Below are 213,683 nucleotides of genomic sequence, written 5' to 3' on the forward strand. Positions count from 1 at the left end.
TGGCGACGCGGCTGGGGCGGCGGCTCACCGCTTCGGCGGACACGGCGCAGCGGATCGCGGACGGGGATCTGACGGCGCGGCTTCCGCTGCACGGCAAGGACGAGGTGACGCGGCTGACCCGGGCCGTGAACACGATGGCGGACGCGCTGGCCGGGCGGCTCCAGGCCGAGCGGGAGGTGACCGCGAACATCGCGCACGAGCTGCGTACGCCGGTGGCCGGGATGGTGACGGCGGCCGGGCTGCTGCCGCCGGGGCGGCCGTCGGAGCTGGTGCAGGACAGTGCGCGGCGGCTGCGGGAGCTGGTGGACGACGTGATCGAGGTGGCGCGCCTGGACGTCTCGTCCGAGGCGGCCGACGCCGAGGTGTGCGGGCTCGGCGACCTGGTGCGCAAGGCGGCCGCCGCAGGCGCCGCGGGGCAGGCCGGGGTGGTCGTCGAGGTGGTGCGGGACGCGCGGGTCGAGACGGATCCGCGGCGGGTGGAGCGGGTCGTCGCGAACCTGGTGAGCAACGCGTTGCGGCACGGGGCGGCGCCGGTGGCCGTCGAGGTCGAGGGCGGCGTCGTCCGGGTGCGCGACCGTGGGCCCGGGTTTCCGGCGGAGGTCCTGGCGAGCGGGCCGCAGCGGTTCCGTACGGGGGCGCGGGAGCACGGGCTCGGCCTCGGTCTGACCATCGCGCGGGGGCAGGCGCGGGTGCTCGGGGCGCGGCTGCGGCTTGAGAATCCGGCGGGCGGCGGGGCGTTGGCGGTGCTGGATCTGCGTGCCGCGCTCACCCAGGACTGAGCGAACCCAGGACTGAGCGCACCCGGTCAGAGGGGCTTGGCCATGCAGCGGCTCGGGTTGTGGTGGCGGTAGTAGCCGAACTTGGCGCAGAACTCGTAGCCCTCGGAGGCGTAGAGGGCGATCGCCTCGGGTTGTTGGATGCCGGTCTCCAGGACCATGCGGGTGCGGCCTGCGGCGCGGGCGTCGGCTTCCAGGAGGGCGAGGATGCGGCGGGCGAGGCCCTGGCCGCGGGCCTCGGGGATCACGTACATCCGCTTGATCTCGGCGTCGCCGTCCGAGTAGCCCTCGGGGTTGGCGTCCTGGGTGCGCCAGCCGCCGGTGGCGACGGGGCGGTCCTGCTCGTCGTAGGCGAGGAGGTAGAGGCCGTGCGGGGGCTGGAACATCGACGGGGCGAGCGGGGTGGCGTCGCCCTCCTCCTCGTCGCCGTACCGCTCCATGTATTCCAGCTGCACCGCGGTGTCGAGCTTCACGGCGTCGGGGTGGTCGTACGGCGTCGGTCTGATGTCCATGCGCTCCAGTGTGCCGGTACCGTGTCGGGGTGCTGACTGTGACCTCCGTGAACGTGAACGGGCTGCGTGCCGCCGCCAAGAAGGGCTTCGTCGAGTGGCTGGCCGCGACCGACGCCGACGCCGTGTGCCTGCAGGAGGTGCGGGCCGAGGCGGCGCAGCTGCCGGACTCGGTGCGGGAGCCGGAGGGCTGGCACGTGGTGCACGCGCCGGCGGTGGCGAAGGGCCGCGCGGGCGTCTCGCTCTACACGCGGCGTGAGCCGGACCGGGTACGGGTCGGCTGGGGCTCGGCGGAGTTCGACGCGAGCGGGCGGTACGTGGAGGTGGACCTGCCGGGCGTGACGGTGGCGAGCCTGTACCTGCCCTCGGGCGAGGTCGGCACGGAGCGGCAGGACGAGAAGGAGCGGTTCATGGCCGAATTCCTCGTCCACCTGCGGGAGTTGAAGCAGAAGGCCGCCGCCGACGGCCGCGAGGTCGTGGTCTGCGGTGACTGGAACATCGCGCACCGCGAGGCCGACCTCAAGAACTGGAAGGGCAACAAGAAGAACGCCGGGTTCCTGCCCGAGGAGCGGGCCTGGCTGAGCGAGGTCCTGGAGAGCTACGTCGACGTGGTGCGCGAGCTGCACCCGGACGTCGAGGGGCCGTACTCGTGGTGGTCGTACCGCGGCCGGGCCTTCGACAACGACACGGGCTGGCGGATCGACTACCAGATGGCGACGCCGGGCCTCGCGGGCAAGGCGGTCAAGGCGTACGTGGAGCGGGCCGCGACGCACGCCGAGCGGTGGAGCGACCACGCGCCGGTGACCGTGGTCTACGACCTGTAGAAGCCGAACGGGCAGGCCCTCAGGGCTTGTTGATGCGGCGGTCCATGGCGAGGGAGAGCTCCGCCTCCACGACCGCCTTCGCGAGCGGGCGCAGCTTGTCGACGTCGGTGTCCGGGGCGTGCGTGCTCAGGATATCCAGGAACAACTCGGCCATGGCGTCCGCGTGTTGGCGGACCTTGCGTCCGGCCGCCATCACCTCGGCGAGCGGGACGCCCTCGCGTACGAGCGTGGCGGAGACCTCCAGGAGGCGGCGGCTGATGTGCACGATCTCGTCGCCGTCGGTGCCGATGTATCCGAGGTCCAGGGCCGCCTGGAGGTTCTCCGTGGTGACCTCGCCCTCGAAGTAGTCCGCGAGTTCCTCGGGGGTGAGGCGGACCGGGGTCTCCTCGGTGGGTTCGCCGGTCAGGCCGAGGAGTTCGCCGACGTCGCGGCCGGCCTCGAAGGCGTCGGTGAGCTCGGCGATGGCGTTGAGGGTGTGGCCGCGCTCCAGGAGCCCGCTGATCGTGCGCAGGCGGGCCAGGTGGTGCTCGTCGTACCAGGCGATGCGGCCCTCGCGGCGGGGTGGCGGGAGCAGTTTGCGCTCGCGGTAGAAACGCAGGGTGCGCACGGTGATGCCGGCCGCCGCGGCCAGTTCGTCCATGCGGTATTCGCGGATCTCCGGTTCTTCGGGCACGTCTCGACCCTATGCCAGAGGCAGTGGCGCGTACCGGCGTCTTCTCGACGGAGTGCGGGCGGGGACCAGGCGTCGGAGCGGGCGGGAGGCCGGCGAGAGGCGGGGCGGGGGTCCGGTGGCGGGCCTCGCGGCCGGGCTGCGGGCCGGGAACCGGGTGGCGAACCGCCGGTAACTTTCTTCTGCCCGACCCCTACCCATGAGTAAGAAGCTGCTCTACTCTCCCCATTGCGCCAGTAATCACTGGCAGAGTCGTGGAGTGCGGGAGGCGGCGGCATGGCCGAGCAGGAGCGCGAGCGCGAGCACGTGCGGGTGGCGGTGATCGGGTCGGGGTTCGGCGGCCTCGGCGCCGCCGTCCGGCTGCGCCGCGAAGGCATCACCGACTTCGTCGTCCTGGAGCGGGCCGACTCGGTGGGCGGCACGTGGCGGGACAACAGCTATCCGGGGTGCGCCTGCGACGTTCCCTCACACCTGTACTCCTTCTCCTTCGCGCCCAACCCGGACTGGCCGCGGGCCTTCTCCGGGCAGCGGCACATCCGGGAGTACCTGGAGCAGGTGGCGGACGTCTTCCGGCTGCGGCCGCACATCCGCTTCGACTCCGAGGTGAAGGAGCTGCGCTGGAACACCGCGGAGCTGCACTGGGAGATCGAGACCGTACGCGGCCACCTCACCGCCGACGTCGTCGTCTCGGCGGCCGGGCCGCTCTCCGACCCGAAGATGCCGAACATCCCGGGCCTCGACTCCTTCGAGGGCAAGGTCTTCCACTCGGCGCGCTGGGACCACGACTACGACCTGCGCGGCAAGCGCGTCGCCATGATCGGCACCGGCGCCTCGGCGATCCAGATCGTCCCGGCGATCCAGCCCGAGGTCGGCAGCCTCACCCTCTTCCAGCGCACCCCGCCGTGGGTCATGCCGCGCGCCGACCGGGCCATCAGCGGGGTCGAGCGCTGGCTGCACAAGCAGCTGCCGTTCACCACGCAGGCGCGGCGCGGCCTGCTCTGGGGGATCAGGGAACTCCAGGTGCAGGCGTTCACCAAGCGCCCCAACGAGCTGGGCCTGGTCGAGTCCCTCGCCAAGGCGAACATGCGGCGGGCGATCAAGGACCCGGCGCTGCGGGCCAAGCTGACCCCCGACTACCGCATCGGCTGCAAGCGCATCCTGCTCTCCAACACGTACTATCCGGCGCTCGCGCAGCCCAACGTGGACGTGGTCGCCAGCGGTCTGAGCGAGGTGCGGGGCAACACCCTGGTGGCGTCCGACGGCACCGAGACCGAGGTCGACGCGATCATCTTCGGCACCGGGTTCCACGTCACGGACATGCCGATCGCCGAGCGCGTGATCGGCGCCGAGGGCATCGCGCTCGCCGAGCACTGGAAGGGCGGCGTGCAGTCGATGCGCGGCGCGACCGTCGACGGCTTCCCCAACTTCATGACCGTCATCGGCCCCAACACCGGTCTCGGCAACTCCTCGATGATCCTGATGATCGAGGCCCAGCTGAACTATCTCGCCGACTACATGCGGCAGTTGGACGTCCTCGGCGGCAAGGCCGCGCTCGACGCCAGGCCCGCCGCCGTCACCGCCTGGAACGCCAAGGTCCAGGAGCGGATGAAGCGCACCGTGTGGAACACCGGCGGCTGCACCAGCTGGTACCTGGACGAGAACGGCGTCAACACCACCGTCTGGCCCGGCACCACCACCGAGTTCCGGGCCGCCACCAAGCGCGTGGACCTCGGGGAGTACGAGGTCGTGCGGCCGCCCAAGCCGGTCGAGGCCGCTGCGGCCTCTGCGGCCCCCGCGGCCTCCGCCGCCTCCGCCGCGAAGCCGGGCCGCAAGAAGAAGGCCGAGGCCGGAGCATGAGCCGACTGACACGCGTCGCGTCCGGGCCGTACGCCCCGCCCGCCGCCGCCCGCGAGCTCACCGCGGTCTCCGCCGACGGCTCCCGCATCCACGTAGAGGTGCACGGCCCCGAGGGTGCGCCGCCCGTCGTGCTCGCGCACGGCTGGACCTGCTCGACCGCCTTCTGGGCCGCGCAGATACGGGAGTTGGCGCGCGACCACCGCGTCATCGCGTACGACCAGCGCGGCCACGGGCGCTCCCCGGCGCCCGCCGACGCCTCCGGCTACAGCAGCGGCGCGCTCGCCGACGACCTGGAGGCGGTGCTCGCCGCGACCCTCGGGCCCGGCGAGCGGGCCGTGCTCGTCGGGCACTCCATGGGCGGCATGACGCTGATGGCCGCCGCGGGCCGGGCGAAGCTCGCCGAGCACGCCGCCGCCGTACTGCTCGTCAGCACCGGCGGCTGGAACCTGCTCGACGAGTCCACGGTCGTCCCGCTCCGCAAGGGCCGCCTCCGCACCCGCCTGACGAAGTCCGTGCTCGGCTCGCGCGCCCCGCTCGGCCCGGTCACGCCCGTCGGCAAGAAGGTGCTGCGGTACGCGACCATGGGCCCAGGCTCCGCGCCGGACCAGGTCGAGGTCTGCGCCCGGATCGTGCACGCCTGCCCGCGCCTCGTGCGGTACGGCTGGTCGCGCGTCCTGGAGACCCTCGACGTGGCCGCGGACGTACGGCGGTTGACCGTGCCCACCGCGGTGCTCGTCGGTACGGTCGACCGGATGACGCCGGCCGTGCACTCGCAGGCCCTGGTCGCCACACTGCCCAACTGCGTGGGCATCACCGAGCTCGCCGGGCTCGGCCACATGACCCCGGTCGAGGCGCCCGAGGCGGTCACCGGGAAGATCCGTGAGCTCGTCGGTACGTACGTACGCAACGAAAAGGTCAGGGAGGGCGCATGAGCAAGGTCAGCCTGGAGGGTCAGGTCGCCGTCGTCACCGGGGCGGCGCGCGGAGTGGGCGAGCTGCTCGCCCGCAAGCTGTCGGCGCGCGGGGCCAAGGTGGCGCTGCTCGGCCTGGAGCCGGACGAGCTGAAGCAGGTCTCGGCCCGGCTGCCCGGCGAGAGCGACCACTGGCACGTCGACGTCACCGACCACGAGGCCATGGCGCGGGTCGCGCAGCAGGTCAAGGAGCGGTTCGGGAAGGTCGACATCGTCGTCGCCAACGCCGGTGTGGCCAGCGGCGGTCCGTTCACCGACTCCGACCCGGTGGCGTGGCGGCGGGTGATCGAGGTCAACCTGATCGGCTCCGCGGTGACCGGCCGCGCGTTCCTGCCGGTCCTGATGGAGTCGCGCGGCTACCTGCTGCAGATCGCCTCGCTCGCGGCGCTCACCCCGGCGCCGATGATGAGCGCGTACTGCGCGTCCAAGTCCGGCGTGGAGGCGTACGCGCACTCGCTGCGCGCCGAGGTCGGCTACAAGGGCGTGAAGGTCGGCGTCGGCTACCTGTCGTGGACCGACACGGACATGGTGCGCGGGGCGGACTCGGACGACGTGATGCGGGAGCTGCGGCAGCGGCTGCCGTGGCCGTCGAACAAGACGTACCCGCTGGATCCGGCCGTCGACCGGATCGTGGTGGGGATCGAGCGGCGGTCGGCGCATGTGTATGCGCAGTGGTGGCTGCGGGGGATGCAGTCCCTGCGGGGCTATCTGCCGGGGATCATCGCGACCGTCGGTCAGCGGGAGATGCGGCGGTTCGAGCCGCGGCTCGGGGAGGTTTCTCGGGGGCTCGTCGGTGCGGGGGGTGCGGCGGACGACGCTGCTCGTCGGGGCTGAGGTCGATCGTCGGCTGCCCCGCCGTCGTGGGGCTGTGCCCACCCTCCCCCAAGCTCTCAACTCCGTTCGAGCAGGGGGGACCCCCATCACCTTGCGGAACGCCTGCCCGCAGCAGGGAGGGAGGGGTGGCAGACGTGAAGGTGCGCCCGTACTTCGTGTACGGGCGCACCTTCACGTGTCTGGGGGCGGGAGCCTCAGGACTCGTAGTCCTGGTTGAACCGGTCCTGCTGCTCCTGCGTGGTGCGCTCGGTCTCGTCGCGGAGGTCGTTGCTGCGCTCCGAGGCCTGCTCGCGGTCCTGCGAGCCACGCTCCTGAGTTTCGTCCTTGGAGCCGCTCATGGCGTCCTGCGCCCGGTTGCGGAGCTCTTCGGACTTCTCGTTGAACTGGTCCTTCATGCCCATGCTTTTTCACTCCTGAGAAGCGGTTCGGGTGGGGCGTGACCCAGCCTTGCACGGGGGGATGAAAGCCGCATTCCGGACCGTTGCCCTCCGTGATCGCCCAGGTCAGAGGCTCCTCGGCGGCAGCTTCGGCCGACGGCGGTCCGGTACGTCCGAGTGGTCGGGCGGGGCCATCGCCGGGTGCCGTTCCAGGAGGTCGAGCGCGAGCCGCACCGCGTCGTCGAGTTGGGCGTGCCGGCCCTCGGCCCAGTCCAGCGGGGTGCGCAGCACCTCCAGGTCCGGCTCGACGCCCTTGTTCTCGATGTCCCAGCCGTACGCGTCGAACCACGCCGCGTTCATCGGCACCGTGATGACCGTGCCGTCGCCGAGCCGGTGCCGCCCGGTCATGCCGACCACGCCGCCCCAGGTGCGCTGCCCGACCACGGGGCCGAGCCCGAGCAGCTTGAACGCGGCCGTGATCATGTCGCCGTCGGAGGAGGTCGCCTCGTCCGCGAGGGCGACTACCGGGCCGCGCGGGGCATTTGAGGCGTACGAGACGGGCTGGGCGTTGCGGGTGAGGTCCCAGCCGAGGATCGTGCGGGTGAGCTTCTCGACCACCAACTCGCTGATGTGGCCGCCCGCGTTGCCCCGTACGTCGACGATCAGGGCGGGCCGGGACATCTCCATGCGCAGGTCGCGGTTGAACTGCGCCCAGCCGGAGCCGCCCATGTCGGGGATGTGCAGATAGCCGCACTTGCCGTGGCTCAACTCCCGTACGACGTCCCGGCGTTTGGCCACCCAGTCCTGGTAGCGGAGCGGGCGCTCGTCGACCAGCGGGACCACGGCGACCCGGCGCGGGTGGCCCTCCTCGGCCGTCCTGAAGGTCAGCTCGACGGTCGTACCGCCCGCGCCCGCGAGCAGCGGGTACGGACCGGCCACCGGGTCGACGGGGCGGCCGTCGACATGGGTGAGCACCGCGCCCCTGCGGATGCCGGCGCCCGCGAGCGGCGAGCGGGCCTTGGAGTCGGAGGACTCGCCGGGCAGGATCCGCTTGACCAGCCAATCCCCGTCCCTGCACACGAGGTTGGCGCCGAGCAGGCCCTGGGCGCGCTGGTAGTGCGGCGGGCCCTCGTTGCGCCGGGCGGGGGTGACGTAGGCGTGCGAGGTGCCCAGCTCGCCGAGGACTTCGCGGAGCAGGTCGGCGAACTCGTCGGGGGACGCGACCCGTTCGACGAGCGGGCGGTACTGGTTGAGCACCGCGTCCCAGTCGATCCCGCACATCCCCGGGTCCCAGAAGTAGGCGCGGATGATCCGGCCGGCCTCGGCGTAGGACTGGCGCCACTCGGCGCCCGGGTCGACCTCGTGCAGGATGCGGCGCAGGTCGATCCAGACCGTGGAGTCGCCGTCGCCGGGCTCGGTGGCGGGCACGGCGCGCAGCTCGCCCTCGTCGACGACGACCAGGCGGCTGCCGTCGCCGCTGAGCGCGAACATGTCGAGGTGGTCGACGAGTTCGGTCCTGCGGGCCTTGGCGATGTTGAAGTGCTCCAGGCTCGGCCGGCCCGAGGTGTCCGTGGGGTTGGCGAAGGTCTCGCCGAGCGCGCCGGAGATCGGCCAGCGCATCCAGACCAGGCCGCCGTCGCTCACCGGCTGCAGCGCCGAGTACTTGGACGCGGCCACCGGGAACGGCGTGACCCGGTTCTCCAGGCCCTCGGTCTCCACGGTCACGGCGTTGCCCTCGCCCGCGCTCTCGACCGGGTCGAGCCCGCCCGCCGCGGGTCGCCCGTGCGGCGAGAGCGCGAACGGCGAGGGCGTCGCCGAGGACAGCGGTACGAGATAGGGGCGGCAGCCGAGCGGGAAGGAGAGGTCGCCGGTGTGCACGTCGTAGACCGGGTCGAAGCCGCGCCAGGAGAGGAACGCGAGATAGCGGCCGTCCCGCGTGAACACCGGGTTCTCGTCCTCGAAGCGGCCGTTGGTGACGTCGACGATCGTGCGGTCCTTGATCCGGGCCAGCTTGATCTGCCGCAGCGAACGCCCGATCCCGGGGTGCGACCAGGCCAGCCAGGCCCCGTCGGGGGAGAACGCGAGGTCGCGCACGGGCCCGTTGATGGACTGGATCAACTCGGTGACCTGGCACTCCCCGGAATCCTCCGCCTCCGGCCCCGCGGCGTCAGCCGCATCTTCGGGCACAGTGATCAGCAGCAGCCGCCCGTCGTTGGAGGCGATCGCGAGCCGCTCACCGTCCGGGTCGGCGACCAGCTCCTGCACGCGGCCGAGGCCGCCGGAGGCGAGCCTGCGCGGCGGCCGGTCGCCGCTGGCCCGCGGCAGGTAGGCGATCTCGACCGCGTCCTCGCCCTCGGCGTCGGTGATGTACGCGACCTGGCCGCCCGAGCCGGTCATCTCCGGGAGCCGGACCCGTACGCCCGGGGTGTCCGTGATGGTGCGGGCCGGGCCGTCGCGGTGGGTGAGCCAGTAGAGGCTGCCGCGGACGACGACGGCGCTGGCCCGGCCCGTCTCGTCCACGGCGAGCGCGTCCAGGTTGGTGGCGGCCGGGGCCTGGTAGACGCGGCGTCCGGCGCGCGGGCCGCCGAGGCGGACGTCGAGCCTGCGGGGCTGCGACTCGGGGCTCAGCTCGTCCACGGTCCACAGCTCGCCCGCGCACTGGTAGACGACGCGCTCGCCGTCGCTGGAGGCGTGCCGGGCGTAGAAGCTGTCGTGGTCGGTGTGGCGGCGCAGGTCGGAGCCGTCGGGGCGGCAGGAGTAGAGGTTGCCGATGCCCTCGTGGTCGGAGAGGAAGGCGATCCGGCCGCGGACGAACATCGGGCTGGAGAAGTGCCCGTGCAGGTCGGGCAGGAGCCGTTCGCCGTGCAGCCAGAGCCGTCCGGTGGCGCCGCCGCGGTACCGCTTCCAGGCGGCCGGCTCGTGCGGCGGCCGGCCGGTGAGCAGCAGGGTGCGGCGCTCGCCGTCGAGGTCGGCGACGGCGATGTCGTCGACCGGACCCCAGGGCAGCTTGCCGCCGGGGGAGCCGTCGGTGGGCACCGAGTAGGCCCAGGTGAAGTACGAGAAGGGCTGGCCGTGCGAGGCGACGGCGAGGATGTCGCCGTCGGGGGACCAGCCGCAGACCTTGGTGTCGGTGCTGCCCCAGTAGCTGAGCCGGGTGGCGGGGCCGCCCGCGACCGGGACGACGTGGATCTCCGGGTCGAGGCTGCGCCAGGTCGTGAACGCGATCCGGGTGCCGTCGGGCGAGAACCGGGGATGGCCGATCCGGGTGCGGTCCACGGTCAGCCGCCAGGCCCGCTCGGGGACCGCGCCCTCCTCGGCGATGGGCGCCACCCAGAGATCGTCCTCGGCGGCGAAGCAGAGGAGGTTGCCGTGCAGATGCGGAAAGCGGAGGTATGCGGCGTCTCTCACGTCACCATGCTTTTCCGGTACGAAGGGGGCGGCAACCTGAACGGCGGCACGGATGCCGAAGTTCTGTGACCCGAGCCACGAGCGAAACGGTTCCGTTTCGCTCGACCTCGGGCGTAACCTCGTAAAGGAACGAAACCGTTTCGTTCACCTGAGTCCGGATCGGAGACCGCCGTGGCGCGCAGCCGCATCACCCCCGAGCGCGAGGCCGAGCTGTACGCGGCCGTGCTCGACCTGCTGCGCGAGGTCGGGTACGACGCGCTGACCATGGACGCCGTCGCCGCCCGCACCAAGTCCAGCAAGGCCACCCTCTACCGCCAGTGGGGGAGCAAGCCGGAGCTGGTCGTCCGGGCGCTGCGCTCGGACAAGCCGGTCAGCCTCGCGGAGATCGACACGGGGTCGCTGCGCGGCGACTTCCACGCCGTGGTCGACCGGATCGACGACTGCCGCCTGGAGCAGGACTCCGCGCTGATGCGGGGGCTCGCCCAGGCGATCCACGGCAACCCGGATCTCCACAAGGCGATGCGGGAGCTGCTGTTCGAGCCCGAGCTCACCGGACTCGACGCACTGCTGCGCCGGGCCGTGGAACGCGGCGAGGTACGCGAGGGCCACCCCGCCCTGAAGTACGTCGTCCACATGCTCGTCGGCGCCTTCGTGGCCCGGCAGCTCATCGAGGACAGAGCGCCCGACCAGGCCTTCCTCGCCGAATACGTCGACGCCGTGGTTCTCCCCGCCCTCGGCATCTGACCCACCCCGTACCGCCCTCCTGACGCACCGCTCACGTCGTCGGGCCGGTTCGACCTGCCCTGAACACCCCCACGACCTGACCGGGAGTACGCACTCGTGGCCACGTTCCTCTACAAACTCGGCCGGTTCTCGTTCCGGCGACGGCACTTCGTCGTCCTGATCTGGGTCGCCCTGCTCGCCCTCGCGGGCGTCGGCGCGGCCAACTCGTCGGGCTCGGGCTCGACCTCCTTCTCCATCCCCGGCACCGAGGCCCAGCGCGCCTTCGACCTGATCGAGGAGCGCTCGCCGGGCGCGAAGGCCGACGGGGCCACCGCCCGCGTCGTCTTCAAGGCCCCGGCCGGCGAGAAGATGACCGACCCCGCCAACAAGACCGCCGTCGAGCAGGTCGTACGCGAACTGCAGGGCGGCGACGAGGTCGCCTCAGTCGTCGACCCGTACCGTGCCAAGGCCGTCAGCCGGGACGGCTCGACCGCGTACGTCCAGGTCTCGTACGACGTCTCCGGGATGAACCTGGAGGAGTCCTCGCGCGACGAGTTGAAGGCGGCCGGGCAGGACGCGCGGGACGCCGGGCTCACCGTCGAGATCGGCGGTGACGCGCTGCAGGCGATACCCGAGACCGGGGCCACCGAGATCATCGGCGTCGGGGTCGCGGCCGTGGTCCTGGTGATCACCTTCGGCTCGCTCGTCGCGGCCGGACTGCCGCTGCTCACCGCCCTGATCGGCGTCGGCATCGGCGTCTCGACGATCACCGCGCTCGCCACGGCGCTCGACCTGTCCAGCACCACGTCGACGCTCGCGATGATGATCGGCCTCGCCGTCGGCATCGACTACGCGCTGTTCGTCGTCTCCCGCTACCGGGCCGAGCTGGCCGAGGGGCGGGAGCGCGAGGAGGCGGCCGGACGGGCCGTCGGAACGGCCGGCTCCGCGGTGGTCTTCGCCGGGCTCACCGTGGTGATCGCCCTGGTGGGCCTGGCCGTCGTCAACATCCCGATGCTCACGAAGATGGGCATCGCCGCGGCCGGCACGGTCGCCATCGCGGTCCTGATCGCCCTGACGATGATCCCGGCGCTCCTGGGGTACGCGGGCAACCGCGTGGTGGGCCGTAAGGCGCGTAAGGCCGACGCAGGTCAGCCGGTTGCGGCCAAGGACAACATGGGCACCCGCTGGGCCCGCTTCGTGCTGCGCAAGCCGCTGGTCGTGCTGCTCGTCGGCGTGGTCGGGCTCGGCGTGGTGGCGCTGCCGGCGAGCAAGCTGGAGCTGGGCCTGCCGGACGACGGCTCGCAGCCGACGAGTACCACGCAGCGCAAGGCGTACGACCTGGTCTCGGAGGGGTTCGGCCCCGGCTTCAACGGGCCGCTGATGGTGGTCGTGGACGCGGCCGACGCTGACGATCCGAAGGCGGCCGCGGGTCAGGTGGCCCGTACCGTCGCGAAGCTGGACGGGGTCGCCGCGGTCACCCCGGCACAGTTCAACAAGGCCGGCGACACCGCGATGCTCACCGTCGTGCCGAAGTCCAAGCCGAGCAGCGCCGAGACCGAGGCGCTCGTGCACGACATCCGGGACGCGGGCGCGGAGATCACCGCGGACACCGGCGCGAAGACCATGGTCACCGGCACTACCGCGATGAACATCGACGTGTCCGAGAAGCTCAACGAGGCGCTGCTCCCGTATCTCGCGCTCGTCGTGGGCCTGGCCTTCCTGCTCCTCATGGTGGTCTTCCGCTCGGTGCTCGTCCCGCTCAAGGCGGCGCTCGGCTTCCTGCTCTCCGTGGTGGCCGCGCTCGGCGCGGTCGTCGCGGTCTTCCAGTGGGGCTGGCTCGGCTCGCTGTTCGGGGTGGAGCAGACCGGCCCGATCATGTCGATGATGCCGATCTTCATGGTCGGCGTGGTCTTCGGCCTGGCGATGGACTACGAGGTCTTCCTGGTCACGCGCATGCGGGAGGCGTACGTCCACGGGGAGCGGCCGGGCGAGGCCGTCGTCACCGGCTTCCGGCACGGGGCGCGGGTGGTCTCGGCGGCCGCGGTGATCATGATCGCGGTGTTCGCGGGCTTCATCGGGTCCAGCGAGCAGATGGTGAAGATGATCGGCTTCGGCCTGGCCATCGCAGTGTTCTTCGACGCGTTCGTCGTACGGATGGCCATCGTGCCCGCCGTGCTCGCGCTGCTCTCGCACCGGGCCTGGTGGCTGCCGAAGTGGCTCGACCGGCTGCTGCCCGACGTCGACGTGGAGGGCGAGCGGCTCCGCGAGCGGCTCGGCGAGACGCCTGAACGGGCCGCCGGGGAACGGGAGTTGGCCGGGGTCTGAGCTAGGGCCTGTCGTTTGGATCACGCCCCGCGACCCCGGCAAGATCCAAACGACAGGCCCTAGGTCGTTTCCTTCGGATCAGGCCGGATCCCGCGCCCCCGGCAAGATCCGGAGGGGACGGCCTAGGCCGAGGAAGTGGCAGGGGTGGCGGCGGCCGCGTAGGTGCGGCGCAGGAAGCGGACGAGGGACACGCAGTCGAACTGCAGCACCGTCACCCCGTTCTCGGCGTGGAACTCGATCACCGCCTGCACGCGGCCGCACGGCCAGACCTGTACGGAGCCGGTCCCGGCCGGGGTGCGCAGGCCCTTCTCCAGGAGCGCGCGCGGCAGGTCCCACTCCACCTCGCCCGGAGATCCCGGGACCGCGATGCGGATGCTGTGGCCGGTCGCCGCGGGGTCGTACCGCAGGGCGACGCGGATCGCTCGGTGGCCGTCCGGGGCGTCGGTGACGAGATGGGCCCGTGCTTTTTCCTCGACCACGCCGGCGGACATCGCGCGCTCCTCAAGTTCTTCGTGCTGACTGCGAACACTTACGGACCACTTATTGCCTTACGTCCCTAATGTCGCATATTTCCCACGAGGAGGAGTGGGCCGAGTGGCCCCCGTCTCACGTGACGTACCAGACAAAAGCCAAGCGAAATCGGGTGGTTGAGAGGCCACGATGCTGGGAACGCCGTGGTCCCGCTCAGGCCGTTGGGCCTGCTCCCCTTCCGCGTCTCTCCCTCCTCGTCCCCCACGCATGCCCGGAAATCCCGCCCGCAGCCTCAAGGGCGACCCGGAATTCCGCATCGAAAGATGAACGTTGCACCATAGAGGGTCGGCCGCAGATCGGAGCGGCTGCCGAAAGCAGACACGGAAAGGGCACGGACGTGGACGTCCAGGGCAGTGTGGCGTCGGGGTTCGAGCCCGTCGAAGCCGCCTTCGTACGCAACTTCGCCGAGCAGGGCGAGCGCGGGGCGGCCGTCGCCGTCTACCTGCACGGCCGCAAGGTCGTCGACCTGTGGGGCGGCGTCCGGGACGTGGACGGCGACGAGCCCTGGCAGCAGGGCACCGCACAGATAGTCCGCTCCGCCACCAAGGGCGTCGCTGCCGCCGTGCCGCTGCTGCTGCACCAGCGCGGACTCCTCGACCTGGACGCCCCGGTCGGCACGTACTGGCCCGAGTTCAAGGCCCAGGGCAAGGAGCGCACCCTCGTCCGCCACCTGCTCTCGCACCGCGCGGGCGTGCCCGTGCTCGACGAGCCGATCACGACCGCCGACCTCGCGCGCGGCCCCGAGGCGATCGCCGCGCAGGCCCCCGCCTGGGAGCCCGGCACCGACCACGGCTACCACGCGCAGACGTACAGCTGGCTGATCGGCGAGCTGGTGCGACGCGTGACCGGGCGGAGCCTCGGGCGCTGGCTGGCCGAGGAGGTGGCCGGGCCGCTCGGCCTCGACCTGTGGCTCGGGCTGCCCGCGGCCGAGGCGGACCGCGTCGGCCGGGTCGGCCCCGTGGAGCCGCCCGAGGGCCGGCCCGGCAGCGCGCTGCGCCTCCGGTCCAAGCGGGACGTCGCCGAGGCCTACGCCGACCCGTCATCCCTCACCCGCCGCGCCTTCGCCGCGCTCCGCTCGCCCGACGAGAACTCCGCGGAGTACCGGGCCGCCGAGCTCCCCGCGTCCAACGGCATCGCCACCGCCCGCGCGCTCGCCCGCTTCTACGCCGGCCTCATCGGCGAAGTCGACGGCCACGCACGGCTGTTCGCGCCCGCGACGGTGGCTCTCGCGCGTACGGAGGAATCGGCGGGGCCGGACCGGGTGCTCGTCGTGAACACCCGCTTCGGGCCCGGCTACATGTTGCACGGCCCCGCGTCCCCGCTGCTCGCCCCCGGCTCCTTCGGCCACCCCGGCCGCGGGGGGCCGCTCGCGTTCGCGGACCCGGAGTCGGGGGTGGGGTTCGGGTACGTGACGAACGGGCTGCGGACGGGGGTCACGGCGGACCCTCGGGCCCAGTCCTTGGTACGGGCGGTACGCGAGGCACTCGCCTCGACGACTTGATCCCCTCCCCGCCCCTTCCCGAAGTCCTCAGCGGACGGCTCTCGGGGGCTGCGCCCCCGGGCCCCCACCCGCCCCGTCGCTCGGCTGTCGCGCCGTCGTGGCTGGTCGCGCAGTTCCCCGCGCCCCTGGCAGGGGGCTTCGCCCTCCAGCCCCCTGGCTGTCGTTCGGGTGCCGCGCCGTTGTGGCTGGTCGCGCAGTTCCCCGCGCCGCTTAAAAGCCAGCCCCCCCGGCGTCCGAGAGGCGGGGCAAAACCAGCCGGCCCGGCAAAACCAGCCCCTCCGGCGTTTGAGGAGCAGGGGTCCGGGGGCTGGCCCCCGAGACGGGGTCCGGGGCGGAGCCCCGAAGCGGGGTCCAGGGGCGGCAGCCACGGGCGGGGGCCCGGGGGCGGCAGCCACGGGCGGGGGCCGGGGGCGGAGCCCCCGGAGCTGTCCGCTGAGGACTTTAGGGAAGGGGCGGGGAGGGGAAAAGCAGCCCCCAGGCTCACCCCGCGTGCAGCATCAGGCCGATGCCAAGCACCATCAACCCCGCCGCAGCGATCCTCGGCATGCCGAACCTCTCCTTGAAGAAGACCGCCCCGATCGCCGCCCCCACGATGATCGACGACTCCCGCAGCGCAGCGATCGGCGCGAGGGCCGCGCGGGTCTGGGCCCACAGGACGAGCCCGTACGCCACCACCGAGAGCCCCGCGCCGAGCAGCCCGTGGACCGCGTGCGGGCGGAGCAGGCCGGGCAGCCGGGACCGGTGCCGGTACAGCGCGTACGCCGGGATCGCGACGCCCTCCAGGATCATCAGCCAGGCGATGTAGCCGAGCGGGGTGCCGGAGGCGCGTACGCCCACGCCGTCCACGACCGTGTACGCCGCGATGGAGAGCCCCGTAGCCAGCGCCGCGAGCAGTGCGGGCCAGTGCGGGCGGCGGCCCGAGCCGCGGATGCCCCACAGAGCGAGCCCGACGAGGCCCGCGCAGGCCACGGCGACCCCGGTGAGCTGCCGGCCGTCGATGCGCTCGCCGACGAGGACGGCCGCGGCGACGGTCACGACGAGCGGTGCCGTACCCCGCGCGATCGGATACATCTGGCCGAAGTCGCCGAGGCTGAACGACCGCATGAGCAGCGCCTGGTAGGCCACGTGCAGGACCGCCGAGGCGATCAGGAACGGCCACGCGCCGGCGGCCGGGAACGGGACGAAGCAGGCGAGGGCGGCGCCGATCAGGGCGCCGCCCCCGGATATCAGCGTGAACGCGACCAGCTGGTCCTTGATGCGGTGCGCCATCGCGTTCCAGCTGGCGTGCGTGACGGCGGCCAGGACGACCGCCCCCGCGACGAGCGGCGTCACGCGTCGGCCTCGGGAGCCTTTGCCGCCTCGCGGACGTCGACGAGCGTGCCGCCCGCGTGCGCGACGAGCGCCTTCGGGTCCATCGGGAACACGGTGTGCGGGGTGCCCGCGGCCGCCCACACCACATCGTGGTCGAGCAGCCCGCGGTCGGCGAGGACCCGGGTGCGGGTGCGGTGCCCGAAGGGCGGCACCCCGCCGATCGCGTACCCGGTGGTCTCCCGTACGACGTCCGCGCCCGGCCGCGTGACCTTCTCCGCGCCCAGCTCCCGCCGTACGAGCTCCATGTCCACCCGCGACGCCCCGTCCATCAGGACCAGCACCGGAACCCCGTCCGCGGCGAAGATCAGCGACTTGACGATCTCGCCGAGCGCGCAGCCCACCGCCTCCGCGGCCTGCGCGGCGGTGCGGGTGGCGTCCGGGAAGGCGCGGACCTCGGACAGGACGGATTCCAGGCCGAGTTCAGACAGGGCCTCGGCGAAACGGGGGTGGGCGGCGGTGCCGGAAGAGCTGGTCATGGCCGCACGCTAGCTGTACGTGTACGGGGCACGCGACCACAATCCGGCCCGTCCGATCAGAACTACGCCCCGCCCCGCAGCACCGCAGCCACCAGCGGGCCCGACGAGGTGCCGCCGCGGCCGCCCTCCTGGATGACCGCGGCCGCGGCCAGGTCGCCGCGCCAGGCGGTGAACCAGCCGTTGGGCTTCTTCTGCCCGTCGACCTCGGCCGAGCCGGTCTTGCCGCCGATGTCGGGGCCGAGCCCGGACATCGCCTCGGCGGCCGAGCCGGAGGTCGCGGTGTACTCCAGGAGCTCCTTCAGCTGGGCCTGGGCCGACGGCTTCAGCTTGCGCGGGGCCGTCGCAAGCGTGCGGCCGTCCACGTCGGGGGAGACCAGGTACGGCTGGTTGAACGTGCCCGTCTTGGCGGTCGCGATGAACGACGCCACGTTCAGCGGGTTCATCCGCACCCCGCCCTGCCCGATCAGCGAGGCGGCCATCTGCGCGTCGGACTGCACCGGCACCGCGCCGTCGAAGGTGGAGACGCCGCTGGTCCAGTTGCCGCGGCCGAGCCCGAAGACCTCCTGGGCCTGCTTGGTCAGGTCGTCGTCCTTGAGCTTCTGCGCCTGCGAGATGAACGCGGTGTTGCAGGACGCGGCGAAGCTGGAGCGGAACGTGCCGTTCTTGATCTCGAACTTCTCGACGTTCTGGAACTTCCAGCCGCCGTACGTCTCGTACTTGGGGCACGGGTGCGGCTTGTCGATGCCCGCGAGGCCCTTCTCCAGGAGCATCGACGCGGACACGATCTTGAACGTGGAGCCCGGCGCGAGCGAGCCCTGCAGCGCGACGTTGAACCCCGACGTGTTGGAGTTGGCGGCCGCGAGCACCTCGCCCGTGGACGGCTTGAGGACCACGACGGAGGCGCGCTTCCGCTTCGCCACCTCGGCCTCGGCGTTGGCCTGCGCCTTCGCGCTGATCGTGGTCTCGACGGTGCCGGGCGTGCCCTTGGTGAGCGTGAGCAGCGTCTTGTCCGGCAGAGCCTTGTCGTCGGAGTCCTTGTCGGCGGAGTCCGAAGCGCCCGACTTCTTCGCCGCCCCCGAGTCGCCCCGCACGATGCGGAGTTCGACGCCGGGCTCGCCGCCCGCCTGGTCGCCGTACTTCTCGCGCAGCGAGTCCAGGACCGTGCCGAGCGAGGGATACTTCTGCACGGTCAGCTCCGCGCCGTCCCGGTCCATGGCCTTGATCGGCGGCTTCCCGGACTCGTCGGCGCGCAGCGAGTCGCCCTCGCGCAGCTCCGGGTGGACCACGGAAGGCTGCCAGCGCACGACCGGCTTCCCGGTCTTCTCGTCGCGTACGACGGTGAGTTCGGATTCGTACGCGAAGGGCTTGTTCGTTCCCTCGTACGAGGCCACGGCCGAGACCGAGAACGGCACCTGCCGGCCGCTCGCCCGCCCCGGCTCCAGCTGGACCTTCGTCAGGTGGGCGTCCTTGCGGTACGAGGTGAGGGCCTTGCCGGCGGCCTCGGCGTCGTCGGTCAGCGCGGCCGCGGCGGCGGCGTCGCCCTTCGCCCACGCGGCGAGGAACTCCCCACTCGTGGACCGGACTTCGGCGGCGCTCGGCGGGCCGAGCTCCTTCTTGGGCTCGCCCGCGGCCGTGCGGTCACCGCCCTGCGACGCCGCGGTGTTCTCGGAGCCGCCGCCGGTCAGGGCGTACGCGGTGAAGCCCGCGCCGGCCGCGACCGCGACGACGGCGGCCCCGATCAGCGCGATCTTGACCTCCTTGCGCATCCCGCTCCTGGCGCCCGCCGCTCCGGTGCCGTGCCCGCCCTCGGGTTCCATGCGCTCTCTCCTGACAGCTGCTTCTTCGTCCGCGGATGCCCGCGCTTTTTCGACCTGACCGGCCGAATGCGCACCCTATAGGCCCCAAGTGACGACTCTCGCCGGTCGGGTGACCGGATCAGCGCTGCTCCAGGTCAACCGCCCGCCGGAACCGGAGCCGTTATGAGAACGGGATGTGCCGGGCCGCTCACACCCAGGTGTCGAACCACATCCGGGCCCGCCACGCGTCCACCGGGATCGGGGTGCCGGTGTAAATGGGCCAGAAGTAGACGAAGTTCCAGATGATCAGCAGGACCAGGACGCCCGCGCCCACCGCGCCCACGATGCGGCGGCGCTCCGTCGAGCCGGGCGGGCCGAGGATCGCGCCGATCATCATCGCCAGGGCCAGGCACAGGAACGGCACGAAGACCACGGCGTAGAAGTAGAAGATCGTCCGCTCCTGGTACATGAGCCAGGGCAGATAGCCCGCCGCGATCCCGCACAGGATCGCGCCCGCCCGCCAGTCCCGGCGGAACAGCCAGCGCCACAGCACGTACGCCACCGCGAAGCAGGCCGCCCACCACAGCAGCGGGGTGCCGAGCGCGAGGACCTCCGCCGCGCACTTCTCGGCCGCGTCCGCCGGGCAGCCGTCCACGCCGGGCGCCGGGGACTCGTAGTAGTAGGAGACGGGCCGGCCGAGGACCAGCCAGCTCCACGGGTTGGACTCGTAGGTGTGGCCGGAGGTCAGGCCGATGTGGAACTGGTAGACCTCGTACTCGTAGTGCCACAGGGAGCGCAGCCAGTCCGGCAGGAACGTCCAGTCGCCGCCCTTGCCCGCGGTGGTCGCCCAGTTCCGGAAGTAGCCGTCGTCGGAGGCGATCCAGCCGGCCCACGAGGCCACGTACGTCGCGACCGCCACCGGCACCGTCGACACGAACGCCGGCAGCACATCGCGCTTCAGGACCGCGAGGTACGGGCGGCCCGCGCCCGCGACGCGGCGGGCGCCGACGTCCCAGAGGACCGACATCAGGGCGAACGCGGCCAGGATGTAGAGGCCGTTCCACTTCGTGGCGAAGGCCAGGCCGAGGCAGACCCCGGCCGCGATCCGCCACGGCCGCAGGCCGAGCCGGGCGGTCTCGGCGACCTCCGCGTCCGGCCGTACGACACCGTCCTCGTCCTCGTAGAGCTGCGCGAGGAGCCGTGCCCGCGACTTGTCCCGGTCCACGACCAGGCAGCCGAACGCGGCGACCACGAAGAACATCAGGACCAGGTCGAGCAGCGCGGTCCGGCTCATCACGAAGTGCAGGCCGTCCACCGCGAGCAGCCCGCCCGCGAGGCAGCCGAGGAACGTCGAGCGGAACAGGCGGCGTCCGATCCGGCAGATGAGCAGCACCGACAGCGTGCCGAGCAGCGCCGTCATGAACCGCCAGCCGAACGGCGTGAAGCCGTGCATCCACTCGCCGAGGCCGATGATCCACTTGCCGACCGGCGGATGCACCACATACGCGGCCTCATGCCCGAGCGGGACGTCGGAGCCGAGCCGGATGACCTCGTCGTTGTAGTCCTTGGGCCAGTTCACCTCGTAGCCGCGGTGCAGCAGCGCCCAGGCGTCCTTGGCGTAGTACGTCTCGTCGAATATCACCTTGTTCGGCCGGCCCAGGTGCCAGAACCGCAGGACGCCCGCGACGAGGGCGACGAGCAGCGGGCCCGCCCAGGCGAGCAGCCGGTTCAGCGTCGCGGCCCGGTCGGCGCCGACCCCGAGCGCGGACCACAGGCGGGGGCCGGGCTCGGTGAAGGGCGGGACCAGGCGGGTCGAGATGTTCGCGCCGGGCCTCGCCGTGTAGCCGAACCGGCGCAGCCGCAGCTGCCAGGCCCGCTGCACGGGCTCCTCCGTCTCGGTGGCCCGGTCCGCTGGCGCGTCGGTGGAGTCCGTCGTGGACGCTGCACTGGTCACCGCGCCATCGTAGGGAACGACACTGTGCCGGGACTCGGGTACTCGGCACCCGGGCGAGGCCCGGCCCGCATCCCGGCCCATGAGTGGTCCGCCCGGCGGGCGGGGCAGTGCCCGTTCCCTGCGAGGATGGCCCCGTGACAGCAGGAACGCTCGTACTCGCAGGCACCCCCATCGGCGACACCTCCGACGCCCCGCCCCGGCTCGCCGCCGAGCTGGAGTCGGCGGACATCGTGGCCGCCGAGGACACCCGCAGGCTCCGCCGCCTCACCCAGGCGCTCGGCGTGCAGCCGGCCGGCCGGATCGTCTCGTACTTCGAGGGCAACGAGGCCGCCCGTACGCCGGAGCTGGTCGAGGCGCTCGCGGGCGGGTCGCGGGTGCTGCTCGTCACCGACGCGGGGATGCCGTCCGTGTCCGACCCGGGCTACCGCCTGGTCGCCGCCGCCGTCGAGCGGGACATCAAGGTCACCGCCGTGCCCGGTCCGTCCGCGGTGCTCACGGCGCTCGCCCTGTCCGGGCTTCCCGTGGACCGCTTCTGCTTCGAGGGCTTCCTGCCGCGCAAGGCCGGCGAGCGCCGCAGCCGCCTCGCCGAGGTCGCCGACGAGCGCCGCACCCTCGTCTACTTCGAGGCCCCGCACCGCCTCGACGACACCCTCGCCGCGATGGCCGAGGCCTTCGGCGAGCAGCGCCGCGCGGCCGTCTGCCGCGAGCTGACCAAGACGTACGAGGAAGTGAAGCGCGGCCCGCTCGGCGAGCTCGCCGCCTGGGCCGCCGAGGGGGTGCGCGGCGAGATCACCGTCGTCGTCGAGGGCGCCGCCGAGACCGTCGAGGAGCTCGACGCGGACGAGCTGGTGCGCAGGGTGCAGGTGCGCGAGGAGGCGGGCGAGCGACGCAAGGAGGCGATCGCGGCGGTCGCGGCCGAGGCGGGGCTACCCAAGCGCGAGGTGTTCGATGCCGTGGTCGCGGCAAAGAATGCGGCTCGCAGCGCGCCACAGGACGGCAAAGGACTAACCTGAAAGGCAAAGCCCAGGCCGCGCACCAGGCCGGTTCTTCCTGGAGAAGGCCAAGAACGCTCCAATACTCGACAGGTCTGATGCGCTCCCACCGGGCGCGGGCGTCCACTGGATGTGAAGGGACGCGAGCCCCGTCCCGGTACGTGCTTGTCCAGCGGACAAGAGGAGCTGGCATGAGTGAGACCACCGGCCGCATCGCCACGGGTATGCCGCACGAGGCCATAGCCACCGTTCAGGAGTCGTACTCCTTCGCCTGCATGCGCTGCGGGCACGGATGGGAGCAGTCGTACGACATCGAGCACTTCGTCGACGGCAAGGGCAACGAATTCGTGATGTACGTGGTCGACGGCCACCGGGTGCCGTCCCCGCTGACCCGGCCCACCTGTATGAACTGCGGCGGCCATGTCGTCCGGATCATGCGGGCGGGGCAGGTGTCCTCGGTGCAGAGGATCCCTTACGGGCAGCCTTTCGAGTACGCAGGCCAGCCCGCGGCGGAGAAGGCGGAGAAGGCGGAGCCCGAGGAGGCCGCGGCGCCCGAGTCCGGGGAGGACGTCGCCCGGAAGTCCGAGCGCCACTGGCACCTCTCCGACCTGCTGCGCCCCTTCCGGCACCACCACGACGAGGAGCGGCGGCAGCCGCCTTCGTAGGATCGGAGGCATGAGCCCGAAGGACGTCAAGGACGCCAAAGACGCACCGCCGCCGCTGCCGGAACCCCTGCGGGTTCCGGTCGCGGACTCGCACACCCACCTCGACATGCAGGCGGCCACGGTCGCCGAGAGCCTCGCCGACGCGGCGTCCGTCGGCGTGACGACCGTGATCCAGGTCGGCTGCGACCTGAAGGGCTCCCGCTGGGCGGCCGAGACGGCCGCGCAGTACGAGGCCGTGCACGCCACCGTCGCCCTGCACCCCAACGAGGCCCCCCGGATCGTCCTCGGGGACCCCGACGGGTGGTCCCGGCAGGGCGCGCGCGAGCCCGGCGGGGACGCGGCGCTCGACGAGGCGCTCGCCGAGATCGACAGGCTCGCCGCCCTCCCGCAGGTCAAGGGCGTCGGCGAGACCGGGCTCGACTACTTCCGCACCGGGCCCGAGGGCAAGGACGCGCAGGAGCGGTCGTTCCGCGCGCACATCGAGATCGCCAAGCGGCACGGCAAGGCCCTCGTCATCCACGACCGCGAGGCGCACGCCGACGTCCTGCGCGTGCTCAAGGAGGAGGGCGCCCCCGAGCGCACCGTCTTCCACTGCTACTCCGGCGACGCCGCGATGGCCCAACTCTGCGCCGAGCAGGGCTACTTCATGTCCTTCGCCGGCAACGTCACCTTCAAGAACGCCCAGCCGCTGCGCGACGCCCTCGACGTGGCGCCCCTCGAACTCGTCCTGGTCGAGACCGACGCGCCCTTCCTGACGCCCGCGCCCTACCGCGGTCGGCCTAATGCGCCCTATCTCATTCCGGTCACGCTGCGGGCCATGGCCAAGGTGAAGGGCATCGACGAGGACGCCCTTGCGGAGGCGGTACGGGACAACACTGCGCGCGCATTTGATTACTGACCGATAACGGGTTGGGTGCCGGAACGCAGGGCAAGGTTGCGACACAGTGTGACCGTACGAGTCGGGAGAGTGACGGCCGGCTGCCCGCTCCGCTAGGTTCTGCTCGCCCGAGATCAGGACCGTACTGGAGCGCTTCGTCGTGAACGTTGATGAATGGCGCGGCTCGACCGTCGCACCGCCACGGGACGCCGCCCCGGCCCCCGCTCCTGCCGGTGGGCGGGCCGAGGCCAGGCGCGCGGCCCGGCGCAGGCAGAGCGCCGAGCGGCCCGAAGCCCTGCGGCGGCTGCTGCCGCAGGCCCTCGTCGTCGCCTTCCTCGCCGGCGGCACCACCGCGTTCGTCGCCGAGGACAAGGCCGTCCGGCTCTCCGTCGACGGCGAGCCGCGCACCCTGCACACCTTCGCGGACGACGTCGGCGAGCTCATCGCCGAAGAGGGCCTGGACGTCGGCGCCCACGACATCGTCGCCCCCGCCCCCGGCGCCCCGCTCGCCAGCGGCGACGAGGTCGTCGTGCGGTACGGCCGGCCCGTCCGCCTCACCCTCGACGGGGAGCGCCGCCAGGTGTGGACGACGGCACGCACCGTCGAGGGCGCGCTGCGCGGGCTCGGGGTGCGGGCGGAGGGCGCGTACCTCTCCGTCGACCGCTCCGCGCGCATCGCCCGCACCGGCCTCGACCTCGACGTGCGCACCGAACGCACCGTGACCGTCATGGCCGACGGCCGCGAGCGCACCCTCCGCACCAACGCCGCGACCGTGCGCGAGGCCGTAGCCGAGGCCGGGATCTCGCTGCGCGGCCAGGACACCACCTCCGTACCGCCCGACTCGTTCCCGCGCGACGGCCAGACCCTCACCGTCCTGCGCATCACCGGCAGCCGGGAGGTGCGCGAGGAACCCATCGCCTTCGATGTGCGCCGTACCCAGGACGCCATGCTCTACCGCGGCACCGAGGTCGTGGAGCGCGCCGGACGCCAGGGCGCGCGCCGCGTCACGTACGAACTGCGCACCGTCAACGGCGTGCGGCAGCGGCCGCGGCGGATCGAGTCCCAGGTGGTGCGCGCCCCGCAGGCCCAGCACGTGAAGGTCGGCACCCGGCCGCTGCCGACCGGCGTGCAGGGCGCCGACGGGCTCGACTGGAACGCGCTCGCCCAGTGCGAGTCCGGCGGCCGGCCCGACGCGGTCGACCCCTCGGGCACGTACGGCGGGCTCTACCAGTTCGACACCGGCACCTGGCAGCGCCTCGGCGGGAGCGGCCGCCCCCAGGACGCACCGGCCGCCGAGCAGACGTACCGCGCGAAGAAGCTGTACGTGCAGCGCGGCGCGAGCCCCTGGCCGCACTGCGGGGCGCGGCTGTAGCCGGTACGGGCCACGAACGAACCCCCCTTACCCTTGTGCGGTGAGCAACAGCGCGAGCCCCGACGCCCTCCTCGGCCCGGCCGACATCCGTGAACTGGCCGCCGCCCTGGGTGTACGCCCCACCAAGCAGCGCGGCCAGAACTTCGTCATCGACGCCAACACCGTCCGCCGGATCGTCCGCACCGCCGAGGTGCGCCCCGACGACGTGGTCGTGGAGGTCGGCCCCGGGCTCGGCTCGCTGACGCTCGCGCTCCTGGAGACCGCGGACCGGGTCACGGCCGTCGAGATCGACGACGTCCTCGCCGCCGCGCTGCCCGCCACCATCGAGGCCCGGATGCCGCAGCGCGCCGACCGCTTCGCGCTCGTGCACTCCGACGCGATGCTCGTCGACGAGCTGCCCGGCCCGCCGCCCACCGCGCTCGTCGCGAACCTGCCGTACAACGTGGCCGTGCCCGTCCTCCTGCACATGCTCGCGACGTTCCCGAGCATCGACCGCACGCTCGTCATGGTGCAGTCCGAGGTCGCCGACCGCCTCGCCGCCACCCCCGGCTCGAAGGTCTACGGAGTGCCCTCCGTGAAGGCCAACTGGTACGCGGAGGTCAAGCGCGCCGGCGCCATCGGCCGCAACGTCTTCTGGCCCGCGCCGAACGTGGACAGCGGCCTGGTCTCCCTGGTCCGGCGCACCGAGCCCGTCGCGACGACCGCCTCCCGCGCGGAGGTCTTCGCCGTCGTCGACGCCGCGTTCGCCCAGCGCCGCAAGACCCTGCGCGCCGCCCTCGCCGGCTGGGCCGGTTCGGCCGCAGCGGCCGAGGCCGCGCTCGTCGCCGCCGGGGTCTCCCCGCAGGCGCGCGGCGAGGCCCTCACCGTCGAGCAGTTCGCGAAGATCGCCGAGAACAAGGGGGCCGGGCAGTGAGTGTGACGGTACGCGTACCCGCGAAGGTCAACGTCCAGCTGGCGGTCGGCGGCGCCCGGCCCGACGGCTTCCACGACCTGGCCAACGTGTTCCTGGCGGTCGGCCTGTACGACGAGGTCACGGCGACCCCCGCCGACTCGTTGCGGGTGACGTGCTCGGGCCCGGACGCGGCTCAAGTCCCGCTGGACGCGAGCAACTTGGCGGCGCGCGCGGCGCTTGCGCTGGGGGAGCGGTACGGGGTTCCGGCCGACGTACATCTGCACATCGCCAAGGACATCCCCGTCGCCGGCGGTATGGCGGGCGGCAGCGCGGACGCGGCGGGCGCGCTGGTCGCCTGCGACGCGCTGTGGGGTACGAACGCATCCCGTGCCGAACTCCTCGACATCTGCGCCGAGTTGGGCAGCGACGTGCCGTTCAGCCTGGTCGGCGGGGCGGCGCTCGGCGTCGGGCGCGGCGAGCGGCTCACCGAGCTCGCGGTCGGCGGCACCTTCCACTGGGTCTTCGCGGTGGCCGACGGCGGGCTGTCCACGCCGGCCGTGTACCGCGAGTCCGACCGCATGTGGGAGGGCCACGACGTCCCCGCCCCCGAAGCCTCGCCCGCGCTCATCGAAGCCCTGCGCGCCGGGGACGCGGAGGCGCTCGCCGGGGTGCTGAGCAACGACCTGGAGCCGGCCGCGCTCTCCCTCTTCCCCGCGCTCGAGTCGACGCTCACGGCGGGCCTGGACGCGGGCGCCCTTGCCGCCCTGGTCTCCGGCTCGGGTCCGACGACGGCGTTCCTCGCGGCGGATGCGGGGTCGGCGGAGGGGGTTGCGGAGGCCCTGCGCAAGTCCGGTACCTGTCGCGCGGCGCGCGTGGCCTCGTCCCCGGCCCCGGGTGCGACGCTCACCTCTCCTACGAGCTAGCCCCTGTATGTCGGGGCTCCGCCCCGCCAGTCCCTGCCCGAGGCTGCCGCCCCCGGACCCGACCTCGGGGCTCCGCCCCGCCCCCAGCCGTCGTTCGCCTGCCCCACCGTCGTGGCTGATCGCGCAGTTCCCCGCGCCCCTTTCGGGTCCGGGGGCTTCGCCCCTGGCCCCGCCCCCGGCTTGTCGTTCGTCTGCCCCGCCGCGGTGGCTGGTCGCGCAGTTCCCCGCGCCCCTGTCGGGGCTTCGCCCCGCCCCCAGCTGTCGTTCGTCTGCCGCGCCGTCGTGGCTGGTCGCGCAGTTCCCCGCGCCCCTTTCGGGTCCGGGGGCTTCGCCCCTGGCCCCGCCCCCGGCTTGTCGTTCGTCTGCCGCGCCGTCGTGGCTGGTCGCGCAGTTCCCCGCGCCCCTTTCGGGGCTCCGCCCCGCCACCAGCTGTCGTTCGTCTGTCGCGCTGTGGTGGTTGGTCGCGCAGTTCCCTGCGCTTCTGTCGGGGCTTCGCTCCGTTCCCGCCGTCGTGGCCGGTCGTGCCTACGCGGCGGAGCCGCAGATGTCACAGCCCCTGCTGGGGGTGAATTCAGCCCCTCCGGCGTTTGAGCAGCGGGGTCCGGGGCGGAGCCCCGTGGTGGGGTTCAGGGGCGGCAGCCCCGGGGAGCGGGGGTCCGGGGGTGCAGCCCCCGTGGCCGTCCGCCAGGACTTTCGGGAAGGGGCGGGGTGGGGAAGGAAGAAGGGGCCCCCGGGCAACGGTGCCGAACGGACTACGCTGGGACGTCGACCCGAACGCACCCCAGGAGTGAAATGGCAGTCAACCTCGTCAATGTCGAGGCAGTCAGCAAGGTGTACGGCACCCGTGCCCTGCTCGACGCAGTCTCCCTCGGCGTCTCCGAGGGCGACCGCATCGGCGTCGTGGGCCGCAACGGCGACGGCAAGACCACCCTCATCCGGATGCTCGCCAAGCTGGAGGAGGCCGACACCGGCAGGGTCACGCACAGCGGCGGCCTGCGCCTCGGCGTCCTCACACAGCACGACTCCCTCGACCCCGAGGCCACCGTCCGGCACGAGGTCATCGGCGACATGGCCGACCACGAGTGGGCGGGCGACGCCAAGGTCAGGGACGTACTGACCGGCCTCTTCGGCGGCCTCGACCTGCCCGGCTTCGAGAAGGGCCTCGACACGGTCATCGGCCCGCTCTCCGGCGGCGAGCGCCGCCGTATCGCGCTGGCCAAGCTGCTCATCGCCGAGCAGGACCTGATCGTCCTCGACGAGCCCACCAACCACCTGGACGTGGAGGGCATCGCCTGGCTCGCCGGGCATCTGCGCGAGCGCCGCTCCGCGCTCGTCTGCGTCACCCACGACCGCTGGTTCCTCGACCAGGTCTGCACCCGCATGTGGGACGTGCAGCGCGGCGACGTCTTCGAGTACGAGGGCGGCTACAGCGACTACGTCTTCGCGCGGGCCGAGCGCGAGCGGATCGCCGCCACCGAGGAGGCCAAGCGGCAGAACCTGATGCGCAAGGAGCTGGCCTGGCTGCGGCGCGGAGCCCCCGCCCGTACGTCCAAGCCGCGCTACCGCATCGAGGCCGCCAACGAGCTGATCGCCGATGTGCCGCCGCCGCGCGACACCTCCGAGCTGATGAAGTTCGCGAGCGCCCGGCTCGGCAAGACGGTCTTCGACCTGGAGGACGTGACCGTACAGGCCGGCCCGAAGGTGCTGCTCAAGCACCTGACCTGGCAGCTCGGCCCCGGTGACCGCATCGGCCTGGTCGGTGTGAACGGCGCGGGCAAGACCTCGCTGCTGCGCGCGCTCGCGGCGGCCGCCCGCAGCCAGGGCGAGGAGCAGCCCGCGGCGGGCAAGGTCGTCGTCGGCAAGACCGTGAAGCTGGCCTATCTCTCCCAGGAGGTCGGCGAGTTGGACCCGACCTGGCGGGTGCTGCAGGCCGTGCAGCAGGTCAAGGACCGGGTCGACCTCGGCAAGGGCCGGGAGCTGACCGCGGGCCAGCTGTGCGAGCAGTTCGGCTTCGGCAAGGAGAAGCAGTGGACGCCCGTGGGCGACCTGTCGGGCGGTGAGCGGCGGCGGCTGCAGATCCTCCGGCTCCTGATGGACGAGCCGAACGTCCTGTTCCTCGACGAGCCCACCAACGACCTCGACATCGAGACGCTGACGCAGCTGGAGGACGTTCTCGACGGCTGGCCCGGCTCGATGGTGGTCATCTCGCACGACCGTTTCTTCATCGAGCGCACCACGGACAAGGTGTTCGCCCTGCTCGGCGACGGCGCGCTGCGGATGCTGCCGCGCGGCATCGACGAGTACCTGGAGCGCAGGCACCGCATGGAGGAGGCCGTCGCCGCCGCGGCGACCCCGGCCGCGTCCGCGCCGCAGAGCGGCACGGCGCCGGCGAAGTCCTCGGCGGACGCCCGTGCCGCGAAGAAGGAACTGCAGAAGATCGAGCGCCAACTGGACAAGATCTCCGAAAAGGAGACGAAGCTCCACGCGCAGATCGCCGAGAACGCCACGGACTTCGGCCGCGTCGCTCAACTCGACGCCGAGCTGCGCGAACTCGTCGGCGAGCGCGAAGAGTTGGAGATGCGCTGGCTGGAACTGGCCGAGGACGCGGGCTGATTGCGCAGTCGATCACTTTGCTAGGGTTCGCGTAACGCCCTTTGTTTCATGGGGCGTTCGAGACCAGATTGACGGGGGAAACATGATCAAGCTGCGTCACGCACTACTCGCGTCCGGCGTCGCTGCAGGAGTTCTGTTCGCCGGAGCGGCGCCCAGCCACGCTCAGGAGGCCGGTGCCAGCACGAGTGTCAACTCGGCCGCCCGAGCTGCGGTCGGGTGGGACTGGTACACGAAGAACAAGATCGTGAACGTGGACCTGGCAGTCGACGACACCAAAGCGGACGGGCATCGGGCGTACGCCCGGCTGGTCACCAAGACGCGTGGGGGCACGGTGGTGCGGTACTCCAAGCGCTGGGTCACCGGTGGCGCCGGTGACGGTAACCACTACAACAACCTGCAGGCCAGCGACAGCCGGGGAATCGCTGCCGCGACCATCGAAGTGTGCATCGACGACGCGGGCGCCGACACCTGCGAGTTGGCCGGCTGGAAGTACAACGAGATCGGTTAGTAGCCGCGCGGCTGTGCCGTAACGAGTGCATCACGGGCCGGTCCTCCCTTGGGAACAAGGGGGCGACCGGCGCCGCCGTGTGTCCATGGGCAGTGGTAAAAAGAAGCCCCGCTCGACAGACATACAGATACGGGGACAATGCCCGATTCGCTCCTTTCCGGGGGGATTTGACCAACGGAATTGCGGGGGAGGTCGGTCGGGCTGCGGGACCCGTGTGAAGAGGTACACCGCTGATGAGTCAGCCGCCGCAGCCGCCCGGTGGTGCCGGGGCACCGCAGGACCCTCAGCAGGGGATGTCCAAGGCGCCCGGTCAGCCGCCGCAGACACCTCCGGTGCCTCCCGCTCCGCCGTCCGCGCCGCCCGCCACCCCGCCGCCCGCGCCGCCGCCCGCGGCTCCTCCGGTCGCGCCGCCGCCCGCACAGCCCGGGTACGGCTACCCGCAGCCCGGCCAGCCGGCCGCCGACAACCCGTACGCCCAGGCGCAGCCGGGTCCGTACGGTCAGCCGGGGCAGCCCGGAGCCCCCGGCGCTCCCGGGCAGGCGCCGTACGGATACCCGCAGCAGCCGCAGTACCCGGGGGCGCCCGCGCCCGGCATGCCCGGCGGCCCCGGAGGCCCCGGCGGCTCGGGCAACCCGTTCAAGGGCAAGCCCGCCGTCGTCATCGGTGCGGCCCTCGCCGCGGTCCTCGTGATCGGCGGCGGCGTCTGGTTCGCCACCAGCGGTGACGAGGAGCCGAAGAAGAAGCAGCCCATCGCCAAGGGCGGCGGCGACAACAAGCCGACCGACGCAGGCGAGGAGACCGCGGGCAGCCGCGACGGCGGCGAGGACGACCTCAACTCCGGCCGCAAGCCCGGCGAGGCGAAGGCCTGGGTGGCCAAGAACGATCTCGACACCCCGCGCAACGGCGCCGAGCTCATGAACATCTGGACCGTGGGCGACCACGTCATCCAGGCCGGGTACAAGGAGGTCACCGCCTTCAAGACGAGCGACGGCAGCAAGGCCTGGAGCGTCAAGCTGCCGCACGCCGTGTGCGACACCCCGCCCCGCCCCTCCGAGGACGGCATGGTCGTCGTGGCCCACAAGGACACGGACAGCCAGGAGAAGAGCAAGTGCAACCAGCTCCAGATGATCGACCTCAACACGGGTGAGAAGGGCTGGCAGAAGAAGACCGAGACGGGCGGCCTCTTCGACTCGACCGTCACGCTCGACCTGGAGATCGCCGGCGAGAACGTGATGGTGGCCCGCTCCCAGTCGGGCAGCGCGTACAGCCTGAAGGACGGCAAGGAGCAGTACACCCTGAAGAAGGACCGGGGCTGCTTCCCCAACTCCTTCGCCGCCGACGGGGATTCGGTGCTCGCCGTCGACTCCTGCCTGGCCCAGCCGGACAAGAACGAGCAGCTCAAGTCGATCGACCCGCAGACCGGCAAGGTCAAGTGGCGCTTCATGACGCCCAAGGGCTTCCAGGTGCAGAAGGTCTACTCGGTCAAGCCGCTCGTCGTCTCCCTGGTCAACCGGGACGACAAGTCCTGGAACATCGTCGCGTTCAAGGACAACGGCAAGGTCCGCTCGCAGCTCGACGGCGGCAAGGACTCGTTCACGCAGCGCTGCGGCATGTCCATCCTGGAGAAGGAGCTGCAGAGCTGCCAGGGCATGGTCGCCACCGACGACCTCTTCTTCATGGCCACCGAGACGAAGAAGTCCGGCGACTACGACCGCAGCAACGAGATCATCGCGTTCGACCTCGACAGCGGAAAGCCCAAGTGGCGCGGCGAGACCGAGGACCCGCGCTCGCTGCTCCCGCTCGCCGCGGACGACTCCGGCAACCTGATCGCGTACGTCGAGCCGACCTTCGACAAGGCCGGCCAGACCGTGCGGTTCGGCCCCGAAGGCGGCAAGCCGAAGGTGCTCCTGCAGCACCCGGAGACCACGGCGAGCGTCGAGAACTCCGTGGTCGGCATGGGGCAGATGGCCTACGCGGACGGCCGTCTCTACGCCACGTCCTCGCGGCTCATGGGTCGTGACGGCGACGAGGAGCCCCGCATGCTGTCCTTCGGCGAGTAAGTCCCCAGGGGCGTCCCCCGAGTTCCGCGAGCCCACCGCTCGCGGACCGGCGGGACGCCCTCTGGCCGTTTGTACGCCCGGCCCGTCCCCCCGGCCCGTCCCCCAGTCAGACAGGTAGAAGAAACGATGACGCAGCCGCCCCCGCCGCCGCCCCAGCCGTCGAACGACCCCCGCAAGGAGGGTTTCGGCGCGCCGCAGAGCCCGCCCCCCGCCGGTGGCTTCGGCGCCCCGCCGCCGCCCGCGCCCGGCACGCCCCCGCCCGCGCAGCCCCCGGGCCCGCCGCCCGGCCAGCCGGCGTACGGCTATCCGCCGCAGGCGCCCGGCACCCCGCCGCCGCCCGCGCCGGGCACGCCCCCGCCGGGCCAGCCGGGTCAGCCGGGTCAGCCGGGTCAGCCGGGTCAGCAGGGGTACGGATATCCGGCCCCGGGCCAGCCGCCGTACGGCTACCAGCAGTACCCGCCGCAGCACGTCACCCAGCCGATGGGCGGCCCCGGCGGCCCCGGTGGCGGCAAGAAGTTCAACTCGCAGATGGCGATCATCGTCGCCTCGGTGGTCGCGGTCGCGCTGATCGTCGGCGGCGGTGTCTGGTACTCGTCCTCCAGCGGTGACCCCAAGGAAGAGGCCAAGGCCGGCGAGACCACCGGCGGCAAGGGCGGCGACAGCGGTCCGGCCGGTGGCGGCGGCGAGGAGAAGGTCCCGTCGAACACCGCGTCGCAGGTCCGCTTCCAGCTGCCCGCCCCGAAGGTCGGCGCCGACACCACCCTCAGCGTCAAGGGCTCCTGGCTCACCGACGACGCGTACGTGAAGAGCGGCGACAGCAAGATCGTCGGGTACGAGCCGAAGAGCGGCAAGGAGCTGTGGACGCTGCCGCTGTCCGGGCCGACCTGCGCCGGCTCCCGCCAGGTCTCGGAGGACGGCCTGGCCGCCGTGGTCTTCGAGGCCGAGGGCAAGAAGGAGTACAACGGCTGCAGCCAGATCGCCGTCTTCGACACCAAGACCGGCGACAAGCTGTGGCAGAAGGAGGTCAGCGACGGCGGTGACAAGGCCGACTTCCAGGAGATCGTCATCTCCGAGCAGACCGTCGCGGTCGGCGGCGGCACGGACGGCGGCGCGGCCTTCGAGCTGAAGTCCGGCAAGCCCCGCTGGGCGCCCAAGCCCTCTGACACCTGCAAGGACGCCGGGTACGCGGGCGGCGAGCAGCTGGTCGCGGTCCGCGAGTGCGGCTCGTACGACAACCCGCGGGTCGAGGTCCAGCTGATCGACGCGGTCTCGGGCACTCCCAAGTGGACGTACAAGCTGCCCCCCGGCATCGACAACGCCAAGGTGATGTCGACGAAGCCGGTGGTGTTCGGCGTGGACTCGGGTGAGATCACCGACACCGGCGTCACGGACATCTTCGCCCTGGACGAGGCGGGCAAGCTGCGCAGCAAGGCGGCGCTCGGCAAGCGCGAGTACCAGCTCGACTGCGACGTGAACATGGTCCAGGAGTGCAACGGAGTCGTCGTCGGCAACGACCGGGTGTACCTGCCGACGGCCCAGCACCAGGGCAGCGGCGACTACGGCATGACGAACGAGATCGTCGCCTTCGACCTGGCCACCGGCAAGACGGCCGGCCCCAAGGCGGACGCGGGCGAGAAGTACCAGATGCTGCCGCTGCGGATGGACGGCACGAACATCCTCGCGTACAAGATCCCGCCGTACGACAAGGGCGGTCAGGTCGTCACCATCGACCCGAAGACCGGCAAGCAGACGGTGCTCCTTGAGAACCCGGCGCAGGAGGACATCCGTGACGCCGAGACGCAGTTCGTTCTGCCCGACGGGGCCGAGATGCTCTACGGCGACGGAGCCCTGTACATCTCGGACAAGCTGATGTCGAAGCCGAGCGCGGCCGACACCCGCAAGCGGAACCTCGCGGTGGTGTTCGGCGCCAACTGAGCGCGCGGCGCGGTCACTTCACGCGGACTCACGCGGACTCACGCGGACTCACGCGGTCACTTCACGCGGGCCGTCTCCCTCCACCGGGGGGAGACGGCCCGCGTCCCGTTTCCCACCCGGTGGACAGGGCGCGGGATTTTCGGCAATCGGGCGGCATCTCTCCGGTAGGGGGCGCGCGATGTCGAACAAGCGTGTAGCTTCCGGGGAACGGCGGGCCGGGGGGTCCCCGCCGCCGACGGGTCGCAGGGGATCTGGGGGTGGCGCGATGGTGGTGCGGCTCATGGTGGTCGACGATCACCGTCTGCATGCCGAGGCGCTCGCCTCGGCCCTGAAACTGCGCGGCCACCGGGTGCTCGCCGCCGCCGCGCCGGCCGCCGGAGCGGCCGACCTCGTGGTGCAGCGCGCGCCGGAGGTGTGCGTTCTCGGCACGGCCGCCCCGGCGGAGCCGGGCGCGTTCGACCCGGTGGTGCGGATCAAGCGGGACCGGCCGCAGGTCGCGGTCCTCGTCCTCGGCCCGGTGCCGTCGCCGCGCGGCATAGCGGCGGCGTTCGCCGCGGGCGCCTCCGGTTACGTACGGCACGACGAGCGCATCGAGGGCGTCGAGCGGGCCATCATGAAGGCCAGGGCGGGGGAGGCGGCCGTGGCGCCGGCGCTGTTGGCGGGTGCGTTCGCCGACCTGCTCAACCCGCCCGCCAAGGCCGACGACGAGGGCCACCGGCTGCTGCAGCTCCTGACGCCGCGCGAGGTCGAGGTCCTGGTGCGGGTGGCGGACGGCGAGGACACCCGGCTGATCGCGGCGGGCATGGGCATAGCGCCGAGCACGGCCCGTACGCACGTACAGCGGGTCCTGATGAAGCTGGACGTCGGCTCCCGCCTGGAGGCGGCGGCGCTCGCGGCGCGTACAGGCCTGCTCGACCGGGCAACGACTGTGGCTATTCCTGCGGGGCCTCGGCCGGGGTCGGAGCCTGGGTCGGCCTGAGCCACACCCAGCCCAGGAAGAACAGGCCGAGGGCCAGCATCGCGAGGCCCGTCCACAGGTTGATGTTGATGTCCTGGGCCTTCTTCAGGTCGGCCTCGGACGCGGTGATCCCGGCGATCGTGACGATCACGCCGTACACCACGAACAGGCCGCCGATGATGCGCCGGATGTCGAAGAGACGGGCGGCGGTGGCGGACCTGGCCTCCAACTCGGAGACTTCGCGCTGCAGTTCAGACATTCTGGGTGCCTCCGATCGGGGTCAGAAGGAGTACGGGACGTAGCAGGCGGCGGCAAGGACGATCGCGCCCCAGCCGAGCAGGGCGGGCCTGCGGTACCAGACCTGGTCGCCCTCCTGGGGAGGCTCCTCCATGCCGGGCGACTTGGTGCCGTACACCAGACCGGCGAGCTCGGCCTCCGGCTTGGGCGCGGTGAACAGGGTGACGAGGACCATCACCAGCGCGCCGGCGACGAAGCCGACGATCGCGGAGACGAAGTTGGCGCCCTGGTCGGAGGGGATGTCGATGACGCCCTGCTTGTAGATGACGAAGTAGTTGACCATCGCGGCCGTGGTGCCCGCGAGCAGACCCCACACACCGGATTTCATGGAGGCCCGCTTCCAGAACATGCCGATGATGAAGACCACGAACATCGGCACGTTGAAGAAGGAGAACAGCGTCTGCAGATACCCCATGATGTTGCTGAAGCTCGCGGCGAGGAAGGCCGTGCCGATCGAGGCGAGCACACCGATCGCGGTGATCAGCCGCCCGAACTTCAAGTAGTACGTGTCCGGGCGCCCCTTGACCACGTACTTGGCCCAGATGTCGGCCGTGAACACGGTGTTGAAGGACGAGACGTTCGCCGCCATGCCCGCCATGAACGCGGCGAGCAGACCGGTCACGGCGATGCCGAGCACACCGTTGGGCAGCAACTCCTGCATGAGCAGCGGGATCGCGTCGTTGTACGTCAGGTCCGAGCCCGCGGTGCCGATCTTCGGGACGAGGACGGCGGCGACCAGGCCGGGGATCATCACGATGAAGACGATGAAGATCTTCGGGAACGCGGCGATCAGCGGGGTGCGCTGGGCCGCCGACAGGTTCTTCGCGGACAGGGCGCGCTGCACCTCGGCGAAGTTGGTCGTCCAGTAGCCGAAGGACAGCACGAAGCCGAGGCCGAGCACGATGGTCAGCCAGTTCGCGCCGAGCGGGTTGGGGTCGCCGATGCCCGTACCGCCCCAGGCGGTGAGGAAGTCGCCGCCGTGCTGCCGCGTGAGCGAGTCGCTGAGGCCGTCCCAGCCGCCGACCCGCTTCAGGCCGAGGATCGTCAGGGGTATCAGCGCCGCGAGGATCACGAAGAACTGCAGGACCTCGTTGTAGATCGCCGAGGAGAGACCGCCGATCGTGATGTACGCGAGGACGAAGAGCCCGGCGACGACGATCGACACCCACTGCGGCCAGCCGAGCAGCGCCTCGACCACGATCGACAGGGCGTACAGGTTGACGCCCGCGATCAGGATCGAGGCGAAAGCGAACAGGACCGAGCTCAGCAGATGTGCGGACTTGTCGAAGCGCTGGAGCAGGAACTCAGGCACGCTTCGAACCTTGGAGCCGTAGTAGAAGGGCATCATCACCAGGCCGAGGAAGACCATGGCCGGGATGGCGCCGATCCAGTACCAGTGCACGACGGCCACGCCGTACTGCGCGCCGGTGGCGGCCATGCCCAGGATCTCGGTGGCGCCGAGGTTGGCGGCCACGAAGGCGAGGCCCGTGACCCAGGCGGGCAGGGAGCGCCCGGAGAGGAAGAAGTCGAGGCTGGTCTTCACGCTGCGCCGGGCGGCGAAACCGATGCCCAGGACGACGGCGAAGTAGATCGCCAGGATCGCGTAGTCCAGCCCGTTGGTGGGGAGCCGTAGCCCGTCGGCCAAGTAGTGCATGGAGGGTCTCTCGCTGTCTCTCGCTTCGTTGCGCGAACTGATCAGACCGGAACCTACGCCCCCAGCTTCAGAAACTGAACACTTGTGTTGGTGTTCTTTGTTTGATCGTGATCGTTGACGGTGCTGTTCAGTTGTGGTTTGTTATGTTCGATTCTGTTTATGTGTACGTGGCTGTGATGGGGGAGTCCCAGACGTGAAGAAGACCTCGACCCGGCTCGCCGACGGTCGTGAGCTCATCCACTACGACGCGAAGGACGACGTGGCCCGGACGGCCGTCGACCGCCGCCCCCTCGACCCGGTCGCCACCAACTCCGAGATCCGCCGGGACCCGCTGCTCGGCGACTTCGTCGCCGTCGCCTCGCACCGCCAGGGCCGCACCTACCTCCCGCCGGCCGACGAGTGCCCCCTGTGCCCCACCGCCGGGGACCGGCTCACCGAGATCCCCGACTCCTCGTACGACGTGGTCGTCTTCGAGAACCGCTTCCCCTCCCTCGCCGACGACTCCGGGCGATGCGAGGTCGTCTGCTTCACCTCCGACCACGACGCGTCCTTCGCCGACCTCTCCGACGAACAGGCCCGGCTCGTCCTCGACGCCTGGACCGACCGGACCGCCGAGCTGTCCCGACTGCCGTCCGTCGCACAGGTCTTCTGCTTCGAGAACCGCGGCGCGGAGATCGGCGTGACCCTCGGCCACCCGCACGGCCAGATCTACGGCTACCCGGACGTCACTCCGCGCACCGCCCTGATGCTCCGCTCCCTCGCCGCCCACCGGAAGCGGGCCGGCCGCAACCTCTTCGACGACGTACTCGCCGAGGAAAGCGCCGCAGAACGGGTCGTCCTGGACGCCGAGCACTGGATCGCGTACGTCCCTCACGCGGCGCACTGGCCGTACGAGGTGCATCTGCACCCCAAGCGGCGCGTGCCCGATCTGCTCGCGCTCGACGAGGCCGCGCGCACCGAGTTCCCCCAGGTCTATCTGGAGCTCTTGCGACGCTTCGACCGGATCTTCGGCCCCGGTGAACCGCCCACGCCGTACATCGCCGCCTGGCACCAGGCGCCGTTCACGGACCTGGGGGAGTACGAGGTGGACCGCCACGAATTCGCGCTGCACCTCGAGCTTTTCACCATTCGACGCACTTCCGGCAAGCTGAAGTTCCTCGCGGGTTCCGAATCCGGCATGAACGTGTTCATCAACGACGTGCCGCCGGAGACCGCGGCCGAGCGACTGCGAGAGGTAGCGAGTTCATGAGCGGGAAGTACCTGGTCACGGGTGGCGCGGGCTATGTCGGCAGTGTGGTGGCCGCGCATCTTCTGGAGGCGGGCCACGAGGTGACGGTCCTCGACAACCTCTCCACCGGCTTCCGCGAAGGCGTGCCCGCGGGCGCCGAGTTCATCGAGGGCGACATCCGGGATGCCGCCAAGTGGCTGGACGCTGGTGAGTCGGCGTATGACGCGGTGCTGCACTTCGCCGCGTTCTCGCAGGTCGGCGAGTCCGTCGTCAAGCCCGAGAAGTACTGGGAGAACAACGTCGGCGGCACCATGGCGCTGCTCGCCGCGATGCGCTCGGCCGGCGTCCGCAAGCTGGTGTTCTCCTCCACGGCCGCCACCTACGGCGAGCCCGAGGAGGTCCCGATCCGCGAGACCGCCCCGACCGCGCCCACCAACCCGTACGGCGCATCCAAGCTCGCCGTCGACCACATGATCTCCGGCGAGTGCGCGGCCCACGGGCTCGCGGCCGTCTCGCTCCGCTACTTCAACGTGGCGGGCGCGTACGGAGATTCGGGCGAGCGGCACGACCCCGAGTCGCACCTCATCCCGCTCGTCCTCCAGGTCGCCCAGGGCCGCCGCGAGGCCATCTCCGTCTTCGGCGACGACTACCCGACCCCGGACGGCACCTGCGTACGCGACTACATCCACGTCGCCGACCTCGCCGAGGCCCACCTGCTCGCCCTCGACGCCGCGACCTCCGGCGAGCACCTGATCTGCAACCTCGGCAACGGCAACGGCTTCTCCGTCCGCGAGGTCATCGAGACCGTCCGCGAGGTCACCGGCCACCCGATCCCCGAGGTCATGGCCCCGCGCCGGGCCGGCGACCCGGCCGCTCTCGTCGCCTCCGCGGACACCGCGCGCGAGAAGCTCGGCTGGAACCCGTCCCGCGCCGACCTCGCGGGCATCGTCGCCGACGCATGGGCGTTCGCGCAGCGGGAGGCCAAGTGAGCGCGGCCGAGGCCTTCGAGGCCCTCTACGGGGGTGCGCCGGACGGGGTCTGGGCCGCCCCCGGACGCGTCAACCTGATCGGTGAACACACCGACTACAACGACGGGTTCGTGATGCCCTTCGCGCTCCCGCACACCGCGGTCGCGGCGGTCCGCCGCCGCGACGACGGCGTACTGCGACTGCACTCCGCGGACGTGCCCGGCGCCCCCGTCGAACTGCGCCTCGACGAGCTCACCCCGTCGGGCAGTTGGACCGACTACGTCGCGGGCGTCGCCTGGGCGCTGCGCGACGCCGGGCACGCGGTGGGTGGCGCCGACGTCCACATCGAGTCGACGGTGCCGACGGGCGCGGGCCTCTCCTCCTCCGCGGCCCTGGAGGTCGTCACGGCCCTCGCGCTGAGCGAGCTGTGCGAACTCGGCCTGCACCGCTGGCAGTTGGCCCGCCTCTGCCAGCGCGCCGAGAACGTCTTCGTCGGCGCGCCCACCGGCATCATGGACCAGACCGCATCGGCCTGCTGCACGGACGGGCACGCCCTGTTCCTCGACACCCGCGACCTGGCACAGCAGCAGATCCCCTTCGACCTGGCCGCCCTCGGCCTGCAGCTCCTCGTCGTCGACACCCAGGTCAAGCACGCCCACAGCGACGGCGAGTACGGCAAGCGCCGCGCCGGCTGCGAGGAGGGCGCGGCCGCCCTCGGCGTGACGGCCCTGCGGGACATCGCCTACGAGGACCTGGACGCGGCGCTCGACCGGCTCGACGACGCGGAGGTGCGGCGCCTGGTCCGCCACATCGTCACCGAGAACCGGCGGGTGGAGCGCGTCATCGAACTCCTCTCGGCCGGCGAGGTCCGCGCCATCGGCCCCGTCCTGACGGAAGGCCACGCCTCGCTGCGGGACGACTTCCGCATCTCCTGCCCGGAGTTGGACCTGGCGGTCGACACGGCCCTGTCGTCCGGGGCGCTGGGGGCGCGGATGACGGGGGGCGGGTTCGGGGGGTCGGCGATCGCCCTGGTGGAGTCGTCCTCGGCGGACACGGTCACGAAGGCCCTGGCCGCGGCCTTCACGGAAGCGGGGCTCACCCAGCCGCGGGTCTTCCCCGCGGTCCCGTCTTCGGGCGCACGCCGCCTGGCCTGATCTTTCCCCTACCCCGCCCCTTCCCGGCTGTGCCTGATATGCGGCTACGGCCGCGTGGCCGCGTGGCTGCGGCGCTGCGTTTTCGGCTGCCGCGCCGTCGTGGCAGGTCGCGCAGTTCCCCGCGCCCCTGAAAGGCCGGGGCTGCGCCCCTGAAAGGCCGGGGCTGCGGCCCGGTCCTCGGCTGTCGTTCGGGTGCGGTGCCGTCGTGGCTGGTCGCGCGGTTCCCCGTGCCCCTGACGGGGTCGTATCGCCGCCCAAATTCAGCCTCTCCGGCGTTTGAGATGGGGGTCCCCCCTGCTCGAGCGAAGCCGAGAGCTTGGGGGAGGGGGTCCGGGGGCCGGCCCCCGAAGCCGTCCGCCAGGACTTTCGGGAAGGGGCGGGGTGGGGGAGAGAACAGTTCTGCCGAAGTTCCTTGCGCCGACCGCGCCCGGTCGTACTCTGATGCACAGCACCGGTGGGGGCCGGTGCTGTGCATCAGGGGACGAGACAGCCGGGTACGGCACCCGGAGTGGGGGTAGCAGTCAGAGCACGGCGGCGGCCGAGGCTCCGACGACGAAGCGACCCCGCACCCCGGGCGCCGTACCCGTGCCGTTGTCGCAACTGCCGTCTCCCACCGGGGGGTTCGGGGGCCAGGCGCTCCCCGGAACACGAGCCTGGGGGTATCACGTGGTCCGAATCCGGGTCCTGGTCGTCGACGACCACCGCATCTTCGCCGAGTCACTGGCGGCCGCACTCGCCGCCGAGCCCGACGTCGACGTGGCAGCCGCGGGCAGCGGCCCCGCCGCCCTGCGCTGCCTGGAGCGCGGCCTCGCCGAGGGCCGGCCCTTCGACGTCCTGCTCGTCGACGCCGACCTCGGCGGCCTCGCCCTGCCCGGCATGCGCACCGCACCCCCGCGCGCCGGCGCGCACGCAGGTCAGGGCGAGGCCACGGCCGAGGCGCCGGTCGACGGCATCTCCCTGGTCGCAGGCGTCCGTTCGGCCCACCCCGCGGTCCGTACGGTCGTACTCGCCGAGAAGGACGACCCGCGCCGCGCCGCGCACGCCCTGCAGGCAGGCGCCTCCGGCTGGGTCGCCAAGGAGAGCTCGCTGTCCCGGCTGCTCACCGTCGTCCGCGGCGTCCTGCGGGACGAGACGCACCTGCCGCCCGCCCTGCTCACCGGCGTACTGCGCGAACTCACCGCCGCCCGCAAGCACCGCACCGAGAGCGAGCGGCTCGTGGAGTCCCTGACGCCGCGCGAACGGGAAGTGCTGCGCTGCATGGTCGCGGGCCTGGGGCGCAAAGCCGTCGCCGAGCGCCTCTTCCTGTCGCCGCACACCGTCCGGACGCACATGCAGAACGTCCTGGGGAAGCTGGGGGTCCACTCCACCCTCGCCGCCGTCGCGCTCGCCCGGCGCGCGGGCGTCGCCCCCGTCGAGCCCGAGAAGTCCGCGCTAGCCGGGGATGTTGTCGAACGGGGCGGTCAACTGGCGTAGCAGCCCGGCCAGTTCACCCCGCTGCGCACGCGAGAGCTCCGCGAGGATGGCCCGCTCCTGGTCGAGGAGTCCGGCGAGCGCCTGGTCGGCCCGGTCCCGGCCCTCGGGTGTGAGACGGACCAGGACACCGCGCCGGTCGCTCGGGTCCGGAAGCCGCTCCACCAGGCCTTTCTTGGCGAGCCTGTCGATGCGGTTGGTCATCGTGCCGGAGGTGACGAGGGTCTGCGTGAGCAGTTGTCCCGGCGAGAGCTGATACGGAGCGCCCGCACGCCGCAGCGAGGTGAGGACGTCGAACTCCCAGGGCTCCAGGTTGTGCTCGGAGAAGGCAAGCCGACGGGCCCGGTCGAGATGGCGGGCGAGCCTGCTCACCCGACTCAGCACCTCGAGCGGTTCCACGTCCAGGTCGGGGCGTTCTCTGCGCCACGCCGCGACCAGCCGATCGACCTCGTCCTCCATGGCGATCAGTGTAGTGGGTCCCTCGATGTGAAGTCTCTTGACGTCGAGAGATATTCCGGCTTCGCTGTGGGCATCGTCGCGAAGCAAGTGCCTTCCGGAAATGCACCGCGTACCTGGCAGGGAGCTCGAACATGCATTCCGCAATGACCTGGGACCCGCAACAGTACCTCCGTCACACCAGCCACAGGACCCGGCCCTTTCTCGATCTGCTCGAGCAGATACCGGAGTTGCCCGCCGGCGGGCCCGGCGGACCCTCCAAAGCACCGCGCATCGCCGACCTGGGCTGCGGCCCCGGCAACGTCACCGTCCTGCTCGCCGACCGCTGGCCCACCGCCCACATCACCGGCTTCGACAGCTCCCCCGAGATGCTGGCCAAGGCCACCGAACTCGCGGGCCCCACACCCGGCGGCGGCCACCTCGACTTCCAGCCGGCCGACGCCGCGCACTGGGTGCCCGACGAGCCCTTCGACCTGATCGTCTCCAACGCCGCGCTCCAGTGGGTGCCCGACCACGCCGAGTCCTTCCCCGCCTGGATCGACGCGCTCCGCCCCGGCGGCACCCTCGCCTTCCAGGTCCCCGGCAACTTCACCTCGCCCAGCCACGCCCTGCTCGGCGAACTCTGCGAGAGCCCGCAGTGGCGCTCCCGCCTCGGGGACCACGGCCGCCGCTTCGTCCACATCCTCGACCCCGCCGACTACCTGATCCGGCTCACCGACCTCGGCTGCGAGGCGGACGCCTGGGAGACCACGTACTCCCAACTCCTCCAGGGCGAGGACCCCGTGCTCGACTGGGTCAAGGGCACCGCCCTGCGCCCCGTCCTCACCGAACTCGCCGACGACCCGGACGCCGCGGCGGACTTCCTCGCCGAATACCGAGACCTGCTGCGCAAGGCGTATCCACCGGGCCCGCACGGCACCGTCTTCCCGTTCCGCCGCATCTTCGCCCTCGCCACCAAACCGGACTGAGACCGCCGCCGGGGGCCCACCGCCCCCGGCGCCACCCCTCCCGATCGGAGCCGAACCGTGATCACCGCGCTCGATCACCTCCAGCTCGCCGCCCCACCCGGTGCTGAGGACACCCTGCGCTCGTACTACGTGGACGTCCTCGGCATGACGGAGGCGCCCAAGCCGCCCGTCCTCGCGGCCCGCGGCGGCTGCTGGTTCGAGGCCGGCGAGGTGCGGCTGCACATCGGCGTCGAGGACGACTTCCGCCCCGCGCGCAAAGCACACCCCGGCCTCCGGGTGCGCGGCATCGAGGCGTACGCGGCCCGGCTCGCCGAGCGCGGCGCCGAGGTCCTGTGGGACGGGAACCTGCCGGGACACCGCAGGTTCTACTCGTACGACCCGGTCGGCAACCGGCTCGAATTCCTGGAGCCGGTCGACGGCTGACGCGGAAACAAAAAAGGGCGGGGGCCGCCGCCCCCGCCCTCTCGGCCCTGCTCAGTTCTTGCGATGCCCTATCAACCGGGGCTTCGCCTCAAGACCGTCCAAGCCGTGCCACGCCAGGTTCACCAGATGCGCGGCCACCTCGGCCTTCTTCGGCTTACGGGCGTCCAGCCACCACTGACCCGTCAGCGCGACCATCCCCACCAGCGCCTGCGCGTACAGCGGCGCCAGCTTCGGGTCGAAGCCGCGGGCCTTGAACTCGTGGCCCAGGATGTCCTCGACCTTCGTCGCGATGTCGGAGATCAGCGACGCGAACGAGCCCGTGGACTGCGGAATGGGCGAGTCACGGACCAGGATCCGGAAGCCGTCCGCGTACTCCTCGATGTAGTCGAGCAGCGCGAACGCCGCCTGCTCCAGGAGCTCCCGCGGATGCCCCGCCGTCAGCGAACCCGTCACCATGTCGAGCAGCTGCCGCATCTCCCGGTCCACGACGACCGCGTACAGGCCCTCCTTGCCGCCGAAGTGCTCGTACACCACCGGCTTGGAGACCCCCGCCTTCGAGGCGATCTCCTCCACCGACGTGCCCTCGAAGCCCTTCGCGGCGAACAGCGTGCGGCCGATCTCCAGAAGCTGCTGACGCCGCTCGGCCCCCGTCATCCGCGTACGACGGCCGCGCCGCGTCTTCTCGGGCCGGTCACTGCTCGTGCTGGTCGATGTGCTCGGGGTGCTTGAGTCGGTCGCCACGACGTCCATCATGCCGTGTCCGCCTCAGGCCGCGTCCGCTGCCTGCGGCTTGCGCCGGGAGTCGATACGCGACTGCGACGGCCAGCGCACGTCCCGCGCCCAGCCGAACACCTCGAAGCAGCGGATCAGGCGCGCCGACGAGTCCAGCTGCCCGCGCATCACCCCGTGCCGCGCCGACGTCGGGTCCGCGTGGTGCAGGTTGTGCCAGGACTCGCCGCAGGACAGGACCGCCAGCCACCACACGTTCCCGGACCGGTCACGGGACTTGAACGGCCGCTTGCCGACCGCGTGGCAGATCGAGTTGATCGACCACGTCACGTGGTGAAGCAGCGCCACCCGTACGAGAGAGCCCCAGAAGAAGGCCGTGAACGCGCCCCACCACGACATCGTCACCAGACCGCCCACCAGCGGCGGAATCGCGAGCGACAGCATCGTCCAGTAGATGAAGTCACGCGAGATACGGCGGATCGCCGGGTCCTTGATCAGATCCGGCGCGTACTTCTCCTGCGGCGTCTGCTCCTCGTCGAACATCCAGCCGATGTGCGCCCACCACAGGCCCTTCATCAGCGCCGGGATCGTCTCGCCGAAACGCCACGGCGAATGCGGGTCGCCCTCCGCGTCCGAGAACTTGTGGTGCTTGCGGTGGTCGGCCACCCACCGCACCAGCGGGCCCTCCACCGCCATCGACCCCGCCACCGCGAGCGCGATCCGCAGCGGCCGCTTCGCCTTGAACGAGCCGTGCGTGAAGTAGCGGTGGAAGCCGATCGTGATCCCGTGGCAGCCCAGGAAGTACATGAAGACGAGCAGCCCCAGATCCAGCCAGCTCACCCCCCACCCCCAGGCCAGCGGCACCGCGGCGAGCAGCGCCAGGAACGGAACGGTGATGAAGAGGAGCAGGGTGATCTGTTCGAGCGAACGCTTCTGCTCACCACCGAGCGTGGCGGAGGGCAGCGGCGCCTCGTCACCCGCGCTCCGCCCCGCGGAATCCCGCGGGGCGTCGTCGATCACTTTGGACCTCGTGGTCATGGGCGTCCCCTGTGGGGTCGAGGGTTTTCGGCAGGTGCGCCGGGTCACGGGAATTCCTGCGGTCCTCACCAAAGGCCCGGCGCGGTCTTCCCGCACAGTTCCTACGGCTGCGTAACCTACGGCGACGTAAGTATGGCAGTGCTCGCCCCGGCCACAAGTGGCCACCGACGGGCCCCGCCGGACCGCGACCTATCCTGGTGGCGTCGGACAGCGTGGTCCGCTCTGAGTCTTCCCCAGATTCCGCAGATCCAGCATCACGGAGATCCGGCACCACGGAGATCCACATCGGATCGTCCCGGAGCCGGACGACGGGGTCCTCTCAGTTTTCTCCAGATACGAGCTCAACACTGCAAGGAGCCGCACCTGTGAGCAGTGCCGACCACCAGAACACCAGCGCCGGCAGCACGAGCGCCGGCACGACCAGCAGCACGAGCACGAGCACGAGCACCAGCGCCGAGCTGCGCGCCGACATCCGGCGCCTCGGCGACCTCCTCGGCGAGACCCTCGTACGCCAGGAAGGCCCCGAACTCCTCGACCTCGTCGAGCAGGTCCGGGCCCTCACCCGCGAGGACGGCGAGGCCGCCGCCCGCCTCCTCGGCGAGACCGAGCTGGAGACCGCCGCCAAGCTGGTCCGCGCCTTCTCCACCTACTTCCACCTCGCCAACGTCACCGAGCAGGTGCACCGCGGCCGCGAACTCGCCGCCCGCCGCGACGCCGAGGGCGGCACCCTCGCCCGCACCGCCGACCTCCTCAAGGACGCCGACCCGGCCCACCTGCGGGAGACCGTCGAGCACCTCAACGTGCGGCCCGTCTTCACGGCCCACCCCACCGAGGCAGCCCGCCGCTCCGTCCTCAACAAGCTCCGCCGCATCGCCGAGCTCCTGGAGTCGCCCGGCTCCGCGGCCGACCGCCGCCGCCTCGACCTGCGCCTCGCCGAGAACATCGACCTCGTCTGGCAGACCGACGAGCTCCGCGTGGTCCGCCCCGAGCCCGCCGACGAGGCCCGCAACGCCATCTACTACCTCGACGAGCTGCACACCGGCGCCGTCGGCGACGTCCTGGAGGACCTCACCGCCGAGCTGGATCGCGTCGGCGTCGAACTGCCGCCCGGCACCCGCCCCCTCACCTTCGGCACCTGGATCGGCGGCGACCGCGACGGCAACCCCAACGTCACCCCCGAGGTCACCTGGGACGTGCTGATCCTCCAGCACGAACACGGCATCACCGACGCCCTCGAACTCGTCGACAACCTGCGCGGACTGCTCTCCAACTCCATCCGGTACGCGGGCGCCACCGACGAGCTGCACAGCTCCCTCCGGGCCGACCTGGAGCTTCTCCCCGAGATCAGCCCCCGCTACAAGCGCCTCAACGCCGAAGAGCCCTACCGCCTCAAGGCCACCTGCATCCGGCAGAAGCTCGTCAACACCCGCGAGCGCCTCGCCAAGGGCACCCCGCACGAGGCCGGCCGCGACTACCTGGGCACCGCCGAGCTCCTCCAGGACCTCACCCTGCTCCAGACCTCCCTGCGCGAACACCGCGGCGCCCTCTTCGCCGACGGCCGCATGGACCGCGTCATCCGCACCCTCGCCGCCTTCGGCCTCCAGCTCGCCACCATGGACGTACGCGAGCACGCCGAGGCCCACCACCACGCCCTCGGCCAGCTCTTCGACCGGCTCGGCGAGGAGTCCTGGCGGTACGCCGACATGCCGCGCGACTACCGGCAGAAGCTCCTCGCCAAGGAACTCCGCTCCCGCCGCCCCCTCGCCCCGCGTCCGGCCCCGCTCGACGCCGCGGGCCAGAAGACCCTCGGCGTCTTCGAGACGATCAAGAAGGCCCTCGCGATCTTCGGCCCCGAGGTCATCGAGTCGTACATCATCTCGATGTGCCAGGGCGCCGACGACGTCTTCGCCGCCGCCGTCCTCGCCCGCGAAGCCGGCCTCATCGACCTGCACGCCGGCTGGGCCAAGATCGGCATCGTGCCGCTCCTGGAGACCACCGACGAGCTCCGCGCCGCCGACGTCATCCTCGACGAGATGCTCGCCGACCCCTCGTACCGCCGCCTCGTCTCCCTGCGCGGCGACGTGCAGGAGGTCATGCTCGGCTACTCCGACTCCTCCAAGTTCGGCGGCATCACCACCTCCCAGTGGGAGATCCACCGCGCCCAGCGCCGCCTCCGCGACGTCGCCCACCGCTACGGCGTACGGCTGCGGCTCTTCCACGGCCGCGGCGGCACCGTCGGCCGCGGCGGCGGCCCCTCGCACGACGCGATCCTCGCCCAGCCCTGGGGCACCCTCGAAGGCGAGATCAAGGTCACCGAACAGGGCGAGGTCATCTCCGACAAGTACCTCGTCCCGTCCCTCGCCCGCGAGAACCTCGAACTGACCGTCGCCGCAACGCTGCAGGCCTCCGCCCTGCACACCGCGCCCCGCCAGTCCGACGAGGCCCTCGCCCGCTGGGACGCAGCCATGGACACCGTCTCCGACGCCGCCCACGCCGCGTACCGGAAGCTCGTCGAAGACCCCGACCTGCCGACGTACTTCCTCGCCTCCACCCCCGTCGACCAGCTCGCCGACCTGCACCTCGGCTCGCGGCCCTCCCGCCGCCCCGGCTCCGGCGTCTCACTCGACGGACTCCGCGCCATCCCCTGGGTGTTCGGCTGGACCCAGTCCCGGCAGATCGTCCCCGGCTGGTTCGGCGTCGGCTCCGGCCTCAAGGCGCTGCGCGAAGGGGGCCTGCGGCATGAAGGTGACACCGTCCTCGACGAGATGCACGAGCACTGGCACTTCTTCCAGAACTTCCTCTCCAACGTCGAGATGACCCTCGCCAAGACCGACCTGCGGATCGCCCGCCACTACGTCGACACCCTCGTCCCCGACGAGCTCAAGCACGTCTTCGACACCATCGAGGCCGAGCACGCGCTCACCGTGCAGGAAGTCCTGCGCATCACCGGCGGCAAGGAACTCCTCGACACCAACCCGGTGCTCCAGCAGACCTTCGCCATCCGCGACGCCTACCTCGACCCGATCTCGTACCTCCAGGTCGCCCTCCTCAAGCGCCAGCGCGACGCCGCCGCTGCCGACGCCGAGCCCGACCCGACGCTGAGCCGCGCCCTGCTCCTCACCGTCAACGGAGTCGCCGCAGGCCTCCGCAACACCGGCTGACCCACAGCCGCACACACGCAGAACGCCCGTGCCGGGCAACGCGACCAACCGCGTTGCCCGGCACGGGCGTTCGTACGAAAAAGGGCGACCTAGAGCGTCGCGAACGAGGCCACCAACAACGCGCCCCCCGTCAACCCCACACCCCACGCCACCCGCGGCAGCCGCAGACCGCCCCCGATCACCACGGCCGCCAACAACAACGCACCGCCCAGCGGCACCCACGCATGCAGAAAACCCGGACCACCCGTCCGTACGACCTCGTCCGTGCCCGGCTTCACCGCCACCGGCACCTTCGCACCCTTGTGCTCACCGATCGACCGGTCGATCACCACCGACGCACGCGGCTTCCCCGAAGCCTCCGCCGGCGCGAACGAACCCGAACACGCCTCGCCCTCACACCGGACGACCGTCATCACACCCTGCTCACGATCCTCCGTGAACACCACGTGCTGCGCCGTCGACCAGGACGTCCACGCCCCCGCGACGAGCAACAACAGCGCAAGCAGGACAGACCCGGCACGCCGACCGAACAACAGCAGGCCCGGCTGGGCAGTAGCGGCAGACATGGCCGAAATCCTTGGCCACAAATGAGCCCTCGGTCAAGCTCAGGCCCTACCCCGACTCACGAGTTGTACGTGCTCTGCGCCCGCTCAAGACCCTCCAGGACCAACGCCTCCACGGCATCCGCCGCCCGGTCCACGAAGTAGTCGAGCTCCTTGCGCTCCGCCCCCGAAAAATCCTTCAACACGAAATCCGCGACCGGCATCCGCCCCGGCGGCCGCCCGATCCCGAACCGCACCCGGTGATAGTCCGCACCCATCGCCTTCGTCATCGACTTCAACCCGTTGTGCCCGTTGTCGCCCCCACCCAGCTTCAACCGCAGCACACCGAAATCGATGTCCAACTCGTCATGAACCGCAACGACGTTGGCCGTCGGCACCTTGTAGAAATCCCGCAGCCCCGTCACCGGCCCACCGGACAGATTCATGTACGACATCGGCTTCGCCAGGACCACCCGACGACTCCCCGGACCCGGCGGACCCACCCGGCCCTCCACGACCTGCGCCTGCGCCTTCCCGTGCCGCTTGAACCCGCCGCCCATCCGCTGGGCGAGGAGATCCACCACCATGAAACCGACATTGTGGCGATTGGCCGCGTACCCCGGACCCGGATTGCCGAGCCCGGCGATCAACCAGGGCGCAGTGGCGTCGCTCGTCATCTAGAACGTCTCCCCAAACAGAACAACAGGCACAAACGACCCGATGCCGGGCACCGTCCCGAAAGACGGTACCCGGCACCGGGAAAAGCAGCGGATCAGGCCTCCGCGGCCTCGTCCTCGGCACCCTCGGCCGGGGCCTCCTCGGCCTGCGCGGCCAGGACCTGCAGGACGACAGCGTCCTCCTCGACGGCCAGCGTCGTGCCCTTGGGCAGCGTGATGTCCTTCGCCAGAACCGACGCACCGGCGTCCAGACCAGCGATGGAGACCGTCACGGACTCCGGGATGTGCGTCGCCTCGGCCTCGACCGGCAGGGCGTTCAGCACGTGCTCGAGCAGGTTGCCACCCGGGGCCAGCTCGCCCTCGGTGTGCACCGGGATCTCGACCTGGACCTTCTCGCCACGCTTCACGAGCAGCAGGTCGATGTGCTCCAGGATGCCCTGACGCAGCACGTCACGCTGGACGGCCTTCGGGATGACCAGGTGGCTCTTGCCGTCGATGTCCAGGTCGATCAGGACGTTCGAGGTCTTCAGCGCCATCAGGGTGTCGTGGTGCGGCAGCGCCACGTGAACCGGGGCCTCGCCGTGACCGTAGACAACGGCCGGCAGCTTGTCGGCACGACGCAGACGGCGGGCAGCGCCCTTGCCGAACTCGGTACGCGCCTCGGCGGAGATCTTCACCTCGGACATGCTCAATCACTCCTCGTATGGGTGAGAAACGGACAGGTCACCCGGCCACGAACGGCCTGCTACGAAGAGCGCGTCGATAACGGAGCCACACAAAAAAGTGCGGCCTCCCTCGCCGAGCAACTTGAGCAGTCTACTCGGCAGGAAGGCCGCACCAGAAATCGATCAAGCCTTACCGGCTCCGGCGTTACCGGCTCCGGATCACTGCTCCTCGAAGAGGCTCGTCACCGAACCGTCCTCGAACACCTCACGCAGCGCACGCGCGATCGTCGGCGCGATCGACAGCACCGTGATCTTGTCCAGCTCCAACTCGCTCGGCGTCGGCAGCGTGTTCGTGAACACGAACTCGCTCACCTTCGAGTTCTTCAGCCGGTCCGCAGCCGGACCCGACAGCACACCGTGCGTCGCCGTCACGATGACGTCCTCCGCACCGTGCGCGAACAGCGCGTCCGCCGCCGCACAGATCGTGCCGCCCGTGTCGATCATGTCGTCCACCAGGACACAGACCCGACCCTCGACGTCACCCACGACCTCGTGCACCGTCACCTGGTTCGCGACGTCCTTGTCACGCCGCTTGTGCACGATCGCCAGCGGCGCACCCAGACGGTCGCACCAACGGTCCGCCACCCGAACCCGGCCGGCGTCCGGCGAGACCACCGTCAGCTTGTCCCGGTCCACCTTCGCGCCCACGTAGTCCGCCAGGATCGGCAGCGCGAACAGGTGGTCCACCGGACCGTCGAAGAAGCCCACGATCTGATCCGTGTGCAGGTCGACCGTCACGATCCGGTCCGCACCCGCCGTCTTCATCAGATCCGCGATCAGCTTCGCCGAAATCGGTTCACGTCCGCGGTGCTTCTTGTCCTGCCGCGCGTAACCGTAGAACGGCACGATCACCGTGATGCTCCGAGCGGACGCCCGCTTCAGCGCATCGATCATGATCAGCTGTTCCATGATCCACTTGTTGATCGGAGCCGTGTGGCTCTGAATCAAAAAGCAGTCCGCACCACGCGCCGACTCCTGATAGCGCACATAGATCTCGCCGTTGGCGAAGTCGAACGCCTTGGTCGGAACGACGCCGATGCCCAACTGGTGGGCGACCTCCTCGGCCAGCTCGGGGTGGGCGCGGCCGGAGAAGAGCATCAACTTCTTCTCGCCGGTCGTCTTGATCCCGCTCACAGCACAGTCTCCTCAGACGTGTTCATCGCAGCCCTGAATACGAGCCAGCCGAAATAACGTGCACCTATCACGGTACGCCGCCTCAGACGCACCTGTTTCCGGTCAGCTTTCGCCTTCCGGCTCCGAAGAAGCAGCCTGAGCCGCCTTCGCAGCCGCGCTCCCCGGACGCTTACGAGCCACCCAACCCGCGATATTCCGCTGCTGGCCACGGGCGACAGCCAACGAACCGGGCGGCACATCCTTCGTGATCACAGACCCCGCAGCGGTGTAAGCACCGTCCCCGACCGTGACAGGAGCCACAAACATGTTGTCCGAACCGGTCCGACAGTGCGACCCGATCGTCGTGTGGTGCTTGTCCTGACCGTCATAGTTCACAAACACACTCGCCGCACCGATGTTGGAGTGCTCACCGATCGTCGCATCCCCCACATACGACAGATGCGGCACCTTCGTCCCCGCACCGATCGACGCGTTCTTCATCTCCACATACGTGCCGGCCTTCGCCTTCACACCCAGCCGCGTCCCCGGCCGCAGATACGCATACGGACCCACCAGCGCCTCATCGCCGACCACCGCACCGTCCGCCACCGTGTTGTCCACCCGCGCACCGGCACCCACCGACGTGTCCTGCAACCGCGAATTCGGACCCACCTCGGCATCCGCCCCCACGTGCGTCGCACCGAGCAGCTGCGTACCCGGATGCACCACCGCGTCCGGCTCGAACGTCACCGTCACATCCACGAACGTCGACGCCGGATCCACCACCGTCACACCGCCCAGCATCGCCCGCTCCAGCAGCCGGTCGTTCAACGTCCGCCGCGCCTCGGCCAACTGCACCCGGTTGTTGATCCCCGCGATCTCCCGGTGATCACCCGCGACCGACGCACCCACCCGATGCCCCGCCGCACGCAGAATCCCCAGCACATCAGTCAGGTACTCCTCACCCTGACTGTTGTCCGTACGCACCTTGCCCAACGCATCCGCGAGCAGCGCACCGTCGAACGCGAACACACCCGAGTTGATCTCCCGGATCGCCCGCGTCGCGTCGTCCGCGTCCTTGTGCTCCACGATCGCCGTCACCGCACCCGCGGCATCCCGCACGATCCGCCCGTACCCCGTCGCGTCCGGCACCTCCGCCGTCAGCACCGTCACCGCATTGCCGTCCGCGGCATGCGTCGCGGCCAGCGCCCGCAGCGTCTCCCCGGTCAGCAGCGGAGTGTCACCGCACACCACGATCACGGTCCCGTCCACCGCCCGCTCCGCGGCCAGCTCCTCAAGACCCATCCGCACCGCGTGCCCGGTGCCGTTCTGCTCCTCCTGCACGGCCGTACGGATCTCCGCATCGGCGGCGGTGAGGTGCGCGACGACCTGCTCGCGCGCGTGCCCGACGACCACGACGAGCCGGTCGGGCCTCAACTCCTGCGCGGCGGACACCACATGACCGACGAGGGAGCGCCCGCAGATCTCGTGCAGCACCTTCGGGGTCTTGGACTTCATGCGGGTGCCCTCACCCGCTGCAAGGACGACAACGGCGGCCGGGGGTGTGGCGCTCACGGGTATGCCCTTCGGCTTCGGATGTGTTGGGGGTGGACATCCGCAGGATACCGGGGCGTTGTGGGGCGGAAATGGGGACGGGTCCTGACCTTGGGGGCAGGACCCGAACTCGGCTCTTGTGAGCTGTGAGCTCCCCCGCAAGGATTCGAACCTTGACCTGCCAGGACCAAAACCTGGTGTGCTGCCTGGTTACACCACGGGGGACAGCCCTTGAGACCTTACCTGAGACGGCCTTGTGCGTAGGAGGCGATTCCGTTCCACCATCCTTCGATGCGCAGATACAGCCGGGCGCTCCGGTTGACCCCGATGACGAGACAGCCGTGGTAGTCGTCTCCGGTGTTCTTGCGCACGGTCTTGGGGTTGTGTCGCTTCAGGGTCGGTCGGCTGAAGACGTCGACGTCCACACCGAGCACGTCTGCCCAGTGCCGGTGAGCGCCGGGCACGTCGGCCGACTCGTGGATCAGGATGCGGTATCGCCGGTGCTCCGGCTCGACTCCCAGTAGGTCCAGCCAGGCCACGAAGGTCTCGATGACGCTGGTGTCGCTGTTGACGAAGATCACGCGCTCGCGGCGGGCGTGCGGTTTGCTCTTGCTGCCTTCTGCCCAGTACAGCGCTACTCCGACAAGGAACAGCTCACGGTCGGAGAGCTCGCCGATCTCCTGGTGCGCCGCGAGCCTGACGCGCTCCCGTTCCTCGTTCTGCGCACTCCGCAGCCTGGCGAGCCCGGCGTGCATGAGGGCTTGCTGCTCTTCCGGTGTGTAGCGCGGCTCGGGCTTCGGCAGGTCCCGCACCCACAGGGATATCGAGCTCTTCGAGCAGCCCAGCTCCAGCTGGATCTGGTCGTACGTCCAGCCCTGGAGGCGGAGTTCGCGGGCGCGTTCGCGGAGGTCGTCCTTGGCGTTGGGGCGTTTCGTCCAGGTCGGGGCCGGTTCGCCCTTGACCAGGGCGCTGAGGAGGTCGTGGTTGTAGATCTTCAGCTCGTCGCGGATCTGGCGGAGGCTGAGGCCGGCTCGGCGCAGCGTGATGGCTTGTTCTCGGAGGTTCTCGAAGTCGGCCTGGCGGCTGGTGATTTCGTTCATGCGGCAAGTCTTGTCCGGAATGCGGACGTCCGGGTCGAAAGTTTGAGCGATTCACCAGTTCGGGTAATACCGGCGCGTTTCGCTTCCGGTCGGAGGGTGGATCTGCCAGTGCCCCGGTGTCGGAAGTGGCCGGTCGAGTGTCGGTGTGCGCCCGTACGCTGGAGGCATGACCACGACGGGGGTAGGGCACCACGAGGCGGCCGGGGGGCCGTGGTGGTGGGGGCGGCGGCGTAGTGCCGTGTTCGATGTGGGGCTTGCGGTGGCGTCGGCGGGGGAGTGTGCCGCCGAGGGGGTCGCGTTCGCCGGCCGGGCCGGGGTGCCGGTCGCGGTGGGCGTGCTGTTCGGGGCGTTGGCCGGTTCGGTGCTTGTGCTGCGGCGGCGGTGGCCGATCGCGGTGGTGCTGGTGTCGATCGCGGTGACTCCGGCGAACATGGGCTTTCTGCTGACGGTGGTCGGTCTGTATTCGCTGGCCGCTTCGGAGGTGCCGCGGCGGATCACGGCTGCGCTGGCGGGGATGTCGCTGGCGGGCACGATGATCGTGACGTTCGTGCGGTCCCGGCAGGACATGGCGCAGGGGAATCTCGAGCTGGGCGAGTGGTTCGTGCCGTTCATCGCGGTGACGGCCTCGTTGGGTGTGACGGCTCCGCCGTTGCTGCTCGGGCTGTACGTGGGGGCGCGGCGGCGGTTGATGGAGTCGTTGCGGGAGCGTGCGGACAGCCTGGAGCGGGAGCTGCAGTTGTTGGCGGAGCGTGCGGAGGAGCGTGCGGAGTGGGCGCGGAACGAGGAGCGCACGCGGATCGCGCGGGAGATGCACGACGTGGTGGCGCATCGGGTGAGTCTGATGGTGGTGCATGCGGCGGCGTTGCAGGCGGTGGCGCGTAAGGACCCGGAGAAGGCGGTGCGGAACGCGGCGTTGGTGGGGGACATGGGCCGGCAGGCGTTGACGGAACTGCGGGAGATGCTCGGGGTGTTGCGTACGGGGGAGTCGGGGCGGTCCGCGCCGGTGCCGTTGGCTGCGGTGGGGGAGGCGGCGGCTGCGGCGGCTTCGCGGGCGCAGGGGGAGGACGGTGCGGAGGGTCCGTGTCTGGCGGATCTGGAGGAGTTGCTCGGGCAGTCGCGCTCGGCGGGTATGGCGGTGGATCTGTCGGTGGAGGGGGTGCCGGGGGGTTATCCGGCGGAGGTGGAGCAGACCGCGTACCGGGTGATTCAGGAGGGTCTGACGAATGTGCACAAGCATGCGTCGGGCGCGAAGACGTATGTGCGGTTGGCGCATCGCGGGGGTGAGGTGGCGATGCAGGTGGAGAACGAGCCGCCGCCGGAGGGTGTGGGGGATGTGGCGCGGTTGCCGAGTGGGGGCAATGGTCTGGTGGGGATGAAGGAGCGGGTGGGGGCGCTCGGTGGGGTGTTCGTGGCGGGGCCGACGGATGCGGGTGGGTTCCGGGTGTCGGCGGTGATTCCGGCTCGGGGGTAGCGGGGAGCTGGGGGCGGCTTGGGGTGCCGGGTTCAGCTTGCGGTGAGGCGGGTGGGCATGACGCCGGAGATGAGGGTGTCGAGGGCGGCGTCGATGTCGGGGCCTGCGTACCAGTCGCCGGAGTGGTCGAGGGCGTAGACGCGGCCTTCGGCGTCGATGGCGATGAGGGCCTGGGTGTCGGTCTCTTCGCCGAGGGGGCACATCTCGGTGTCGAGGGCGCGGCCGAGGTCGCCGAGGGTGCGGGCCATGTGGAGGCCGAGGAGGGGGTCGAAGTGGATGGAGACGGGGGCGATCTGGCGGCCGGGGCCGGTGGGGGTGAGGGTGAGGCCGCCGAATTCGGCCCAGACTTCGACGGCTGCGGGGAAGACGGTGTGCCGGTGGCCGGCGGGTGAGGTGTGTACGCGCAGGGCGTCGGCCCAGTGTTCGGCCTGCTTGATGTCCCAGCGGCCGGGTTGCCAGCCGGATTCGCGGAGGGCGGCGTCCACGGTGACGGAGAAGCGGGTCGTGGAGGTGCGCGCGGCGGCGCGGTCGGTGGTGGGCATCAGCCTTGTCCTTCCGTCGGTTCGGTGGGCCTGGGTCGGGGGGCTGTTGCCGACCGGGTCGGGCCGGGGTCGTGCGGCACTGCCTAGTCCTCGGCGTCCTCGGTGGGTCCGGTGGGTTCGGCGGGGGCGACGACGCGTACGCCGAAGTGGGCGATGAGGGCGCTGCAGGAGCGGCAGGGGGTGGCGAAGGCTCCGTGGAGGGGGTCGCCGGCTTCGCGGATGCGTCGGGTGGTGAGTTTGGCGTGTTTGAGTGCTTTGCGGGCTTCGCTGGGGGTGAGGGGTTTGCGTTGGGCGCGCTTGGAGCGGCCTGCTTCGACGGCGCTGAGGTGGCGGGAGAGCAGCAGCGCTTCGGGGCAGCGGCCGGTGGAGCGTTCGCGCTGGCCGCTGGTGAGGGTGTCGAGGAAGTCCTGGACGAGGGGGTGCAGTTCGGGGGCGGTGTCGCCGCGGCCCGCGGTGGAGGTGAGGGTCTCGCCGCGTACGGAGAGGGCGGCGGCGACGGTGGGGAGGATGCCGTCGCGGCGGTGCCGGAGTACGGGGGGCGGGGTCGCCGCGGTGGCGCTCCAGCTGAGGCGCGGGTCGCCTGTGCTCTGCGGGTGTGCGGTGTGCATGTGTGCTCGGTCCCCTCCCTAGGCCCTGTCCGGTGGATCCCGTGGTGGTGACCCCTGGTGGCACCTCCGCACTCCCCGGAGTGCGGGGACAGCCTGCCAAATGGGGTGGCTGGTGCGGAAGCTGGGTCTGTGTGTGTTGTGTCGTTTTCGTCGTACCGTCACGTACGGGTGACCGCAGGTCACGGAAGCGGAGGCCCGGTGACCGGGGGTGCGGCAGCGCTTAGGCTGTGGCGTGTCGGCCGTGCGCGGCCGGTCCTTGATCGAACTCGTTCCGAACCTTTCAGATGCGCCGCAGGGGGCAACCGCCATGACGACAGGTCGGCTCGGCCTTGGGGTATCGCCCGGTTCCGAGGCCGGTTCCCGGGCTGGGGCTGCCGCGCCGCCGAACGCGGCGTACGCCGGTCAGCTCGTGCACTTTCCGGATCCGGTGCGGGCCGCGCGCCATCCGCGGGGGGTGCGCGTGGACGCGGACGGCTATCCGGACTTCTCGCCGTACGCGCGTGCCGCCGCGGAGGTGGCGGAGCCGCCGGAGGGTTTCGGCGTGGACGAGTTGCGGCTGACGGACTACGTGTCGGCGAACGCGGCGCTCGCGGCGGACGGTCATGAGCTGTGGGACACGATCCCGGCGGTGGCGACGCCGCACGGCTGGACGTGGCATCACGTGGCGGGGACGCGTCGCCTGGAGTTGATCCCGGTCGAGGTGAAGGCGCTGCTTCGGCATCACGGCGGAATCGCGACGGCGGCGGTGGACCAGCGGAAGCGGGGCACGCGCCCGTTGCAGGAGACGCTGCCGACGCATTTCCGGCTGCCGAAGTCCCGGCTCGCGGTGTCGGAGCAGGATCTGTCCGGCATGGAGGAGGACCTGGGGTACCGGCTGCCGGGTGCGTACCGCTCGTTCCTGAAGGCGGCGGGGGGTTGTGCGCCGGTCGGGGCGGCCCTTGACGCGGAGTTGGGGCTGCTCGTCGATCAGCCGTTCTTCACGGTGCGCGACGAGGCGGCGGTCAACGACCTCTTCTACGTCAACAAGTGTCTGCGGGACCACCTGACGAAGGACTACCTCGGGGTGGCGTTCGTGCAGGGCGGGATCGTCGCGGTGAAGGTGCGCGGGGACCGGCTCGGCTCGGTGTGGTTCTGCCCGTACGACGATGCCCGGGACCGGGACGGTCTGGCGATCGAGGAGCGGGTGGAGCAGTTGCTGCTGCCGTGCGGTGAGGACTTCGACGTGTTTCTGTCCCGTCTTGCGGGCAATCCGCCGGAGTTGGAGACGGTGGCGAACCTGATGGTGGACGGCGGCTTCGCGCGTGCCGTGCCGCTGTCCGCGGTGGGGGAGTGAGCAGGCGATGGTGACGTTCGCGCAGGCGCAGGAGCGCGCCGAGGAGTGGATCAACGGCGACGTGCCCGCGTATCAGCACCGGGAGGTGCGGGTGCGCGAGTTCGACCTGGGCTTCGTGGTGTGGGCGGAGGACCGTGAGGACGGTCCGCGCTCCGAGGGTGGCAGGCAGCGCCTGGTGATCGCCCGGGACAGCGGCGAGGCGACGCTCTGGCCGGGCCTTCCGGTGGGCGAGGTGATCAGGCGGTACGAGGAGGAGTACGCGGCTGCCGAGTCGCCGGCCGCGGCGGCGAGCCCGGAGCGGGTGGACCTCAATCAGACGTCGTTCCTGCTGAGCCCGCCGGAGTGGCTGCAGGAGGCCGCGGACCAGATGGGGATCGGGGAGCGGAGAGGGGCTGCTGGTTCTTCTGCCGGTTCTTCTGCTGGGGCTGGTTCTGGTGGGGCTGGTTCTGCTGGATCCTCTGCTGGTGCTTCTGGGGGGTCGGCTGTTGCCGGGCCCGAGGTTCCGGCTGCGCCCGCGCCCGCGCCCGCGCCTGCGCCCGCGCCCGCGCCCGTTCCTGAGCCTGCGCCTGTTCCTGCGTCCGCGCCTGTGGATGCGACGCCGTGGGCGGGTACGGACACGAACGCGGACGACGACGATCGTTCCGTCTCCCTGCCCAACACCGTGACAGCGCCCGCCCTTTCGGGTTCGGACGACGATGGTGCGGCGTCGCCCGCCGTCGCGCCGGACGCCAAGACCGAGCTCATGGAGGGCGGCAGCCAGCTCCCGTCGACCGCGGTGTCCCCGGCGTACCAGCGCGAGGAGCAGTCGGCCGCGCCGCCGGCGCCTCCGGGTGTGCCTGCGGCGCCCGGTGTTCCGGGTGCGCCGGAGCCGTCCTCGTACGGGTACCCGCCGGCGCCGCCCGCTCCGCCTGCGCCGCCCGCGGCTCCGCCCGGTCCGCCTGCCGTGCCGGCGGCTCCGGGGGTGGAGGACGTCTCGGAGGCTCCGCAGGCTCAGCAGGCTCCGGTCGCCGCCGATTCGACTCCTGCCGCTTCTGCCTCTGCTTCTGCTTCTTCTTCGGTTTCTTCTTCGGCTCCTTCGTCTGCGGCTCCTTCTGCGGGAGACGAAGTCGACGTCTCGTCCACGCCTTCGGGCGGGCCGTCCGACTTCGACGAGGCCCCGGCCGCCGAGTCTGCGCCGACCCCGCCGCCCGCCTCGGGTCCGGGTGCGCCCGGCACTCCTGCCGGTGGGTACGTGCCGACGCAGCTCGTCTCCGCGCTCGGCCCCGACGGGCCGCAGCCGCCCGGCCCGCCCGCGCCTCCGGCCGCGCCGTCGGCCGGTGGGACCGGGGGCGGTTCGGTGCATCAGGCGGCCACGATGTTCGCCGACCCGAGCGCGCTCGGCAGCCCTGGTGCGCCGCAGCCGCCTGGGCCGCCTGGGCCTCCGGGTGCTCCTGGTGCGCCCCAGCCGCCCGGTCCTCCCGGTGTGCCCGGTGCGCCGCAGCCTCCCGGCCCGCCCGGGGCGCCTGGTGCGCCCGGTGTTCCGCAGCCGCCTGGTCCGCCTGGGCCTCCCGGTGCTCCGGGTGCGCCGCAGCCGCCCGGTCCTCCCGGCGTGCCCGGTGGGACCGGGGGCGGTTCGGTGCATCAGGCCGCGACGATGTTCGCCGACCCGAGCGCGCTCGGCAGCCCTGGTGCGCCGCAGCCGCCTGGTCCTCCCGGTGCGCCTGGTGCTCCGCAGCCGCCTGGTCCTCCCGGTGCGCCTGGTGCGCCCGGCGTGCCTGGTGCGCCCGGAGCGGGGTCAACTCCCGGTGCCCCGGCGGCTCCTGGCGTGCCCAGTGGTCCCGGAGCGCCCGGTGGTCCCGGTGAGGGTGTGCATCACGCTGCGACGATGCTGGCCGGTCCCGCGGTCGGCGGCCCCGGCCAGCCCGGTCAGCCGACTCCGCCCGGAGCTCCCGGTGTTCCCGGTCCGCCGCCGGGTCCGCCGCCCGGTGCGCCGCAGCCGCCTCAGGGGCCGGGCCCCGGCCAGGCGCCCGCGTACGGCTATCCGCAGCAGCCGCCCGCCGGTCAGCCGACCGTCGGACCCGGCTACCAGGCCGTGCTGCGCTACCGCGCGCAGGACGGCTCCGAGCAGCAGCTGATCCGCCGCTCCGCGCCCGGTATGCCGCACCCGGAGTGGCAGATCCTGCACGAGCTGCGCGGCATGAACGTGCCGCCGCAGCAGGTCCTCGAACTCCACACGGAGTTGGAGTCCTGCGAGCTGCCCGGTGCGTACTGCGCGCGGATGATCCGGGAGACGTGGCCGCAGGCGCGGATCACGTCGATCGCCCCGTACGGCGCGGACCACGCCTCGCGGCAGCAGGGCATGCAGCAACTCCTCGCCCACCAAGGCGAGTTGCACCAGGTCGCGGACGGTCCGGCGCGGCCGGCGCCGGTGCGGGTGCCGGTGCAGCCGGTGCAGCCCGCGCCGCCGATCCCGCCGGACGGGGTGGCGCAGGAGCTGGCCGGCGCGTTCGGGCCGCAGGGCGTCTTCCGCTTCGACCAGCGGGCGGTGTCGCGGCAGGGCGTGCCCGACATCGTGGCGCACACGCTGATGTGGTCCGGGCTTCCGGTGGACGTCAGCCCGTTCTTCTGGGCGCAGGCCCAGCCGGGGCGGCCGGTGCCGACGCTGGCCGAGCTGGCGCAGGAGCGCGGGGTGCAGCCGGCGTCCGACGCGGGCTCGTACCTGGTGATGGGCAGCGACTTCGGCCGGGCGATCTGTGTGCAGTACGGCACGGCGAACATCGTGGCCGTGCCGGTCGAGGCCGGGCCCGGCGGTGCTCCGGCCGTGCCGCAGTTCGTCAACACCGGGCTGCCGGAGTTCGTCCGCTGCCTGGCGCTGCTCGGGCGGATGTGGCGGCTGCGGTACGGGCTCAACCAGGAGCAGGCGGGCCGCTGGACGGTCGACTTCCAGCAGCAGTTGGCGGCGCTGGACGGGGCTGCGCTGGGCTCGCCGGACAACTGGTGGTCGGTGCTGCTCGAGCAGATGTGGGACGGCTTGCTCTAGCTCGCGGTCCGAGCACGGCTCTGGCTCTCGGCGCCGGATTCCGCCTTCAGGGGCGGGGTCCGGCGCCGTGTCGTTTCCGTACGGCTGTGAGCGTGCTGGTCTGTGGTTCGACCCCGGATTCCGACTTCGCCCGGTTTTCGCGCATCCTTGACCGAGGACATGGGTGGAGTGTTGCGGTATGAGCGCTTCGGCATGATCCATCAAGATGTGCGCCGAAGAGACCTGCGGGAAGAAGAGGTTCCAGGATGAGTGCAGTGCCGTCGTCCCCCGGCTTCACTGTCGTACGGGGCCGTGGCTACCGGCCGCAGCAAGTGGACGCGTACGCCCAGGGCTTGTACGCCGACCGCGACGACGCCTGGGAACGGGCGGCCCGGCTGACCGTGCTCGCCAAGGAGATGGAGGACGAGGCCGCCCGGCTGCGCGAGGTCGTGGCGCGGCTCGCTCCGCAGACGTACGAGACGTTGGGCGCCGGTGCGCAGCGGCTGCTCGCCACGGTCCAGGAGGAGGCCGACGAGGTGCTCGACACCGGGCGGGCGGACGCGCTGCGGGCGGCCGAGGAGGCCGAGGCGTACGGGCGGGCGCAGCGCGAAGAGGCCGCCGCGCACGCCGAGTCGGTGCGCGGCGCGGCCGAGGAGCATGCGCGGCGGGTGCTCGACGCGGCGCAGCGCGAGGTCGACGAGGTCCGGGTCGGGGTGCGCAAGGAGACCAAGGAGCTGCGGAGTGAGGCGCTCGCCGTGCTGCGGGACACCCGGCAGCGGTGCGAGCGGCTCCTCGCCGACCAGGCGAAGGGGCAGGCGGAGCAGCGCGAGACCGAGCAGCGGGAGGAGGCGGAGCGGGTCGCGGCGACGGAAGGCTGCGAGTCTGAGCTCGGCGAGACCGGTGAGGCGCGGCGCGCGGAGGCCGAGCGGGCCCTCGCCGAGGCGGAGGAGTCGGCCCGGCACGGGCAGGAGGACGCGGACGCGCGCGCGGCGGAGGTGCTTGCGGAGGCGCGGCTGCGGGTGGAGCGGCTTGAGCGGGAGACGGAGCGGGTGCTGCGGGAGCACGCGGAGGCGGCGGCGGAGATGCGGGCGCACATGGACCATGTGCGGAGCAGCCTCGCGGCGTTGGTGGGGTCGGCGGCGGTGCCGGGGGTGCCGGGGCAGGCTTCGGGGTGAGGTTCGGCACCGTCGACGTGGGTGCCGTCAGATCGCCCTGCGGGCTCGTCCTCAAGCGCCGGACGGGCTGATTCTGCTCCCCTCCCCGCCCCTTCCCGAAAGCTTGCAGCAGCTTCGGGGCTGCGCCCCGGACCCCGCTGTCCTTCGGCTGCCGCGCCGTCGTGGTTGCTCGCGCAGTTCCCCGCGCCCCTAGCGGGGTCGTACGCCTGCCAGGATTTCCGCTTCCACCTCCTCGTACCGGCGGCGTTGGTTCGCTCGGGGCTCGGGTGGGGTGAGGATCGTGCCGAGCCAGCCGAGGAGGAAGCCGAGGGGGATGGTGACGATGCCCGTGGTGGTGAACGGGAACCAGTTGAAGTCGTGGTCGGGGAAGGCCGAGCCGGGGTGGCCGGAGACCAGGTTGGTGCCGGGGAGCAGGACGAGCACGGCGAGGGTGCCGCCGGCCAGGGTGCAGATCAGGCCCGTGCGGGTGTAGCGGCGCCAGAACAGGCTGTAGACCAGGGCCGGGGCGAGGGCCGATGCGCCCAGGCAGAAGGCCATGGAGATCAGCGGCTGCAGGTTGAGGTGTTGCACGGAGATCGCGAGGGCGATGGCGGTGAGGCCGACCGCGGCCGTCGAGGCGCGGGCGGACCGCAGCTCGCGGCGGGCGTCGCGCGGGCGGGAGGGGGCGAGGAGGTCGTGGGCCAGGGAGTTCGCGCAGGCCAGGATCATGCCGGCGACCGAGGCGAGCACCGTCAGGAAGACCATCGCCGTGACGGCCGTGAAGAGGAAGGTCTCCAGGGTCGGTGACTCGGGGCCGAACACGGCTTGCGCGGTGAGCAGCAGCGCCGTGTCGCCCTGGCCGTCGCCGGCCGCGAGCCGCTCCCGGCCGACGAGCGCGGTCGCGCCGAAGCCGATGACGGAGATGAGCAGGGCGAACACGGTCACGGACGCGACGGCCCAGGACATGGAGCGGCGTACGGCGGGGGCGCTGCGCGGCGCGTACATGCGCATCGTGACGTGCGGGAGGCAGGCGCCGCCGAGGACCACGGTCAGCTCGGAGGAGATCATGTCGAGCCGCGGGGCGGCGCCGCCCGCGAACTGCAGGCCGGCCTCCAGGAATCGGGGCCCGAGGCCGCTGCCGCGTTCGGCGGCGGCGAGCAGCGCGCCGGGGCTCCAGCCGAAGCGGTGCAGGACGAGCCCGGCGAGCAGCGTGCCCGCGCCGAGCAGCAGCACCATCTTGATGAGCTGGATGAGGGCGGTGCCCTTCATGCCGCCGATCGCCGCGTAGCTGATCATCAGCGCACCGAGCAGCAGGATGCAGCCGGCCCGCAGGCCCGGCCGGTCGACGCCGAGGAGGAACACCAACACCTCGCCCGCGACGGCCAGTTGGACGACCATGAGGGGGAGGAGGGCGGCGAGGGTCGCGGCGCAGGCCGCGATGCGGACCCCTCGGGAGCGGCCGGGTGAAGGGCCGAAGCGGTGGGCGAAGACGTCGCCCATCGTGAACCGGCCCGCGTTCCGCAGGGGTTCGGCGAGCAGGAACATCAGCAGGACCAGGGAGAGCGCCGTGGACAGGGCGAGGGCCACGCCGTCGTACCCGGTCAGGGAGATCACGCCGATCGTGCTGAGGAGCGTGGCCGCGGAGATGTAGTCGCCGGCGACGGCGAGGCCGCTCCGCGCCGGGGGCAGGGAGCGGGAGCCGGTGTAGAACTCGTCGAGGTCGTCGCGGTCGGGGCCGGTCAGCACGCACAGCAGCAGGGTGAGCGTGGCGACGGCGGTGAAGGCGATCAGGCAGGCCGTGCGGGTGCCGGGTGAGCCGAGGTCGAAGGGTTGTGCGGCGAGGTCGAGGGGCTGTGCGGCGAGGTCGAAGGGCTGTGCGGCGAGGTCGAAGGGCTGTATGGCGAGGACGCGGGCGGCCGCCGTCATCGCCGGGCCGCCAACTCGGCCTGGCGGCGCAGCCGTTCGGAGAGCGGGTCGACGGCCCGGCGGGCCCGCCATTCGTACACGGCGATCGCGGCGAGCGTCACCGGCAGCTGGCAGGCGCCGAGCAGCAGCCCGGCGCTGAGGCCGCCGTCGACGCGCAGCGTCATGAAGCCGGGGGCGTACGCGGACAGGACCAGGAAGAGCGTGAAGTAGCCGAGCGCGGTGGCGGCGGCGACCCGGCGCAGCCACTTGTAGGCGGAGCGCAGGATGCGGATGTCGCTGTGCCGCCCGAGCGCGGGCCCGCTGGGCCGACGCCGTGGCGCGGCCGCCTTCGGGGCGCGGGGCAGCCAGGGGTACGTGAGGTGGGCGGAGTCTTCGTACGCGTGCGGGGTCGGCGGAGCGCTGTGGGGGTCGTGCATAGGGGTGCTCCTTGCGCGCATCCGGTCCGGGGCGGGACCGCGGGGAGGCCCGGTACGTTACTCGCAGGTAGCGCAAAGGTGGAGGGGTTCTCGCGAACTGATCAGTCCCTGGACAGCTCCTGGTCAGTCCTTGGTCGGTACCTGGTCAGTCGACGCGGGGCACCTGTGACTGACGGTTCTCCTGGGACTGCTGAGGCGCTCCGGAGGCGGGGCGGGAGGCGTGGGATTCGGCCGCCGGCGCCTTCGCCTCCGGCTTCGCTCCCGGATTCGCCTCCGGCTCCTGCTTCAGTACGGGGAAGCGGCGCGGGGCGACCGTGAGCAGGACGACGAGGGCGAGTCCGGCGGCGCAGGCCGCGCCCAGGTACACCGCGTCGACGGCGGCGTCGATGGCGCGGCGGACGCCCGCGTCGCCCGGGTTGCGTGCGGCGGAGTCGAGATCGGCCGAGCCGCCGAGCCGGGCCGTGAGGACGCCGTTGGCGATCGCGCCGAACACCGCGGCGCCCACGGTCTGGCCGATCTGGCGGCAGAACAGCACGGAAGCGGTGGTCGTGCCGCGCTCCGCCCAGCCCACCGTGGACTGCACGCCGACCATCAGCGGCAGCTGGAACAGGCCGAGCGCGGCGCCGAGCAGCAGCATGATCAGCGCGGGCTGCCAGGCGGACCCGGGATACGGCACCAGCTGGAACGAGAGCAGGATCAGGGCGGCCGCGGCCATGCCGACGACGGCGGTGTTCCGGAAGCCGATGCGCCGGTACACGTGCTGGCTGAGGGCCGCCGACACCGGCCAGCTGAGCGTCATCACGCTGAGCACGAACCCGGCGGCCACCGGGTCGAGGCGCAGCACGGACTGCGCGTACGTCGGCAGGAACACCGTCGGCGCGACCATCAGGAGGCCGAGCGCGCCGAGGGCCAGGTTCACGGCGGCGATCGTGCGGCGCCGCCACACCCAGCCGGGGATGATCGGCTCGGCGGCGCGGCGCTCGATGAACACGGCGGCCACGGCGAGCAGCGCGCCCGTGCCGAAGAGCGTGAGGGACGGCGCGGACAGCCAGGGCCAGGCGACGCCGCCCTGCACGACGGCGGTGAGGAGGACGCCGCCGCAGGCGAACACGGCCGCGGCGCCCGCCCAGTCGATCCGGCTCTCGGCGGCGTGCGAGCGGGCGGGCTCGTGCAGGTGGCGGGCGATCAGCCAGAGGGCGACGGCGCCGACGGGCAGGTTGATCAGGAAGATCCAGCGCCAGTCGGCGTACGCGGCGAGCACCCCGCCGAGACCAGGACCCGCCACCGCGGACACGGCCCACACGGTGGACAGCTTGGCCTGGATCTTGGGGCGTTGCTCCAGCGGGTACAGGTCGGCGGCCAGGGTCTGGACGGTGCCCTGGATGGCGCCGCCGCCGAGGCCCTGCACGACCCGGAAGGCGATGAGGGCGGCCATGTCCCAGGCGCCGGCGCAGAGCAGCGAGCCGAGGAGGAACAGGGCGATCCCGAAGAGCAGCACCGGCTTGCGGCCGAAGGTGTCGGAGAGCTTGCCGTAGACGGGCAGGGTGACGGTGACGGCGAGCAGATAGCCGGAGAACAGCCAGGAGAATACGGAGAAGCCGCCGAGGTCGCCGACGATCTGCGGGACGGCGGTCGCGATGATCGTGGCGTCGAGGGCGGCGAGCGCCATGGCGAGCATCAGCGCGGCCACGACGGCGCCGCGCCTGCGCGGGCTGCTCACTCCGGTTCTCACTCCGGTTCTCACTTCGGATCCCGCCTCGGATCCCGCCTCGGGTATGCCTTCCGCTGCCGCCACCGGCCCAGATCCTTTCCCCGTACATCCAATTCGCGCCGTCGGACACCATCTCACCCGGGCCGGTACGGCGGGAGGGGGCCGAGGTGGGCCGGGCGCGGGCTCGGGGGGGGCGGGCCGGGGGTCAGAGGACGCGCTTGAGGACCAGGTACTCGCCGGCGGCGCCCGTGATCTCGTACGTCGCGTCCGGGTGCAGCTCGCGGGCTGTGCGCAGCGGGTCCGGGTACTTGCCGCGGGTGTTGTCGAGGGCGATGTACTCGGGGGTGACGCCCTGGGTGTTGCCGATCCAGAACACCTGGCAGCGGGAGGTCAGCCGGCTGATCGGGGCGATGTTGGCCTCGACGCTCGCGCCGTCCGGGATGGCGTGGAGCAGCTCCTTGGCGGCGGCGAGGCGCGGGCGTTCGCGGTACGTGGCGGACTCGGTGAGCGTGCCGAGCGGCAGGGCCGTCGTCAGGGCGAGCGCCGCGGCGGCGACGGCGGCCGGCAGCTGGTGCGCGTACGACCGCAGCCAGGGGCGGGGGCTGCGGCGGCTGCGATCGAGCGCGTCGACGAGGGCGAGCGCGACGACCGGCATGAGCACGGCGCTGTAGTGCCAGTCCGTGCCCCAGTAGTGGCTGTCGCCGGAGACGAAGCGCCAGCCGAGCGTGGGCAGGGCGACGAGCAGGAGCGGGGAGCGCAGGGCGAGCAGCCCGGTGGTGGGGATCAGCAGCCAGCCCAGGGTGCGGAGCTTCTCGCCGAGGCCGTCGAACGGGGTCGGGCCCTCGCTGACCTTGACCCAGTAGTCGTAGCCGCCGGTGGTGTTGAAGGCGGGTATGAGCACGGTGAACGTGAGCAGCGCGGCCACGGCCCCGAAGGCGGCGAGCCCGATCGCGTACGGCAGCACGCGCGGCTGCGTCCTCCTGGCCCGCAGGGCGACGACGACGGCGAGCGCCGAGCAGGTCAGGCCCAGGTCCTCCTTGACGAGGACGAGCGGCAGCGCCCACCACAGGGCGGCCCGCCACCGCTCGCGCAGGACGGCCTCCAGGGAGAGGGCGATCAGCGGCACGGCGAAGGCGATCTCGTGGAAGTCGAAGTCGACGGCGCGCTGCAGCCCCCAGGACAGGCCGTACGCCGCTCCGATCGCGAGGCCGCGGGCCCGCCCGAGCAGCCGGGCCGCGACCCGCGCCACGACGGCGGCGGACAGCGCGAACAGCGCGGCCTGCGCGAGGAGCAGCGTCACGGGCGAGGGGAACGCGCGGTAGAAGGGCGCGAGGAGGGCGGTGACGGGGCTGAAGTGGTCGCCGAGGATGTGCGCGCCGGGGCCCTTGAGGTCGGCGATCGGCGCCTGCAGGTGGGCGTAGGCGCGGATCGCCTGCTCGAAGATCCCGAGGTCCCAGGAACGGTTCTCCATCCGGTACCAGCGGAGTACGGAGAGGAGGGCGTACGCGGTGAAGAGTGCGGTTGCGAGGAGGTACGGGTCGTACTGCGGGCGCGGGGCGGAGGGGCGCGCGGCCGGCGTGGGGGTGTCGTCGTGGGGGGTGACGAGGTCGGTGCCGGGCATTGGGCCATGGTCTCAGGGCTCGGCTTCTCCCCCTCCCCGCCCCTTCCCGAAGTCCTCGGCGGACAGCCCCCGGGGGCTGCGCCCCCGACCCCCGCTCAGGCCGGGGCTGCGCCCCGGATTCCGACCCTCGCTCAGGCCGGGGCTTCGCCCCGTTCCCGGTTGTTTTTCGGCTGCCGCGCCGTTGTGGCTGGTCGCGCCGTTCCCCGCGCCCCCACCGGGGCTGCGCCCCGGTCCTCCGTGCCCCCGGCCGTCGCGCCCACGCGGCGGAGCCGCAGATGTCACAGCCCCGCGCCCCTGTAGGGCACCCCAAAATTCAGCCCCAGCTCGCAAAATCCAGCCCCTCCGGCGTTTGAGGAGCGGGGGTTCGGGGGCTGGCCCCCGAGCGGGGTCCGGGGCGGCAGCCCCGGGGGATGGGGGTCTGGGGGCGCAGCCCCCGGAGCTGTCCGCAGGACTTTTGGGGAGGGGCGGGGTGGGGTGGATGCGGCGTACGCTGGAGAACCCCCCGGCCCGTACGACGTGTCGGGCGTCTCGCGTTGCTCGCTTCCCGGACGGAAAACCCCTTCATGAGCCTGCACGGTCTGCTCGACGCGGTCGTCAAGGACGCCGCACTCAACGACGCGGTGAAGGCCGCCGCCGACGGCCACCGTCGGCACGTCGACCTCGTCGGCCCGCCCGCCGCGCGCCCCTTCGCGATCGCCGCCCTCGCCCGCGAGGCGAAGCGGACGGTGCTCGCGGTGACCGCCACAGGCCGCGAGGCCGAGGACCTGGCGGCGGCGCTGCGCTCGCTGCTCGACCCGAGCGGGGTGGTGGAGTACCCGTCGTGGGAGACGCTGCCGCACGAGCGGCTCAGCCCGCGCAGCGACACCGTCGGCCGCCGTCTCGCCGTCCTGCGCCGCCTCGCGCACCCGAGCACGGACGACCCGGAGACCGGCCCGGTCAACGTGGTCGTCGCGCCGGTGCGGTCGGTGCTGCAGCCGCAGGTCAAGGGGCTCGGCGACCTGGAGCCGGTGAGCCTGAAGCAGGGCCAGTCCGTCGACCTGAACGACACGGTGGAGGCGCTCGCGGCCGCCGCGTACGCGCGGGTCGAACTGGTCGAGAAGCGCGGCGAGTTCGCGGTCCGCGGCGGCATCCTCGACGTGTTCCCGCCGACCGAGGAGCACCCTCTCCGGATCGAGTTCTGGGGCGACGACGTCGAGGAGATCCGGTACTTCAAGGTCGCCGACCAGCGGTCCCTGGAGATCGCCGAGCACGGCCTGTGGGCGCCGCCCTGCCGCGAGCTGCTCCTCACCGAGGACGTACGGGAGAAGGCCGCGGCCCTCGCCGAGCAGCACCCGGAGCTGGGTGAGCTGCTCGGGAAGATCGCCGAGGGCATCGCCGTGGAGGGCATGGAGTCGCTGGCTCCGGTCCTGGTGGACGACATGGAGCTGCTGCTCGACGTGCTGCCCGAGCAGGCCATGGCCGTCGTGTGCGACCCGGAGCGGGTGCGGACCCGCGCCGCCGACCTGGTGGCCACGTCGCAGGAGTTCCTGCAGGCCAGCTGGGCGGCGACCGCAGGGGGCGGCGAGGCGCCGATCGACGTGGGCGCGGCCTCGCTGTGGGGGATCGCGGACGTCCGGGACCGGGCCCGTGAACTCGGCATGATGTGGTGGTCCGTCTCGCCGTTCGCCGCCGACGACGCGATGGACGAGGCCGACACCCTGAAGCTCGGCATGCACGCCCCGGAGTCGTACCGCGGCGACACCGCCCGCGCCCTCGCCGACACCAAGGGCTGGCTGGCCGACGGCTGGCGCACGGTCTACGTGACGGAGGGCCACGGCCCCGCGTCCCGTACGGTCGAGGTGCTCGGCGGCGAGGGCATCGCGGCCCGGCTCGACGCGGACCTGGCGGAGATCTCCCCGTCCGTGGTGCACGTGGCCTGCGGCTCGGTCGAGTACGGCTTCGTGGACGAGGCGCTGAAGCTCGCCGTGCTCACCGAGACCGACCTGACCGGGCAGAAGGCCGCGGGCAAGGACGGCCAGCGGATGCCCGCGCGGCGCCGCAAGACCATCGACCCGCTCACCCTGGAGCAGGGCGACTACATCGTGCACGAGCAGCACGGCGTGGGCCGCTACATCGAGATGGTGCAGCGCGTGGTGCAGGGCGCGACCCGCGAGTACCTGGTCGTGGAGTACGCCCCGGCCAAGCGCGGCCAGCCCGGCGACCGGCTCTACATCCCGACCGACCAGCTGGAGCAGATCACCAAGTACGTCGGCGGCGAGGCCCCCACGCTGCACCGGCTCGGCGGCGCCGACTGGACGAAGACGAAGGCGCGCGCGAAGAAGGCCGTCAAGGAGATCGCCGCCGACCTGATCAAGCTGTACTCCGCGCGGATGGCGGCGCCCGGCCACACCTTCGGCCCGGACACGCCCTGGCAGCGCGAGCTGGAGGACGCCTTCCCGTATGCGGAGACCCCGGACCAGCTCACCACGATCGCCGAGGTCAAGGAGGACATGGAGAAGTCGGTCCCGATGGACCGGCTGATCTGCGGCGACGTCGGTTACGGCAAGACGGAGATCGCGGTGCGCGCCGCGTTCAAGGCGGTGCAGGACGGCAAGCAGGTCGCGGTGCTCGTCCCGACGACGCTGCTCGTGCAGCAGCACTTCGGCACGTTCACCGAGCGGTACGGCCAATTCCCCGTCAACGTACGGGCGTTGAGCCGCTTCCAGACGGACACCGAGTCGAAGGCGACCCTGGAGGGGCTCAAGGACGGCGCAGTCGACATCGTCATCGGCACGCACCGCCTGTTCTCCTCCGAGACCAAGTTCAAGGACCTGGGCCTGGTCATCGTCGACGAGGAGCAGCGCTTCGGCGTCGAGCACAAGGAGCAGCTGAAGAAGCTCCGCGCCAACGTCGACGTCCTGACGATGTCCGCGACGCCCATCCCCCGTACGCTCGAAATGGCGGTCACCGGCATCCGCGAGATGTCCACGATCACCACCCCGCCCGAGGAGCGGCACCCGGTCCTGACCTTCGTCGGGCCGTACGAGGAGAAGCAGATCGGCGCGGCCGTCCGGCGTGAACTCCTGCGCGAGGGCCAGGTCTTCTACATCCACAACCGTGTCGAGTCCATCGACCGCGCGGCGGCCCGGCTCAGGGACATCGTCCCGGAGGCGCGCATCGCGACCGCGCACGGCCAGATGTCCGAACAGGCCCTGGAACAAGTGGTGGTGGACTTCTGGGAGAAGAAGTTCGACGTGCTCGTCTCGACCACGATCGTCGAGTCCGGCATCGACATCTCCAACGCCAACACCCTGATCGTGGAGCGCGGCGACAACTTCGGCCTCTCGCAGCTGCACCAGCTGCGCGGCCGTGTGGGACGAGGAAGGGAACGGGGATACGCGTACTTCCTGTACCCGCCGGAGAAGCCGCTGACCGAGACCGCGCACGAACGCCTCGCGACGATCGCCCAGCACACCGAGATGGGCGCGGGCATGTACGTCGCGATGAAGGACCTGGAGATCCGCGGCGCGGGCAACCTGCTCGGCGGCGAGCAGTCCGGGCACATCGCGGGCGTCGGCTTCGACCTGTACGTCCGCATGGTCGGCGAGGCCGTGGCGGACTACCGGGCATCCCTTGAGGGGGGCGTCGAGGAGGAGCCGCCGCTTGAGGTCAAGATCGAGCTCCCGGTCGACGCGCACGTCCCGCACGACTACGCCCCCGGCGAGCGCCTGCGCCTGCAGGCCTACCGCGCCATCGCCTCGGCCAACTCCGAGGAGGACATCGCGGCGGTACGCGAGGAACTCGTCGACCGCTACGGCAAGTTGCCGGAGCCCGTGGAGAACCTGCTGCTCGTGGCGGGCCTCAGGATGCTGGCGCGGGCCTGCGGCGTCGGCGAGATCGTGCTGCAGGGCAACAACATCCGCTTTGCGCCGGTGGAGTTGAGGGAGTCGCAGGAGCTGCGCCTCAAGCGGCTCTACCCGGGCACGGTGATCAAGCCGACCGGGCAGCAGCTGCTCGTGCCCCGGCCGAAGACCGCGAAGGTCGGCGGGAAGCCGGTGGTCGGACGGGAGCTGCTGGCCTGGGTCGGGGAGTTCCTCACGACGATCCTCGGCTCGTAACGGCCCGTTCGGTCCCGTTGCTCAGGCCACCGGTCGGACGCGTCCGCCGGTGGCCTGCCGCAGTTGTGCGGCGAGCCGGTCGCGTACGGCGGTCTGCGCGGCGATCCGCCGGTCGATCACCGCGAGCCGGTCGAGGACGACCCGGAGCCCCTCGCCGGACGGCTTCGTGGCCGCGATGTCCCCGTCCAGGCAGGGCAGGAACACCCGGACGTCGTCGAGGGTGAGCCCCGCGTCGAGCAGGAACCGGATGTTGCGGACGCGTACGACGGCACGCTCCGCTTCGTACACCCGGTAGCCGTTGGGGGTGCGCGCGGAGTCGAGGAGGCCGGCCTCCTCGTAGTGCCGCAGGGCGCGCGGCGATGCTCCGGTCGCCTCCGCCAACTGCCCGATCCGCACCGCTGCCGCCCCCTCCGGTCTCTTCGGTCTCTTCGGTCATGTGACGACCGCTCCGCCGTCCACCGGAAGGATGACACCGGTGATGAACGAGGCGCCAGGCGACGCGAGCCGGGTGATCGCCCAGGCGACCTCCTCGGGCCGGCCCACCCGCCCCATCGGGGTGTGCGCCAACTGCCAGGCGCGGACGGCCTGTCGCTGCTCGGGCGTGAGACCGGAGTGCTCGCCGATGGGCGTGTCCACCGCGCCGGGCGCGACGGCGGCGACGCGGATGCCGCGCGGCGCGAGGTCGACGGCCCAGCTGCGGGTGAGGAGTTCGAGCGCGGACTTCGTGGCGGGGTAGAGCGAGTTGCCGGGCCAGCCGCGCTGGCCCACGGACGTGGTGACGTTCACGATCACGCCCCGGCTCTCGGCGAGCGCGTCGAGCGCGGCCTGGGCGAGCAGGACGGGGGCGACGAGGTTGGTGCCGAGCTGCAGGTCGATCACGTCGCGGGTGTACGTGCCGAGCTGTGCGCTGCGGACGACGCCCGCGTTGTTGACCAGGACGTCCAGGCGGCCGTGGGCGTCGAGGACGGTACGGACGATCTGCTCGGGGCCGCCGTCGGCGGTGACGTCGGCGACCAGCGGGGTGATCGCGCCCTCGCGCCCGGAGGCGGTCTCGGCCAGGGGCTCGGCCCGCCGCCCCACGGCGACGACCTGCTCCCCCTCGGCGGCGAAGGCGCGGGCGGTGGCGCGGCCGATGCCGGTGCCGGCGCCGGTGACGAGGACGACTCGGGGGGTGTGCTGCTGTTCGGAGGTCATACGGAGAGCGTCGGACCCTCACGCCAGCGGCAAGGTCAAGCGCGGGTCCAAGCGCGAGCTCAGGCTTCCTCCGGCGTGCAGGCCTGGGCGACCGAGAGGCTGTTCTCGTAGAGGTGGTGCCGGGTGACCCGGCCGTCCTGCACGGTCAGGCGGAGCGCGAAGGGCCCCTCGAAGGACTTGCCGGTGGCGCTGACCGTCCCGGAGAGGTGGCCGAAGAGCACGGCGTCGTGGCCGTCGACGAGGAAGGTGTCGACGGACGCGCGGGAGTCCTCGGCGACCGTGTACGCGGCCAACTCCGCGGCCTGTGCGGCGCATTCGGCACCGGTGGTGCGCGGGCGGATCCAGGGGGCGACGGGGTTCTCGGCGAGGAGCCAGTCGACGTCGTCGGCGAAGAGCTCGACCATCCGCTCGGTGTCCCCGGCGATCCGGGCGGCGAGGAACTCCTGGACGGTGGCGCGGGTGGCGGCGGCGATGTCGGTCATGGGGGCCTCCTCCTGCCTGGCGGGCGTCACTGGCGCCGCCGGCGTGGTTGTCGTCGTGATGCGACCGATCCTGCCGGGGCGGGGGCGGCCGGTCGATTACCCGAGAGGTAAGACCGCCGAGGGCACGGGGGGCGGCCCTCAACTCCCCTGGAACAACAGCCCCGTGAGGTCCCGGAAGACCTCCTCCGGGTCCCGCCCCGCCAGCGGCTCCTCCAGGTTCCGGCCGAGCAGCAGCGTCGCGAAGCCGTGCGCGAGCGACCAGGCGGCGACGCCCGCGAGCCCCGCGTCCTCGCCGCGCTCCGAGACCGCCAAGTCCCCGGCCCCCGCGCGCAGTTGCTCGCCCGCGCGGGTCCGGGCCGCGAGCAGCTCCGGGTCGTCGGTGCGCAGCAGCTCCGGCGCGAACATCACCTGGAAGTGCGCCGGGTGCTCGCGGCAGAACCGCACGTAGCGCACCCCCCGTTCGCGCAGCTCGGGCGCTTCGGCGAGGGCGTCGGCGAGCAGCCCGTACCCCTCGGCGGCGATGGCGGTGAGCAGGCCCGCGCGGTCCTTGAAGTGGTGGGCGGGCGCGGCGTGCGAGACGCCCGCGCGCCGCGCCAGATCGCGCAGGCTCAGGCCGGCCGGACCGGAGTCGCGGATCACGTCGAGGGCGGCGGTCAGGACGGCGCGGCGCAGATCGCCGTGGTGGTACGCGCGCTGGCTGGTCATGGTCAGCAGCGTACGCCCAATCTAGGCATTGACAAGTTTGCGTACGGAGAGCAATCTAGGCAGTGTCAAGTTCGTACGGTCGCCGCGCACACGTCACCCCAGGAGGGCGTCATGCCGAACCAGGACCCGAGCCCGAGCCCCGAAGCCCCGTCGACCGGCCGGGCGCAGGCCGTCGAGCCCGCCCGCGTACGGCAGCTGTGGCATCTGCTCGAACCGCTGCACGCCGTCGTCTACTACGCGCCCGAGGCCTTCGAGGAGGCCGCCGGGCTCGGCTTCGCCGTCGACGAGCGCTGGCCCAGCTACTTCGCCTGGCGCGCGGCCCCGCTGGGGCACGCCGGGGCCGTCGGCCGGGAGCGGGTGACGGAGACGTTCTACAGCTTCAGCCCGGACATGGTCGGCCGGTACGTCCCCGCCGCCTGGGACGTCGCTGAGCCCGCCGCCGTCCTCGCCGCCCGGCGGCGCGCAGTGGACCGCGCCTACCGGTCGATCCTCGGCGACCGGGTCGCGGGGCCCGAGCTCGCCGAGGCCGCGACCCTCGCCCGCCGCGCCGCAGAGGCCGCCGGGGACCTGGCCGACCGCCCGCTCGCCGCCGCCAACGCCGCGCTGCCCTGGCCCGACGAGCCGCACCAGGTGCTGTGGCAGGCGGCGACCGTGCTGCGCGAACACCGCGGCGACGGACATCTGATCGCGCTCCGGGCGGCGGACCTCGACCCGGTCGAGTCGCTCGTGTCGTTCGCGGCCGTCGGCGCCGCCGCGCCCGAGACCTTCGCCAGTCGCGGCTGGACCGGGAAGGAGTGGGCGGCAGCAGGCCAACGTCTCCTGGAACGCGGCCTGTTGGACGCAGGCGGCACGGCCACCGACGCCGGCCGCGCCCTGCGCGCCGAGGTCGAGGACCGTACCGACGAGCTGGCCGCGGGGCCCTGGCGCGCGCTCGGCGCCCACGACGCCGACCGGCTCGCCGACCTCCTCGGCGACCCCTGGGTGACGGTCCTCGGCTCCGGCCTGCTGCCCGGCGAGAACACCCTCGGGATCGGCCGGATCTGACGGTGCCCGACCGGTACCGTCGGGCACGTTCGATCATCGACGAACGCGGGAGGGGAACGGCATGACGTCGCTCGGATCGGTAGTGGGGCTGTCCAGGTTTCCGGTGAAGTCCATGCGCGGCGAGGACCGCGACCGCCTGGACCTCGACGCCGGCGGAGTCGTCGGCGACCGGCTGTGGGCGCTGCGGCACGCGGACGGCAAGCTCGGCAGCGGCAAGAACAGCCGCAGGTTCCGCAAGGCCCCCTGGCTGATCGACTGCGCGGCCGCGTACGACGACACCGCCGACACCGTCTCCGTACAGCTGCCGGACGGCGCCCGCGTCACGCCCGGAGACCCGCGGCTCGCCGAACTCTGCGGGCCCGGGGCCGAGTTGGTGCGCGAGGAGCCGGACGCGCAGCCGCCCGGACACCAGGACCAGGCCCCGGTTTCGCTCGTCGGCACGGCATCGCTGCGCGCGCTCGGCCGCCTCCTCGGGGGCGACGTCCCCGCCGACATCCGCAGGTTCCGCAAGAACATCGTGGTCGACACCGCAGGCGACGAACCCTGGGCCGAGGAAGGCTGGATCGGCCGCGAGCTGCGGATCGGCGGCGCCCTGCTGCGGATCACCGAACGCGTCCCGCGCTGCGTCATGACGACCCTGCCGCAGCCCGGACTGCCCGCCGACGGTCGCGTCCTGAAGACCCTCGCCGACACCCGCGACCTGTGCTTCGGGGTGTACGCCGAGGTCGTCGCCCCCGGCGCGATCGCACTCGGCGACCAGGTCACAGGCCCCTGAAAAATCAATATCGGAGCGGCCGAACTCCCCGCTACGGTGCGCCGCATGACCGCCGAACAGCCCCGACCCGCACCGCAGCCGACCGTCAGTACCCTCGCCGAACGGCCCGAACTCACCGAGGCCTTCTGGGCGTTGGGCGACGCCTGGCCGCGGTTCGTCACCGAGGACCCGGTCGGCTGGATCCTCTGGGGCCGCATCGTCGCCGAACTGCCCGAGCACGTCCTGGTCGCCACCGACGAGCGTGGCGAACTCGTCGCCCGCGCCCTCAGCGTGCCCTTCGCCCTCGGCGCGCAGGGCCGCGGCGCCCTGCCCGACGGCGGCTGGGACCGCGTCCTGATGTGGGCGTTCTCCGACCGCAGGCACGGCGTCGCGCCCGACACTGTCAGCGCCGTCGAGATCACCGTCGCCCCCGGCGCCCAGGGCGGCGGCCTCTCGTACGCGATGCTCGACGCGATGCGGACCAGGACCCGCGCGCTCGGCTTCGGCACGCTCGTCGCACCGGTCCGGCCGAGCGCCAAGCACCTCGAACCGCACACGCCCATCGAGGAGTACGCGCGCCGCGTGCGCCCCGACGGGCTGCCGCACGACCCCTGGCTGCGCGTGCACGCCCGCGCCGGCGGCGTCGTCGAGTCCGTGGCCCGCACCTCCATGACCGTCTCCGGCACCCTGGAGGAGTGGCGGACCTGGACGGGACTGCCCTTCGACGAGCCCGGCCCGGTCGAGGTGGACCGCGCGCTCGTGCCGGTGCACTGCGAGCCCGAGCAGGGGTACGCCGTGTACGTCGAGCCCAACGTGTGGGTGCGGCACACCCTTTGAGCACCCGCGCCTGCTTTGCACGGACGCGCCTGCTTTGAGCGCGCACGCCTGCGCAACTCAGGTCCCACTGTCGGCTCCGGGGGCTACTCTCGACCTTGACACGCCCGTTCGGTTTCCAGGAGTAGCCCCCATGCACGGCCACGGCTATGCACCGCCGCCACAGCGCCCCTCGTCCGCGCAGCTCGTCGGGTTGCGCGTGCTCTTCGTGACGCTCGCGCTGATCTCCTGCGGCTTCCTCTCCTGGGTTCCGCTGCTCCGCCTCGCCATCGTCACGCGCGCCGTGCGGGACTGGGTGCTGTTCGCCGCGTCGGGCTTCGTCGTCATCGCCTCCCTGATGCTGATCGGCAGCGAACCGACGGACGACCTCGACACGTTCCAGGAGAACCTCGGCCTCTTCGGCCTCCTCGGCGGCGCCATGGCCGCCGTCGCGTACTACCTCTTCGCGGAGATCCGCCACTTCGCCAAGCAGCCGTACGCCGCCCCGTACGCACGGCCCCAGGGCCCGCCCGGCCCGCACACCCCCGGCCCGCAGGCCCCGCACCTCGCGCCCCCGCCCGCGTACGGCTACCCGGCACAGCCGGGACCCGCCCAGCAGGTCACCCGGCCCACCGGCATGCCGCAGCCCGGACCCCAGGCGCACGGCGGCCCGCAGCACCCCGGACCCGCCCGCATCGACCAGGTCCGCGCCGAACTCGACGAGCTGAGCAGCCTGTTGCGCCAGGACGGCACGCGGCCGCCCGGTGCGGGAGACGGGCGGGCCGAGGGCGAGACCCGGTGACCGGACGCCTCATCTCCGGCCGGTACGAACTCGCCCAGCAGATCGGCCAGGGCGGCATGGGCCAGGTCTGGACGGCGTACGACCAGCGGCTCGACCGCCGCGTCGCCGTCAAGCTGCTCCGCCCCGACCGCGTCGCCGGGCAGGAGTCCGAGGAGCTGCGCCGCCGCTTCGTCCGCGAGTGCCGCGTCACCGCCCAGGTCGACCACCCCGGCCTCGTCACCGTCCACGACGCGGGCAACGACGGGGACGACCTCTTCCTCGTCATGCAGCACGTCGACGGCACCGACCTCGCCGAGCACATCGCGCAGCATACGCCCTACCCGTGGCAGTGGGCCGTCGCCGTCGCCGCCCAACTCTGCGCCGTGCTCTGCGCGGTGCACGCCGTGCCGATCGTGCACCGCGACCTCAAGCCGCGGAACGTGATGGTGAAACCGGACGGCGCCCTCACCGTCCTCGACCTCGGCGTCGCCTCCGTCATGGACACCGACACCACCCGCCTCACCCACACCGGCATGCCCGTCGGCAGCCCGGCGTACATGGCCCCCGAGCAGGCCATGGGCGGCGCCGTCGGCCCCTACACCGACCTGTACGCCCTCGGCATCCTGCTCTACGAACTCCTCAGCGGGAACGTCCCGTTCGACGGCGCCACCGTCCTCGGCGTCCTCCACAGCCACCTCTACGAAGCGCCGATCCCCGTCCGCAGCAAGCGCCCCGAGATCCCCGAGCCGCTCGAAAAGCTCGTGATGCGGCTGCTCGCCAAGGAACCCAAGGAGCGCCCGGACTCCGCGCAGGAAGTCTTCGACGAGCTCGCCCCGCTCCTGCCCGCCCGCGGCGCCCCCACCGGCATGCTCGACCCCACCCGCCCCTTCCTGCGCCCCGGCGCCCCCTGGCCGGACCGCGCCGGCGCCCCCACGCCCGTACCGGCCCCGCCGCGCCCCGCCGAGCCGCCCTCCGCCACCGGCACCTCGCAGATCGCCCGCGCCGTGGACGACGTGAAGCGCCTCCTCGGCGAGGGCCGCGTCACCCAGGCCGTCGACCTGCTCGGCGCGATCCTGCCCACCGCCGAGGCCCAGCACGGCCCCCGCTCCACCGTCGTGCGCTCCCTGCGCAAGCAGTACGCGGCCACGCTCATGGACGACGGCCAGTTCCGCAGAGCCCTGCCCGAGCTGCGCCGCCTCGCCGACGAGCGCAGCGCAGAGGCCGGCCAGGCCGACCCGGCCTCGCTGCAGTTCCGGTACGAGGTCGCGCAGTGCCTGGAGCAGCTCGGCGAACCGGCCGCGGCGCTCGCCGAGTACCGCGCGCTGCTGCCGTTCTACGAGAACCAGTACGTGGCGAGCACCGTCGGTAACCCCGGCACGGCCCTCGAACTGCGCCGCCGCATCGGCCAGTTGCTGCTCGCCCTCGGCGACCGCGCGGGCGCCCACGACACCCTGGCCCGCCTCCTTTACGACGCGGAGCGGCTGCACGGCCCCGGCCATCCGCTGCCCGGCGAGATCCGCCGCACCCTGCACTGGCTGGGACAGGTCCGTCGCTGAGCCCGCGGCGGGCGGGCGGGGCGTGCCCGTAACTCCCCCCGAATCGTTGGTCGAATCAGTGGCCGAACACCCGGCCACTGCCTAACATCGATCTCCGCAAGGCCCTTGTGCAAAGACGCACAAGCTCCGTCTCGCCGCCGGGAGGCTCCTTTGCACCGCCGCCGTCGCACCGCGCTCGCCCTCTCCGCCGCGCTCATCGCCGCGGCCCCGCTCCTGACCGCCTGCGGCGACGCGGCACATCCCGGCGCCGCCGCCGTCGTCGGAGGCGAGCGCATCACGGTCGCGCAACTCCAGTCCCGCGTACAGGAAGTGCGGGCGGCGCAGCAGTCGGCCACCGAACAGTCCGGGCAGTACGCGCAGGCCGTGGAGAAGACCGGCGGCCTCACCCGCGACACCCTGCAGTCCCTGGTCCTCGACCGCGTCCTGCACCGCGCGGCCACCGACGCGGGCGTGCACGTCAGCCGCAAGGAGGTGCAGGGGCTGCGCGGCAACCTGGAGAAGCAGGCGGGCGGGGCGAAGGCCCTCGAGATGGGGTGGCTGCAGCAGTACAACATCCCGGCGTCCCGGATCGACGACAGCCTCCGCACGGAGATCGAGGCCCAGAAGCTCTACGGCGAGCTGGGCGCCGACCCGAACACGGCCCAGGGCCAGGCCAGGTTCTGGAAGGCCCTCTCGAAGGCGTCCGAGTCCTTGGACATCAACCTCAATCCGCGGTACGGGGCGTGGGACGTGGAGAAAAGCCGCCGCACGGACGTGAAGCCCCCGTGGGTACGCGAAGCGCCGGCCCCGAAGCAACAGGCGTAACTCTCCCCACCCCGCCCCTTCCCGAAAGTCCTGCGGACACCTCCGGGGGCCAGCCCCCGGACCCCCGCTCCTCAAACGCCGGAGGGGCTGAATTCTGGGGCTGATGCGGACCCGTCAGGAGCGCGGGGAACTGCGCGCTCAGCCACGACGAAGCAGGCAGTCGAACGACGGCCGGGGTCCGGGGCGGAGCCCCGGTTCTGTCTGGGGGCGCGGGGAACTGCGCGCTCAGCCACGACGAAGCGGCAGTCGAACGACGGCGGGGGCTCGGGGCGGAGCCCCGGTTCTGTCTGGGGGCGCGGGGAACTGCGCGAGTGGCCACCGACGAAGCCGCAGTCGAAGGACGGCCGAGGTCCGGGGCGGAGCCCCGGTAGGGGGGGGCGGGGGCGCGGCCCCCGAAGGCGCGGCAGAAGCCCGTCCGCGTGGACGCGTTAGGTTCGAGGGGTGAACGCAGAACCCCTCGCCCCCGGCCGCATCGTCCTCCTGACGACCTCCCACCGCGTAGCCCCCGGCCTCCTCTCCTGGCCCGCCTGGAACGAACTGCACCAAGCGGACAGCGTCCTGTGCGCGGACCCGGACCACCCCCAGCTCCCGTACCTCCGGGAAGCCGGCGTCATCGTCCAGGAGAGCGCCCCCACCGCCGAGGAACTGGTCGAGGTCTGCCGGGGCGACCGTACGGTCGTGGTGGTCGCCACCGGCGAGGGCGAGCCCCGCCTCACCGACGGCCTCGCCCGCCTCGCCGGCTCGGGCCGCCACACGATGCCGGACCTGGAGCTGCTGCCCGCCTCGTACGACCTGCCCGGCGCCCGCCTTCTCGACCTCGTGCAGGTCATGGACCGGATCCGCGTCGAATGCCCCTGGTCCTCGCAGCAGACCCACAAGGGCCTCGCGAAGTACGGCATCGAGGAGGCGTACGAACTCGTCGAGGCCATCGAGGACGGCGACCGCACCGAACTGCGCGAGGAGCTCGGCGACGTACTGCTGCAGGTCGTCTTCCACTCCCGGATCGCCGAGGAGCACGAGGACGAGCCGTTCTCCATCGACGACGTGGCCGGCACGATCGTCACGAAGCTGATCCACCGCCACCCGCACGTCTTCGGCGACGACACCGCCGAGACCCCCGAGGACGTCAAGGCGCACTGGCTGCGCACCAAGGCCGAGGAGAAGCAGCGGGACTCGGTGACCGACGGGGTCCCGCTCGGCCAGCCCGGCCTCGCGCTCGCCGCGAAGCTCGCGTCCCGTACGCGTACGGCGGGACTGGACGTGCGGCTGCCCGCGGGCGAGGGCGTCGGGTACGAGCTGCTCGCCCTCGCCGTGCGCGCCGAGGCCGCCGGCACCGACCCGGAGGCCGCCCTGCGCGCCGCCGCCCGCGCCTACCGCGACGCGATCCGTGCGGCGGAGGGCCAGGCATGACCGGTACGACGACGGACGGCGGCGGCTGCCCCCACAGCGCCGCCGAAGGACCCCAACCCCCGCTGTTCACCTGGGAGTTCGCCAGCGACCCGTACCCGGCGTACGCCTGGCTGCGCGAGCACGCGCCGGTGCACAGGACCCGGCTGCCGAGCGGCGTCGAGGCCTGGCTCGTCACGCGGTACGCGGACGCCCGGCAGGCCCTGGCCGACCAGCGGCTCAGCAAGAACCCGGAGCACCACGACGAGCCCTCGCACGCCAAGGGCAAGACGGGCATTCCGGGCGAGCGCAAGGCCGAGCTGATGACGCATCTGCTCAACATCGACCCGCCGGACCACACCCGCCTCCGCCGCCTGGTGTCGAAGGCGTTCACCCCGCGCCGCGTCGCCCAGTTCGCGCCGCGCGTGCAGGAGTTGACCGACCAGCTGATCGACCGGTTCGTCGCGAAGGGCGAGGCCGACCTCATCCACGAGTTCGCCTTCCCGCTGCCCATCTACGCGATCTGCGACCTGCTCGGCGTCCCCCGCGAGGACCAGGACGACTTCCGCGACTGGGCGGGCATGATGATCCGGCACGGCGGCGGCCCGCGCGGCGGCGTCGCCCGCTCGGTGAAGAAGATGCGCGGCTACCTCGCCGAACTCATCCACCGCAAACGCCTCGAACCGGGCGACGACCTGATCTCCGGCCTCATCAAGGCCTCCGACCACGGCGAGCACCTCACCGAGAACGAGGCCGCTGCGATGGCCTTCATCCTGCTCTTCGCCGGCTTCGAGACCACGGTCAACCTCATCGGCAACGGCACGTACCAGCTGCTCCGCAACCCCGGCGAGCGCGAGCGGCTGCAGCGGTCCCTGGCCGCGGGGGAGACGGGCCTCCTGGAGACCGGCGTCGAGGAACTCCTGCGCCACGACGGCCCGGTGGAGCTCGCCACCTGGCGCTTCGCCACCGAGCCCCTCACCATCGGCGGCCAGGAGATCGCCTCGGGCGACCCGGTCCTCGTCGTCCTCGCCGCCGCCGACCGCGACCCGGAGCGCTTCGCCGACCCCGACACCCTCGACCTCTCCCGCCGCGACAACCAGCACCTCGGATACGGGCACGGCATCCACTACTGCCTGGGCGCGCCGCTCGCCCGCCTGGAGGGGCAGACGGCCATCGCGACGCTGCTCCGCCGCCTTCCCGACCTGCGACTCGCGGCGGAACCTGACGATTTGCGCTGGCGCGGCGGCCTCATCATGCGCGGACTGCGCACGCTGCCGGTGGAGTTCACGGCCCGCTGACGGACCGGTGCCGCACCGGTGCCGTGCGGGGCGCCCCGACGGACTTTCTGACGGGGCGTCAAGACTGTGACTTTCACGTGATCTGCGCTGTATCGGGTTGTGACAAGCGTTCGACTGTCGCTACGTTTCACCCTCGGCTCAGACGCCACGCCTGTCAGACGCCACGCCTGTTGTCGCGCGAAAGGGAATCGCATGCTCTCCGGGAACGGCCGTCATCGACGCCCCCGTCAGGTCCCGGCCCTCGTGGTCGCGGCTGGAGTGACCGGATCGGCCATCGCCATCCCGCTGCTCGGCGCGACCGGCGCCAGTGCCGCGGACGCCACCGTCGACGCCAACACCTGGGACCGCCTCGCCGACTGTGAGAGCGGCGGCGTGTGGAGCGCCGACACGGGCAACGGGTACTACGGCGGGCTGCAGTTGACCCAGGACGTCTGGGAGGCCCACGGCGGCCTGGAGTACGCGCCGACGGCCGACCTGGCCAGCCGCGCCCAGCAGATCGCCGTCGCGGAGAAGGTGCTCGCCGAACAGGGGCCGATCGTCGCCTGGCCCACGTGTGGCCTGGTCGCCGGCTTCCCGGTCATCGAGCCGGCGGACCCGGCGGGCGACCCGGAGGCCGACCCGTCCCAGCCGTCCGACGGCCCGAGCGAGGAGCCCACGGACCAGCCCGCAGACGAGCCTTCCGGTCAACCCGCCGACGAGCCCTCGGCCGAGGACCCCGCCGACACCTCCGTCGATGAGCCCACCGACACTCCCTCCGATACCCCCACCGACACCCCGTCAGGTGACGCATCGGGCGAATCGGGCGACAAGGGTGACGAAGTGAACCACGGCGACGGCTCGGGCGAAACGGGCGACTCCGGCCAGAACGGCTCGGGTAAGCACCGCGGCGAGCCCGCCCCCGAGTCCCCGGAGAGTGACCGCGACTCCAACTCCTCGGGCCGGCACGCCTCGCGCGGCGACGGCCCCCGCGGCGACGCCGAAGGCTCGTACACGGTCCGGCTCGGCGACAGCCTCTCGGTGATCGCCGACGCCCGTGGCGTCGACGGCGGTTGGCCGGCTCTGTACGAGGCCAACGAGGACGCGATCGGTGGCGACCCGGACCTCATCCTGCCTGGCCAGCGACTCGTGCTCGGCGACTGACGCGGCAACAGGCGCGGCAACAGGCGCGGGAACGAGCAGGGGGAAACTGGGCGGAATCCGGCGGTAGTTCGCTGCTGAATGTCCGTTATAAAGACACTTCACCCGTGGTGAGAGATGAGTCTCATCAGCCCTGATCGGCTTGGTATTTCCCGCGGCCGCACGGCTACGGTCGTCACCGCTCGCCACTGGCGGGCCCCGATGGCCGTCACGCCGAATCCTGCCGGCGGCCCTTGGGAACAGTCGTCGCGTAAAGCGCCGTAGGCAGGAGCGGGGGACCCAAGGTTTGCGCCGGGCCCGGCCGCGCGAGCTCCACGAGGAGCCCGCAGCGGCCACGGGACCGGCTTGGGGTGAAGTCGCCGTGTACGTCCGGAATTTCGGGCGTACGAAGAGGCGGCCGGGCAACTCACACGGCCCGAACCCGACAGCTCACCTCGCAGGCGTCGGTGAGGGGATTACTCCATGCTGTTCTCCGGCAAGGGCAAGCACCGTCGTCTGACCAAGGCCGAGAAGGCCACCCGCGTCCTCGCGTTCGCCGGTGTCGCCGGCGCCGCGGTCGCGGCTCCGCTGGCCACCGCGGGCTCCGCCTCCGCCGCCACCGGCTCCGAGTGGGACGCCGTCGCCCAGTGCGAGGCCGGCGGCAACTGGTCCATCAACACCGGCAACGGCTACTACGGCGGCCTGCAGTTCTCCTCCTCCACCTGGAGCGCCTACGGCGGCACGCAGTACGCGGCCACCGCCGACCAGGCCACCAAGGAGCAGCAGATAGCGATCGGCGAGAAGGTCCTCGCCGGACAGGGCAAGGGCGCCTGGCCGAACTGCGGCACCGGCCTCTCCAACACCGCCTACGACGGCGGCGGTTCGGCCGAGCAGCCCGCCGAGCAGGCCCCGCAGCAGCAGGCCGCCCCCGAGCAGGAGCGCCAGGCCGAGCAGCCCGCGTCCCGCTCGCAGGAGCGCGCCCCGCAGAAGACCGTCGAGACCCCGACCGGCAAGAAGGTCAAGAAGGGCGACGGCGAGTACAAGGTGAAGAAGGACGACACCCTCTCGTCCATCGCCGAGAAGCACGACGTCAAGGGCGGCTGGAAGAAGCTCTTCGAGCTGAACAAGGACATCGTCGACGACGCCGACTTCATCTTCCCGGGCCAGCAGCTGCACCTGAAGTAAGCAGCGGTACGCGCGGCACACGGCCGGGGCGGAACCAGTACATCCCCCCACCAACCGCCCCCGGCCGCCCCGCCGCTGCCCCCCAACTCCCCGCCCCGGCGCGCATTCCCCCGTTCGCGCCGGGGCGGGGTCATGCCCGAACGAGCGGGCCTGCGCACATCGCGGATACCGCTCGGTAGTGTTGTTGTTCTTTGCCCCTCAATGAGCGTCTTCGAGTCTCTTTTCGTCCCAGCGGGCGGGCGGCCGGGTGGCTCAGCTTCCGCAGGCGGCTAGGCTCAGGAGACGCAAGGCAAAGCATGGTCGGCCGCAACGACGCGGTCCGCATGCAAGCACAGCTATGCGTCACATCCCAGAAGGAGATGCTCGTGCCGTCCATCGACGTCGTCGTAGCCCGGGAAATCCTGGACTCCCGAGGCAACCCCACGGTCGAGGTCGAGGTCGGCCTCGACGACGGCAGCACGGGTCGTGCTGCTGTTCCGTCCGGCGCCTCCACCGGCGCCTTCGAGGCCATCGAACTCCGTGACGGTGACCCGAACCGTTACCAGGGCAAGGGTGTCGAGAAGGCCGTCCTCGCGGTCATCGAGCAGATCGGCCCGGAGCTGGTCGGCTACGACGCCACCGAGCAGCGCCTGATCGACCAGGCCATGTTCGACCTGGACGCCACCGACAACAAGGGCTCGCTCGGCGCCAACGCCATCCTCGGCGTCTCCCTCGCCGTCGCCCACGCCGCCTCCGAGGCCAGCGACCTGCCGCTGTTCCGCTACCTCGGCGGTCCGAACGCGCACCTGCTGCCCGTCCCGATGATGAACATCCTGAACGGTGGGTCGCACGCCGACTCCAACGTCGACATCCAGGAGTTCATGATCGCCCCGATCGGCGCGGAGTCCTTCTCCGAGGCGCTGCGCTGGGGCACCGAGGTCTACCACACGCTGAAGAAGGTCCTGAAGAGCAAGGGCCTGGCCACCGGCCTCGGCGACGAGGGCGGCTTCGCCCCGAACCTCGGCTCCAACCGCGAGGCCCTCGACCTCATCCTCGAGGCCATCAAGGAAGCCGGTTACGTCCCCGGCCAGCAGATCGCCCTCGCCCTCGACGTCGCCGCCTCCGAGTTCTACAAGGACGGCAAGTACAACTTCGAGGGCAAGGACCGCTCCGCCGCCGAGATGACCGAGTACTACGAGGAGCTCGTCTCCGCGTACCCGCTCGTGTCCATCGAGGACCCGCTGTTCGAGGACGACTGGGCCGGCTGGAACGTCATCACCGAGAAGCTCGGCTCCAAGGTGCAGCTGGTGGGCGACGACCTGTTCGTCACCAACCCGGAGCGCCTGGCCCGCGGCATCGAGGAGAACTCGGCGAACGCCCTGCTCGTGAAGGTGAACCAGATCGGTTCGCTGACCGAGACCCTGGACGCCGTCGAGCTGGCCCAGCGCAACGGCTTCAAGTGCATGATGTCGCACCGCTCCGGTGAGACCGAGGACGTCACCATCGCCGACCTCGCCGTCGCCACCAACTGCGGCCAGATCAAGACCGGCGCCCCGGCCCGCTCCGAGCGCGTCGCCAAGTACAACCAGCTGCTCCGCATCGAGGAGATCCTCGACGACGCGGCGGTCTACGCCGGCCGCTCGGCCTTCCCCCGCTTCAAGGGCTGAACCGAGCAGCTGAGCTGAGTCAGTAGTTACGTACGTCCCCGCACCCGGTCCCGTACCGTGTGCGGGGACGTACGTGCGTGTGAACGGGAGGCGGGGACATGGCCGTGAAGGAGAAGGACCGGTTCTCCACCGCGACCAGGATCCGGTTGCTCGGCGAGCAGACGGCCGCCCGGGTCTACCGCTCCCAGACCAAACGGCAGGCCCGCCGCTCCCGCCTCACCGGCCGTGCGGCGCTGCTCGCCCTCGTCCTGTGCTCGCTGATCGTGGCCCTCGCGTACCCGATGCGGCAGTGGGTCGCGCAGCGCGCGGACATCGCCGAGCAGGAGCAGAAGCTGGCCGAGGCCCGCGAGCAGACCGAGAAGCTCAAGGACGCCAAGGCGCGCTGGCGCGACCCGGCGTTCGTGGAGCGCCAGGCCCGCGAGCGGCTGCACATGGTGCTGCCTGGCGAGACCGGGTACACGGTGGTCGACCCGAGCGGCGGCCGCGTGCGCCCCACCGAGCCGGGAGCGGCCGACCGCGCCTGGTACAGCAACCTCTTCGACGGCGTCGACAAGGCGGACCGCCGCGGCGCCGAGGACGACCACTGACCCCCTCTTCCCCTTTCTTCTCTTCTTTCTTCGACCCTCACCGAGAGACACGAGCAACCGGCATGGAAACGCCCCCGCCCTCCACCCCGCGCACCGAGCCGACCGACGCGGACGTCGCGGCCTTCAAGCAGCAGCTCGGCCGCCCGCCGCGCGGCCTGCGGGCCATCGCCCACCGCTGCCCGTGCGGCCAGCCCGACGTGGTGGAGACGGCGCCGCGACTGCCCGACGGCACGCCCTTCCCGACGCTGTACTACCTGACGTGCCCGAAGGCCGCCTCGGCGATCGGCACCCTGGAGGCCAACGGCGTCATGAAGGAGATGACGGAGCGGCTCGCCACGGACCCGGAGCTCGCCGCCGCTTACCGCGCCGCGCACGAGGACTACATCCGCCGCCGCGACGAGATCGAGGTGCTCCAGGGCTTCCCGTCCGCGGGCGGCATGCCGGACCGGGTCAAGTGCCTGCACGTCCTCGTCGGCCACTCGCTCGCGGCGGGCCCCGGCGTGAACCCGCTCGGCGACGAGGCGATCGCGATGCTGCCCGAGTGGTGGCGCAAGGGCGCGTGCGTGACCGTCGCCGAGGACAAGCCGGAGGAGACCGCATGACCCGCGTCGCCGCCATCGACTGCGGTACGAACTCCATCCGCCTCCTCGTCGCGGACGCCGACCCTGAGACCGGTCAACTGGTCGATCTGGACCGGCGGATGACGATCGTCCGGCTCGGCCAGGACGTCGACAGGACCGGCCGCCTCGCCCCCGAGGCCCTGGAGCGCACCTTCGCGGCCTGCCGCGAGTACGCCGAGATCATCAAGGAGCACGGCGCGGAGAAGCTCCGCTTCGTCGCCACCTCGGCCTCGCGCGACGCCGAGAACCGGGACGAGTTCGTGCGCGGCGTCGTCGACATCCTGGGCGTGGAGCCCGAGGTGATCACCGGCGACCAGGAGGCCGAGTTCTCCTTCAACGGCGCCACCAAGGAGCTCACCGAGTCCGGGCTGCGCACGCCCTACCTGGTCGTGGACATCGGCGGCGGCTCCACGGAGTTCGTCGTCGGGGACGCCGACGGGGTGCGCGCCGCCCGCTCCGTGGACGTCGGCTGTGTGCGCATGACGGAGCGACACCTCGTACGGGACGGGGCGGTCACGGATCCGCCGTCGCCGGAGCAGATCGAGGCGATCCGCGCGGACATCGCCGAGGCCCTCGACCTGGCCGCGGAGACGGTGCCGATCGGCTCGGCGCACACGCTGGTCGGCCTCGCGGGCTCGGTCACCACGATCGCCGCCCTCGCGCTCGGCCTGCGGGAGTACGAGTCGGCCGCGATCCACCACTCCCGGGTCTCCTTCGCCCAGGTCAAGGAGATCACCGAGCGCCTCCTCGCCTCGACGCACGCCGAGCGCGCGGCCCTCGGCCCGATGCACCCGGGCCGCGTGGACGTGATCGGCGCGGGCGCCCTCGTACTGCTGCTGATCATGGAGCGGATCGGCGCGGACGAGGTCGTGGTGAGCGAGCACGACATCCTCGACGGGATCGGCTGGTCGCTGGCCTGAACCGCCTTGGATTCCTTGGCGGCGGGCCGGATCGACCGTGTCGGCGAGAAAGTTCGTGAACTTCTTCACAAGGAAATGGGGTCCGGCGGGCGTCTCTGTGCGCCCGCCGTCCTGAATGGTGGGCTCCGCCGGACCTCACCCTAGGTTTCAGAGGCGGGTCGGCCGGCGGTAACCGCCAGGAAACCGGGCCGTGGTCCACTCGGGGTCGCGCCGGGAGCAGCAGCTCAGCGGCGGTCTCAACGTGCTCGGACCGGTCGTTGGTTCCCTTTTCGGGTCATGACCTCGGTCACGTGGGCCGCGGAGTGTAGCAGAGGGTGTCGAGACCCTTGTGAAGGGGCTCACGAGCGACGCCCATTCGGTGGGTGGATACTCGATGGCATGAGCACCACGGAGCGTCCCAGGATCCTCGTTGTAGGTGGCGGGTACGTAGGCCTGTACGCAGCTGCGCGCATCCTCAAGAAGATGCGCTACGGCGAGGCGACCGTCACGGTCGTCGACCCGCGGTCGTACATGACGTACCAGCCCTTCCTCCCCGAAGCTGCCGCCGGCAGCATCTCCCCGCGGCATGTCGTCGTCCCGCTGCGACGCGTCCTGCCCAAGGCCGAGGTGCTCACCGGGCGGGTCACGACCATCGATCAGGACCGCAAGGTCGCCACGGTCGCGCCGCTCGTCGGCGAGGCCTACGAGCTGCCCTTCGACTACCTGGTCATCGCGATGGGCGCGGTCTCCCGCACCTTCCCGATCCCCGGCCTCGCCGAGCAGGGCATCGGCATGAAGGGCATCGAGGAGGCCATCGGCCTGCGCAACCACGTCCTCGAGCAGCTCGACAAGGCCGACTCCACGACCGACGAGGAGGTCCGCCGCAAGGCGTTGACCTTCGTCTTCGTGGGCGGTGGCTTCGCCGGAGCGGAGACCATCGGCGAGGTCGAGGACATGGCCCGCGACGCGGCGAAGTACTACAACAACGTGTCCCGTGAGGACATGCGCTTCATCCTCGTCGACGCCGCCGACAAGATCCTTCCCGAGGTCGGCCCGAAGCTCGGCCAGTACGGCAAGGAGCACCTGGAGAGCCGTGGCGTCGAGGTCTACCTCTCGACCTCCATGGACTCCTGCATCGACGGCCACGTGGTCCTGAAGAACGGCCTCGAGGTCGACTCCAACACGATCGTGTGGACCGCCGGCGTCAAGCCCAACCCGGTGCTCTCCCGCTTCGGTCTGCCGCTCGGCCCGCGCGGCCACGTGGACACCCAGGCCACCCTCCAGGTCCAGGGCAGCGACTACATCTGGGCCGCGGGCGACAACGCCCAGGTGCCGGACCTCGTCGGCCGCAAGGCGGGCAACGAGAACGCCTGGTGCCCGCCGAACGCCCAGCACGCGCTGCGCCAGGCGCGGATCCTCGGCGACAACGTGATCTCCGGCATGCGGGGCTTCCCGCAGAAGGAGTACAGCCACGCCAACAAGGGTGCGGTCGCCGGTCTCGGCCTGCACAAGGGCGTCGCGATGATCGTCATGGGCAAGATGAAGATCAAGCTCAAGGGCCGTCTCGCCTGGTACATGCACCGCGCTTACCACGGCATGGCGATGCCGACGTACAACCGCAAGATCCGCGTCTTCGCGGACTGGACCCTCGGCATGTTCCTCAAGCGCGAGGTCGTCTCCCTCGGCGCGATGGAGTCGCCGCGCGAGGAGTTCTACGAGGCCGCCAAGCCCGCGCCCGTCGCGGCGGCCGCCGACAAGGCCGAGGCCAAGTCGGAGAAGGCCAAGGCCTCCTGAGCCCCGGCTCACCCGTCAGACCCCGCAGGGGCCGCCCGCCATCCGTGGTGCGGGCGGCCCCTGCGTGGTTTCTGCGTACGCGTGAGGCTGGGCGGTCGCCCGGGGCAACGGTTTTGCGTTCCCTTTATGCCGCAACGGGACTGCAAGCACCCCCTGTTGGTGTTTACGTGGTGTTGGACCTACCGGTAGAGACCAGGAAGGTGACACGCCATGGAAGACGCCGCGCTGCGGCTGAGGACCCTCGCCGAGCAGCTCCTCGGAGTCCCTCTCCCCGTCCGCATCCGCGCCTGGGACGGCAGCGAAGGCGGCCCCCCTGGCGCCCCCACTCTGGTCGTACGCAACCGTCGCGCCCTGCGCCGGCTGCTCTTCAAGCCCGGCGAACTCGGGCTCGCCCGCGCCTGGGTCGCCGGTGACCTGGACATCGACGGCGACCTCTACACCGCCCTCGACCTGATGTCCGAGCTGATCTGGGAGCGCGCCGAGGACGCCCCGCGCCCCTCCCTGCGCGACCCGGAGACCCGCACCGCCGTCCGCGAGCTGCTCTCCCTCGCCGGGCCCCTGCTGCTGCCGCCCGCGCCGCCCGCCGAGGAGGTCAGCCGGCGCAGCGGCCCCCTGCACACCAAGATCCGCGACCGCCAGGCCATCAGCCACCACTACGACGTCGGCAACGACTTCTACGAGCTGGTCCTCGGCCCGTCGATGGTCTACTCGTGCGCCTACTGGGAGTCGCCGGACGCGAGCCTGGAGGACGCCCAGCGGGACAAGCTCGAACTCATCTGCCGCAAGCTGGAGTTGAGACCCGGGCAGCGGCTGCTCGACGTCGGCTGCGGCTGGGGCTCGCTCGCGGTGCACGCGGCCCGCGAGCACGGCGTGCAGGTCGTCGGGGTCACGCTCTCCCAGGAGCAGGCCGCGTACGCCCGCAAGCGGATCGCCGACGAGGGGCTCACCGACCGGATCGAGATCCGCGTCCAGGACTACCGCGACGTCCGGGACGGGCCGTACGACGCGATCTCCTCGGTGGGCATGGCCGAACACGTCGGCTCGGAGCGGTACTTGGAGTACGCGCACGCCCTGCACGCCCTCCTGAAGCCCGGCGGGCGGCTGCTCAACCACCAGATCGCCCGGCGGCCCGTCGGGGACGAGGACGCGTACAGCGTGGACGCGTTCATCGACGCGTACGTCTTCCCGGACGGCGAGCTGGCCCCCGTGGGCCGTACGGTCTCGCTCCTGGAGGAGTCCGGGTTCGAGGTGCGCGACGTGGAGGCCATCCGCGAGCACTACGCGCTGACGCTGCGGCGCTGGGTGGCCAACCTGGAGGACGCGTGGCCGGCGGCCCTGCGGATGGTCTCGCCCGGCCGTGCGCGGGTCTGGCGCCTCTACATGGCCGCTTCCGCGCTGGCCTTCGAGCGGAACCGGATCGGGGTGAACCAGGTACTGGCCGTACGCACCCCGGACTCCGGTGCGTCCGGCCTGCCCCTCCGGGCACGGGACTGGCGGTAGGCGGTTTTTCCTTCCCCACCCCGCCCCTTCCCGAAAGTCCTGCCGGACGGGCCTCCTCAAACGCCGGAGGGGCTGAAAATCAGCCCCTCCGGCGTTTGAGGCGCGGGGTCTGGGGCGGCGCCCCCCCCCCCGCGGCCGGGGGGCCGGCCGCGGCGCCGCCCGCCCCCGGCGGGGGCGCCGCGCCCGCCGCCCCCCCCCCCCCCCCCCCGCCCCTCTGCGTGTTCGTCCCCGTCCTCAGCGGACAACTCCGAGGCCTGCCGCCCCCGGCCCCGCGCCTCGGGGCTCCGCCCCGGACCCCGTTTTTTGGATCCCCTCCCCGCCCCTTCCCGAAAGACTGCCGTCGGCTCCTGGGGGCCAGCCCCCAGACCCCCTCCCCCATCTCAAACGCCGGAGGGGCTGAATTTGGCGGGCTGGGGCTGATCTTTTAGGGGTACGGGGCGGCAGCCCCGACGGCCGGGGTCCGGGCGCAGCCCCGCCAGGGGCGCGGGGAACTGCGCGACCAGCCACGACGGCGCGGCAGCCGAACGACAGCCGGGGCCGGGGCCCGGGGCGCAGCCCCGACTGACGGGGTCCGGGGGGGGGCAGCCCCGACGGCCGGGGTCCGGGCGCAGCCCCGCCAGGGGCGCGGGGAGCTGCGCGACCAGCCACGACGGCGCGGCAGCCGAACGACAGCCGGGGCTCGGGGCGGAGCCCCGGCGAGCGGGGCCAGGGGTGGCAGCCCCGGAGTTGTCCGCTGAGGACTTCGGGAAGGGGCGGGGAGGGGAAAAGGTCAGGACAGCCTGCGCACCGCCTCCGCGACCCGCTCGTCCGTGGCCGTGAAGGCGACGCGGACGAAGTGGTCGCCGGCCGGGCCGTAGAAGTCGCCGGGGGCCACGAGGATGCCGAGCTCCGCGAGGTGCGCCACCGTCGACCAGCAGTCCTCGCCGCGCGTGGCCCACAGGTAGAGGCTGGCCTCGCTGTGCTCGATGCGGAAGCCGTGGGCGAGCAGGGCCTCCCGCAGGGCGGTGCGGCGGGCTGCGTAACGGGCGCGCTGCTCGGTGACGTGGGCGTCGTCGGAGAGCGCCGCGATCGTGGCCGCCTGCACCGGAGCGGGCGTCATCATGCCGCCGTGCTTGCGGACCTGCAGGAGCTCCCCGAGGACGGCCTCGTCGCCGGCGAGGAACGCCGCCCGGTAGCCCGCCAGGTTGGAGCGCTTCGAGAGCGAGTGGACGGCGACGATGCCCTCGTGGGAGCCGCCGCAGACGTCCGGGTGCAGGACCGAGACCGGCTCCGCCTCCCAGCCGAGCTCCAGGTAGCACTCGTCGGAGAAGAGCAGCACCCCGTGCTCGCGCGCCCACGCGACCGTACGGGCCAGCTCGTCCTTGGTCAGGACCCGACCGGTCGGGTTGGAGGGCGAGTTGAGCCAGAGCAGCTTCAGGCCGGCCGGGTCGAGCTCGGTCGGGTCGTCGTAGGCGACGTACTCGGCGCGGGCCAGGCGGGCGCCGACCTCGTACGTCGGGTAGGCGAGGCGCGGGTAGGCGACCTTGTCGCCGGGGCCGAGGCCCAGCTGGGTCGGGAGCCAGGCGACGAGCTCCTTGGAGCCGACGACCGGCAGGACCCCGCGGTGGGTGATCCCGCGGGCGCCGAGGCGCCGCTCGCACCAGCCGGTGATCGCGTCCCGCAGCTCGGGCTTCCCCCAGACCGTCGGATAGCCGGGGCTGTCCGAAGCCGCCGTCAGCGCTTTCTGGATGCGCTCGGGCACCGGGTCGACGGGGGTGCCGACGGAGAGGTCGACGATGCCGCCCGGGTGCGCTGCCGCCGTCGCCTTGTACGGCTCCAGCTTGTCCCAGGGGAAGACGGGAAGACGCGAAGAGACCGCGCCCACGCTTGGACTCACGAGGCTGCTCACTTTCTCGTACGTACTACGCAAAACACCACGGTCCCGTGCGGCGTCGAGGCCGTACGGGACCGGGGCGAGGTGCTGGGCCGCTGGCCGCTTACTGGTTCTGCGGCGGCAGCTCGGCGATGAAGGCGTGGTCGCGCTCGATCAGGCCGAGCTTGCTGGCACCACCGGGCGAGCCGAGCTCGTCGAAGAACTCGACGTTCGCCTTGTAGTAGTCCTTCCACTCCTCCGGGGTGTCGTCCTCGTAGAAGATCGCCTCGACCGGGCACACCGGCTCACAGGCTCCACAGTCGACGCATTCATCCGGGTGGATGTACAAGGAGCGCTTGCCCTCGTAGATGCAGTCGACCGGGCACTCCTCGATGCACGCCTTGTCCTTGACGTCGACACAAGGCTGCGCGATGACGTAAGTCACGCTGTCGTTCCTCCTCGATAGGGCGCTGGCGGGCCTCCTCAGGCTCCGCCGCCTGGCGCGCGGGAGCGCGGCGTCGTCGATGCCCGCACCTAGTATCTCCGTTCCGGGTCATGATCCGAACAGGAGGGGCGGACTGAGCTGTGGAAATCATCGGAGGCGGGCTCCTCGAAGTCCACATCAAGCCTACTGACGTGGGAAAACGCGTGTCGGTCCGGTGCCTGAGCGGCAGTGGAATCCCAGGTGAGAAGTTCACCGACACGGTCGGCGTTCTCACATCGTGGACCAGCGGTGTGCTGCTGATCACACGGCGGGACGGGGAGCCTGTCCGCATCGCGGAATCGGCGCTCGTGGCCGGAAAAGTGATCCCGGCCGCCCCGGCGCGTCGCCGCGGCCCCGCCGCCTCCTTCGAGGAGCTGGCCCGCGTCACGGCGCGCGCCTGGGAGCCGGTGGAGAGCGAGCGGCTCGGGGAGTGGGTGCTGCGCGCCTCCGCCGGGTTCACGCGGCGCGCCAACTCCGTTCTGCCGCTCGGCGATCCGGGCCGACCGCTCGACGATGCACTCGCGTACGCACGCGACTGGTACGCGCGCCGTGAGCTGCCCGCGTACGCCCAGGTCGCCACCGGCGCGGAGGGCACGCAGGAGCTGCTCGGCGCGGAGCTCGCGGAGCGTGGGTGGGTGCGCGAGGTGAGCGCGCAGGTGTGGATCGGCGGCCTCGCCCCGGTCGGCGACCTGGACGCGGACACGGACCGGGTGCGGCTCGCCCGCTCGTACGACGAGGCGTGGCTGCGGCGCTATCAGCGGTTCGGGACGCCGGGCCCGCACGTGGGCAAGGTCCTCGGCAGCGGTCCTTCGACCTGGTTCGCGTCCGTGCCGGGCACGGGCGGGACGCCGGCGGCGATCGGGCGGTGCGTGGTGGACGGGCGCTGGGCCGGGTTCATGGCCGTCGAGGTCGACCCGGAGCGGCGGCGGCAGGGGCTCGCCACGGCCGTCATGGCGGCGCTCGCCCGGCAGGCCCTGGACGAGGGCGCGTCGGCGGCGTGGCTGCAGGTCGAGGACGACAACGCGGCGGCGCGGGCGCTGTACGACGGCATGGGCTTCGCCGTGCACCACAGCTACCACCACTACCGCGCGCCGGACGCCGCCGAGTGAGCCGGTCCGCGTGACAGGGCACGATGCACTCATGGGACCGGAGCACACGGACCGGCGGCAGCAGTTCGCACAGGAGGCCCGCGCCGAGCGGCCCGACCTGGCGCTGCTCTGCCTGCTGCTCGCCGCGGAGGGCGACCCGAAGCTCGACGAGGCGGGCATCGACGCCGCCCAGATGGAGCTGGACCGGCTCGCCGGACTCCTGCCGTTCCGCCCCGGCGGACCGCGCGCCTGGGCCTCAGCACTCGCCGAACTCCTCGGCGGGCGCTGCGAGTTCCGCGGCTCGGCGGCCGACTACCAGCGCCTGGAGTCCTCGCTCCTGCACGCCGTCCTGCGGCGCCGGCGCGGCCTGCCCATCCTGCTGTCCGTGGTGTGGACGGAGGTGGCGCGGCGGGCCGGTGCGCCGGTGTACGGGGTGGCGCTGCCGGGGCACTTCGTCGTCGGCTTCGGGCCGCCCGAGGACCAGATGCTCGCCGACCCGTTCGACGGCGGGCGGGTCCTCACGGGCACGGACGCGGAGCTGCTCGTCTCGGGGGCGACGGGCGGACCGCTCGACGCGTCGATGCTGCTCCCGGCCGACCCGCTGGACATCGTCGTCCGCATCCTGAACAACATCCGCGCCTGGGCCGCCGCCCGCCCCGAGCGCAGCGACGTCGCCCTGTGGGCCATCGACCTGTCGCTCCTGATCCCCTCGCACCCGGCCCGGCTGCGCCACGAGCGGGCCCAACTCCTCGTCCAGCGCGGCGAGTTCCTGGCGGGCGCGGCGGAGCTGGAGGAGTACGCGGCGGTGGTCGAGGCGGTGGACGCCAAGGCCGCCGAGCGGGTGCGGCGGGACGCGCGGCTGGCTCGGGCACGCCTGAACTGACACCCCGCGCACATGCGTACGGCACGGCCTCCGGAGGTCGTGCCGTACGGGTGTGGCTCGTCGGGTCAGTTCTGCTGCTCGGGGCCGATCTGGACGATGCGGTCCGCGGGCGTCCTGCCGATCAGGGCGCGGTTCACGGCCTGGGCCACGAGCGCCGGCGTCACCGGCTTCTTGGAGCCGTCGGCCATGGTGAGCTGCACGTCGTCGAAGGCGCCGCCGTACAGCTCCTTCAGGACCGCGCGGTCGTAGTACGGGACCAGGCGGGTGCGGTCCTCGCTCGGCACGACGCGCAGGAACTTGTAGATCGACTTCTCCGGGCTGAACGACACCGTGTGGGCGGCGTCCGTGCGGACCGTGATGAGGCCGGACATCGCCGGGGTGGCGAACTCCTTCATCATCCGGTCGACTTCGGCCTTCGGGACGTTCGGGTCGGCCGCGGAGACCGGGAGCTGGACCGGGTCGGTGGAGCCGGTCTCCAGCTGGGTGCGGTAGGCCGCCTCGACGGCCGCGACCGAGCCCTCCGGGTTCAGCTGCTTGCCGGACTTCCCGTACGACGGGACGGCCTTGCCGGGCAGGAACTTGATGGTCGCCTCGGCGGCCGAGCCCGAGGTGCCGGCGACGCGCTCCAGGGCGTCGCGCAGCTTCTCCTTGTCGGTGGGAAGGACCGGGTCGGCCGTGCGCTCGGCGCCGAAGAGGGAGCCGATGACGGAGATCGGGTTGTAGTCGCTGCCCGCGGCCCGGCGGACGGTCTCCTGGGTGTTGACGGAGAGGCCGGCCTGGCTCGGCTTGAGCGTGGCCTTGTCACCGTCGATGGAGAGCTGCAGCGGCTGCGCGGCGCGCTTCGCGATCGCCGTGTCCAGCTTCTTGACGGCCTCGTCGCGGGTGCCGCCGCCGATGTCGACGCCGAGCACCGTGGTGCCCTTCGGGACGTCGGAGTGGTTCATCAGGAGCCCCGCGCCGTAGGCGACACCGGCGAGGACGACGACGCCCGCGCCGATCAGGACCAGCTTGTTGCTGCCCTTCTTGGCGTTGCGTCCACTCCTCGGGGCGGTCGAGCTCTCCTCGTCCTCGTACGAGTCGAACTCGCTGTCGGACTGCTGCTGCCGCGGGGCGGGCGGGTCGGGGAGCACCGGCGGGGTGTGCCGGGGCCGGGGTCCGGACGGGCCGGGGAAGCCGGAATCGGCCTGCGGTCCGGACGGCACCACGGGGATGCCGCTGGTCAGCGTGTCACCGGAGACGTGCCGGCCGCCGGGCGGCGGTCCTTCGCCGCTCTGCGGGGTGAGCATCGCGGTCTCGTCGGCGGCGGGGCCTGCCGGGCCCGCGCTGATGCCGTTGCCGACGCCCGCGCTCTTCTGGAACGCGGCGGGAAGCATCGGGCCTTCGCCCGTGGCCGGGCCGCCGGTCGGACCGGAGGGGCCTGCGGGAGCGGGCGGTCCTGCCGGGCCTGCGGAACCGGGGCCCGCCGGGGCGCCGGGGCCCGGCCCGAACAGGCTGGAGCGGGCGAGGGGGTTGTCGGTGCCCTGCTCGGCGCCGGGGCCGGGCGCGCCGCCGATGCCGGGCGCGCCGCCACCGCCGGGGCCGCGTCCGGCACCGGGTGCGCCGGAGGCTCCGCCGGGGCCGCCGCCTTGCGTGCCGCCCTGCCCGTTGCCCTGTGCGCCGCCTTGGCCGCTGCCCTGTCCGCCGCCCGGTCCTTCGCCGGACTCCGAGAAGAACGGCAGGTCACCGCGCGTACCGCCGCCTGCGGTCGGGGCGGCAGGTGGCGTCGGGGAGCCGGGAGCGCCGCCCGGTGCGCCGCCGGAGACGGCGAGTGCGCCGCCCGGACCACCGGCCGAACCGCCCGCGGACGGGGCGGGCTTGCGCGGCGCGAACCAGTCGCTCGTCTTCTCGCCCGAGGCTTCGGCGGCGGGCGCCTTCGCGCCCCTCGGTGCGCCCTGAGGTGCTCCCGAACCACTCGAAGGAGCACCGGCAGAAGCACCGGCGGAAGCACCGGCGGCAGGGCTGGACGCAGCGCCCGCAGCAGCGCCGGACGCCTTGCCGCCGCCGATCGGCGACGAGGGGCCCGCCGCCTCGGCGTTGTCGCCGTCGCCGACCGGAGTGCGCATCACGACGGGCGGGATGGGCCGCGAGCCGGGGATGTTGATCCGGATACGGGTGGTCAGCTGGGTCTTCGTCTCTGGCGGTCCCGCCGATTCCGGCGTCGGAGGCTGCTCGGCCTCGGGCTCGGCGCCCTGCTGCCAGGGCCCTCCCTGCGGAGTGCGGTCCGCGCCTCCGCTCCGGTCGCCGCCGGGCGGTCCGTACGGCGGGGTCCCCGAGGGGTACGCGGCTCCACCGCGCCCCTGGGGCCCGGAGGACGAACTGTCAGTTTCACGACTCAAGGCAGGTTCTCCCGATCGGCTTCGCCGCCCGCCGATCCTCCAGCGGAATAAGCGCAGTGCCAGCGCGGGCGGCTCGGCGGCGCGCACCACCATACTGGCCGCGCCCGGCGGTCAGCGGGCGACCGCAGTCAATCCCGTACGCCCGGCTGTTCATAGTGGTACGTCACTTGCCAAGTCGGCCGCTGGGGCGCAGGGGTTGCATGGGGGCACCCACCGTGGCAGACATCACAGCAACGGCCATTCCGCCCAACAAGTAGGCATACGAGCCAAGTCCGGCGCCGAACACGAAGTCTCCCTCGGGCCTGCTCGACGTCAGCAGGATCACCGCGACCAGCCAGCCGGCGCCGGCCGCGAAACCGCCGCCCTTGGTGCCGGTGGCGCGCGCCCCGCCGTAGCAGACCCCGGCCGCGCCGAGCAGGGCGAGCAGCAACCCGCCCGGGAACCAGGCGGCTTGGATGAGCGCGCCCGCGGCGCCCGCGACAGCGCCGATCGCGAGCAGCAGCAGATGCGCCAGGATCCGGGCGGGCTTCAGGGGCTGGGCCATGAAGCCTCCGGATGCGTTTCCTTGCGTGCTCACGTGCTGGTCACCGTTCCTCGGTCGTGCTGTCGGTATCGGGGGCGGTCTCGGGATCGGTCTCGGGATCGGTCTCGGGATCGGTCTCGCTGTGGGGCTGTGGCCGGTCGAACGGCAGGCCCGCGAAGAGATCGTGCTCGCGCTCGCCCGGCGCCGCGCCCGAGGGGCCTCGCACCAGCTCGTAGTACTCGGTGTCGAAGAGGGGCTGCGCCAGGTCGTTGGAGAGCGCGAACCACGGCTCCTCGACGGCGATCTGCGTCGCGTGGGCGCGCATCGCGGCGGCCTTGCGGGCGACTTGGGGGCGGCCGTCGATCACCGTGGTGATGCGGTCGTCGTCCACCACGCCCGGCACGTCGTCGAGCACGGCGGCCGCCCAGGGCAGTCCGGCGACGGCATGCTCGTTCAGTTCGGCGAAGAGGCGCTCGCCCACGGAACGCGGCACCCGGTTCCAGTAGATCTTGGCGATCTCGTGCGCCGGCCCGAGCTCCGGGCGGAAGCCGGCGTCGGCGGCGAGGTCGGCGGCGCGCATCGCGACCCGGTGGGCCTGGATGTGGTCCGGGTGCCCGTACCCGCCGTCGGGGTCGTACATGACGAGGACCTGGGGGCGCAGCTCGCGGATCACCTCGACGAGCAGCGCGGCCGCCTCGTCCACGTCCGCGGACCAGAAGGCGCCCGCGCGGTGGTTCTGCTCGACGCCCATCATCCCGGAGTCCCGGAACCGCCCTGGGCCGCCGAGGAAGCGGTGGTCGGTGACGCCCAGTTCCTTCATCGCCGCGGCGAGCTCGTCGGCGCGGTGGGCGCCGAGGGTGTTCTCGTGCTCCGCGGCGAGGTGGGCGAGGGCAGGCGGAATCACCTCGCCCTCCTCGCCGAGGGTGCACGTCACGAGCGCGACATGCACGCCTTGTGCGGCGTACGCGGCCATGGTCGCGCCGTTGTTGATCGACTCGTCGTCGGGGTGCGCGTGCACCAGGAGCAGACGCCGGTCCGCCAGTTCGGTCATGCCCCCAGCCTACGAGGGGATGCCGGGCCGGCATCCCCTCGCCCGCTGCACCCCGCGCTCAGAACTTCAGGTCGCCCAGCATGCCCGCCACATTGGTCGTGACCTCGCTGATCGTGGGAGCGATCGAAGAGCTGGCCAGATAGAAACCGAGCAGCACGCACACGAACGCGTGCCCCGCCTTCAACCCTGACTTCTTGATCAGAAGCACGACGATGATCGCGAACAGCACCACCGCCGAAATCGACAGGGCCACGGCGGTTCACCTCCATAGGACGACGGGACGTCGGGACGTCTTACAGCAAGCGGGCGGCCGCATGGGCCGCCTCAACACCGGGTCGGCGTACGCCCGTTCGGGCTCAGCAGGGGTATACCCACCCAGTGCCACGGATCATAACTTTCCGTGTCCCGGCATGGATCGGTGCATGGCAGCACGAGGGGCGCATGGACGCGGCGCGATCAGTAGCCTCGGGTCATGACCTCCCCACTGCCCGCACAGCAGCCCTTCCCGCGCCGCCACGCGCGCACCCAACGCTTCACGCTGGGTGCGCCCCGCGCGTTCACCGTCTCACCTGATGGATCGCGGGTGGTGTTCCTGCGTTCCCGGTCCGGAACGGACCGGGAGACCGTGCTGTGGGTCATGGATGTGGACGCCGCCGCCGAGTCGGACGTGGTGGAGCGGATCGCGGCGGACCCGGTGGCGCTCCTGCACGGTGCGAGCGAACAGCTGTCGGCGCAGGAGCGCGCCCGGCGCGAGCGCAGCCGGGAGAGCGGCGCGGGCATCGTGGGCTACGCCACCGACGGCGCCGTGGAGTTGGCGTCCTTCGCGCTCTCCGGCCGGCTCTTCACGGCCGAGCTGCGCGCGGGCACGGCCCGTGAACTGCGCGTTCCGGGACCGGTGATCGACCCGCGCCCGGCGCCCGACGGCCGTCATGTCGCGTACGTCAGCGGCGGCGCCCTGCGCGTGGTGGGCGCCGAGGGCGAGGACGACCGGGCGCTCGCCGAGCCGTACGTCACAGAGCCCGGCGCGGACCCGGCGGCGGGCACCGTGACGTACGGCCTCGCGGAGTTCGTGGCGGCCGAGGAGATGGGGCGCTCGCGCGGGTTCTGGTGGTCGCCCGACTCGGATCGGCTGCTCGTGGCGCGGGTGGACGACGCCCCCGTGCACCGCTGGTGGATCGCCGACCCGGCGCACCCCGACCGGGAGCCGTCCCCGGTGGCGTACCCGGCCGCGGGCACCCCCAACGCGGACGTACGGCTCTTCGTGCTCGGCCTGGACGGCTCGCGCACCGAGGTCGAGTGGGACCGGGCCCGCTACCCGTACCTGGCGCGCGTGCACTGGTCGGCGGCCGGGGCGCCGCTGCTGCTCGTACAGGCGCGGAGCCAGCGCGACCAGCTGTACCTGGCGGTGGACCCGGACACCGGCGCGACCCGCATGGTGCACGCCGACGAGGATCCGGACTGGCTGGAGCTGCTGCCCGGCGCGCCCGCGTGGACGCCGTCGGGGCAGCTGGTGCGGATCGCGGACGAGGGCGGTGCGCGGGTCCTCAGCGTCGGCGAACGGCCGCTGACGGGGCCGCAGTTGCAGGTGCGAGCGGTACTGGACATCGCCGACGAGGACGTCCTGGTCGCGGCCTCGGCCGGGGCGGAGGCGCAGGCCCCGGAGATCGGCGAGACGCATGTGTACCGGGTCAACGAGCTCGGCGTGGAGCGCGTCTCGCAGGAGCCCGGCGTGCACTCGGCGGTGCGCGCCGGCGGGGTGACCGTGCTCGTCTCGGCGCGCCCCGAGCACCCCGGTGCGCAGGTCCAAGTCCTGCGGGGCGGCAAGCAGTTGGCGCTGATCGCCTCGTACGCGGAGCGGCCGGGCATCACGCCGCGGGTCACGCTCACCGAGGCGGGCGCACGCCGGATTCCGTGCGCCGTCCTGCTTCCCACGGACTACCGCGAGGGGGACGGTCCGCTTCCGGTTCTGCTGGATCCGTACGGTGGTCCGCATCACGCGCGCGTGGTGGCCGCGCACAACGCGTATCTGACCTCGCAGTGGTTCGCCGACCAGGGTTTCGCCGTCCTCGTCGCGGACGGCCGCGGCACTCCGGGGCGAACTCCCGCCTGGGAGAAGGAGATTCACGAGAAGCTGGCGTCGGTCGTCCTCGCCGACCAGGTCGACGCACTGCAGGCGCTGGCCGGCGAGTTCCCCTTCGACCTGTCGCGGGTCGCCATCCGCGGCTGGTCCTTCGGCGGCTATCTGTCCGCGCTCGCCGCGCTGCGCCGCCCGGACGTCTTCCACGCGGCGATCGTGGGCGCGCCCGTCACGGACCAGCGGCTGTACGACACGCACTACACGGAGCGGTACCTGGGCGATCCGCACGCGCAGCCGGGCGTGTACGCGGAGAACTCCCTGGTGACGGACGAGGGCCTGTCGGGTGCGGTGGAGCCGGGGCGGCCGATGATGATCGTGCACGGCCTCGCCGACGACAACGTGGTGATGGCGCACTCCCTGCGGCTGTCCTCCGCGCTGCTCGCGGCGGGGCGGCCGCATGAGGTGCTGCCGCTTTCGGGGGTGACGCACATGACGCCGCAGGAGCAGGTGGCGGAGAATCTGCTGCTGCTTCAAGTGGACTTCCTGAAGCGGGCGTTGGGCCTCTAGCTCTCGCTCTTGGTACGGCGATCGGCCGGGGTGACATGGAGCACCCCGGCCGATCCACGGCACCCGCACGGCCGTACGTTCCTCAGCGTGACGCTTGCTCATGTCGCCGGAGCGTCGGCCGGGTTGCCTGTTTGTTTCCCCACCCCGCCCCTTCCCGAAAGTCCTCAGCGGACAGCTCCGGGGGCTCCGCCCCCGAACCCCCGCTCCTCAAACGCCGGAGGGGCTGAAAGTTTGCGGGGGGGCTGAATTTGGGCTGCTGTGGGCCCCGACAGGGGCGCGGGGAACTGCGCGACCAGCCACGACGAAGCGGGCAGCCAAAACACAGCGCCGCAGCCACGCGGCGGCAGCCGCATATCAGGCACAGCCGGGAAGGGGCGGGGAGGGGCTGAGTCTCGCGCCAGCGGCCCTGGTGAAGGTTTTCAGGGGCGCGGGGAACTGCGCGCCCAGCCACGACGGCGCAGCACCCGAACGACACCGCCGGAGGCTTTCGGGAAGGGGCGGGGAGGGGCCGATTCTCGCGCAACCGGCCACAACGGCGCGGCAGACGAAGAACGGCGCAGCAGGGCCCGAAGCCGTTCGTAGCCCACGCGGTGGCGACCGCAGATCGACACAGTCAAGGGGACGGCCCCGCGCGAGCGGACGCCGCACAACCGTGCAGCCGGGAAGCCCCGATGGCAGCCTCTCCGGGGTGTGAGGAGCGGGGACAGGGGGGAACCCTGGGGTCAGGCTCCGTTGGGGACGACGTGGCGTTCCTCCGCGAAGTGGCACGCCGAGGCATGGGCCCCCGGCCCACCCCCGGGAGCGAACCCCTCCGGCACCGCAAGCAACGGCACCTCCACCGCACACCGCTCCCGCGCCTTCCAGCACCGGGTGCGGAACCTGCAGCCGGAGGGCGGGTTCGCGGGGGACGGGACGTCGCCGGAGAGGATGATCCGGTCCCGGTGCGCCCGCGCCTCCGGGTCCGGCACCGGCGCAGCCGAGAGGAGTGCCTGTGTGTAGGGGTGCGTGGGATGTTCGTAGATCTCGGTGTCCGTGCCCGTCTCCACGATCCGGCCGAGGTACATCACCCCGACCCGGTCCGAGATGTGCCGCACGATCGACAGGTCGTGGGCGATGAAGACGTACGACAGCCCGAGTTCGGACTGGAGGCGGTCCAGGAGGTTGACCACCTGGGCCTGTACCGACACGTCGAGCGCGGAGACCGGCTCGTCGGCGACGATGATCTCGGGGCGCAGCGCCAACCCCCGTGCGATGCCGATGCGTTGACGCTGGCCGCCGGAGAACTGGTGCGGATAGCGGTTGATGTACTCCGGGTTGAGCCCGACCACGTCGAGGAGTTCCTGGACCCGGCGGCGCCGGTCCCCCTTCGGGGCCGCCTCGGGGTGGATCTCGTACGGCTCTCCGATGATGTCGCCGACCGTCATCCGCGGGTTCAGGGACGTGTACGGGTCCTGGAAGACCATCTGGATGTTGCGGCGGACCGCCTTCAGCGCGCGGCCCGAGAGGCGTGTGATGTCCTCGCCCTTGTAGCGGATCAGTCCGGCCGTCGGCCGCTCCAGGTTCATCAGGAGTTTCGCGACGGTGGACTTGCCGCAGCCGGACTCCCCCACGATGCCGAGGGTCTCGCCGCTGCCCAGGTCGAAGTCCACGCCGTCGACGGCCTTCACCGCGCCGATCTTCTTCTTGAAGAGGATGCCCCGGGTCAGCGGGAAGTGCTTGACGAGGCCGCGTACTTCAAGCATGGGTTCAGGCGTCACGCAACGTCTCCCTCCAGAAGTGGCAGGCGCTCTCCCGCGCCCCGTCCTCGGCGACGGCGTACAGCGGCGGCTCGTCCGTGAGGCAGACGTCCTGGGCGCGCGGGCAGCGCGGGTGGAAGGCGCAACCGGGCGGGATGGCCATGAGGTTGGGTGGCAGGCCCTTGATCGCGTACAGCTCGTGGCCCTTGTGGTCCAGGCGCGGGATGGAGTCGAGCAGGCCGCGGGTGTACGGGTGGGCCGGGGCCTTGTAGAGGTCGTGCACGGGGGCGGTCTCGACGATGCGGCCCGCGTACATCACGGCGATCCTGTCGGCGACGTCCGCGACGACGCCCAGGTCGTGCGTGATCAGGATCAGGCCCATGTGGTACTCCTGCTGCAACTCGGCCAGGAGATCCATGACTTGGGCCTGCACGGTCACGTCGAGGGCCGTCGTGGGCTCGTCGGCGATGATCAGCGCGGGTTCCAGGGCGAGCGCCATGGCGATCATGATGCGCTGGCGCATGCCGCCGGAGAACTGGTGCGGGTACTGCCCGACCCGCTCCTTCGCTGCCGGGATCCGCACTCGGTCCATCAGCTCGACCGCCTTCGCCCGCGCGTCCTTGCGGGACATGCCCCGGTGCACGACGAACATCTCGCCGAGCTGCTCGCCGACCGAGAGCACCGGGTTCAGGGAGGACAGCGCGTCCTGGAAGATCATCGCCATCTCGGCGCCGCGCACCTTGCGCCGGTCGTCCTCCTTGAGCTGGAGCAGGTCCCGGCCCTGGAAAAGGATCTCGCCCCCGGTGATCCTCCCGGGCGGAACGTCGAGGATGCCCATGATCGCCTGCGCGGTGACCGACTTCCCGGAGCCGGACTCGCCGAGCACGGCGAGCGTCTCGCCCGCGTCCACCTCGTACGAGACGCCGTTGACGGCCTTGGCGACTCCGTCGTGGGTCCTGAACTCCACGTGCAGATCGCGTACTTGGAGCAGCATCGCGGCTCTCACCTCAGCTTCGGGTCGAGGGCGTCGCGCACCGCGTCGCCGAGCATGATGAACGCGAGGACCGTGACGCTCAGCGCGCCCGCCGGCCACAGCAGCATGTGCGGGGCGTTGCGGATGGACTGGGCGGCGTTGGCGATGTCGATGCCCCAGGACACGGTGGGCGGGCGCAGTCCGACGCCGAGGAACGACAGGGTCGCCTCCAGGGCGATGTACGTGCCGAGGGCGATGGTCGCGACGACGATGACCGGCGCGACCGCGTTCGGCGCGACATGCCTCAGCAGCATCCGCCCGTTGCCCGCGCCGAGCGCCCGCGCCGCCTGCACGTAGTCGTTCTGCTTGGCGGTGATCACCGAACCGCGGGCGATGCGGGAGACCTGCGGCCAGCCGAGCAGCACGATGAAGCCGACCACCGGCCACACCGTCGTACTCGTGACCACCGAGAGCAGCACCAGGCCGCCGAGGATCACGGGGATGCCGAAGAAGATGTCCGCGATCCGGGAGAGCAGCGCGTCCCACCAGCCGCCGAAGAACCCGGCGAGCCCGCCGAGGAGGCTGCCGAGCAGCGCGGCCCCGAGGGTGGCGCAGACCCCGACGGTGATGGAGGCGCGGGCTCCGTACACGGTGCGGGTGTAGACGTCGCAGCCCTGGCTGTCGTAGCCGAAGGGGTGGCCGGGCTCCGGGCCCTCCTGGGCCTTGGACAGATGGCACTCCAGCGGGTCGCCGCTCGCGATCAGGCTCGGCCAGATCGAGATGACGACGAGGAAGAGGATGAGGAGTCCGGAGACCAGGAAGACCGGGTTGCGGCGCAGCTGGAACCAGGCGTCCGACCACAGGCTCCGCGGCTTGCCCGCGGGCCCGGTGCCGAGCGGCCCGCCCGGGGTTTTTTCCAGCGTCTCGGCCTCGCTCATGGCCAGATCCATCGCACCTCCTCCCCCGCTGGGGGCGACGGCCTGCTGGGGGTCGTACCGCTCAGGCATAACGGATCCTCGGGTCCAGGACCGCGTACAGGAGGTCGACGAGCAGGTTGGCGAGCAGGAAGACGATCACGAGGATCGTCACGAAGCCGACCACCGTGGGGGCGTTGTTGCGCAGGATGCCCTGGTAGATCTGGTAGCCGACGCCGTGGATGTTGAAGATCTTCTCCGTGACGATCGCGCCGCCCATGAGCGCGCCGATGTCCGTGCCGATGAACGTGACCACCGGGATCAGCGAGTTGCGCAGCAGATGCCGGGTGATGATCCGCCGCCGCGGCAGGCCCTTGGCGACGGCGGTGCGTACGTAGTCGGCGCGCACGTTCTCCGCGATGGACGTCCGCGTGAGCCGGGTGACGTACGCGAGGGAGACCAGGGCGAGGACGACGCCGGGCAGGATCAGCTCGCTGAACGGGGCGTCCGGGGAGACCGTCGGACGGATCAGGTCCCACTTCACGCCGAACAGGAACTGCAGCACATAGCCGCTGACGAACGTCGGGACGGAGATGACGATCAGGGTGAGGACGAGCACCGAGGTGTCCACGGACCGGCCGCGCCTGAGCCCGCTGACCACGCCGAGCGTGATGCCGACGAGGAGCTCGATGACAACCGCGACGAGCGTCAGCCGCAGCGTCACCGGGTAGGCGCCGGCGAGGAGTTCGGTGACCTTCTGGCCGTTGAACGCGGTGCCGAAGTCGCCCCGGAAGATCTGCCCCATATAGTGCAGGTACTGCTTCCACAGCGGCTGGTCGAGATAGAGCTCGTGCCGGATGCGGGCCGCGGTGGCGGGGTCCGGCGCCTTGTCCCCGAAGAGCGCGGCGACCGGGTCGCCGAGCGCGTACACCATCACGAAGATCAGGAACGTGCTGCCGATGAAGACCGGGATCATCTGGAGCAGGCGTCGGATCACATAGCGGCCCATGAGGGTGCCCCCTGCCTCGGTTGCTGCTCAGCTGACCTTGATCTGGTCGTAGACCGGGACGCTGAACTGGTTGAGCTGGACGTCCGAGACCAGGTCCGACCAGCCGGCGGAGCCGTTCTGGTACCAGAGCGGGATCGCCGGCATCTGGTCGGCGAGGATCTTCTCCGCGTCCTGGAACTTGGCCACGGCCGCGGCCTGGTCGCTCTCCTTGTTGGCCTCGGAGATCAGCCGGTCGAACTCCTTGTTCTCGAACTTGCCGTAGTTCGAGGAGCCGCCCGTCGCGTAGAGCGGCTGCAGGAAGTTCTGGATCAGCGGGTAGTCGGCCTGCCAGCCGGAGCGGAACGGGCCCGTCATCTTGTAGCCGGCCATCTGGTTCTTGAAGTCGGCGAAGGTGCCGACCGGGTTGACCGTGCACACCGCGCCCTTGCCGAGGGCGTTGTTGATGCTGTTGCAGACCGCGTCCAGCCAGTCGCGGTGCGAGCCGGTGTCGACGTTCGACGTGAACTGCACCTTCCCGCCGGGCAGTCCGCCGCCTTCCTCGATCAGCTTCTTGGCCCGCTTCGGGTCGTAGGTGCAGGCGTCACCGCACAGGCCCTCCTGGTAGCCGCCCTTCTCGCGCAGGGCGGGCGAGGTCCAGTCGGTGGCCGGGGTGCGGGTGCCCTGGTAGATCTGCTGGGTGATCTCCTCCCGGTTGATCGCCATGGACAGGCCCTTGCGGACCTTCTCCATGCCGGGCTTGTTCCAGCGGTCGTCGTACATCGGGAAGACCACCGACTGGAAGATCAGCGCGGGCTGGTTGATGTACCGGTCGCCGAGGTCGGCCTTCACGTTCTTCAACTGCTTGGCCGGCACGTCGTCGACGAGGTCGAGGTTGCCCGCCATCAGATCCGTGTACGCGGTGTTGTTGTCCGTGTAGACGACCAGGTCCACGCCGCCGTTCTGCGCCTTGTCCGGGCCCTTGTACCCGTCCCAGGCGCGCAGCTTCATCGAGGAGCCCTTGGTGTACGACTCCACGGTGTACGGGCCGTTGCCCACCGGCTTCTTCAGCCAGCCCTCGTGGTCCTCGAAGAACGACTGCGGCAGCGGCACGAACGCCTGGTAGCCGAGGGTCTCCGGCCAGGTGGAGAACTTCTCGTTCAGCTTGACCGTGAACGTCCGCGCGTCCTTCACGACCAGGCCCGACATCGTCTTGGCCGTGGCCTTGCCGGACTCCGGGTGGACCTGGTCGTAGCCCTCGATGTTGGCGAAGAACGGGGAGTTGTTCTGCTTGTTGTCGACGTGCGCGCCGTAGTTCCAGGCGTCCACGAAGGACTTGGCGGTGACCTTCTCGCCGTTGCTGAACGTCCAGCCGGACTTCAGGGTGACCGTGAAGTTCTGCTGGTCGGTGGTGTCGATCTTCTCGGCGACCATGTTCTCGGCCTCGCCGGTCTTCGGGTCGTACCGCTTCAGACCCCGGAAGACCATGTCGAGGACCTTGCCGCCCTGGACCTCGTTGGTGTTGGCCGGCTCGATCGGGTTCTGCGGGTCGCCCCAGGAGGAGCGCACGATTCCGGCACCGTCGCCGCCGCTGCTGCTGCCGCCGCAGGCCGTCGCCGCGAGGGCGACGGAGACCGCGCACACGGCCCACTTGACGTGGGTGGCTCCGCGCATGGAGTGCCTCCTAGATGCGATACGCACAGGTAGGCCCCAATACACCCCAGGCCCCGACGACTCGCATGCGCACGACCTCCTTCCGTGCGCCCGCGCAAGCAGAAACCCCCCGGATGCCCGAGCGGGCTTCCGGGGGGTCGCTGTGCGAGCGAGGGATCAGGCCGCGTGCACGACGTCCTTCTCCTCGGCGAAGTGGCACGCCGACTCGTGCGCGGCCAGGGTCTCCGAGTCCTTGAACCGCTCGGGGATCGCGAGCACCGGCACCTCGGTGGCGCACTTGTCCTGCGCCTTCCAGCAGCGCGTACGGAACCGGCAGCCGGAGGGCGGGTTGGCCGGCGAGGGAACGTCCCCGGTGAGGATGATCCGCTCCCGGCCCTCGCGGGCCTCCGGGTCCGGCACGGGCACCGCGGAGAGCAGCGCCTGGGTGTACGGGTGCGTCGGGTGGTCGTAGATCTCGGCGTCCGTGCCGATCTCGGCCATCTTGCCCAGGTACATCACGCCGACCCGGTCGGAGATGTGCCGCACGATGGACAGGTCGTGCGCGATGAAGAGGTAGGACAGGTTGAACTCGTCCTGCAGCTTCTCCATCAGGTTGATGACCTGCGCCTGCACCGACACGTCGAGCGCGGAGACCGGCTCGTCGCAGATGATGATCTCCGGGTTGAGCGCGAGGCCGCGGGCGATGCCGATGCGCTGGCGCTGGCCGCCGGAGAACTGGTGCGGATAGCGGTTGATGTACTCCGGGTTGAGGCCCACCACGTCCAGGAGCTCCTGGACCTTGCGGCGGCGGTCGCCCTTCGGGGCCCCCTCGGGGTGGATGTCGAAGGGCTCCCCGATGATGTCGCCGACCGTCATACGCGGGTTCAGCGAGGTGTACGGGTCCTGGAACACCATCTGGATGTTGCGGCGCACCGCCCTGAGAGCGCGCCCCGACAGCTTGGTGATGTCCTGGCCCTTGTAGAACACCTCGCCGGAGGTGGCCGTCTCGAGCAGCATCAGAAGCTTGGCGACGGTCGACTTGCCGCAGCCGGACTCGCCCACGATGCCCAGGGTCTCGCCCTGGTACAGGTCGAAGGAGATCCCGTCGACGGCCTTGACCGCGCCGATCTGCCGCTTGAAGAGGATGCCCTGGGTCAGCGGGAAGTGCTTGACCAGGTTCCGCACCTGCAGGATCGGCTCACCGCGCTCCACCGGAGCCTCGATCGCCGCTTCGACCGCGCCGGCGGGTTCGGCCGCTTCCGCCGCTTCCGTCGCGGAGACATCGGACTTCCGGTCCACCGGCTCTTCGCCCTTGTTCAGGTCAGCCATGGATCGTCTCCTTCCAGAAGTGGCAGGCGCTGCCGCGCCCGGCGATCTCGCCACCGCCCTGCTCGGTCACCTGGTGCAGTACGGGGGTCTCCGTACGGCAGATGTCCTCGGCCTTCGGGCAGCGCGGGTTGAAGGCGCAACCGGTCGGGATCCGGGTCAGGTTGGGCGGCAGGCCCTTGATCGCGTACAGCTCCTGGCCCTTCTGGTCCAGGCGCGGGATCGAGTCGAGCAGACCCCGGGTGTACGGGTGCGCGGGCCGCTTGTACAGCTCGTGCACCGGGGCGGTCTCGACGATCCGGCCCGCGTACATCACGGCGATCTTGTCGGCGACGTCCGCGACCACACCCAGGTCGTGGGTGATGAGGATCAGGCCCATGTTGAACTCCTGCTGCAGTTCAGCGAGGAGGTCCATGACCTGGGCCTGCACGGTCACGTCGAGGGCCGTCGTCGGCTCGTCCGCGATGATCAGGTCGGGGTCGAGCGCGAGCGCCATGGCGATCATGATGCGCTGGCGCATACCGCCGGAGAACTGGTGCGGGTAGTCGTTCACCCGCTCCTTGGCCGCCGGGATGCGCACGCGCTCCATCAGCTCGACGGCCTTGGCCTTGGCCTGCTTCTTGCTCAGGCCCTGGTGCACGCGGAACATCTCGCCGAGCTGATAGCCCACGGAGAGCACCGGGTTGAGGGCGGAGAGCGCGTCCTGGAAGATCATCGCGATCTTCTGGCCGCGGATCTTGCGCCGCTCCTCGTTGGACATGGCGAGCATGTCCTCGCCGCGGAAGAGGATCTCTCCCTGCGGGATCTTCCCGGGCGGCATGTCGAGGATGCCCATGATCGCCTGCGCGGTCACGGACTTGCCGGAGCCGGACTCACCGAGGACGGCGAGCGTCTCGCCCGCGTCCACGGTGTAGTTGACGCCGTTGACCGCTTTGGCGACGCCGTCGCGGGTGTGGAACTCGACGTGTAGATCCCGGACTTCGAGCAGCGGAGTGCCGCCGTCCCGGCCGCTGCGCGGCTCGGGGAGGCCTGCTGTCTTGTCGATGGTGGTCATCAGGTACGCCTCCCTCAGCGCAGCTTGGGGTCGAGGGCTTCGCGCACCGCGTCGCCGAGCATGATGAACGCGAGCACCGTGATGCTGAGCATTCCCGCGGGGAAGAACAGGATGTGCGGAGCGTTGCGAATGTGATCGCTCGCGGTGTCGATGTCGCCGCCCCAGGACACCTCGTTCGTGCCGAGGCCGAGGCCCAGGTAGGAGAGCGTCGACTCGGCCACGATGTAGACGCCGAGCTGGATGGTGGCGACGACGATCACCGGGGCGATCGCGTTCGGCAGGATGTGCCGGAACAGGATCCGGCTGGTCCCGGCGCCGAGGGCCTTGGCCGCGAGGACGTAGTCCGCGTGCCGGGCCGTGATGACCGCGCCGCGCATGACACGGGCGATGGCCGTCCAGCCGAGGAAGGCGAGCGCGCCGATGACCGTCCACACCGTGCGCTCGGTGAAGGCGTTGAGCACGACCATCGCGCCGAGGATGAACGGGATGCCGAAGAACACGTCGGTGATCCGGGACAGCAGGGTGTCCCAGATGCCGCCGAAGTATCCGGCGAGCATGCCCATCAGGCCGCCGACGACGGTGACGAGCACCGTCACACCGACGCCCACGAGGATGGACACCCGCGTGCCGTAGACCACCCGGGCGTAGATGGAGCGGCCCTGGTTGTCGTAGCCGAACCAGTCGGGCTGGAACACATGGCTCAGCTCCGGCTTGGTCAGGAAGTGCTTGCTCAGGTCGCCGGCGGTCGGGTCCGTACTGCTGAACAGGCCCGGGAAGGCGGACACGAGCAGCAGGAAGAGGATCAGCAGCCCGGAGAGCAGGAACAGCGGCTTCCGGCACAGATCGGCCCAGGCGTCGGCGGCGAGCGAGCGCGGCTTGTCCGGCGCGGGGCCAGCCTCGGCCACGGCGACCGCGGGCTCCTCGACGGTGGGCTTGTCCTTCTTCAGAGTGTTCTCAGGCATAGCGAATCCTCGGGTCAAGGACCGCGTAGAGCAGGTCGACCAACAGGTTGGCGAGGAGGTAGATGAGGACGAACACCGTCACGATGCCGACGATGATCGAACCCTCGCGCCGGGCGAGCGCCTCGAAGAGCAGCTGCCCCACGCCCTGGACGTTGAAGATTCCCTCCGTCACCACGGCTCCGGCCATCAGCGCGCCGATGTCGGTGCCGAGGTAAGTGACCACGGGGATCAGCGAGTTGCGCAGCAGGTGCATGGAGACGATCCGGCGCTGGGGCAGGCCCTTGGCGACGGCCGTGCGCATGTAGTCGGCGCGCGCGTTCTCGGCGATGGAGGTGCGGGTGAGCCGCGCCACGTACGCGAGGGAGAGCGAGCCGAGCACGATGGCCGGCAGCACCAGCTGGGCCATGTCCATGGAGTCCTTGACGTTGGGCGAGACCCAGCCCAACTGCGTGCCGAACACCTGCTGGCTGACCAGGCCGAGCACGAAGACCGGAATCGAGATCACCATGAGGGTGAAGACGGTGACGCCGGTGTCGATGACCTTGCCGCGCTTGACGCCGGCGAGGACGCCGAAGAACAGGCCGAGGACGAGCTCGAAGGTGAACGCCATCAGGCCGAGCCGGATGGAGACCGGGAACGCGTCCGTCATCTGGTCGAGCACCGGTCGGTTACCGGCGATGGTGGTGCCGAAGTCGCCTTGCAGCAGGCCACCGAGATAGTTCAAGTACTGCTGCCAGAGCGGCAGATCGAGACCGAGATCCTTCCGGATGATGGCCATCTGCGCCGGGTCCGGCGGCTTGTCTCCCCAGAGTGCCGCCACCGGGTCGCCGGGCAGCACGTTCACCATCAGGAAGATCAGCAAAGTCGTCCCGATGAACACCGGGATCATCTGGAGCAGTCGCCGCGCGACGTATCGCCCCATTGTGCCTCCGTCCATAGCGGAGCGGCCCGCAGCACCGGCCAGGGTCGCCGACCGGCGCTGCGGGCTCGAACTCCGACTGGATTACTTCTTGTAGACCTCGACCTCGGTGAAGATCGGGTCACCGTCCTGGCCGAACTTCATGTTCTTCACGTTCTCCGAGTGGCCGGAGATCGTGCGGTTGTACCAGAGCGGGATGCCCGGGAAGGTGTTCGCCAGCTGCTTCTCAGCCTGGGTGTACAGCTTCGCGGACTCCTCGACGGTGGCGGCCGCGTCGGCCTTCTTCACCAGGTCGTCGAACTTCTTGTCCGAGAAGTCGGCCTTGTTGCCGGCGACTCCGGTACCGAAGAGGTCACGCAGGAAGTTTCCGTTGAACGGGTAGTCGAGCACCCAGCCGGAGCGGTACATCGACTTGACCTGCTTGGCGTCACGGACCTTCAGGTCGGCCTGGAAGTCCGTCTTGGCGTCGCCCTCGCACTCGACGCCGGTGGCCTGCTTGATGGAGTTGCAGACCGCGACGACCCAGTCCTTGTGCGGCTGGTCGGCGTTGTACTGGATGGAGATCTTGTTCCCCGGAACACCGCCGCCCTCCTTGATGAGAGCCTTGGCCTTCTTGGGGTTGTACTTGCAGAACTCGCCGCAGGTGTCGGCCTCGTAGCCGAGCACGCCCTTGGCGACCCAGCTGGTGGCGGACTCGCGGGTGCCGAAGAACACCGTCTTGTTGATGGTGTCGCGGTCGATCGCCATCGACAGGCCCTGCAGGACCTTGACGTCGATGTCCTTCCACTGCTTCGTGTAGAAGGCCGGGTTGATCGTGTTGATCGCCGAGTAGTCCTGCTCGATCGCCCGGTCGCCGAGGTCTTCCTTGTAGTTGGCGAGCTCGGAGTTGGGGACGATCGGCATGGAGTCGACGTTGTTCGACACCAGGTCGTTGTACGCGGCCGTGTCGGACGTGTACGCCTTGAGGTCGATGCCGCCGTTCTTGGCCTTGTCCGGACCCTTGTAGTCGTCGTTCCGGACGAGCTGGATCGACTTCTTGTGCTCCCAGGACTTCAGCTTGTAGGGGCCGTTGCCGACCGGCTTCTCGCCGTAGCCCTCGGGGTCCTTGAAGAAGCCGCTGGGCAGCGGCGAGAACACCGGGTACGCCAGCTTGTAGTGGAAGTACGGGATGCCGTCGGCCAGCGTGATGGTGAAGGTCTGGTCGTCGACGACCTTCAGCCCGGACATCTTGTCCTTCTTGGGCTTGCCCTTCTCCGGGTGGACGTCGGCGTAGCCCTCGATGTCGGAGAACCAGGAGGAGTTGACCTGCTTGTTCTCGACGTTGGCCGCCCAGTTCCAGGCGTCGACGAAGGACTTCGCGGTGACCTCTTCGCCGTTGTGGAACTTCCAGCCCTTCTTGAGCTTGACCGTCCAGACCTTGTTGTCCTTGTCCGGGGTGACGGACTCGGCGTTGGTCATGGTGATCTCGCCCTTGTCGTTGTAGTCGACAAGGCCGGAGAAGATCGCCTCGATGGTGACGGAGCCGTACGCCTCCATCGTGTTGGCAGGCTGCAGCGGGTTCTGCGGCTCGCCGTTGGCGTAGCTCACGATGCCGTTGGGGTCAACTTCCTTGTTGGCGTTGGCCTCTTCAGTACCGCCGCCACCACAGGCCGTCGCGCCCAGCGCCACCACGGCTGCTATCGCGACCCACTTGGCGCTCTTGGCACCGCGCATGGGTTCCTCCTCATGAGTCCACTTGTTCACTACAAGAGAGGGCACGCGACTTCCCACCGACACCCCTGACGGCGAGAGTTGAGTGCCCCAGTGTGCTCGTGAGTCGGCGCTCCCCACAGCGCGTGACCCATTGACCCGAGCTCTTCGCGCTCAACTATTAGCCATGGGCACCTACCCGGCCACACCCTTTTGGTCTCGGTTCGATCACACCTGACGCGTACATCTTCCGAAATATGGACAAACCGATCCGAGATAGATAGTCGCGAAACGGACTCGTTACACATCTATCGGTCAGCGATGTCCGAAATCCGGACGACCCGTGAGACAAAACCAGTTGCGCGGCAGGGCGCTCGCGCTGCAGCGTTCAAGGCGCGTAGACCCCGGGGCGGAGGACACCGCCGAAAACCTCGCCGAGGACACCTCGGAACACCCCCAAAACGCCGACTGGCCCGACTCTACGCCGAGTTGGGGCGCAGAGACGGGCCAGTCGCGGGATCCGCCGGGGCTGCCGTCGTGGAACGGTCAGCCTTTCAGGGCCTGTTGGGGCAGTTGTGTCAGTTGTGCTTGGCGCGCGAGGCGGCGCGGGCGCGCTCGGTCTTGTCCAGGTTCACCTTGCGGATACGGACGGCTTCCGGGGTGACCTCGACGCACTCGTCGTCGCGGCAGAACTCCAGGCACTGCTCCAGGGAGAGCTTGCGGGCCGGCACCACGTTCTCGGTGGTGTCTGCGGAAGCCGCACGCATGTTGGTGAGCTTCTTCTCCTTGGTGATGTTCACGTCCATGTCGTCGGAGCGCGAGTTCTCGCCGACGATCATGCCCTCGTACACCTCGGTGCCGGGCTCGGTGAACAGGACGCCGCGCTCCTGCAGGTTGATCATCGCGAACGGCGTGACCGAACCGGCGCGGTCGGCGACGAGTGAACCGTTGTTACGGGTCGTCAGCGTGCCGAACCACGGCTCGTGGCCCTCGTGGATCGAGTGCGCGATGCCCGTACCGCGGGTGTTGGTGAGGAACTCCGTGCGGAAGCCGATGAGGCCGCGGGACGGGACGACGAACTCCATGCGCACCCAGCCGGAGCCGTGGTTCGACATGTTGTCCATGCGGCCCTTGCGGACGCCCATGAGCTGGGTGACGGCGCCCATGTGCTCCTCGGGCACGTCGATCGTCATGCGCTCGACCGGCTCGTGCGTCTTGCCGTCGATCTCCTGCGTGACGACCTGCGGCTTGCCGATGGTCAGCTCGAAGCCCTCGCGGCGCATCTGCTCGACCAGGATCGCCAGGGCCAGCTCACCGCGGCCCTGCACCTCCCAGGCGTCGGGGCGCTCGGTGTCGAGGACGCGCAGCGAGACGTTACCGATCAGCTCGCGGTCCAGACGGTCCTTGACCTGGCGGGCCGTGACCTTGCGGTCCTTGACGGCGGACTTGGCGTCCGCGCCCTTGCCGGTGCCGCCGCGGCCGACGAGCGGCGAGGTGTTCGTACCGATGGTCATGGAGATCGCGGGCTCGTCGACCGTGATCAGCGGGAGGGCGACCGGGTTCTCCGGGTCGGCCAGGGTCTCGCCGATCATGATGTCGGGGATACCGGCGACGGCGCAGATGTCACCGGGGCCCGCGACCTCGGCGGGCTTGCGGGTGAGCGCCTCGGTCATCATCAGCTCGGAGATGCGGACGTTGGAGACCGAGCCGTCGCGCTTCATCCAGGCCACGGTCTGGCCCTTGCGGAGCTCGCCCTGCTCGACGCGGAGCAGCGCGATACGGCCGAGGAAGTTGTCGGCGTCGAGGTTGGTGACGTGCGCCTGCAGCGGGGCGGCCTCGTCGTACTCCGGCGCGGGGACGTGCTGGAGCAGCGTGGAGAAGAACGGCTCCAGGTTGGTGCTGTCCGCGGGGACGGTGCCGTCCTCCGGCTTGGTCAGCGAGGCGACGCCGTCACGGCCGCAGGCGTAGACGATCGGGAACTCGATCTGGTCCTCGTCGGCGTCCAGGTCGAGGAACAGGTCGTACGTCTCGTTGACGACCTCGTCGATCCGGGAGTCCGGGCGGTCCGTCTTGTTGATGCAGAGGATGACGGGGAGCCGCTGCTGCAGGGCCTTGCGCAGCACGAAGCGGGTCTGCGGCAGCGGGCCCTCGGAGGCGTCCACGAGCAGCACGACCGCGTCCACCATCGACAGACCGCGCTCGACCTCGCCACCGAAGTCGGCGTGGCCGGGGGTGTCGATGATGTTGATCGTGATCGGCTCGCCACCGTCCTTGGGGTGGTACTTCACCGCCGTGTTCTTGGCCAGGATCGTGATGCCCTTCTCACGCTCCAGGTCGTTCGAGTCCATGACGCGGTCGTCGACGGAGTCGAGCTGGTGCGCGGCGAAGGCACCGGCCTGCTTGAGCATGGCATCGACGATGGTCGTCTTGCCGTGGTCGACGTGGGCGACGATGGCGACGTTACGAATGTCGTGGCGCGTGGGCATACGAGCTGCGCTTCTCCCAGGAAGAGTGGAGGGCCTGTTGCGTACGGTCCGGTACGCGAGCCCTGCCGGGCTGAACACGCCACGGCCTTACCCCATCCTACGTTGACCTGGCAGGGGCGGCATGGTCGGGGGCCGCCGCAGCCCGGTCCGGGACGGGGTGGGGTGAGGAAAGACACAGGTCAATGGGTGTGGAAAGCAGCTTGCCCGCCGGGGGGCTCCGGCGGGCAAGGGGCTTGAGCGAGTTCTGAGCCGCCGCCGCTGCGGCCGCTCCCGTGGTTACTGCTTCTTCTGCTGCCCGGCGGCCCCCGACTTCAGGTAGCCGATGTCCTCGTAGTGCGGCGACTCGAAGCCGAACGCCCCGGCGTTCGCGAGGTTCGCCCTGACCGCGAAGAGCTGCGGCCGCTGGTAGAGCGGCACGGACCCGGCCTCGGCCCAGATCCGGGCGTCGGCCTTGCGCACCAGCTCGCGCGCCTTCGACTCGTCGAGCTCCGCCGCGGCCTGCTCGAAGAGCTGGTCGATGTGGTCGGTGCCGACGCGGGTGTAGTTCTGCTCGACGTTCAGCGAGCCGTCCTCCGCGGGCACGGGCTTGGCGAAGATCGGCCGGCCGTCGGTGGCGGGGTAGGCGGAGGCGGGCCACGAGTAGAGCGCCAGGTCGTACTGGCCGGACGCGATGTGGTCCTTGAAGTAGCTGCCGTCCTCGACCTTCTCGATCTCCGTGCGGATGCCGATCCGCTCCAGCATGCGGGCGATCTTGTCGCCGACGGTGCGCAGGGACTCGGAGCCGGGGCCCGAGGGGAGCACGAAGCGGAGGGTCAGGGCCTTGCCGTCCTTGGCGAGCGGCCCGGAGGCGGCCTTGCCGGCGGAGCCCTTGGAGCCCTTGGAGCCCTTGGAGTTCTTTTCCTTGGAGCCCTTGTCCTTGGACTTGTCCTTGGACTTGTCCTTGGACTTGTCCTTGGACTTGTCCTCGCCCTCGGCCTCGGCCTTCGCCTTCTCGGACTTGTCCTTGTCCTTGGCCTTCTCGTGCTCCTTGTTGCTGTCCTTCTTGCTGTCCTTCTCGTGCTCCTTCTTGCCCTCGGGGGACTTCGCCTTCTCGCCGTCCTCCTTCTTGCCCTCCTTCTTCTCTTCCTTCTTTTCCTTCTTCTTCTCCTCGCCGTTCTCTTCCTTCGGGGCCGCCGTGCCCTTCGGGGCGTACGCGCCGGGGACGCTGTTCTTGCTCTTGGCCTGCTGCCGGTCCTCGGTGTCGCCGGGCTTGTCGTCCTGACCGACGATGTACGTGCCGTCGTCGGACTCGGACTCGGAGCCCTTCGCCGGCTTGCTCTTCTTCTTGTCGGCCTTGGAGCCCGCGCCCTTCCCCACGATCGCGCCGCCCCGCTCCCAGCCCGCCTCGGCGAGGAGCGCCTGGGCCTCGGCGGTGTCCTGGCTGCCGAGGGCCTTGCTGTTGTCGGCGTACGCGTACTGCCCGGCGAGGGCGAGGTGGCTGCCGACCGGCGCCGCGGGCAGACCGAGGGGCTTGAGGACGGTCTCGGCGATCTCCTCGCGGTCGATGGCACGGGCCACCGCACGGCGTACGCGCTCGTCGGCGAGCGGTCCGCCGGCGCCGTTCAGCGCGAGCTGGGTGTAGGCGGGTTCGAGGGACTTGCGGACCTTGAAGTCGCGCAGTCCGTTCTGCTGCTTCGCGTACTCGGCGATCGCCTCGCGGTTCTTCTTACGGGCCTCGATCTCGGTCTCGGCCTCCTCCTCGCCCTTCGCGCCGTTCGCGATCGCCCAGGAGCGCAGCGCCTGCGCGGGCGTGAGGTCGGTGCCGGGGCCGTGGGCCAGCGGGCCCTTCGACCCGGCGTCGCGGGCGGCGAGCGAGATCCGCTCGGCCTCGGCGGAGCCGATCTCGGCCAGGTCGACCTTGCCCTCGGCGAGCGCGGCGGCCCGCTGTGCGCGCGGCACGGCGCGGAAGACCAGCTTCTGCAGCTTGGCGGGCTCGCCCCACCAGCGCGGGTTGCGGACCAGCGTCATCTCGCCGGCCTTGCGGTCCGTCCCCTCGATGCTGAACGGGCCTGCCGACACCTTCAGCTTGGTGCGCGCACCGTCGTTGAAGGTGTCCGGCGTCCCCATGACCTGCTTGGGGTACAGCGGCGAGAACAGCGACCGCCAGTCCGCGTACGGCTTGGCGAAGGTGACCCGTACCTCCAGGTCGTTGGCGCCGCGCTCGACCTTCTCGATGCGGTCGTAGCCGGCGTTGCGCGCCGTCCAGTAGGCGCTGTCCTTGCCGGACAGGGCGCGCCACTGGGCGGCGAAGTCCGCGGCGCCGATCTCCCGGCCGTCGCTCCAGACCGCCTGCTGGTTGAGCTTGTAGAGCACGACCTGCTTGGGCTCGCGCTCGACGATCTCGGCCTTCTCCAGGAAGTCCGGGTTGGCCTGCGGCCGGCCCTTCGCATCGAGCGTGAACATCGACGGCAGTACGGCCCCCGCGACCCGGCTCGTGGCCGAATCGGCGTCCGCCTGGAAGGAGTTGAGGGTCTGCGGAAGCCCGTCCACGGCCCAGGTGACTTTGCCCCCGTCGACGACTGCATCGCGCGCGGCGGGCGCGATGTCCTGAGCGGCGGCGGGGGCGCCGGACTCGTCGGACGAGCCGCAGCCGGCCAGGGCGGGCACGGCGAGGACTCCCGTGGTGAGGAGGGCGGCAGCTCTGCGGACATGGCGCTTTCTGACGCCGGCCGAATCGAGTCGGGCCATGGCTAGGTACCTCCGGGGCTCGCCCGGCCGCCCGATTCCGGTTTGGGCCGGGTTTGATCACGTTTGGCGGTATAAGGAGTTGATCACACCTATCGCCCCCACTGAAGGTGACGGGCGCGCGCTCGCGCCACTGACACGGCGACACGCCGCGAGAACCCCACCCGTTTCGCCCAACGCGGCACCCCCGCACGGGGTACGCGACCCGGGCCCGCCCCGGTCGACCGCGCCGCAACGCCCCGAAGGACGCCGGTCACGGACGGGCGCGGGTGCACACCGTCCGGCCACGGCCCGTGCCGAAGTGCTCAATCCGTACCGATCCCTTCACAATCGGGGATGTGACGCGCGACACTCTCAGGCGCACTGGCACTGCCACCGCACCGGCGGAAAAGAGGGCAACCCATGTCCCTGCAGGACGATCTGACGGCCGTGCAGCGCTGCCTCGATGAGCTGGTCCGTTCCGTCGGACGGCTCGAGCAGCATGTGGGCGGCGGCGTGGACCTGCGCCGTGTGCGCACGGACACCGACCATCTGCGCGACAGCCTCGCCCTGCTGCGCGAGGCCGCTCCCGAGCTCGCCTCCCGCCCCAGGCCCGAGGTGATCCACATCCCCGACCAGCCCTACGACCGCGCCCTGTGGTCGGACGTCGACGACGAGGGGCTCGGCGCGAGCGACCGACGCGCGCCCTGACCCGAGAGCCCACCGCCCCGCCCGACCGCCACCCCCGGAAGCTCTCCCCCTGGAGATCCCGTTGGCCACTGGCACCGAACCCGACCTCGATCCCGCGGGCGGCGTGCGCGGCGCGACGCGTGCCGCCATCGCCGCCCCGCATCTGCGCACCGACCGCTGGTGGCTGTCCCCCGCGCTGACCGCAGCCGGACTGCTCGCCTTCGTCGTCTACTCGACCTGGCGGGCCTTCGCCAACGCCGACTACTACGCGGCCCCGTACGTCTCGCCGTTCTACTCGCCGTGCCTGGCGGAGAACTGCGTGCCGATGAAGGGCGGGCCCAACTGGGAGATCCTCGGGGGCTGGTGGGGGCTCTCGCCCGCGCTCCTCATCCTGATCTTCCCGCTCGGCTTCCGGCTGACCTGCTACTACTACCGCAAGGCGTACTACCGGGGCTTCTGGGCCTCGCCGCCCGCCTGCGCGGTGGCCGAGCCGCACCGGAAGTACAGCGGTGAGACGCGCTTCCCGCTGATCCTGCAGAACGTCCACCGGTACTTCTTCTACGCGGCCGTGCCGGTGGCGGGCATCCTCACGTACGACACCGTGCTCGCCTTCCGGGACGAGCACTACGCGTGGGGGCACATGGGGCTCGGGACCGTGGTGATGGTCGTGAACATCGGGCTCATCTGGGCGTACACGCTGTCGTGCCACTCCTGCCGGCACATCGTCGGCGGCAAGCTGAAGCACTTCTCGAAGCATCCCGTGCGGTACCGGCTGTGGCAGTGGGTCGGGAAGCTGAACGACCGTCATATGCAGCTCGCCTGGGTCTCGTTGCTCAGCGTGGCCGGCGCCGACTTCTACGTGTACCTGGTCGCCTCCGGCGCCATCGAGGATCTGAGGTTCTTCTGATGTCTCAAGTGGAGCGGCTGCAGTGGGACGTCGTCGTGGTGGGCGCGGGCGGCGCCGGGCTGCGCGCCGCGATCGAGGCGCGCGAGCAGGGGGCTCGTACGGCCGTGATCTGCAAGTCGCTGTTCGGCAAGGCGCACACGGTGATGGCCGAGGGCGGCATCGCAGCGGCGATGGGCAACGTCAACGACCACGACGACTGGCGGGTGCACTTCCGGGACACCATGCGCGGCGGCAAGTTCCTCAACCAGTGGCGGATGGCCGAGCTGCACGCGCGCGAAGCCCCGGACCGGGTCTGGGAGTTGGAGACCTGGGGCGCGCTCTTCGACCGGACCGCGGACGGGCGGATCTCGCAGCGGAACTTCGGCGGGCACGAGTACCCGCGGCTCGCACACGTCGGCGACCGTACGGGCCTTGAGCTGATCCGCACGCTGCAGCAGAAGATCGTGGAGCTGCAGCAGGAGGACCATCGCGAACTCGGCGACTACGAAGCCCGGTTGAAGGTCTTCCAGGAGTGCACCGTCACCCGGATCGTCAAGGACGCCGACGGCAAGGTGTGCGGGGTGTTCTGCTACGAGCGCGAGTCCGGGCGGTTCTTCGTCATCGAGGCGCCCTCCGTGGTGATCGCGACCGGGGGCATCGGCAAGTCCTTCAAGGTGACGTCCAATTCGTGGGAGTACACGGGGGACGGGCACGCGCTCGCCCTGCTCGCGGGGGCCCCGCTGCTCAACATGGAGTTCGTGCAGTTCCATCCGACCGGAATGGTCTGGCCGCCGTCCGTCAAGGGCATCCTCGTCACCGAGTCGGTGCGCGGGGACGGCGGGGTGCTCAGGAACTCCGAGGGCAAGCGGTTCATGTTCGACTACATCCCGGACGTCTTCAAGGAGAAGTACGCGGAGTCGGAGGCCGAGGGCGACCGCTGGTACGACGACCCGGACCACAACCGCCGCCCGCCCGAACTCCTCCCCCGCGACGAGGTCGCCCGCGCCATCAACTCCGAGGTGAAGGCGGGCCGCGGCTCCCCGCACGGCGGCGTGTTCCTGGACGTCTCGACGCGGATGCCGCCCGACGTCGTGCGGCGCCGACTCCCGTCCATGTACCACCAGTTCAAGGAGCTGGCCGACGTCGACATCACCGCCGAGGCGATGGAGGTCGGCCCGACCTGCCACTACGTGATGGGCGGCATCGCCGTCGACTCCGACTCGGCGGCCGCGCGCGGTGTGCCCGGCCTGTACGCGGCCGGTGAGGTCGCGGGCGGCATGCACGGCTCCAACCGGCTCGGCGGCAACTCGCTGTCCGACCTGCTCGTCTTCGGGCGGCGGGCCGGGCTGCACGCCGCCCGGTACGCCGCCGGACTCGACGTACGGCCCGTGGTGGACGAGGGCCAGGTGGACGCGGCCGCGGCCGAGGCGCTCAGGCCGTTCTCCGCGGAGGCGCCGGAGGAGGGCGCGCCGCCGGAGAACCCGTACACCCTGCACCAGGAGCTGCAGCAGACGATGAACGACCTCGTCGGGATCATCCGGCGGGAGCCCGAGATGGCCGAGGCCCTGCAGAAGCTGGCCGAGCTGCGGGTGCGGGCGCGGCGGGCCGGGGTCGAGGGGCACCGGCAGTTCAACCCCGGCTGGCACCTCTCGCTCGACCTCAGGAACATGCTGCTCGTCTCGGAGTGCATCGCGCGCGCCGCCCTGGAGCGCACCGAGTCGCGCGGCGGCCACACCCGCGAGGACTGGCCCGGCATGGACCGGCGGTGGCGGCGCGCCAACCTCCTGTGCCGGCTCGCCGACCCGACGGGCGGGCTCGCGGCCACCGACCCGGTGCGCGGGCAGATCCGGCTCGAACGCGAGGAGACCGAACCCATCCGACCCGACCTGCTCGCCCTCTTCGACAAGGAGGAGCTGGTCAAGTACCTCAGCGAAGAGGAGCTCCACGAGTGACGTCGTACGAAGCGGGCTTCAGGGTCTGGCGCGGGGACACCTCGGGCGGCGGCCTGGAGGACTTCAAGGTCGAGGTCAACGACGGCGAGGTCGTCCTCGACATCATCCACCGGCTGCAGGCCACGCAGGCCCCCGATCTGGCCGTGCGCTGGAACTGCAAGGCGGGCAAGTGCGGTTCGTGCTCGGCGGAGGTCAACGGGCGGCCGCGACTCATGTGCATGACCCGGATGTCGACGTTCACCCGGGACGAGGTCATCACGGTGACGCCGCTGCGGGCCTTCCCGGTCGTACGGGACCTGGTGACCGACGTCGGCTTCAACTACACGAAGGCCCGCGAGGTCCCGGCGTTCGTGCCGCCCGCCGAGCTCGGGCCCGGCGAGTACCGGATGATGCAGGAGGACGTGGACCGCTCGCAGGAGTTCCGCAAGTGCATCGAGTGCTTCCTGTGCCAGGACACCTGCCATGTGGTGCGCGACCACGAGGAGAACAAGGGCGCGTTCGCGGGCCCCCGCTTCCTGATGCGCGTCGCCGAGCTGGACATGCACCCGCTGGACTCCGCCGAGGCCGAGGGCCTGGACCGCAAGACGACGGCCCAGGACGAGCACGGCCTCGGCTACTGCAACATCACCAAGTGCTGTACGGAGGTGTGCCCGGAGGGCATCCGGATCACCGACAACGCCCTGATCCCGCTGAAGGAACGGGCCGCGGACCGGAAGTACGACCCCCTGGTGTGGCTGGGCAACACCATCCGGCGGCGCTCACGGTGAGCGTGACGCGGTCGCGGGCGGCCGGTCCACTGTCCAGTCGCGACCGGACATAACGGGACATACGCTCCCCCATGTGACGCCCTCCCGCTCGCTGCCCTGCATAGCCGGCCGGGCCGCCCTCGCCGTGCTCGGGCTGCTCGTCCTGCTCGTGCAGGTCACGCGCCCGGCGCACGCCGACGATCCGGTCAGGCTCTCCACCGGCGGGCAGGTCACCGACGAGGCAGGGGCGCTCGACGACCGCGAGGACACCGTGGACGCCGTCGAGAAGGCGCTCGACCGGCTCCACGACGACGGCGGCGTCCAGCTCTTCGTCGTCTACGTACCCGACTTCTCCGGCCTCGCCGCCCGCGACTGGGCCGACGAGACGGCCCGCCGCAACAGCCTCGGCGCCGACGACGCGCTGCTCGCCGTCGCCACGCAGGACCGGCAGTACGCCACCTCCGTCGACCAGGACTCACCGCTCGGCGACGCACAGCTGCGGGAGGTCGCCCGCACCGCGATCGTGCCGGCGCTGCGCCGGCACGACTGGGCCGGCGCGGCCATCGGCGCCGCCGACGGCTACCGGGCCGTGCTCGCCGGGCAGCCCGTGCCCACCCCGCGGATCACGCCCGGCCCCGCCGACCCGGAGCCCGGCTCGGACCGGGTCACCGGGGACCTGATCCTGCCGATCGTCGTGGTGGTCGGGGCGGGCGCCCTCGCCGCGTACGCGTACACCCGGCGCAAGCGGCGGGCCGCCACCCGCACCACCCCGCACGGCGGCGAGCGGAGGCCGCCCGCGGCGCCGCTCGACGAGCTCGACGCGGAGGCGCGGCGGCTGCTCGTCGCGACCGACGACGCGGTCCGCACCAGCACCGAGGAACTCGGCTTCGCCCGCGCCCAGTTCGGCGACGAGGCGGTCGCGCCGTTCGCCGCGGCCCTCACGTACGCGGGCGCCGAGCTGACGGCCGCGTTCCGGCTGCGGCAGCGCCTGGACGACGCGACGCCGGAGAACGACACGACCCGGCGGCGGATGCTCGAGGAGATCGTCAGCCGCTGTACGACGGCCGACCGGCGGCTCGACGACGAGTCCGCCGCCTTCGACGCACTGCGCGACCTGGAGAAACACGCCCCGGACGCGCTCGCCCACGCCGAGGAGGAGTTCCGGCAGATCACCGCCCGCGCCGACACCGCCGCGGCGACGCTCACCGCGCTCACGAACCGGTACGCGGACTCCGCCTCCGCCCCCGTCGCCGGCCACGTCGACGAGGCGCGGGAACGGCTCGCCTTCGCCGACGACCGGCTCGCCCCGGCCCGGGAGTGCGTGGCCGCGGGAGACAACGGGCGGGCCGCGGTCCATCTGCGGGCCGCCGAGGGCGCGTTGGACCAGGCGGCCACGCTCGTCGACGCGGTCGACCGGCTCGCCCAGGAGATCGCCGAGGCCAGCGGGAAACTGCCGGGCGCGCTCACCGAGACCGACGCCGACCTCGCGGACGCGCGCGGGATCCTCGACGGCACCCCGTCCGGCACGCCTACGGCCGACCTGCAGGGGCGGATCAGGCGGGCCGAGGCGGTCGCCCACGACGTACGCGCCGAGATGGCGGCGGAGCGCTTCGACCCGATCGACGCGCTGCGCCGGGTCAAGGAGGCGGACGCGGCGCTCGACGCGGCCCTCGCCGGCGCCCGCGAGCGCGAGAGCGCGGACCGGCGCGCCCACACGCTCCTCGACCCTGCCCTGCTCACCGCGCGCAGCGCGATCGGCACCGCCGCCGACTATGTGACGACGCACCGCGGCGCCGTCGGCAGCCCCGCCAGGACCCGCCTCGCCGAGGCCGAACGGCACCTCGCCGAGGCGGAGTCGCTGCGCGCCGACGACGCCTCGGACGCGCTCGCCGCGGCGCAGCGCGCGGACGCCCTGGCCGGCCAGGCGCGACAGCTCGCGGAGCGGGACGTGGCCGGGTTCGAGAGCCCGTACGGCAGGGGCGTCGGTGGCATCGGGGGCGGCGGTCGCGGCATGGGCGGGGCGGTGCTCGGCGGGATCATCCTCGGCGAACTGTTCGGCGGGCGTGGGGGCGGGGGCGGGCCCGGGAGTTTCGGTGGGGGTGGGACTCGGGGGCGCAGGGGCGGCGGGGGGCGGTTCTGAACTGCGCGACCAACCCCCACCGCGCGGCAGCCGAAAAACAGCCGAGGGATGGGGCGAAGCCCCGGGACAGGGGCGCGGGGGTGGGCCCCCGGGGAGCCGAAGAGGGCGCGCCCTAGAACATGCTCAGCAACGCCTCCACCGAAGGCTCCGCCGCGGACTCCCCGTCCGGGAGGGCAAGTTCGAACCACACCGTCTTGCCACGCGGAGTACGCCGCGATCCCCACGCCGCGCTGAGCAGGCCGACCAGCTGAAGCCCACGCCCGCCCTCGTCCGTATCGCGCGCGCGGCGCCGCCGCGGCTGGACCAGGCCCGCGTCCCAGACCTCGCAGACCAGACTGCGGTCGAGCAGCAGGCGCAGCCTGATCTCCCCTTCCCCGTACCGCAACGCGTTCGTCACCAGCTCGCTGACCAGCAACTCCGTGGTGTCGACGAGGGGTTCGAGGTCCCAGGCGAGCAGCTGCGCGCGGGCGTACTCGCGGGCGCGGCCGACCGAGCGGGGCTCGCGGGGCAGCGTCCAGTCGCCGACGGCATCCCCGGGCAGGCCCTGTACGCGGGCCATGAGGAGCGCGATGTCGTCCTCGCCGTGGTGGGTGTTCAGGGTGTCGAGGACGTGGTCGCAGACGTCTTCGAGGGAGCGGGGCTCGGCGGAGGTCTCGGCGGAGGTCTCGGCGGAGGTCTCCGCGGCGTCCGACGCCGGAGGCGTGATCGCGTTGCGGAAGGCGCGCAGGCCGTCGTCGAGCGGGTGGTCGCGGGATTCGACGAGCCCGTCGGTGTAGAGGGCGAGCAGCGCGCCCTCGGGGAGTTCGACCTCGACCTCCTCGAAGGGCTCGCCGCCGACGCCGAGCGGCATCCCGGGCGGCACGTCGAGCATCTGCGCCGCCTCGCCGGGTTCGACGAGCACGGGCGGCAGATGGCCCGCGTTAGCGAACGTACAGCGTCGGGTGACCGGGTCGTAGACCGCGTAGACGCAGGTCGCGAGGTACACCTCGGACGGGTCGATGTCGCGGCCCTGGAGGGCGCGGCGGGTGGACTGCGGGGACTGCGGGGGCCGCAGCTGGCCGCCCGCAGTGTGGCCGGGGTTGCCGAGGCCGCGGGCGATCTCGTCGAGCGCGGAGAGGACTTCGGCGGGTTCGAGGTCGAGGAGCGCCAACGTCCGTACGGCGGTGCGGAGTTCGCCCATGGCGACGGCGGCGCGCAGGCCGCGGCCCATCACGTCGCCGACGACGAGCGCGGTGCGGTGGCCGGGGAGTTCGATGACGTCGAACCAGTCGCCGCCGACCTCGGTGGCGGCGTTGCCGGGCAGGTAGCGGCAGGCGATGTCGAGTCCGGAGGCCTCGGGGTCGCCGGGCGGGAGCAGGGAGCGCTGCAGGATGAGTGCGCGCTCGTGCTCTCTTCGATAGAGGCGGGCGTTGTCGATGCAGACGGCGGCGCGGGCGGCGAGTTCCACGGCGAGGGCCCGGTCGCGTTCGCCGAAGGGTTCGCTGCCCTTGGCGCGGGAGAAGCGGGCGAGGCCGACGACGGTGTCGTGGGCGACCATCGGCACGGCGAGCGTGGACTGCAGGAGGCCGTTCTCGTCGCCGCCGGAGATGGTGACGGGCCGTGCGGTGCGCAGGGCGTCCGCGCAGGGCGAGTTGAAGCTGTAGCGGTGGACGGCGCCGACGGTGACGGGGGCGGCGCCGGCCTCGGCGAACGGGGCGTCGGACACGGCGCTGGCGAAGGCGACCCGGCGCAGCTCGGCGGAGCCGTCGGCGAGGCTGTCGACCTGCGCGGACTCGTCGCCGTCGAGGAGCCCCTGGTAGAGGTCGACGGAGGCGAGGTCGCAGAAGACGGGGACGGTGACGTCGAGGAGTTCGCGTGCGGTGGTCTCCAGGTCGAGGGAGTTGCCGATGCGGGCGCCGGCCTCGTTGAGGAGGGCGAGGTTGCGGCGGGCGTGGGCGGCCTCGCGGGCGGCGGCGTGCCGTCGGGTGACGTCGGTGCCGAGTCCGGCTATGCCGATGGGGCGGCCGCTGCCGCTGTGGACGCGGTAGAGGTTGATCGACCAGTGCCGCCGGTCGTTCTTGGCGCCGGGCGCGGGGCCGACGAGCTGCATGTCCGTCACGGACTCGCCGGTGTCCAGGACGTGCCGCAGCGCGCCCTGCAGCCGCTCGGCCTCCTGCCGCGGCAGGTAGTCGTGCACGGTGCGGCCGCGGTGCTCGTCCCCCTCCCCGCCGAAGACGGCGGCGAAGCGGCGGTTGACGCGCTGCACCTTGAGGTCGGTGCCGAAGAGCAGGAAGCCGAACGGCGATTGGCCGAAAATGGCCTGGGACGCGGCGAGGTCGGTCTCGATCCTGCGCAGGGCCCGTACGTCGACGACGATGCAGACCGCAGCCTTGTCGCCGTGCTCGGTCTCGGTGGGCATCACATAGACCTCGGCGATGCCGTCCGGGGCGCGGCCGCCGTCGGTGCGGAACGGGACGACGCCCGTCCACTCGCGGCCGTCGAGTATCTCGGCGACCTTGCGGTGGCCGCGGTCGCGCAGGTCGGCGGGGACGAAGGCCTCGATCGGGTCCTTGCCGACGGCGTCCCGCGCGGGCACTCCGAAGAGCTGCTCGGCGCGGAGCGACCACTGGTCGATCAGACCGTCGGGGCCGATGGAGAAGGAAGCGACCTTGACATAGTCGTAGATCGAGCCGGGCGGGCTCGACTGCCAGACGATGTCGCCGCCCGGCGTCTCGCCGCTTCGCTGCTCGGGCGTCCGCGCCCTGGCTGGTATCTCGCTCAACGCGACCGTCCCCTCCAGCTCACCGCCACCGACCAGGTCCATCGGACGGCTTGCCCGCAGTATCCAGCACTACGGCCGCACGCAACACCGCGTTCACATCTCCTGTCCGTCCCGACACATTCCGGCCGTGTGCCGTCGGGGTGCGGAAGGAGATCGGCTCTCCCTCACCTTCTAACCCGGGAGGGACAGCTCGAACCACACCGTCTTGCCCGTCCTGCCCTGTCGAGTACCCCAGCGGCGGGCGGAACAGGCCACCAACTGCAGCCCGCGCCCGCCCTCGTCGTCGGGTTCCGCGCTGCGTTCGCGGGGCGGGTCCGGGAGCGGGTCGGAGACTTCCACCAGGAGCGGAGCCGTTCCGTCCTCCGGCTTCACGAGGCGGACGCCGATGGGTCCGGTGGCGTGCCGCAGGGAGTTGGTGACGAGTTCGCTGACGAGCAGGACGGTCACGTCGCCGACTTCGTCGAGTCCCCAGGCGTCGAGCTGTTTGCGGACCCGGGCGCGGGCGGTGCGGACGGCTCCGGGGTCGGCGGGAAAGTGCCACTCGGCGTGCTCGGCCCAGTCGGCGCGGTCGCCGTCGGTGTCGATCACGCCGATCACTTCCAAAGGGCCGAGTGGGAAGGTGGCAGAACCCGTCCGGTTTCGTGGGGTTAATCAGCACATACCCGATATCAAGTGGGCCCTACCGTACGCGCGGGCGCACGGTGGCACGAACGGCGTAGGTGCCCCGCGCCCGTCGCGCCGCGCGCCCCCTCCGGCCCGATGGGGTGTGCGCGGGCTGTGCCGGGGTCAGTTCCGGGCGGCGTGCCAGCGGGCGGTCTCGGTGACGGCGGGCCGGTCGTGCTCCAGCCAGTCGACGTCCCAGAGCTGGTCGGGCGTGAGCCAGCGCAGCTCGTCGTGGTCTTCGAGGGGGCGTACGTCCTCGGGGCTCGCGGAGATCAACTCGGCGGCCCAGACCCGCAGGACGTAGCCGGGGCGGCCGAGCGGCCACTCGCCGGGGATCCGTTCGAGGAGCTTGGCGTCGACGCCGAGCTCCTCGCGCAGCTCGCGGACGAGGGCCTGCTCGGGCTGTTCGCCCGGGTCGACCTTGCCGCCGGGGAGTTCCCAGCGTCCGGCCAGGTGGGCGGGGGCGCTGCGCCGGGCGGCGAGGAGCCGGCCTTCGGCGTAGAGGGCGGCGCCGACGACGAGGATGCGGTCCGTCATGCGCCGGAGCCTATGCGCACTCCGGTGCCGCCGCGGAACGCGCGGGTCACGGCGTCTTCTGCCCGAGCCGCTCCACCCAGTACAGCTGCTTGTGGCCGCGGTCCTCCAGGCTGTCCGCGACCTGCTCGGCCTCGGTCTTGGTGGCGTACCGGCCGACGCGGTAGCGGTTGCCGTTGTCGTCCTGGCGTATGACGAGCCAAGGGAGCATCGCGCTGCCGTCGTTCATCGCACTCCTCCCCCGGCCGCCGGCCTCAGGATCCGCCGTCTCCCGTCTGCTTCTGCAACCCCATCTCGCATATGCCCGAGCGTACGCCCGGACTTCACACAGCGGATACGGAATGGCACGAAGAGATACGCAATCGGCCAGGACCGGACCATTGCCGAGGGGGCGCACACCTCGCATGCGCCCCCCGGGGGCCGCCGCGCGCCTTGCGGTCAACGGGCGTCAACGGGCGGGGAAGCAGGGCGAGTCCGGCTGCGGGACGGCCAGAACGGCCGGATTCCGACGCCGGTCGCGCGTCTCGTCCTCCAATGAAGTCACGCGGACCCGCGGGGAGTTGACGCGCCTCGCTCCTCGGCGTCGCGCCCTCGGCTCACTTCACGGGCAGGTGGTACGCGACGCGGTACCGGTCGGCCGGGACCACCACGTCGGCCGTCTCGACCGGGCGTCCGGACGCGAAGTACGTCCGCTCGATGGCGAGGACGACATGGCCGGGCACGCCGCCGAGCGCGAGGAGCTCCTCGGCGAGGCCGGGGCGGGCGCCGACCTCCTCGGCGACGTTGTCGACGATCACGTCGATCGCGGCCATCCGCTCGACGACGCCGCAGCCGCCGAGCGGGCCCTCCTCGGGGAGCATGACCGGGGTGCGGCCGGTGATCGCGAGGGGCTCCCAGGAGGTGGAGAGCATCATCGCCTCGCCGGCGTCCCGGAACACGTACTTCGTGCGCATCACGCGGTCGTCCGGCTTGATCGCGAGGCGCTCGGCGATCTCGGGGCCCGCCTCGACCTGCTCACTGCGCGACTCCCACGTGCCGCGCGCCCCGGCCTCGGCCTGCTCCTGCCGGAACGGCGTGGAGCCGGTGGTGCGGTACCCGGAGCGGGCGACTCTTCGCGGGACCGGGCGCTCGCGCACATACGTGCCGGAGCCGGAGCGACCCTCGACCAGGCCCTCGGCCATCAGGACCTTGCGGGCCTCCAGGGCGACGGTGTCCGAGACCCCGTACTCCTCGCGGATCCGGGCCTGCGAGGGCAGCCGGGTGTGGGGCGGGAGCGCGCCGTTGACGATCTGCCTACGAAGATCGTCGGCAACGCGCAGATACGCCGGCTGCTCACCGATTGTCACGAGCCACTCCCATCAGGTTGACAGACAGCAACAGCGTGACAACCCTCGGTTGAAGACCGCAACCTTAGGCCAGAGAATCACCCGAAGTGATGACTTGTCTTTACGGAGAGCTCTCTGCCCGCTAAGGCGATCAAGGAAACGGGCGGCCGGGCAGGGGCGTACGCCTTCTACGCCCCTCGACGGAGTCAGACCTCGGCACCCTCGCCGGGATTGCCCTCCAGCTCACCGGTCGAGCCACCGGTCGAACCGCCGGTGGAGCCACCGGTCGAACCGCCCGTGGAGCCACCGGTCGAACCGCCCGTCGTGCCCTGGTCGCCGCCACCACCGCTGCCGCCCGATCCGTCGCGGGCCGAGCCGAGGAGCTTGTCGCCGGTCTTGTCGCCGACGTGGCAGGACACCGTGCGCTCGCCCTGGGACCAGGCCGTCGAGTCGGGGAAGAAGTAGTACTCGTAGAGGTTGTCGGGGATCGACGACGCGTCGCCGAAGTACTCGACGGCCAGGGCCCCGCAGCGCTCGTCGGCGAGCTGCGCGACCTCGCTGTCGCTCGGGTACGCCCCGTCGTCGAGGAGGAAGGTGCCGTACACCTCGCCGTCGTGCGGGGCGTCGCAGTTCACGACGTCGACTTCGGTGGTCACGCCCTCCAGCTTTCCGCCGTCCGCGTCGAAGCAGTCCCCCTCCACCAGGGAGAACGCCGAGCGCCTGTCCCCGAACGGGTCGTCGTCGGCCGGGGAGCCGCCCCAGAGTCTCGCCGCCCAGCCGAGCGAGAGCGCGAGCACGACGAAGGCGGTGCCGATCGAGGAGAGCGTGACGCCCGCGATCGCCATGCCCTTGCCGCTCTGCCCCCTCTTCTTGATCTGCGAGAGCGCGACGAGCCCGAGCACCAGACCGAGCGGCGGCAGCACGCACAGGATGCCGAGCACCATCGATGTGACGGCGAGACCGTTGGTCGTCGCCGGCTGCTGCGCGTACGGATAGGGCTGCTGCCAGCCGTACGGGGGCGGCGCGCCCTGCCCGTAAGGCGGCGGCTGCGGGCCCTGGGGCGGCGGTGGTATGGCCACGGGTACGGTGCTCCTGGTCGGGATCGGGCGGTTCGTGCGAACGGTTGCGCGAATCGTACGTCGGGGGGCGGAAGGCCGGGGGCGAGATGGCGACGGTGGACCGGACGACGGTGAACCGGGGGACGGTGCGGGCGCTCAACGCGCTCACGGCTCGCTGGGCGCGGGCGGCGAGAACGGAGAACGCGGACGCCGACGCGGACGCGAACGGGAACGGGAACTCGAACGGGGGCGGGACGGTGTTCGCGGCTGCCGGTGTGTGGCCGCTGCTCGGACTGCTCTCGGAGGGCGCGGACCCGGCGGTACGGGGCGAGTTGACCGAGGCGCTCGGGCTGCCGCCGGAGAAGGCCGGCCGGGCAGCGCGTGCCCTGCTCGGCGCGCTGGACGCGATGGACGGCGTGGACGCGGCCCTCGGCCTGTGGACGCGGCGCGAACTCCCCTTGTACGAGACCTGGTCGGCAAAGCTGCCGGAGGGCGCGCACGCCCGGCTGACCGGGGACCTGGAGGTGGACGCGGCGGCGCTCGACCGGTGGGCGCGGGAGCGGACCGGTGGCCGGATCCCGGCCATGCCGATCGACCTCGAACGGCGGACCTGGCTGGTCCTGGCGAGCGCGCTGGTGCTACGGACGCGCTGGGAGTCGCCGTTCACGGAGGCGGAGCTGCGGCCCGACTCCGGGCCCTGGAGCGGGCGTTCGCTCGCCGGGCTGTTCCGCTCGTCGCGGGACCTGGACGAGGTGCGGCTCGCGGTGACGCCGGACGGCGACTCGGTCACCGTGCTGACCGTGCGGGGCGACAACGGCATCGACGTCCAACTTCTGTTGGGTGAGCCCCAGTTGGGCGCGGGGGCGGTGCTCGGTGCGGGGCTCGGGTTGCTCGACGGGTCGTGTGCGGGCGAGCGGGGTGGCGCGCTGCCGGTCGGGGCGGTCGGGCCCGGTCTGTCGGTCGTGGAGCAGCCGTCCGTGTCGCCCGGTGCGCGGGTCGACGTGACGCTTCCTCGGTTCACGGTCGCCGCCGAGCACGATCTCCTCGCCGACGCCGCGCTGTTCGGGCTCGCCTCGGCGACGGACGGCTCGGACCGGCGCTTTCCCGGTGTCAGCCCGGAGCGGCTCGCGCTGCGGTCGGCTCGGCAGTCGGCCACGGCGACGTTCGACGAGGCGGGGTTCGAGGCGGCGGCAGTCACGGCTGGGGGCATGGCGTGGATGAGCGGGCCGCCCGAGCCTCGGCACACCGCGACGGTCATCTCGGTCGACCTCGACCGGCCCTTCGGGTTCCTTGCGGTTCATCGGGGGGTGGGGTTGGTGCTGGCGGGTGGGTGGGTGCGGGACGTCTCGTCGGCGGGCGGGGTTTGATCCCCTCCCCACCCCTTCCCGAAAGTCCTCAGCGGACGGCTACCGAGGGCTCCGCCCCCGGGCCCCCTTTCCGGGGCTGCCGCCCCTGGACCCCGCTTCGGGGCTGCGCCCCGGCCCCCGGCCGTCATTTCGGCTGCCCCGCCGTCGTGGCCGATCGCGCCCACGCGGCGGAGCCGCACATGTCACAGCCCCGCGCCCCTAATAGTCAGCCCCAGCCTGCGAAATTCAGCCCGTTCGGCGTTTGAGGACGAGCCCGGAGGGCGATCGAGGGTCACCGAGTCGACGGTGCGCCAAGGGTCGCCCAGGCCTCACGCCCACCTGGGTTCGGGGACCACCCCCGACTTCACTCCCGCCCCGCACAACGGCACCGCCACCGACCGCTCCCCGAAGCGTCCGCCCCGTACCGCCGCCCAGCACACCGCAGCCGTCGTCTCGACGAACAGGCCGCGCGCCGCCAGGTCCCGTTGGGCGGAGGCGATCGCCGGGTCCGGGACGGTGAGGAAGCCGCCGCCGAACTGCCGTACCGCGGCGAGGATCTGGCGGGCGCGCGGCGGCCGGGGGATCGCGATGCCCTCGGCGTACGTGGGCCGCGCCGGGTACGGCTCCGCCGGCAGGTCCGCCGCCCCCTCCGCCCAGGCCGCAGCGACCGGCGCGACCGCCGCGGACTGCACCCCGTACAGCGCGGGGAAGCGGCCGATCTGCCCGGCCGAGTGCAGCTCGCGCAGGGCGAGCGCCGCGCCGAGGAGCAGCGTGCCGTTGCCGACGGGGACGACCAGGACGTCGGGGAGGCGGCCGCCGAGGTCCTCCCAGAGTTCGAGGACGTACGTCTTGGTGCCGTGCAGGAAGTACGGGTTGTGCACGTGCGAGGCGTAGAACGTGCCGGGTTCGTCGGCGGCGGCGCGGGCCGCGAGCGCCGTGGCCTCGCGGTCCCCCGGCACCGCCTCGATGTGCGCGCCGTGCGCCCGGATCTGCTCCAGTTTCTTCGGCGAGGTGGTGGCGGGCACGTACACCGTGCAGTCGAGTCCCGCGCGGGCCGTGTACGCGGCGACGGCCGTGCCCGCGTTCCCGCTGCTGTCGGCGACGACCCGCTCGGGGGCGAGGCGGCGGGCCAGTTCGGCGAGGAGGACCGCGCCGCGGTCCTTGAAGGAGAGCGTCGGCATCAGGAAGTCCAGCTTCGCCGTGATCGTCTCGGTGAGCTCGACGAGCGGGGTGCGGCCCTCGCCGAGGCTGACCTCCGGCGCGGCGAGCGGCAGTGAACCCGCGTACCGCCACAGGGAGTTGACCCGCCCTGCGAGCGCCTTCAGGTCGGTGGGCGTCGGGTGGAAGTCCAGGTCGAGGGGGCCGCGGCAGACCGGGCAGCACCAGGCGAGGGAGCCCGCGCGCACCCGGGTGCCGTCCGCGGGGCAGACGAAGTCCGGCAGAGACATCATGAGCCGACCTTAGGACGTCATGAACCGACCGTAGGACGTCAAGCAGGGCGAAGTCGGGTATCTGCTGACTGCCCATCATGTGGCCATCGAGCCTCCGGCAGGGCGGAACTGATAGTTCCGCCGGGCCTCTTGTGCGATTCCTATGGATCAGTCAATCTTTCCGACGGCGACCGGCCCCGAACGCATCTGCGACGGGCCCGTCGTGTTCTGTGCGCACCTCCGCACCATCCCGTGTCACCGGCACTGCCCCCGTCCGACCAGCTCCGAGCCTGTCCGACCAGCACTGCCGCACGGCACGCGCACCACCACCCCCACCAGAGCACCATCCACGAGGAGGACCCCTCAGATGGCACTGAAGAGAACCGCACGGCGAAGATTCGCAGGCACCACCGGCCTGGCCGTCGCGGCCCTCGCGCTCGGCGTCGTCGCCGCACCCCAGGCGGGAGCGGACGACGCCCGAGTGGGCACCGTAGAGAACGCCGGTGCGCCCGGCGCGATCGCCGACAGCTACATCGTCACGCTCAAGAAGAGCGCCGCGAAGTCGAGTTCGGCCAAGGGCAGGAGCGTGGCGAAGGAGTACGGCGCGAAGATCGAGCGCACCTTCACCGCCGCGCTCAACGGCTACGAGGTCGAGGCGAGCAAGGCGGAGGCGGAGCGGCTCGCGGCCGACCCGGCGGTGGCGTCGGTGGCCCAGAACCGGACGTTCACGATCGACGCCACCCAGACCAACCCGCCGTCCTGGGGCCTGGACCGCATCGACCAGAAGTCCCTTCCCCTGAACCAGAGTTACACCTACCCCGATTCGGCCGGGCAGGGCGTGACGGCGTACATCATCGACACCGGTGTCCGCATCAGCCACACCGACTTCGGCGGCCGCGCCTCGTACGGCTTCGACGCCGTCGACAACGACAACACCGCGCAGGACGGCAACGGCCACGGCACGCATGTGGCGGGCACCGTCGCCGGCACCGCGCACGGTGTGGCCAAGAAGGCGAAGATCGTCGGCGTGCGCGTCCTCGACGACCAGGGCTCGGGCACGACCGCGGGTGTCGTCGCGGGCATCGACTGGGTGACGAGGAACGCGGTCAAGCCGGCCGTGGCCAATATGAGCCTCGGCGGCGGGGCGGACGCCACGCTGGACACGGCGGTCCGCAACTCCATCGCGTCCGGGGTGACTTACTCGCTCGCGGCGGGCAACGAGTCCACCGACGCCTCGACCCGCTCCCCGGCACGTGTCGCGGAGGGCATCACGGTCGGCGCGACCACCAGCAGCGACGCCAAGGCCAGCTACTCGAACTACGGCAGCGTCCTCGACATCTTCGCCCCCGGCTCGTCCATCACGTCGACCTGGAACACCGGGGACAGCGCCACCAACACGATCTCCGGTACGTCGATGGCGGCCCCGCACGTGGCCGGCGCGGCGGCGCTCTACCTCGCCGACCACACCTCCTCCACCCCGGCGCAGGTGCGGGACGCGCTGGTCGCGGCTTCCAGCACGGGCGTCGTCACGAGCCCCGGCACGGGTTCGCCGAACCGCCTCCTGAACGTCGGCTCGGGCGACACCACGCCGCCGCCGACCGGCCCGAGGTTCGAGAACACCACGGACTACCCGATCAACGACAACGCGACCGTCGACTCGCCGCTCTCGGTCACCGGCGTCGCGGGCAACGCCCCGGCGGCTCTGCAGGTCTCGGTGAACATCACCCACACGTACATCGGTGACCTGCGCGTTCAGTTGGTCGCCCCGGACGGCTCCGCGTACACGTTGAAGGACTACGGCACGGGCGGCAGCGCGGACAACATCAACACCACGTACACGGTGGACGCCTCGGCGGAGACGGCCGGCGGCACGTGGAAGCTGCGCGTCAGCGACAACGCGAGCTTCGACACCGGAAAGATCGACTCCTGGGCGCTGCAGTTCTGACGCCCAAGAGCTCGACGTCCAAGAGCTCGACGTCCAAGAGCTCGACGTCCAAGAGCTCGACGTCCAAGAGCTCGACGTCCAAGAGCTCGACGTCCAAGAGCTCGACGTCCAAGAGCTCGGCGTCCAAGAGCTCGGCGTCCAAGAGCTCAACTCTCTGAAGTGGCCCCGGATCACGGCCGGTCGGCGGTGGTCCGGGGCAGCTCTGTGCGGGGATGACGACGCGTCATGTGTGATGCATGGCAGCTGTGTTACGTCTGTGCACAGCCCTTGTCGGGATTCCTCTGCATCCGTCAACCTTTCAACGACGGGAGCTGCATCCCCCCGAAATTGACATGCTCCCGTCGTGCGATTCCCCCCCCATCGGTGCACCATCCACGAGGAGGACCCCTCAGATGGCAGTCGTGCAGCAGCGCACGCGAAAGTACGCAGGGATCGGCACGACCGTGGCGGCGACGCTCGCCCTCGGACTCGCCTCCGCACTCCCCGCGGACGCGGCCACGGAGCAGGAGCCCAGACGCGGCGCGATAGACAACGCCGGTGCGCCCGGCGCGATCGTCGACAGCTACATCGTCACGCTCAAGAAGAGCGCCGCGAAGTCGAGTTCGGCCGAGGGCAAGGGCCTGGCGAAGCAGTACGGGGCGAAGATCGAGCGCACCTACACCGCCGCGCTCAACGGCTACGCGATCGAGGCGACCGAGGCCGAGGCGGAGCGGCTCGCGGCCGACCCGGCGGTGGCGTCGGTGGCCCAGAACCGGACGTTCACGATCGACGCCACCCAGACCAACCCGCCGTCCTGGGGCCTGGACCGCATCGACCAGAAGTCCCTTCCCCTGAACCAGAGTTACACCTACCCCGACTCCGCGGGCGAGGGTGTGACGGCGTACATCATCGACACGGGCGTCCGCATCAGCCACACCGACTTCGGCGGCCGTGCCTCGTACGGCTTCGACGCCGTCGACAACGACAACACCGCGCAGGACGGCAACGGACACGGCACGCATGTGGCGGGCACGGTCGGCGGTACGACGTACGGCGTCGCCAAGAAGGCGAAGATCGTCGGCGTGCGGGTCCTGAACAACCGGGGCTCGGGCACGACCGCGGGTGTCGTCGCGGGCATCGACTGGGTGACGAAGAACGCGGTCAAGCCGGCCGTGGCCAATATGAGCCTCGGCGGCGGGGCGGACGCCACGCTGGACACGGCGGTCCGCAACTCCATCGCCTCGGGCGTCACTTACTCCCTCGCTGCGGGCAACGAGTCCACCGACGCCTCGACCCGTTCGCCCGCGCGCGTGGCGGAGGGCATCACGGTCGGTGCGACCACCAGCAGCGACGCCAAGGCCAGCTACTCGAACTACGGCAGCGTCCTCGACGTCTTCGCCCCCGGCTCGTCCATCACGTCGGCCTGGAAGAACACCGACACCTCGACGAACACGATCTCCGGTACGTCGATGGCGGCCCCGCATGTGGCGGGTGCGGCGGCGGTGTATCTCGCGGGCAACAAGTCGGCGAGTCCGGCGCAGGTGCGGGATGCGTTGGTCGCGGCGGGCAGCAGTGGTGTGGTCACGAGCCCCGGCTCGGGCTCCCCGAACCTCCTCCTGAACGTCACCGGGTGACCCGGTAACCCTCCGCCCCCTCGCCCAGCCAGGGCGGGGGGCGTTTTTCCCCACCCCGCCCCTTCCCGAAAGTCCTCAGCGGACAGCTCCGGGGGCTGCGCCCCCGGCCCCCGCTCGGGGCTCCGCCCCGCACCCCTACCCCGGGCTGCCGCCCCCCGCCCCCACCACGGGGCTCCGCCCCGGACCCCATCCAGGGGGCCAGCCCCCGGACCCCCTCCCCCAAGCTCTCGGCTTCGCTCGAGCAGGGGGGACCCCCATCTCAAACCCCGGAGGGGCTGAATTTGCCCCCTGCCCTCAGACGCCCGGGGGGAGTCGGGACTGGATCGTTGCGGGCTGGGGGCAGGATTTTGCAGACTCAGGCTGGATTGGACTCCCTGCCCCCTCAGATCCCAGTGGGGCTGAATCATGCGGACTCAGACTGGACTTAGCCCGGCCAGGGCTGACGCTGAGGCGGTCCCCAACAGGGGCGCGGGGAACGGCGCGACCAGCCACGATCAAACGGGCAGCCGAAAAACAACCGCGGGGCCGGGGCGAAGCCCCGGCTTTCAGGGGCGCGGGGAACTGCGCGATCAGCCACGACGGCGCGGGTAGTCGCACGACAGCCGACGGCAGTCTTTCGGGAAGGGGCGGGGTGGGGAAAACCGCGCCGGAGGCCTACTCGCCCGCACCCGGCAACGCCCCCCGCAACAGCTCCGCCAGATGCCGAGCCTTCCGGTCGGACAGCTGCTGAATCTGCGTCCGGCAGCTGAACCCGTCCGCCAGGACGACCGTCGATTCGGGCGCCGCCCGCAGCGCGGGCAACAGCGCCTGCTCGCCCACCTGCACCGACACCTCGTAATGCCCCCGCTCGAAGCCGAAGTTGCCCGCGAGCCCGCAGCAGCCCGAGTCGAGGCGGCCGCTGTCGACGCCGAGGCGTGCGAGGACGCGGTCGTCGGCCGCGCTGCCGAGTGTCGCGTGCTGGTGGCAGTGGGTCTGGGTGAGGGCCGTGGCGCCCAGGCGGTCGAACGCCGCGTCCGGGGCGTGCCGGTCGAGGAGTTCGGCGAACGTCAGGGTCTGCTCGGCGGCCCGCCGCGCCCGGTCGTCCCCGGCGAGGAGCTCCGTACCGTCGCTGCGGAACAGGGACGTGCAGCTCGGCTCCAGGCCGACCAGGGGGATGCCGCGCCGCAGGTACGGGTCGACGGAGGACAGTGTGCGGTCCAACACGCGCCGGGCCGTGTCGAGTTGGCCGGTCGTCAGCCACGTCAGGCCGCAGCACAGGCCGTCCGGTGGCAGCAGCACCTCGAAGCCCGCGGCCTCCAGAACCTCCACCGCGGCCCGCCCGACCTCGGGTGTGAAGTACTCCGTGAACGTGTCCGGCCAGAGGAGGACCTGCTGACGGTCACCCTCAGACGGCGTACGCCCTTCGAACCAGCGGCGGAACCGCTGCGGCGCGAACGGCGGCACCGCGCGCTGCGGCGCGATCCCGCCCGCCCGCTTGAGCAGCGCCGCCGCGAACGGGTTCTGCGTCACGGCGTTCGCCAGGCGCGGGGCCCGCCCGGCGAGCCGCGCCCACACCGGGAGCCGGCCCAGGGTGTAGTGCGTGACGGGGCGCAGCCGGCCGCGGTAGTGCTGGTGCAGGAACTCCGACTTGTACGTGGCCATGTCGACGCCGACCGGGCAGTCGCTCTTGCAGCCCTTGCAGGACAGGCACAGGTCGAGGGACTCGCGGGCCTCCTTCGAGCGCCAGCCGGCCGTGACGACCTCGCCCTGGATCATCTCGTAGAGGACGCGGGCGCGGCCGCGCGTGGAGTCCTTCTCGTCGCGGGTCGCGCGGTAACTCGGGCACATCACGCCGCCGGTGGACGTACGGCACTTGGCGATGCCGACGCAGCGGCGCAGCGCCCGGCTCAGGTCGCCGTCGTCCTCCGCGAGGGCGAGGGTCGTCGTGAGCGGGAGCTGCGGCCGGTGTCCGGGGCGGATGCGGAGTCGTTCGTCGGCGGGGCGGGGGTGGACGAGGATGCCGGGGTTGAGCCGGTTCTCCGGGTCCCACACGTCCTTGAAGTGGGCGAACGCGGTCATCGCCTCGGGGCTGTAGACCAGGGGCAGGAACTCGGCGCGGGCCTGCCCGTCCCCGTGCTCCCCGGACAGGGTGCCGCCGTGACTCCCCACCAGACGCGCCGCGTCCGTCATGAACTGCCGGAAGATCCGCACCCCTTCAGGCGTCTCGTGGTCGAAGTCGATCCTGATGTGCACGCAGCCCTCGCCGAAGTGCCCGTACGGCGTGCCCTGCAGTCCGTGCCGGTCGAGCAGCGCCTGCAGGTCCCGCAGATAGTCGCCGAGGTGCTCGACGGGTACGGCGGAGTCCTCCCAGCCGGGCCAGGCCTCCGAGCCGTCGGGGGCGCGGGTGGCGAGGCCCGAGCTGTCCTCGCGGATCCGCCAGAGCGCGGCCTGCTCGGCGGGGTCGGCGACGAGGCGGACGGCGAGCGCGCCGGTGTCGCGGCGCAGCGCGGCCGCCAACTCCCGGTCGCCGTGGGGGTCTTCGGCGGCGTCCGCGTAGCCGAACTCGCAGAGCAGCCAGCCGCGGCCCTCCGGCAGGAGCTTCTCCGGCTCGGCGTCGGGGACGTTGCGGCGCAGCGCCGCCACCTGGTCGCCGCCGAGGCCCTCGCAGGCGATCGGCCGGTGCTCCAGGACGTGCCGGGCCGCGTCGCCCGCCGCGGGCAGGTCGGCGAAGCCGAGGGCGACGAGGGTGCGCCGGGCGGGCAGCGGGACGAGCCGGACGGTGGCGGCGAGGACGACGGCGCAGGTGCCCTCGGTGCCGACGAGGACGGCGGCCGGGTCGAAGCCGCGCTCGGGCAGCAGATGCTCCAGGCTGTAGCCGGAGACCTGGCGCGAGAAGCGGCCGAACTCGGTGCGGAGCAGGGCGAGATGGGCGTCCCGCAGGTCCCGCAGGCGGGCGTGGATCTCGCCGCGCCGGCCGCCCGCCTCGATGACCTGGAGCAGTTCTTCCTCGCTGAGCTTGCGCAGCGTCATGCGGTGCCCGTCGTACGTGACGACGTCGAGCTCCACGACGTTGTCGGCGGTGCGGCCCCAGGCCACCGAGTGGGTGCCGCAGGCGTTGTTGCCGATCATGCCGCCGATGGTGCAGCGGGCGTGCGTCGACGGGTCGGGCCCGAACCGCAGGCCGTACGGGCGGAGCGTCTTCTGCAGGTCGTCGAGGACCACGCCGGGTTCCACGCGCGCGGTGCGGGCCTCGGGGTCGACGTCGAGGACCGCGCCGAGGTGGCGCGAGGTGTCGACGACGACCCCGTCCCCGACCGCCTGCCCGGCGATCGAGGTGCCCGCGCCGCGCAGCGTGACGGCCACGCCGTACCGGTGGCAGACCGCGAGGGTTCCGACCAGCTCGCCGGTGGAGCCGGGCAGCACCACGGCGGCCGGGACCTGCCGGTACGTGGAGGCGTCCTGGGCGTACTCGGCGCGGCGGCGGGCGCCGAAGGACACCTCGCCGCTCACGACGACGGCCCGCAGGTCCCGTTGGAGCCGTGCCAGGGTCCGCCGCGCCTGGGTGGAGTCGGTGCGGGGCTCGGCAGGGGTGGACATGCGGGCTCAACTCCCGGGTTCGTAGGGTGACTTGCGGTTATTGCGCTCCGGGGTTCAGCTGCCCAGGACCGCGTCCACGGACTCCTCCCACAGCCTGAGCCCCTCCGCCACCTCGGCCTCGCTCACCACGAGCGGCGGGATCATCCGTACCACCTGGCCCTGCGTGCCGCAGGTGAGCAGGAGCAGGCCGCGCTCCCCGGCGGCGGCGTGCACCTTCGCCGCGGTCGCGCCGTCCGGCTCGCCGTCCGCGCCGGTGAACTCCGTGCCCGCCATCAGGCCGAGCCCGCGCACGTCACCGATGCCCGCGCGGCCTGCGCCCGCGGCGTGCTTTGCGGCGACCTCGCGCAGGCCGGTGAAGAGCTGGCCGCCGCGCGTGGCCGCGTTCTCGACGAGCTTCTCGTCCTGGATCACGTCGAGGGTGGCGATGGCGGCGGCGCAGGCGACCGCGTTGCCGCCGTACGTGCCGCCCTGCGAACCCGGCCAGGCCTTCGCCATCAGCGCCTCCGGGGCGGCGATCGCGGACAGTGGGAAGCCGCTGGCCAGGCCCTTCGCGGTGACGACGATGTCGGGCCTGCCGCCGAAGTGGTCGTGGCCCCAGAACTTGCCGGTGCGCCCGAAGCCGGTCTGCACCTCGTCCAGGATGAGCAGGATGCCGTGCCGGTCGGCGCGCTCCCGCAGCCCCTGCAGGAAGGCCGTGTTCGCCGGTACGTACCCGCCCTCGCCGAGGACCGGCTCGACGATGAACGCGGCCGTGTCGGCGGGCGCGGTCACGGTGGCGAGGAGCTGGTCGAGCTCGCGCAGCGCGAAGCGGGTCGCGGTCTCCTCGTCCCAGCCGTAGTGGAAGGCGTTCGGGAACGGGGCGAGGGCCACGCCGGGCATCAGCGGCCCGTACCCGGAGCGGAACTTGGTGGCCGAGGTCGTCATCGACGCGGCGGCCATCGTGCGCCCGTGGAAGCCGCCCTGGAACGCCACGATGTTGGGCCGCCCGGTGGCCTGCTTGGCCAGGCGCATCGCCGCCTCGACGGCCTCGGAGCCGGAGTTGACGTAGAACAGCGAGTCGATCCCGGCGGGCAGGACCTCGCCGAGGCGCTCGGTCAAGGTCAGGAGCGGCTGGTGCATGACCGTCGTGTACTGGCCGTGCACCAGCTTGCCGACCTGCTCCTGCGCGGCGGCGACCACGCGCGGGTGGCAGTGCCCGGTGCTGGTCACGCCGATGCCGGCGGTGAAGTCCAGGTGGGCGCGCCCGGATTCGTCGTAGAGGTGGACGCCCTCGCCGCGTACGGCCAGGACCTGCGTTGCCTGCTTGAGGACGGGGGACAGTGCGCTCATGGACGTCTCCTCGGACGCGGACGGCACGGTTCTCGGTCACCCGGGGATCCAGGGCTCCGGGGCCCCGGGGCGTTCTCAGGACTGTCGATTCATCGTAGGATTGTCAACAACCTGCACGCATGCAAGCATGCCATTTCCAACGCTGTCCATAGGCGAGTTGAGCGGGAGTACGCGTGAGCACTTGGACGGAACACGAGCGGGCCGTCGTCGACGCGGTGCCGGACGGTCTCTTCATCGGCGGGAGCTGGCGCCCGGCCGCGTCCGGGGCCCGGTTCCCGGTCGAGGACCCGGCGCTCGCCCGCGAGCTGCGCACGGTCGCGGACGCGGGCGCGGAGGACGCCCGCGCGGCGGCCGAGGCGGCGGGCGCGGCGCAGGAGGCCTGGGCGGCGACCGCCCCGCGCGAGCGCGGCGAGATCCTGCGCCGGGCGTACGCACTGCTGCACGAGCGGCAGGACGACCTGGCGCTCCTGATGACCCTGGAGATGGGCAAGCCGCTGGCCGAGGCCAGGGGCGAGGTGGCGTACGCGGCGGAGTTCTTCCGCTGGTTCGCCGAGGAGGCCGTCCGGATCGACGGCGGGTACCAGACCTCGCCCGACGGCAAGGACCGCTTCGTCGTGATGCGCCGCCCGGTCGGCCCGGTGCTGCTGATCACGCCGTGGAACTTCCCGCTCGCCATGGGCACGCGCAAGATCGGCCCGGCCGTCGCCGCGGGCTGCACGATGGTCGTCAAGCCCGCCGAGCAGACGCCGCTCTCGCTGCTCGCGCTCGCCGGGATCCTGCGCGAGGCGGGGCTCCCGGACGGGGTGCTCAACGTCCTGACGACGAGCCGTCCCGGCGAGGTCGTCGAGCCGCTCCTGCGCGGCGGGATCATCCGGAAGCTGTCGTTCACCGGCTCTACGGCGGTCGGCCGGCTGCTCCTCGAACAGTCCGCCGAGCAGGTCCTGCGGGTCTCCCTGGAGCTCGGCGGCAACGCCCCGTTCCTGGTCTTCGAGGACGCCGACCTGGACCGCGCGGTGGAGGGCGCCTTCGCCGCCAAGATGCGGAACATGGGCGAGGCCTGCACCGCCGCCAACCGGCTCTACGTCCACGAGAGCGTCGCCGGGGCCTTCGCCGAGCGCCTCGCCGCCCGCATGGGCGCCCTCACCGTGGGCCGCGGCACCGAGCCGGGCGTGGACGTCGGCCCGCTGATCGACGCGGACGGCCGCGGCAAGGTCGACGAGCTGGTCGGGGACGCCGTCGGGCGCGGTGCGAAGACCCTGGTCGGCGGTGAACACGCCCCGGGCGACGGGTACTTCTACCGGCCGACGGTGCTGACCGGAGTCCCCACCGACGCGGCGATGCTGCACCAGGAGGTCTTCGGCCCCGTCGCCCCCATCCTCACGTTCACCGACGAGGACGAGGCGCTCACCGCCGCCAACGACACCCCGTACGGCCTGGTGAGTTATGTGTTCACGCAGAGCCTGGAGCGGGCCTTCCGGGTCGGCGAGCGCCTGGACACCGGCATGGTCGGGCTCAACAAGGGCGTGGTCTCCAACCCGGCGGCACCGTTCGGCGGGGTCAAGCAGTCCGGTCTCGGCCGCGAGGGCGGCAGCGTCGGCATCGACGAGTTCCTGGAGACCCGGTACCTCGCGATGCCGATGAGCTGAGCTCCGTCCCACGTACCGCCTACCGCACCGGAGGGTTCGCATGCCCCGCCATATCGAGGTCTCGCTGCCCAAGCGCGGCGTCACCTGCACCGCCCTGCTCCTCGACGACAAGGCCCCGATCACCTGCCAGGCCGTGTGGGACGCGCTGCCGCTCGGCGGCGACGTCTACCACGCCAAGTACGCGCGCAACGAGATCTACACCCTGGTCCCCCCGTTCGCCCCGCAGGAGCCCCCGCTGGAGAACCCGACGATCACCCCGATCCCGGGCGACCTCTGCTACTTCACGTTCACGGACACGCAGTTGAACACCTCCTCGTACGGGTACGAGGCGGCCGCCGAGCAGCAGGGCGGGCAGGCCGCGCACGCCGAGCGGGCCACGGTCGTCGACCTGGCGCTGTTCTACGAGCGCAACAATCTGCTGATCAACGGCGACCAGGGCTGGGTGCCCGGCATCGTCTGGGGCTCGATCGTCGACGGCCTGGACCGGATGGCGGACGCCTGCCAGGACCTGTGGCGGGCGGGCGCGCTCGGCGAGTCCCTGCAGTTCCGCAGGGCCTGAGCACACGCGCGGGCACAGGCGAAGGGGCGGGCCGGGCGGCCCGCCCCTTTCCCGTACAGCCGGGACTCAATCAGCCGGGACTCAGCCCACCGGGTCCGTGGCCACCACGCCCTCCCGCAGCAGCTCCTGCTGCAGCAGATGCGCGGCCCTGAGGACAAGGGCGTCCCCGTGCCGCGCCGCCACCAACTGCGCGCCCACCGGCAGCCCTTCGTCCGTCGTCCCGCAGGGCACGCTCGCCGCCGGCTGCTGCGTCAGGTTGAACGGGTACGTGAACGGCGTCCACCCCGTCCACCGCGCGAGCCCGCTGCCCTCCGGCACCTCGACGCCCGCCGCGAACGCGGTGCGCGGCACGGCCGGCGTGAGCAGCAGGTCGTACGTCTCGTGGAACGCGCCCATCAGGACGCCGAGCGCCATCCGGGTGTCGACCGCGCCCAGGTAGTCGAGGGCGGTGCGCTCCGCGCCCTCGGCGACGATCTCCTGCAGGCCCGGGTCGAGGCGGGCGCGCTGCTCCGGGCCGAGGTGCTCGACGACCTTCGCCGCGCCCGTGAACCACAGCGTGTGGTACGCCTCCACCGGGTCCTCGAACTCCGGTGCCGCCTCGACGACTTCGGCCCCGAGCCCGGCGAGCAGCTTCGCGACCCGCGCCACCCGCGCCGCGATCTGCGGGTCGACCTCGGCGCCCGCGAGCGTCGGCGCGTAGGCGATGCGCAGGCCCGCGAGCGAGTCCCCTTCGAGCGCGGCGCGGAACCGGCCCTCGGGGGCGGCCAGTTGGGACCAGTCGCGGCTGTCCGCGCCGCACACCACGTCCATCAGGAGCGCCGCGTCGGCGACGGTCCGCGTCATCGGGCCCGCGTGCGCGAGCGTCCCGAAGGGGCTGGCCGGGAACAGCGGGATCCGCCCGTACGTCGGCTTCATGCCGAAGACGCCGCAGAACGCCGCCGGGATGCGCACCGAGCCGCCGCCGTCGGTGCCCACCGAGAGCGGGCCCATCCCGGCCGCGACCGCCGCGGCGCTGCCGCCCGACGAGCCGCCCGAGGTCCGGCTCGGGTCCCAGGGGTTGCGGGTCACGCCGGTCAGCGGATTGTCGGTGACGCCCTTCCAGCCGAACTCGGGCGTCGTCGTCTTGCCCACGAACACCGCGCCGTGCTCCCGCAGCCGCGCCACACACGGCGCGTCCGCGTCCCAGGGCTGCTCTGCGGCGATGCTGAGCGAGCCGCGCAGGGTGGGCCAACCCCGGGTCAGGAACAGGTCCTTGATCGAGGTGGGCACGCCGTCGACCAGGCCGAGCGGCTGCCCGCGCCGCCACCGCTCGGCGCTCTCCTGGGCCTGCGCGAGCGCCGCGTCCCGGTCGACCAGGCAGTACGCGTTGAGCCTCGGGTCGGCCTCCGCGATCCGGTCGAGCACGGCCTCGGTCGCGGTGACCGGGGAGAGCTCGCCGGTCGCGTACGCGGCGAGCAGCTCGGTCGCGGTGAGGGCGGCGGGGCCGGTCACTCCCCGGCCGGGCGTACGGGCTTCTTCCTGCACGTTCGTCATCGGTGCCCTCCATCAGCAGGGGTGGCGTACGGGACGTAGCCGAGCTTCTTGTCGACGACGTTGCGCAGCGGGCGGCCCGCGCGCCAGCGGCCGAAGTTGTCGACGAACACCGCGGCCAGGTCGTCGAGCCAGGTGGTGGTGTCGGCCGACATGTGCGGCGAGACCAGGAGGCCGGGCGCGTCCCACAGCGGGCTGTCGGCGGGCAGCGGCTCCTCCCGGAACACGTCGAGGGCCGCGCCGCCCAACCGCCCGGAGCGCAAGGCGGCGAGCAGGTCGTCCTCGACGACGAGGGGGCCGCGCCCCACGTTCAGGAAGCGGGCCCCGCGCTTCATCAGGGCGAAGGCGCGCGCGTCGAACATGTCCCTGGTCCGCTCGGTCAGGGGCGCGGCGCACACCACCCAGTCGGCCTCCGGGAGCAGCGCGTCCAGCTCGTCGAAGGCGTGCACGCGACCGACCTCCGGGTCGTCCGCGCGGGCCGTCCGGCCGACCAGGGAGACGCGCAGGCCGAGCGCGGCCAGGGTGCGCGCGCAAGCCCGGCCGATGGGGCCGCCACCGACGACCACGGCGCGGGTGCCGCCGACCCGTTCGGTGACCCGGTGCTGCCAGACGCGGTCCCGCTGGCGGGCGTACGTCCCCGCGAAGTCCTTGGCGAGGGCGATGACCCAGCCCGCCACGTACTCCGCGATGGGCTGCTCGAAGACCCCGCGGGCGTTGGTGAGGACGGTGTCCGATTCGACGAGGGCGGGGAACATCAGGCGGTCCACGCCCGCGCTCGCCGTGTGCACCCAGCGGGGTCCGCCCGCGCGCGGCCAGGCCTCGGGCAGCGCGTCGGTGGCGAAGTCCCAGACGAGCAGGGCGTCCGCCGCGGGCAGTTCGGCGGCGAGCCGGTCCTCTCCGACGAGGCGCAACTCGGCCTGCCCTTCGAGGGATTCGAGGCCGGGCGGCGGTTCGCCCGAGAGGACCAGGACGCGGGGAGTGGAGCTGTCGGTCATACGGCAGGCCGCCCTTCGATCGCGGTACGACGGGCCCCCTCACCAGGGATTGACACGCTAGGCGGCCGATCTTTAGATTGTCAACAATCTAACGTTCTGCTCGGCTGGGTGCGAGCGCCGCAGCCGCCGCCCGGCCGCCCCCAGACCCCTCCGGCCGCACCGATCCCGGCCGTCCCCAGCCGGGCCGACCCCCGCGACCTCGGCAAGATCCAAACGACAGGCCCTAAACTCACCGCGCGAAAGGAAATCGAACCCATGCCTGACCGGACGACCTGTGTCGGATTCCTGTACCCGGGTTTCTCCGCCGAGGACGACTACCCGCGCCTCGAAGGACTGCTCGGCGACGGCACCCGGCTGCCCCTGGTGCACACGGACATCGGCGAGGACGCGCACCGCCCGGACGCCCTCCTGGAGATGGGCTCCACCCACCGGCTCGCGGACGGCCTCACCGAACTCTCCCGGCACCGCCCCGACGTCGTCGTCTGGGCCTGCACGAGCGCCAGCTTCATCTACGGCCCCGAGGGCGCCCGCCGCCAGGTCGAGGAGCTCGCCGAGGCCGCCGGGCTCCCCGTGACGCACGCGTCGTCGACGTCCTTCGCGTTCGCCCACGCCGTCCAGGCCCTCGGCGTCCGCAGGCTCGCCATCGCGGCGACCTACCCGGAGGACGTCGCCGGATACTTCGTACGGTTCCTCGAAGCCGCCGGGGCCGAGGTCGTCCAGGTCTCCGGGCGGGGCATCATCACGGCCGCCGAGGTCGGCACGCTCAGCCGCGAACAGGTCCTGGAACTCGCCCTGTCCAACGACCACCCGGACGCGGAGGCGGTCCTCCTGCCGGACACGGCCCTGCACACCATCGCGTACCTCGACGACCTGGAGCAGGCCCTCGGCAAGCCGGTCCTGACCGCCAACCAGGTCTCGGCCTGGGAAGGCCTGCGCCTGGCCGGCGACGCGGAGCCGCGGGCCGGGCTCGGCGCGCTGTTCCGGCTCCCGCACCATCCCCGCATCACCACCGGCGTGGCCTGAACCCGGCCCCGCCCCGACCAAGGACGAACTGAAGATGGCGGAAGTGAAGAGTCTGCGCCCCGTGAAGCGGGAGCCCGCGGCCATCGCGATCGCGTCCCAGCTGACCCAGGCCATCATGGACGGCAGCCTGCCGCCCGGACACCAGCTCGGCGAGGCCGAGCTCGCGGCCCAACTCGGCGTCAGCCGGGGCCCGTTGCGCGAGGCCATGCAGCGCCTCGTGCAGCAGGGCATCGCGGTCAGCGAGCCGCACCGCGGCGTCTTCGTCACGAAGCTCGACGAGGACGACGTACGCGACATCTACTTCACCCGCTCCGCCATGGAGGCCGCGGCCTGCCGGCTCGTCCTGCAACAGGACCCGCAGCGCACCGCCGACCGCCTCGCCAAGGCCCACCGGGCGATGGCGACGGCGGCTCGGCGCGGCAACATGACCCAACTCAGCGCCGCCGACATGGAGTTGCACCAGATCCTGGTCGCCGAGTCCGGCAGCCGCCGGCTCGCCCGGATCGCGGAGACCCTCTTCGTCGAGACCCACATGTGCCTCTCCGCCCTCACCCACCGCCACCCCGACCCGCAGGCCATGGTCGAGGAGCACGCGGCCCTCATCGAGGCCCTCCGGGCGGGGGACGAGCCTCGGCTGCTCACGCTCCTGGAGGCCCATATGCAGGACGCGGTGGACCGGCTCACGAGCGGGGAGAGCTCCGCGGAATAGTTACTGTCGGGCCATGCAGGCTCTGCCCGACTGGATGGTCCCGCCCCGCCCGGAAGGCTGGTTCGCCGAGGACCTGGACCACCTTCCCGAAGCGCCCCGCCACACCGAACTCATCGACGGCGCCCTGGTGTTCAGGCTGACCCCGCAACGGGCGTGGCACAGCCGCGCAGTCACCGCGCTCACCGCAGCGCTCATGGCACGGGCGCCGGGCGGCGTCGAGGTCGCCAGGGAGATGACGACCCGCCTCGACGCCCGGACCCGCCTGGAGCCCGACGTCCTGGTGACCACGGCGCCCTACGAGGCCGACCTCACCTGCTTCGCCCTGGAGGAGATCCTGCTCGTCATCGAGGTCGCCTCCCTCGAATCCGCCCATCGCGACAGCACGGTCAAGCTCCGCAAGTACGCGGAGGCGGGCATCCCGCACTACTGGTACGTCGAGGACGAGGACGGAGCACCCGTTGTCCACGTCTACGAACTCGACGAGCCGACCCGCGCCTACGCCCCGACCGGAATCTTCCGCGGCTCCCTGCAGCGCCTCGTCCCCTTCGAGATCGACCTCGATCTCGACAAGCTCGTACCGCAGAGAGGCGACTGACGACGCAGCACTCCGCAAAGGGCCGGCACTCCACGGAGTCCGGCCCTTTTTCGTGGCGGCTCACATCTAAAAATCAGATCGCCTACCCCGAAAAGATCTGTTGGACAGGCGTTCCGGCTCGGGCCAAGGATGTTCACGCGGTAGCGCGGTTCACCGCGACACCTCGATGAACTACCGCCCGAGTGGAGGCTGAAGTGCCGAGTGAAGAGACCGAAGTCGTCGTCGTCGGAGCAGGTCAGGCCGGGGTCGCGATGAGCGAGCACCTGGGGGCCCAGGGCATACCGCACCTCGTCCTGGAGCGGCATCGCATCGCCGAGCGCTGGCGGTCGGAGCGCTGGGACTCCCTGGTCGCGAACGGGCCCGCCTGGCACGACCGGTTCCCGGGCCTGGAGTTCACCGACGTGGACCCGGACGCCTTCCCCGCCAAGGAGCAGATCGCCGACTACTTCGTCGCGTACGCCGAGAAGATCGGGGCCCCGGTCCGGTGCGGCGTCGAGGTGACGAAGGTGCGCAAGCAGGAGGGGCAACCCGGGTTCCGGGTCGAGACCTCCGAGGGTGTGATCGACGCGCGCTTCGTGGTCGCCGCGACCGGGCCGTTCCAGCGGCCGGTGATCCCGCCGGTCGTCCCGGACGGCGCGGTGCCCGTGCAGATCCACTCCAGCCAGTACCGCAACCCGGGCCAACTGCCCGACGGGGCCGTGCTCGTGGTGGGCGCAGGCTCCTCCGGCGTGCAGATCGCCGACGAGCTGCGCAGGTCCGGACGCCAGGTGTTCCTCTCCGTCGGGCCGCACGACCGGCCGCCGCGCCAGTACCGCGGCCGGGACTTCTGCTGGTGGCTCGGTGTCCTCGGCCTGTGGGACCTGGACACGCCGCCGCAGGGCGCGGCGCACGTCACCATCGCGGTCAGCGGCGCCCGCGGCGGGCACACCGTGGACTTCCGCGCGCTCGCCGCCGACGGCGTCGAACTCCTCGGCATGACCTCCGCGTACGAGGACGGGGTACTGCGCTTCGCGCCCGACCTCGGCGAGAACATCGCGCTCGGCGACGAGAAGTACCTGGACCTGCTCCGCGCCGCCGACGCCTACGTGGAGCGCAACGGGCTCGACCTGCCCGAGGAGCCCGAGGCGCACGTCCTCGGCCCCGACCCGGCCTGCGTGACCGAGCCCCGGCTCGAACTCGGCCTGGCCGAGGCGGGCGTGACCTCGATCGTCTGGGCGACGGGCTTCGCCACGGACCACAGCTGGCTGGAGGTCGACGCGTTCGACGCGAACGGCCGCCCGGACCAGCGGCGCGGCGTCTCCACCGAGCCGGGCGTGTACTTCGTGGGCCTGCCGTGGCTGTCCCGGCGCGGGTCGAGCTTCATCTGGGGGGCCTGGCACGACGCCAAGTACATCGCCGACCACATCACGACCCAGCGCGGCTACCTCGCGTACGGCACGGACGAGAGCTGAGGAGCAGGACCACCATGACCTCGACCAACGAGCCCAACGAGCCCGTCGTGGCCGGCGGGCACACCCGGATCCGCCCGTTCAACACCCGCGACACCTACCCCGAGCAGAGCCTCGACAACGACCTCTGCCAGGCCGTCGTCGCCGGCGACACGGTGTACGTGCGCGGCCAGATCGGCCAGGACCTCGACACCAGCGAGTCCGTCGGGATCGGCGACGCCGAGGCGCAGGCCGAGCAAGCCATGGCCAACATCAAGATGCTGCTCGAAGAGGCCGGCAGCCGGATGGAGCACCTGGTCAAGCTGACGATCTACCTGATCGACCCGCGCTACCGCGAGGCCGTCTACCGCACGGTGGGCCGCTGGACCAAGGGCGTGCACCCGATCTCGACCGGCCTGGTCGTCTCGGCCCTCGCCCGCCCGGAGTGGCTGTGCGAGATCGACGCGATCGCGGTGATCCCCAAGGACGCGCAGGCCCCGCAGGACTCGAAGGAGGCGCGGGCGTGACGTTCTCCCTCGTAGTGCGGGACGGCGAGCGGTTCGGCATCGCGGCGAGCTCGTCGAGCCCCGCGGTCGCCGCGCGCGTGGTCCATCTGCGGCCCGGCGTCGGCGCGGCGACCTCGCAGAACGTCACCGACCCGACGCTCGGCCCCGATCTGCTCGACGCGCTCGCCGAGCACGGCGACCCGGAGCGCGCCCTGGCCGCCGTCACGGGCGCCGCACGCAACGAAAAGACCATCGCCTACCGGCAGTTGACGGTCCTCGGCCGGTCCGGGCCCGGCTTCGCGTACAGCGGCGCGAACACCCTGGGCACGCACGCCGCGGCCTGCGCGGACGGTGCGGTCGCGGCGGGCAACATGCTGTCCGGCGAGCACATCCCCGGCGTGCTGCTCGACGCGTACGCGGCGGCGAGCGGCGAGTTGGAAGAGCGCCTGGTCGCCGCGATGCAGGCGGCCCTCGCGGCGGGCGGCGAGGAGGGGCCGGTGTACTCGGCGGGCCTCGCGGTCGTCGCGGACGCCGACTGGCGCGTGACGGACCTGCGCGTCGACTGGGCCGAGGACCCGCTGAGGCGGCTCGGCGAGCTCGTCGACGTATGGCTCCCGCAGCGCGACGACTATGTGCGGCGCGGCCTCGACCCGGCCTCCGCGCCCTCCTACGGCGTTCCGGGGGACGAGTGATGGGCGCCGCCGAGCGGATGAAGCAGGGCGCGCGGGCGGCCGTGAAACGGCACACGGACCGACTCATCGGCCTCTCCGAGCAGTTGCACGCCGACCCGGAGACCGCGTGGGAGGAGCACCGGGCGGCCGCGGCCGTGCCGGAGCTGCTCGACCGCGCCGGGTTCGACGTCACGTCGGCGTACCTGGGCCTGGACACCGCGTTCCACGCCCGCTTCGGCAGCGGGCCCGTGCGGATCGCGCTGTGCGCGGAGTACGACGCGCTGCCCGGCCTCGGCCACGCCTGCGGGCACAACCTGATCGCGGCGAGCTCGGTCGGCGCGGCGCTCGGCCTGGCCGCCGTCGCCGACGAGGCCGGGCTGACCGTGGAGGTGTACGGCACGCCGGCCGAGGAGGGCGGCGGCGGCAAGATCGAGCTCCTTGACCGGGGCGCGTTCGCCGGGGTCGACCTGGCGATGATGGTGCACCCGGCGCCGGTCGACGTGGCCGAGGCCCGGCCGTTCGCGGTCAGCCACTCGAAGATCTCGTACACGGGCAAGTCCGCGCACGCCGCGGCCTACCCGGAGGCCGGGGTCAACGCGGCCGACGCGTTCACGGTGGCCCAGGTCGCCATCGGCCTGCTCCGCCAGCAACTGCCCGCCTCCGCGCGGGTCCACGGGGTGGTGACGCACGCCGGGGACGCCCCGAACGCCATCCCGGAGCGGGCCGACGGCCGTTGGTACGTACGGGCCGAAACCCTCGCGGAACTCGCCGAGTTGGAGCCGCGCGTGATGCGGGCCTTCGAGGCGGGCGCGCTCGCGACCGGCTGCGAGCTCGACGTCGAGCCGGAGAGCAAGCCGTACGCGGAGTTCCGCGCGGACGAGTCGGCGCTCGCGCACTACCGCGCCAACGCCCTGGCCCTGGGGCGGGAGTTCGCGCCGCCCGGCCAGGCGGCGCGGATGAACCGGGCCTCCACGGACATGGGCAACGTCTCGCAAGTGGTCCCGGCCATCCACCCGTACATCGGCATCGGCTCACTGCCGGCCACCAACCACCAGCGCGAGTTCGCCGCGCACTGTGTCGGCGGCCCGGCGGAGCGCGCGCTGCTCGACGGGGCGCTGGCCCTCGCCTGGACGGGCGTGGACCGGGCGACCGCACAGCACTGACCACACCGACCACACCACACCACCCACACCACACCGACCATCCACACCCGCACCGCACTGACCACACGGGGCCGGCTTCTCCACCCATCCCCAAGGAGGCGTGTATGCCCACCTCTCACACCGGCGCGACGACGATCGAAGCCGAGGTCGAGCCGGCCACGGACCCGGTCGCCCTGCGCAGGAGCGTCGCCGCGGGAGCCGTCGGCGTGTTCGTCCACTGGTTCGACTGGGCCGCGTACGCGTATCTCGCGGGCACCGTCGCGACCGTGTTCTTCCCCGCCGAGGACAGCACGACCGGACTGCTCGCGGTCTTCGGCGTGTTCGCCGTCTCCTTCGGCATCCGGCCGATCGGGGCGCTGGTGTTCGGCCCGCTCGGCGACCGGATCGGCCGCAAGCGCACCCTGTCCCTGGTGATCTTCACGATGTCCGGCGCGACCCTGGCGATCGGTCTGCTGCCCGGGTACGCGTCCCTCGGCATCGCCGCGCCGATCCTGCTCGTCGTCCTGCGCCTGGTCCAGGGGTTCGCGGCGGGCGGCGAGTTCGGCAGCGCGGCGAGCTTCCTCGCGGAGAGCGCGCCGCGCCGCCGCCGCGGCTTCGGCGTGGGCTGGCTGGAGGTCGGCTCGCTGCTGGGCTTCCTGGCCGGCTCGTTCGTCTTCCTGCTCCTGTCCACCTGGCTCGACGAGGCCCAGCTCACCGCCTGGGGCTGGCGCATCCCGTTCCTGATCGCCGCCCCGCTCGGCGTCATCGGCTACGTCATCCGCAACAAGATCGAGGACACCCCCGAGTACCGGGCGCTCGAAGCCAACGACACCGTCCCGCGCTCCCCCGCCCGCGAGCTGCTCCGCTGCCACAGGCGCCAACTCCTGCAGGCGGCAGGCCTGATGGCGGCCATGCACGTCCCGTTCTACGCCGTCCTCACCTACCTGGTGACGTACGAGACGGACCACCTCGGCCACTCCGCGGACGGCGCCGCCCTGCTCTCCACGGCCATCTCGCTGCTCGGCCTGGCCCTCGTGCCGCTGTTCGGCGCGCTGTCCGACCGGGTGGGCCGCAAGCCGGTGTTCGTCGGCGCGACGGCGGCCCTCTTCGTCCTCGCCACCCCGGCGTTCCTGCTGATGCGCACGGGCACCGTCGGGACGTGGATCGCGGGGCTGCTGCTCGGCGTGATCCTGGCGGCGATCCTCGGCACGTACGCGGTGTGGTCGGCGGAGGTCTTCCCGACGCGGACGCGGCAGAGCGGACTGTCCCTCGCGTACAACGTGACAGCCGCGCTGTTCGCCGGGACGGTCCCGTACCTGATGACGGTGCTGATCTCGGCGACCGGCAGCACGCTCGTGCCCGGCCCGTACCTGATGGTCTTCGCGGCGGCCGGCCTGATCGCCGCGCTGTCCCTGAAGGAGACGGCGGGATCCTCGCTGCTGCACGCCGAGGACATCGCGGCGGATGCCGCGCCCGCCGTCCGCGCGTAGCGGCCGCATAGGCTCGGGCGCGGACACGGTTCACACGGAACGCGCACAGGCACAGGCTCAAGCGCAGGCACGAAGGTCTCGGATGACGTCACCGCTGGGATTCACCCTCGTACAGCTCCGCTACTTCCTGGTCGCCGCCGAGCGCGGTTCGGTCACGGAGGCCTCGGTGGAACTGCACATCGCGCAGTCCGCCGTGTCCGCCGCGATCCACAACCTGGAGCGGGACCTGCAGGTGCAGCTGTTCATCCGGCGTCGGGGCCGGGGCCTGACCCTCACCCCCGCCGGGGAGCGCCTGCGCCAGCAGGGGCGCGACCTGCTCGCGCGCGCCCGCGAGGTGGAGCGGGAGGCGCGCGGCGACGGCGAGACGGTCTCCGGGCCGGTCTCCGTCGGCTGCTTCGTCACCCTCTCCCCGTACTACCTCCCGGCCCTGTTCAGCGAGTGCACGCGGCACTTCCCCGACATCGAGATCGACGTGCTGGAGGCGGAGACCGACGCCCTCGTGCGCGCCCTCGCGTCCGGGCGCATCGACTTCGCGCTCACGTACGACCTGGGGCTCTCGACCGAGCCGGAGGTGCACAGCGAGACGATCGCGCGTGCGCCGGCGTACGTGATCGTCGCGGCGGGCCATCCGCTGGCGGAGCGGGGCAGTGTGGAGCTGGCCGAGCTGTCGGCGGAGCCGCTCGTCCTGCTGGACCTGCCGCACAGCCGCGACTACTTCCGCTCCCTGGTCGCCGCGACCGGCACCGCCCCGGACGTCCGCTACCGCACGCAGTCGTACGAGACGGTGCGCTCGCTCGTCGCCCGCGGGCTCGGCTACTCGGTCCTGAACCAGCGTCCGGCCACGAGTCAGACGTACGGGGGCGGGGAGGTGGTGGAGCTCGAACTCCTTGATGCCGGGCCGGCGTTGGAGGTGCGGATTGCGACGCTGGTGGGGGTGGGGCAGAGTGCGCGGGCTCGGGCGGTGATGTCCCTGCTCCGTGAGCTCTCCCCCACCCCGCCCCTTCCCTGAAGTCCTCAGCGGACACCTCCGGGGCCTGCCCCCCGGCCCCCGCCTTCCCGCGGCTCCGCCCCGGCCCCCGGCTGTCCTTCGGCTGCCGCGCCGCCGTGGCCGCTCGCGCAGTTCCCCGCGCCCCTGAAGAGCCGGGGGCTCCGCCCCGGACCCCGGCCGGCCTTCGGCTGCCCGCTTCGTCGTGGTTGATCGCGCAGTTCCCCGCGCCCCCGGAAAGCCCGGGGCTCCGCCCCCAGACCCCGGCCGTCTTTCGGCTGCCCGCTTCGTCGTGGTTGATCGCGCAGTTCCCCGCGCCCCCGGAGAGCCAGGGGCTCCGCCCCAGACCCTGGCCGTCCTTCGGCTGCCCGCTTCGTCGTGGCTGGTCGCGCAGTTCCCCGCGCCCCTGAATGATCAGCCCCTGCCGGGGCTGAATCCCGCCACAGCCCGCAAAATCCAGCCCCTCCGGCGATTGAGGAGCGGGGGTCCGGGGGCTGGCCCCCGAGCGGGGTCCAGGGGCGGAGCCCCGAAGCGGGGTCCAGGGGCGGCAGCCCCGGGGGGCTGGGGCGGCAGTCCCCGGGGAGCGGGGAGCTGGGGGCGGCAGTTCCCGGGGCTGTCCGCCAGGCCACGCGGCGGCAGCCGCAAATTGACACAGCCGGGAAGGGGCGGGGAGGGGAAGATTCGCCCGTAGGGGACTACAGGTCCGGGCACCCGGTGACCGCACGCGCCTGGGCCAGCAGCAGCTCCCGCGCCCGCTCCGGCCGCACCGCGGCGTTGTGGCTGACGATGTGCAACCCGTACCCGTCCTCCAGCGCGACCAGCCCATGCGCGAGATCCCGCGCGGACGCCGCCAGCGTGAACACCCCCATCGCCGCCCCCACTTCGAGCGCCGTCGCGTACAACCCGACCTCCCGCCCGAACAGCGAGGTCATCAGCTCCGCATGCCCGGGGCTGCGCCCCGCCCGCCGGTGGAGTTGGTAGAGGAGGCCGTGGAGGGAGTCCTCCGCGCTCGACGGCAGCCCGCTGTCGACAAGCGCCCGCAGCCGCGCCGCCGGCGACCCCGCGGCCGCGGATTCGTACGCCCGCTGCCGGGACTCCAGGTACCCCTCCACCGCGCCGCGGTGCACCTCCAGGACGAGGTCGTCCAGCTCCGGGTAGTAGTACAGGACCGAGCCCTGCGAGACGCCCGCCGCATCGGCGATGTCCTTGATCCGCAGCCCTTCGAGGCCGCGCTCGGTGATCGCCTGCCCCGCCGCGGAGACGAGGGCCTGCCTGCGCGCCGTCTGATTGCGCGGTCTGCCGACTTTGCTCATGGTCGTCAATTCTCTGTTACCCGGACCATGTCTTGCAAGAAGTTCCCGTCCAGAGCATTGACGACCTCGTAAGCAATTGTTTGAATCTCAGCTCAAAGAACTGATTGCGCCGGGCGCTCTGCCCGGCCCGCCCGTTCCGGGCCGCACCTGTGCCGACTTCCGGCCCGTCTCACCGAACCGCAAGCGAAGGCCACCGCATGACGACGTACTCGCACTGGCGGCAGCGCGCCGCCGAGCTCGTCCCCCGCACCCGCCTCTTCATCGACGGCGCCTGGTCGGAGCCCACCGGCGACGACCCCTGGCTGCCCACCGTGAACCCCGCCACCGGCAAGACCACCGCGCACGTCGCGATCGCCTCCGCCGCCGACGTCGACCGCGCCGTGGCCGCAGGCCGTACCGCCTTCGAGGACGGCCGCTGGTCACGCACCGCCCCCGCCGAGCGCAAGCGCGTCCTGCTCGAACTGGCCCGCCTGATCGAGGCGCACGGCGAGGAGCTCGCCCTCTGCGACACCCTCGACATGGGCAAGCCGATCGCCGAGTCGTACGGCACGGACGTGCCCGGCGCGGCCGGCGTCTTCGCCTGGTACGCGGAGGCCCTGGACAAGCTGTACGACGAGGTCGCCCCGGCCCCGCCCGGCAACCTGGCCCTGGTGCGGCGCGCCCCGCTGGGCGTCGTCGGCGCGGTCGTGCCGTGGAACTTCCCGCTGGACATCGCGAGTTGGAAGGTCGCACCCGCCCTCGCCGCCGGCAACAGCGTGGTCCTGAAGCCGGCCGAGCAGTCGCCGCAGTCGGCGCTGCTGCTCGCCGAGCTCGCCTCGCGGGCCGGACTCCCGGACGGCGTCCTGAACGTCGTGACGGGCCCCGGCGAGATCACCGGTCGCGCCCTCGGCCTGCACCCGGACGTGGACTGCCTGGCGTTCACCGGCTCCACCGCCGTCGCCAAGCGCTTCCTGGGCTACGCGGCCGAGTCCAACATGAAGCAGGTGTGGCCCGAGGCGGGCGGCAAGAGCCCGAACCTGGTCTTCGCCGACGCCGACCTGGACGCCGCCGCGGAGCGCGCCGCCTGGGGCTTCGCGTACAACGCGGGGCAGGTGTGCTCGTCCAACACCCGTCTGCTCGTGGAGAGTTCGATCGCCGAGGAGTTCGCCGCCCGGGTCGCCGAGCACGCCCGCGGCTGGCTGCCGGGCGACCCGCTCGACCCGGCCACGCGGCTCGGCCCGCTGGTCGACGAGGCCCAGGCGCGGCGCGTGCTCGCTGCGGTGGACGCCGCGATCACCGGCTCCGGCGGCACGCTGCTGTGCGGCGGCACGCGGCCCGAGCGCGAGGGCGCGTACGTCGACCCGGCCGTCGTGACCGGACTCGACCCCGAAGCACCGCTCGTACGCGAGGAGTTGTTCGGGCCCGTGCTCGCGGTGCTGCCGTTCCGCGACGAGGCGGAGGCGGTGCGGCTCGCGAACGACTCCGCGTACGGCCTGGCCGCGTCCGTCTGGAGCCGGGACCTGGGCCGCGCGCACCGCGTCGCCGACGCGCTCCGGGCGGGCACCGTCTCCGTCAACACCGTCGACGCGCTCAGCCCGTTCACGCCCTTCGGCGGCTTCAAGCAGTCCGGCCACGGCCGTGACCTCTCGCTGCACTCCTTCGACAAGTACACGGGCCTCAAGACCACATGGATCTCGTACGACGCCTGACCGGCCCCCACCCTCAGCACACTCACGAAAGGCACCGCCCATGACCCTCGACGCCGCCGAACTCGCCCGCCTCGACCGGGCGCACATCATCCACCCCTACCTGCCGGGCAGCGCCACCGAGCGCATCGTGATGACCGAGGGGGCGGGCTGCCGGCTCACCGACACCGAGGGCCGGAGCTACCTCGACGCCACCGGCGGCCTCTGGCTGGCGCAGGTCGGCCACGGGCGCACGGACCTCGCGGACGTGGCGCACGAGCAGATGAAGAAGCTGGAGTACTTCACCAGCTTCTGGGACTTCTCCAACGACCGCGCCATCGAACTGGCCGCCCGCCTCGCCGAGTTGGCGCCGGACCCGCTGAACCACGTGTACTACACGTCCGGCGGTTCGGAGGGCGTCGAGGCCGCGATCAAGATGGCCCGCTACTACCACCACCGCCGCGGCGAGGGCAGCCGCACCTGGATCCTGGCGCGCAGCAAGGCGTACCACGGCGTGGGCTACGGCGGCAGCTCCGCCGCCGGATTCCCGCTGTACCAGGAGGGCTTCGCCCCGATGGTGCCGCACGTCTCGCACCTGACCCCGCCGTGGCCGTACCGCAGCGAGCTGTACGACGGCCAGGACCCCACCGACTTCCTCATCCGCGAACTGGAGGAGCGGATCGCGGAGATCGGCCCGGAGAACATCGCCGCGATGGTAGGCGAGCCGATCATGGGCGTCGGCGGCATGCTCGTACCGCCCGCCGACTACTGGCCGCGGGTCCGCGAGGTCCTGGACCGGCACGGCATCCTGCTGATCTTCGACGAGGTCGTCACCGCGTACGGGCGGGTGGGCGAGTGGTTCGCCGCCCAGTACTTCGAGACCACCCCGGACATCATCGTCACCGCCAAGGGCATCACCTCCGGGTACGTCCCGCTGGGCGCGCTGCTCGTCGGGGACCACGTCGCCGAGGCGCTCCTGCGTGAGCAGGGCTTCCCGATGGGCTACACGTACAACGGCCACCCGGTCGCCACGGCCGTCGCACTCGCCAACCTCGACGTCATCGAGAAGGAGGGGCTGCTCGCCCGCGCGACCACCATCGGCTCCTTCCTGCACGCCGAACTCCAGTCGCAGCTGGGCGAGTTGGACGTGGTCGGCGAGGTCCGCTCGGTCGGCATGATGCTCGCCGTGGAGCTCGTCGCGGACAAGGCGACCCGTGAGCCGCTGCCGCTCGACCCCGAGCGGATGCCGCACGACGTGATCCGCCGCGAGTCCGGCGTCATCGTCCGCGACTCGGCGCACAGCCTGGTGCTCTCGCCGCCGCTGATCATGACCGAGGCGGAGGCCAAGGAGGCGGCGTCCGCGCTGCGCAGCGTCCTGGAGCGCACCGAGCCGAACGGCCGGATCCGCGAGGCCTGAGCGCCACCGGCCTGCCCCCCCCCGCCCGCACGGGAGGCCCGTCCCCCGCCGGGCCTCCCCCGCACCCCCGTCCCCGTACCGACACCCGCCCCCGTACCGACACGCACCCGCACGCAGTCCCCCGTCTCCCCGCCCTAGGAACTGCCCGTGTCCACCAAGCTCTCGCCCCCTGACCTGCCGGCGCCCGAGGCCACCCCGGGCCTGCGGCGCAGCCTCAAGCGCTTCGACATCACCGCCATGGCCGTGGCCGCGGTGATCTCCTTCGACACCGTCGGACAGATCGCCACCGGCGGCGGCGAGGCCGCCACCTGGACGGCGGCCATCGCCGTGTTCTTCCTCATCCCGTACGCCCTGCTCTTCGCCGAGACCGGTGCCGCGTTCCCGCAGGAGGGCGGCCCGTACATGTGGGTCAAGCTCGCCCTCGGCCGGCCCGCGGCGGCGCTCACGACCCTCTTCTACTGGGTCACCAACCCGATCTGGCTGGGCGGTTCGCTGGTCTTCCTCGCCGCCGAGACCTGGGACGGCTTCGTCTTCCACCTGGGCTCGGGCACGTTCGCCGACTACGCGTTCAAGCTCGTCTTCGTCTGGGCCGCCATCCTCACCGCGGTCGTCTCCCTCAGCCGCGGCAAGTGGATCACCACGGCCGGGGCGATCGTGAAGGTCCTCTCCCTCGCCCTGTTCACGCTCACCGCCGTCCTGTATGGGGCCCAGCACGGCTTCCGGGGCCTGGCCGACGCCAGCTTCACGCCGACGACGGCCGGTTTCCTCGCCCTCGTGCCGATCCTGCTCTTCGCGTACGTCGGCTTCGAGGCGCCGAACGCCGCGGGCGAGGAGATGCACGACCCGCAGCGCGACGTGCCCGCCGCACTCGGCCGCTCCGCGACCATCGCCGCCTGCTGCTACCTCCTGCCGGTCCTCGCGCTCCTCGCCGTCGTGCCGGCCGGGAAGGTCACCGGCGTCGGCGGCTTCATGGAGGGCGCGCGGCTCGTCTTCGGCGTGTACGGCGGCGCGGCCGGGCCGCTCCTCACGCTCACCGCGGTCATGTTCGTCTTCGCGCTCCTCACCCAGGGCAGCGCGTGGATGATCGTCTCCGACCGTATGCAGGCCATGGCCGCGGCGGACGGCGGCTTCTTCTCCCGCGCGCTCGGGGCGTTCCACCCGAGGCTCGCGACGCCGGTGCGGACGAACCTGCTGTCCGGCGCGGTCGCCACGGTCTTCATGTTCGCCGCGATGCAGCTGGCCGACGGCGACACGGCGGCGGTGTTCACGGTCGTCCTCACCGTGGCGGTGACCACGCTGCTCCTGTCGTACTTGGTCGTCGTCCCCGCCCTCGTGGTCCTGCGGCTGCGCCGCCCGGAGGTCCGCCGACCGTACCGAGTCCCGTTCGGGAACCGGGGGTTCGTGCTCTGCGCGGCCCTGGTGTACGCGTGGATCCTGGTCGGCTCCTGGTCGGCGCTGTTCCCCGGGGTCCTGGAGGGGCTCTTCGGCATCGACTACGTGTTCAGCGAGATCTGGGGCGTCTCCCGGCTCGCGTTCGAGACCTTCACCCTCGGTACGGTCGCGCTGCTCCTCCTCGTCGGGGCGGTCGGCCTCGCGGTGGCCCGGCGTACGGACCGGGGCGTTGACCGAGGCGCTGACCGGGGCGCGGCGGCCGACGGCTGAACGCGCCCGCGCGCCCCGGGCAGGGCTCGACCTGGGAGGTCGGGCCCTGCCCCTGTTCCCTCCCCTGCCGCTACTCCAGGTCGAGGAAGGTCCAACTCGCCTCGGGCCGGGCCCCGCTGAGCCAGGTCCCGCAGTTCTGCAGGACGACCGGGCTGGAGGTGATGTGCTGGGACCCCGTGCCGAGGTCGCGCAGGAACCGCTCGATCGGGCCGCGTCGGATCGCCGCCGTGCCCGCCCAGCGGTGGACCGTCCTGCCGACGCCGAGGGCGGTCGACGTCGCGTGGTTGAGGGCGAGCCGCAGCAGGGTGTCCTGCTCGGTGTCCGTCAACTCGCCCGCGTCCAGGGTGAGTTCGATGCCCCGCCACACCTCGGCCGCCCAGGCGCGCGCCGCCCGGAGCTCGGCTTCCGCGGTCGCGTACTCGGCGTGGAACTGGGAGGTGTCGACGGCGGCGTTACGGCTGCCGCTGCGGGCCGCGGCGACCGACTTCAGCTCGTCGAGGAGGCGCCGCCCGACGCCGAATGCCCAGCCGGTGTGCCCGAGCGCGGACAGGTTGACCAGGCCGAGCCGGTAGATCGCCCCACCGTTGGCGGGGGTGGTCGTGGTGGCGGGATAGGTGTGCGTCGCCGGGACGTACGCCTCGTCGCAGTGGTAGTCGACGCTGTGCGTGGCGCGCAGGCCGAGCACGTCCCAGTTGCCGTCGAGGACCACCTGCTCCTTGGGCATCGCCAGGACGCGCAGCTCCCCGGTGCCCTCGACCTGGATCGCGCTGTGGATGTGGCTGGCGTGCGCCATGCCGGAGGCGAACTGCCAGGCGCCGCTGACGAGGAAGCCGCCGTCCACCGGGACCGCCCGGCCGGGACGGGTGCCGTGCCCGGCGAGCAGCGCGTGCTTCCCGCTCGGCACGTCGGGGAACAGCTCCGCCGCCGCGGTGGGGCCGAGATAGGCCGCGGTGGTGGCGGTCATCACCTGCAGCGCCTGCATCGTCCAGCCCGCGGCGGCGTCGTGGTAGCTGATCCGCTCCACCATCTCGATCAACTGGCGCGGGGAGAACTCGTGGCCGCCGAGGCTCCTCGGCAGTCCGGCCCGTACGACCCCCGCGTCGAGCACAGCCCGCGCGGTGTCGTCGGTGTGCCGCCCGAGTTCCTCGGCGGGCGCCGCGTCCGCGTCGAGGGTCGCGCCGAGCGCCTCTATTCGCTCCAGCACTGCGGGAAATTCCGGGCTGAGGTGCAGTCCGGGTGTGGCCGCCATCAGAACCTACCCAGGGGACGCCCCGCTTCAGCGGGGTGGGGAATGGCTTCTGCGTCCTGCTCTGACCTCAACTGTGTGCACGGATCTGCACTGTCCATCTGAACCGCCTTTCCTGCCGCACTAGACCTGCGACATCTGTATATTCATCGTGTGACTGTGACCAGGAAGGTTCGCCGATTCTCCGGCGGCGTGCACGACCTCGGGCTCCACGTGGTGTGGTGCCCGAAGTACCGCCGTCCGGTCCTCGGCGGCAGGGTCGCGGAACGCCTGGACGAGCTGATCCGGCAGAAGGCAGACGAGCGAGGGTGGGAGATCATCGCTCTTGAGGTGATGCCCGACCACGTGCACCTGTGCGTCAAGCACGACCCCAAATCATCGGCCTCGTACGTCGCGAACCAGTTCAAGGGCTTCACCTCCCGCATACTTCGCTCGGAGTTCCCGCACCTGAAGTCGCGGATGCCCACGCTGTGGTCGTCGTCGTACTTCGCAGCCTCGGTCGGCGCGGTGTCGGCGGCCACGGTGGAGAAATACATCAACACCCAGTGGGAGCGCCCCTCGAAGAAGGGGAAGGGGGACGCCTCGTGATACGGGCGTACAAGTTCCTTCTTCGCCCCACGTCCGGTCAGGAAGCGTCGTTGCGCGCGATGCTGGCCGACCACTGTTCCCTCTACAACGGCGCGCTCCAGGAGCGCCGCGACGCCTACGCGCACTCGTCCCAGACGAAGATCAAGTACGGGGACCAGTCGGCGCAGCTCAAGGACATCCGCACCTTCGACCCGGAGCGTCAGGGACGCTGGTCGTTCTCCAGCCAGCAGTCCACGTTGCGCCGGTTGAACGTCGCGTTCGTCGCGTTCTTCAAGCGGGCGCAGAAGCGGACGGCCGCGCTCGCCCATGGGGTGCCGAAGGAGCTGGCACCGAAGGCCGGGTACCCACGCTTCAAGGGCGTCGGGCACTTCGACACCGTCACGTTCCCGAAGGACGGCGACGGCTGCCGGTGGGATTCCGCCCCTCACGACACCCAGACCCGCGTACGGCTGCAAGGCATCGGGCATGTCCGCGTGCACCAGCACCGCCCCGTACGGGGCCGGGTGAAGACGGTCAGCGTCAAGCGCGAGGGACGTAAGTGGTATGTGATCATCACCTGCGACCAGGTCCCCGCCGAACCGCTCCCGGCCACCGGGGCGATCGTCGGTATCGACATGGGCATCACCCACTTCCTGACCACGTCGCAGGGCGAGCAGGTTTCCAACCCGCGTTTTCTCCAGGCTTCCGCCGATGAGCTGGCAGCCGCACAACGCGTCCTGGAAACCTTCCCGAAGAACACCAGACGGCGCACGAAGAAGCATCGGGCCGCCGCCCGGCGGGTGGCGAAGATCCACGCGAAAATCCGGCGACAGCGTCTCGACCACCACCACAAGCGGGCCCTCGACCTGGTCCGTGACAACGACGTGATCGGGCACGAGACGCTGAACACGGCGGGCATGACCAAGACGCCCGGCCCCAAGCCCAACCCGGACCAGGACGGCGCGTTCCTCCCGAACGGTGCCGCCGCGAAGGCCGGACTGAACAAGCGGATCCTCGACGCGAGTTGGGGGCTGTTCCTCGGAATCCTGGCGAACAAGGCTGAGAGCGCCGGTCGCCGAGTGATCCCGGTGGACGCCCGCAACACCTCCCGCACCTGCCCGCCCTCCGCCGGAGGATGCGGGCACGTCGCCAAGGAGAACCGCGTCACCCAAGCGAAGTTCGAGTGCGTCAAGTGCGGGTTCGTAGAGAACGCCGACATCGTGGGCGCACTGAACGTCGAGCACAGGGCCGGGCTGGCCCTCTGCGCGGAGGCTTAGCCACCGACGCAGGAAGCCCGCGACTTTGGTCGTGGGTGGAGTCACGGAGGGTCTCTCCTTGCTTGCGGGACCAGGTCGGGCGATGTCAACTAGCCTGATTCTGGCTCAAGTTGACCGTCGTTTCCGATCTTTACGCGCCGTCTTCAGCTGACGTGTCACGAACGTCATGTGCTGGCTGTGGCCCGCCTCGATCCACCGTCCCGGGGTGCCTGTGCCCTCGCTGCCGGACTCCCGCGCGCAGGCGTCGAGCCAGCGGTCGCCCGCGCTGAAGTGCGGTCCCCGGAAGTCCATGTCCGCGCTCTCGACGAGTTGCCGGGCGAGCGACCGGATACGTTCCGCCCGATCCGGTCCGCCGCCGGTCGGAGCCTTGGCCAGGAGGAACGTGCGCTCCGTCGTGTACCGCAGCAGGCCCCACGCCGGTCCGCCCCCGCGCTCCGCCGGCTGGTCCGCGCCGCCGATGTCCTGCGCCCCGTAGTCGCCGTACGTCAGGAGCGGAGCCTCGGCCTCGGTGGCGTGCAGCACCATGTGCAGGACGTCCCAGTCGAAGCGGTGCGGCTCGGTCAGTCCGCCGACCGGGACGTCGCTCACCTCCCGCGGCACAGCCCCGGCGATGAGCGCGACCGTCCGCCACGGGTGTAGCCCGGCCAGCAACTCCAGCGCGCGCACCACCCACTTGTCGGCCCTGTGGTGCTCGTCCGTGACCGCACCCAGGTCGAGCAGAAGGTCCAGCGGGATCGCGTGCGGCCCCGCCGTGCCCCGTATCCGCCCGATCAACTCCCGTACGGATTCGGCCTCGCGCTCGTCCGGCAGCACGGGCAGCAGCACCCGTATACCCAGGCCGTCGCCGCTCGCGCGGGCCGCCTCGGCTGCCGCGTACTGCTGCCGCTCCGCGCGCTCGGTCCCCGTCACCGGCCGCAACCGCCCGGCGGCGAGGAGATCCCGGAGCACCGCGTCGACCGGTCCCGGCTCGTCCTCCACATGGCAGGCGTCCACCCAGCCGGGCAGCGCCCGCTGCGCCCGCAGGATCGCATCCGCAGCGGCCCGCACATGCCCGGCCAGGGCCCGCAGGTCCCGGTCGTGTCCGGGCTCCGCCCCGTGCCCGACCGGGCGTACGGGCCCTGCCCTGGGCGGGATCGTCCACAGCGGCGCGGTGCCGGCGCGGACATGGGAGGCGAGTCCCGCGTACGCCCGGAGCGCGCTGCGGCGGGCCGGCAGCGCGGGCACGTAGAGCGGTGGGCGCCCGGTGATCGGTAAGTGCTCGGCCAAGTCGAACAGCTCCCGTCTTCCCCGCGAGAACGTCCTGGTCGCAGGGTCACGCGGGAGCGGGGGCGAGGGAAGGGGGCGTATTCGGCCACGGCTGAATCTCCCCCTCCCCGCCCCTTCCCGAAAGACCGCCGTCAGCTACGGGGGCTCCACCCCCGAACCCCCGCACCCCGGGGCTGCCGCCCCTGGACCCTCACGCCCCGGGGCTGCCGCCCCTGGACCCTGCTTCGGGGCTGCCGCCCCGGCCCCCCACCACGGGGCTCCACCCCGGACCCCCTCCCGGGGGCCAGCCCCCGGCCCCCCCGCTCCTCAAACGCCGGAGGGGCTGAATTTGCCCCTGCCCCTCAAACCCCGCAGGGGCTGAATCTTGCGGGCTGCGGCGGGATTCAGTCCCGGCAGGGGCTGATCTTTTAGGGGCGCGGGGAACTGCGCGACCAGCCACAACGGCGCAGCAGACAAACGAAGACCGGGAACGGGGCGAAGCCCCGGCTTTCCAGGGGCGCGGGGAACTGCGCGAGCGACCACGACGGTGCCGCAGGCGAAGAACGACCGGGTTCGGGGCGAAGCCCCGGTTCATTCAGGGGCGCGGGGCTGTGACACATGCGGCTCCGCCGCGTGGGCGCGATCAGCCACGACGGTGCGGCAGTCAAAAGGCGGCCGGGGAGCGGGGTACGGGGGCGCAGCCACCGGAGCTGCCCGTCAGGACTTCGGGAAGGGGCGGGGAGGGGATCAAAGCAGGAGAGCCGCGCGCCGCTTGCCATAGCGAGAACCGAGACCGATGCTGATCGGGTTAACGAACGATCCCGACCAGCGGGCGTACGTTATACCGAACGATGACTGAAGGTGAAGGGGGTAGGGCGTGAGCGTCTCCGAGGATTCCGTCCGGGACATGCTGGCCGCCAATCTGAAGCGGGCCCGCAGCGAGCGGGGGCTCTCGATCTCCGAGCTCTCACGGCGCTCGAAGATCGGCAAGGCGACCCTGTCGCAGCTGGAGTCGGGGGCGGGCAACCCCACGATCGAGACGGTGTTCAGCCTCTCCCGCGTCCTGGAGGTGCCGATCTCCGACCTCCTGGACGCGGCCCCCACCAGCGGTCTCACAGTGGTCCGCGCCGAGCAGCAGGAGGTGCTCAGCGGCGAGGGCGTGGACCTGCGCCGGCTGCAGCGGATCGAGTCGGGTGACACCGTCTTCGAGGTCTTCGACCAGCAGGTTCGCGGCGGCCGCAAGCAGGAGTCGCTCGGTCACGTGGGCACCGAGCACACCATCGTGCAGGCCGGCCGCCTGCAGGTCCAGGTGGAGGGCCAGGAGGTCGAGCTGGGCCCCGGCGACTACGTCGGCTTCGACGCGGCGCTCCCGCACAGCTACGCGGCGCCCGACGCGGCCGTCCGCTCCGTGCTGCTCCTGCAGTACCGGGCCGACCAGCGCCTGCACCTCGCCGACGCCACCCCCGCGGGCGCCCACGAGGCGAAGGACTGACCCGCCCGGCGACCCCTCCCCGCGACCCCCGCGCACGGCCCCGAACCCTCCTCCCGAGATCCCGGAAAGTTCACCCTGACGTGACCGTTGACACACCCTGACCCCCGTCGTACGTTCCTGTCGTTCGGTTTAACGAACGAGGAGGTTCGATGTACGGAACACGGGTTGTGGTGCTCGGCGCCGGGATCGTCGGCTCCGCATGCGCCCGTGAGCTGGCCCTGGCCGGTCTGGACGTCACGGTCGTCGACCGGGGCGCGCCCGCCTCCGCGACCACGGCGCACGGCGAGGGCAATGTCCTCGTCTCCGACAAGGGACCTGGCCCCGAGCTCGAACTCGCCCGGATCTCCCGGGAGTTGTGGCCCGAGGTGCTCGCCGCCACGGCGGAACGCTCGGCGCACGCGGCGCGGGCCGTGGAGTGGGACCCCAAGGGCGGCATCGTCGTCGCGACCACCGAGGCGGGCGCGAAGGGCCTGGCCGACTTCGCCGCGGCCCAGCGCACGGCGGGCGTACGGGCCGAGGTCCTGGACGCCGGCGAGCTGGCGAAGGCCGAACCGTACGTCACCCGCGACCACACCGCCGCCCTGCACTACCCGGAGGACGCGCAGGTGCAGCCCGCCGGGGCGGCCGCCGCGCTGCTCGGCGACGCGCTCGCGGCGGGCGCCCGGCTGCGGACCGGCTGCGAGGTGCTCGGCGCGGCCACGCGCGGCGGCCGGATCACCGGGGTCCGCACCACCACCGGCCTGATCGAGGCCGACCTGTTCGTGAACGCCGCGGGCCCCTGGGCGGGCGAGCTCTCCGCCCGCCTCGACGCCCCCGTCGACGTACGGCCCCGGCGCGGCGACGTCCTCGTCACGACGCCGCTGCCGCCGACGGTCTTCCACAAGGTGTACGACGCGGACTACGTCGGCGCGGTCGGCAGCAGCGCCGAGGACCTGCAGACCTCGGCGGTCGTGGAGTCCACGCACGGCGGCAGCGTCCTGATCGGCTCCTCGCGCCGCCGCGTCGGCTTCGACGACCGGCTGCGCCCCGAGGTCCTCTCCGCCGTCGCCGCGAAGGCCCTCCGCCTCTTCCCGTCCCTCGCCGGCGTCCCGGTGATGCGCGCGTACGGCGGCTTCCGGCCGTACGTCCCCGACCATCTGCCGGTGATCGGCGCCGATCCGCGGCTCGACGGCCTCTGGCACGCGGGCGGGCACGAGGGCGCGGGGATCGGCCTGTCCGTGGGCACCGCCCGGCTGCTGCGGAACCTGGTCCTCGGCGAGGAGCCCGTCATGGACGCGAGCCCGTTCCGGGTGGACCGACCGGCCGTACTCGGCCCGAACTCGCCTGAGAACACCGGGAGTTCACACCGCACGGAGAGCGAGGAGACCGCATGAGCCCCAGACGCGTGCGCGCCGAGTCCGACGCCGTCGGCAGGCAGGACCGGCCGCTGCGGATCACCGTCGACGGCGAGCCGGTGGACGGCGTCGAGGGGCAGACCCTCGCGGGCGTCCTCCTCGCCGCCGACCGCCTCGCCTGGCGCCGGGGCCGCTCCGGGGCGCCCCGCGGGGTGTTCTGCGGCATCGGCGTCTGCTTCGACTGCCTGGTCACGGTGGGCGAGGACCGCGACGTACGCGCCTGCCGCCGCCGGGCACGCGACGGCGACGAGGTGACCACGCAGAGCCGCGCGCCGGGCGGCCTCGTCGACCGGAACGAGCCCACCCCACCCCCTACGGAGAAGTGATGACACACCGTGACATCGTCGTCGTCGGGGCAGGTCCCGCCGGGCTCGCCGCCGCCGAGGGGGCGCTCGCCGCCGGGGCACGCGTGACGCTGATCGACTCGGCCGACCAGCCGGGCGGCCAGTACCACCGCATGCTCCCCGAGGCGTACGAGGCGACCCGGCCCGAGGCGCTGCAGCACGGCTGGACCGCCTTCCAGCGGCGGCTGCGCCGGGTCCGCGGGCATCCTGACTGCGCCTGGTGGTCGGAGAGTTCGGTGTGGGCCCTCGAACGCCCCGATCCCGCCCCCGACCGTGACTCCGACCTCGACCGCGACCCCGACCGTGACTCCGACCCCGACCGCGACCGCGAGCAGCCGAGGCCCCCGCGCGTGCACGTCCTGCGCGGTCCGGCCGACGGCTCCGGACGACGGCGTACGACGCTCGAACCCGACGCGCTGGTCCTCGCCGTCGGCGCCCACGACCGCGTACTGCCGTTCCCCGGCTGGGAGTTGCCCGGCGTGTTCACCGCCGGCGCGGCCCAGGCGCTCGCCAAGGGGGAGCGGGTCGTGGTCGGCGACCGTGCGGTGATCGCGGGCACCGGGCCGTTCCTGCTCCCGGTGGCCGCCTCGCTCCTGGAGGCCGGGGCCCAGGTCCTGGAGGTCCTGGAGGCCAACACCCCGCGCACCGTCGCCCGCGGCTGGTCGCAACGCCCCTGGCAGCTCGCCGCGCAGGCCGGCAAGTCCGGTGAACTCGCCGAGTACACCGCCCTGTTGCTGCGTCACCGGGTCCCGTACCGCACGGGCCGCACCGTGGTCGAGGCGCGCGGCGACGGGCGGGTCGAGGAGGTCGTCACCGCACGGCTGCGCCCGGACTGGTCAGTCGTGCCCGGCAGCGAGCGCACGCTCGCCGTCGACGCGGTCTGCGTCACGCACGGCTTCAGCCCGCAGCTGGAGCTGCCGGTGGCCGCGGGCTGCGCCCTGCGCGGCACGCTCGGCGGCGAGTTCGTGGCCGTCGACGACGATCAGGCCACCAGCCGCCCCGGCGTGTACGCGGCCGGGGAGATCACCGGGGTCGCGGGCGCGCCGGCCGCCCGCGCGGAGGGCGCGCTCGCCGGCTGGCGCGCCGCAGGCGGCGACCCGGACACGGCCGCCGTACGCCGTCTGCGCCGCAGCCGCGACCAGGGCCGGGCCTTCGCCGAACGCCTCGCCCGCGCCCATCCGATCGGCGCGGCCTGGCCCGGCTGGCTGCGCCCCGAGACCGTCGTCTGCCGCTGCGAGGAGGCCGACTACGCCTCGCTGTGCCGGGCCGCCGCCGACCCGGCCGGTTCCGCCGCCCGCGTCGCCAAGCTCGCGACCCGGGCTGGGCTCGGCCCCTGCCAGGCCCGGGTCTGCGGCCCCACGGTCGCCGAGCTGAACGCCCGCCTGTCCGGTGCGCCCGCCGACCGCGAGGCGGAGGGCCTGCCGGTCCCCGCGCCGCACCGGCGGCCGCTCGCCCAGCCCATCCGGCTCGGCGAACTCGCCGCCGCACCACAGCCCCCGCACCAGCCCTGAACCACCGACCTCCGCAGTACCCAACTCCCGTACGAAGGAGCCCAGTTCATGAGCAGCACCGCGCAGCAGAAGTCCCTTTCCCTCGGCGGCGTCGTCGTGGCCACCGCACTCCCCTACTACGAGGACGCCGCCGCCCCGGCCGGTCTCGCCGTCGACCACGACAAGTACGCCGAGCACTGCCGCTGGCTGGTCGAGAACGGCTGCCGCGGCGTCGGCCCGAACGGCTCGCTCGGCGAGTACTCCTCGCTGACCGACGACGAGCGCCGCCAGGTGGCCCGTACCGCGAAGGAGGCCGTCGGCGACGCGGGCGTCGTGGTCGTCGGCGTGCACGGCCCCGGCTCGCACCAGGCCAGGCACTGGGCGGAGCTCGCCGCCGAGGACGGCGCGGACGGGCTGCTCTGCCTGCCGCCGACGATGTACCGCGCCAACCGCGGCGAGGTCCTCGCCCACTTCGAGGCCGTGGCCTCGGTCGGCCTGCCCGTCATGGTCTACAACAACCCGATCGACACCAAGGTCGACCTCACCCCCGACCTCGTCGGGGAGATCGCGCAGATCGACAACGTCGTAGCGATCAAGGAGTTCTCCGGGGACGTGCGCCGCGTCCTGGAGATCCGCGAGCAGGCGCCCGGCATCGAGGTGATCAGCGGCGCCGACGACGTCGTCCTGGAGAGCCTCCTGATGGGCGCGACGGGCTGGTTCGCCGGCTTCCCGAACGTCTTCCCCGCCGAGTCGGCCCGCCTGTACGAGCTCGCCGTGAACGGCAAGCTGGAGGAGGCGCGTGCGCTGTACGAGCCGCTGGTCGCCGCGTTCCGCTGGGACTCACGGACCGAGTTCGTGCAGGCCATCAAGCTCGGCATGGAGGAGGTCGGCCGGTACGGCGGCCCGTGCCGCCCGCCGCGCGGCCCGCTCACCCCGCAGATGCGGGAGCAGGTCAAGGCGGACATGGCCCGCGCCATCGCATCCCTGGAGAACGCCGACTCCGCTGCGCAGGCCTCCTGATGAGGTCGATCCGCACGATCAGCGCCGTCGACTCGCACACCGAGGGCATGCCGACCCGCGTCGTCACCGGCGGCGTCGGCCCGATCCCCGGCGACACGATGGCCGAGCGCCGCCGGTACGCCATGGAGCACCTGGACGGGCTCCGCCGGTTCCTGGTGGACGAGCCGCGCGGGCACTCGGCGATGAGCGGGGCGATCCTGCAGCCGCCGACCCGCCCGGACGCCGACTGGGGCGTGCTCTACATCGAGGTCAGCGGCTTCCTGCCGATGTGCGGCCACGGCACCATCGGCGTGGCCACCGTCCTCGTCGAGACCGGCATGGTCGAGGTCAGCGAGCCGGAGACCCGGGTCCGCCTGGACACCCCGGCCGGCCTCGTCGAGGCCCGGGTGACGGTCCGCGACGGCCGCGCCGAGAAGGTCACGCTGCGGAACGTCGACTCCTTCGCGCTCGAACTCGACGCGTCGGTCAAGGTCCCCGGTCTCGGCGAGGTCCGCTACGACATGGCGTACGGCGGGAACTTCTACGCCATCGTCGAACTCGACCAGCTGGGGCTGCCGTTCGACCGCTCCCGCAAGGACGAGATCCTCGCCGAGGGCCTGTCGATCATGCACACGATCAACGAGCTGAACCGTCCGGTGCACCCGGTCGACCGGCTCATCCACGGCTGCAAACACGTCCAGTTCATCGCCCCCGGCTCGGACGCCCGGCACTCGCGCAACGCCATGGCCATCAACCCCGGCTGGTTCGACCGCTCCCCGTGCGGCACCGGCACCTCGGCGCGCATGGCGCAGCTGCACGCGCGCGGCGAACTCCCCCTGCACACCGAGTTCGTCAACGAGTCCTTCATCGGCACCCGCTTCACGGGCCGCCTCCTGGAGACCACGGAGGTCGGCCAACTCCCCGCGGTGGTCCCGGAGTTCTCCGGCCGAGCCTGGATCACGGCCACGGCCAACTACCTCCTCGACCCGACGGACCCGTTCCCCCACGGCTTCGTGCTGTAGGGGGCGCCCTTCAGGGGCGCGGGGCTGTGACATTTGCGGCTCCGCCGCGGGGCGCGAGCAACCACGACGAACCGGCACCCGGCAGTGCACGAACAGCCCCCGGACGCAACCCGCAGGGGGAGCCCACAACAACCCGCACGCACCACGGAGGGGACCCCCATGTCCCGTACCACCCCGGTGATACCCGGCGACCGGAGAACACCCCCAGGCGGGGCCCGCCTACTGTCCAGACAGGGCATCTTCCGGCTGAAGCCCGTAGACCCCTCGGAAGAGGAAACCCACGGCGGCCTCCGCCGCACCATGGGCCTCTGGCAACTCGTCGCGCTGAGCCTCGGCGGCCTCGTGGGCGCGGGCGTCTTCTCGCTGGCCGGCGTCGTCGCCCACGAGGACGCCGGGCCCGGCGTGATGATCTCGTTCCTGATCGCCATCATCGCCAGCACCGCCGCCGCCCTCTGCTACGCCGAGTTCGCCGGCACCATCCCGAAGGCCGGCTCCGCCTACACGTACTCGTACGCCGCGCTCGGCGAGGTCGTCGGCTGGCTGATCGGCTGGGACCTGCTGCTCGAGTACACCGCCATCGTCGCGGTGGTGGCCATCGCGGTGTCCGGTTACTTCTCGTACATCCTGGAGCGGATCGGCATCGATCTGCCGGCCTGGATGCTGGGCGCGCCCGGCACCGGTCCCGGCCACAAGGTCGACCTCTTCGCCGCCCTGCTCTGCCTGCTGCTCGCCTTCGTCCTGTCCCGCGGTACGAAGGAGTCGGCGCGCTTCGAGACGATCCTCGTGGTCGTCAAGCTCGGCATCGTCGCCCTGGTCGTGGTCGCGGGCGCCTTCCACATCTCGGCCGGCAACTACTCGCCGTTCCTGCCGTTCGGCATCGGCGGCGCGTTCACCGGCGCGGCGACCGCCTTCTTCGCGGTGTACGGCTACGACGCGATGAGCGCGGCCGCCGAGGAGAGCGCCGAGGCGAAGAAGGTGCTGCCGAAGGCGATCGTGATCTCCCTGGCCATCGCGGCGGTCGTCTATCTCCTGGTCTGCGTCGTCCTGTTGGGCATGCAGGACTACCGCGAGATCGACACGCAGAGCCCGTTCTCCAGCGCGCTCGGCGCGGTCGGCCTCGGCGGGCTCGGCATCGTCGTCGCGGTCGGCGCGATCATCGGCATCACCACGTCCGCGTTCGCCAACATGCTGGCCGTGTCGCGGGTCTGGTACTCGATGAGCCGGGACGGGCTGCTGCCGCGGTACTTCGCGAAGAACCACCCGAAGCGGCACGTGCCGACGCGGGTGATCTGGCCGGTGGGCATCGGCTCCGCGTTCATCGCCGGGGTGCTGCCCATCCGGGAGGCCGCCGACCTCACCAACATCGGCATCCTCGCGGCGTTCTCCGTCGTCGCGGTCGCCGTGGTCGTACTGCGCCGCACCCGCCCGGACCTGCCGCGCTCCTTCCGCACCCCGCTCGTCCCCCTCGTACCGGCCGTCGGGGTCGCCTTCTCGGTCTGGCTGATCGCCAACCTGGACCCGATCACCTGGTTCCGCTTCGCGGGGTGGATGGCGGTCGGCCTGGTCCTCTACTTCGCGTTCGGCATGCGCAACTCGGAGGAGAACAAGCCGAGTTCACCCTCGGAGGACAACCTTCCCGAGCCCCGCGACGGGAGCTCCGCATGAGCACGCAACCGCCCCCGGCCCACGACCCGCGCACCGTCCGCAAGGTGATGACGGCCTCGGCCATCGGGCACTTCGTCGAGTGGTACGACTTCGCCGTCTACGCCTACGCGGCCCCGGTGATCGCCGCCCTCTTCTTCCCCGACGCCAACACCTTCGTCGCCCTCCTCTCCACCTTCGCCGTGTACGCGGTCGGGTTCGTGATGCGGCCGGTCGGCGCGTTCCTGCTCGGCAGCCTCGGCGACCGGATCGGCCGCAAGCGGGTCCTGGCCGGCGTCATCCTGGTGATGGGCTGCGCCACGACGGGCATCGGCCTGCTCCCCACGTACGCGCAGATCGGCGTGCTCGCCCCGGTCCTCCTGGTCCTGCTCCGCCTCGCGCAGGGCTTCTCGGCGGCGGGCGAGACCATCGGCTCCAACTCGTTCGTCGCCGAGCACGCCCCGCAGAAACGGCGCGGCTTCGCCGTCGGCATGGTCTACACGTGGTCCAACCTGCCCCCGGTCCTGGCCGCGCTCCTCGTGTACTTCCTGACGGGGGCCATGAGCAGTGCCGCGTACGAGAGTTGGGGCTGGCGCGTGCCGTTCCTGCTCGGCGCACCGCTGGCCGTGGTCGGCCTGTACATCCGCACCCGCGTCGACGAGTCCCCCGCCTTCGCCGCCGTACGGAAGGCCAAGCGGGTCTCGGCCGCGCCGATCCGCACGGTGTGGCGCGAGCACCGCAAGGAGATGGCCGTCTGCTTCGCCATCGCGGCCGTCGCCAGCCTCGGCTACTACTCGCTGACCGGCTACTTCTTCACGTACCTCACGGTCACGATCGGCATGACCGAGTCGGCGGCGCTGCTGTCCAACAGCATCGCCCTGACGGTCACGTTCGTGACGGTGCCGCTCGCCGCCGCCCTCTCCGACGGCATCGGCCGCAAACGCGGACTGCAGCTCGCCGCCGCCCTGAACGCGCTGGTCGCGGTGCCCGCGTATCTGCTCGCCGGGCAGGCGGACCTGCCGAGCGCGATCGTCAGCCAGGGCCTGCTCGCCCTCAGCCTGGGCATGTTCTTCGGCCCGGCCGGCGCGGCGTTCGTCGAGCTGTTCCCGGCCCACACCCGCTACTCGGGCGCGTCCGTCAGCTACAACCTGGCGTTCACGCTCTTCGGCGGCACGGCGCCGCTCCTGTCCATCTACCTGATCGAGCAGACCGGCAGCACGATCGCCCCCGCCTGGTACGTCGTCGCCGTCTCGGTCGCATCCCTCCTGGTCATCGCCCGGATGACGGAGACGGGCGGGCGCTCGATGCTGCCCGAGGACGTACCGATTCCGAGCCCCTCCGCCGCACAACGCCCCTCCGCCGTACAAGGAGAGAAGGAAGCACGATGAACGCCGTCGTACGCGAACCCGATGCGGCGGTGGCCGCAGCCGCCGCGGCAGCCCGCACCTGGGCCGAACTGCCCCTGCCGGAGCGGGCCCACGCCCTGGAGACGGTCGCCGACGCGCTGGAGGCGGAGCGCGCCGACCTGGTGGCCCTGGCGAACGCCGAGACCCACCTCGACGCGCCCCGCCTGAACGGCGAACTCACCCGTACCGCCTTCCAGTTGCGCCTCTTCGCCGAGGAGGTGCGGGCAGGCGCGTTCCTCGACGTCCGCATCGACCGCGCCGACCCGCAGTGGCCCACGGGCCCCCGACCCGAGCTGCGCCGCTACCGCACCGCGCTCGGCCCGGTGCTGGTCTTCGCGGCGAGCAACTTCCCGTTCGCGTTCAGCGTGGCGGGCGGCGACACCGCGTCGGCGTGGGCGGCCGGCTGCCCGGTGATCGTCAAGGCGCACCCGGGCCACCCCGAACTGTCCCGCCGCACCGCCGGGATCATCCACGCGGCACTCGCCAAGTCCGGTGCGCCGGACGGGGTGTTTGCCCTGATCGAGGGCGTGCAGGCCGGGATCGACGCGCTCCGCCACCCGGCCCTGAAGGCAGCCGCGTTCACCGGCTCGGAACGGGCCGGCCTCGCCCTGGCCAGGATCGCCGCCGACCGCCCCCGACCGATCCCGTTCTACGGCGAGTTGGGCAGTGTCAACCCGGTGGTGGTGACCCCCGCCGCGGCCCGCACCCGGAGCCAGGAAATCGCCCAGGGCTACGCGGCCTCCCTGACCCTCGGCGCAGGCCAGTTCTGCACCAACCCGGGCCTGCTCTTCCTCCCGGCCGACGCCCCGCTGGTGGACGACATCGCCCGACTCCTCGGCGAAACCCCGCCCGCCCCGATGCTCGGCCCGTGGATCTCCGAGGCGTACGTCGACGGGGCCCGCCGCCTCGCGGACCTTCCCGGCACGCACCGGCTCGTCTGGCCGGACGACGACTCCGCCCCGTCCCCGCGCCTCCTCACCACCGACCTGCCCACGTTCGCGGCGACCCTCGCCCCGATGGCCCAGGAATGCTTCGGCCCCCTCGGCCTGGCGGTGACGTACGACGACCTGCAGGACCTGCCCGCCGTACTGGCCGCTCTCCCGGGCCAACTCACCACGACCCTGCACGGCGAGCCCACCGAGGCCGAGCAACTCACCTCTCTCACCGCGACGTTGGCGGAACGCAGCGGCCGCGTCCTGTGGAACGCCTGGCCGACAGGCGTCTCGGTCACCCCCGCCATGCAACACGGCGGCCCCCACCCGGCGACAACGGCCCCCACGACGACCTCAGTGGGCACAGCAGCCCTGACCCGCTTCCTCCGCCCGATCACCTACCAGTCCTACCCGGAGGCTCTGCTCCCGCCGGCGTTGCGGGAGGGGAATCCTTGGGGGGTGCCGCGGACGGTGGATGGTTAGCGACTGCGCCTACGGGGGACGGCCCGCCTGCACATCGACGTGGACTCCGGTCGATGTGCAGGCGGGCGTCACTCACCCAGGAGCTGTGCAGGCGGGCGTCACTCCCCCAGGAGCCGGGCCGTACGGGCGTCGAGTTCCTCCCGGACGATGCGGGCGTGCTCAGCCCGCGCTTTGTAGCGGGCATGCCCCAGCCGGGCCTTGTCCTCCTCGGCCCGCACCTCGGCCGCGTACCGCCGGACCTCGTGGTCGATGGAGGAGACCTGGCGCTGCACGTCCTGGTCCTCCAGGTGGATGCGCTGGTTGGCCTCGCGCCGCTCGGCCAGCCTGCGGTCGTACTCGGACGGGCCGCTCATCAGCTTGGCGAGGACCGGCATGGCGTCGACGAGAAGCAGCACGGCGTGCAGCAGAAACATCATGAAGAGCGCGAAACCGTCGGACCAGGCCACCGTGGACAGCGCATCCGCGCGCAGCAGCAGTCCGTCGTGCTGCTGCGACTGCTTCCGCTCGGCGACCTTCGCGTTGATCGCCTTCTTGACGTCCGCGCGGTAGGCGGTGCCGGTGTCGACCAGCCGCTCGGACAGGACGTTTCCCTCGGCGACGAGTTCGGCACGCTTCGCCTCGTACGCGTCGACCTTGCTCGTCCGCTGGTAGGCGTTCGTGTCGTCGCGGGCACGCTCGCAGGTCTCGGTGGTGTCCCAGCCGTTGCCGCGCCAGATCCAGCGGCTCTTGGCGCACTCGCGGCGCTCCGTGGCCAACTTCTTGTCGAGAGCGTCGTCGTAGGTCTTGATCTGCTCGTCGAGGCGGTCCACGGCGGCGGCGTTGTCGGCGATGTCCTCCTTGATCGAGGCCGGCGCGCCCTTCACCGTCAGATGGAAGTCGCCGCACTCCGCGCGGTTCGTGGTGTCCTTGCCGTCGGGAGGATTGCAGGCGGTGAGACTGCCCCTGAAGTCGGCGAGGTCGCGCTCCCTGGCGACTGCCATCTCCTGGCGTATCTCCCGGTCGAAGATCTGGAACAGCAGCGGCTCGGCGATGGTGAGCCCGAGCACCAGGGAGAGGAACAGGCGCGGCACCAGCATGCGGATGGCCCGTCCACCCGTGTAGCCATGGGTGCTGGAGACCAGCCAGCTGTCCAGGGCCAGCACGATCCACGCCCAGACGAAACCGACGGCGATCGCCACCACGACCGGCGTGCCCTCCCGGACGGTGCCGATCGCCAAGGCCATGGAGGCCCCGCCCAGCAGCGCGGTGTTGAGGACGATGGCGCCGTACCAGGTGTAGCGGGCGCGCTCGGCGTGCTCGCGGTCGAGGATCTCCTCGCGTACGCCGATCAGCCGGCGCAGCAGCACAGCGAGACTGCGACCGCCCCGGCGGCCGACTGCGGAACGGTGGACGGGGCCGGTCTCGGCCGCCCACGCGTCGTGACTCTGCTCGGGCGGGCGGACAGGGGTGTCAGCGGCCACGCTCCTCCCTCCCCGCTTCACCGAGGTCGTCGTCTGCGATCAGGCGGTCGGCAGCCCCGTCGTCGGCGGCGCGGCCGGCGTCGTCGTACCCGTCGCCGACCCGTTCATCGTGCTGCTCGCCCCCGCGCGGGTCAGCGGGGCGCCGAGCGCTCGGCGCCGTGTGCTCCCGGCCGTGCTCCTCCGCGGTCTCCGCCTCCTGCTCCTTCTCGTACGACCTGCCCTCGCCCTCCTCCAGCTGCGGGCTCTCGGCGTCGGTCACCTGCCGGGCGACGGTGCGCGGCTCCTCGTCGATGAGGCCCTGGCCGGAGCTGAGGCGCTCGACGAAGGCACGGGCGTCGAGCGGCGCGTTGTCGAGCAGGCCGCGGTTGATCATCTGGCGGCCCAGCTCCTGGTTGACGCTGTCGCGCCGGTCGGCCCGGTGGCGACGCTCTTCCCTGTCGGCCAACTCGTCCTCACGCTGGTCGGCGCGTCGGCGCAGCCGGTCCTGGCGTTCCTCGGCCCGCCGTTCGCGCTTCTCCTCCCGTTCGGCCTCCAACGCGGCACGACGGTCCTGGCGGTCGATCTCCTGGTGCCGGTCGTCCCGCTCCAGGCTGTAACGGATTTCCTCCCGTTCGGCCTGACGCCGCCGCTCGGCGTACTCCCAGTGCCGCTCCTCGTCCTCCCGCTGCCGCTCGCGCCGCACCCGGTCGGCCTCGCGCTGCCGGTCGGACAGCTCCGTGTAGGAGATCTCCCCTCTGCTCCGGGCGAGGATGTCGGCGTTGTCCGCGTCGGTGCCGAAGTCGTCCAGATCCTTGAGCGCCTCGGTGCGGGAGAACTCGTTCTCCTTGCGCTTGAGGTCGTGGCTGTAGTGCTGGTCCTCGGCGTCGGTCCGCTGCGCGTACCTTCGCTTCAACTCCTCCAGTTCCTGCTCGTGCTGCAGCTCCAGCGCCTTGCGCTCGTGCTCCATCCGCTCGCGCTCGCGGCGGACCGCCTCCTTCACGCGGTCCTGCTCGGCCTCGCGCCGCTCCTCGTCGGCGCGGCGCTGCTGTGCGGCGAACTCCTCCGGGGTGAGGACCGTCAGGTACGGGGTGCCGACGGCGAGCCCGGCGATCCGCGGCGGTTGCATCTCGAGGTACGAGATCAGGCGGGCGGTGAGCCGCCGGGACACCTGCTTGCCCTGGTCGAGCGGCCATTCCTGGGTGACCTCGGTGAGTCCGGGCAGCGCCCGCAGGTAGCCGAGCAGCCGGGACTCCACATCGGTGACGCCCTCCCGGACGACGGCCACCGGGTCGGTGACGGTGCACGGGAAGGCGACCTGGACGGTGAAGCCGTCGGTCTCGGCGGACGGCACGTCGGTGCCGACGGTGACGGGCACCTCGGTACGGCAGTCGACGACCGTGACGGAGCCGGCGTTCAGGACCGCCTCGTCCGCGGGCCCGCGGACACCGTGGTCCGTGAGGTACTGGTCACCGGTGCGGTAGACGAGCACCTGGTGGGCCGCGACCCGGGGCAGCTCGTCGTCGGCACGGGTCGGCCGGTTCCAGAAGCGGCGACCGGTTCGGGGCGCGGGGGCGAGCACGCGCTCCTCGACCAGGGGATAGGTCCTGCGGATCGTGGTCATCGTGGGTGACCGTCCTTCACACGGTTCAGGGCGCCGATCAGGGTCGCGACGCAGTCGGGTTCCGTGGCGCGAGCGGGACGAGAGACCGCGAGTCGGCCCAACTCGTCGGCCAGCAGTGGATGTTCAGCCTGCGGGAGCACGGCGACGAGGGCATGGCCCAGTCGCGCGGCCGCTGTGGTGGGGTCGGAGGTCACGGCAGGCAGGGCGCGAACCGTGACGAGCAGGGCGGACAGGGCGTCCCGGCGCAGCGGCCGGTAGCGGAGCATCGCCGCCCACAACTCGGCGACGACCTCGGCCTCTGCGGGCCGGTCGGCGATGTAGCGGGCGACGGCGGGGCGGCCGGAGAGCCGCTCGGTGGCGGTGAAGACGTACAAGGCGGTTTCGAGGGCAAGGAGGCCCGTCGCCGAGTAGGCGGCGGACCGGGTGCGCTGTTCCTTCCGGATCCGGTACGCCAGGGCGTCGAGCACGATGCCGGCGTCCTCCTGACAGTCGACGAGCGTCAGGAACAGCTGCGCCCATGCGTGCAGGCCGGCTTCGCGCTCCTCCTGCTTGTCGAGCACCCCGCTCCGGAGCACCGCCCAGAGCCATTTCACCGCGTCGGTGGGGAAGGTGGCGCCGAGCTGCCCGCTGAACGCCACGAGCGCGGTGCCCCGCAAGGCGGGGTGGGTGGACTGCGCCCAGGTGCGGACCAGCGTGAGCGCGGCGGCCGCCTGTGTCTCCTCCAGGCACATGAACCACAGCACGTACGCCGCGACGGTCTGCCCGGTCAGGCCGTGCTCCCCGCGCGCCCACGGGTCGAGGTAGCTCTGCACGACCTCGTCGAAGGCGATGTGGCCCAGCAGCGTGAGCCCGGAGGCGATGGAGAGCTGCAGGGCGGGGTCGTGGTCGGCGTCGACGACGAGACCCAGCCATTCGCGGACCGCGTCCCAGTATTCCGTGGGGTGGTAGCGCCACAGCGCCTGCAGCACCCAGCGGCGCAGCTCGGCGTCGGCGAAGACCATCACCTCGCGGGTGGTCGCCCCGTAGACCTGCATCTCGGTCTCGATCAGGGAGTTGCGGGCGAGCGAGCGGCGCCGGTCCACCGGACGGGCTCGACGTGGCTGCCGCCGGTCCTGTCCGTCGGCAGCCGCGGACTGACCCGCGGCGTCAGGGACCGAGGCGCCGGAAGGCGGCGGCACGGCCTCCGACGCGAAGTACACGGGTTCGAGGAGCCGCTCCAGGACGTCCTGGAGCGATTCAAAGGCACGCCTCCCGATACCGGGCGCGAAAGCGAGCGTGGTGACCTCGGCGATCTCTCGCAGACTCCGCTCCTCGTCGACGTCGAACCACTCCCGGACCGCCTGCGGCGCACCGCCGGTGTGCTCCTTCCACACCTGGTCGGGGTCGGCGCCCGCCGCGATCCGCTGCGCCGCATCGGCGACGACCGCGATCGGACAGCCGGGTGGCATCCCGGTGACGGCCCGCTCGACGGTGTCCTGCGGGGTGCGGGCCTGGACCAGCCGGGCCCGCACCACCTTGTCCAGGGCCGGGGGCCGCCAGCGCAGATGGCGTACCGCCTCCGGGGCGCGCCCGGTGACGCCGTGCACGGTCGTGATCACCAAGTGGGCGCCGTGGCGGCGCAGTTGGTCGCGGACCCGGCGCCAGTCGAAGTCCGCAGAGGGCCCGGCTACGCCCTCCGCGGCCCCTGCGCTCCCGGTCCGGTCGAGGACGACGTAGCCGACGCTTGCTTCGAAGGTGCGCTCGGCCAGCTGGTCGAGACCGATGTCGGGCGAGAGCACCACGTAGTCGGCGGTGGGTCCGACCGTCTCGCGGAGCAGGGCGACCGCGCCGGAGCGTTTGCCTGTGCCCTGTGGGCCGGTCAGCACGACGACGCCGGTACGGGACAACTCGCGGGCCGCGTCGTCGAAGCAGTCGGGGCGAATGTACGAGCGCAGCAGCGTGTCGATCTCGTCGCCCTCCAGCAGGCCGGTGGCGCGGGCCCGCCCTGCGCGCTCGGTGGCGGTGGCGATGCCGAAGTGGGCACGGTCGTGGTACTGGGGGCCGTAGAAGTTGTTGTAGACGCGGCTGTCACCGTCGGACGGAGACGGAGACGGAGACGGAGACGGAGACGGAGACGGAGACGGAGACGGAGACGCAGGCCCAGGCGCAGGCGCAGGTGCAGGCCCAGGCGCAGGTGCGGGCGCGGGCGCGGGCGCAGCCGCAGATTCTTCGGGTTCCGAGCGGGAGTCGGAGGTGCTGTTCGGCTCTCCGGTCGACTGTCGGGCCTCGCCGGGCACTCCGTCCCCTGCCCCTTCCCCGCTTCCGTGACTCTCCGCCGGCCGATCTGTGGCTCTCACGTGTGCACCCCCATCTCCTCGCCCGCTCAGGTCACTTGGAGATGCCGAAGACGACGTTCCCGTTGATGACGGTTCCGTACAGGTTGTTGGTGGCCGAGTCGCCTCCACGCGCGGGAGGCCCGGCCTGCGCCGCGGTCCCACCGGAGTTCGCAGGGGAGCCGGCTCCGGCGCCCGGGGCGGAATCGCCCAGGTCAAGGCCGTGGACGTCGTACCCCGGCACCCACAGCCAGGCCCGGCCCCGGTACTCCTTCTTCTCGACGACGACCTCGCGGAATTCCTCCGGCCGGAAGTTGGTGTAGCCCTGGGCGACGAGCTCGGTGAAGACCGGCGTGGTCAGCGCGACGGCGAGCGGGGCGTCCGGGGCCGCGACGAGGGCCCGACGCAGCGGGTCGCTCTCCAGAATGCGGGAGACCTCGACCGGCCCAGGGCCCACGAAGCCGTTGGGAGCCTCGGAGGCCGGACCGAAGTGCACGGCGGCGCGCAGCGCGAGCCGCGCGCCGGGCACGCGGTCGCGGTTGTGCGCGCGCAGCCCGGCGTCCAAGCGGCGCATGAACGGCTCGACAAGCGCCTGTTCGTCGGATCCGGTCGGCAGCACAGCGAACTCGGAGTCCCCGGCGGCCTGCCGTACCCAGGAGGCACGGTCGAGCCCGGCCGCCTCGGCCGCCTCGGAGAGCAGCCGGGGCAACACGGTCTGGATCTCGCGCTGTCGCGCGGTGTCCGCGCTGCCGTATCCACGCGCGTCAACGGCCAGCAGAAGCCGCCTGTCGAACACGCCCATCGCTCCTACGGACATCCCGTCCTCCTCGTCCGGCCCATCGGGAAGGACAGCATGCCGCACCGTCAACTCACTGACGAATCAGCCGAGTTACTCGGTGAAAGGCGATTCGGCACGCTGCTCCCGGACCGCTGCCCACCCCCGTGGAGCAGCGGTCGCCCTGCCAGTCGTACCTCCGAAACGGGTGCCCGCACCCCGTGGAAGTACGGGATCTCGCCAAGTCGCTCAATCCCGTAGAAGTGGCTGGTCCGCCCGGCGCGACGGCGGCTCAATGGAAGCCCGTCCGAGTCGTGGAGGTTCCGTGACATCCACCCCGCCCACCCCGTCAACGGCGGCGTCCGCCCCCGCCGGGGGTGCGCCCGCCCGCGCATCGCACACCATGCTGCCCCTCCTGCAGACGACGCACCAGCACGCCGACGCCAAAGCCGGCATCCTCGCCGCCGTGCAAGCGGCACTGGTGGGAACAGCGGGTTCATGGAGCGAAGCGGCGTACGACAGCTGGCGGCGCGGCGGGCTGTCCGGCTGGACGATGGGAGTGCTGCTCGTCTTCTTCGCCTGCGGCTTCTTCGGTGGTACCGCCTCGCTCGCGCTGGCGCTCCGGCCGCGCGTCTGGCGGCCCGCCCTCCCCAACGACTACAGCTTCGTCTCGCTCGCCGCCGCTTCGAACCCGTCGTCGGTCGCCGCGGCCACGGCCACGCCCGCACCGCCCGCACCGCCCGACGAGGACGAGCGGCAGCGGCGCGCGATGATCCGCTTCCTTTCCGACGTGGCCCTGCGGAAGTACCGCTGCGTGACAGCAGCCGTCGCCTGCACCGCCGTGATGGGAACCGCCGCCGGGCTCTGCCTGTTGCTACAGCCGATCGTCGACTGACCCCCTGCGCGGGCGCGGGGCGGGCGGCACCACGGGCTCGGCAAGCTCGGCCACGCGGGCGAGCCGGGCGAGGTCGTGCACGGTGGTCGTGCGGTATCCGGTGCCGAGCAGCCCCTCGTCCCGCAGCTCGCGCAACCCCTTGTGCACGGTGGTCTCCGCGGCCCCGGTGAGCGCGGCGAGCTCGGGCTGGGTGAGCTGAAAGCCGATCACATACCCACCGCCCGGCTCGGGTCGCCCGCACGCGACGGTCAACTCCACCAGGAGCCGGGCGAGGCGCACCTTGACCGTGTAGCCCCGAAAGTCCAGGCGCCGCCGATTCGCCCAGCGCAGCCGGTCGGCCACGATCCGGGTCAGCGCCATCGCCACCTCGGGCCGCCGCATCATGAGCCCGTGCAGGGCCTCAGGCCCGATCACCCGCGCCTGCAACGGCCCACAGGCCACCACCCCGGCCGACCGTGGCGCCCCGTCCAACGCGGCCATCTCGCCCACGGTGTCACCCCCGACCCGGACGGCGAGCAGCGACTCCTGCCCGTTCTCCACAGTCGCGGTGACCTTGGCGAACCCGCTGAGAATCACGTACAGATGGCGATCCGCGGCCCCCTCGGTGAGCAGCACGTCCCCGGACTCGAACGTCAACTCCAAGCCCAGCCCCAGCAGTTCGGCCCGAGCAGGAGCGGACAGCACCCCGAGCAGACTCCGATCCGGCCATCCCCACTCCCGCCGCGCCCCACCCACGCCCGCACCCCCACATCTCGACCCGCCCAGGCTAGGCCCCCGTACGAATACACCCACGGCCGGCCAGCCGTCCGACCGTCGCGCCGCCATGCCTGCATCACCCCCCAAGAGAACCGAGCACTTGACGCGTCAACAAGCCCTACGACAACCAGAGTTGAGCCACACTCTGAAGCCGCCGAGTTCCGGCACGGAGCAACGTCACGCTCATGGAGAAGGGCCAACCGTCAGCCTCACTCTGTCGCCGCGAGGCCTTCAAGAAACGCCTGCGCGACGGGCGAGACGTTGAAGCCGCTCCACGCCAGATACTCGACGCGGGTGGGGCCGCTGGTGACCGGGATGGTGCGGAGTTCGTCGCTGTCGGGGATCACAGCGGGTGACAGCAACGCGATCACGAGATTGTTCTTCACGAGACTCAGCATGAGGTCGGTGCTCATCGCCTCGAACGCCACTTCGCGATGTAGGCCGGCGGCACGGAACGCCAGGTCCGAGGGAGCCCGTCCTGGAGTCCCTTCCGGGAAGTCGACGAATGCCTCATCGACCAGGTCCTCGAGCCGCAACCTGCGTCGCGCGGCGAGAGCGTGGTCGGCAGATACGACGGCGGCGAGCCGCTCGCGTGCCAGGACGCGCGTGTTCACGTTCTTCGGCGTCATCGTGTCGGGGAGCCCGAGCACAGCCACGTCCATGCTGCCGTCGGCGATGGCCGCGATGAACTCGTCACTGCCGCCGCCGCGCAGCCTGATCCGCACTGCAGGGTGCTTGCGGTGGAACGCTCCGAGCGCAGCCGGAATGTCGATCGCGGTCACCGTGGGAATCACACCGATGGTCAGGGTGCCACGAATTTCGCCGGCTGCCGCGGCGGCATCTGACACAGCTCGCTCGGCAGCGTCGAGACTCACGCGAGCCGCGGCGAGGAACGCCTCGCCGGCGGCGGTCACCTCGACGCGGCGACTCGTACGAGCAAAGAGCACGACTCCCAACTCGCGCTCCAGGCCCTTGATCTGATGGCTGAGCGCGGACTGCACCACATGGCACCGCTCGGCGGCACGGGTGAAGCTGCGCTCCTCCGCGACCGCCACGGCGTATCGCATCTGCTGAAGATCCATCGATCCATGCTCTCGGTTCATCATTGGAATGACAACAATGTGTTGGACTCATACAAGCGGGCGACTGACGATGGACCCATGACCACGACCACGCCCCCGCCACCTGCACTTCCGGCATCAATGGTCACGCCGCCGACGACGTCCGGGCGCATCGGCTTGACGTCGTTGACCGCGATCGCCCCGGCCGTATGGGGCACGACCTACATCGTCACCACGCACCTGCTGCCCGAGGGGCACCCCTTGTTCGCGGCGCTGATGCGCTCGCTGCCGGCCGGCGTGGTCGCCCTGCTCATCGCGCGTCGGCTGCCGAGGGGGTCGTGGTGGTGGAAGAGCCTGGTGCTCGGCACACTCAACATGGCCGCGTTCTTCCCGCTGTTGTTCCTCGCAGCCCAGCACCTACCCGGCGGTGTCGCTGCCACGCTGGGTGCGTCGCAGCCGATCGTCGTGGCGTTCCTCGCCGTCGCGATCCTGCACGAGAAGCTCTCCATCTGGCGGGCCACCTGGGGCGTCATCGGAATGCTCGGCGTAGCTCTCGTCGTACTCGGCCCCAGAGCCGGACTTGATCCCATCGGCATCCTCGCGGGCCTGGGCGGCGCCGCGTCGATGGGCACCGGTGTCGTACTCACCAAGAAGTGGGGCCGACCCGCTGGAGTCTCCGCGATCGGGCTCGCCGGATGGCAACTCACCGCCGCCGGACTCGTCTTGCTCATCCCTGCCATGCTCATCGACGGAATCCCCCGCGACATCGACGGCCCGGCAGTCGCCGGGTACATGTGGCTGGGCGTGCTCGGAGCACTGCTGACCTACAGCCTGTGGTTCTCCGGCATCCGGCGGCTTCCCGTCACCGCGACAGCCCTGCTCGGGCTGCTGTCTCCGCTGGTGGCCGCGGTTCTCGGCGCGGTCATCGCGGATGAGGCACTCACGTTCATCCAACTCATCGGCTTCGCCGTCGCGCTCGCTGCGATGGTCGCCGGTCAGCTCACCTCACCGAAGAAGAAAGCACGGATCCACCCATGAGAATCGCCATCATCGGAGCCACCGGCATGGCCGGTAGCGCTATCGCCACAGAAGCCCTGGACCGGGGACACCACGTCACCGCGCTCTCCCGACGTCCAAGAGCCGACGCCGGCATCGACCGGCTGAGCGCACGGGCCTTGGACATCGAGGACACCGCGTCATTGCCACCGGTACTCGCCGAAGTCGATGCGGCCGTCCTGACGATCCGACTCGCCCCCGGCGAAGAATCCCGCCTCGCCTCCCTCACACGAGGGTTTCTCGATGCCGCCGAGCAGCACGGCACACCCGTACTCATCGTCGGAGGCGCCGCGCCGCTGCGCTCCCCGAACGATCCCGATCGGCTCCTGATCGACGACCCGAGCTACGTGCCCGAGGCCTGGAAATCGATCGCTCAGGCCAGCCTCGACCAGTTCAACGGTTGCCAGGAGCACCGCTACAACGGATGGGTCTACTTGAGCCCGCCCGCCATCCTCGAACCGGGCGAGCGCACTGGTCGCTACCGGCGCGGAACGACCAGACTGCTCACCGACGAGAACGGCATCTCCCGGATCACCGCACCCGACCTCGCCATCGCCGTCGTCGACGAAGTCGAAAGCCCGACCGGCGACAAGCACTTCACCGTCACAGCCCGGACGTCAGACCGGACCTCGACTACACGTTGAAGCGGAACTCCACCACATCCCCGTCCTGCATCACATACTCCTTGCCCTCCATGCGCGCCTTGCCGGCCGCGCGGGCGTCGGCCACCGAGCCGGTTTCGACGAGGTCGGCGAAGGAGATGACCTCGGCCTTGATGAAGCCCTTCTGGAAGTCGGTGTGGATCACACCGGCCGCCTCGGGGGCCGTCGCGCCCTTCTGGATGGTCCAGGCGCGGGCTTCCTTGGGGCCGGCCGTGAGGTACGTCTGGAGGCCCAGGGTGTCGAAGCCGACGCGGGCCAGGGTCGCGAGGCCCGGCTCCTCGGCGCCGACGGACTCCAGGAGCTCCATCGCGTCCGCCTCGTCCAGCTCGGCGAGGTCCGCCTCCAGCTTGGCGTTGAGGAAGATCGCCTCGGCCGGGGCGACCAGGGCGCGCTGCTCCTCCTTGAACGCCTCGTCGGTCAGCTCGTCCTCGTCGACGTTGAAGACGTACAGGAACGGCTTGGTGGTGAGGAGGTGCAGGTCGTGCAGCAGCTCCTCGTTGTCACCGCCGTTGACGATGCCCGCCGAGAAGAGCGTCTTGCCGGTCTCGAGGATCTCCTTGGCCTCCTCGACCGCCTTGACCTTCGGGGCGATGTCCTTCTTGATGCGCGACTCCTTCTGGAGGCGCGGCAGGACCTTCTCGATGGTCTGCAGGTCGGCGAGGATCAGCTCGGTGTTGATCGTCTCGATGTCGCTCTTCGGCGAGACCTTGCCGTCGACGTGGACGACGTTCTCGTCCTGGAAGGCGCGGATGACCTGGCAGATCGCGTCGGACTCGCGGATGTTCGCGAGGAACTTGTTGCCGAGGCCCTCGCCCTCACTCGCGCCGCGCACGATGCCCGCGATGTCGACGAAGTCGACCGTCGCCGGGAGGATCTTCTGCGAGCCGAAGATCTCCGCCAGCTTGTCGAGGCGGGCGTCGGGGACGCCGACGACGCCGACGTTGGGCTCGATGGTGGCGAACGGGTAGTTGGCCGCCAGCACGTCGTTCTTGGTCAGGGCGTTGAACAGGGTCGACTTGCCGACATTGGGCAGACCGACGATTCCGATCGTGAGCGACACGTTGCGACTTCCCGTACGTGAGGGTCTTGTGGAGGACCCGATGGCTGCCGGGCCGATCCACCAGTCTACGGCGCAACGCAAGCCCCGCCGTCGCCCGCCCGGGAGCCCGGTGGCCGGGGCCCGTCGAACGCAGGGCCAAGGTGCGCCAAAACGCGTGTCCAAGGGCGGATTTCCGGGCGCGGCCGACCTAGGTTGGAGCGGTGGAGCAACACAGGACGCGACCGGCCAGGGACAGAGCGCGACGAACCGCCCCCCTCCCGCCGCAGGCCGGCGGGCCGCCCGCCCGTCCGCGGCCCGTGAGCGGGGACGGCAGGAGCGACGGCAAGGGCGGCACGGTCTACCGGGCCGCGTCCCGGCCCCGCCTCCCCGGTCGCCTACCCGGTCGTCTCCCGGCCCGTGTTCCCGGCCGCGGCGCCGGCGGTCCGCCGGTCGTCCGCGGCGTACGGGCGGTGGTGCGCGCCGTGCGCAAGTTCGTGTCCGCGGTGCGCGCACTGCCCAACCCGCGTCTCACCGGGCTCGGCAGCGGGCTGTTCTGCACCTTGGTGATGGTGCTCATCGCCTGCCTCGACCGGCTCCTTTTCGGCGGCTCCGCACTCGCGTACGGGCTGCTGTTCCTGCCGGTCAGCGCGCTGACCGCGGTGTGGGTGCGGCCGGCGGACCTGGTCACGGCGCCGGTGGCGGTGCCGATCGCGTTCGCCGTCGGGATGCTGCCGATCTCGGGCGGCGCGGACGGGTTCGTCGGCCAGGTCATGGGCCTGTTCACGGCGCTCGCGATGCACGCGGGCTGGCTGTACGGCGGCACGCTGATCGCCGGGCTGATCGCGTCCGTACGCAAGATCCGGCTCATGGCGCGGAAGCGTGCGTTGCGCGCGAGCGCGGGCGCGGGCGCGGGCCGCGGCCGGTCGCCGCAGCAGCGCCGGATGCCCGCCCAGCACTCCTGACGCCCCGGGCCGACGGCACCGGCCCCATGAGGCGCCGCCGGGCAGCGGCCTAACCGGCAGCACGCTCCGCCGCCGCCATCGCGGCGCCCACGATCCCCGCGTTGTTCTGCAGCTCCGCGGGGACGATCTCCGCCTTGACGCCCTTGATCAGGGGCAGGAACTTGTGCGCCTTACGGCTGACTCCGCCGCCGATGACGAACAGCTCCGGCGAGAACAGCATCTCCACGTGCACGAGGTACTTCTGCACTCTGCGGGCCCAGTGCTCCCAGCTGAGGTCCTCGTCCTCGCGGGCCTTCGTGGAGGCTCTCTTCTCCGCGTCGTGGCCGTGCAGCTCCAGGTGGCCCAGCTCCGTGTTGGGGACGAGCACGCCGTCGACGAAGAGGGCGCTGCCGATGCCCGTGCCGAGCGTGAGCATCAGGACCGTGCCCTTGCGGCCGCGGCCCGCGCCGAACCGCATCTCGGCCACACCCGCGGCGTCCGCGTCGTTGAGGACGGTGACCGAGCCGCAGCCGGTGCGCTCGCCGAGCAGCGCGCCGGCGTCGACGTCGATCCAGCTCTTGTCCACGTTGGCGGCCGTACGGACCGCGCTGGCGCCGGTGACGACTCCGGGGAACGTGACCCCTATCGGGCCCGACCAGCCGAAGTGGCCGATGACCTGCTTGACGCCGTCGGCCACCGCGTCGGGCGTCGCCGGATGCGGGGTGAGGACCTTGTGCCGGGGCTCGCTGAGCTCGCCCCGGTCCAGGTCGACCGGGGCGCCTTTGATGCCGGATCCGCCGATGTCCACGCCGAAGATCTGCATGGACTCCACGTTACGACGCGGAACTGACAGTCACGACGCAGACGTACGAGGCCGGCCCCCGACCTCGTACGACCGCTTTCCCGTCCGGAACCGCTCCGGAACCGCTCAGGACTCCGTCGTACGCCCCGTGCGCTCCTCGATCAGGGCGGCGGCCTCGGCGCGGAGGTCGCGGCGGAGCTCCTTCGGCAGGGAGAACGTGAGGGACTCCTCGGCGGTCTTCACGATCTCCACGTCCCCGTACCCCTTCTCCGAGAGCCAGGCCAGGACCTCCTCGACGAGGACGTCCGGGACCGAGGCGCCGGAGGAGACGCCGACCGTGCCGACGCCATCCAGCCAGGTCTCGTCGATCTCGCTGGCGAAGTCGACCAGGTACGCGGCGGGGCAGCCGGCCTGCTTGGCGACGTCCACCATGCGCTGGGAGTTGGAGGAGTTCTTGGAGCCGACCACGATGACCAGGTCCGACTGCTGGGCCAGCTCCTTGATGGCGGTCTGGCGGTTCTGCGTGGCGTAGCAGATGTCGTCCGACGGCGGGGAGATCAGGTTCGGGAACTTCTCCTTGAGGGCATCGACCGTCTCCATCGTCTCGTCGACGGAGAGCGTGGTCTGGGAGAGCCAGACGACGCGGGACTCGTCGCGCACCTCGACGTTCGCGACGTCCTCGGGGCCGTCGACGAGCGTGATGTGGTCGGGGGCCTCGCCGGAGGTGCCGATGACCTCCTCGTGGCCCTCGTGGCCGATGAGGAGGATGTCGTAGTCGTCGTTGGCGAAGCGGACCGCTTCCTTGTGGACCTTGGTGACCAGGGGGCAGGTCGCGTCGATGGTGGCGAGGCTGCCCTGGCGGGCCTCCTCGTGCACGGAGGGGGCGACGCCGTGGGCGGAGAACATCACGATGTTGCCCGGCGGGACCTCCGTGGCCTGGTCGACGAAGATCGCGCCCTTCTTCTCCAGGGTCTGCACCACGTATTTGTTGTGCACGATCTCGTGCCGGACATAGACCGGGGCCCCGTACTGCTCCAGGGCCTTCTCGACGGCGATCACGGCGCGGTCCACGCCCGCGCAGTAGCCGCGCGGGGCGGCAAGCAGGACGCGGCGGGCTTGGGTCTGTGCAGTCATGCCCCCATCGTAAGGGCGCTTCCGGCGCGTCAGAGATCCACACCTTGGGGAGACTGGAGCGATCGGGTCCGCACCGGGCGGGCGGGGTCAGAGAGGCGCGCGATGTCGGGTGACGGCGGCAGCACCACGGAGGAGCCGGCGGCGGCCGGCACGGACACCCATGTGGGGCTGCGGCGCAGCCTCGGCTTCAAGGACCTGGTGGTCTACGGGCTGCTCTTCATCGCCCCCATGGCACCGGTCGGCGTCTTCGGCACCCTCGACGCCAAGTCGCACGGCGCGGTCGCCCTCGTCTATCTCGTCGCCACCGTCGCGATGGCGTTCACCGCTTACAGCTACGCGCAGATGGTCCAGGTGGTCCCCCAGGCGGGCTCGGTCTTCGCCTACGCGCGCGTGGCGCTCGGTCAGGGGCCCGGTTTCATCGCGGGCTGGATGGCGATGCTGGACTATCTGCTGATCCCCGCGGTGGCCTATCTGTTCTCCGGGATCGCGATGCACGCTCTTGTGCCGTCGGTCTCCCAGTGGGTGTGGACGGCGCTCGCCGTGGTGATCACCACCGCGCTCAATCTGTGGGGCGTACGGGCCGCCGCGCGGGTGGGCTTCGCCGTCCTTGCGATGGAGATCGTCGTCCTCCTGGTGTTCATCGTCTCGGCCGTGGTGGTGCTCGTACGGGACGGGGCCGAGCGGGGCTGGCTGTCGCCGATCACCGGGGACGGCACGTTCGCGGTGAGCGCGATCCTGGGGGCGGTGTCGATCGCCGTCCTGTCGTACCTGGGATTCGATGCGATCGCATCGTTCGCGGAGGAGGTCACCGGGGGCTCGGCGAAGGTCGCACGCGCGGTGCTGTTCTGCCTGGCGCTCGCCGGTTTCCTGTTCGTGGCGCAGACCTATCTGGTGGCCCTCCTCGAACCGGTGTCGTCGGCGGAGCTCGCGGCCGAGCCGGGCAAGCAGGGCTCCGCGTTCTACGACGCCGTGGACGCCTCGGTCGGCACCTGGCTGCACGATCTGGTGGCCGTGAGCAAGGCGGTCGGCGCGGCGTTCGCGGCGCTGGCCGGGCAGGCGGCGGCCGGGCGTCTGGTCTTCGCGATGGCCCGCGAGCGGCGGCTGCCGAAGGTGCTCTCGCGTACGGACTCGGGGGTTCCGCGGGTGGCGATCGGGGTGGCCGCGGTGATCACGCTGGTGGCCGCGGTGTGGGCGGCGCGGCGTGACGACGGCATGGACCACCTGGTGTCGGTGGTCGACATCGGTGCTCTGGTGGCGTTCACGCTGCTGCACGCGTCCGTGGTGGCGTGGTTCGCGGTGCGCGGGCAGGGGGGTGCGGTGAGCTGGTGGCGGCACGTGCTGATTCCGGGGGTCGGGGCGGTGATCACGGTCGCGGTGATCGTGGAGGCTTCTGCGACCGCGCAGGTGGTGGGGGCTGTGTGGTTCGGGGTGGGGCTTGTCGTGCTGTTCGCTCAGCGCGGGCGGCTGGGGGTTGCGTAGCGGGCCTGAACGCCGGAGGGGCTGAATTCACGTGCCTCGACAGGGGCGCGGGGAACTGCGCGACCGGCGACGCCGGGGTGTCAGTGGGGGCGGCTACGCTCGCCCCATGGCTCTCAACACCTCCCCCGAAGCCCCCCTGCCCGTGGGCGAGGTCTCGCGGCTCATCGGGGGGTGGATCGATCGGCTCGGCGCGGTGTGGGTCGAGGGGCAGATCACGCAGTTGAACCGCCGCCCCGGCGCCGGGGTGGTGTTTCTGACGCTGCGTGACCCGTCGTACGACATCTCGGTGAGCGTGACCTGCTACCGCCAGGTGTTCGACGCAGTGGCGGACGTCGTGTCCGAGGGTGCGCGCGTGGTGGTCCTCGCGAAGCCGGAGTGGTACGCGCCGCGGGGGCAGCTGTCGCTGCGGGCCGCCGAGATCAAGCCGGTCGGCGTGGGCGAACTGCTCGCGCGGCTCGAGCAGTTGAAGAAGTCGCTGGCGAGCGAGGGGCTGTTCGCGGCCGAGCGGAAGAAGCCGTTGCCGTTTCTGCCGCAGCTGATCGGGCTCGTGTGCGGGCGGGCGTCGGCCGCCGAGCGGGACGTGCTCGAGAACGCGCGGCACCGCTGGCCCGCCGTCCGCTTCGAGGTGCGCAACGTCCCGGTGCAGGGCGTGCACGCCGTGCCGCAGGTCGTGCAGGCGGTCAAGGAGTTGGACGCGATGGACGCCGTGGACGTGATCGTCGTCGCGCGCGGCGGCGGCAGCGTGGAGGATCTACTTCCGTTCTCCGACGAGCAGTTGGTGCGCGCGGTCGCCGCGTGCCGTACGCCGGTGGTGTCCGCGATCGGGCACGAGCCGGACTCGCCGCTGCTCGACCTGGTCGCCGACCTGCGCGCCTCGACGCCGACGGACGCGGCGAAGAAGGTCGTGCCGGACGTGGGCGAGGAGTACGACCGGGTGCGGCTGCTGCAGGAGCGGGCCAGGCGCGCGGTGGGCATACACCTGGACCGTGAGGAGCGCGGGCTCGACGTCGCGATGTCCCGCCCCTCGATGGCGCACCCGCACCGGATGATCGAGGAGCGCGAGGAGCAGGTCACGGCCCTCCTGGACCGCGGCCGCCGCACCCTCGGGCACCTGCTCGACCGCGCCGACTCGGAGCTGACGCACACGCACGCGCGCGTGGTGGCCCTCTCCCCCGCGGCCACGCTCCAGCGGGGGTACGCGGTGCTGCAGCGCCAGGACGGCCACGTGGTCCGGGACCCGGGCGAGGTCGAGCCGGGCGACGTGCTGCGGGCCCGTGTCTCGGGCGGGGAGTTCAGGGTCGCGGTGAGCGAGAGCGAGGCGTCGGAGCCGGAGCCGGACTCCGGCGAGCAGCGTTAGCACGGCCGCAACATCGTCTTCGTATCGGAAATCTAGGGTGGAGCACATGAGCAGTACGGGTACCGAGACCGCGGCCGAGAGCCCGCTCGGCTACGAGCACGCGCGGGACGAACTGATCGACGTGGTGCGGCGCCTGGAGGCCGGCGGCACGTCGCTCGAGGAGTCGCTCGCCCTGTGGGAGCGGGGCGAGGAGCTGGCGAAGGTGTGCCGGCGCTGGCTCGACGGCGCTCGGGCCCGCCTTGACGCGGCGCTCGCGGAGCGGGGCGAGGGGGACGGGGACGAGGGGCAGGAGTAGAGAGCAGGCGGCTCCCGTGATTGTGAGGCCGATCACGAGCGCCTCGTTTTGGTTGAAACTTAAACCTGTCTGGGCGTAGTGTCATCACTGCAAGCGCTCCACGATCCTCTTGTGAAGAAGGTTGACCGCATGTCCCTCGCCCTCGACGCCGCCGCCCAGGACCTCCTCTTCCGCGAGGCCCGCACCGCCAACACCTTCACCGACGAGCCGGTGACCGAGGAGCAGGTGCAGGCCATCTACGACCTGGTCAAGTACGGTCCGACCGCTTTCAACAACTCGCCCCTGCGCGTGACCCTGGTCCGCTCCCCCGAGGCCCGTGAGCGCCTCGTGAAGCACATGGCCGAGGGCAACCAGCCGAAGACCGCCGCCGCCCCGCTGGTCGCGATCCTCTCCGTGGACAACGAGTTCCACGACGAGCTGCCGAAGCTGTTCCCGCACTTCCCGGCCGCCAAGGACGCCTTCTTCTCGGAGCGCCCGGTGCGCGAGCAGGCCGCGGTCCTGAACGGCGCCCTGCAGGCCGGTTACTTCATCATCGGCGTGCGTGCCGCGGGTCTGGCCGCCGGCCCGATGACCGGTCTCGACTTCGCCGGCGTCCAGAAGGAGTTCCTGGACGACGACCACACCCCGCTGATGGTCGTGAACATCGGCAAGCCCGGCGAGGACGCCTGGTTCCCGCGCTCCCCGCGCCTGGGCTTCGACGAGGTCGTCACCACCGTCTGAGTCGTTCGCGCTCGCATCGCGAAGATGCCCCCGGCCTGCGGGCCGGGGGCATCTTCGCGTCTGCGGTCACTTCACGTGGCTGCGGTCACTTCAGGGAGCCGGCCACCCGCGCGAGGGTCTCGAAGGAGGCGGAGCCGGTGACGACCGTCGTCGCGCCCTTCTCGGTGCGGACGAGCGCGTCATAGGTCTCGCCCTCGTAGCGCGTCCAGGCAGAGCCGTCGATCCGCTCGGTGCGGCCCGTCTGCTCGGCGCCGCGGGTGACCTGGTCGACGAAGACGGGGGCCCTCTCGGTGGACTGCTCTACGGCGAAGTAGCCGCCGTTGTCGGAGTGGAAGCCCAGGTGCCAGTGGTCCCGCTCGTCGGCCTTGAAGCGGACCGAGGTCGCCCGCCAGTCCTTGTCCAGGCCCTCGGGCGCGAGGACCGGGTAGGCGGCCGCGCGCTTGGCCGTCGCCAGCTCGACGTCGTAGCTCACCGTCTGCACGGGGCTCTGGGATTCGTCGTGCGGGATGAAGATGTAGATGAACGCCACGACTGCGCCGATCACCGCGAGGGACAGCACCATGTCCCGGATCGTCTTGGTGCCTCTCATACCTGCCACGTCCCCCATCGTCGCAGGTGCACCGTCCGCTCATGCGTGGGGGCCACTGCTCAATTTGTCGGGCTCCGGATAGAGTGCGAACCACACCCTCACCGGCCGCCCACCCGACGCCCGCCACCGCCCCTCGGCACTTCGGGCGCGGCCTGCTGGTCGTATCAGAAAGGTGCGCTCCGATGAACGAGCATCACTTGCCGTCCGCTCTGGAGGTCTCGCCCGAGGCCCCCGACCGCAACCTCGCCCTGGAACTGGTCCGGGTCACCGAGGCCGCCGCCATGGCCGCCGGGCGGTGGGTCGGCCGCGGCGACAAGAACGGTGCCGACGGCGCCGCCGTGCGCGCGATGCGCACCCTCGTCTCGACCGTGTCGATGAACGGCGTCGTCGTGATCGGCGAGGGCGAGAAGGACGAAGCCCCGATGCTGTTCAACGGGGAGCGGATCGGCGACGGCACCGGCGCGGAGGTGGACATCGCGGTCGACCCGATCGACGGCACCACCCTGAACGCCAAGGGCATGCCGAACGCGATCGCCGTCCTTGCCGCGGCCGACCGGGGCACCATGTTCGACCCCTCCGCCGTGTTCTACATGGACAAGCTGGTCACCGGCCCGGAGGCCGCCGACTACGTGGACATCAACGCGCCGGTGTCGGTGAACATCCGCCGCGTCGCCAAGGCCAAGCGCTCGGCGCCCGAGGACGTCACGGTGGTCATCCTGGACCGGCCGCGGCACGAGGGCATCGTCAAGGAGATCCGCGAGACGGGCGCCCGTATCAAGTTCATCTCGGACGGCGACGTGGCCGGTTCGATCATGGCGGTCCGCGAGGGCACCGGCGTCGACATGCTGATGGGCGTCGGCGGTACGCCCGAGGGCATCATCTCGGCCTGCGCCATCAAGTGTCTGGGCGGCACCATCCAGGGCAAGCTCTGGCCCAAGGACGAGGCGGAGAAGCAGCGCGCCCTGGACGCCGGGCACGACCTGGACCGCGTGCTCTACACCGGTGACCTGGTCTCCGGCGACAACGTGTTCTTCGTCGCCACCGGCATCACGGACGGCGAGCTGCTTCGCGGGGTGCGCTACCGCGCCGAGACCGCCACCACGCAGTCCCTGGTGATGCGCTCGAAGTCCGGCACGATCCGGCAGATCGACTCCACGCACCGCCTGGAGAAGCTCCGCGCCTACAGCGCCATCGACTTCGACCGCGCGAAGTAGTCGCGCAGTAGGTCGGGCGGCGATACGACACGAACGGGGTGCCCCTTGTGCGGAGGGGCACCCCGTTCGCGTACGCATCGGGTGTCAGCCTGCGGCCGCTATCGCGTCGGTGGGGTGGGCGGCCTTCTTCAGCTCCATGTCGCGGCGCCGGCGCCGGGCGAGGACGACACGGCGCTCGGCCGCGGTGAGCCCGCCCCACACTCCGTACGGCTCGGGCTGGAGGAGGGCGTGCTCGCGGCACTCGACCATGACGGGGCAGCGGGCGCAGACCCGCTTCGCGGCTTCCTCGCGGGCCAGGCGGGCGGCGGTGGGCTCTTTGGAGGGGGCGAAGAAGAGGCCCGCCTCGTCCCGGCGGCAGACCGCGTCCGAGTGCCAAGGCACGTCCTCGTCCCGCGCCGGAGCGTCCTGAGCGCCCCTGGTCTGCGTCGGCACCCGCTGCGTCGGCACCCGCTGAGGAACCACGGCGACCTGCAGGGACTGATGCGGCGTTTGCGGCACGGTCTACTCCTGACGACGGCTTCGCGAGCGAGAAGAAGGCGACGAAGCAGTCCCTACCCGCTGTACGCGTCCCTATGCACTGAGTTCCCATGCGGCGACCCGGTCAACTTCCGGCCCTGCCATGGAGGTTGAGGCCCTCAGAGGTGCTTACGCAGGTGCTTTCCGACGTGCCGGCCCACGTACTTGTGCAGGTCGGCGACGAGCTTGCCGCGCTTGGGCTTCGCCTCGATGTTGCCGAAGACCGAGTACCCGTCGATGAAGACCGTGGGGGCCTGGGGGTCCTCCGCGGCGAGCGTGTCCACCTCGAAGTTGCCGAAGACGCCGCTGCCCGCGCCGCGCAGCGTGATGTTCTCCGGGACCGTGACCTCGACGTTCCCGAAGACCGACCAGGCCTTGATGACGACCTGGGGGTACTCGAAGATCGCCTCGGTCAGGTCGATCTCCACGTTCCCGAACACCGCGTACGCGTGCGTCCTGCGGCCCACGCGCCAGCGGCCCTTGCGGGTGGAGCTGCTGAAGACCGCGACCAGCTTCTCGTCCGGCTCCAGCGGGATCGTGCCGGGCAGGGGCGCGGGGGCGTGCGGCGCGGGGGCCGGGCGGGGCCGGTGCGCTCCGGGCAAGTCCCTTACGTACGGCTCCAGTTCGGCCAGCGTCTTCGCGCGGTACACGCCGTCGATGCGCTCGGCGTGCTCCTCCGCGGTGAGGCGGCCCTCGGCCAGCGCCTCGCGCAGGATGTCCGCCGTGCGGTCACGGTCGGCGTCGGACGCTCGCAGGTCGGTCGGCTCCGCCGCCGGGGCGGACTGCTGGGGGCGCTTTTCGAGGTCCACCCGGCCAGCGTACCCAAACGCGATAGATCGCGACCAGAGGTGCGCAGTAGCGCGAGGGAACGAACTGAGCCTTACCTCACAGACCCGCCCGCGCCGTCAGGTTCTACGCTGGTTGGCGCTGCCAACGGATGCCAGCTGCTACCCGGCCGAAAGAGGAATGGGCGAGATGCCTGAGTTCGCGTACACCGATCTGCTCCCCCAGGGCGAGGACACCACCCCGTACCGCCTGGTCACCGCGGAGGGTGTCTCCACCGCAGAGGGGCCGGACGGCCGTACGTTCCTGAAGGTCGAGCCGGAGGCGCTGCGCAAGCTCGCCGAGGAGGCCGTCCACGACATCCAGCACTACCTGCGCCCGGCCCACCTGGCGCAGCTGCGGCGGATCGTGGACGACCCGGAGGCGTCGGGCAACGACAAGTTCGTGGCGCTCGACCTGCTGAAGAACGCGAACATCGCGGCGGCGGGCGTGCTCCCGATGTGCCAGGACACCGGCACGGCGATCGTCATGGGCAAGCGCGGCCAGAACGTGCTGACCTCGGGCGAGGACGAGAAGTCGCTGTCCAAGGGCATCTACGACGCGTACCAGAACCTGAACCTGCGCTACTCGCAGATGGCCCCGCTGAACATGTGGGACGAGAAGAACACCGGCTCGAACCTGCCCGCGCAGATCGAGCTGTACGCGACGGACGGCGGCGCCTACAAGTTCCTCTTCATGGCGAAGGGCGGCGGCTCGGCCAACAAGTCGTTCCTGTACCAGGAGACGAAGGCCGTCCTGAACGAGTCCTCCATGATGAAGTTCCTGGAGGAGAAGATCCGTTCGCTCGGTACGGCCGCGTGCCCGCCGTACCACCTGGCGATCGTGGTGGGCGGCACGTCCGCCGAGTACGCCCTGAAGACCGCGAAGTACGCCTCGGCGCACTACCTGGACGAGATCCCCTCGGAGGGCTCGGAGCTCGGTCACGGCTTCCGGGACAAGGATCTTGAGGAGAAGGTCTTCGAGCTGACGCAGAAGATCGGCATCGGCGCGCAGTTCGGCGGCAAGTACTTCTGCCACGACGTGCGCGTGGTGCGCCTGCCGCGGCACGGCGCGTCCTGCCCGGTCGCGATCGCCGTGTCCTGCTCGGCGGACCGCCAGGCCGTCGCGAAGATCACCGCCGAGGGCGTCTTCCTGGAGCAGCTGGAGACGGACCCGGCGCGCTTCCTGCCGGAGACGACGGAGGAGACCCTCAACGACGGCGCCGAGTCCTCCGACGTGGTCAAGATCGACCTGAACCAGCCGATGGACGCGATCCGCGCCGAGCTGACCAAGTACCCGGTCAAGACCCGGCTGTCGCTGAGCGGTTCGCTGGTCGTGGCCCGTGACATCGCGCACGCCAGGATCAAGGCGCGGCTCGACGCCGGCGAGGACATGCCGCAGTACATGAAGGACCACCCGGTGTACTACGCGGGCCCGGCGAAGACCCCCGAGGGTTACGCCTCCGGCTCCTTCGGCCCGACGACGGCCGGCCGCATGGACTCGTACGTGGAGCAGTTCCAGGCGGCGGGCGGCTCGATGGTGATGCTCGCGAAGGGCAACCGGTCGAAGCAGGTCACCGACGCGTGCGGCACGCACGGCGGCTTCTACCTCGGCTCCATCGGCGGCCCGGCCGCCCGCCTCGCCCAGGACTGCATCAAGAAGATCGAGGTCCTGGACAACGAGGAGGACGGCATGGAGGCCGTCTGGAAGATCGAGGTCGAGGACTTCCCGGCGTTCATCGTCGTGGACGACAAGGGCAACGACTTCTTCCAGAACCCGGCCCCGGAACCGACGTTCACGCACATCCCGGTGCGCGGCCCCGGTCTGTAGTACGTGTGCGGACGGCCCCGGTCACCTCGCGGCGGCCGGGGCCGTCCGCTGTTGCAGGACCCACGGGACGTACGGGGACGGGTCAGGCGGTGAACCTCTGGGCGGCCGAGCCGTCGCACTTCTGCAGGCGGATCTGCGACTTGGCGGTGGCCTGGGTCAGGCACATGCCGGTGGCCGCGGCGGGCCGCAGGGTGTCGCCGTCGCGTACGAACTTCTGGTGCTGCCCGCCGTGGCAGTTCCAGACGACCAGGCCCGCGCCGGCCGAGTAGGTGTCGTCACCGGTGTCCAGGCAGCGGTCCTGGGTGAGCCCGGTGATGACGGTCCGGCGGGCCGAGTCGTACCACCAGGTCTGGTTACGGGTGCCCGCGCAGTCCCAGCCGAGGACGCGGGTGCCGTTGGAGCTGACGGAGCTGTCGACGTCCATGCAGTTGCCGGTGGCGCCGTTCTTCAGCGGCTTGTAGACGTCGTCCCAGGCGAGCGGGAACAGGGTGGGCTTGCCCGAGGAGTCGACGTCGGCGCAACTGGCCTCCTTGCGCCCGGAGTTGTAGAGCTGGGTGAGGCAGGAGGCGAAGGCGGCGTGGCCGCGCGCGTTGGGGTGGAAGGACTGGCGCAGCGAGTTCTCGTCCGGCGTGCCCGGCTTGGAGAGGTCGATGAACGCGCCGCGCGCCCAGGTGTCCTCCATGCACACCTCGTGGCCGCACCCTCGTCGTGAGGCAGTGGCCGAGGCGACCGCGCCGCCGGACCACGCTCAGCACGTGGCACGACGGATTCGCGGCCTGCCGCCTCGAACTCGCACCCCATGCCGCCTCAAGCGGGCTTGCCGTTGGACTCGGCTGTCGCAGAAGTCCGGGCCGATGGGGCTGGGTTGACGTGCTCCCCCTGCCGAGGCAAGGAGATTCTGGCCCGTACCGCGCAGTGCGGCACGACCGTGGCTTTCTGCTTCACCGACCAGTGCCGACGTTGCCGACGGTCTTACCGAGTCTCCACAGACTTTCAGGCGCAAAGGCCCCGTTCCCGCCCGCCCGGCGGTACCTGACTTAATCAGCGTATCGGACACTGCTGGACCCTGGAGGCCAAACGGCACACTTCCGCCCCGCCCCGAAGCCGGCGCGCTCAGCAGTCTCAGACAGGCCATGACGGCCAACCCGTACACGTTGGTCGCGTACCAAGCGTGTAGGCGCCGGAGCAGGAGACGTTGTAGGTCACGTCGGCCGGGATGGCGGTCTTGTGGATGGCGGCGTCGGCCGAGCGGTGGCACCAGTTGTCGGGGCCGTTGGTGGGCGGCTCGTAGGTGCCGATGCCCTCGCCGGAGATCTCGCTGTCGCCGAGCGAGATCAGCGCCGACTTGCGCTCGGACAACGGGCGTTCGGCAGAGTCGCCGTAGAGCTGCGTCGCCTCGGCCGCGCGGATCTTCTCCAGTTCGGGCGGCAGGGGCGTGGAAGCCTGTTTCGGGGCGGATGGCGTGGCGGCCGACGGTGCGGCCTGGGCGACGGGAGCATGGAGCCCGACCAGGGCCGCCGCTGCCGCCGCGAGGACGGCGACGGCGTTCCGTCGGCGGGTGTGCCTGGGTCTTACGCGCTGCGTTCGATGCATGCTGTCTCCCCGGGTTCACTGTTACCCCCGGTATTTACTCGCCGGTAAAGCCGATGGGAATACGCCGAACAAGACAAGTGCTCAACTTTCAAGGCGACTTCGCGACTTCGGAGGCGACGGACATGACGAGGGACCAGAGGGCCGACCAGGGCACGGGCGCGGAAACCGGTGCGGCGGGCGCGGGCGAGTACCGCGTCGAGCACGACTCCATGGGCGAGGTGCGCGTCCCCGCGCACGCCAAGTGGCGCGCCCAGACCCAGCGCGCAGTGGAGAACTTCCCGATCTCCGGACAGCGCCTGGAGCGCGCCCACATCGAGGCCCTGGCCCGTATCAAGGGCGCGGCCGCGAAGGTCAACGCCGACCTCGGCGTGCTCGACGCGGACCGCGCGCGGGCCATCCAGGAGGCGGCGGAGGAGGTCGCCGAGGGGCGCTGGGACGCGCACTTCCCCGTCGACGTCTTCCAGACCGGCTCCGGCACCTCGTCCAACATGAACACCAACGAGGTCCTGGCCACCCTCGCCACCGAGCGCCTGCCCGAGGGCCGGGACGTCCACCCCAACGACCATGTGAACGCCTCCCAGTCGTCCAACGACGTCTTCCCCTCCTCCATCCACATCGCGGCCACCGCCGCCGTCACCCGCGACCTGATCCCGGCCCTCGACCACCTCGCCGAGGCCCTGGAGCGCAAGTCCGCCGAGTTCGCGGAGGTCGTCAAGTCCGGCCGTACGCACCTGATGGACGCCACGCCCGTCACCCTCGGCCAGGAGTTCGGCGGGTACGCGGCGCAGGTGCGGTACGGGGTGGAGCGGTTGCGGTCCGCGCTGCCCCGCCTGGCCGAACTCCCGCTCGGCGGCACGGCCGTGGGCACCGGAATCAACACCCCGGCGGGCTTCTCCGCCGCCGTGATCGCCGAGGTCGCACGAGCCACGGGCCTGCCCCTGACCGAGGCGCGCGACCACTTCGAGGCGCAGGGCGCACGGGACGGACTCGTCGAGGCGAGCGGGCAGTTGCGGGTGATCGCGGTCGGCCTGACGAAGATCGCCAACGACCTGCGCTGGATGGCCTCGGGCCCGCGCACCGGCCTCGCCGAGATCAACCTGCCCGATCTGCAGCCCGGTTCGTCGATCATGCCCGGCAAGGTCAACCCGGTGATCCCGGAGGCGGTCCTGATGGTCGCCGCGCAGGTCGTCGGCAACGACGCGACGGTCGCCACGGCGGGCGCGGCCGGCAACTTCGAGCTGAACGTGATGCTGCCGGTCCTCGCGAAGAACGTCCTGGAATCGATCCGGCTGCTCGCCAACGCCTCCCGGCTGCTCGCCGACCGCACCGTCGACGGCATCACCGCCAACGCCGAACGCGCCCGTGAGTACGCCGAGTCGTCGCCGTCCGTCGTGACGCCGCTGAACAAGTACATCGGGTACGAGGAGGCCGCGAAGGTGGCGAAGCGGGCGCTTGCCGAGCGGCGGACGATTCGCGAAGTCGTCCTCGACGCGGGGTATGTGGACCGGGGGGACCTCACGCTCGAGCAGCTGGACTCGGCGTTGGATGTGCTGCGGATGACACGTCCCTGAACGTCGGACGGGCTGGAATCTGCCCGCAGGCACGCACCGGCTGAATATGCCCGCAGGCACCGGACGGGCTGATTCCTGTTCCCGCCCCGCGCTCTAGCATCTGTGCATGACAGACAAGACGAGCGGACACTGGGCCCCCGGAACCCCCGTCCTGTGGCGGTACCGGGACAACGCGAGCCCTCGGTTCCACATCTGCCGCCCCGTCACCGTCGTCCAGGACACCGACGAGCTTCTCGCGGTCTGGCTCGCGCCGGGCACCGAGTGCGTCAAGCCCGTGCTCGCGGACGGCACCTCGGTCCACGAGGAGCCGCTGGCCACCCGGTACACAAAGCCGCGCACCGTCCGCCGCGACCGCTGGTTCGGCACCGGCGTGCTCAAACTGGCCAGGCCCGGCGAGCCCTGGTCCGTGTGGCTGTTCTGGGAGCCGGGCTGGCGGTTCCGGAGCTGGTACGTGAACCTTGAGCAGCCGCGCACCCGTTGGTCGGGCGGCACCGACTCCGAGGATCACTTTTTGGACATCTCCGTGCGCCCGGACCGCAGTTGGCGCTGGCACGACGAGGACGAGTTCGCGCAGGCCCAGCGCGACGGCCTGATGAGCGCCCGGAAAGCACGTGCGGTGCGGTCGGCGGGCCGGGCCGCGGTCGAGGCGATCGAACGCTGGGGCCCGCCGTTCACCTCCGGCTGGGAGGAATGGCGTCCCGATCCGGAGTGGAATGTGCCGGTCCTGCCGGTGGACTGGGATCGTACGCCCGCGCATGTGTCCCCATGAGACCCTTGCTGCGCCCCCATGGTCCAAACGTAGGATCGTCGTCCACAAGGGCGCGTAGTGCGGCGCGGAGCGGAGCCAACTGACCTGGTCTTCGGCTGTTCTGACCGTACGTCACCGAGGGGCGGCAGGGACGTGAGCGAAGGGTACGAGGGGCACGGCGGCGCCGCGCCGGACCGTGCCGGGCAGGCCGAGGCCTTCGACGCCATCGGCGCGCGGTACGACGACGCCTTCCCGCACAAGGAGGGGCAGCTCGCCGCCGGCGAGTGGCTCGCCAAGACGCTGCCGCCCGGCTCCCGGGTGCTCGACGTGGGCTGCGGCACCGGACTGCCCACGGCGCGACAGCTCGTGGACGCCGGGCACACCGTGGTCGGCGTGGACCTGTCGCGGACGATGCTGGACCTCGCGCGCCGGCACGTGCCCGAGGGCGAGTTCCACCAGCGGGACATCGCCGCACTGCGGTCCGAAGGGCCGGACGGGCTCGGCGAGTTCGACGGCGTCACCTGCTTCTTCACGCTGCTCATGCTGCCGCGCGCGGAGATCCCGCACGCGCTCGCGACGCTGCGCTCGCTGCTGCGCCCCGGTGGCCTGCTTTCGCTGTCGATGGTCGAGGCCGACCTCGACGACACGGCGATCCCGTTCCTCGGCGAGACGATCCGGGTATCGGGATTCCGGCAGGACGCCCTGCGCCAGGTCGTGCGCGCCGCAGGCCTGGACATCGCCGGGGAGGACTCGTACGCGTACGAACCGTCCGGACCCGGCGCCCCTCCCGAACACCAGCTGTTCCTCAACTGCCGACGCGCGTGAGGCACATCGCAGGCACCCACCCTCGGCGCGCGCCGCGCGCAGCCCCGGACGGACGGATTCGAAACGCGTGACGGAGCACCCCACCTCCCACGAGGGCCGGCAGGCCAGAGCTGCCCGGCCCCACGCCCCCGCGGACCCACGCGGGGCGCTGCTGCGTTCCCCGGACTCCGCCGAAGGGCCGGACAACCCGGGCCGCGGTGACGGCGCGGACTCCCCCGGCGTGCGGCCCGCCGAGCACCCCGGCGCGGCCACGCCCCAGGCCGCCGCCTTACCGTCCCAGAGCCGGCCCGGCGACGACGGCGAGCACCACAAGACCGGCCCCGCCGACAGCCCCGCACCGGACGCGCACCGCCCGCGCCCCGGCCAACTCCCCGTGCCCCCGGCCCGGATGGGCGAGCCGGGCGGCGGGCGCGGCCCGGCCGCCGGGCACCCCGGGCCCCCGCCCGCCGGGCTCCCCGGCGGCTCCGCCGCGCCCTCGGACGGCCGGTCCGACGGAGTGCCGCCGGCCCCGCCCGTACCGCCCGCCCCGCCCTCCGGCGACGGCGGCGCGGCCCGGCACGGCGGGGACCGGCTGCGGTTCGTGGGCGCGGCGACCCGCAGGATCGCCCGCGGTCTGGACCTCGACGAGATCGTGATGGGCCTGTGCCGGGCGACGGTGCCCACGTTCTCCGACGCGATCCTCGTCTACCTCCGCGACCCGCTCCCGGTCGGCGACGAGCGGCCGGTCGGCCCCGTCGTGCTGCGGCTGCGCCGCACCGACCGGATACCCGACGAGATGGACGACACCGTCTCCGACGGCAGCGGCTTCCTGCTGCCCCCGCTGTCCGAGCCGACCCCGACACCCACGCCGACGCTCCAGCTCCGCTGGAACCGGGGCGAGCCCAACGCCGCCGAGCTGTGCGAGGTGCGCACCGGCGGCGCGCTCGCCGAGGTGCTCCGCGGCGTCCGGCCGGTCTTCGGCGACACCCCCGCGGCCTGCGCCGCACTGCCCGAACTCCTCGGCGAGGAGCACGCGTTGCCCGAGGGCCGGCGCGCGATCCTCGCCCCGCTGCGCGGCCGGCGGCGGGTGATCGGCGCGGCCGTGTTCCTGCGCCGCCCGGAGCGCGCCGCGTTCGAGCCGGACGACCTGCTCGTCGCCGCCCAGCTCGCCACGCACACCGCGCTCGGCATCGACAAGGCCGTCCTCTACGGCCGCGAGGCGTACATCGCGGACGAGCTGCAGCGCACCATGCTCCCCGAGACGCTGCCGCAGCCCACCGGCGTCCGCCTCGCCAGCCGGTACCTCCCGGCCGCCGAGACCGCCCGCGTCGGCGGCGACTGGTACGACGCGATCCCGCTGCCCGGCAGCCGCGTCGCCCTGGTCGTCGGCGACGTCATGGGCCACTCCATGACCTCGGCCGCGATCATGGGCCAACTCCGCACCACCGCCCAGACCTTGGCCGGCCTCGACCTGCCCCCGCAGGAGGTCCTGCACCACCTCGACGAACAGGCCCAGCGCCTCGGCAGCGACCGCATGGCCACCTGCCTGTACGCGGTCTACGACCCGGTGGCGCACCGCATCACCATCGCCAACGCCGGCCACCCGCCGCCCGTGCTCCTGCACATCGGCGGGCGCGCGGAGGTCCTGCGGGTGCCGGCCGGGGCGCCGATCGGGGTCGGCGGGGTCGACTTCGAGGCCGTCGAGCTGGACGCCCCCGCGGGCGCGACGCTGCTGCTCTACACCGACGGCCTGGTCGAGTCGCGGCTCCGGGACGTGTGGACCGGCATCGAGCAGCTCCGCGAACGGCTCGCCGCCACCGCCGAGTTGACCGGCCCCGACCACGCGCCGCCCCTCGAAGCGCTCTGCGACGAGGTCCTCGACATGCTCGGCCCCGGTGACCGGGACGACGACATCGCGCTGCTCGCCGCCCGCTTCGACGGCATCGCGCCCAGCGACGTCGCGTACTGGCAGCTGGACCCGGAGGACTCCGCGCCGAGCCGCGCCCGGCGGCTGGCGCGGCGTGCGCTCGCCGCGTGGGACCTGGAGGACCTCACCGATTCGGTGGAGCTGCTCGTCAGCGAGGTCGTGACGAACGCGGTCCGCTATGCCTCGCGGCCGATCACGCTGCGGCTGCTCCGTACGGACGTGCTGCGCTGCGAAGTCGGCGACGACGTGCCGCAGTTGCCGCGGCTGCGGCAGGCGCGGGCCACGGACGAGGGCGGCCGCGGCCTGTACCTGGTCAACCGGCTCGCCCGGCGGTGGGGGGCGACTCGGTTGTCCACGGGCAAGGTGGTGTGGTTCGAGCTGAACCGGGGGTGAGTCGGGGTGGTTCCGGACCACTCCCCGCCCCGTCGACTTGGGCGCCGTCGATTTGATCCCCTCCCCGCCCCTTCCCGAAAGCCGGCGGCAGCTTCGGGGGCCAGCCCCCGGACCCCCGCTCCTCAAACGCCGGAGGGGCTGAATTTGCGGGCTGGGGCGGGATGCACGGCCCCGATAGGGGCGCGGGGAACTGCGCGACCAGCCACGACGGCGCAGCAGCCGAACAACAACCGGGGCCCGGGGCGAAGCCCCGAAGCCGTCCGCTGAGGACTTTCGGGAAGGGGCGGGTAGGGGAAAGCCCCCGCAGGGGCCAACCCCTAGTCGCGGCCCGGCTTGCGCTGGGTTTCCTCGCCGTCGCCCGGCTCCGTAGGAATCCCCCACGAGCCGGACGGCTCATCGGTCGGAGGCTCGATCGTCGGGTCATCCGTGGGCGGCTCCGTCGTAGGAGCATCCGTCGGCGGCTCCGAAGTCGGCGGAGCAGTGGTCGGGTCCTCCGAAGTCGGCGGAGCGGAGGGCGTCTCGGACGGGTCCGTCGACGGCGCCTCGCTCGTCGGCTCCGCCGGAGGCGAAACCCCCGCCCCCATGTCCGTGTCGAGATCGAACCGCGCGTCCGAGCCGCCGTTCAGCGCGCCGAGGGTGTACGCGGCCCAGATCCGGGACGGGAACCCACTGCCGTGGATCTTGCCGTCGCCGCCCGCGCCCGCGAGCGAGACGTGGTCGCCGACCCCCGCGGGCGACTTGTCCGGGCGCTTCAGGTCGCCGCCGCCCTCGGGCGCTTCGCCGAACATGCCCACCACGGTGACCATTTCGGGGGTGTAGCCCGCGAACCAGGCCGAGACGTTGTTGTCCGACGTACCCGTCTTGCCCGCGGCCTCGTACTTGCCCGCGTACGGCCCGGAGCTGACCACAGAGCCGGTGCCGTCGTTGACGACGCCCTGCAGGACGGAGGTCACGGAGTCGGCGGTGGTGCGCTGGACGACCTGCTCGCCGAGCGTCTCCGGCCTGATCTCCTCACGGTCCTTGTGCGTGGCCGTCTTCAGGATGGACGGGGTGACCTTCTTGCCGTGGTTGTCGAGCGTCGAGTACACGCCCGCCATGTCCATCGGGCTCGCGCCCATCGAGCCGAGCGTCATCGCCGGGTCGGTGGTGATCTTCTGCATGCCCAGGTCGGAGGCGGTCTGCGCGACCCGGTCCATGCCGACGTCGGCGCCCATCTGCGCGTACACCGAGTTCACCGAGTGGTCCATGGCCCGCTGGACGGTGATGTCGCCGTAGTCCTTCTTGCCCTCGTTCGGCGGGGCGTACGGCTTGTCGCCGCCCTCGACCGGACGGCCGCTGGTGCCGTCGTAGACCGTGCCCGCGCGGATCGGGGTGCCGTCCTGCGTCCGGGCGTCGTTCTCCAGGGCCGAGGCGAGGATCACGGGCTTGAACGTGGAGCCGGGCTGGTAGTCGCGGCGGGTGGCGTTGGACTGGTAGTGCTTCAGGTAGTCCTCGCCGCCGTAGAGGGCGATGACCGCGCCGGTCTTCGGGTCCACGGAGACCGCGCCGGCCTGCACGGCGGCGTCGACCTTCCGCTTGTCCGGGTCCAGCTTGTCGTTGAGCTGCGCGTCGACCGCCTTGAGCAGGGCCTTCTGCTTCTTCGGCTGGATGTTCAGGGTGACGGTCCAGCCGCCGGCCTTGACCTTGTTGACGGCGTCCTCGCGGGTGTCGCCGCGGCGCACCAGCTCGGCGACGATCTGCTCGTCGGCCGCGTCCACCAGGTATCCGGACTGGCCTGCCTTGCCCGCCTCGGCCTTGGGCTTGTCGGGCTTGTCGAACTTCATGCCGGAACGCTCGCCCGCGTCCAGCCAGTTCTGCTCGACCATGTTGTCGAGCACGTAGTTCCAGCGCTGTTCGACGAGCTTCTTGCTCGACGGGGACGCCGTGGCCCAGTCGTACTGGCTCGGGGCCTGGAGCAGCGCCGCGAGGTACGCGCCCTGCGAGACGGACAGCTCCTCGGCGTCGACGCCGTAGTAGGCCTGGGCGGCGGCCTGGATGCCGTAGGCGCCGCGGCCGTAGTAGCTGGTGTTGATGTAGCCCGCGAGGATCTCGTCCTTGGTCTTCTTCTGGTCGACCTTGAGGGAGATCACCAGCTCCTTGAGCTTGCGGGTGACCGTCTGGTCCTGGTTCAGGTAGTAGTTCTTGACGTACTGCTGGGTGATCGTCGAACCGCCCTGCTTGCCCTTGCCGGTGAGGGTGTTGACGACGCCGCGGGCGGTGCCCTTCAGGTCGATGCCCTGGTCCTTGTAGAAGGACTTGTTCTCCGCGGCCACGAAGGTCTTCTGCACGGGCTTCGGCACCCGGTCGAGACCGACGATCTCGCGGTTCACCTCTCCGGTACGGGTGATGACGCTGCCGTCCGCGTACTTGTAGACGTTGCTCTGCTGCTCGGCCTGCGCGTTGGCCTCCGGGACCGGCACGAGCAGGTACAGGGCGACGAAGCCGCCCATCGCGAGCAGGCAGAGCCCGAAGAGGGTGCCGATGACGCGCTTGAAGGTGAAGAGGCTGCGTATCCGGCCCTTGCCCTTCGCGGCCCGGCGGGCGCCACGGGGGCGTATGCCATCGGACTGCGAATGCGCCGCCGCCCGGCGTGCCCCGCCGCGCTGTCGCGCTCGTCTCGCTTCCGCTCGGCCCATTGCTCCGTCGCTCCAGTCAGTTCGGCTCCCCCGGGTCAGCTCATGAAGCTAACACCGGCCATGCGGACAAACGACTGTCGATCCGGCCTTTTCCGGACGTGACAATCAGCACCTGTCCCTAGGGAACCGACTCTTCGGACGTACGAAGGGTTGCCCGGGAGAGGTGTGGAGGCTTGGCAACGGACGGGTTGGCAAGAGGTGTGCGCGGCATTAAAGTGATATCACTTTGCTAGACCAGCGAAGTACGCGATGAGCCCTCATGACCTCTCACGACCTCTCGCGACCTTTCACAGAAGTACGGGGACTGCCATGACCAGCAAGGACCGCACACCGACAGCCACCGCGCCCGACGCCCCCGAGATGCCCGAGCCCCGCGTCCGGGAGTTCGCCGCGCACTCCATCGGCGGCGGGCTCGCCCTCCTCCTCGGCCTGCTCGGCCTCGCCGGCGGCGCGGCCCTGGTGGTGCTCGCCACCACGGCCGGCTCGGGCGGCGCGAAGGCCGCCCTGATAGTCGGCGGCGTACTGATCGCGATCGCCGCGTTCCTCGCGATGTGCGGCCTGAACATGGTGGCGCCGGGCGAGGCCCGCGTCGTCCAGCTCTTCGGCCGGTACCGCGGCACGATCCGCACGGACGGCCTGCGCTGGGTCAACCCGCTGACGTCGCGCGTGAAGATCTCCACCCGGGTCCGCAACCACGAGACGGCGGTCCTCAAGGTCAACGACGCGTACGGCAACCCGATCGAGCTGGCCGCGGTCGTCGTCTGGAAGGTCGAGGACACCGCGCAGGCCAGCTTCGAGGTGGACGACTTCCTGGAGTTCGTCTCGACGCAGACCGAGGCGGCCGTACGGCACATCGCGATCGAGTACCCCTACGACGCGCACGACGAGGCGGGCCTGTCCCTGCGCGGCAACGCCGAGGAGATCACCGAGAAGCTGGCGGTCGAGCTGCACGCGCGCGTGGAGGCGGCCGGGGTGCAGATCATCGAGTCCCGCTTCACGCACCTCGCGTACGCGCCGGAGATCGCCTCGGCGATGCTGCAGCGCCAGCAGGCCGGCGCGGTGGTCGCGGCGCGGCGACAGATCGTGGACGGCGCGGTCGGCATGGTCGAGACGGCGCTCCAGCGGCTCACCGAGCAGGACATCGTGGAGCTCGACTCGGAGCGCAAGGCGGCGATGGTGTCCAACCTGATGGTGGTGCTGTGCGGCGACCGCGCGGCCCAGCCGGTCCTCAACACCGGGTCGCTGTACCAGTGAGTTCGTCCGACGCCGGGGAGCCCGCCGAGCCCGCCCCGCAGCGGAAGCCGCAACAGCAGCGCAAGCAGGTGCTGTTGCGGCTCGACCCGGCCGTGCATGATGCGCTGGCGCGCTGGGCGGGGGACGAGTTGCGGTCGACCAACGCGCAGATCGAGTTCCTGCTGCGCAGGGCGCTCTCGGAGGCGGGCCGCCTGCCGGGCGAGGCCCGACCTATGCCTAAACGTGGTCGCCCACCGAAGTCG

General features: G+C 71.7%; 176 protein-coding genes, 1 tRNA gene, 1 pseudogene and 1 riboswitch (1 of these 179 only partly in view). Of the genes and pseudogenes, 99 read left to right on the plus strand and 79 right to left on the minus strand.

All coding sequences use genetic code 11. The features are described from left to right. Nucleotides 1-779: the 3' portion of a sensor histidine kinase gene (locus QIS96_RS06460; protein WP_282541416.1), read on the plus strand. The gene continues 433 nt to the left of window position 1, outside the view; 779 of the gene's 1,212 nt are visible here — the last part of the coding sequence; its start codon lies beyond the left edge, outside the window; it ends in the stop codon at nucleotides 777-779. A 26-nt stretch (nucleotides 780-805) separates the two neighbouring features. Here the strand turns inward: QIS96_RS06460 and QIS96_RS06465 are convergent, their stop codons facing one another. Then, complete coding sequence (locus QIS96_RS06465) at nucleotides 806-1,288, minus strand: GNAT family N-acetyltransferase (RefSeq protein WP_282541417.1); 483 nt, start codon at nucleotides 1,286-1,288, stop codon at nucleotides 806-808. A gap of 29 nt (nucleotides 1,289-1,317) precedes the next feature. On the opposite strand from QIS96_RS06465, the gene QIS96_RS06470 reads away from it, so the two are divergent. Further along, complete coding sequence (locus tag QIS96_RS06470; RefSeq protein WP_282541418.1) at nucleotides 1,318-2,109, plus strand: exodeoxyribonuclease III; 792 nt, start codon at nucleotides 1,318-1,320, stop codon at nucleotides 2,107-2,109. Between the two features lie 19 nt (nucleotides 2,110-2,128). On the opposite strand, the gene QIS96_RS06475 is transcribed toward QIS96_RS06470, so the two are convergent. Further along, nucleotides 2,129-2,749: a MerR family transcriptional regulator gene (locus QIS96_RS06475; protein WP_282541583.1), complete on the minus strand. Its 621-nt coding sequence runs from the start codon at nucleotides 2,747-2,749 to the stop codon at nucleotides 2,129-2,131. Nucleotides 2,750-3,055: 306 nt separating this feature from the next. Between QIS96_RS06475 and QIS96_RS06480 the strand changes: the two genes are divergently transcribed. Genes QIS96_RS06480 through QIS96_RS06490 form a run of 3 tightly spaced genes read left to right on the plus strand, consistent with a single transcriptional unit; the run spans nucleotide 3,056 to nucleotide 6,440 of the window. Beyond that, a complete protein-coding gene (locus tag QIS96_RS06480; RefSeq protein ID WP_282541419.1) occupies nucleotides 3,056-4,636 on the plus strand; it encodes a flavin-containing monooxygenase in 1,581 nt (526 codons plus the stop codon). Beyond that, on the plus strand, nucleotides 4,633-5,568 hold the full coding sequence (locus tag QIS96_RS06485) for an alpha/beta fold hydrolase (protein WP_282541420.1): 936 nt from the start codon (nucleotides 4,633-4,635) through the stop codon (nucleotides 5,566-5,568). The genes QIS96_RS06480 and QIS96_RS06485 overlap by 4 nt, the downstream gene beginning before the upstream one ends. Continuing rightward, nucleotides 5,565-6,440 (plus strand): SDR family oxidoreductase, encoded by an 876-nt coding sequence (locus tag QIS96_RS06490; RefSeq protein WP_282541421.1) that lies wholly within the window; start codon nucleotides 5,565-5,567, stop codon nucleotides 6,438-6,440. The genes QIS96_RS06485 and QIS96_RS06490 overlap by 4 nt, the downstream gene beginning before the upstream one ends. A gap of 194 nt (nucleotides 6,441-6,634) precedes the next feature. Here QIS96_RS06490 and QIS96_RS06495 read toward each other — a convergent pair whose 3' ends face one another. Then, nucleotides 6,635-6,841, minus strand: coding sequence for a hypothetical protein (locus QIS96_RS06495; RefSeq protein WP_282541422.1), 207 nt, complete (start codon nucleotides 6,839-6,841; stop codon nucleotides 6,635-6,637). Between the two features lie 102 nt (nucleotides 6,842-6,943). Then, complete coding sequence (locus QIS96_RS06500) at nucleotides 6,944-10,225, minus strand: S41 family peptidase (protein ID WP_282541423.1); 3,282 nt, start codon at nucleotides 10,223-10,225, stop codon at nucleotides 6,944-6,946. A gap of 171 nt (nucleotides 10,226-10,396) precedes the next feature. Between QIS96_RS06500 and QIS96_RS06505 the strand changes: the two genes are divergently transcribed. Further along, nucleotides 10,397-10,969: a TetR/AcrR family transcriptional regulator gene (locus tag QIS96_RS06505; protein ID WP_282541424.1), complete on the plus strand. Its 573-nt coding sequence runs from the start codon at nucleotides 10,397-10,399 to the stop codon at nucleotides 10,967-10,969. A gap of 96 nt (nucleotides 10,970-11,065) precedes the next feature. Then, on the plus strand, nucleotides 11,066-13,273 hold the full coding sequence (locus QIS96_RS06510; RefSeq protein ID WP_282541425.1) for an MMPL family transporter: 2,208 nt from the start codon (nucleotides 11,066-11,068) through the stop codon (nucleotides 13,271-13,273). Between the two features lie 122 nt (nucleotides 13,274-13,395). On the opposite strand, the gene QIS96_RS06515 is transcribed toward QIS96_RS06510, so the two are convergent. After that, entirely contained in the window at nucleotides 13,396-13,764 is a 369-nt protein-coding gene (locus tag QIS96_RS06515) for an SsgA family sporulation/cell division regulator (protein WP_282541426.1), read from the minus strand. 377 nt (nucleotides 13,765-14,141) lie between these two features. Between QIS96_RS06515 and QIS96_RS06520 the strand changes: the two genes are divergently transcribed. Next, nucleotides 14,142-15,305, plus strand: coding sequence for a serine hydrolase domain-containing protein (locus QIS96_RS06520; RefSeq protein ID WP_282541427.1), 1,164 nt, complete (start codon nucleotides 14,142-14,144; stop codon nucleotides 15,303-15,305). A gap of 480 nt (nucleotides 15,306-15,785) precedes the next feature. Here QIS96_RS06520 and QIS96_RS06525 read toward each other — a convergent pair whose 3' ends face one another. The 4 genes from QIS96_RS06525 to QIS96_RS06540 form a co-directional block, all read right to left on the minus strand. Continuing rightward, nucleotides 15,786-16,637 (minus strand): EamA family transporter, encoded by an 852-nt coding sequence (locus QIS96_RS06525; RefSeq protein WP_282541428.1) that lies wholly within the window; start codon nucleotides 16,635-16,637, stop codon nucleotides 15,786-15,788. Beyond that, complete coding sequence (locus tag QIS96_RS06530) at nucleotides 16,634-17,152, minus strand: YbaK/EbsC family protein (RefSeq protein ID WP_282541429.1); 519 nt, start codon at nucleotides 17,150-17,152, stop codon at nucleotides 16,634-16,636. The genes QIS96_RS06525 and QIS96_RS06530 overlap by 4 nt, the downstream gene beginning before the upstream one ends. Nucleotides 17,153-17,214: 62 nt before the next feature. Continuing rightward, complete coding sequence (locus QIS96_RS06535) at nucleotides 17,215-18,918, minus strand: penicillin-binding transpeptidase domain-containing protein (protein WP_282541584.1); 1,704 nt, start codon at nucleotides 18,916-18,918, stop codon at nucleotides 17,215-17,217. Between the two features lie 238 nt (nucleotides 18,919-19,156). Further along, a complete protein-coding gene (locus QIS96_RS06540) occupies nucleotides 19,157-20,902 on the minus strand; it encodes a dolichyl-phosphate-mannose--protein mannosyltransferase (RefSeq protein WP_408907133.1) in 1,746 nt (581 codons plus the stop codon). 134 nt (nucleotides 20,903-21,036) lie between these two features. On the opposite strand from QIS96_RS06540, the gene rsmI reads away from it, so the two are divergent. From rsmI to QIS96_RS06595, 11 genes are all read left to right on the plus strand, one after another. Next, nucleotides 21,037-21,915 (plus strand): 16S rRNA (cytidine(1402)-2'-O)-methyltransferase, encoded by an 879-nt coding sequence (gene rsmI, locus QIS96_RS06545; protein WP_282541431.1) that lies wholly within the window; start codon nucleotides 21,037-21,039, stop codon nucleotides 21,913-21,915. Between the two features lie 170 nt (nucleotides 21,916-22,085). After that, nucleotides 22,086-22,559: a hypothetical protein gene (locus QIS96_RS06550; protein WP_282541432.1), complete on the plus strand. Its 474-nt coding sequence runs from the start codon at nucleotides 22,086-22,088 to the stop codon at nucleotides 22,557-22,559. Between the two features lie 10 nt (nucleotides 22,560-22,569). After that, nucleotides 22,570-23,457, plus strand: coding sequence for a TatD family hydrolase (locus QIS96_RS06555; protein WP_282541433.1), 888 nt, complete (start codon nucleotides 22,570-22,572; stop codon nucleotides 23,455-23,457). A gap of 139 nt (nucleotides 23,458-23,596) precedes the next feature. Then, entirely contained in the window at nucleotides 23,597-24,808 is a 1,212-nt protein-coding gene (locus QIS96_RS06560) for a resuscitation-promoting factor (protein ID WP_282541434.1), read from the plus strand. Between the two features lie 40 nt (nucleotides 24,809-24,848). Next, nucleotides 24,849-25,721: a 16S rRNA (adenine(1518)-N(6)/adenine(1519)-N(6))-dimethyltransferase RsmA gene (gene rsmA / locus QIS96_RS06565; protein ID WP_282541435.1), complete on the plus strand. Its 873-nt coding sequence runs from the start codon at nucleotides 24,849-24,851 to the stop codon at nucleotides 25,719-25,721. Then, nucleotides 25,718-26,623 carry a 4-(cytidine 5'-diphospho)-2-C-methyl-D-erythritol kinase gene (locus QIS96_RS06570; protein ID WP_282541436.1) on the plus strand — a complete coding sequence of 302 codons (906 nt, stop codon included), beginning with the start codon at nucleotides 25,718-25,720 and terminating at the stop codon, nucleotides 26,621-26,623. The genes rsmA and QIS96_RS06570 overlap by 4 nt, the downstream gene beginning before the upstream one ends. Before the next feature lie 792 nt (nucleotides 26,624-27,415). Then, on the plus strand, nucleotides 27,416-29,236 hold the full coding sequence (locus tag QIS96_RS06575; protein ID WP_282541437.1) for an ABC-F family ATP-binding cassette domain-containing protein: 1,821 nt from the start codon (nucleotides 27,416-27,418) through the stop codon (nucleotides 29,234-29,236). 82 nt (nucleotides 29,237-29,318) lie between these two features. After that, nucleotides 29,319-29,744 (plus strand): hypothetical protein, encoded by a 426-nt coding sequence (locus QIS96_RS06580; RefSeq protein WP_282541438.1) that lies wholly within the window; start codon nucleotides 29,319-29,321, stop codon nucleotides 29,742-29,744. A 233-nt stretch (nucleotides 29,745-29,977) separates the two neighbouring features. Beyond that, a complete protein-coding gene (locus tag QIS96_RS06585; RefSeq protein ID WP_282541439.1) occupies nucleotides 29,978-31,804 on the plus strand; it encodes an outer membrane protein assembly factor BamB family protein in 1,827 nt (608 codons plus the stop codon). A gap of 126 nt (nucleotides 31,805-31,930) precedes the next feature. Then, a complete protein-coding gene (locus QIS96_RS06590) occupies nucleotides 31,931-33,739 on the plus strand; it encodes an outer membrane protein assembly factor BamB family protein (RefSeq protein WP_282541440.1) in 1,809 nt (602 codons plus the stop codon). A 265-nt stretch (nucleotides 33,740-34,004) separates the two neighbouring features. After that, the gene (locus QIS96_RS06595) at nucleotides 34,005-34,718 is read left to right on the plus strand and encodes a response regulator transcription factor (RefSeq protein WP_282541441.1); all 714 of its coding nucleotides are present in this window, start codon (nucleotides 34,005-34,007) and stop codon (nucleotides 34,716-34,718) included. Here QIS96_RS06595 and QIS96_RS06600 read toward each other — a convergent pair. Together QIS96_RS06600 and QIS96_RS06605 are read right to left on the minus strand one after the other, a co-directional pair. Then, the gene (locus tag QIS96_RS06600; protein ID WP_282541442.1) at nucleotides 34,672-34,956 is read right to left on the minus strand and encodes a hypothetical protein; all 285 of its coding nucleotides are present in this window, start codon (nucleotides 34,954-34,956) and stop codon (nucleotides 34,672-34,674) included. The two genes, QIS96_RS06595 and QIS96_RS06600, sit on opposite strands and share 47 nt — an antisense overlap. 21 nt (nucleotides 34,957-34,977) lie before the next feature. Further along, on the minus strand, nucleotides 34,978-36,648 hold the full coding sequence (locus QIS96_RS06605; protein WP_282541443.1) for a sodium:solute symporter family protein: 1,671 nt from the start codon (nucleotides 36,646-36,648) through the stop codon (nucleotides 34,978-34,980). Nucleotides 36,649-36,841: 193 nt separating this feature from the next. Between QIS96_RS06605 and galT the strand changes: the two genes are divergently transcribed. The 4 genes from galT to QIS96_RS06625 all read left to right on the plus strand — a co-directional run bounded on the left by galT (nucleotide 36,842) and on the right by QIS96_RS06625 (nucleotide 41,471). Continuing rightward, the gene (gene galT / locus QIS96_RS06610) at nucleotides 36,842-37,897 is read left to right on the plus strand and encodes a galactose-1-phosphate uridylyltransferase (protein ID WP_282541444.1); all 1,056 of its coding nucleotides are present in this window, start codon (nucleotides 36,842-36,844) and stop codon (nucleotides 37,895-37,897) included. Further along, nucleotides 37,894-38,865, plus strand: coding sequence for a UDP-glucose 4-epimerase GalE (gene galE / locus QIS96_RS06615; protein ID WP_282541445.1), 972 nt, complete (start codon nucleotides 37,894-37,896; stop codon nucleotides 38,863-38,865). The genes galT and galE overlap by 4 nt, the downstream gene beginning before the upstream one ends. Further along, nucleotides 38,835-39,998 (plus strand): galactokinase, encoded by a 1,164-nt coding sequence (galK, locus tag QIS96_RS06620; protein WP_408907134.1) that lies wholly within the window; start codon nucleotides 38,835-38,837, stop codon nucleotides 39,996-39,998. The genes galE and galK overlap by 31 nt, the downstream gene beginning before the upstream one ends. A 666-nt stretch (nucleotides 39,999-40,664) precedes the next feature. Then, on the plus strand, nucleotides 40,665-41,471 hold the full coding sequence (locus tag QIS96_RS06625; protein ID WP_282541447.1) for a LuxR C-terminal-related transcriptional regulator: 807 nt from the start codon (nucleotides 40,665-40,667) through the stop codon (nucleotides 41,469-41,471). Here the strand turns inward: QIS96_RS06625 and tamR are convergent. Next, complete coding sequence (gene tamR / locus QIS96_RS06630; protein WP_282541448.1) at nucleotides 41,430-41,927, minus strand: MarR family transcriptional regulator TamR; 498 nt, start codon at nucleotides 41,925-41,927, stop codon at nucleotides 41,430-41,432. The genes QIS96_RS06625 and tamR overlap by 42 nt on opposite strands. 131 nt (nucleotides 41,928-42,058) lie before the next feature. Between tamR and QIS96_RS06635 the strand changes: the two genes are divergently transcribed. After that, complete coding sequence (locus tag QIS96_RS06635; RefSeq protein ID WP_282541449.1) at nucleotides 42,059-42,892, plus strand: trans-aconitate 2-methyltransferase; 834 nt, start codon at nucleotides 42,059-42,061, stop codon at nucleotides 42,890-42,892. A 57-nt stretch (nucleotides 42,893-42,949) separates the two neighbouring features. Continuing rightward, nucleotides 42,950-43,315 carry a VOC family protein gene (locus tag QIS96_RS06640; RefSeq protein WP_282541450.1) on the plus strand — a complete coding sequence of 122 codons (366 nt, stop codon included), beginning with the start codon at nucleotides 42,950-42,952 and terminating at the stop codon, nucleotides 43,313-43,315. A 51-nt stretch (nucleotides 43,316-43,366) separates the two neighbouring features. Here QIS96_RS06640 and QIS96_RS06645 read toward each other — a convergent pair whose 3' ends face one another. Beyond that, nucleotides 43,367-44,068 (minus strand): TetR/AcrR family transcriptional regulator, encoded by a 702-nt coding sequence (locus tag QIS96_RS06645; RefSeq protein WP_282541451.1) that lies wholly within the window; start codon nucleotides 44,066-44,068, stop codon nucleotides 43,367-43,369. A 12-nt stretch (nucleotides 44,069-44,080) separates the two neighbouring features. Next, the gene (locus QIS96_RS06650) at nucleotides 44,081-45,082 is read right to left on the minus strand and encodes an acyl-CoA desaturase (RefSeq protein ID WP_282541452.1); all 1,002 of its coding nucleotides are present in this window, start codon (nucleotides 45,080-45,082) and stop codon (nucleotides 44,081-44,083) included. Between the two features lie 458 nt (nucleotides 45,083-45,540). On the opposite strand from QIS96_RS06650, the gene ppc reads away from it, so the two are divergent. Next, nucleotides 45,541-48,243, plus strand: coding sequence for a phosphoenolpyruvate carboxylase (gene ppc / locus QIS96_RS06655; protein ID WP_282541585.1), 2,703 nt, complete (start codon nucleotides 45,541-45,543; stop codon nucleotides 48,241-48,243). Between the two features lie 89 nt (nucleotides 48,244-48,332). On the opposite strand, the gene QIS96_RS06660 is transcribed toward ppc, so the two are convergent. The 7 genes from QIS96_RS06660 to QIS96_RS06690 all read right to left on the minus strand — a co-directional run bounded on the left by QIS96_RS06660 (nucleotide 48,333) and on the right by QIS96_RS06690 (nucleotide 53,954). Then, nucleotides 48,333-48,809, minus strand: a complete 477-nt coding sequence (locus QIS96_RS06660) for a hypothetical protein (RefSeq protein WP_282541453.1) — start codon at nucleotides 48,807-48,809, stop codon at nucleotides 48,333-48,335. A 56-nt stretch (nucleotides 48,810-48,865) separates the two neighbouring features. After that, nucleotides 48,866-49,462: an aminoacyl-tRNA hydrolase gene (gene pth / locus QIS96_RS06665; protein WP_282541454.1), complete on the minus strand. Its 597-nt coding sequence runs from the start codon at nucleotides 49,460-49,462 to the stop codon at nucleotides 48,866-48,868. Nucleotides 49,463-49,557: 95 nt separating this feature from the next. Beyond that, nucleotides 49,558-50,148 (minus strand): 50S ribosomal protein L25/general stress protein Ctc, encoded by a 591-nt coding sequence (locus tag QIS96_RS06670; RefSeq protein ID WP_282541455.1) that lies wholly within the window; start codon nucleotides 50,146-50,148, stop codon nucleotides 49,558-49,560. Nucleotides 50,149-50,346: 198 nt separating this feature from the next. Then, nucleotides 50,347-51,321 carry a ribose-phosphate diphosphokinase gene (locus QIS96_RS06675; RefSeq protein ID WP_282541456.1) on the minus strand — a complete coding sequence of 325 codons (975 nt, stop codon included), beginning with the start codon at nucleotides 51,319-51,321 and terminating at the stop codon, nucleotides 50,347-50,349. A 102-nt stretch (nucleotides 51,322-51,423) separates the two neighbouring features. Beyond that, a complete protein-coding gene (gene glmU, locus QIS96_RS06680; RefSeq protein WP_282541457.1) occupies nucleotides 51,424-52,875 on the minus strand; it encodes a bifunctional UDP-N-acetylglucosamine diphosphorylase/glucosamine-1-phosphate N-acetyltransferase GlmU in 1,452 nt (483 codons plus the stop codon). Between the two features lie 130 nt (nucleotides 52,876-53,005). Beyond that, nucleotides 53,006-53,079, minus strand: a tRNA-Gln gene (locus tag QIS96_RS06685). A gap of 14 nt (nucleotides 53,080-53,093) precedes the next feature. Next, nucleotides 53,094-53,954 (minus strand): hypothetical protein, encoded by an 861-nt coding sequence (locus tag QIS96_RS06690; RefSeq protein ID WP_282541458.1) that lies wholly within the window; start codon nucleotides 53,952-53,954, stop codon nucleotides 53,094-53,096. Between the two features lie 166 nt (nucleotides 53,955-54,120). Here QIS96_RS06690 and QIS96_RS06695 point away from each other — a divergent pair, with 166 nt between their 5' ends. Then, on the plus strand, nucleotides 54,121-55,425 hold the full coding sequence (locus tag QIS96_RS06695) for a sensor histidine kinase (protein ID WP_282541459.1): 1,305 nt from the start codon (nucleotides 54,121-54,123) through the stop codon (nucleotides 55,423-55,425). Between the two features lie 32 nt (nucleotides 55,426-55,457). On the opposite strand, the gene QIS96_RS06700 is transcribed toward QIS96_RS06695, so the two are convergent. Then, nucleotides 55,458-55,967 carry an SUKH-3 domain-containing protein gene (locus tag QIS96_RS06700; RefSeq protein ID WP_282541460.1) on the minus strand — a complete coding sequence of 170 codons (510 nt, stop codon included), beginning with the start codon at nucleotides 55,965-55,967 and terminating at the stop codon, nucleotides 55,458-55,460. 83 nt (nucleotides 55,968-56,050) lie between these two features. Beyond that, nucleotides 56,051-56,575 (minus strand): YwqJ-related putative deaminase, encoded by a 525-nt coding sequence (locus QIS96_RS06705; protein ID WP_282541461.1) that lies wholly within the window; start codon nucleotides 56,573-56,575, stop codon nucleotides 56,051-56,053. Nucleotides 56,576-56,882: 307 nt separating this feature from the next. Here QIS96_RS06705 and QIS96_RS06710 point away from each other — a divergent pair, with 307 nt between their 5' ends. Beyond that, nucleotides 56,883-57,908, plus strand: coding sequence for an SMI1/KNR4 family protein (locus QIS96_RS06710; RefSeq protein WP_282541462.1), 1,026 nt, complete (start codon nucleotides 56,883-56,885; stop codon nucleotides 57,906-57,908). A gap of 72 nt (nucleotides 57,909-57,980) precedes the next feature. Here the strand turns inward: QIS96_RS06710 and QIS96_RS06715 are convergent, their stop codons facing one another. Next, complete coding sequence (locus tag QIS96_RS06715; protein WP_282541463.1) at nucleotides 57,981-58,220, minus strand: hypothetical protein; 240 nt, start codon at nucleotides 58,218-58,220, stop codon at nucleotides 57,981-57,983. Between the two features lie 55 nt (nucleotides 58,221-58,275). Here QIS96_RS06715 and QIS96_RS06720 point away from each other — a divergent pair, with 55 nt between their 5' ends. Next, nucleotides 58,276-60,927 (plus strand): SUKH-4 family immunity protein, encoded by a 2,652-nt coding sequence (locus QIS96_RS06720; RefSeq protein ID WP_282541586.1) that lies wholly within the window; start codon nucleotides 58,276-58,278, stop codon nucleotides 60,925-60,927. A gap of 245 nt (nucleotides 60,928-61,172) precedes the next feature. Then, nucleotides 61,173-62,081, plus strand: a complete 909-nt coding sequence (locus QIS96_RS06725) for a cellulose-binding protein (protein ID WP_282541464.1) — start codon at nucleotides 61,173-61,175, stop codon at nucleotides 62,079-62,081. Between the two features lie 189 nt (nucleotides 62,082-62,270). Here the strand turns inward: QIS96_RS06725 and QIS96_RS06730 are convergent, their stop codons facing one another. From QIS96_RS06730 to QIS96_RS06745, 4 genes are all read right to left on the minus strand, one after another. Continuing rightward, the gene (locus QIS96_RS06730) at nucleotides 62,271-63,986 is read right to left on the minus strand and encodes a sodium/solute symporter (RefSeq protein ID WP_282541465.1); all 1,716 of its coding nucleotides are present in this window, start codon (nucleotides 63,984-63,986) and stop codon (nucleotides 62,271-62,273) included. Then, on the minus strand, nucleotides 63,983-64,402 hold the full coding sequence (locus tag QIS96_RS06735) for a DUF485 domain-containing protein (RefSeq protein WP_282541466.1): 420 nt from the start codon (nucleotides 64,400-64,402) through the stop codon (nucleotides 63,983-63,985). Before QIS96_RS06735 ends, QIS96_RS06730 begins: the two co-directional genes overlap by 4 nt. Nucleotides 64,403-64,547: 145 nt before the next feature. Next, nucleotides 64,548-66,146, minus strand: a complete 1,599-nt coding sequence (locus QIS96_RS06740) for an MFS transporter (protein ID WP_282541467.1) — start codon at nucleotides 66,144-66,146, stop codon at nucleotides 64,548-64,550. Nucleotides 66,147-66,318: 172 nt separating this feature from the next. Further along, nucleotides 66,319-67,734: a DUF2079 domain-containing protein gene (locus QIS96_RS06745; protein WP_282541468.1), complete on the minus strand. Its 1,416-nt coding sequence runs from the start codon at nucleotides 67,732-67,734 to the stop codon at nucleotides 66,319-66,321. Between the two features lie 563 nt (nucleotides 67,735-68,297). Here QIS96_RS06745 and mfd point away from each other — a divergent pair. Then, nucleotides 68,298-71,831: a transcription-repair coupling factor gene (gene mfd / locus QIS96_RS06750; RefSeq protein WP_282541469.1), complete on the plus strand. Its 3,534-nt coding sequence runs from the start codon at nucleotides 68,298-68,300 to the stop codon at nucleotides 71,829-71,831. A 21-nt stretch (nucleotides 71,832-71,852) separates the two neighbouring features. Here the strand turns inward: mfd and QIS96_RS06755 are convergent, their stop codons facing one another. The 4 genes from QIS96_RS06755 to QIS96_RS06770 all read right to left on the minus strand — a co-directional run bounded on the left by QIS96_RS06755 (nucleotide 71,853) and on the right by QIS96_RS06770 (nucleotide 74,212). Then, nucleotides 71,853-72,227 (minus strand): MerR family transcriptional regulator, encoded by a 375-nt coding sequence (locus tag QIS96_RS06755; protein ID WP_282541470.1) that lies wholly within the window; start codon nucleotides 72,225-72,227, stop codon nucleotides 71,853-71,855. Between the two features lie 36 nt (nucleotides 72,228-72,263). Next, complete coding sequence (locus QIS96_RS06760) at nucleotides 72,264-73,025, minus strand: SDR family NAD(P)-dependent oxidoreductase (RefSeq protein ID WP_282541471.1); 762 nt, start codon at nucleotides 73,023-73,025, stop codon at nucleotides 72,264-72,266. 59 nt (nucleotides 73,026-73,084) lie between these two features. Then, on the minus strand, nucleotides 73,085-73,507 hold the full coding sequence (locus QIS96_RS06765; protein WP_282541472.1) for a nuclear transport factor 2 family protein: 423 nt from the start codon (nucleotides 73,505-73,507) through the stop codon (nucleotides 73,085-73,087). 138 nt (nucleotides 73,508-73,645) lie between these two features. After that, nucleotides 73,646-74,212, minus strand: coding sequence for a TetR/AcrR family transcriptional regulator (locus QIS96_RS06770; protein WP_282541473.1), 567 nt, complete (start codon nucleotides 74,210-74,212; stop codon nucleotides 73,646-73,648). A 111-nt stretch (nucleotides 74,213-74,323) separates the two neighbouring features. Here QIS96_RS06770 and QIS96_RS06775 point away from each other — a divergent pair, with 111 nt between their 5' ends. The 16 genes from QIS96_RS06775 (at nucleotide 74,324) to QIS96_RS06850 (ending at nucleotide 91,995) form a co-directional block, all read left to right on the plus strand. Beyond that, nucleotides 74,324-75,256 carry an SCO6745 family protein gene (locus QIS96_RS06775; protein WP_282541474.1) on the plus strand — a complete coding sequence of 311 codons (933 nt, stop codon included), beginning with the start codon at nucleotides 74,324-74,326 and terminating at the stop codon, nucleotides 75,254-75,256. 61 nt (nucleotides 75,257-75,317) lie between these two features. Next, nucleotides 75,318-76,031 (plus strand): MOSC domain-containing protein, encoded by a 714-nt coding sequence (locus QIS96_RS06780; protein WP_282541475.1) that lies wholly within the window; start codon nucleotides 75,318-75,320, stop codon nucleotides 76,029-76,031. A gap of 45 nt (nucleotides 76,032-76,076) precedes the next feature. Continuing rightward, the gene (locus tag QIS96_RS06785) at nucleotides 76,077-76,847 is read left to right on the plus strand and encodes an N-acetyltransferase (protein WP_282541476.1); all 771 of its coding nucleotides are present in this window, start codon (nucleotides 76,077-76,079) and stop codon (nucleotides 76,845-76,847) included. Between the two features lie 130 nt (nucleotides 76,848-76,977). Next, nucleotides 76,978-77,625 (plus strand): hypothetical protein, encoded by a 648-nt coding sequence (locus QIS96_RS06790; RefSeq protein ID WP_282541477.1) that lies wholly within the window; start codon nucleotides 76,978-76,980, stop codon nucleotides 77,623-77,625. Then, entirely contained in the window at nucleotides 77,622-79,160 is a 1,539-nt protein-coding gene (locus tag QIS96_RS06795) for a serine/threonine-protein kinase (RefSeq protein WP_282541478.1), read from the plus strand. Before QIS96_RS06790 ends, QIS96_RS06795 begins: the two co-directional genes overlap by 4 nt. Nucleotides 79,161-79,310: 150 nt before the next feature. Next, complete coding sequence (locus tag QIS96_RS06800) at nucleotides 79,311-79,964, plus strand: SurA N-terminal domain-containing protein (RefSeq protein WP_282541479.1); 654 nt, start codon at nucleotides 79,311-79,313, stop codon at nucleotides 79,962-79,964. Nucleotides 79,965-80,405: 441 nt separating this feature from the next. Continuing rightward, complete coding sequence (locus QIS96_RS06805; RefSeq protein ID WP_282541480.1) at nucleotides 80,406-81,374, plus strand: nucleoside triphosphate pyrophosphohydrolase; 969 nt, start codon at nucleotides 80,406-80,408, stop codon at nucleotides 81,372-81,374. Next, entirely contained in the window at nucleotides 81,371-82,648 is a 1,278-nt protein-coding gene (locus QIS96_RS06810) for a cytochrome P450 family protein (protein WP_282541481.1), read from the plus strand. The genes QIS96_RS06805 and QIS96_RS06810 overlap by 4 nt, the downstream gene beginning before the upstream one ends. Nucleotides 82,649-82,840: 192 nt before the next feature. Continuing rightward, nucleotides 82,841-83,788, plus strand: a complete 948-nt coding sequence (locus QIS96_RS06815) for a transglycosylase family protein (protein ID WP_282541482.1) — start codon at nucleotides 82,841-82,843, stop codon at nucleotides 83,786-83,788. Between the two features lie 243 nt (nucleotides 83,789-84,031). Beyond that, nucleotides 84,032-84,243: riboswitch (cyclic di-AMP (ydaO/yuaA leader) on the plus strand. 4 nt (nucleotides 84,244-84,247) lie between these two features. Beyond that, nucleotides 84,248-84,949, plus strand: a complete 702-nt coding sequence (locus QIS96_RS06820) for a LysM peptidoglycan-binding domain-containing protein (RefSeq protein ID WP_282541483.1) — start codon at nucleotides 84,248-84,250, stop codon at nucleotides 84,947-84,949. 365 nt (nucleotides 84,950-85,314) lie between these two features. Continuing rightward, nucleotides 85,315-86,595 (plus strand): phosphopyruvate hydratase, encoded by a 1,281-nt coding sequence (eno, locus tag QIS96_RS06825; RefSeq protein WP_282541484.1) that lies wholly within the window; start codon nucleotides 85,315-85,317, stop codon nucleotides 86,593-86,595. Between the two features lie 98 nt (nucleotides 86,596-86,693). Continuing rightward, a complete protein-coding gene (locus tag QIS96_RS06830) occupies nucleotides 86,694-87,182 on the plus strand; it encodes an FtsB family cell division protein (RefSeq protein WP_282541485.1) in 489 nt (162 codons plus the stop codon). A 62-nt stretch (nucleotides 87,183-87,244) separates the two neighbouring features. After that, the gene (locus tag QIS96_RS06835; RefSeq protein ID WP_282541486.1) at nucleotides 87,245-87,784 is read left to right on the plus strand and encodes a DUF501 domain-containing protein; all 540 of its coding nucleotides are present in this window, start codon (nucleotides 87,245-87,247) and stop codon (nucleotides 87,782-87,784) included. Next, on the plus strand, nucleotides 87,781-88,722 hold the full coding sequence (locus QIS96_RS06840) for a Ppx/GppA phosphatase family protein (RefSeq protein ID WP_282541487.1): 942 nt from the start codon (nucleotides 87,781-87,783) through the stop codon (nucleotides 88,720-88,722). The genes QIS96_RS06835 and QIS96_RS06840 overlap by 4 nt, the downstream gene beginning before the upstream one ends. A gap of 378 nt (nucleotides 88,723-89,100) precedes the next feature. Beyond that, nucleotides 89,101-90,495, plus strand: coding sequence for an NAD(P)/FAD-dependent oxidoreductase (locus tag QIS96_RS06845; protein WP_282541488.1), 1,395 nt, complete (start codon nucleotides 89,101-89,103; stop codon nucleotides 90,493-90,495). A gap of 210 nt (nucleotides 90,496-90,705) precedes the next feature. Then, a complete protein-coding gene (locus tag QIS96_RS06850; RefSeq protein WP_282541489.1) occupies nucleotides 90,706-91,995 on the plus strand; it encodes an SAM-dependent methyltransferase in 1,290 nt (429 codons plus the stop codon). Between the two features lie 769 nt (nucleotides 91,996-92,764). Here the strand turns inward: QIS96_RS06850 and QIS96_RS06855 are convergent. After that, a complete protein-coding gene (locus tag QIS96_RS06855; protein ID WP_282541587.1) occupies nucleotides 92,765-93,859 on the minus strand; it encodes a bifunctional succinyldiaminopimelate transaminase/glutamate-prephenate aminotransferase in 1,095 nt (364 codons plus the stop codon). Between the two features lie 112 nt (nucleotides 93,860-93,971). Then, nucleotides 93,972-94,292 (minus strand): ferredoxin, encoded by a 321-nt coding sequence (gene fdxA / locus QIS96_RS06860; RefSeq protein ID WP_282541490.1) that lies wholly within the window; start codon nucleotides 94,290-94,292, stop codon nucleotides 93,972-93,974. A 140-nt stretch (nucleotides 94,293-94,432) separates the two neighbouring features. Here fdxA and QIS96_RS06865 point away from each other — a divergent pair, with 140 nt between their 5' ends. Further along, nucleotides 94,433-95,440, plus strand: coding sequence for a GNAT family N-acetyltransferase (locus QIS96_RS06865; protein ID WP_282541491.1), 1,008 nt, complete (start codon nucleotides 94,433-94,435; stop codon nucleotides 95,438-95,440). A 31-nt stretch (nucleotides 95,441-95,471) separates the two neighbouring features. Further along, on the plus strand, nucleotides 95,472-96,302 hold the full coding sequence (locus QIS96_RS06870; protein WP_282541492.1) for a transglutaminase-like domain-containing protein: 831 nt from the start codon (nucleotides 95,472-95,474) through the stop codon (nucleotides 96,300-96,302). A gap of 65 nt (nucleotides 96,303-96,367) precedes the next feature. Here the strand turns inward: QIS96_RS06870 and QIS96_RS06875 are convergent, their stop codons facing one another. The 4 genes from QIS96_RS06875 to QIS96_RS06890 all read right to left on the minus strand — a co-directional run bounded on the left by QIS96_RS06875 (nucleotide 96,368) and on the right by QIS96_RS06890 (nucleotide 100,504). Further along, nucleotides 96,368-98,677: a peptidoglycan binding domain-containing protein gene (locus QIS96_RS06875; protein ID WP_282541493.1), complete on the minus strand. Its 2,310-nt coding sequence runs from the start codon at nucleotides 98,675-98,677 to the stop codon at nucleotides 96,368-96,370. A gap of 163 nt (nucleotides 98,678-98,840) precedes the next feature. Continuing rightward, nucleotides 98,841-99,254 (minus strand): DUF6113 family protein, encoded by a 414-nt coding sequence (locus tag QIS96_RS06880; protein ID WP_408907135.1) that lies wholly within the window; start codon nucleotides 99,252-99,254, stop codon nucleotides 98,841-98,843. A gap of 7 nt (nucleotides 99,255-99,261) precedes the next feature. Next, a complete protein-coding gene (mshB, locus tag QIS96_RS06885) occupies nucleotides 99,262-100,251 on the minus strand; it encodes an N-acetyl-1-D-myo-inositol-2-amino-2-deoxy-alpha-D-glucopyranoside deacetylase (protein WP_282541494.1) in 990 nt (329 codons plus the stop codon). A gap of 58 nt (nucleotides 100,252-100,309) precedes the next feature. Continuing rightward, complete coding sequence (locus QIS96_RS06890; RefSeq protein ID WP_282541495.1) at nucleotides 100,310-100,504, minus strand: DUF2304 family protein; 195 nt, start codon at nucleotides 100,502-100,504, stop codon at nucleotides 100,310-100,312. A gap of 219 nt (nucleotides 100,505-100,723) precedes the next feature. Here QIS96_RS06890 and QIS96_RS06895 point away from each other — a divergent pair, with 219 nt between their 5' ends. Beyond that, nucleotides 100,724-102,895 carry a prolyl oligopeptidase family serine peptidase gene (locus tag QIS96_RS06895; RefSeq protein ID WP_282541496.1) on the plus strand — a complete coding sequence of 724 codons (2,172 nt, stop codon included), beginning with the start codon at nucleotides 100,724-100,726 and terminating at the stop codon, nucleotides 102,893-102,895. Between the two features lie 722 nt (nucleotides 102,896-103,617). On the opposite strand, the gene QIS96_RS06900 is transcribed toward QIS96_RS06895, so the two are convergent. The 12 genes from QIS96_RS06900 to QIS96_RS06955 form a co-directional block, all read right to left on the minus strand. Next, nucleotides 103,618-104,637: an ABC transporter ATP-binding protein gene (locus tag QIS96_RS06900; protein WP_282541589.1), complete on the minus strand. Its 1,020-nt coding sequence runs from the start codon at nucleotides 104,635-104,637 to the stop codon at nucleotides 103,618-103,620. A gap of 4 nt (nucleotides 104,638-104,641) precedes the next feature. Further along, the gene (locus QIS96_RS06905; protein WP_282541497.1) at nucleotides 104,642-105,625 is read right to left on the minus strand and encodes an ABC transporter ATP-binding protein; all 984 of its coding nucleotides are present in this window, start codon (nucleotides 105,623-105,625) and stop codon (nucleotides 104,642-104,644) included. 8 nt (nucleotides 105,626-105,633) lie between these two features. Further along, complete coding sequence (locus tag QIS96_RS06910; RefSeq protein ID WP_282541498.1) at nucleotides 105,634-106,611, minus strand: ABC transporter permease; 978 nt, start codon at nucleotides 106,609-106,611, stop codon at nucleotides 105,634-105,636. After that, nucleotides 106,604-107,527, minus strand: coding sequence for an ABC transporter permease (locus tag QIS96_RS06915; protein ID WP_282541499.1), 924 nt, complete (start codon nucleotides 107,525-107,527; stop codon nucleotides 106,604-106,606). The genes QIS96_RS06910 and QIS96_RS06915 overlap by 8 nt, the downstream gene beginning before the upstream one ends. Before the next feature lie 27 nt (nucleotides 107,528-107,554). Then, complete coding sequence (locus tag QIS96_RS06920) at nucleotides 107,555-109,177, minus strand: peptide ABC transporter substrate-binding protein (RefSeq protein ID WP_282541500.1); 1,623 nt, start codon at nucleotides 109,175-109,177, stop codon at nucleotides 107,555-107,557. A 156-nt stretch (nucleotides 109,178-109,333) separates the two neighbouring features. Beyond that, the gene (locus QIS96_RS06925; protein WP_282541501.1) at nucleotides 109,334-110,485 is read right to left on the minus strand and encodes an ABC transporter ATP-binding protein; all 1,152 of its coding nucleotides are present in this window, start codon (nucleotides 110,483-110,485) and stop codon (nucleotides 109,334-109,336) included. After that, the gene (locus QIS96_RS06930) at nucleotides 110,478-111,536 is read right to left on the minus strand and encodes an ABC transporter ATP-binding protein (protein ID WP_282541502.1); all 1,059 of its coding nucleotides are present in this window, start codon (nucleotides 111,534-111,536) and stop codon (nucleotides 110,478-110,480) included. The genes QIS96_RS06925 and QIS96_RS06930 overlap by 8 nt, the downstream gene beginning before the upstream one ends. 14 nt (nucleotides 111,537-111,550) lie before the next feature. Then, nucleotides 111,551-112,498 carry an ABC transporter permease gene (locus QIS96_RS06935; protein WP_282541503.1) on the minus strand — a complete coding sequence of 316 codons (948 nt, stop codon included), beginning with the start codon at nucleotides 112,496-112,498 and terminating at the stop codon, nucleotides 111,551-111,553. After that, the gene (locus QIS96_RS06940; protein ID WP_282541504.1) at nucleotides 112,491-113,420 is read right to left on the minus strand and encodes an ABC transporter permease; all 930 of its coding nucleotides are present in this window, start codon (nucleotides 113,418-113,420) and stop codon (nucleotides 112,491-112,493) included. Before QIS96_RS06940 ends, QIS96_RS06935 begins: the two co-directional genes overlap by 8 nt. 81 nt (nucleotides 113,421-113,501) lie before the next feature. Then, nucleotides 113,502-115,130: a peptide ABC transporter substrate-binding protein gene (locus tag QIS96_RS06945; RefSeq protein ID WP_282541505.1), complete on the minus strand. Its 1,629-nt coding sequence runs from the start codon at nucleotides 115,128-115,130 to the stop codon at nucleotides 113,502-113,504. Nucleotides 115,131-115,684: 554 nt separating this feature from the next. Then, nucleotides 115,685-117,592 carry a translational GTPase TypA gene (gene typA / locus QIS96_RS06950; RefSeq protein WP_282541506.1) on the minus strand — a complete coding sequence of 636 codons (1,908 nt, stop codon included), beginning with the start codon at nucleotides 117,590-117,592 and terminating at the stop codon, nucleotides 115,685-115,687. Between the two features lie 276 nt (nucleotides 117,593-117,868). Then, the gene (locus QIS96_RS06955) at nucleotides 117,869-120,319 is read right to left on the minus strand and encodes an ABC transporter family substrate-binding protein (RefSeq protein ID WP_282541507.1); all 2,451 of its coding nucleotides are present in this window, start codon (nucleotides 120,317-120,319) and stop codon (nucleotides 117,869-117,871) included. A gap of 399 nt (nucleotides 120,320-120,718) precedes the next feature. Here QIS96_RS06955 and QIS96_RS06960 point away from each other — a divergent pair, with 399 nt between their 5' ends. From QIS96_RS06960 to QIS96_RS06980, 5 genes are all read left to right on the plus strand, one after another. Then, complete coding sequence (locus QIS96_RS06960; RefSeq protein WP_282541508.1) at nucleotides 120,719-121,006, plus strand: hypothetical protein; 288 nt, start codon at nucleotides 120,719-120,721, stop codon at nucleotides 121,004-121,006. 61 nt (nucleotides 121,007-121,067) lie between these two features. Next, a complete protein-coding gene (locus QIS96_RS06965) occupies nucleotides 121,068-121,892 on the plus strand; it encodes a hypothetical protein (protein ID WP_282541509.1) in 825 nt (274 codons plus the stop codon). After that, nucleotides 121,892-123,823 carry a fumarate reductase/succinate dehydrogenase flavoprotein subunit gene (locus tag QIS96_RS06970; RefSeq protein WP_282541510.1) on the plus strand — a complete coding sequence of 644 codons (1,932 nt, stop codon included), beginning with the start codon at nucleotides 121,892-121,894 and terminating at the stop codon, nucleotides 123,821-123,823. Before QIS96_RS06965 ends, QIS96_RS06970 begins: the two co-directional genes overlap by 1 nt. Then, on the plus strand, nucleotides 123,820-124,590 hold the full coding sequence (locus QIS96_RS06975) for a succinate dehydrogenase/fumarate reductase iron-sulfur subunit (protein ID WP_282541511.1): 771 nt from the start codon (nucleotides 123,820-123,822) through the stop codon (nucleotides 124,588-124,590). Before QIS96_RS06970 ends, QIS96_RS06975 begins: the two co-directional genes overlap by 4 nt. 73 nt (nucleotides 124,591-124,663) lie before the next feature. Continuing rightward, nucleotides 124,664-126,709 (plus strand): TPM domain-containing protein, encoded by a 2,046-nt coding sequence (locus QIS96_RS06980; protein ID WP_408907136.1) that lies wholly within the window; start codon nucleotides 124,664-124,666, stop codon nucleotides 126,707-126,709. 112 nt (nucleotides 126,710-126,821) lie between these two features. Here the strand turns inward: QIS96_RS06980 and QIS96_RS06985 are convergent, their stop codons facing one another. The 6 genes from QIS96_RS06985 to QIS96_RS07010 all read right to left on the minus strand — a co-directional run bounded on the left by QIS96_RS06985 (nucleotide 126,822) and on the right by QIS96_RS07010 (nucleotide 133,071). Further along, entirely contained in the window at nucleotides 126,822-129,512 is a 2,691-nt protein-coding gene (locus QIS96_RS06985; RefSeq protein WP_282541512.1) for a SpoIIE family protein phosphatase, read from the minus strand. A gap of 129 nt (nucleotides 129,513-129,641) precedes the next feature. Next, nucleotides 129,642-130,067, minus strand: coding sequence for an ATP-binding protein (locus QIS96_RS06990; protein WP_282541513.1), 426 nt, complete (start codon nucleotides 130,065-130,067; stop codon nucleotides 129,642-129,644). Between the two features lie 189 nt (nucleotides 130,068-130,256). After that, nucleotides 130,257-130,670, minus strand: coding sequence for a (deoxy)nucleoside triphosphate pyrophosphohydrolase (locus QIS96_RS06995; protein ID WP_282541514.1), 414 nt, complete (start codon nucleotides 130,668-130,670; stop codon nucleotides 130,257-130,259). 46 nt (nucleotides 130,671-130,716) lie between these two features. Then, the gene (locus QIS96_RS07000) at nucleotides 130,717-130,896 is read right to left on the minus strand and encodes an SPOR domain-containing protein (protein WP_282541515.1); all 180 of its coding nucleotides are present in this window, start codon (nucleotides 130,894-130,896) and stop codon (nucleotides 130,717-130,719) included. A 367-nt stretch (nucleotides 130,897-131,263) separates the two neighbouring features. After that, on the minus strand, nucleotides 131,264-132,013 hold the full coding sequence (locus QIS96_RS07005; protein WP_282541516.1) for a GntR family transcriptional regulator: 750 nt from the start codon (nucleotides 132,011-132,013) through the stop codon (nucleotides 131,264-131,266). Between the two features lie 185 nt (nucleotides 132,014-132,198). Next, nucleotides 132,199-133,071 carry a DUF4190 domain-containing protein gene (locus QIS96_RS07010; protein WP_282541517.1) on the minus strand — a complete coding sequence of 291 codons (873 nt, stop codon included), beginning with the start codon at nucleotides 133,069-133,071 and terminating at the stop codon, nucleotides 132,199-132,201. Between the two features lie 86 nt (nucleotides 133,072-133,157). Between QIS96_RS07010 and QIS96_RS07015 the strand changes: the two genes are divergently transcribed. After that, a complete protein-coding gene (locus QIS96_RS07015) occupies nucleotides 133,158-134,417 on the plus strand; it encodes a serpin family protein (protein WP_282541518.1) in 1,260 nt (419 codons plus the stop codon). A gap of 308 nt (nucleotides 134,418-134,725) precedes the next feature. Here QIS96_RS07015 and QIS96_RS07020 read toward each other — a convergent pair whose 3' ends face one another. Then, the gene (locus QIS96_RS07020; RefSeq protein ID WP_282541519.1) at nucleotides 134,726-135,847 is read right to left on the minus strand and encodes a pyridoxal-phosphate dependent enzyme; all 1,122 of its coding nucleotides are present in this window, start codon (nucleotides 135,845-135,847) and stop codon (nucleotides 134,726-134,728) included. 346 nt (nucleotides 135,848-136,193) lie between these two features. Between QIS96_RS07020 and QIS96_RS07025 the strand changes: the two genes are divergently transcribed. Together QIS96_RS07025 and QIS96_RS07030 are read left to right on the plus strand one after the other, a co-directional pair. Then, complete coding sequence (locus tag QIS96_RS07025; RefSeq protein WP_282541520.1) at nucleotides 136,194-137,771, plus strand: S8 family peptidase; 1,578 nt, start codon at nucleotides 136,194-136,196, stop codon at nucleotides 137,769-137,771. 392 nt (nucleotides 137,772-138,163) lie between these two features. Beyond that, a pseudogene (locus QIS96_RS07030) lies at nucleotides 138,164-139,375 on the plus strand (S8 family peptidase); the annotation flags it as partial. Nucleotides 139,376-140,038: 663 nt separating this feature from the next. On the opposite strand, the gene QIS96_RS07035 reads toward QIS96_RS07030, so the two are convergent. Next, nucleotides 140,039-142,960 (minus strand): FAD-binding and (Fe-S)-binding domain-containing protein, encoded by a 2,922-nt coding sequence (locus QIS96_RS07035; protein ID WP_282541521.1) that lies wholly within the window; start codon nucleotides 142,958-142,960, stop codon nucleotides 140,039-140,041. Nucleotides 142,961-143,014: 54 nt separating this feature from the next. Beyond that, on the minus strand, nucleotides 143,015-144,289 hold the full coding sequence (locus QIS96_RS07040) for an aspartate aminotransferase family protein (protein ID WP_282541522.1): 1,275 nt from the start codon (nucleotides 144,287-144,289) through the stop codon (nucleotides 143,015-143,017). Between the two features lie 173 nt (nucleotides 144,290-144,462). On the opposite strand from QIS96_RS07040, the gene QIS96_RS07045 reads away from it, so the two are divergent. Together QIS96_RS07045 and QIS96_RS07050 are read left to right on the plus strand one after the other, a co-directional pair. Beyond that, the gene (locus QIS96_RS07045; protein WP_282541523.1) at nucleotides 144,463-145,935 is read left to right on the plus strand and encodes an NAD-dependent succinate-semialdehyde dehydrogenase; all 1,473 of its coding nucleotides are present in this window, start codon (nucleotides 144,463-144,465) and stop codon (nucleotides 145,933-145,935) included. Nucleotides 145,936-145,975: 40 nt separating this feature from the next. Next, nucleotides 145,976-146,494, plus strand: a complete 519-nt coding sequence (locus tag QIS96_RS07050) for a DUF3830 family protein (protein WP_282541524.1) — start codon at nucleotides 145,976-145,978, stop codon at nucleotides 146,492-146,494. A gap of 81 nt (nucleotides 146,495-146,575) precedes the next feature. On the opposite strand, the gene QIS96_RS07055 is transcribed toward QIS96_RS07050, so the two are convergent. Continuing rightward, a complete protein-coding gene (locus tag QIS96_RS07055; protein ID WP_282541525.1) occupies nucleotides 146,576-148,027 on the minus strand; it encodes an amidase in 1,452 nt (483 codons plus the stop codon). After that, entirely contained in the window at nucleotides 148,024-149,019 is a 996-nt protein-coding gene (locus QIS96_RS07060; protein WP_282541526.1) for a D-2-hydroxyacid dehydrogenase, read from the minus strand. Before QIS96_RS07060 ends, QIS96_RS07055 begins: the two co-directional genes overlap by 4 nt. A gap of 255 nt (nucleotides 149,020-149,274) precedes the next feature. Here QIS96_RS07060 and QIS96_RS07065 point away from each other — a divergent pair, with 255 nt between their 5' ends. The 9 genes from QIS96_RS07065 (at nucleotide 149,275) to QIS96_RS07105 (ending at nucleotide 157,591) form a co-directional block, all read left to right on the plus strand. Further along, nucleotides 149,275-150,042, plus strand: coding sequence for a maleate cis-trans isomerase family protein (locus QIS96_RS07065; RefSeq protein WP_282541527.1), 768 nt, complete (start codon nucleotides 149,275-149,277; stop codon nucleotides 150,040-150,042). Between the two features lie 34 nt (nucleotides 150,043-150,076). Continuing rightward, the gene (locus QIS96_RS07070) at nucleotides 150,077-150,751 is read left to right on the plus strand and encodes a GntR family transcriptional regulator (protein ID WP_282541528.1); all 675 of its coding nucleotides are present in this window, start codon (nucleotides 150,077-150,079) and stop codon (nucleotides 150,749-150,751) included. 13 nt (nucleotides 150,752-150,764) lie between these two features. Further along, nucleotides 150,765-151,346: a Uma2 family endonuclease gene (locus tag QIS96_RS07075; RefSeq protein WP_282541529.1), complete on the plus strand. Its 582-nt coding sequence runs from the start codon at nucleotides 150,765-150,767 to the stop codon at nucleotides 151,344-151,346. Nucleotides 151,347-151,540: 194 nt separating this feature from the next. After that, entirely contained in the window at nucleotides 151,541-152,797 is a 1,257-nt protein-coding gene (locus QIS96_RS07080) for a flavin-containing monooxygenase (RefSeq protein WP_282541530.1), read from the plus strand. A gap of 14 nt (nucleotides 152,798-152,811) precedes the next feature. Further along, nucleotides 152,812-153,300: a RidA family protein gene (locus QIS96_RS07085; protein WP_282541531.1), complete on the plus strand. Its 489-nt coding sequence runs from the start codon at nucleotides 152,812-152,814 to the stop codon at nucleotides 153,298-153,300. Next, the gene (locus tag QIS96_RS07090) at nucleotides 153,297-153,971 is read left to right on the plus strand and encodes a DUF1028 domain-containing protein (protein ID WP_282541532.1); all 675 of its coding nucleotides are present in this window, start codon (nucleotides 153,297-153,299) and stop codon (nucleotides 153,969-153,971) included. The genes QIS96_RS07085 and QIS96_RS07090 overlap by 4 nt, the downstream gene beginning before the upstream one ends. Continuing rightward, a complete protein-coding gene (locus QIS96_RS07095; protein ID WP_282541533.1) occupies nucleotides 153,971-155,113 on the plus strand; it encodes a M20 family metallopeptidase in 1,143 nt (380 codons plus the stop codon). Before QIS96_RS07090 ends, QIS96_RS07095 begins: the two co-directional genes overlap by 1 nt. A gap of 104 nt (nucleotides 155,114-155,217) precedes the next feature. Continuing rightward, nucleotides 155,218-156,582 carry an MFS transporter gene (locus tag QIS96_RS07100; RefSeq protein ID WP_282541534.1) on the plus strand — a complete coding sequence of 455 codons (1,365 nt, stop codon included), beginning with the start codon at nucleotides 155,218-155,220 and terminating at the stop codon, nucleotides 156,580-156,582. Between the two features lie 82 nt (nucleotides 156,583-156,664). Continuing rightward, complete coding sequence (locus tag QIS96_RS07105) at nucleotides 156,665-157,591, plus strand: LysR family transcriptional regulator (RefSeq protein ID WP_282541535.1); 927 nt, start codon at nucleotides 156,665-156,667, stop codon at nucleotides 157,589-157,591. 671 nt (nucleotides 157,592-158,262) lie between these two features. On the opposite strand, the gene QIS96_RS07110 is transcribed toward QIS96_RS07105, so the two are convergent. After that, nucleotides 158,263-158,880, minus strand: coding sequence for a TetR/AcrR family transcriptional regulator (locus QIS96_RS07110; protein ID WP_282541536.1), 618 nt, complete (start codon nucleotides 158,878-158,880; stop codon nucleotides 158,263-158,265). A 197-nt stretch (nucleotides 158,881-159,077) separates the two neighbouring features. On the opposite strand from QIS96_RS07110, the gene QIS96_RS07115 reads away from it, so the two are divergent. From QIS96_RS07115 to QIS96_RS07125, 3 genes are all read left to right on the plus strand, one after another. Continuing rightward, nucleotides 159,078-160,568 (plus strand): aldehyde dehydrogenase, encoded by a 1,491-nt coding sequence (locus tag QIS96_RS07115; RefSeq protein ID WP_282541537.1) that lies wholly within the window; start codon nucleotides 159,078-159,080, stop codon nucleotides 160,566-160,568. A 40-nt stretch (nucleotides 160,569-160,608) separates the two neighbouring features. After that, nucleotides 160,609-161,961 (plus strand): aminotransferase family protein, encoded by a 1,353-nt coding sequence (locus QIS96_RS07120; protein ID WP_282541538.1) that lies wholly within the window; start codon nucleotides 160,609-160,611, stop codon nucleotides 161,959-161,961. A 147-nt stretch (nucleotides 161,962-162,108) separates the two neighbouring features. Continuing rightward, nucleotides 162,109-163,623 carry an APC family permease gene (locus QIS96_RS07125; protein ID WP_282541539.1) on the plus strand — a complete coding sequence of 505 codons (1,515 nt, stop codon included), beginning with the start codon at nucleotides 162,109-162,111 and terminating at the stop codon, nucleotides 163,621-163,623. A 70-nt stretch (nucleotides 163,624-163,693) separates the two neighbouring features. Here QIS96_RS07125 and QIS96_RS07130 read toward each other — a convergent pair whose 3' ends face one another. Continuing rightward, on the minus strand, nucleotides 163,694-164,827 hold the full coding sequence (locus tag QIS96_RS07130; protein ID WP_282541540.1) for an acyl-CoA dehydrogenase family protein: 1,134 nt from the start codon (nucleotides 164,825-164,827) through the stop codon (nucleotides 163,694-163,696). Between the two features lie 201 nt (nucleotides 164,828-165,028). On the opposite strand from QIS96_RS07130, the gene tnpA reads away from it, so the two are divergent. Further along, the gene (tnpA, locus tag QIS96_RS07135; protein ID WP_282541591.1) at nucleotides 165,029-165,457 is read left to right on the plus strand and encodes an IS200/IS605 family transposase; all 429 of its coding nucleotides are present in this window, start codon (nucleotides 165,029-165,031) and stop codon (nucleotides 165,455-165,457) included. Beyond that, nucleotides 165,454-166,713: an RNA-guided endonuclease InsQ/TnpB family protein gene (locus QIS96_RS07140; protein ID WP_282541541.1), complete on the plus strand. Its 1,260-nt coding sequence runs from the start codon at nucleotides 165,454-165,456 to the stop codon at nucleotides 166,711-166,713. Before tnpA ends, QIS96_RS07140 begins: the two co-directional genes overlap by 4 nt. A gap of 105 nt (nucleotides 166,714-166,818) precedes the next feature. On the opposite strand, the gene QIS96_RS07145 is transcribed toward QIS96_RS07140, so the two are convergent. Continuing rightward, nucleotides 166,819-167,979 (minus strand): beta family protein, encoded by a 1,161-nt coding sequence (locus tag QIS96_RS07145; protein ID WP_282541542.1) that lies wholly within the window; start codon nucleotides 167,977-167,979, stop codon nucleotides 166,819-166,821. 856 nt (nucleotides 167,980-168,835) lie between these two features. Here QIS96_RS07145 and QIS96_RS07150 point away from each other — a divergent pair. The 9 genes from QIS96_RS07150 (at nucleotide 168,836) to QIS96_RS07190 (ending at nucleotide 179,161) form a co-directional block, all read left to right on the plus strand. After that, nucleotides 168,836-169,450 carry a helix-turn-helix domain-containing protein gene (locus QIS96_RS07150; RefSeq protein WP_282541543.1) on the plus strand — a complete coding sequence of 205 codons (615 nt, stop codon included), beginning with the start codon at nucleotides 168,836-168,838 and terminating at the stop codon, nucleotides 169,448-169,450. A 149-nt stretch (nucleotides 169,451-169,599) separates the two neighbouring features. Beyond that, complete coding sequence (locus QIS96_RS07155) at nucleotides 169,600-170,823, plus strand: NAD(P)/FAD-dependent oxidoreductase (RefSeq protein ID WP_282541544.1); 1,224 nt, start codon at nucleotides 169,600-169,602, stop codon at nucleotides 170,821-170,823. After that, nucleotides 170,820-171,170, plus strand: coding sequence for a (2Fe-2S)-binding protein (locus QIS96_RS07160; RefSeq protein WP_282541545.1), 351 nt, complete (start codon nucleotides 170,820-170,822; stop codon nucleotides 171,168-171,170). The genes QIS96_RS07155 and QIS96_RS07160 overlap by 4 nt, the downstream gene beginning before the upstream one ends. Further along, on the plus strand, nucleotides 171,170-172,699 hold the full coding sequence (locus QIS96_RS07165) for an FAD-dependent oxidoreductase (RefSeq protein WP_282541546.1): 1,530 nt from the start codon (nucleotides 171,170-171,172) through the stop codon (nucleotides 172,697-172,699). Before QIS96_RS07160 ends, QIS96_RS07165 begins: the two co-directional genes overlap by 1 nt. Nucleotides 172,700-172,747: 48 nt before the next feature. Continuing rightward, nucleotides 172,748-173,698, plus strand: a complete 951-nt coding sequence (locus QIS96_RS07170) for a dihydrodipicolinate synthase family protein (RefSeq protein WP_282541547.1) — start codon at nucleotides 172,748-172,750, stop codon at nucleotides 173,696-173,698. After that, nucleotides 173,698-174,699: a proline racemase family protein gene (locus QIS96_RS07175; RefSeq protein ID WP_282541548.1), complete on the plus strand. Its 1,002-nt coding sequence runs from the start codon at nucleotides 173,698-173,700 to the stop codon at nucleotides 174,697-174,699. Before QIS96_RS07170 ends, QIS96_RS07175 begins: the two co-directional genes overlap by 1 nt. A gap of 159 nt (nucleotides 174,700-174,858) precedes the next feature. Continuing rightward, a complete protein-coding gene (locus tag QIS96_RS07180; RefSeq protein WP_282541549.1) occupies nucleotides 174,859-176,364 on the plus strand; it encodes an amino acid permease in 1,506 nt (501 codons plus the stop codon). Then, nucleotides 176,361-177,728, plus strand: coding sequence for an MFS transporter (locus QIS96_RS07185; RefSeq protein ID WP_282541550.1), 1,368 nt, complete (start codon nucleotides 176,361-176,363; stop codon nucleotides 177,726-177,728). Before QIS96_RS07180 ends, QIS96_RS07185 begins: the two co-directional genes overlap by 4 nt. Next, nucleotides 177,725-179,161 (plus strand): aldehyde dehydrogenase (NADP(+)), encoded by a 1,437-nt coding sequence (locus QIS96_RS07190; protein WP_282541551.1) that lies wholly within the window; start codon nucleotides 177,725-177,727, stop codon nucleotides 179,159-179,161. Before QIS96_RS07185 ends, QIS96_RS07190 begins: the two co-directional genes overlap by 4 nt. A 98-nt stretch (nucleotides 179,162-179,259) precedes the next feature. On the opposite strand, the gene QIS96_RS07195 is transcribed toward QIS96_RS07190, so the two are convergent. The 4 genes from QIS96_RS07195 to QIS96_RS07210 form a co-directional block, all read right to left on the minus strand. Beyond that, entirely contained in the window at nucleotides 179,260-180,621 is a 1,362-nt protein-coding gene (locus tag QIS96_RS07195; RefSeq protein WP_282541552.1) for a DUF4407 domain-containing protein, read from the minus strand. Next, a complete protein-coding gene (locus tag QIS96_RS07200; protein WP_282541553.1) occupies nucleotides 180,611-182,221 on the minus strand; it encodes a hypothetical protein in 1,611 nt (536 codons plus the stop codon). Before QIS96_RS07200 ends, QIS96_RS07195 begins: the two co-directional genes overlap by 11 nt. Beyond that, nucleotides 182,218-184,086: a hypothetical protein gene (locus tag QIS96_RS07205; protein WP_282541554.1), complete on the minus strand. Its 1,869-nt coding sequence runs from the start codon at nucleotides 184,084-184,086 to the stop codon at nucleotides 182,218-182,220. Before QIS96_RS07205 ends, QIS96_RS07200 begins: the two co-directional genes overlap by 4 nt. A 502-nt stretch (nucleotides 184,087-184,588) precedes the next feature. Next, nucleotides 184,589-185,350: a hypothetical protein gene (locus tag QIS96_RS07210; RefSeq protein ID WP_282541555.1), complete on the minus strand. Its 762-nt coding sequence runs from the start codon at nucleotides 185,348-185,350 to the stop codon at nucleotides 184,589-184,591. Between the two features lie 283 nt (nucleotides 185,351-185,633). Between QIS96_RS07210 and QIS96_RS07215 the strand changes: the two genes are divergently transcribed. Continuing rightward, the gene (locus QIS96_RS07215; RefSeq protein ID WP_282541556.1) at nucleotides 185,634-186,203 is read left to right on the plus strand and encodes a Pycsar system effector family protein; all 570 of its coding nucleotides are present in this window, start codon (nucleotides 185,634-185,636) and stop codon (nucleotides 186,201-186,203) included. Here the strand turns inward: QIS96_RS07215 and QIS96_RS07220 are convergent. Further along, on the minus strand, nucleotides 186,183-186,887 hold the full coding sequence (locus QIS96_RS07220; protein ID WP_282541557.1) for a Crp/Fnr family transcriptional regulator: 705 nt from the start codon (nucleotides 186,885-186,887) through the stop codon (nucleotides 186,183-186,185). The two genes, QIS96_RS07215 and QIS96_RS07220, sit on opposite strands and share 21 nt — an antisense overlap. Before the next feature lie 281 nt (nucleotides 186,888-187,168). Continuing rightward, complete coding sequence (locus tag QIS96_RS07225; RefSeq protein WP_282541558.1) at nucleotides 187,169-188,041, minus strand: LysR substrate-binding domain-containing protein; 873 nt, start codon at nucleotides 188,039-188,041, stop codon at nucleotides 187,169-187,171. A gap of 78 nt (nucleotides 188,042-188,119) precedes the next feature. On the opposite strand from QIS96_RS07225, the gene QIS96_RS07230 reads away from it, so the two are divergent. Next, complete coding sequence (locus QIS96_RS07230) at nucleotides 188,120-189,058, plus strand: EamA family transporter (RefSeq protein ID WP_408907137.1); 939 nt, start codon at nucleotides 188,120-188,122, stop codon at nucleotides 189,056-189,058. Continuing rightward, nucleotides 189,055-189,720: an NAD(P)-dependent oxidoreductase gene (locus tag QIS96_RS07235; protein WP_282541559.1), complete on the plus strand. Its 666-nt coding sequence runs from the start codon at nucleotides 189,055-189,057 to the stop codon at nucleotides 189,718-189,720. Before QIS96_RS07230 ends, QIS96_RS07235 begins: the two co-directional genes overlap by 4 nt. Here the strand turns inward: QIS96_RS07235 and ychF are convergent. After that, nucleotides 189,710-190,798: a redox-regulated ATPase YchF gene (gene ychF / locus QIS96_RS07240; protein WP_282541560.1), complete on the minus strand. Its 1,089-nt coding sequence runs from the start codon at nucleotides 190,796-190,798 to the stop codon at nucleotides 189,710-189,712. The two genes, QIS96_RS07235 and ychF, sit on opposite strands and share 11 nt — an antisense overlap. A gap of 461 nt (nucleotides 190,799-191,259) precedes the next feature. Between ychF and QIS96_RS07245 the strand changes: the two genes are divergently transcribed. Continuing rightward, nucleotides 191,260-191,739, plus strand: coding sequence for a DUF6542 domain-containing protein (locus QIS96_RS07245; protein ID WP_408907138.1), 480 nt, complete (start codon nucleotides 191,260-191,262; stop codon nucleotides 191,737-191,739). A 49-nt stretch (nucleotides 191,740-191,788) separates the two neighbouring features. On the opposite strand, the gene ppgK is transcribed toward QIS96_RS07245, so the two are convergent. Beyond that, nucleotides 191,789-192,541, minus strand: a complete 753-nt coding sequence (gene ppgK / locus QIS96_RS07250) for a polyphosphate--glucose phosphotransferase (protein ID WP_282541561.1) — start codon at nucleotides 192,539-192,541, stop codon at nucleotides 191,789-191,791. Between the two features lie 105 nt (nucleotides 192,542-192,646). Further along, entirely contained in the window at nucleotides 192,647-193,654 is a 1,008-nt protein-coding gene (locus QIS96_RS07255; RefSeq protein WP_282541562.1) for a 4-hydroxy-3-methylbut-2-enyl diphosphate reductase, read from the minus strand. A gap of 102 nt (nucleotides 193,655-193,756) precedes the next feature. On the opposite strand from QIS96_RS07255, the gene QIS96_RS07260 reads away from it, so the two are divergent. The 4 genes from QIS96_RS07260 (at nucleotide 193,757) to QIS96_RS07275 (ending at nucleotide 197,505) form a co-directional block, all read left to right on the plus strand. Then, the gene (locus tag QIS96_RS07260) at nucleotides 193,757-195,133 is read left to right on the plus strand and encodes an APC family permease (protein WP_282541563.1); all 1,377 of its coding nucleotides are present in this window, start codon (nucleotides 193,757-193,759) and stop codon (nucleotides 195,131-195,133) included. A 106-nt stretch (nucleotides 195,134-195,239) separates the two neighbouring features. Next, nucleotides 195,240-196,490 (plus strand): exodeoxyribonuclease VII large subunit, encoded by a 1,251-nt coding sequence (xseA, locus tag QIS96_RS07265; protein ID WP_282541564.1) that lies wholly within the window; start codon nucleotides 195,240-195,242, stop codon nucleotides 196,488-196,490. Between the two features lie 46 nt (nucleotides 196,491-196,536). Further along, complete coding sequence (locus QIS96_RS07270) at nucleotides 196,537-196,785, plus strand: exodeoxyribonuclease VII small subunit (protein ID WP_282541565.1); 249 nt, start codon at nucleotides 196,537-196,539, stop codon at nucleotides 196,783-196,785. A gap of 129 nt (nucleotides 196,786-196,914) precedes the next feature. Then, the gene (locus QIS96_RS07275) at nucleotides 196,915-197,505 is read left to right on the plus strand and encodes a malonic semialdehyde reductase (RefSeq protein WP_282541594.1); all 591 of its coding nucleotides are present in this window, start codon (nucleotides 196,915-196,917) and stop codon (nucleotides 197,503-197,505) included. Nucleotides 197,506-197,590: 85 nt separating this feature from the next. Here QIS96_RS07275 and QIS96_RS07280 read toward each other — a convergent pair whose 3' ends face one another. Next, a complete protein-coding gene (locus tag QIS96_RS07280; protein WP_408907139.1) occupies nucleotides 197,591-198,103 on the minus strand; it encodes a DUF4245 domain-containing protein in 513 nt (170 codons plus the stop codon). A 173-nt stretch (nucleotides 198,104-198,276) separates the two neighbouring features. Between QIS96_RS07280 and glpX the strand changes: the two genes are divergently transcribed. Next, nucleotides 198,277-199,308 (plus strand): class II fructose-bisphosphatase, encoded by a 1,032-nt coding sequence (gene glpX, locus QIS96_RS07285; protein ID WP_282541566.1) that lies wholly within the window; start codon nucleotides 198,277-198,279, stop codon nucleotides 199,306-199,308. 84 nt (nucleotides 199,309-199,392) lie between these two features. Here glpX and QIS96_RS07290 read toward each other — a convergent pair whose 3' ends face one another. After that, nucleotides 199,393-199,806, minus strand: coding sequence for a WhiB family transcriptional regulator (locus tag QIS96_RS07290; protein ID WP_282541567.1), 414 nt, complete (start codon nucleotides 199,804-199,806; stop codon nucleotides 199,393-199,395). Nucleotides 199,807-199,943: 137 nt separating this feature from the next. Beyond that, nucleotides 199,944-200,633: a DUF1707 SHOCT-like domain-containing protein gene (locus QIS96_RS07295; protein ID WP_282541568.1), complete on the minus strand. Its 690-nt coding sequence runs from the start codon at nucleotides 200,631-200,633 to the stop codon at nucleotides 199,944-199,946. Between the two features lie 166 nt (nucleotides 200,634-200,799). On the opposite strand from QIS96_RS07295, the gene QIS96_RS07300 reads away from it, so the two are divergent. After that, the gene (locus QIS96_RS07300; RefSeq protein WP_282541569.1) at nucleotides 200,800-202,476 is read left to right on the plus strand and encodes a fumarate hydratase; all 1,677 of its coding nucleotides are present in this window, start codon (nucleotides 200,800-200,802) and stop codon (nucleotides 202,474-202,476) included. 82 nt (nucleotides 202,477-202,558) lie between these two features. Here the strand turns inward: QIS96_RS07300 and QIS96_RS07305 are convergent, their stop codons facing one another. Next, nucleotides 202,559-203,158 (minus strand): RICIN domain-containing protein, encoded by a 600-nt coding sequence (locus QIS96_RS07305; protein ID WP_349017371.1) that lies wholly within the window; start codon nucleotides 203,156-203,158, stop codon nucleotides 202,559-202,561. Nucleotides 203,159-203,598: 440 nt separating this feature from the next. Further along, on the minus strand, nucleotides 203,599-204,069 hold the full coding sequence (locus QIS96_RS07310) for a hypothetical protein (protein ID WP_408907140.1): 471 nt from the start codon (nucleotides 204,067-204,069) through the stop codon (nucleotides 203,599-203,601). 122 nt (nucleotides 204,070-204,191) lie between these two features. Here QIS96_RS07310 and QIS96_RS07315 point away from each other — a divergent pair, with 122 nt between their 5' ends. From QIS96_RS07315 to QIS96_RS07330, 4 genes are all read left to right on the plus strand, one after another. After that, nucleotides 204,192-205,640, plus strand: coding sequence for a class II fumarate hydratase (locus QIS96_RS07315; RefSeq protein WP_282541570.1), 1,449 nt, complete (start codon nucleotides 204,192-204,194; stop codon nucleotides 205,638-205,640). A 106-nt stretch (nucleotides 205,641-205,746) separates the two neighbouring features. After that, complete coding sequence (gene fomD / locus QIS96_RS07320; protein WP_282541571.1) at nucleotides 205,747-206,409, plus strand: cytidylyl-2-hydroxypropylphosphonate hydrolase; 663 nt, start codon at nucleotides 205,747-205,749, stop codon at nucleotides 206,407-206,409. A gap of 132 nt (nucleotides 206,410-206,541) precedes the next feature. Beyond that, on the plus strand, nucleotides 206,542-207,213 hold the full coding sequence (locus QIS96_RS07325; protein ID WP_282541572.1) for a class I SAM-dependent DNA methyltransferase: 672 nt from the start codon (nucleotides 206,542-206,544) through the stop codon (nucleotides 207,211-207,213). 67 nt (nucleotides 207,214-207,280) lie between these two features. Next, nucleotides 207,281-209,512 carry a SpoIIE family protein phosphatase gene (locus QIS96_RS07330; RefSeq protein ID WP_282541573.1) on the plus strand — a complete coding sequence of 744 codons (2,232 nt, stop codon included), beginning with the start codon at nucleotides 207,281-207,283 and terminating at the stop codon, nucleotides 209,510-209,512. Between the two features lie 317 nt (nucleotides 209,513-209,829). Here the strand turns inward: QIS96_RS07330 and QIS96_RS07335 are convergent, their stop codons facing one another. Beyond that, the gene (locus QIS96_RS07335; protein ID WP_282541574.1) at nucleotides 209,830-212,187 is read right to left on the minus strand and encodes a transglycosylase domain-containing protein; all 2,358 of its coding nucleotides are present in this window, start codon (nucleotides 212,185-212,187) and stop codon (nucleotides 209,830-209,832) included. Between the two features lie 309 nt (nucleotides 212,188-212,496). Between QIS96_RS07335 and QIS96_RS07340 the strand changes: the two genes are divergently transcribed. Both QIS96_RS07340 and QIS96_RS07345 read left to right on the plus strand, forming a co-directional pair. After that, nucleotides 212,497-213,441: an SPFH domain-containing protein gene (locus tag QIS96_RS07340; RefSeq protein ID WP_282541575.1), complete on the plus strand. Its 945-nt coding sequence runs from the start codon at nucleotides 212,497-212,499 to the stop codon at nucleotides 213,439-213,441. Next, nucleotides 213,438-213,683: hypothetical protein (locus QIS96_RS07345; RefSeq protein ID WP_282541576.1), on the plus strand; the 246-nt coding region annotated here is incomplete at its 3' end. The genes QIS96_RS07340 and QIS96_RS07345, both read left to right, overlap by 4 nt.

Source organism: Streptomyces cavernicola, from assembly GCF_029968035.1.
Lineage (GTDB): Bacteria > Actinomycetota > Actinomycetes > Streptomycetales > Streptomycetaceae > Streptomyces > Streptomyces cavernicola.

Bases quoted from the DNA above. Each gene is read 5' to 3' on its own strand.
- QIS96_RS06465 (WP_282541417.1), bottom strand. From the start codon at position 1,288: ATGGACATCAGACCGACGCCGTACGACCACCCCGACGCCGTGAAGCTC.
- QIS96_RS06475 (WP_282541583.1), bottom strand. From the start codon at position 2,749: ATGGACGAACTGGCCGCGGCGGCCGGCATCACCGTGCGCACCCTGCGT.
- QIS96_RS06480 (WP_282541419.1), top strand. From the start codon at position 3,056: ATGGCCGAGCAGGAGCGCGAGCGCGAGCACGTGCGGGTGGCGGTGATC.
- QIS96_RS06485 (WP_282541420.1), top strand. From the start codon at position 4,633: ATGAGCCGACTGACACGCGTCGCGTCCGGGCCGTACGCCCCGCCCGCC.
- QIS96_RS06490 (WP_282541421.1), top strand. From the start codon at position 5,565: ATGAGCAAGGTCAGCCTGGAGGGTCAGGTCGCCGTCGTCACCGGGGCG.
- QIS96_RS06495 (WP_282541422.1), bottom strand. From the start codon at position 6,841: ATGGGCATGAAGGACCAGTTCAACGAGAAGTCCGAAGAGCTCCGCAAC.
- QIS96_RS06515 (WP_282541426.1), bottom strand. From the start codon at position 13,764: ATGTCCGCCGGCGTGGTCGAGGAAAAAGCACGGGCCCATCTCGTCACC.
- QIS96_RS06530 (WP_282541429.1), bottom strand. From the start codon at position 17,152: ATGACCAGCTCTTCCGGCACCGCCGCCCACCCCCGTTTCGCCGAGGCC.
- QIS96_RS06535 (WP_282541584.1), bottom strand. From the start codon at position 18,918: ATGCGCAAGGAGGTCAAGATCGCGCTGATCGGGGCCGCCGTCGTCGCG.
- QIS96_RS06550 (WP_282541432.1), top strand. From the start codon at position 22,086: ATGAGTGAGACCACCGGCCGCATCGCCACGGGTATGCCGCACGAGGCC.
- QIS96_RS06555 (WP_282541433.1), top strand. From the start codon at position 22,570: ATGAGCCCGAAGGACGTCAAGGACGCCAAAGACGCACCGCCGCCGCTG.
- QIS96_RS06575 (WP_282541437.1), top strand. From the start codon at position 27,416: ATGGCAGTCAACCTCGTCAATGTCGAGGCAGTCAGCAAGGTGTACGGC.
- QIS96_RS06580 (WP_282541438.1), top strand. From the start codon at position 29,319: ATGATCAAGCTGCGTCACGCACTACTCGCGTCCGGCGTCGCTGCAGGA.
- QIS96_RS06585 (WP_282541439.1), top strand. From the start codon at position 29,978: ATGAGTCAGCCGCCGCAGCCGCCCGGTGGTGCCGGGGCACCGCAGGAC.
- QIS96_RS06590 (WP_282541440.1), top strand. From the start codon at position 31,931: ATGACGCAGCCGCCCCCGCCGCCGCCCCAGCCGTCGAACGACCCCCGC.
- QIS96_RS06595 (WP_282541441.1), top strand. From the start codon at position 34,005: ATGGTGGTGCGGCTCATGGTGGTCGACGATCACCGTCTGCATGCCGAG.
- QIS96_RS06600 (WP_282541442.1), bottom strand. From the start codon at position 34,956: ATGTCTGAACTGCAGCGCGAAGTCTCCGAGTTGGAGGCCAGGTCCGCC.
- QIS96_RS06605 (WP_282541443.1), bottom strand. From the start codon at position 36,648: ATGCACTACTTGGCCGACGGGCTACGGCTCCCCACCAACGGGCTGGAC.
- galE (WP_282541445.1), top strand. From the start codon at position 37,894: ATGAGCGGGAAGTACCTGGTCACGGGTGGCGCGGGCTATGTCGGCAGT.
- galK (WP_408907134.1), top strand. From the start codon at position 38,835: ATGGGCGTTCGCGCAGCGGGAGGCCAAGTGAGCGCGGCCGAGGCCTTC.
- tamR (WP_282541448.1), bottom strand. From the start codon at position 41,927: ATGGAGGACGAGGTCGATCGGCTGGTCGCGGCGTGGCGCAGAGAACGC.
- QIS96_RS06635 (WP_282541449.1), top strand. From the start codon at position 42,059: ATGCATTCCGCAATGACCTGGGACCCGCAACAGTACCTCCGTCACACC.
- QIS96_RS06645 (WP_282541451.1), bottom strand. From the start codon at position 44,068: ATGATGGACGTCGTGGCGACCGACTCAAGCACCCCGAGCACATCGACC.
- QIS96_RS06650 (WP_282541452.1), bottom strand. From the start codon at position 45,082: ATGACCACGAGGTCCAAAGTGATCGACGACGCCCCGCGGGATTCCGCG.
- QIS96_RS06660 (WP_282541453.1), bottom strand. From the start codon at position 48,809: ATGTCTGCCGCTACTGCCCAGCCGGGCCTGCTGTTGTTCGGTCGGCGT.
- pth (WP_282541454.1), bottom strand. From the start codon at position 49,462: ATGACGAGCGACGCCACTGCGCCCTGGTTGATCGCCGGGCTCGGCAAT.
- QIS96_RS06670 (WP_282541455.1), bottom strand. From the start codon at position 50,148: ATGTCCGAGGTGAAGATCTCCGCCGAGGCGCGTACCGAGTTCGGCAAG.
- QIS96_RS06690 (WP_282541458.1), bottom strand. From the start codon at position 53,954: ATGAACGAAATCACCAGCCGCCAGGCCGACTTCGAGAACCTCCGAGAA.
- QIS96_RS06695 (WP_282541459.1), top strand. From the start codon at position 54,121: ATGACCACGACGGGGGTAGGGCACCACGAGGCGGCCGGGGGGCCGTGG.
- QIS96_RS06700 (WP_282541460.1), bottom strand. From the start codon at position 55,967: ATGCCCACCACCGACCGCGCCGCCGCGCGCACCTCCACGACCCGCTTC.
- QIS96_RS06705 (WP_282541461.1), bottom strand. From the start codon at position 56,575: ATGCACACCGCACACCCGCAGAGCACAGGCGACCCGCGCCTCAGCTGG.
- QIS96_RS06710 (WP_282541462.1), top strand. From the start codon at position 56,883: ATGACGACAGGTCGGCTCGGCCTTGGGGTATCGCCCGGTTCCGAGGCC.
- QIS96_RS06720 (WP_282541586.1), top strand. From the start codon at position 58,276: ATGGGGATCGGGGAGCGGAGAGGGGCTGCTGGTTCTTCTGCCGGTTCT.
- QIS96_RS06725 (WP_282541464.1), top strand. From the start codon at position 61,173: ATGAGTGCAGTGCCGTCGTCCCCCGGCTTCACTGTCGTACGGGGCCGT.
- QIS96_RS06730 (WP_282541465.1), bottom strand. From the start codon at position 63,986: ATGACGGCGGCCGCCCGCGTCCTCGCCATACAGCCCTTCGACCTCGCC.
- QIS96_RS06735 (WP_282541466.1), bottom strand. From the start codon at position 64,402: ATGCACGACCCCCACAGCGCTCCGCCGACCCCGCACGCGTACGAAGAC.
- QIS96_RS06745 (WP_282541468.1), bottom strand. From the start codon at position 67,734: ATGCCCGGCACCGACCTCGTCACCCCCCACGACGACACCCCCACGCCG.
- mfd (WP_282541469.1), top strand. From the start codon at position 68,298: ATGAGCCTGCACGGTCTGCTCGACGCGGTCGTCAAGGACGCCGCACTC.
- QIS96_RS06760 (WP_282541471.1), bottom strand. From the start codon at position 73,025: ATGACCTCCGAACAGCAGCACACCCCCCGAGTCGTCCTCGTCACCGGC.
- QIS96_RS06765 (WP_282541472.1), bottom strand. From the start codon at position 73,507: ATGACCGACATCGCCGCCGCCACCCGCGCCACCGTCCAGGAGTTCCTC.
- QIS96_RS06770 (WP_282541473.1), bottom strand. From the start codon at position 74,212: ATGACCAGCCAGCGCGCGTACCACCACGGCGATCTGCGCCGCGCCGTC.
- QIS96_RS06775 (WP_282541474.1), top strand. From the start codon at position 74,324: ATGCCGAACCAGGACCCGAGCCCGAGCCCCGAAGCCCCGTCGACCGGC.
- QIS96_RS06780 (WP_282541475.1), top strand. From the start codon at position 75,318: ATGACGTCGCTCGGATCGGTAGTGGGGCTGTCCAGGTTTCCGGTGAAG.
- QIS96_RS06785 (WP_282541476.1), top strand. From the start codon at position 76,077: ATGACCGCCGAACAGCCCCGACCCGCACCGCAGCCGACCGTCAGTACC.
- QIS96_RS06790 (WP_282541477.1), top strand. From the start codon at position 76,978: ATGCACGGCCACGGCTATGCACCGCCGCCACAGCGCCCCTCGTCCGCG.
- QIS96_RS06810 (WP_282541481.1), top strand. From the start codon at position 81,371: ATGACCGGTACGACGACGGACGGCGGCGGCTGCCCCCACAGCGCCGCC.
- QIS96_RS06815 (WP_282541482.1), top strand. From the start codon at position 82,841: ATGCTCTCCGGGAACGGCCGTCATCGACGCCCCCGTCAGGTCCCGGCC.
- QIS96_RS06820 (WP_282541483.1), top strand. From the start codon at position 84,248: ATGCTGTTCTCCGGCAAGGGCAAGCACCGTCGTCTGACCAAGGCCGAG.
- QIS96_RS06830 (WP_282541485.1), top strand. From the start codon at position 86,694: ATGGCCGTGAAGGAGAAGGACCGGTTCTCCACCGCGACCAGGATCCGG.
- QIS96_RS06835 (WP_282541486.1), top strand. From the start codon at position 87,245: ATGGAAACGCCCCCGCCCTCCACCCCGCGCACCGAGCCGACCGACGCG.
- QIS96_RS06840 (WP_282541487.1), top strand. From the start codon at position 87,781: ATGACCCGCGTCGCCGCCATCGACTGCGGTACGAACTCCATCCGCCTC.
- QIS96_RS06845 (WP_282541488.1), top strand. From the start codon at position 89,101: ATGAGCACCACGGAGCGTCCCAGGATCCTCGTTGTAGGTGGCGGGTAC.
- QIS96_RS06850 (WP_282541489.1), top strand. From the start codon at position 90,706: ATGGAAGACGCCGCGCTGCGGCTGAGGACCCTCGCCGAGCAGCTCCTC.
- QIS96_RS06870 (WP_282541492.1), top strand. From the start codon at position 95,472: ATGGGACCGGAGCACACGGACCGGCGGCAGCAGTTCGCACAGGAGGCC.
- mshB (WP_282541494.1), bottom strand. From the start codon at position 100,251: ATGACCGAACTGGCGGACCGGCGTCTGCTCCTGGTGCACGCGCACCCC.
- QIS96_RS06895 (WP_282541496.1), top strand. From the start codon at position 100,724: ATGACCTCCCCACTGCCCGCACAGCAGCCCTTCCCGCGCCGCCACGCG.
- QIS96_RS06900 (WP_282541589.1), bottom strand. From the start codon at position 104,637: ATGCTTGAAGTACGCGGCCTCGTCAAGCACTTCCCGCTGACCCGGGGC.
- QIS96_RS06905 (WP_282541497.1), bottom strand. From the start codon at position 105,625: ATGCTGCTCCAAGTACGCGATCTGCACGTGGAGTTCAGGACCCACGAC.
- QIS96_RS06910 (WP_282541498.1), bottom strand. From the start codon at position 106,611: ATGCCTGAGCGGTACGACCCCCAGCAGGCCGTCGCCCCCAGCGGGGGA.
- QIS96_RS06915 (WP_282541499.1), bottom strand. From the start codon at position 107,527: ATGGGCCGCTATGTGATCCGACGCCTGCTCCAGATGATCCCGGTCTTC.
- QIS96_RS06920 (WP_282541500.1), bottom strand. From the start codon at position 109,177: ATGCGCGGAGCCACCCACGTCAAGTGGGCCGTGTGCGCGGTCTCCGTC.
- QIS96_RS06925 (WP_282541501.1), bottom strand. From the start codon at position 110,485: ATGGCTGACCTGAACAAGGGCGAAGAGCCGGTGGACCGGAAGTCCGAT.
- QIS96_RS06930 (WP_282541502.1), bottom strand. From the start codon at position 111,536: ATGACCACCATCGACAAGACAGCAGGCCTCCCCGAGCCGCGCAGCGGC.
- QIS96_RS06935 (WP_282541503.1), bottom strand. From the start codon at position 112,498: ATGCCTGAGAACACTCTGAAGAAGGACAAGCCCACCGTCGAGGAGCCC.
- QIS96_RS06940 (WP_282541504.1), bottom strand. From the start codon at position 113,420: ATGGGGCGATACGTCGCGCGGCGACTGCTCCAGATGATCCCGGTGTTC.
- QIS96_RS06945 (WP_282541505.1), bottom strand. From the start codon at position 115,130: ATGCGCGGTGCCAAGAGCGCCAAGTGGGTCGCGATAGCAGCCGTGGTG.
- typA (WP_282541506.1), bottom strand. From the start codon at position 117,592: ATGCCCACGCGCCACGACATTCGTAACGTCGCCATCGTCGCCCACGTC.
- QIS96_RS06955 (WP_282541507.1), bottom strand. From the start codon at position 120,319: ATGGCCCGACTCGATTCGGCCGGCGTCAGAAAGCGCCATGTCCGCAGA.
- QIS96_RS06960 (WP_282541508.1), top strand. From the start codon at position 120,719: ATGTCCCTGCAGGACGATCTGACGGCCGTGCAGCGCTGCCTCGATGAG.
- QIS96_RS06970 (WP_282541510.1), top strand. From the start codon at position 121,892: ATGTCTCAAGTGGAGCGGCTGCAGTGGGACGTCGTCGTGGTGGGCGCG.
- QIS96_RS06985 (WP_282541512.1), bottom strand. From the start codon at position 129,512: ATGGACCTGGTCGGTGGCGGTGAGCTGGAGGGGACGGTCGCGTTGAGC.
- QIS96_RS06995 (WP_282541514.1), bottom strand. From the start codon at position 130,670: ATGACGGACCGCATCCTCGTCGTCGGCGCCGCCCTCTACGCCGAAGGC.
- QIS96_RS07000 (WP_282541515.1), bottom strand. From the start codon at position 130,896: ATGAACGACGGCAGCGCGATGCTCCCTTGGCTCGTCATACGCCAGGAC.
- QIS96_RS07015 (WP_282541518.1), top strand. From the start codon at position 133,158: ATGGCGACGGTGGACCGGACGACGGTGAACCGGGGGACGGTGCGGGCG.
- QIS96_RS07020 (WP_282541519.1), bottom strand. From the start codon at position 135,847: ATGATGTCTCTGCCGGACTTCGTCTGCCCCGCGGACGGCACCCGGGTG.
- QIS96_RS07025 (WP_282541520.1), top strand. From the start codon at position 136,194: ATGGCACTGAAGAGAACCGCACGGCGAAGATTCGCAGGCACCACCGGC.
- QIS96_RS07035 (WP_282541521.1), bottom strand. From the start codon at position 142,960: ATGTCCACCCCTGCCGAGCCCCGCACCGACTCCACCCAGGCGCGGCGG.
- QIS96_RS07040 (WP_282541522.1), bottom strand. From the start codon at position 144,289: ATGAGCGCACTGTCCCCCGTCCTCAAGCAGGCAACGCAGGTCCTGGCC.
- QIS96_RS07050 (WP_282541524.1), top strand. From the start codon at position 145,976: ATGCCCCGCCATATCGAGGTCTCGCTGCCCAAGCGCGGCGTCACCTGC.
- QIS96_RS07055 (WP_282541525.1), bottom strand. From the start codon at position 148,027: ATGACGAACGTGCAGGAAGAAGCCCGTACGCCCGGCCGGGGAGTGACC.
- QIS96_RS07060 (WP_282541526.1), bottom strand. From the start codon at position 149,019: ATGACCGACAGCTCCACTCCCCGCGTCCTGGTCCTCTCGGGCGAACCG.
- QIS96_RS07065 (WP_282541527.1), top strand. From the start codon at position 149,275: ATGCCTGACCGGACGACCTGTGTCGGATTCCTGTACCCGGGTTTCTCC.
- QIS96_RS07070 (WP_282541528.1), top strand. From the start codon at position 150,077: ATGGCGGAAGTGAAGAGTCTGCGCCCCGTGAAGCGGGAGCCCGCGGCC.
- QIS96_RS07075 (WP_282541529.1), top strand. From the start codon at position 150,765: ATGCAGGCTCTGCCCGACTGGATGGTCCCGCCCCGCCCGGAAGGCTGG.
- QIS96_RS07085 (WP_282541531.1), top strand. From the start codon at position 152,812: ATGACCTCGACCAACGAGCCCAACGAGCCCGTCGTGGCCGGCGGGCAC.
- QIS96_RS07095 (WP_282541533.1), top strand. From the start codon at position 153,971: ATGGGCGCCGCCGAGCGGATGAAGCAGGGCGCGCGGGCGGCCGTGAAA.
- QIS96_RS07100 (WP_282541534.1), top strand. From the start codon at position 155,218: ATGCCCACCTCTCACACCGGCGCGACGACGATCGAAGCCGAGGTCGAG.
- QIS96_RS07105 (WP_282541535.1), top strand. From the start codon at position 156,665: ATGACGTCACCGCTGGGATTCACCCTCGTACAGCTCCGCTACTTCCTG.
- QIS96_RS07110 (WP_282541536.1), bottom strand. From the start codon at position 158,880: ATGAGCAAAGTCGGCAGACCGCGCAATCAGACGGCGCGCAGGCAGGCC.
- QIS96_RS07115 (WP_282541537.1), top strand. From the start codon at position 159,078: ATGACGACGTACTCGCACTGGCGGCAGCGCGCCGCCGAGCTCGTCCCC.
- QIS96_RS07120 (WP_282541538.1), top strand. From the start codon at position 160,609: ATGACCCTCGACGCCGCCGAACTCGCCCGCCTCGACCGGGCGCACATC.
- QIS96_RS07155 (WP_282541544.1), top strand. From the start codon at position 169,600: ATGTACGGAACACGGGTTGTGGTGCTCGGCGCCGGGATCGTCGGCTCC.
- QIS96_RS07160 (WP_282541545.1), top strand. From the start codon at position 170,820: ATGAGCCCCAGACGCGTGCGCGCCGAGTCCGACGCCGTCGGCAGGCAG.
- QIS96_RS07165 (WP_282541546.1), top strand. From the start codon at position 171,170: ATGACACACCGTGACATCGTCGTCGTCGGGGCAGGTCCCGCCGGGCTC.
- QIS96_RS07170 (WP_282541547.1), top strand. From the start codon at position 172,748: ATGAGCAGCACCGCGCAGCAGAAGTCCCTTTCCCTCGGCGGCGTCGTC.
- QIS96_RS07175 (WP_282541548.1), top strand. From the start codon at position 173,698: ATGAGGTCGATCCGCACGATCAGCGCCGTCGACTCGCACACCGAGGGC.
- QIS96_RS07180 (WP_282541549.1), top strand. From the start codon at position 174,859: ATGTCCCGTACCACCCCGGTGATACCCGGCGACCGGAGAACACCCCCA.
- QIS96_RS07185 (WP_282541550.1), top strand. From the start codon at position 176,361: ATGAGCACGCAACCGCCCCCGGCCCACGACCCGCGCACCGTCCGCAAG.
- QIS96_RS07190 (WP_282541551.1), top strand. From the start codon at position 177,725: ATGAACGCCGTCGTACGCGAACCCGATGCGGCGGTGGCCGCAGCCGCC.
- QIS96_RS07200 (WP_282541553.1), bottom strand. From the start codon at position 182,221: ATGACCACGATCCGCAGGACCTATCCCCTGGTCGAGGAGCGCGTGCTC.
- QIS96_RS07210 (WP_282541555.1), bottom strand. From the start codon at position 185,350: ATGTCCGTAGGAGCGATGGGCGTGTTCGACAGGCGGCTTCTGCTGGCC.
- QIS96_RS07225 (WP_282541558.1), bottom strand. From the start codon at position 188,041: ATGGATCTTCAGCAGATGCGATACGCCGTGGCGGTCGCGGAGGAGCGC.
- QIS96_RS07230 (WP_408907137.1), top strand. From the start codon at position 188,120: ATGACCACGACCACGCCCCCGCCACCTGCACTTCCGGCATCAATGGTC.
- QIS96_RS07235 (WP_282541559.1), top strand. From the start codon at position 189,055: ATGAGAATCGCCATCATCGGAGCCACCGGCATGGCCGGTAGCGCTATC.
- ppgK (WP_282541561.1), bottom strand. From the start codon at position 192,541: ATGCAGATCTTCGGCGTGGACATCGGCGGATCCGGCATCAAAGGCGCC.
- QIS96_RS07255 (WP_282541562.1), bottom strand. From the start codon at position 193,654: ATGACTGCACAGACCCAAGCCCGCCGCGTCCTGCTTGCCGCCCCGCGC.
- QIS96_RS07260 (WP_282541563.1), top strand. From the start codon at position 193,757: ATGTCGGGTGACGGCGGCAGCACCACGGAGGAGCCGGCGGCGGCCGGC.
- xseA (WP_282541564.1), top strand. From the start codon at position 195,240: ATGGCTCTCAACACCTCCCCCGAAGCCCCCCTGCCCGTGGGCGAGGTC.
- QIS96_RS07270 (WP_282541565.1), top strand. From the start codon at position 196,537: ATGAGCAGTACGGGTACCGAGACCGCGGCCGAGAGCCCGCTCGGCTAC.
- QIS96_RS07275 (WP_282541594.1), top strand. From the start codon at position 196,915: ATGTCCCTCGCCCTCGACGCCGCCGCCCAGGACCTCCTCTTCCGCGAG.
- glpX (WP_282541566.1), top strand. From the start codon at position 198,277: ATGAACGAGCATCACTTGCCGTCCGCTCTGGAGGTCTCGCCCGAGGCC.
- QIS96_RS07300 (WP_282541569.1), top strand. From the start codon at position 200,800: ATGCCTGAGTTCGCGTACACCGATCTGCTCCCCCAGGGCGAGGACACC.
- QIS96_RS07305 (WP_349017371.1), bottom strand. From the start codon at position 203,158: ATGGAGGACACCTGGGCGCGCGGCGCGTTCATCGACCTCTCCAAGCCG.
- QIS96_RS07310 (WP_408907140.1), bottom strand. From the start codon at position 204,069: ATGCATCGAACGCAGCGCGTAAGACCCAGGCACACCCGCCGACGGAAC.
- QIS96_RS07315 (WP_282541570.1), top strand. From the start codon at position 204,192: ATGACGAGGGACCAGAGGGCCGACCAGGGCACGGGCGCGGAAACCGGT.
- fomD (WP_282541571.1), top strand. From the start codon at position 205,747: ATGACAGACAAGACGAGCGGACACTGGGCCCCCGGAACCCCCGTCCTG.
- QIS96_RS07335 (WP_282541574.1), bottom strand. From the start codon at position 212,187: ATGGGCCGAGCGGAAGCGAGACGAGCGCGACAGCGCGGCGGGGCACGC.
- QIS96_RS07340 (WP_282541575.1), top strand. From the start codon at position 212,497: ATGACCAGCAAGGACCGCACACCGACAGCCACCGCGCCCGACGCCCCC.